156 protein-coding genes, 2 tRNA genes and 3 pseudogenes (1 of these 161 cut by a window edge) are annotated in these 172,785 nt (G+C 70.1%); 78 read left to right on the top strand and 83 right to left on the bottom strand.

Features of this window, described 5'->3' with window-relative positions; translation table 11 throughout:
* Window positions 1-133 precede the first annotated feature (133 nt).
* From ACWC5O_RS01855 to ACWC5O_RS01840, 4 genes are all read right to left on the bottom strand, one after another.
* Window positions 134-346 carry a hypothetical protein gene (locus tag ACWC5O_RS01855; RefSeq protein WP_450589551.1) on the bottom strand — a complete coding sequence of 71 codons (213 nt, stop codon included), beginning with the start codon at window positions 344-346 and terminating at the stop codon, window positions 134-136.
* A 94-nt stretch (window positions 347-440) separates the two neighbouring features.
* The gene (locus ACWC5O_RS01850) at window positions 441-1,325 is read right to left on the bottom strand and encodes an SDR family oxidoreductase (protein WP_450589552.1); all 885 of its coding nucleotides are present in this window, start codon (window positions 1,323-1,325) and stop codon (window positions 441-443) included.
* Window positions 1,322-2,239, bottom strand: a complete 918-nt coding sequence (locus tag ACWC5O_RS01845) for an alpha/beta fold hydrolase (protein WP_450589553.1) — start codon at window positions 2,237-2,239, stop codon at window positions 1,322-1,324. Before ACWC5O_RS01845 ends, ACWC5O_RS01850 begins: the two co-directional genes overlap by 4 nt.
* Window positions 2,236-3,765 carry a flavin-containing monooxygenase gene (locus ACWC5O_RS01840; protein WP_450589554.1) on the bottom strand — a complete coding sequence of 510 codons (1,530 nt, stop codon included), beginning with the start codon at window positions 3,763-3,765 and terminating at the stop codon, window positions 2,236-2,238. The genes ACWC5O_RS01845 and ACWC5O_RS01840 overlap by 4 nt, the downstream gene beginning before the upstream one ends.
* A 200-nt stretch (window positions 3,766-3,965) precedes the next feature.
* Here ACWC5O_RS01840 and ACWC5O_RS01835 point away from each other — a divergent pair, with 200 nt between their 5' ends.
* On the top strand, window positions 3,966-4,586 hold the full coding sequence (locus ACWC5O_RS01835; RefSeq protein WP_450589665.1) for a MerR family transcriptional regulator: 621 nt from the start codon (window positions 3,966-3,968) through the stop codon (window positions 4,584-4,586).
* A 9-nt stretch (window positions 4,587-4,595) separates the two neighbouring features.
* Here ACWC5O_RS01835 and ACWC5O_RS01830 read toward each other — a convergent pair whose 3' ends face one another.
* Window positions 4,596-5,399, bottom strand: coding sequence for an exodeoxyribonuclease III (locus ACWC5O_RS01830; protein ID WP_450589555.1), 804 nt, complete (start codon window positions 5,397-5,399; stop codon window positions 4,596-4,598).
* Window positions 5,400-5,470: 71 nt separating this feature from the next.
* Here ACWC5O_RS01830 and ACWC5O_RS01825 point away from each other — a divergent pair, with 71 nt between their 5' ends.
* On the top strand, window positions 5,471-5,950 hold the full coding sequence (locus ACWC5O_RS01825) for a GNAT family N-acetyltransferase (RefSeq protein ID WP_450589556.1): 480 nt from the start codon (window positions 5,471-5,473) through the stop codon (window positions 5,948-5,950).
* Between the two features lie 47 nt (window positions 5,951-5,997).
* Here the strand turns inward: ACWC5O_RS01825 and ACWC5O_RS01820 are convergent.
* From ACWC5O_RS01820 to galU, 7 genes are all read right to left on the bottom strand, one after another.
* Window positions 5,998-6,071 (bottom strand) — tRNA-Ala (locus tag ACWC5O_RS01820).
* Between the two features lie 93 nt (window positions 6,072-6,164).
* Window positions 6,165-7,400 (bottom strand): divisome protein SepX/GlpR, encoded by a 1,236-nt coding sequence (gene sepX / locus ACWC5O_RS01815; protein WP_450589557.1) that lies wholly within the window; start codon window positions 7,398-7,400, stop codon window positions 6,165-6,167.
* A 184-nt stretch (window positions 7,401-7,584) separates the two neighbouring features.
* Window positions 7,585-8,217 (bottom strand): GNAT family N-acetyltransferase, encoded by a 633-nt coding sequence (locus tag ACWC5O_RS01810; protein WP_450589558.1) that lies wholly within the window; start codon window positions 8,215-8,217, stop codon window positions 7,585-7,587.
* 20 nt (window positions 8,218-8,237) lie between these two features.
* On the bottom strand, window positions 8,238-8,738 hold the full coding sequence (locus tag ACWC5O_RS01805) for a MogA/MoaB family molybdenum cofactor biosynthesis protein (RefSeq protein WP_450589559.1): 501 nt from the start codon (window positions 8,736-8,738) through the stop codon (window positions 8,238-8,240).
* Window positions 8,735-9,247: a cyclic pyranopterin monophosphate synthase MoaC gene (gene moaC, locus ACWC5O_RS01800; protein ID WP_450589560.1), complete on the bottom strand. Its 513-nt coding sequence runs from the start codon at window positions 9,245-9,247 to the stop codon at window positions 8,735-8,737. Before moaC ends, ACWC5O_RS01805 begins: the two co-directional genes overlap by 4 nt.
* A gap of 79 nt (window positions 9,248-9,326) precedes the next feature.
* A complete protein-coding gene (gene glp, locus ACWC5O_RS01795) occupies window positions 9,327-10,649 on the bottom strand; it encodes a molybdotransferase-like divisome protein Glp (RefSeq protein WP_450589561.1) in 1,323 nt (440 codons plus the stop codon).
* Window positions 10,646-11,557, bottom strand: coding sequence for a UTP--glucose-1-phosphate uridylyltransferase GalU (gene galU, locus ACWC5O_RS01790; RefSeq protein WP_450589562.1), 912 nt, complete (start codon window positions 11,555-11,557; stop codon window positions 10,646-10,648). The genes glp and galU overlap by 4 nt, the downstream gene beginning before the upstream one ends.
* Window positions 11,558-11,691: 134 nt before the next feature.
* Between galU and ACWC5O_RS01785 the strand changes: the two genes are divergently transcribed.
* Complete coding sequence (locus ACWC5O_RS01785; RefSeq protein ID WP_450589563.1) at window positions 11,692-12,273, top strand: 5-formyltetrahydrofolate cyclo-ligase; 582 nt, start codon at window positions 11,692-11,694, stop codon at window positions 12,271-12,273.
* 116 nt (window positions 12,274-12,389) lie between these two features.
* On the opposite strand, the gene ACWC5O_RS01780 is transcribed toward ACWC5O_RS01785, so the two are convergent.
* Window positions 12,390-15,149, bottom strand: a complete 2,760-nt coding sequence (locus ACWC5O_RS01780; protein WP_450589564.1) for a penicillin acylase family protein — start codon at window positions 15,147-15,149, stop codon at window positions 12,390-12,392.
* Window positions 15,150-15,372: 223 nt separating this feature from the next.
* Here ACWC5O_RS01780 and ACWC5O_RS01775 point away from each other — a divergent pair, with 223 nt between their 5' ends.
* The 6 genes from ACWC5O_RS01775 (at window position 15,373) to mscL (ending at window position 21,162) form a co-directional block, all read left to right on the top strand.
* On the top strand, window positions 15,373-16,923 hold the full coding sequence (locus tag ACWC5O_RS01775) for a potassium/proton antiporter (RefSeq protein WP_450589565.1): 1,551 nt from the start codon (window positions 15,373-15,375) through the stop codon (window positions 16,921-16,923).
* A 280-nt stretch (window positions 16,924-17,203) separates the two neighbouring features.
* A complete protein-coding gene (locus tag ACWC5O_RS01770; protein ID WP_450589566.1) occupies window positions 17,204-18,502 on the top strand; it encodes an MFS transporter in 1,299 nt (432 codons plus the stop codon).
* A gap of 67 nt (window positions 18,503-18,569) precedes the next feature.
* Window positions 18,570-18,881, top strand: a complete 312-nt coding sequence (locus tag ACWC5O_RS01765) for an FmdB family zinc ribbon protein (protein WP_450589567.1) — start codon at window positions 18,570-18,572, stop codon at window positions 18,879-18,881.
* 100 nt (window positions 18,882-18,981) lie between these two features.
* Entirely contained in the window at window positions 18,982-19,815 is an 834-nt protein-coding gene (locus ACWC5O_RS01760; protein WP_450589568.1) for an S-methyl-5'-thioadenosine phosphorylase, read from the top strand.
* A gap of 324 nt (window positions 19,816-20,139) precedes the next feature.
* Window positions 20,140-20,565: a hypothetical protein gene (locus ACWC5O_RS01755; RefSeq protein ID WP_450589569.1), complete on the top strand. Its 426-nt coding sequence runs from the start codon at window positions 20,140-20,142 to the stop codon at window positions 20,563-20,565.
* A 138-nt stretch (window positions 20,566-20,703) separates the two neighbouring features.
* A complete protein-coding gene (gene mscL, locus ACWC5O_RS01750) occupies window positions 20,704-21,162 on the top strand; it encodes a large conductance mechanosensitive channel protein MscL (protein WP_450589570.1) in 459 nt (152 codons plus the stop codon).
* A 19-nt stretch (window positions 21,163-21,181) separates the two neighbouring features.
* Here mscL and ACWC5O_RS01745 read toward each other — a convergent pair whose 3' ends face one another.
* Window positions 21,182-21,358, bottom strand: coding sequence for a hypothetical protein (locus ACWC5O_RS01745; protein ID WP_450589571.1), 177 nt, complete (start codon window positions 21,356-21,358; stop codon window positions 21,182-21,184).
* A gap of 137 nt (window positions 21,359-21,495) precedes the next feature.
* Between ACWC5O_RS01745 and ACWC5O_RS01740 the strand changes: the two genes are divergently transcribed.
* The 4 genes from ACWC5O_RS01740 (at window position 21,496) to ACWC5O_RS01725 (ending at window position 26,082) form a co-directional block, all read left to right on the top strand.
* A complete protein-coding gene (locus tag ACWC5O_RS01740) occupies window positions 21,496-22,731 on the top strand; it encodes a low temperature requirement protein A (protein ID WP_450589572.1) in 1,236 nt (411 codons plus the stop codon).
* A gap of 40 nt (window positions 22,732-22,771) precedes the next feature.
* A complete protein-coding gene (locus ACWC5O_RS01735; RefSeq protein ID WP_450589573.1) occupies window positions 22,772-23,800 on the top strand; it encodes a P1 family peptidase in 1,029 nt (342 codons plus the stop codon).
* A gap of 160 nt (window positions 23,801-23,960) precedes the next feature.
* Entirely contained in the window at window positions 23,961-25,178 is a 1,218-nt protein-coding gene (locus ACWC5O_RS01730; protein WP_450589574.1) for a L,D-transpeptidase, read from the top strand.
* Window positions 25,179-25,335: 157 nt separating this feature from the next.
* The gene (locus ACWC5O_RS01725; protein WP_450589575.1) at window positions 25,336-26,082 is read left to right on the top strand and encodes a DUF6227 family protein; all 747 of its coding nucleotides are present in this window, start codon (window positions 25,336-25,338) and stop codon (window positions 26,080-26,082) included.
* A 13-nt stretch (window positions 26,083-26,095) separates the two neighbouring features.
* Here the strand turns inward: ACWC5O_RS01725 and ACWC5O_RS01720 are convergent, their stop codons facing one another.
* The 5 genes from ACWC5O_RS01720 to ACWC5O_RS01700 form a co-directional block, all read right to left on the bottom strand.
* Window positions 26,096-26,326 (bottom strand): hypothetical protein, encoded by a 231-nt coding sequence (locus tag ACWC5O_RS01720; RefSeq protein ID WP_450589576.1) that lies wholly within the window; start codon window positions 26,324-26,326, stop codon window positions 26,096-26,098.
* A 112-nt stretch (window positions 26,327-26,438) separates the two neighbouring features.
* On the bottom strand, window positions 26,439-28,562 hold the full coding sequence (locus tag ACWC5O_RS01715) for a PTS fructose transporter subunit IIABC (protein ID WP_450589577.1): 2,124 nt from the start codon (window positions 28,560-28,562) through the stop codon (window positions 26,439-26,441).
* 294 nt (window positions 28,563-28,856) lie between these two features.
* Window positions 28,857-29,804, bottom strand: a complete 948-nt coding sequence (gene pfkB / locus ACWC5O_RS01710) for a 1-phosphofructokinase (protein WP_450589578.1) — start codon at window positions 29,802-29,804, stop codon at window positions 28,857-28,859.
* Window positions 29,801-30,562: a DeoR/GlpR family DNA-binding transcription regulator gene (locus ACWC5O_RS01705; RefSeq protein ID WP_450589579.1), complete on the bottom strand. Its 762-nt coding sequence runs from the start codon at window positions 30,560-30,562 to the stop codon at window positions 29,801-29,803. Before ACWC5O_RS01705 ends, pfkB begins: the two co-directional genes overlap by 4 nt.
* Window positions 30,563-30,734: 172 nt before the next feature.
* On the bottom strand, window positions 30,735-32,246 hold the full coding sequence (locus ACWC5O_RS01700) for an MFS transporter (protein ID WP_450589580.1): 1,512 nt from the start codon (window positions 32,244-32,246) through the stop codon (window positions 30,735-30,737).
* 62 nt (window positions 32,247-32,308) lie between these two features.
* Here ACWC5O_RS01700 and ACWC5O_RS01695 point away from each other — a divergent pair, with 62 nt between their 5' ends.
* Window positions 32,309-33,289, top strand: coding sequence for a helix-turn-helix transcriptional regulator (locus ACWC5O_RS01695; protein WP_450589581.1), 981 nt, complete (start codon window positions 32,309-32,311; stop codon window positions 33,287-33,289).
* Between the two features lie 31 nt (window positions 33,290-33,320).
* Here the strand turns inward: ACWC5O_RS01695 and ACWC5O_RS01690 are convergent, their stop codons facing one another.
* Window positions 33,321-33,953, bottom strand: coding sequence for a TetR/AcrR family transcriptional regulator (locus ACWC5O_RS01690; RefSeq protein ID WP_450589666.1), 633 nt, complete (start codon window positions 33,951-33,953; stop codon window positions 33,321-33,323).
* A gap of 594 nt (window positions 33,954-34,547) precedes the next feature.
* A complete protein-coding gene (locus ACWC5O_RS01685; protein ID WP_450589582.1) occupies window positions 34,548-35,546 on the bottom strand; it encodes a sigma-70 family RNA polymerase sigma factor in 999 nt (332 codons plus the stop codon).
* Window positions 35,547-35,733: 187 nt separating this feature from the next.
* Between ACWC5O_RS01685 and ACWC5O_RS01680 the strand changes: the two genes are divergently transcribed.
* A complete protein-coding gene (locus ACWC5O_RS01680; RefSeq protein WP_450589583.1) occupies window positions 35,734-36,255 on the top strand; it encodes an N-acetyltransferase family protein in 522 nt (173 codons plus the stop codon).
* On the opposite strand, the gene ACWC5O_RS01675 is transcribed toward ACWC5O_RS01680, so the two are convergent.
* Window positions 36,252-37,058, bottom strand: coding sequence for a dioxygenase family protein (locus tag ACWC5O_RS01675; protein WP_450589584.1), 807 nt, complete (start codon window positions 37,056-37,058; stop codon window positions 36,252-36,254). The two genes, ACWC5O_RS01680 and ACWC5O_RS01675, sit on opposite strands and share 4 nt — an antisense overlap.
* A 146-nt stretch (window positions 37,059-37,204) precedes the next feature.
* Between ACWC5O_RS01675 and ACWC5O_RS01670 the strand changes: the two genes are divergently transcribed.
* A complete protein-coding gene (locus ACWC5O_RS01670) occupies window positions 37,205-37,714 on the top strand; it encodes a MarR family winged helix-turn-helix transcriptional regulator (protein WP_450589585.1) in 510 nt (169 codons plus the stop codon).
* A 16-nt stretch (window positions 37,715-37,730) separates the two neighbouring features.
* Here ACWC5O_RS01670 and ACWC5O_RS01665 read toward each other — a convergent pair whose 3' ends face one another.
* Both ACWC5O_RS01665 and ACWC5O_RS01660 read right to left on the bottom strand, forming a co-directional pair.
* Complete coding sequence (locus tag ACWC5O_RS01665; protein ID WP_450589586.1) at window positions 37,731-39,269, bottom strand: MFS transporter; 1,539 nt, start codon at window positions 39,267-39,269, stop codon at window positions 37,731-37,733.
* Between the two features lie 148 nt (window positions 39,270-39,417).
* Entirely contained in the window at window positions 39,418-40,059 is a 642-nt protein-coding gene (locus ACWC5O_RS01660; RefSeq protein ID WP_450589587.1) for a TetR/AcrR family transcriptional regulator, read from the bottom strand.
* Between the two features lie 294 nt (window positions 40,060-40,353).
* Between ACWC5O_RS01660 and ACWC5O_RS01655 the strand changes: the two genes are divergently transcribed.
* The 5 genes from ACWC5O_RS01655 to ACWC5O_RS01635 all read left to right on the top strand — a co-directional run bounded on the left by ACWC5O_RS01655 (window position 40,354) and on the right by ACWC5O_RS01635 (window position 48,449).
* Window positions 40,354-41,631 (top strand): M6 family metalloprotease domain-containing protein, encoded by a 1,278-nt coding sequence (locus ACWC5O_RS01655; protein WP_450589588.1) that lies wholly within the window; start codon window positions 40,354-40,356, stop codon window positions 41,629-41,631.
* Window positions 41,632-42,139: 508 nt separating this feature from the next.
* Window positions 42,140-43,753 (top strand): IclR family transcriptional regulator domain-containing protein, encoded by a 1,614-nt coding sequence (locus ACWC5O_RS01650; RefSeq protein WP_450589589.1) that lies wholly within the window; start codon window positions 42,140-42,142, stop codon window positions 43,751-43,753.
* A 146-nt stretch (window positions 43,754-43,899) separates the two neighbouring features.
* Window positions 43,900-45,540, top strand: a complete 1,641-nt coding sequence (locus ACWC5O_RS01645; protein WP_450589590.1) for a glutamate--tRNA ligase — start codon at window positions 43,900-43,902, stop codon at window positions 45,538-45,540.
* Window positions 45,541-46,373: 833 nt separating this feature from the next.
* The gene (locus ACWC5O_RS01640) at window positions 46,374-47,792 is read left to right on the top strand and encodes an MFS transporter (protein WP_450589592.1); all 1,419 of its coding nucleotides are present in this window, start codon (window positions 46,374-46,376) and stop codon (window positions 47,790-47,792) included.
* A gap of 33 nt (window positions 47,793-47,825) precedes the next feature.
* Window positions 47,826-48,449 carry a TetR/AcrR family transcriptional regulator gene (locus tag ACWC5O_RS01635; RefSeq protein ID WP_450589593.1) on the top strand — a complete coding sequence of 208 codons (624 nt, stop codon included), beginning with the start codon at window positions 47,826-47,828 and terminating at the stop codon, window positions 48,447-48,449.
* Window positions 48,450-48,600: 151 nt separating this feature from the next.
* Here the strand turns inward: ACWC5O_RS01635 and ACWC5O_RS01630 are convergent, their stop codons facing one another.
* Entirely contained in the window at window positions 48,601-48,984 is a 384-nt protein-coding gene (locus tag ACWC5O_RS01630; protein WP_450589594.1) for a hypothetical protein, read from the bottom strand.
* A gap of 489 nt (window positions 48,985-49,473) precedes the next feature.
* On the opposite strand from ACWC5O_RS01630, the gene ACWC5O_RS01625 reads away from it, so the two are divergent.
* Window positions 49,474-49,935: a hypothetical protein gene (locus ACWC5O_RS01625; protein WP_450589595.1), complete on the top strand. Its 462-nt coding sequence runs from the start codon at window positions 49,474-49,476 to the stop codon at window positions 49,933-49,935.
* 251 nt (window positions 49,936-50,186) lie between these two features.
* On the opposite strand, the gene ACWC5O_RS01620 is transcribed toward ACWC5O_RS01625, so the two are convergent.
* On the bottom strand, window positions 50,187-50,561 hold the full coding sequence (locus tag ACWC5O_RS01620) for an ATP-binding protein (protein WP_450780887.1): 375 nt from the start codon (window positions 50,559-50,561) through the stop codon (window positions 50,187-50,189).
* Window positions 50,562-51,182: 621 nt separating this feature from the next.
* On the opposite strand from ACWC5O_RS01620, the gene ACWC5O_RS01615 reads away from it, so the two are divergent.
* From ACWC5O_RS01615 to ACWC5O_RS01605, 3 genes are all read left to right on the top strand, one after another.
* Window positions 51,183-51,467 (top strand): hypothetical protein, encoded by a 285-nt coding sequence (locus tag ACWC5O_RS01615; RefSeq protein WP_450589597.1) that lies wholly within the window; start codon window positions 51,183-51,185, stop codon window positions 51,465-51,467.
* Between the two features lie 1,274 nt (window positions 51,468-52,741).
* Window positions 52,742-52,999 (top strand): sigma factor-like helix-turn-helix DNA-binding protein, encoded by a 258-nt coding sequence (locus ACWC5O_RS01610; protein WP_450589598.1) that lies wholly within the window; start codon window positions 52,742-52,744, stop codon window positions 52,997-52,999.
* 696 nt (window positions 53,000-53,695) lie between these two features.
* A complete protein-coding gene (locus tag ACWC5O_RS01605; protein WP_450780885.1) occupies window positions 53,696-54,142 on the top strand; it encodes a peptidoglycan-binding domain-containing protein in 447 nt (148 codons plus the stop codon).
* 98 nt (window positions 54,143-54,240) lie between these two features.
* Here the strand turns inward: ACWC5O_RS01605 and ACWC5O_RS01600 are convergent, their stop codons facing one another.
* On the bottom strand, window positions 54,241-55,149 hold the full coding sequence (locus ACWC5O_RS01600) for a helix-turn-helix domain-containing protein (protein ID WP_450589599.1): 909 nt from the start codon (window positions 55,147-55,149) through the stop codon (window positions 54,241-54,243).
* Between the two features lie 103 nt (window positions 55,150-55,252).
* On the opposite strand from ACWC5O_RS01600, the gene ACWC5O_RS01595 reads away from it, so the two are divergent.
* From ACWC5O_RS01595 to ACWC5O_RS01570, 6 genes are all read left to right on the top strand, one after another.
* Complete coding sequence (locus ACWC5O_RS01595; protein WP_450589600.1) at window positions 55,253-55,945, top strand: DsbA family protein; 693 nt, start codon at window positions 55,253-55,255, stop codon at window positions 55,943-55,945.
* Window positions 55,945-57,402 (top strand): fumarylacetoacetate hydrolase family protein, encoded by a 1,458-nt coding sequence (locus ACWC5O_RS01590; protein ID WP_450589601.1) that lies wholly within the window; start codon window positions 55,945-55,947, stop codon window positions 57,400-57,402. The genes ACWC5O_RS01595 and ACWC5O_RS01590 overlap by 1 nt, the downstream gene beginning before the upstream one ends.
* On the top strand, window positions 57,399-58,331 hold the full coding sequence (gene dapA / locus ACWC5O_RS01585) for a 4-hydroxy-tetrahydrodipicolinate synthase (protein ID WP_450589602.1): 933 nt from the start codon (window positions 57,399-57,401) through the stop codon (window positions 58,329-58,331). The genes ACWC5O_RS01590 and dapA overlap by 4 nt, the downstream gene beginning before the upstream one ends.
* Window positions 58,328-59,815, top strand: coding sequence for a 5-carboxymethyl-2-hydroxymuconate semialdehyde dehydrogenase (hpaE, locus tag ACWC5O_RS01580; RefSeq protein ID WP_450589603.1), 1,488 nt, complete (start codon window positions 58,328-58,330; stop codon window positions 59,813-59,815). The genes dapA and hpaE overlap by 4 nt, the downstream gene beginning before the upstream one ends.
* Window positions 59,812-60,825, top strand: a complete 1,014-nt coding sequence (hpaD, locus tag ACWC5O_RS01575) for a 3,4-dihydroxyphenylacetate 2,3-dioxygenase (protein WP_450589604.1) — start codon at window positions 59,812-59,814, stop codon at window positions 60,823-60,825. The genes hpaE and hpaD overlap by 4 nt, the downstream gene beginning before the upstream one ends.
* A gap of 150 nt (window positions 60,826-60,975) precedes the next feature.
* A complete protein-coding gene (locus ACWC5O_RS01570; RefSeq protein WP_450589605.1) occupies window positions 60,976-61,914 on the top strand; it encodes an AraC-like ligand-binding domain-containing protein in 939 nt (312 codons plus the stop codon).
* Window positions 61,915-62,290: 376 nt separating this feature from the next.
* Here the strand turns inward: ACWC5O_RS01570 and ACWC5O_RS01565 are convergent, their stop codons facing one another.
* The 3 genes from ACWC5O_RS01565 to ACWC5O_RS01555 form a co-directional block, all read right to left on the bottom strand.
* Window positions 62,291-62,704 carry a DUF6640 family protein gene (locus ACWC5O_RS01565; protein WP_450589606.1) on the bottom strand — a complete coding sequence of 138 codons (414 nt, stop codon included), beginning with the start codon at window positions 62,702-62,704 and terminating at the stop codon, window positions 62,291-62,293.
* A gap of 54 nt (window positions 62,705-62,758) precedes the next feature.
* A complete protein-coding gene (locus ACWC5O_RS01560; RefSeq protein ID WP_450589607.1) occupies window positions 62,759-63,397 on the bottom strand; it encodes an FMN-dependent NADH-azoreductase in 639 nt (212 codons plus the stop codon).
* A gap of 241 nt (window positions 63,398-63,638) precedes the next feature.
* Window positions 63,639-64,127 (bottom strand): luciferase domain-containing protein, encoded by a 489-nt coding sequence (locus tag ACWC5O_RS01555; protein ID WP_450589608.1) that lies wholly within the window; start codon window positions 64,125-64,127, stop codon window positions 63,639-63,641.
* Window positions 64,128-64,321: 194 nt separating this feature from the next.
* Here ACWC5O_RS01555 and ACWC5O_RS01550 point away from each other — a divergent pair, with 194 nt between their 5' ends.
* The 5 genes from ACWC5O_RS01550 (at window position 64,322) to ACWC5O_RS01530 (ending at window position 69,106) form a co-directional block, all read left to right on the top strand.
* Entirely contained in the window at window positions 64,322-64,705 is a 384-nt protein-coding gene (locus tag ACWC5O_RS01550) for a winged helix-turn-helix transcriptional regulator (protein WP_450589609.1), read from the top strand.
* Window positions 64,706-65,509: 804 nt separating this feature from the next.
* Complete coding sequence (locus ACWC5O_RS01545; RefSeq protein WP_450589668.1) at window positions 65,510-66,148, top strand: DsbA family protein; 639 nt, start codon at window positions 65,510-65,512, stop codon at window positions 66,146-66,148.
* Between the two features lie 54 nt (window positions 66,149-66,202).
* Complete coding sequence (locus ACWC5O_RS01540) at window positions 66,203-67,012, top strand: MBL fold metallo-hydrolase (protein ID WP_450589610.1); 810 nt, start codon at window positions 66,203-66,205, stop codon at window positions 67,010-67,012.
* Window positions 67,013-67,014: 2 nt separating this feature from the next.
* Window positions 67,015-67,803, top strand: coding sequence for an aquaporin (locus tag ACWC5O_RS01535; protein ID WP_450589611.1), 789 nt, complete (start codon window positions 67,015-67,017; stop codon window positions 67,801-67,803).
* 265 nt (window positions 67,804-68,068) lie between these two features.
* Window positions 68,069-69,106 (top strand): carbon-nitrogen hydrolase family protein, encoded by a 1,038-nt coding sequence (locus tag ACWC5O_RS01530; protein WP_450589612.1) that lies wholly within the window; start codon window positions 68,069-68,071, stop codon window positions 69,104-69,106.
* 79 nt (window positions 69,107-69,185) lie between these two features.
* Here the strand turns inward: ACWC5O_RS01530 and ACWC5O_RS01525 are convergent, their stop codons facing one another.
* The 3 genes from ACWC5O_RS01525 to ACWC5O_RS01515 form a co-directional block, all read right to left on the bottom strand.
* Window positions 69,186-71,525, bottom strand: coding sequence for an ATP-binding protein (locus tag ACWC5O_RS01525; RefSeq protein ID WP_450780882.1), 2,340 nt, complete (start codon window positions 71,523-71,525; stop codon window positions 69,186-69,188).
* 257 nt (window positions 71,526-71,782) lie between these two features.
* On the bottom strand, window positions 71,783-72,853 hold the full coding sequence (locus tag ACWC5O_RS01520) for a sensor histidine kinase (RefSeq protein WP_450589614.1): 1,071 nt from the start codon (window positions 72,851-72,853) through the stop codon (window positions 71,783-71,785).
* A gap of 329 nt (window positions 72,854-73,182) precedes the next feature.
* Window positions 73,183-73,836 carry a hypothetical protein gene (locus tag ACWC5O_RS01515; protein WP_450589615.1) on the bottom strand — a complete coding sequence of 218 codons (654 nt, stop codon included), beginning with the start codon at window positions 73,834-73,836 and terminating at the stop codon, window positions 73,183-73,185.
* A gap of 932 nt (window positions 73,837-74,768) precedes the next feature.
* Here ACWC5O_RS01515 and ACWC5O_RS01510 point away from each other — a divergent pair.
* The 4 genes and pseudogenes from ACWC5O_RS01510 to ACWC5O_RS01495 all read left to right on the top strand — a co-directional run.
* Window positions 74,769-75,107, top strand: coding sequence for a hypothetical protein (locus ACWC5O_RS01510; protein WP_450589669.1), 339 nt, complete (start codon window positions 74,769-74,771; stop codon window positions 75,105-75,107).
* Between the two features lie 590 nt (window positions 75,108-75,697).
* Window positions 75,698-77,356, top strand: coding sequence for a ricin-type beta-trefoil lectin domain protein (locus ACWC5O_RS01505; protein WP_450589616.1), 1,659 nt, complete (start codon window positions 75,698-75,700; stop codon window positions 77,354-77,356).
* A 559-nt stretch (window positions 77,357-77,915) separates the two neighbouring features.
* On the top strand, window positions 77,916-79,052 hold the full coding sequence (locus tag ACWC5O_RS01500) for an ISAs1 family transposase (RefSeq protein ID WP_450589617.1): 1,137 nt from the start codon (window positions 77,916-77,918) through the stop codon (window positions 79,050-79,052).
* A gap of 186 nt (window positions 79,053-79,238) precedes the next feature.
* A pseudogene (locus ACWC5O_RS01495) lies at window positions 79,239-79,720 on the top strand (transposase); the annotation flags it as partial.
* A 446-nt stretch (window positions 79,721-80,166) separates the two neighbouring features.
* Here the strand turns inward: ACWC5O_RS01495 and ACWC5O_RS01490 are convergent.
* Window positions 80,167-80,748, bottom strand: coding sequence for a hypothetical protein (locus ACWC5O_RS01490; RefSeq protein WP_450589671.1), 582 nt, complete (start codon window positions 80,746-80,748; stop codon window positions 80,167-80,169).
* A 147-nt stretch (window positions 80,749-80,895) separates the two neighbouring features.
* On the opposite strand from ACWC5O_RS01490, the pseudogene ACWC5O_RS01485 reads away from it, so the two are divergent.
* Window positions 80,896-81,072, top strand: a pseudogene (locus ACWC5O_RS01485) (response regulator); the annotation flags it as partial.
* Between the two features lie 12 nt (window positions 81,073-81,084).
* On the opposite strand, the gene ACWC5O_RS01480 reads toward ACWC5O_RS01485, so the two are convergent.
* The 5 genes from ACWC5O_RS01480 to ACWC5O_RS01460 form a co-directional block, all read right to left on the bottom strand.
* Window positions 81,085-81,240, bottom strand: a complete 156-nt coding sequence (locus ACWC5O_RS01480; protein ID WP_450589618.1) for a LuxR C-terminal-related transcriptional regulator — start codon at window positions 81,238-81,240, stop codon at window positions 81,085-81,087.
* Between the two features lie 154 nt (window positions 81,241-81,394).
* Window positions 81,395-82,627: an ABC transporter permease gene (locus tag ACWC5O_RS01475; RefSeq protein ID WP_450589619.1), complete on the bottom strand. Its 1,233-nt coding sequence runs from the start codon at window positions 82,625-82,627 to the stop codon at window positions 81,395-81,397.
* Window positions 82,624-83,376, bottom strand: a complete 753-nt coding sequence (locus tag ACWC5O_RS01470) for an ABC transporter ATP-binding protein (RefSeq protein WP_450589620.1) — start codon at window positions 83,374-83,376, stop codon at window positions 82,624-82,626. The genes ACWC5O_RS01475 and ACWC5O_RS01470 overlap by 4 nt, the downstream gene beginning before the upstream one ends.
* The gene (locus ACWC5O_RS01465; protein ID WP_450589621.1) at window positions 83,373-84,572 is read right to left on the bottom strand and encodes an efflux RND transporter periplasmic adaptor subunit; all 1,200 of its coding nucleotides are present in this window, start codon (window positions 84,570-84,572) and stop codon (window positions 83,373-83,375) included. The genes ACWC5O_RS01470 and ACWC5O_RS01465 overlap by 4 nt, the downstream gene beginning before the upstream one ends.
* Before the next feature lie 107 nt (window positions 84,573-84,679).
* Window positions 84,680-85,249, bottom strand: a complete 570-nt coding sequence (locus tag ACWC5O_RS01460; protein ID WP_450589622.1) for a hypothetical protein — start codon at window positions 85,247-85,249, stop codon at window positions 84,680-84,682.
* A 189-nt stretch (window positions 85,250-85,438) separates the two neighbouring features.
* Between ACWC5O_RS01460 and ACWC5O_RS01455 the strand changes: the two genes are divergently transcribed.
* On the top strand, window positions 85,439-86,092 hold the full coding sequence (locus tag ACWC5O_RS01455) for a response regulator transcription factor (protein WP_450589623.1): 654 nt from the start codon (window positions 85,439-85,441) through the stop codon (window positions 86,090-86,092).
* A gap of 85 nt (window positions 86,093-86,177) precedes the next feature.
* On the opposite strand, the gene ACWC5O_RS01450 is transcribed toward ACWC5O_RS01455, so the two are convergent.
* Window positions 86,178-88,520, bottom strand: coding sequence for an ATP-binding protein (locus ACWC5O_RS01450; protein ID WP_450589624.1), 2,343 nt, complete (start codon window positions 88,518-88,520; stop codon window positions 86,178-86,180).
* A gap of 339 nt (window positions 88,521-88,859) precedes the next feature.
* On the opposite strand from ACWC5O_RS01450, the gene ACWC5O_RS01445 reads away from it, so the two are divergent.
* Window positions 88,860-89,546: an alpha/beta fold hydrolase gene (locus ACWC5O_RS01445; RefSeq protein WP_450589625.1), complete on the top strand. Its 687-nt coding sequence runs from the start codon at window positions 88,860-88,862 to the stop codon at window positions 89,544-89,546.
* A 14-nt stretch (window positions 89,547-89,560) separates the two neighbouring features.
* A complete protein-coding gene (locus ACWC5O_RS01440; RefSeq protein ID WP_450589626.1) occupies window positions 89,561-89,989 on the top strand; it encodes a hypothetical protein in 429 nt (142 codons plus the stop codon).
* Between the two features lie 162 nt (window positions 89,990-90,151).
* Here ACWC5O_RS01440 and ACWC5O_RS01435 read toward each other — a convergent pair whose 3' ends face one another.
* Both ACWC5O_RS01435 and ACWC5O_RS01430 read right to left on the bottom strand, forming a co-directional pair.
* Entirely contained in the window at window positions 90,152-92,131 is a 1,980-nt protein-coding gene (locus ACWC5O_RS01435) for a LuxR C-terminal-related transcriptional regulator (RefSeq protein WP_450589627.1), read from the bottom strand.
* Window positions 92,132-92,426: 295 nt separating this feature from the next.
* On the bottom strand, window positions 92,427-92,939 hold the full coding sequence (locus ACWC5O_RS01430) for a TetR-like C-terminal domain-containing protein (RefSeq protein ID WP_450589628.1): 513 nt from the start codon (window positions 92,937-92,939) through the stop codon (window positions 92,427-92,429).
* Window positions 92,940-94,080: 1,141 nt separating this feature from the next.
* Between ACWC5O_RS01430 and ACWC5O_RS01425 the strand changes: the two genes are divergently transcribed.
* The gene (locus ACWC5O_RS01425) at window positions 94,081-94,761 is read left to right on the top strand and encodes a hypothetical protein (RefSeq protein WP_450589629.1); all 681 of its coding nucleotides are present in this window, start codon (window positions 94,081-94,083) and stop codon (window positions 94,759-94,761) included.
* A gap of 220 nt (window positions 94,762-94,981) precedes the next feature.
* Here the strand turns inward: ACWC5O_RS01425 and ACWC5O_RS01420 are convergent, their stop codons facing one another.
* Window positions 94,982-95,344, bottom strand: a complete 363-nt coding sequence (locus ACWC5O_RS01420; protein ID WP_450589630.1) for a helix-turn-helix domain-containing protein — start codon at window positions 95,342-95,344, stop codon at window positions 94,982-94,984.
* A gap of 203 nt (window positions 95,345-95,547) precedes the next feature.
* Between ACWC5O_RS01420 and ACWC5O_RS01415 the strand changes: the two genes are divergently transcribed.
* Both ACWC5O_RS01415 and ACWC5O_RS01410 read left to right on the top strand, forming a co-directional pair.
* Entirely contained in the window at window positions 95,548-96,255 is a 708-nt protein-coding gene (locus ACWC5O_RS01415) for a hypothetical protein (protein ID WP_450589631.1), read from the top strand.
* 210 nt (window positions 96,256-96,465) lie between these two features.
* Window positions 96,466-96,541: transfer RNA gene (locus ACWC5O_RS01410), tRNA-Arg, on the top strand.
* Between the two features lie 199 nt (window positions 96,542-96,740).
* On the opposite strand, the gene ACWC5O_RS01405 is transcribed toward ACWC5O_RS01410, so the two are convergent.
* Both ACWC5O_RS01405 and ACWC5O_RS01400 read right to left on the bottom strand, forming a co-directional pair.
* The gene (locus tag ACWC5O_RS01405) at window positions 96,741-97,370 is read right to left on the bottom strand and encodes a hypothetical protein (RefSeq protein ID WP_450589632.1); all 630 of its coding nucleotides are present in this window, start codon (window positions 97,368-97,370) and stop codon (window positions 96,741-96,743) included.
* A 56-nt stretch (window positions 97,371-97,426) separates the two neighbouring features.
* The gene (locus tag ACWC5O_RS01400; RefSeq protein ID WP_450589633.1) at window positions 97,427-98,941 is read right to left on the bottom strand and encodes a DUF1254 domain-containing protein; all 1,515 of its coding nucleotides are present in this window, start codon (window positions 98,939-98,941) and stop codon (window positions 97,427-97,429) included.
* A gap of 465 nt (window positions 98,942-99,406) precedes the next feature.
* Between ACWC5O_RS01400 and ACWC5O_RS01395 the strand changes: the two genes are divergently transcribed.
* Both ACWC5O_RS01395 and ACWC5O_RS01390 read left to right on the top strand, forming a co-directional pair.
* A complete protein-coding gene (locus ACWC5O_RS01395; RefSeq protein WP_450589634.1) occupies window positions 99,407-99,955 on the top strand; it encodes a hypothetical protein in 549 nt (182 codons plus the stop codon).
* A gap of 396 nt (window positions 99,956-100,351) precedes the next feature.
* Window positions 100,352-100,930: a fasciclin domain-containing protein gene (locus ACWC5O_RS01390; protein ID WP_450589635.1), complete on the top strand. Its 579-nt coding sequence runs from the start codon at window positions 100,352-100,354 to the stop codon at window positions 100,928-100,930.
* 1 nt (window position 100,931) lies between these two features.
* On the opposite strand, the gene ACWC5O_RS01385 is transcribed toward ACWC5O_RS01390, so the two are convergent.
* The 3 genes from ACWC5O_RS01385 to ACWC5O_RS01375 form a co-directional block, all read right to left on the bottom strand.
* Window positions 100,932-101,120, bottom strand: a complete 189-nt coding sequence (locus ACWC5O_RS01385; protein WP_450589636.1) for a hypothetical protein — start codon at window positions 101,118-101,120, stop codon at window positions 100,932-100,934.
* 362 nt (window positions 101,121-101,482) lie between these two features.
* A complete protein-coding gene (locus tag ACWC5O_RS01380; RefSeq protein ID WP_450589637.1) occupies window positions 101,483-102,211 on the bottom strand; it encodes a cation:proton antiporter domain-containing protein in 729 nt (242 codons plus the stop codon).
* Complete coding sequence (locus ACWC5O_RS01375; RefSeq protein WP_450589638.1) at window positions 102,190-102,540, bottom strand: hypothetical protein; 351 nt, start codon at window positions 102,538-102,540, stop codon at window positions 102,190-102,192. Before ACWC5O_RS01375 ends, ACWC5O_RS01380 begins: the two co-directional genes overlap by 22 nt.
* Window positions 102,541-103,961: 1,421 nt before the next feature.
* On the opposite strand from ACWC5O_RS01375, the gene ACWC5O_RS01370 reads away from it, so the two are divergent.
* From ACWC5O_RS01370 to ACWC5O_RS01355, 4 genes are all read left to right on the top strand, one after another.
* Window positions 103,962-104,327: a hypothetical protein gene (locus ACWC5O_RS01370; protein WP_450589639.1), complete on the top strand. Its 366-nt coding sequence runs from the start codon at window positions 103,962-103,964 to the stop codon at window positions 104,325-104,327.
* Window positions 104,317-108,606 carry a DUF6531 domain-containing protein gene (locus ACWC5O_RS01365; RefSeq protein ID WP_450589640.1) on the top strand — a complete coding sequence of 1,430 codons (4,290 nt, stop codon included), beginning with the start codon at window positions 104,317-104,319 and terminating at the stop codon, window positions 108,604-108,606. The genes ACWC5O_RS01370 and ACWC5O_RS01365 overlap by 11 nt, the downstream gene beginning before the upstream one ends.
* Complete coding sequence (locus tag ACWC5O_RS01360) at window positions 108,603-109,067, top strand: hypothetical protein (RefSeq protein ID WP_450589641.1); 465 nt, start codon at window positions 108,603-108,605, stop codon at window positions 109,065-109,067. The genes ACWC5O_RS01365 and ACWC5O_RS01360 overlap by 4 nt, the downstream gene beginning before the upstream one ends.
* Before the next feature lie 851 nt (window positions 109,068-109,918).
* On the top strand, window positions 109,919-111,931 hold the full coding sequence (locus ACWC5O_RS01355) for a tetratricopeptide repeat protein (protein ID WP_450589642.1): 2,013 nt from the start codon (window positions 109,919-109,921) through the stop codon (window positions 111,929-111,931).
* A gap of 433 nt (window positions 111,932-112,364) precedes the next feature.
* Here ACWC5O_RS01355 and ACWC5O_RS01350 read toward each other — a convergent pair.
* Window positions 112,365-112,846, bottom strand: a pseudogene (locus tag ACWC5O_RS01350) (tyrosine-type recombinase/integrase); the annotation flags it as partial.
* Between the two features lie 669 nt (window positions 112,847-113,515).
* Window positions 113,516-113,680, bottom strand: a complete 165-nt coding sequence (locus ACWC5O_RS01345; RefSeq protein WP_450589643.1) for a hypothetical protein — start codon at window positions 113,678-113,680, stop codon at window positions 113,516-113,518.
* Between the two features lie 356 nt (window positions 113,681-114,036).
* Here ACWC5O_RS01345 and ACWC5O_RS01340 point away from each other — a divergent pair, with 356 nt between their 5' ends.
* Window positions 114,037-114,393: a hypothetical protein gene (locus tag ACWC5O_RS01340; protein WP_450589644.1), complete on the top strand. Its 357-nt coding sequence runs from the start codon at window positions 114,037-114,039 to the stop codon at window positions 114,391-114,393.
* 269 nt (window positions 114,394-114,662) lie between these two features.
* Window positions 114,663-114,953, top strand: a complete 291-nt coding sequence (locus ACWC5O_RS01335; protein ID WP_450589645.1) for a hypothetical protein — start codon at window positions 114,663-114,665, stop codon at window positions 114,951-114,953.
* Between the two features lie 142 nt (window positions 114,954-115,095).
* Here ACWC5O_RS01335 and ACWC5O_RS01330 read toward each other — a convergent pair whose 3' ends face one another.
* From ACWC5O_RS01330 to ACWC5O_RS01300, 7 genes are all read right to left on the bottom strand, one after another.
* A complete protein-coding gene (locus ACWC5O_RS01330) occupies window positions 115,096-118,122 on the bottom strand; it encodes a SpoIIE family protein phosphatase (RefSeq protein ID WP_450589646.1) in 3,027 nt (1,008 codons plus the stop codon).
* Between the two features lie 617 nt (window positions 118,123-118,739).
* Complete coding sequence (locus ACWC5O_RS01325) at window positions 118,740-118,910, bottom strand: hypothetical protein (protein WP_450589647.1); 171 nt, start codon at window positions 118,908-118,910, stop codon at window positions 118,740-118,742.
* A 139-nt stretch (window positions 118,911-119,049) separates the two neighbouring features.
* Complete coding sequence (amaP, locus tag ACWC5O_RS01320; RefSeq protein WP_450589648.1) at window positions 119,050-119,643, bottom strand: alkaline shock response membrane anchor protein AmaP; 594 nt, start codon at window positions 119,641-119,643, stop codon at window positions 119,050-119,052.
* A 10-nt stretch (window positions 119,644-119,653) separates the two neighbouring features.
* On the bottom strand, window positions 119,654-120,343 hold the full coding sequence (locus ACWC5O_RS01315; RefSeq protein ID WP_450589649.1) for a DUF6286 domain-containing protein: 690 nt from the start codon (window positions 120,341-120,343) through the stop codon (window positions 119,654-119,656).
* Entirely contained in the window at window positions 120,340-120,786 is a 447-nt protein-coding gene (locus ACWC5O_RS01310) for an Asp23/Gls24 family envelope stress response protein (protein WP_450589650.1), read from the bottom strand. The genes ACWC5O_RS01315 and ACWC5O_RS01310 overlap by 4 nt, the downstream gene beginning before the upstream one ends.
* Window positions 120,783-121,010, bottom strand: coding sequence for a hypothetical protein (locus ACWC5O_RS01305; RefSeq protein ID WP_450589651.1), 228 nt, complete (start codon window positions 121,008-121,010; stop codon window positions 120,783-120,785). The genes ACWC5O_RS01310 and ACWC5O_RS01305 overlap by 4 nt, the downstream gene beginning before the upstream one ends.
* A gap of 38 nt (window positions 121,011-121,048) precedes the next feature.
* Entirely contained in the window at window positions 121,049-121,480 is a 432-nt protein-coding gene (locus ACWC5O_RS01300; RefSeq protein ID WP_450589652.1) for an Asp23/Gls24 family envelope stress response protein, read from the bottom strand.
* 131 nt (window positions 121,481-121,611) lie between these two features.
* Between ACWC5O_RS01300 and ACWC5O_RS01295 the strand changes: the two genes are divergently transcribed.
* The 4 genes from ACWC5O_RS01295 (at window position 121,612) to ACWC5O_RS01280 (ending at window position 126,049) form a co-directional block, all read left to right on the top strand.
* On the top strand, window positions 121,612-122,403 hold the full coding sequence (locus ACWC5O_RS01295; protein ID WP_450589653.1) for a hypothetical protein: 792 nt from the start codon (window positions 121,612-121,614) through the stop codon (window positions 122,401-122,403).
* A gap of 570 nt (window positions 122,404-122,973) precedes the next feature.
* A complete protein-coding gene (locus tag ACWC5O_RS01290; RefSeq protein WP_450589654.1) occupies window positions 122,974-123,951 on the top strand; it encodes an STAS domain-containing protein in 978 nt (325 codons plus the stop codon).
* Window positions 123,952-124,203: 252 nt separating this feature from the next.
* Entirely contained in the window at window positions 124,204-124,716 is a 513-nt protein-coding gene (locus ACWC5O_RS01285) for a DUF5994 family protein (RefSeq protein ID WP_450589655.1), read from the top strand.
* 139 nt (window positions 124,717-124,855) lie between these two features.
* Complete coding sequence (locus tag ACWC5O_RS01280) at window positions 124,856-126,049, top strand: PP2C family protein-serine/threonine phosphatase (protein WP_450589670.1); 1,194 nt, start codon at window positions 124,856-124,858, stop codon at window positions 126,047-126,049.
* A 2-nt stretch (window positions 126,050-126,051) separates the two neighbouring features.
* Here ACWC5O_RS01280 and ACWC5O_RS01275 read toward each other — a convergent pair whose 3' ends face one another.
* Window positions 126,052-126,534, bottom strand: coding sequence for a DUF5994 family protein (locus tag ACWC5O_RS01275; protein WP_450589656.1), 483 nt, complete (start codon window positions 126,532-126,534; stop codon window positions 126,052-126,054).
* A gap of 107 nt (window positions 126,535-126,641) precedes the next feature.
* Entirely contained in the window at window positions 126,642-126,944 is a 303-nt protein-coding gene (locus ACWC5O_RS01270) for an SHOCT domain-containing protein (protein WP_450589657.1), read from the bottom strand.
* A gap of 197 nt (window positions 126,945-127,141) precedes the next feature.
* Between ACWC5O_RS01270 and ACWC5O_RS01265 the strand changes: the two genes are divergently transcribed.
* Both ACWC5O_RS01265 and ACWC5O_RS01260 read left to right on the top strand, forming a co-directional pair.
* Entirely contained in the window at window positions 127,142-129,640 is a 2,499-nt protein-coding gene (locus ACWC5O_RS01265; protein ID WP_450589658.1) for a heavy metal translocating P-type ATPase, read from the top strand.
* Window positions 129,641-130,116: 476 nt separating this feature from the next.
* Window positions 130,117-130,791, top strand: coding sequence for a pentapeptide repeat-containing protein (locus tag ACWC5O_RS01260; protein WP_450589659.1), 675 nt, complete (start codon window positions 130,117-130,119; stop codon window positions 130,789-130,791).
* A 50-nt stretch (window positions 130,792-130,841) separates the two neighbouring features.
* On the opposite strand, the gene ACWC5O_RS01255 is transcribed toward ACWC5O_RS01260, so the two are convergent.
* Window positions 130,842-132,038 (bottom strand): M23 family metallopeptidase, encoded by a 1,197-nt coding sequence (locus ACWC5O_RS01255; protein WP_450589660.1) that lies wholly within the window; start codon window positions 132,036-132,038, stop codon window positions 130,842-130,844.
* Between the two features lie 223 nt (window positions 132,039-132,261).
* Between ACWC5O_RS01255 and ACWC5O_RS01250 the strand changes: the two genes are divergently transcribed.
* The 3 genes from ACWC5O_RS01250 (at window position 132,262) to ACWC5O_RS01240 (ending at window position 134,624) form a co-directional block, all read left to right on the top strand.
* The gene (locus ACWC5O_RS01250; protein ID WP_450589661.1) at window positions 132,262-133,116 is read left to right on the top strand and encodes a slipin family protein; all 855 of its coding nucleotides are present in this window, start codon (window positions 132,262-132,264) and stop codon (window positions 133,114-133,116) included.
* Between the two features lie 70 nt (window positions 133,117-133,186).
* Window positions 133,187-133,693 carry a glutathione peroxidase gene (locus tag ACWC5O_RS01245; RefSeq protein WP_450589662.1) on the top strand — a complete coding sequence of 169 codons (507 nt, stop codon included), beginning with the start codon at window positions 133,187-133,189 and terminating at the stop codon, window positions 133,691-133,693.
* A gap of 64 nt (window positions 133,694-133,757) precedes the next feature.
* On the top strand, window positions 133,758-134,624 hold the full coding sequence (locus ACWC5O_RS01240; protein WP_450589663.1) for a MerR family transcriptional regulator: 867 nt from the start codon (window positions 133,758-133,760) through the stop codon (window positions 134,622-134,624).
* Between the two features lie 108 nt (window positions 134,625-134,732).
* On the opposite strand, the gene ACWC5O_RS01235 is transcribed toward ACWC5O_RS01240, so the two are convergent.
* The 3 genes from ACWC5O_RS01235 to ACWC5O_RS01225 all read right to left on the bottom strand — a co-directional run bounded on the left by ACWC5O_RS01235 (window position 134,733) and on the right by ACWC5O_RS01225 (window position 136,969).
* Window positions 134,733-134,924, bottom strand: a complete 192-nt coding sequence (locus ACWC5O_RS01235) for a DUF397 domain-containing protein (protein WP_386573419.1) — start codon at window positions 134,922-134,924, stop codon at window positions 134,733-134,735.
* A gap of 190 nt (window positions 134,925-135,114) precedes the next feature.
* Window positions 135,115-135,972, bottom strand: a complete 858-nt coding sequence (locus tag ACWC5O_RS01230; RefSeq protein WP_450589664.1) for a helix-turn-helix domain-containing protein — start codon at window positions 135,970-135,972, stop codon at window positions 135,115-135,117.
* Window positions 135,973-136,213: 241 nt separating this feature from the next.
* Complete coding sequence (locus ACWC5O_RS01225) at window positions 136,214-136,969, bottom strand: GOLPH3/VPS74 family protein (RefSeq protein WP_390773757.1); 756 nt, start codon at window positions 136,967-136,969, stop codon at window positions 136,214-136,216.
* 195 nt (window positions 136,970-137,164) lie between these two features.
* On the opposite strand from ACWC5O_RS01225, the gene ACWC5O_RS01220 reads away from it, so the two are divergent.
* Both ACWC5O_RS01220 and ACWC5O_RS01215 read left to right on the top strand, forming a co-directional pair.
* Entirely contained in the window at window positions 137,165-139,552 is a 2,388-nt protein-coding gene (locus tag ACWC5O_RS01220; RefSeq protein ID WP_450780880.1) for a D-alanyl-D-alanine carboxypeptidase, read from the top strand.
* Window positions 139,553-139,738: 186 nt separating this feature from the next.
* On the top strand, window positions 139,739-141,658 hold the full coding sequence (locus ACWC5O_RS01215) for an MFS transporter (RefSeq protein WP_450589138.1): 1,920 nt from the start codon (window positions 139,739-139,741) through the stop codon (window positions 141,656-141,658).
* Window positions 141,659-141,691: 33 nt separating this feature from the next.
* On the opposite strand, the gene ACWC5O_RS01210 is transcribed toward ACWC5O_RS01215, so the two are convergent.
* On the bottom strand, window positions 141,692-142,540 hold the full coding sequence (locus ACWC5O_RS01210) for a hypothetical protein (protein ID WP_450589140.1): 849 nt from the start codon (window positions 142,538-142,540) through the stop codon (window positions 141,692-141,694).
* A gap of 92 nt (window positions 142,541-142,632) precedes the next feature.
* Between ACWC5O_RS01210 and ACWC5O_RS01205 the strand changes: the two genes are divergently transcribed.
* The 3 genes from ACWC5O_RS01205 (at window position 142,633) to ACWC5O_RS01195 (ending at window position 145,783) form a co-directional block, all read left to right on the top strand.
* The gene (locus ACWC5O_RS01205; protein WP_450589142.1) at window positions 142,633-143,421 is read left to right on the top strand and encodes an SDR family oxidoreductase; all 789 of its coding nucleotides are present in this window, start codon (window positions 142,633-142,635) and stop codon (window positions 143,419-143,421) included.
* 159 nt (window positions 143,422-143,580) lie between these two features.
* Window positions 143,581-145,152, top strand: coding sequence for a sodium:solute symporter family protein (locus ACWC5O_RS01200; RefSeq protein ID WP_450589144.1), 1,572 nt, complete (start codon window positions 143,581-143,583; stop codon window positions 145,150-145,152).
* A gap of 25 nt (window positions 145,153-145,177) precedes the next feature.
* Window positions 145,178-145,783 carry a hypothetical protein gene (locus ACWC5O_RS01195; protein ID WP_450589146.1) on the top strand — a complete coding sequence of 202 codons (606 nt, stop codon included), beginning with the start codon at window positions 145,178-145,180 and terminating at the stop codon, window positions 145,781-145,783.
* 2 nt (window positions 145,784-145,785) lie between these two features.
* On the opposite strand, the gene ACWC5O_RS01190 is transcribed toward ACWC5O_RS01195, so the two are convergent.
* Both ACWC5O_RS01190 and ACWC5O_RS01185 read right to left on the bottom strand, forming a co-directional pair.
* Window positions 145,786-146,901, bottom strand: a complete 1,116-nt coding sequence (locus tag ACWC5O_RS01190; RefSeq protein ID WP_450589148.1) for an ADP-ribosylglycohydrolase family protein — start codon at window positions 146,899-146,901, stop codon at window positions 145,786-145,788.
* A gap of 95 nt (window positions 146,902-146,996) precedes the next feature.
* Complete coding sequence (locus tag ACWC5O_RS01185; RefSeq protein WP_450589150.1) at window positions 146,997-147,737, bottom strand: TetR/AcrR family transcriptional regulator; 741 nt, start codon at window positions 147,735-147,737, stop codon at window positions 146,997-146,999.
* 106 nt (window positions 147,738-147,843) lie between these two features.
* On the opposite strand from ACWC5O_RS01185, the gene ACWC5O_RS01180 reads away from it, so the two are divergent.
* Entirely contained in the window at window positions 147,844-148,869 is a 1,026-nt protein-coding gene (locus tag ACWC5O_RS01180) for an alpha/beta fold hydrolase (RefSeq protein ID WP_450589152.1), read from the top strand.
* Between the two features lie 153 nt (window positions 148,870-149,022).
* On the opposite strand, the gene ACWC5O_RS01175 is transcribed toward ACWC5O_RS01180, so the two are convergent.
* From ACWC5O_RS01175 to ACWC5O_RS01165, 3 genes are all read right to left on the bottom strand, one after another.
* Complete coding sequence (locus ACWC5O_RS01175; RefSeq protein ID WP_450589154.1) at window positions 149,023-149,247, bottom strand: hypothetical protein; 225 nt, start codon at window positions 149,245-149,247, stop codon at window positions 149,023-149,025.
* Window positions 149,248-149,277: 30 nt separating this feature from the next.
* A complete protein-coding gene (locus ACWC5O_RS01170; RefSeq protein WP_450589156.1) occupies window positions 149,278-150,072 on the bottom strand; it encodes a helix-turn-helix domain-containing protein in 795 nt (264 codons plus the stop codon).
* A gap of 227 nt (window positions 150,073-150,299) precedes the next feature.
* On the bottom strand, window positions 150,300-150,716 hold the full coding sequence (locus ACWC5O_RS01165; protein WP_450589387.1) for an ATP-binding protein: 417 nt from the start codon (window positions 150,714-150,716) through the stop codon (window positions 150,300-150,302).
* Between the two features lie 103 nt (window positions 150,717-150,819).
* On the opposite strand from ACWC5O_RS01165, the gene ACWC5O_RS01160 reads away from it, so the two are divergent.
* Genes ACWC5O_RS01160 through ACWC5O_RS01150 form a run of 3 tightly spaced genes read left to right on the top strand, consistent with a single transcriptional unit; the run spans window position 150,820 to window position 152,374 of the window.
* Window positions 150,820-151,632, top strand: a complete 813-nt coding sequence (locus tag ACWC5O_RS01160; protein ID WP_450589157.1) for a helix-turn-helix domain-containing protein — start codon at window positions 150,820-150,822, stop codon at window positions 151,630-151,632.
* Window positions 151,629-151,808 (top strand): DUF397 domain-containing protein, encoded by a 180-nt coding sequence (locus tag ACWC5O_RS01155; protein ID WP_450589158.1) that lies wholly within the window; start codon window positions 151,629-151,631, stop codon window positions 151,806-151,808. Before ACWC5O_RS01160 ends, ACWC5O_RS01155 begins: the two co-directional genes overlap by 4 nt.
* Window positions 151,809-151,861: 53 nt before the next feature.
* On the top strand, window positions 151,862-152,374 hold the full coding sequence (locus tag ACWC5O_RS01150) for a DUF2165 domain-containing protein (protein ID WP_450589160.1): 513 nt from the start codon (window positions 151,862-151,864) through the stop codon (window positions 152,372-152,374).
* Here ACWC5O_RS01150 and ACWC5O_RS01145 read toward each other — a convergent pair.
* Genes ACWC5O_RS01145 through ACWC5O_RS01135 form a run of 3 tightly spaced genes read right to left on the bottom strand, consistent with a single transcriptional unit; the run spans window position 152,367 to window position 156,474 of the window.
* Window positions 152,367-152,933, bottom strand: coding sequence for a hypothetical protein (locus ACWC5O_RS01145; protein WP_450589161.1), 567 nt, complete (start codon window positions 152,931-152,933; stop codon window positions 152,367-152,369). The genes ACWC5O_RS01150 and ACWC5O_RS01145 overlap by 8 nt on opposite strands.
* A 60-nt stretch (window positions 152,934-152,993) precedes the next feature.
* Window positions 152,994-155,579, bottom strand: a complete 2,586-nt coding sequence (locus ACWC5O_RS01140; RefSeq protein WP_450589163.1) for a bifunctional FO biosynthesis protein CofGH — start codon at window positions 155,577-155,579, stop codon at window positions 152,994-152,996.
* Window positions 155,580-155,619: 40 nt separating this feature from the next.
* Window positions 155,620-156,474: an LLM class F420-dependent oxidoreductase gene (locus ACWC5O_RS01135; RefSeq protein ID WP_450589164.1), complete on the bottom strand. Its 855-nt coding sequence runs from the start codon at window positions 156,472-156,474 to the stop codon at window positions 155,620-155,622.
* A gap of 184 nt (window positions 156,475-156,658) precedes the next feature.
* Here ACWC5O_RS01135 and ACWC5O_RS01130 point away from each other — a divergent pair, with 184 nt between their 5' ends.
* Window positions 156,659-158,047, top strand: a complete 1,389-nt coding sequence (locus ACWC5O_RS01130) for a CehA/McbA family metallohydrolase (RefSeq protein ID WP_450589166.1) — start codon at window positions 156,659-156,661, stop codon at window positions 158,045-158,047.
* On the opposite strand, the gene ACWC5O_RS01125 is transcribed toward ACWC5O_RS01130, so the two are convergent.
* Complete coding sequence (locus ACWC5O_RS01125) at window positions 158,040-158,552, bottom strand: PadR family transcriptional regulator (protein WP_450589168.1); 513 nt, start codon at window positions 158,550-158,552, stop codon at window positions 158,040-158,042. The genes ACWC5O_RS01130 and ACWC5O_RS01125 overlap by 8 nt on opposite strands.
* Before the next feature lie 118 nt (window positions 158,553-158,670).
* Here ACWC5O_RS01125 and ACWC5O_RS01120 point away from each other — a divergent pair, with 118 nt between their 5' ends.
* Both ACWC5O_RS01120 and ACWC5O_RS01115 read left to right on the top strand, forming a co-directional pair.
* Entirely contained in the window at window positions 158,671-159,231 is a 561-nt protein-coding gene (locus tag ACWC5O_RS01120; RefSeq protein ID WP_450589170.1) for a hypothetical protein, read from the top strand.
* Entirely contained in the window at window positions 159,228-160,532 is a 1,305-nt protein-coding gene (locus ACWC5O_RS01115) for a carotenoid oxygenase family protein (RefSeq protein WP_450589172.1), read from the top strand. Before ACWC5O_RS01120 ends, ACWC5O_RS01115 begins: the two co-directional genes overlap by 4 nt.
* A 42-nt stretch (window positions 160,533-160,574) precedes the next feature.
* Here the strand turns inward: ACWC5O_RS01115 and ACWC5O_RS01110 are convergent, their stop codons facing one another.
* Genes ACWC5O_RS01110 through ACWC5O_RS01095 form a run of 4 tightly spaced genes read right to left on the bottom strand, consistent with a single transcriptional unit; the run spans window position 160,575 to window position 163,465 of the window.
* Window positions 160,575-160,973 (bottom strand): hypothetical protein, encoded by a 399-nt coding sequence (locus tag ACWC5O_RS01110; protein ID WP_450589173.1) that lies wholly within the window; start codon window positions 160,971-160,973, stop codon window positions 160,575-160,577.
* A gap of 28 nt (window positions 160,974-161,001) precedes the next feature.
* Window positions 161,002-161,490, bottom strand: coding sequence for a protease inhibitor I42 family protein (locus ACWC5O_RS01105; RefSeq protein WP_450589175.1), 489 nt, complete (start codon window positions 161,488-161,490; stop codon window positions 161,002-161,004).
* Window positions 161,491-161,502: 12 nt separating this feature from the next.
* A complete protein-coding gene (locus tag ACWC5O_RS01100; RefSeq protein WP_450589177.1) occupies window positions 161,503-163,080 on the bottom strand; it encodes a peptidoglycan-binding protein in 1,578 nt (525 codons plus the stop codon).
* A gap of 10 nt (window positions 163,081-163,090) precedes the next feature.
* A complete protein-coding gene (locus ACWC5O_RS01095; protein ID WP_450589179.1) occupies window positions 163,091-163,465 on the bottom strand; it encodes a hypothetical protein in 375 nt (124 codons plus the stop codon).
* Between the two features lie 176 nt (window positions 163,466-163,641).
* On the opposite strand from ACWC5O_RS01095, the gene ACWC5O_RS01090 reads away from it, so the two are divergent.
* A complete protein-coding gene (locus ACWC5O_RS01090) occupies window positions 163,642-164,040 on the top strand; it encodes a nitroreductase/quinone reductase family protein (protein WP_450589181.1) in 399 nt (132 codons plus the stop codon).
* A gap of 6 nt (window positions 164,041-164,046) precedes the next feature.
* Here the strand turns inward: ACWC5O_RS01090 and ACWC5O_RS01085 are convergent, their stop codons facing one another.
* From ACWC5O_RS01085 to ACWC5O_RS01060, 6 genes are all read right to left on the bottom strand, one after another.
* The gene (locus tag ACWC5O_RS01085; RefSeq protein ID WP_450589182.1) at window positions 164,047-165,498 is read right to left on the bottom strand and encodes an aldehyde dehydrogenase family protein; all 1,452 of its coding nucleotides are present in this window, start codon (window positions 165,496-165,498) and stop codon (window positions 164,047-164,049) included.
* Window positions 165,495-167,225 (bottom strand): N-acyl-D-amino-acid deacylase family protein, encoded by a 1,731-nt coding sequence (locus ACWC5O_RS01080; RefSeq protein ID WP_450589184.1) that lies wholly within the window; start codon window positions 167,223-167,225, stop codon window positions 165,495-165,497. Before ACWC5O_RS01080 ends, ACWC5O_RS01085 begins: the two co-directional genes overlap by 4 nt.
* Before the next feature lie 13 nt (window positions 167,226-167,238).
* Entirely contained in the window at window positions 167,239-168,357 is a 1,119-nt protein-coding gene (locus ACWC5O_RS01075) for an LLM class flavin-dependent oxidoreductase (protein WP_450589185.1), read from the bottom strand.
* Between the two features lie 122 nt (window positions 168,358-168,479).
* Window positions 168,480-169,250, bottom strand: coding sequence for an SDR family NAD(P)-dependent oxidoreductase (locus ACWC5O_RS01070; protein WP_450589187.1), 771 nt, complete (start codon window positions 169,248-169,250; stop codon window positions 168,480-168,482).
* Window positions 169,251-169,259: 9 nt separating this feature from the next.
* Window positions 169,260-170,183 (bottom strand): LLM class F420-dependent oxidoreductase, encoded by a 924-nt coding sequence (locus tag ACWC5O_RS01065; protein WP_450589188.1) that lies wholly within the window; start codon window positions 170,181-170,183, stop codon window positions 169,260-169,262.
* Window positions 170,180-171,430 (bottom strand): amidohydrolase family protein, encoded by a 1,251-nt coding sequence (locus ACWC5O_RS01060; RefSeq protein WP_450589190.1) that lies wholly within the window; start codon window positions 171,428-171,430, stop codon window positions 170,180-170,182. Before ACWC5O_RS01060 ends, ACWC5O_RS01065 begins: the two co-directional genes overlap by 4 nt.
* 377 nt (window positions 171,431-171,807) lie before the next feature.
* Between ACWC5O_RS01060 and ACWC5O_RS01055 the strand changes: the two genes are divergently transcribed.
* Window positions 171,808-172,785 carry the 5' end (the start) of an AfsR/SARP family transcriptional regulator gene (locus ACWC5O_RS01055; RefSeq protein WP_450589192.1) on the top strand. It continues 1,989 nt past the right edge of the window, so only the first 978 of its 2,967 coding nucleotides appear in the window; it begins with the start codon at window positions 171,808-171,810; the stop codon falls past the right edge of the window.

Here is a 172,785-nt window from a genome sequence, read left to right as displayed (position 1 = left end):
TCTGGCGGGCGCCACCTTTGGCCATCCGGCGGAACAAGCGCAGTGCAGTCGCACGCACGGGGACACCTGGTATACGCAGCCAGCGGCGTCTTGGCCGGGCACCCCGCCTCAGGGGTGAAGTCGAGCGCGGCGACTAGGCGTCGTAGTCCTGGTCGAGGCGGTCCTGCATCTCCCGCTCCGTGTCCTGGATGTCACGGTAGTTCTGGCGCTCGGGCTGCTGACCGCGCTGCTGCTGGCCACGCTGCGGCTGCTGAGCGCGCTCCTGCTGGCCACGCTGCGGCTGACCCTGCTGACCGGCCTTCTCCTTGGACTGACCGATCTTGCTGGACTTGTCCTTCATACCCATGTGGGTTCACTCCCGTGGTGGGTGTGGGTGGGGGGGCGGCCCCTGGGAGGGGCCTCGACCAGATTCACACGGGGGAACACGGAGCGCATGTCGATCAGTTACGGTGCGTAGCGCGTGCCGCCTCGTCGGCCGCGCCACCTGCGCCGACGAGCCCGGAACGCATCCCCTGCAGACGGGGCGCGAACCGCCGCATCTCGCGCTGGCCGACGGTGCCGATGAGCGCCGGCAGGTACCCGCGCACGCCCTGCATGCCGCGCAGCCACCACTGCCCGTACACGTGCGCCGAGCGCCGCTCGATACCGGCGACGATCCGGTCGACCGCCGGGCCCAGCGGGTACGTCTTGTTCGACGGCCACGGCAGCCGCTGCCTCAGCTCCCGCATGACGTCGTCCTGGTCGGCGCCGCGCACCATGTCGGTGTCGGTCCAGGACAGGTACCCGACGCCGACGCGCACGCCCTGGTGGCCGACCTCGGCGCGCAGACTGTGCGCGTACGCCTCCACGCCCGACTTGGAGGCGCAGTACGCCGTCATCATCGGCGCCGGGGTCATCGCGGCGAGCGAGGCGATCTGCAGCAGGTAGCCGCGGCTCTCGGTGAGCACCGGCAGGAAGGCCCGGGCCGTCACCGCCGAACCGATCAGGTTCACCTCGATCACGCGCCGCCAGGCCTGCGGGTCGGACTCCGCGAAGGGCCCGCCGGTCGCCACACCGGCGTTGGCGACGACGATGTCGACCTTGCCGAACCGGTCCTTGACCTCCTGCGCCACCCGGCTCATCGTCTCGTGGTCGGTGACGTCGGCGTACCAGTGCGCACTGTCGCTGTGCAGCCGCCCGGAGACCTCCTTGAGCGCCTCCTCCTCCAGTCCGACGAGCGCCACCTTGGCGCCGCGCGCGGACAGCTTGCGCGCGAGCAACTCGCCGACGCCGCGCGCCGCTCCGGTGACGACGGCGACCTGCCCTTCGAGGCTGACCCTGCTCATGCGCCCTCCTTGGTGTACGTGTAGGTGCTGACGAGTTCCCGGATCTTTCCGGTCACCAGCTCGGGAGCCTCCACCGGAGTCATGTGGCCGAGCCCCGGCAGCTCGGTGAGGCCGAGGCAGTTGGGCAGCGCGGCGGCCAGCGAGCGGGCGTGCACCGGAGGCGTGAGCCGGTCGGCGGCACCGACGATCACCGCCGTCGGCACGCGCAACTCCCGTACGCCGTGGTCGAGGTCGAGCCGCTTCAGCACCTCCGCCCAGACATGGCGCACGGAGCGCGGGCAAGCGTGCACGATCCGCGCGCACGCCTCCACCATGTGCGGTGCTGAACCGGCGCCCATCGTGGCGTACTTGAGGATCGCCTTGGCAACCGCCGTGACCGGACCGAGCGGGGCGCGCGAGCCCAGGATGCGCGCCGTGATCCAGGTGCGCACGCGCCCGGCGCGCCAGGGTACGACCCGCGCCTCCGCGACCAGCCGCGAACTTCCCGTACTGCACAGCAGAACCGCAGCGGTGTGCTCCCGGAATCGGGGGCGCGCGGACGCGGCCATCACGGTCATCCCGCCCATGGAGTGCCCCGCGATCACGGCCTTCTCACCGGGCGCGAGGGTCTCGGCGAGCACCGCTTCCAGATCGTCCGCCAGCGCGTCGGTGGTGCACGCGGAGCTCGCGGCACTGCGCCCGTGCCCCCGCTGGTCGTACGCGATCACCCGGTGGTCGGCCGCCAACTCCCGTATCTGCGCCGCCCAGAACGCGGTCGAGCAGGTCCAGCCGTGGGAGAGGACGACAGGCGGCGCGTCCTCGGGCCCGTGGACCTCGACGTGCAGGCGTGCGCCGTCGGCGGAGACCACGGTGAGGGTGCGGGCGGGGGCGGGCGGGGCGTAGGGGCCCGAGGCCACGGCGGTGGGACGGCTCATGCGGCGGCCTCGCTCTCCTGCTTGACAGCCGTGTCCGCTTCGGCAGGCTTGGCGTCGGCCTTCCGGATCACCTCGTACTCCGCCAGGTCCACCCGCCGGGTCGCGCGCCGGAACTCGGTCGTCGTACCGGGCCAGATGGTGGTGTTGCGGCCGCTCGCGTCGAGGTACCAGCTGGTGCAGCCGCCGGTGTTCCACACGGTCCGCTTCATGCGCTCCTGGACCTTGTGGTTCCAGTCGTCGACGGCCGCGGGCCGGGCGTCGAGGGCGGTGCGGCCGCCGAGGACGTCGAGCTGGCGCAGGTAGTCGGCCATGTAGTTCAGCTGCGACTCGATCATGAGGATCATGGAGGAGTTCCCGAGGCCGGTGTTGGGCCCGATGATCGTCATCCAGTTCGGGAACCCGGCGGCCGAGGCACCGCGCAGCGCCTGCATGCCGCTCTTCCAGGACTCCGCGAGCGTGCCGCCCGCCGCACCGACCACGCGCTCGGCGATGGGCATGTCCGTGACGTGGAAGCCCGTACCGAAGATGATCGCGTCGACCTCGGCCTCGGTGCCGTCGGCGGCGATCACGGTCGACCCGCGGATCTCGGTGAGCCCGCTCGCGACGACGTCCACATTCGGCCGGGTGAGCGCCGGGTAGTACTCACTGGACAGCAGGATCCGCTTGCAGCCGATGCGGTAGTCCGGGGTGAGCTTGGCGCGCAGGGCCGGGTCCTTGACGGCGCGGGCCATGTTGCGCTTGGCGAGCCGCTCGACCAGGCCGAGTTCGTCGGGATGCTTGGTGAACGCCTGCACCTGCAGTTCCCGGAGTCCCCACAGCAGTCCGCGCCGCAGCTGGGTGGTGAAGGGCAGCGCCCGGTGCAGCCGGCGCTCGGCGCCGCTGATGGCGCGGTCCACGCGGGGCATCACCCAGGGCGGGGTGCGCTGGAAGAGGGTGAGCCGGCCGACCTGGCGCTGGATGGCGGGGACGATCTGGATGGCGGAGGCGCCGGTGCCGACCATGGCGACGCGCTTGCCGCGCAGGTCGTAGTCGTGGTCCCAGCGGGCCGAGTGGAACACCTTGCCGGGGAAGGAGTCGAGCCCCGGGATCCGCGGGATCTTCGGGTCGGACAGCGGCCCGGTGGCGGAGACGACGACGTCGGCGGTCAGTGTCCCCCGGGTCGTCCCGATCTCCCAGCGCAGCTGCTCGGCGTCCCAGGTCATCAGCTTCACCTCGGAGTCGAAGCGGATGTGCGGGCGCAGCCCGAAGACGTCGGTGACGTGCTCCAGATAGGCGCGGATGTGCTGCTGCCCGGAGAAGGTGCGCGGCCAGTCCGGGTTGGGCGCGAAGGAGAAGGAGTACAGGTGGGAGGGGACGTCACAGGCGCACCCGGGATAACTGTTGTCCCGCCAGGTGCCGCCGACGCTGTCGGCCCGCTCCAGGACGACGAAGTCGGTGATCCCCTCGCGGCGCAGCCGCACCGCGGCTCCCAGTCCGCCGAACCCGGACCCGATCACCGCCACTCGTACATGCTCGTGCTCGGCCATCCCGAAGCCTCCACGCATCGCCTTGGACTCTGCCAGTGAACACTGGCACAATGGGACTGTAGAGCAGCTCCGTACCGAGCGGTAGGGGCAGGCGAGGGAAAGTTACCGGCGGTACAACATAGGCTTCGGACGTGGCAGACGACGGCGAACGCAAGGACGAGCAGGGCAGCGGCAAGGTCGGCGCACCGCGCGAGTACCGCATGGAGGAGCTGGCCCGCCTGGCCGGCATCACCGTGCGCACGCTGCGCTTCTACCGCGAGCGCAAGCTGATCCGGCCACCCCGCCGCGAGGGCCGAATCGCCTGGTACGACGACCGCCACCTGGCCCGCCTGCGCACGATCTCGGCGCTGCTGGAGCGCGGCCACACCCTCAACGGCATCGCGGAACTCGCGGAGGCCCTCGACCAGGGCCGCGATGTCGCCGACCTGCTCGGCGTCGGCACCCCCACCGAGGAGGAGCCGGTCCACCTCACTCCCGAGGAACTCGCCGCCCGCTTCGAGGGCGAGGTCACCCCAGAGAACCTCGCCGCCGCCATGGAGCTGGGCTATCTCGGCACCGACGGCGACGAGATCGTCCACATCAGCCGCCGCCTGCTGGACGTCTCCTCGGCCCTGGTCCGCGAGGGCATACCCCTCGCCGAGGTCCTGGCGGCCGGCAAACGCGTCCGCGAACACGCCGACGCCCTCGCCGAACTCTTCCGCGACCTGATCCTGCGCCACGCCCCCGAGGAGGACCTGCACCGCCTGCGCCCGCTCGCCCGGAGCGTCGTGGAGGCGGAACTGTCCCTGGCGCTGGACCGGCGGCTCAACAAGCGGGACTGAGCCGCGCTCCTACAGGTCGTACACGACGGTCACCGGCGCATGGTCGGACCACCGCTCGGCGTGCGTGGCCGCGCGCTCCACGAGTCCCTTGACGGCCTTGGCCGCGAGCCCCGGGGTGGCCACGTGGTAGTCGATGCGCCATCCCGAGTCGTTCTCAAAAGCCCGCCCCCGGTACGACCACCAGGTGTACGGCCCCTCGGCGTCCGGATGCAGGGCGCGTACGACGTCCACGTAGCCGCCGTCCTCCGCGGCGAGCACCCGGGTGAGCCACTCCCGCTCCTCGGGCAGGAAGCCCGAGTTCTTGGTGTTGCCGCGCCAGTTCTTGAGGTCGGCCTGCTGGTGGGCGATGTTCCAGTCGCCACAGACGACCACCTGGCGCCCGTCGGCGGCGGCCCGCTCGCGCAGCTCCTTGAGGTGGACGAGGAACTCGCCCATGAAGCGGACCTTCTCGTCCTGGCGCTCGGTGCCGACCTCGCCGGAGGGCAGATAGAGGGAGGCGACGGTCACACCGGGCAGGTCGGCCTCGACGTAGCGTCCGCTGCCGTCGAACTCGGCCGAGCCGAAGCCGACCCGGACGCGGTCGGGCTCGCGCCGCGTGTACAGGGAGACACCCGCGCGCCCCTTGGCGGCCGCCGGGGCGTGCACGACGTGCCAGCCGTCGGGCTGCCGGACCTCCTCCGGCAGCTGGTGGGGCTCGGCGCGCACCTCCTGCAGGCAGACGATGTCCGCGGAGGTCTGGGCGAGCCACTCCACGAAGCCCTTCTTGGCGGCGGCCCGCAGCCCGTTCACGTTCACCGAGGTCACAGTCAGCACCAGGGCACGATACCGGCACACTGGTCGTGGTTCGCGCCTCCCACCCTCTGCATAGAAGTACGATGCCCAGCATGAATATACGCCGTGTTCGTTTCGATCACCCCGACGCCGTCAAGCTCAACGACGAGGTTCAGGCCGAATACCACCTGCGCTACGGCGACGGCGGCGACGCCACGACCCTCGACGCCGGCGACTTCGCCCCGCCCCGGGGTGCCTACCTGATCGCCTACGACGAGCACGACCGCCCGGTGGCCACCGGCGGCTGGCGCAGCCAGGACCTCAACGAGGAGGGCAACGAGGACGGCGACGCCGAGCTCAAGCGCATGTTCGTCGTCGAGGCGATGCGCGGCCGGGGCCTCGCCCGCCGCATCCTCGCCGTCCTGGAGGAGGACGCCCGCACGGCCGGCCGCGTCCGCATGGTCCTGGAGACCGGCACCAAGCAGCCGGAGGCCATCGCCCTGTACACCTCGAGCGGTTACGAGCCCTGCGCCAAGTTCGGCTACTACCGCCACTACGAGGAGAGCCTCTGCTACGCCAAGCAGCTGAGATGAGCGACGAAGCCCCGGTCGGCTACTGCCGACCGGGGCTTCATGATGCGTGGACCTGAGGGGATTTGAACCCCTGGCCCCCTCGATGCGAACGAGGTGCGCTACCGGACTGCGCCACAGGCCCTTGCAACGAGTGAAACTCTAGCATCCCCATCGGGGTGCTTGGAAATCCGTTCCCTGACTGGTCAGAGGCGGGCTTCCAGCCCCGTGACGGCGGTCACTCGTTGGCCGCGCGCGGCCGGTCCCCGTCCTCGTACTGGTCGAAGAGGGGGGTGCGTCCGCGCTCGCGCGAGCGGCGGGCGGAGGCCGCGCGGCGGGCGTCGCTACGGCCGTCCGCCGGCTTGTCCTCCGAGTCGAGCGCCGCCTCGCCCTCGTCGGCCTCCGGCGCGCGGCTCGCCTCCTGCTCCGGCACCACCGAGCTGGAACGCGCCGAACTCCATGTGTCGGGCGCCCCCAGGTCCACGTCGGAGGCGGCCCGCGGCGCGACCGGCGCGGTCACGTACGTCGGCAGGGGCACCGGCACCGGGTCCCAGCTGTCCCCGTGCCCGGGTCGCCGCTGCCGCTCACGCTGCTGCTGGTCGACCCACTCGGCGTGGTCCGTCTGCTCCACGAGGGCGCGGCGGTCCGCGGCGAGCGCGGAGAGACCGGTGTCGGTCTCGGTCTCCGGCCCCCCGTCCGGTTCGTCGGCGGCTGGGCCCGCGTCGAGGGACGCGCGCCGGCGCGGCTGGCGTTCGCGCAGCCGCTGGGCCGCGACCTCGGCGCGCCGGCGGTCCATCTGGTAGGCGAACCGGCGGCGCTCCTGGGAGCGCAGGTAGGCGATGTACGCGCTGAGCATGACGGCGGGTACACCGGGCGCCCACAGGAAGGCGAGGCCGCCGACGGCGGCGACGACGGCGCCGAGCGTGAAGGCGAGGAAGAGCATCACGGTGGTGCGCCGACGGCGCGCCAGTACCTTCGAGCGCCGGGCACGCGCCGCGGACGCCTGCGCCGAGGGTGCGCGCCGTGCGGCCGGCACGCGCTTCTGCGCGGGCGCGGAGGCGGAGGCGGAGGCGGAGGCGCCGGGCGCGCGATGCCCGGACGCGGAAGGAGACTTGGGCGCCGGGATGACGGGCTGGTCGCGTGCCGGTTCCGCCCGCCCGGGCGCCTCCGCCCCGCTCTCCGGGCGCACCTGACGGCGGGTCGGAGGCATGGCGAAGGCCCGGACGTCCACCGAGTCGGTGACGGCGTCCGGATCACTGGCGTCCGGCTCCCCCTCCTGGGCGGAGCGCGCCCGCAGGTCCCTGGCGTACCGGCGCTCCATCCCCGCCCGTCCGGACAGCAGCCGGATGGCGGTGCTGAAGCGTTCCGTCGGACGGGCCTCGTTCAGCTCGTCCTGCCTACGGAGCCACATCGGCACCAAGTAGGCGGCCCAGGCCCCGACAATGACTGCGTAGATGAGGCCGCTGCTGCTCACGCCTCACACGGTAGAGGGGTTTGCGTGAGGCCATCCGCCAATTGGGCCGGTGTGTCGCACGATCTGGCTGATATTTCCAGCTTTTTTTGCGACCGATGCGATCAGTGGACCGTCCGAGCCGCCAATTCAACGCACCGAGACGGTCATCAGCCGATCAATTTCGAACACTTATTCAATTTCGAGCCTAGGCGGGATTCCCCGGAGTGTTCTCCTGCGTGTGCCGCGCCCGCTGAGACCGTGCCCGCTTCCAGCGCCCGAGCAACCCCTCCGGCACTTCTTCCGCCGTGAGCGCGAAGACGAGGTGGTCGCGCCAGGCTCCGTCGATGTGCAGATAGCGCGGCCGCAGCCCCTCCTCGCGGAATCCGAGTTTCTCCACGACCCGGCGGCTGGGCCGGTTCTCGGGGCGAATGCAGACCTCGATGCGGTGCAGCCCGACGGTGCGGAAACAGTGGTCCACCACGAGCGCGACGGCCGTCGGCATCACCCCGCGCCCGGCCACCGCCTCGTCCACCCAGTAGCCGACGTGGCCCGAGCACATCGACCCCCAGGTGATCCCGGCGACCGTCAACTGCCCGACGAGCTGCCCCTGGTACTCGATGACGAACGGCAGCATCCGGCCCGCGTGGGCCTCGGAGCGCAGGTGCCGGACCATCTGGCGGTAGGTCGGCCGGTGTGCTATCGGCCCGCTCGGCGTGGGCGGCGGGATGGTCGCCTCCCAGGGGCGCAGCCAGTCCCTGTTGCGCCGGTTCACCTCACGCCAGGCCCGCTGGTCGCGCAGCTTTATCGGCCGGAGGACGACATCTCCGTCCGCCAGCACGACGGGCCAGGAAAGGCTGTTCAGCTCGCACCCCCACTGCTGGGTCTCGGGTGGTCGCCGCCGCGGATCTGGTCGACGGCGTGCACCAGCAGCGGCTCCAGGACGGCGAGACCGTCCCGCACCCCGCCGGTGGAGCCCGGCAGATTGACGATCAGGGTCCGCCCCGCCACCCCGGCCAGACCCCGGGACAGCGCCGCGGTCGGCACCTTCTCCCGTCCGAACGCCCGGATGGCCTCCGCGATGCCCGGCACCTCGTAGTCGATCACCGCGCGGGTCGCCTCGGGCGTGCGGTCGGTGGGTGAGACACCGGTGCCACCGGTGGTGACGACGACGTCGTAGCCGGCGTCGGCGCCGGCGCGCAGCGCCGCCTCGACCGGGTCCCCGTCCGGGACGACCCGAGGGCCGTCGACCTCGAAGCCGAAGCCCCGCAGGCCGTCGGCGACCAGGGGGCCGCCCTTGTCCTCGTAGACCCCTGCGGCAGCCCGGTTGGAGGCGGTGACCACCAGAGCGCGGTACGTCATGCCCGGCTCCAGTCGCCCGACTTGCCGCCCGTCTTCTCCTCAACCCGCACGTCCGTGATGACCGCTCCCTTGTCGACCGCCTTGACCATGTCGATCACGGTGAGCGCGGCGACCGTCACCGCGGTGAGGGCCTCCATCTCGACGCCCGTACGGTCCGTCGTCTTCACGGTGGCCTGGATCTCCACGGCGTCGTCCGCGACCGACAGATCCAGTTTCACACCGGACACCGACAACGGGTGGCACAGCGGGATCAGGTCCGGGGTGCGCTTGGCGCCCATGATGCCCGCGATGCGCGCGGTCGCCAGGGCGTCCCCCTTGGGAACCCCCTCACCGCGCAGCAGCTCGACCACCCGGGGTGACACCAGGACCCGGCCGCTCGCGCGGGCGGTGCGCGCGGTCACGTCCTTGCCGGACACGTCGACCATGCGGGCCGCGCCCGCGTCGTCGATGTGTGTCAGTCGGTCCTGCACAGGGGGTCCGGGGGTCTCCCCCCGGGAAGGCACAGTCATGGTGTGTAGCGCTCCTGGTCCGGGCCCGTCGCAGTGCGGTGCACGGGCCTGTTGTGCGCGACACGGTACCGCCCGCTCGTCAGCCGAGCAGCACGACCTCCACGTCCGTACCGGGCTCGACGCACTCCACGTCCTCGGGGACGACGATCAGCGCGTCGGCCTGCGCCAGCGCCGCGATCAGGTGGGAGCCCGAGCCGCCCACGGGAGTCACCTCGCCGTCGGCGTACTTGCCGCGCAGGAACTGCCGGCGCTCCTTGGGGGAGCCGAGCGCCTTGTCCGCCTTCAGGGTGGCCCGGGTGCGGGGCCGGTGGACGTCCTCGAGACCCATCAGGGTGCGGATCGCGGGGCGGACGAACAGCTCGAAGGAGACGTACGACGACACGGGGTTGCCGGGCAGGGCCAGCAGGGGCGTGTGGTCGCGGCCGATGGAGCCGAAGCCCTGCGGCTTTCCGGGCTGCATGGCGATCTTGCGGAAGTCGATGCCGCCGCCCGCCTCGTCCTCGTCGCCGACGTGCGCCAGCGCCTCCTTGACCACGTCGTAGGCCCCGACGCTCACCCCGCCCGTGGTCACCAGCAGGTCGGCGCGGACGAGCTGGTCCTCGATGGTGGAGCGGAGGGTGTCGGCGTCGTCGGCGACGGCGCCCACCCGGTAGGCGATCGCGCCCGCGTCGCGGGCGGCCGCGGTGAGGGCGAAGCTGTTGGAGTCGTAGATCTGGCCGTTGCCCAGTCCCTCGCCGGGCTGGACGAGTTCGCTGCCCGTGGACACGACGACCACGCGCGGGCGCGGGCGCACCCGTACCGAGCCCCGGCCGATCGCGGCGAGCAGCGCGATCTGCGGCGGACCGAGGATCGTCCCGGCCTGCAGGGCCAGGTCTCCGGCCTTCACGTCGCTGCCCCTGGCGCGCACGTGCGCGCGTGCCTCGGCGGGGCGGTGCACGCGAACCTGCCCTTCGGCGCCCTCGGGGGCCAGGCTGCGGGCCCGCATCCCGCTCGCGGGCCCCTCGCCGAACCCGCCGTCGGTCCACTCGACGGGGACCACGGCCTCGGCGCCGGGTGGCAGCGGGGCGCCGGTCATGATGCGGGCGGCCTGGCCGGGTCCGACCCGGACCAGGTCAGCCGAGCCGGCCGCGATGTCCCCGACGACCTCGAGGACGGCCGGGAACTCCTCGGTGGCGCCGGCGACGTCCGCGACCCGCACCGCGTACCCGTCCATGGAGCTGTTGTCGAACGGTGGCAGGGAGACCGGCACCGTGATGTCGTCGACCAGAACGCAGCCCTGGGCGTCGAGCAGTTGCAGCTCGATGGGTTCGAGGGGACGGACGGTGGTGAGGATGTCCTCCAGGTGCTCGTCCACCGACCAGAGGTGGTCCGGGCCGGCGGGGCTGGTCGCGGCGTTGCTCAACGTTGCTGCATCTCCTCGGCTACGTAACTGCGAAGCCAGGTCCGGAAGTCCGGGCCCAGGTCTTCACGTTCGCACGCCAGTCTGACAATGGCACGCAGGTAGTCGCCACGGTCGCCGGTGTCATAGCGGCGGCCCTTGAAGACGACGCCGTGCACCGGGCCGCCGACCTTCTCGTCCTGGGCGAGCTGCTGGAGGGCGTCGGTCAGCTGGATCTCGCCGCCGCGGCCGGGCTCGGTCTTGCGCAGTATGTCGAAGATGTGCGGGTCGAGGACGTAGCGACCGATGATCGCGAAGTTCGACGGGGCGTCCGCCGGGTCCGGCTTCTCGACCAGGCCGGTCACCTTGACCACGTCGCCGTCGGCGGTGGCCTCGACGGCCGCGCAGCCGTAGAGGTGGATCTGCTCGGGCGCGACCTCCATGAGCGCGACCACGCTGCCGCCGTGCCGCTCCTGGATCTCGATCATGCGCTGGAGCAGCGGGTCGCGCGGGTCGATCAGGTCGTCACCGAGGAGGACCGCGAAGGGCTCGTGGCCGACGTGCGGGGCCGCGCACAGGACGGCGTGACCGAGGCCCCTGGGGTCGCCCTGGCGCACGTAGTGCATGGTGGCCAGGTCGCTGGACTCCTGGACCTTCGCGAGCCGCTCGGCGTCGCCCTTCTTCTCGAGGGCGGACTCGAGCTCGTAGTTGCGGTCGAAGTGGTCCTCCAGCGGACGCTTGTTGCGTCCGGTGATCATGAGGACGTCGTCGAGCCCCGCCGACACGGCCTCCTCGACCACGTACTGGATCGCCGGCTTGTCCACGACCGGCAGCATCTCCTTGGGAGTGGCTTTGGTGGCCGGCAGGAACCGGGTACCGAGGCCCGCTGCGGGAATGACAGCCTTGCTGATCCTGGGGTGCGACTGAGTCATGCCCGCAACCTTATCCGGTGCCTTTGTAAGGAATCTGTGGCTCCGGTTAATTGGCCCTCATATGAGCGCATTAACGAAGGGTGCAAGAGCGACCAGTGGTACACGACGGACGCACGAGCGAGCCTGACAAGCGAATGTTGCGACGGGAGTTCCTCGCGGTGAGGAACAGGTTGACGGAGGATGTCGTACGGGAGGCGGGCGACACGCTGGCCGAGCGCGCCCTCGAGCTGCCCGAACTGGCGCGTGCGCGCACGGTGGCGGCGTACGTCTCCGTCGGGAGCGAGCCCGGCACACTCGCCCTGCTGGACGCGCTGCGCGCGCGGGGCGTGCAGGTCCTGCTCCCCGCGCTGCTGCCCGACAACGACCTGGACTGGGGCGAGTACGCCGGCCCGGACTCCCTCGCGCGGATCCAACACGGCGGGAAGATGGCCCTGTTCGAGCCCTCCGGCGAGCGCCTCGGCCCGGACGCGGTGATCGCGGCGGACGTCGTTCTGCTGCCCGGGCTCGCGGTGGACGCGCGCGGGATGCGCCTGGGGCGCGGCGGAGGGTCGTACGACCGGGTGCTCGCGCGCCTGGAGCGTGCGGGCGCGCGCCCCGCGCTCGTGGTGCTCCTGTACGACACGGAAGTCGTCGCACGCGTCCCGGAGGAGGCGCACGATCAGCCCGTGCACGCGGTGGTGACGCCGTCGGGTGTGCGCCGCTTCCCGGGCGCCTGACAAGGCGAGGTCCTCGGCCCTCGTACGGGACGGGCCCCCTCCACGCGCGCGTGGAGGGGGCCCGTCCCGTCGGCTTGCCGATGGGGTCCCCCAGACCTTGAGGCACTGGGAGAGGATCACGGCTTGAGGACGAGTGTGTCGCTCGTGCTCGCGTCGACCGCCTTGCCGGAGAACGACCAGGGCAGCAGCTCGCCCTTGACCCACTTGCTCGTCTGGTCCGTGTAGTGGGCGCTGTAGGCGTGTCCGGAGGCTCCGGTCAGGTTGATCCACTTGGACTTGTCGAGGTCCTTGAGGTTGACGACCATGCGCATCGACGGCACCCAGACGACGCCGTAGCCGCCGGCGGCGTTCCAGCCGGTCGCGTTGACGGTGGCCTCGCCGCCGCTGAGCTTCCAGGGGCCGCGGTTGAGGACGTACTGGAGGAACTCGGGTCCCTCGGTACCGAGCGTCTGGTTCTTCAGGAACAGGCGGTGCAGCCGGCCCCAGCTCCAGGTGTCGATGTCCTTGCCGAGCTTGGCGGTCAGCTCCCAGCGGGCGTCGATCATGGCGCGGGCGAAGAGCTGGTCCCGGTTGTTGGCCTCCGGGCGGGTGCCCGACTTGGGCGTCTTCCACCAGTCGCTGTCCGGCTTGTCCATCAGCGTGCGCACGACCTCGAACCAGCGGTCGCCGCCGTCCGGCTGCGCCTGGTCGGCGTCGCGCCGGCCGCACTCGCGGACCTTCGTGTCGTCGTCCACCGGACCGGTGCTGTCGATCTTGTCGACCCACAGGCACTGGCCCTTGACGCGCACCTCCTTGGGGAGCTTGTTGCCGAAGGCGAGCTTGAGGACGTTGCGCCACACGGCGTTGAAGTAGGCGGCCGCCGCGGAGTCGGCGTCCTGGGTGTAGTCCCAGCCCTCCAGCAGCTTCTGCGCCTCCCGGACGTTCTTGTCGTCGAGGTTGATCTTCAGCAGCTTGGGCACGAGCAGCTTGGCGATCTCGCTGCTGTTGTCCAGCTGCATCTGGCGCATGTCGTCGGTGGAGATCTTGCCCGTGCCCTTGATCTTGGACTCGATCAGGTCGGTGATGCGCTGGCTGCGGGTGCCGTAGCCCCAGTCGGTGGTGAGCGTGTACGGGTACTTGTCCTTGTCGACCACGGCCTGGTTGGCGGTGACGATGTAGCCCCGCTCGGGGTCGTACTCGTAGGGCAGCTCGTCCTGCTTGACGAAGCCGGTCCAGCGGTACTTCGAGTCCCATCCCGGCGCCGGGATGGAGCCGTCGTCCACCGAGGAGCGGGTGGGGATCCTGCCGGGCAGGGTGTAGCCGATGTGGTTGTCCGTGCTGGCGTAGATCAGGTTCTGCGAGGGCACGTCGAACAGGGCGGCGGCGGAGCGGAAGTCGCTCCAGTCGGCTGCCCTGTCGATGGCGAACACGGCGTCCATGGAGGTGCCCGGGTCGAGCGCCGTCCACCTCAGGGCGATGCCGTAGCCGTCGCCGCGGTCGGGCGCGGCCGTGTTCACGGCGGCCTTCCTGCCGACCTGGACGAGTTCGTCGTCACGGTCGGACAGCAGCGGCATCCCGTCGGCCGTCTGGCGTACGACGATCGTCTTGGACTTGCCGCCGGCGACCTTGATGGTCTCCTCGCGGGACTTGAAGGGCCGGACCTTGCCGTCGTACAGGTAGCCGCTGCCGCTGAGCTTCTCCAGGTACAGGTCGGTGACGTCGACACCGGAGTTGGTCATGCCCCAGGCGATGTCCGCGTTGTGGCCGATTATCACGCCGGGCATGCCGGCGAACGTGTAGCCGGTGACGTCGTACTGGCACTTGCTGGAGACGGTGCGGCAGTGCAGACCCATCTGGTACCAGACGGACGGCAGCGACGCCGACAGGTGCGGGTCGTTGGCGAGCAGCGGCTTGCCGGTGATGGTGTACTTCCCGGCGACGACCCAGGAGTTGGAGCCGATGCCCTGGCCGTTCACTCCGACGGCGGTGGGCACGTTGTCCAGGACCTTGTAGAGGCCCGCCAGCTGGCTCGTGAGGGCCGAACCGGCCGCGGACGAGGTGGAGGAGCCGGTCGTGCCGGTCGTACCCTGAGAGCCGCTCGTGGCGCCGCCCTGCTGGAAGGCCTTGGCCGCGTCGCTGTACTGGCCCTCCTGGACGATCGGCTTGTTGCGGCTGTAGGGGTACTCGGGGTACAGGTCCTTGATCTGCTGCGGGCCGAGGCGGCTGGCCATCAGGGCGCGGTCGATCTCGTCCTGCATGTTGCCGCGCAGGTCCCAGGCCATCGCCTTCAGCCAGGAGACGGAGTCGACCGGGGTCCACTTCCCCGGCTTGTAGTCGTTGGTGAAGCCCAGAGCCGCGTACTCCAGGGAGATGTCCTCGCCGTCCTTGCCCTGGAGGTAGGCGTTGACACCCTTGGCGTACGCGTCGAGGTACTTCTTCGTGGAGGCCGACAGCTTGGTGTCGTACTCCTCCTTGGCGATCCGGTCCCAGCCGAGGGTGCGCAGGAACTCGTCGTTCTTGACCTGCCCCTTGCCGAACATCTCCGACAGGCGCCCGGAGGTCATGTGCCGGCGCACGTCCATCTCGTAGAACCGGTCCTGCGCCTGGACGAAGCCCTGCGCCATGAACAGGTCCTCGTCGGACGAGGCGTAGATCTGCGGGATGCCGTTCCCGTCCCGCTTGACGTCGACGGGCCCCGACAGACCCTGGAGTGTGATCGAACCCTTGGTCTGCGGGAAGGACGCACGGACGGTGCTGATCGACCAGTACGCCCCGTAGGCGACGCCGCCGATGATGGCCAGGACGAGCACCAGCACGATAAGTCGGGCTTTGCGCCCCTTCTTCCTGCCGGACTTGCCGGGCTTGTCGCCCGTTGTGGCGGTGGTGTTGGGGGGCATCGCTGTCCTTGCTGTCCTAACGCGAGCGGCAGGTCGGGCTGTGACTTTGAATGAGCGCTGGAGCAACCATAGGCGCAGGGCCCCGAGCCACTTGACGCGGAGTCGGGAACAGGCGCGCACGGACGTTCGATCTTGCCTCGGCGAGTGTCAAGAAAACGTCAAGAGTTAGGTAAGGTAACGAAGTACTTGGATGCGGTGCGCCGCAGCCTCGGGTCTTGTGTACGTGAGCTCGCGCGCCCCCCGCGCGGGCCAAGGAAGGGAACCGCCGCTGACTGTCCACCACCTCGACCAGCTCCTGCTCGTCTGCTCCCTGGTCCTCCTGGTCGCCGTCGCGGCCGTCCGGATCTCCTCACGCAGCGGGCTCCCCAGCCTGCTCGTCTACCTGGGGATCGGCGTCCTGATGGGCCAGGACGGCATCGGGAACATCCACTTCAACAGCGCCGAGATGACCCAGGTCATCGGGTACGCGGCCCTGGTCGTGATCCTCGCCGAGGGTGGTCTGGGCACGAAGTGGAAGGAGATCCGGCCGGTCCTGGGGTCCGCCTCCATGCTGGCGCTGGCGGGTGTCGCGATCAGCGTCGGCGCGACCGCTGCGGGAGCTCACTATCTGGTCGGGCTGGACTGGCGGCAGGCGCTCATCATCGGCGCGGTCGTCTCCTCGACGGACGCGGCGGCGGTCTTCTCGGTCCTGCGCAGGATCCCCCTGCCCGCGCGCGTGACGGGCACGCTGGAGGCGGAGTCCGGCTTCAACGACGCCCCGGTGGTCATCCTGGTCGTCGCCTTCTCCACGGCCGGCCCGGTCGAACACTGGTACGTCCTGGTGGGCGAGATAGCTCTGGAACTGGCCATCGGCGCGGCCGTGGGTCTCACGGTGGGCTGGCTCGGGGCCTGGACCCTCAAGCGCGTCGCCCTGCCCGCCTCGGGCCTCTACCCGATCGCCGTGCTGGCGATCGCCGTCACGGCCTACGCCGCCGGCGCGCTGAATCACGGCAGCGGCTTCCTCGCCGTCTACCTGGCGTCGATGATGCTCGGCAACGCCAAGCTCCCGCACTGGCCCGCCACGCGCGGCTTCGCCGAGGGGCTCGGCTGGATCGCCCAGATCGGCATGTTCGTCCTGCTCGGCCTGCTCGTCACCCCGCACGAGCTGGGCGACGACGTCTGGCCGGCCCTCATCATCGGGCTCGCGCTGACCATGGTGGCCCGCCCGCTGAGCGTCGTCCTCAGCCTGGCCCCGTTCCGGGTGCCGTGGCCGGAGCAGGCGCTGATGTCGTGGGCGGGGCTGCGCGGCGCCGTGCCCATCATCCTGGCGACCATCCCCATGGTGAACGGTGTCGCGGGCAGCCAGCGGATCTTCAACATCGTCTTCGTGCTGGTCGTCGTCTACACCCTCGTGCAGGGGCCGACCCTGCCCTGGCTGGCGGCCAGGCTGCGCCTCGGCGAGCCGGGCGAGGCGTCCGACCTCGGCATCGAGTCGGCACCCCTGGAGCGGCTGCGCGGACATCTGCTGTCCGTCTCGATCCCCGAGGGCTCCCTGATGCACGGCGTCGAGGTCAACGAGCTGCGACTGCCGCCCGGCGCGGCCGTCACCCTCGTCGTCCGGGAAGAAAAATCGTTTGTGCCGCTGCCCACGACAGTGCTGCGGCACGGGGACGAACTCCTCGTGGTCGCCACCGACCCGGTGCGCGACGCGGCGGAACGGCGCCTGCGCGCGGTCGCCCACGGCGGCAAGCTGGCCGGCTGGCTGGGCACGAACGGGGCGGGCGGCTCTCGTTAAGGGGGCGTTTCGTACGGTTCACACCTTCGGTAATCACAGGCGACCGCACCTGGTGGTGCTCATTTTCACAGGTGAGCGAGGCGGTGCCCCCTGTACGATGAAGGCGCACCCTGATCGAACCAACTCTGCCTGACGCAGAGCTGGCGCGACCGTATGGCGGCCGGGCCACCCCCACCCACAGTGGGCGCCGGTATCTACCGCAGTCCGCGCAAGAGGACAGCTCTCGGCGCCCGGGCCCGCAACGGGGCCCGCGCTACCAGGCGGCAGAAAGGCACGGGCCGTGGGATCCACGGTCACCACCACCGCACCGGAGACGACCTCGCCGGTCCCTTCCCGCCCCGGATACGGACAGCTGCTGCGCACCCGCGGCGCCTGGACCTTCCTGCTCCCCGGCTTCGCGGCCCGCCAGCCGTTCGCGATGCTCACCATCTCCATCGTGCTGCTCGTGCAGCACACCACCGGCTCGTACGGCGCCGCGGGCGCCGCCGCGGCCGCCACCGGTGTCTCCATGGCGCTGTTCGCGCCGTACAGCGGCCGCCTCGCCGACCGTCACGGGCAGCGCGCCGTCCTGATCCCGGGTGTCCTGGTGCACACGCTGTCGGGCCTGACCCTGACGGCGCTCGCGCTTGCGCACGCGCCCCTGTGGGCGCTGTTCGTGGCGGCCGTGCCGACCGGCGCCTCGGTCCCGCAGGTCGGCCCCATGGTGCGTGCGCGCTGGGGCGTGAAGCTCCCGGACTCGCCCCTGATGACCACCGCGGCGGCCTTCGAGTCCGTCACGGACGAGCTGACCTTCGTCTTCGGGCCGCTGCTGGCGACCGCGCTGTGCACCGCCGTGACCCCGTCCGCGGGCCTGGTGACCGAGGCCGCGCTGACGCTCGTCGGCGGTCTGCTGTTCGCCGCGCAGAAGAGCACGCAGCCGCCGGCGTCCGGCGAGAGCGGGCACGCGCGCGTGAAGCACGCCTCCGCCCTGCGCGTCCCGGGCGTACGGGTGCTGGTGGTGACCTTCCTGGGCATCGGGTCGGTCTTCGGCGGCATGCAGGTGTCGCTGGCGGCGTTCACCGAGTCGATCGGCGAGCCCGGCCTCAACGGTGTCCTCTACGGCACCTTCGCCGCGGGCAACATGCTCTCCGGCATCGTCTGCGGCGCGATCGCCTGGAAGGCCGCCCCGCAGCGGCGCCTGGTCCTTGGCTACGCCGCGCTCGCGCTGACCGCGTCCACACTGTGGACGGCGCACTCGGTGCTGCTGCTGGCCGGTCTCGGCCTGCTGGTCGGCATGTGCATCGCGCCGGCCCTGATCACCGGCTACACGCTGGTCGAGGACCTGGTCCCGGCCGAGGCCCGCACCGAGGCGTTCACCTGGCTGACCGGCGCCGTCGCGCTCGGTCAGGCGGCCGCCGTCACCGTCGCCGGACAGCTGGAGGACCGCCTGTGGGGCGGTGCCGGATTCCTGGTGCCGATGGCCGGCACCGTGCTCGCGCTGGCCACCCTGGTCGCCCTGCGTTCGCTGCTGGTCGCCCGAGCCCGGACCCGCACGGTCGCACGTGGCGTCGGTCACCGCGTGCCGGTGACGGTGGACTGATCCCCGGGAATACGTCACTATGGACCGTCGTTAGCACTCATCGAGTGAGAGTGCCAGGAGGAAGACAGTGCCGACCTACCAGTACCAGTGCACCGAATGCGGCGAGGGCCTCGAGGCGGTTCAGAAGTTCACCGATGACGCCCTGACCGAGTGCCCCAACTGCGGTGGCCGCCTGAAGAAGGTGTTCTCCGCGGTCGGCATCGTCTTCAAGGGCTCCGGCTTCTACCGCAACGACTCCCGCGGCTCCACGTCGAGCAGCAGCCCGGCGTCCAAGTCGTCCAGCTCCTCGTCGTCCGACTCGAAGTCGTCCTCGTCGGCGTCCTCGGCGTCCTCTTCGTCCGCGTCTTCGTCGGGCTCCAGCAGCAGCTCCGCGGCCTGAGTTCTCGCTCCCCGGGCCCTGCCGTCGCGTGACGGCAGGGCCTCAGGTGTACCCGGGCACCGGCTCCCCCGCCTTTTCGCAGCCAGCTAATGTGCTCGTCATGGCGAACGCAGAGATCGGTGTAATCGGCGGGTCGGGCTTCTACTCGTTCCTCGACGACGTGACCGAGGTCCAGGTGGACACCCCCTACGGGCAGCCCAGCGACTCCCTCTTCCTCGGCGAGATCGCCGGCCGGCGGGTCGCCTTCCTGCCCCGGCACGGCCGCGGCCACCACCTGCCCCCGCACCGGATCAACTACCGCGCCAACCTCTGGGCCCTGCGCTCGGTCGGCGTCCGGCAGGTACTCGGACCGTGTGCCGTGGGCGGGCTGCGCCCCGAGTACGGCCCGGGCACCCTGCTCGTACCCGACCAGCTGGTGGATCGTACGAAGGCCAGGGTGCAGACGTACTTCGACGGGCTGCCGCTGCCCGACGGCACGGTGCCCAACGTGGTGCACGTGTCCATGGCCGACCCCTACTGCCCCGCCGGACGGGCCGCCGCGCTGAAGGCGGCGCACGGACGGGACTGGGAACCGGTGGACGGCGGCACGCTGGTCGTGGTCGAGGGGCCGCGCTTCTCGACCCGTGCCGAATCGTTGTGGCATCAGGCGCAGGGCTGGTCGGTGGTGGGCATGACCGGCCACCCCGAGGCGGCGCTCGCCCGTGAGCTGGAGCTGTGCTACACGTCGCTGACCCTGGTCACCGACCTGGACGCCGGTGCCGAGACCGGCGGGGGGGTCTCGCACGAGGAGGTGCTGCAGGTGTTCGCGGCCAACGTGGACCGGCTGCGGGGCGTGCTGTTCGACACGGTGGCGGCGCTGCCGGAGACCGGGGCGCGGGACTGCCTGTGCAGGAACGCGCTCGGCGGGATGGATCCGGGCTTCGAGCTGCCGTAGCGGGAGGGGCGACGCGAGGGACGGGGCGACGCGAGGGACGGGGCGAGCGGAATTCCCCGTTCGGGTGGGCGAGTTGTCCACAACCGGTCAGTGGTCCACCGGCTCCGGCGGGCTTCGGCGCGAGGCGTCATCGTGGCATCGCAAGCCGAAATCCCCTCGTCGCAGGCGGTGATCCCCATGCCCTTGGCCCCCTCGTCCCCCAGTCCGTCCGCGCCTCCCCTCCGCCTCCCGCGCCCCCTCGGCACCGACGCCCCGGCGACCTGCGAGGTCCCGCACTTCGCCCCGGTGCGCGTGCGCGGCGGCCGGTATCAGCTGTAACGGCTCGTGCGGCAGCGCAGGCGGGCTCTCGCGGCCGGCCTCGCCGTGACCGCGGCCGCGCTCGTGGCGGCGGGGCCGCGGACCGCGACCGAACCCCACCGCGCCGAACGGGCCCGCGGGCACCCGGTCACGGAACCCGTACGACGGCACGGAGCGGTGGACGTGGTGACGGCGCCGGTGCGGATCTCGGACGCCGCCACCGTCAGGTTGCTCCGGCCCGGCGACCGCGTCGACGTCATCGCCGCCGAGGACCCGTCGGCCGGAGGCGGCGCCCGGGTGCTCGCGCGGGGCGTGCGGGTGACGAAGGTGCCGGAGCCTGTGGAGGGTGCGTCCGAGAGCGGGGCGCTGGTCGTGCTGTCGGTGCCGCGCACCACGGCGGCGCGGCTCGTCGGTGCGAGTGCCACGGCACGGCTGGCGGTGACGCTGTGCTGAGCCACTTCGGCCGGTGTCACTGCGGCCCGCCGTCAAGTCCTTCGATCGAGCTGAGGAATTGGAGACAATGGCCGTACCGTGCCGTAGGTTGCGGAGCGTTTCGTTCCACACCCTGTGCACGCGAGGAGAGTCCCCGAGGTGAACGCGAAGAAGGAACCGAGCATCTGGCAGGGCTTCAAGGCCTTCCTGATGCGCGGCAACGTCGTCGACCTGGCGGTCGCGGTGGTCATCGGCGCCGCCTTCACCAACATCGTCAACTCGGTGGTGAAGGGGCTCATCAACCCGCTGGTGGGCGCGATCGGCACACAGAACCTGGACCACTACAGCTCGTGCCTGAGCAGCAGCTGCAGGGGCGACCAGGGCATCCAGCTGATGTGGGGCTCGGTACTCGGCGCGACGCTGAGCTTCGTGATCACCGCGGCCGTCGTGTACTTCCTGATGGTTCTGCCGATGGCGAAGTACCTGGCCCGGGTGGAGGCCCGCCGGAAGGCGAAGGAGGGCACGCACGAGATCATCGAGGTGACCGAGCTGGAGGTCCTCAAGGAGATCCGCGACGCACTGGTCGCCCAGCGCAGGTCGGGGCACGACGAGCGCTGACGACGCTCCCGCGGGCGGCTCAGAGGTGGTGGGGCGGCTTCTCGTCGAGGAAGCGCTTCAGGTCGGCGGCGCTGTCGCCGTCCGGGCGCTCGCCCCACCCACGGTCGGTGTCGTCCGAGGACTGCCGGCTCAGCGGGTCGTCGAAGATCAGCGCGGGCTTCGGATCGCGCGGCTCGGGTTCGGGGGCGGTGCTCATGCCCACAAGGGTACGGCCCCGACCCGGGCGGTCCTGCGGAGCCTCTGACCTGAGAGTTTCTCCCGGACATCGGACACTGGAGCACTCGTGAACCCCTTCACAAGATTTGGCCGCGGTTTTCTGCTGTCCTGGGAGGCATGACGTCCAGTTCCGCTCCGGCGCCCGCCCCGGGTGCGCACGGGCCCCAGGGGCCCCTGCGGCGGCTCACCGCGCGTGGGCGCTACGAGGCACACCGGGTCTCCTCCCCGCTGGAGCTCTTCTTCGACCTGTGTTTCGTCGTGGCCATCGCGCAGGCGGGCGTGCAACTCGTGCACGCCGTGGCCGAGGGGCACGCGGGCACCGGGATCCTGAACTACGCGATGGTGTTCTTCGCCATCTGGTGGGCCTGGATGAACTTCACCTGGTTCGCCTCGGCGTACGACAACGACGACGCGCTCTACCGGGTGGTCACCCTGGTCCAGATCGCCGGTGTGCTGGTGCTGGCCGCGGGCGTCTCCCGGGCGTTCGAGCACCACGACTACCTGGTCGTCTGGCTCGGCTACGTGATCATGCGGCTGGCGATGGTCGCGCAATGGCTGAGAGCGGCGAGATCGGCCGAGGGGCCGGAGCGGACCACGGCGCTGCGATACGCGTGCGGTGTGCTGTTGTGCCAGGTCGGCTGGCTGGGGCTGATCCTGCTGCCCGAGCCGGCCCGGCTTTGGGTGTTCCTGGTGATGGTGATCGCGGAGCTGTGCGTGCCGGTCTACGCGGAGAAGGCCCGCATGACGTCCTGGCATCCGCACCACATCGCCGAGCGGTACGGCCTGTTCACGATCATCGTGCTCGGCGAGACGATCGCCGCGGCCACGGTCGCCGTGAAGTCGGCGGTGGACGAGCACGACGCGCTGGGTGAGCTGCTGCCGATCGCGGCGGGCGGCCTGCTGATCGTCTTCTCCGCGTGGTGGATCTACTTCGTGGTGCCCATCCACGATCACCTGCGCTCCAGCAGGCAGGCGTTCCTCTGGGGCTACGGCCACTACCTGATCTTCGCCTCGGCCGCGGCGATCGGCGCCGGCCTGGAGGTGGCGGTGGAGCAGGCCGTCGGCAAGGCGCACATCTCGACGCTGTCCGCCTCGGCGGCCGTGACCCTGCCGACGGCGCTGTACCTGCTGACCGTGTGGGCGCTGCACTCGCGGCACTTCAAGGTCGGCATCAGCCAGCAGCTGGTGCTTCCGGCCACGGCGCTGCTGGTGGTCTGCTGCACCTTCCTGGGCGAGTGGGCGGTGCTCGCCGCGGGGCTCGTGTCCGCGGCCGCGGTGGCGGTCGGGGTGACGCTCACGGCGCGCATGGCCGCCCGCGAGCGGCGCGCGAACGCGACGGCACCGGCCGCCTGAACCCCGCGGACGCGTCCTGGGGCTGGGCCAGACTGACCTCATGACAGTTGACGCATTGACGGATGTCGCCGGGCTGCGGGTGGGACACGCCACCCTCGGCGGGGACGGCCGGCTCACCGGCACCACGGTCGTCCTCGCGCCCGAGGGCGGCGCCGTCGCCGCCGTGGACGTGCGCGGAGGCGGCCCCGGCACCAAGGAGACCGACGCCCTCGACCCGCGCAACGTGGTGCAGAAGATCGACGCCGTCGTGCTGACCGGAGGCAGCGCCTACGGACTCGACGCCGCGTCCGGGGTGATGGCCTGGCTCGAGGAGCAGGGGCGTGGGGTGCGGGTCGGGCCGGACCCGGGGCACGTCGTGCCGGTGGTGCCTGCCGCGTGCGTCTTCGATCTGGGGCGTGGCGGGGACTTCCGCGCCCGGCCGGACGCGGCGACGGGGCGCGCGGCGGTGGAGGCGGCCGCGGCGAGTGCGCAGGGTGCGGCCGTGCACGAGGGGTGTGTGGGCGCCGGCACGGGCGCCGTGGCGGGGCAGCTGAAGGGCGGGGTGGGCACCGCGAGTGCGGTGCTGGACTCGGGGGTCACGGTGGCCGCGCTGGTGGTGGCGAACGCGGCGGGGTCGGTGCTGGACCCGGAAACGGGCGTCCTGTACGGGGAGTTGTTCCAGGGACGCGTGCGGTACCCGGAGGAGAACGTGCACGAGGCCGCGCGTCGGCGCCTGGCCGAGGTGGCCTCGAAGAACGCGCTCCCGCCGCTGAACACGACGCTCGCGGTGGTCGCGACCGACGCGGACCTCACCAAGGCGCAGGCGCAGAAGATGGCGGGCACGGCGCACGACGGCATCGCGCGCGCCGTGCGGCCGGTGCACCTGCTGCACGACGGCGACACGGTGTTCACGCTGGCGACGGGCGCCCGCACGCTCGACAGCGGCAGCCCGTTGGCACTCAACGACGTCTTCGCGGCCAGTGCCGACGTCGTGACGCGCGCGATCGTACGCGCCGTGCGCGCCGCCGAGTCGGTCGACGGGCCGGGCGGAGTGTGGCCGTCGTACGCGGAGTTGTACGGGAAGCGATGAGCCCCGGAGGCCGTCGGGCCGCGGGTTGAGCCATGGATTGTCGCGGTTCTGTCACGTGATGACGTCAGCGGGCTCCGGAGGGAACCTCCCCCCGGGCCCGGGCCCTCTCTCATCACGCACTGGAACGGATCACGCACATCACACGAACATGGAGCAGCCCGTGACAACGCCGGACATTGCAGCGCGGCGCGCACTGGGGGCCTGTGCCGCCCTGATGGTCGGCGCCCTCACCCTGACCGCCTGCGGCGGCAACGCCAACGCCGACGACGAAGGCAAGGGCGGCAAGGGCTCGCCCAAGACGTCGACGGCGAAGGTCGTGATCTCGGCCAAGGACGGTTCGACCGGCGCCTCCATCAACGCGACCGGCGTGAAGGTCAGCGGCGGCAGGCTGACGGACGTGAAGATGACCGTGGCCGGGTCGGGGCAGGCGGTGCAGGGGGCGATATCGGCGGACGGCAGCAGCTGGAAGCCGAAGGAGCAGCTGGAGCGCGGCACGAAGTACGAGATCGACGCGACCGCGAAGGACGCGAGCGGGCGTACGGCGGCGGCCAACTCGATCTTCACCACGGTCAGCTCGGCCAACAGCTTCATCGGCACCTACACGCCGGACAACGGCTCGACGGTCGGTGTGGGCATGCCGGTGTCGTTCACCTTCGACAAGGCCATCACCGACAAGAAGGCCGTGCAGTCGCACATCACGGTCAACTCCAGCAGTGGCCAGCAGGTGGTCGGGCACTGGTTCGGGAACCAGCGGCTCGACTTCCGGCCGCAGGACTACTGGAAGGCCGGCTCCAAGGTCACGATGAAGATCGACCTGGACGGGGTGCAGGGCGCGAGCGGCCTCTACGGCGTGCAGAAGAAGACGGTGTCCTTCACGATCGGGCGCTCGCAGGTCTCCACGGTCGACGTCAACACGCAGACCATGACGGTGGTGCGGGACGGCAAGACGATCAAGTCGGTGCCGATCTCCGCGGGCAGCCCGCAGCACACCACCTACAACGGGCAGATGGTGATCTCCGAGAAGTTCGTGCAGACCCGTATGAACGGCTCGACGGTCGGCTTCGGCGGGGAGTACGACATCCCGGACGTTCCGCACGCGATGCGCCTGACCTCGTCCGGCACGTTCATCCACGGCAACTACTGGTACAACAGGGGCAACCCGCCGTTCGGCCGGGAGGGCACCAGCCACGGCTGCGTCGGCCTGGCGGACGTGCAGGGCGCCCAGGGCGCCACGACGGCCAAGTGGTTCTACGACAACTCGCTCGTCGGGGACGTCGTGATCGTGAAGAACTCCCCGGACACGACGGTGTCCCCGGACAACGGTCTCAACGGCTGGAACATGTCGTGGAGCGCCTGGACCGCCGGAACTGCCGCCTGACCGGCCGGTTCTGACGCATCGTGAGGCCGCGCGGGAACTTCTCGCGCGGCCTTCGCGTTTTCCCGGCATACGTTTTCTCGGTTCCCGGACATGATGTCCGACCGAGGGGCTACGGTATGCACCCACAAGGTGACATGCAGCAACGCCGGGAGAAGCCTTGAGCGTTCCGTACGAGACGGCAGCGTACGAACCAGCCGAGTCGCCCGAGTCTCCGGAGGAGCATCTCGAGCGGCTCCTCGGCCGTGCCCTGAACTCCTTCGAGCTGCCCGACGAGGTGATACGGCGGCTCGACTGCGCTCTGGCGCACGACAGTTCTCTGCACTCCGCCCACCACAGCGCGGGGCTGCACAGCGAGACGTACCGGCACACCTGGCTGCTCGCCGACGGCTCGGCGGTGACCCTGTGGGAGCTGGTCCACAACACCGTGCCGGGTGGCGACGCCCAGCACGAGGTCTACGTCGACGAGGAGGAGCTGCACACGGCCACCGCCCGGCTCGCGCTGCCGCCGGACACCCCGGACTTCGAGCTGCCGGTGCTGATGCAGCTGTCGGCGATCCCCGAGCCCCGGCATGTGTACGCCCCGGACGACTCGGCGGACCACGCGCGCAGGCTGCTGCGCCGTGCGGAGAACCCCGACCGTCCGGACGCGGAGACGGCGGCACTGCTGGCGACGGCGGCCGCGCATCAGATCACCCAGGCGTTCGGGCGGCCCGGACGGACCGGCCGGGCGGGGCTGAGCTACACGCTGTACGAGCACGCCTTCCTGCTGCCGGACGGCCGGGAGGTCTCCCTGTGGGAGGTCGAGCACACGGCGACGCCCGACGGTCGGCACATGTGCGAGGTCTACACGTCGGAGGACGCGGCCCGGGACGCCATGGAACGGCGCGCGGCGCGACAGGCCTAGGCGCCCGCTTCCGTCAGCGGTTTCCGAGTCGTCGTACCAGGACCGCGAAGGCGTCCTGTTCCGCCGCGGACAGTTCGACGTACTCCTGCGGCGGGGGGCCGAAGCGCTGGTGCGGGAAGGACGACAGAGCGGCCTCGACGCGGGCGCGGCGCATCAGGCGCGTCACCGCGACGGCCCAGACGACGCCCGCCAAGGTGAGGACGGTCACGCCGATCAGTTGAAGAGTCGGGACGTACTCAGGCATGCGGTCCAGTAGACACCACGGTCCGGGACTTTGGTCCCGGACCGTGACGTATCTCGCAGGTGGCGTGAACAGCTCACATCTCACCAAAGGGACAAGAGGTGGCGGTACCCCGTCAGGCGGCGACGGGCTGCTTCGCCTCCTTCGGTGACGCCGGGTTCGCGGCGGGGTCCGTGGGCGTGGTCTCCGGGGCCTGCTTGCGCATGCCCTTGAGGAGGACGACCAGGGCCGCGCTGACGCACACGCCGACCGCGATGGCGATCAGGTAGAGGAACGGGTTGCCGATCAGCGGGACCACGAAGATGCCGCCGTGCGGGGCGCGCAGGGTGGCGCCGAAGCCCATCGACAGGGCGCCGGTGATCGCGCCGCCCACCATGGCGGACGGGATGACCCGCAGCGGGTCCGCCGCGGCGAACGGGATCGCGCCCTCGGAGATGAAGGAGGCGCCCAGCACCCAGGCCGCCTTGCCGTTCTCGCGCTCGGTCTGGGTGAAGAGCTTGCCGCGGACCGTCGTCGCCAGGGCCATCGCCAGCGGCGGGACCATGCCGGCCGCCATCACCGCGGCCATGATCTTCATCGCGGAGTCGCTCGGGCTGGCGACCGCGATGCCCGCCGTGGCGAAGGTGTAGGCCACCTTGTTGACCGGGCCGCCCAGGTCGAAGCACATCATCAGGCCGAGCAGGGCGCCGAGCAGGACGGCGTTGGTGCCGGTGAGGCCGCCCAGCCAGTCGGTCAGGCCCTTCTGGGCGGCGGCGATGGGCTTGCCGATCACGACGAACATCAGGAATCCGACGATCGCCGAGGAGATCAGCGGGATCACCACCACCGGCATGATGCCGCGCAACGCCGCCGGGATGTTGACCTTCTGGATCGCCATCACCACGCCACCGGCGATCAGACCGGCCGCCAGACCGCCGAGGAAGCCGGCGTTGATGGTGAGGGCGATGGAGCCGCCGACGAAGCCGGGGACGAGACCGGGGCGGTCCGCCATGCCGTAGGCGATGTAGCCGGCCAGGACCGGGACGAGGAAGCCGAAGGACACCACGCCGATCTGGAAGAGCAGCGCGCCCCAGCTGCCCGTCTGGGTCCACACGAAGTGGTCCATGACCGACGGCGCCTTGTTGACCTTCCAGCCGCCGATCGCGAAGCCGAGGGCGATGAGCAGACCGCCGGCCGCGACGAACGGGACCATGTAGCTGACGCCGGACATCAGCCACTTGCGGAGCTTGGTGCCGTAGCCCTCGGTGGAGTCGCCCGCGCGCTCGACGGGCGTCCCCGGAGCGGCGCCCGCGGTGACCTCGCCGCGCTCGGCCTTGCCGCGCACCTCGGCGATCAGCTCGGCGGGACGGTTGATGCCCGCCTTCACACCGACGTCGACCGTCGGCTTGCCCGCGAAGCGGTCCTTGTCGCGTACGGGAACGTCGTGCGCGAAGATCACGCCGTCCGCCGCCGCGATCACCGCCGGGTCGAGCCGGGTGAAGCCGGCCGAGCCCTGCGTCTCTACGACGACCTCGGCGCCCGCCTCGCGGCCCGCGTTCTCCAGGGACTCGGCCGCCATGTAGGTGTGGGCGATGCCGGTCGGGCAGGAGGTGACGGCGACGATGCGGAAGGGGCGTTCGCCCGTTCCCGTGGCGCCCGGCGCCGGGGCGGAGCCGCTCGCGTCGGCCGCACCCGGCGCCGGGGCCGTGCTGCCCGCTGCGGCGCCGGCGGAGGCCGCCACCGGCGTCGCAGCGGAGTCTTCGGAGGCGTCCTCGGACGCCTGTGCACCGGCGGACGCGCCGCCCGCGGTCGCCGGCGCCTCGTCCCCGCTGATCAGCGCCGCCGCCGTCCCCGCGTCGCCCGCCGACCGCAGCGCGTCCGTGAACTCGGTGTTCATCAGCTGCCGGGCCAGGGAGGAGAGGATCGTCAGGTGGGCGTCGTCGGCGCCGGCCGGGGCCGCGATCAGGAAGATCAGGTCGGCGGGACCGTCCGCGGCACCGAAGTCGATGCCGGCGGCGCTGCGGCCGAAGGCGAGCGTCGGCTCGGTGACGTGGCCGCTGCGGCAGTGCGGGATGCCGATGCCGCCGTCGAGGCCGGTCGGCATCTGGGCCTCACGGGCGGCCACGTCGGCGAGGAAGCCCTCCAGGTCGGTCACCCGGCCCTGGGCCACCATGCGCTCGGCGAGGGCGCGCGCCGCCGCTTCCTTGGTGTCGGCGGACAGGTCGAGGTCGACCAGGTCCGCGGTGATCATGTCGCTCATCGCGGGCTCCTATGCACGCGTATCGCCCGGGGAGTGGGGTGGGCGGGGGTGGGGACGGGGGTGCTGTGGGGGAGAGCGGGTTGGACGGAGGCGGGGACGGGGAGACCCCGCCTCCTGGGCCGTGTCGTCGGACTGGACGACAGGGCCCCGGGGCGGCAGGACGGATCGGGGCGCCCTGCCGGCCCGCTGAGGCGGCGAGTAACGGGGAGCCCCGCCGCTTCAGGGCCGGTGGTTGGAGCGGCGCCGACGGCAGGGCCGGCATGATCGGCATGGCCGTACGGGGTTTGCGGACGTTCATGACACCGGCTCCGTCAGTCCGCGGTCGACCGGGAGGTCGGCCGTGACCGTCACCGCGGCCGGATCCAGGTCGGCGGGGGTCGGCATCACGCTGCCGGGGAGCTGGACGGCGGCGGCGCCGTGGGCGACGGCGGAGGCGAGGGCCTCCGGGCCGCGGCCGCCGGCGATCAGGAAGCCGGCGAGGGAGGAGTCGCCGGCACCCACGTTGCTGCGTACGGCGTCGACGCGCGCGCTGCCGAACCAGGCGCCGGCGTCGTCCACGAGCAACTGCCCGTCGGCGCCCAGGCTCGCGAGCACGGCGCGTGCGCCCATCTCGCGCAGCTCCTCGGCCGCCTTCACCGCGTCGCCCACCGTCGCCAGGGGGCGCCCGACGGCTTCCGCCAGCTCCTCGGCGTTCGGCTTCACCACGTCGGGCCGGGCGCGCAGCGCCTCCAGGAGCGCACGCCCCGAGGTGTCGAGGGCGATGCGCGAGCCTCCGGCGTGCGCCCGCGTGACGACGTCGGCGTACCAGGAGGGCGCGAGCCCCCGGGGCAGGCTCCCGCAGCACGCGATCCAGTCCGCGTCGCGGGACTGCTCGCGGACGGCGTCCAGGAGCAGCTCCTGTTCGGCCGGGGACAGTTCCGGGCCCGGCGCGTTGATCTTCGTGAGCACCCCGTCCGCCTCCGCGAGCGCGATGTTCGAGCGGGTGGCTCCGGCGACCGGGACCGGAGCGACCTCGATGCCCTGCGCGTCGAGCAGATCGGCGACGAGCGCACCCGGCGCACCGCCCAGGGGCAGAACGGCGACCGTGCGCCGTCCGGCTGCCGCGACGGCGCGCGAGACGTTCACGCCCTTGCCGCCGGGGTCCAGGCGCTCGGTCTCGGCTCGGATGACCTCGCCGCGCTTCAGTTTCTGGACCTCGTAGGTGCGGTCGAGGGACGGGTTGGGGGTGACGGTGAGGATCATGCGCGCACTACTTCCGTGCCGCCGCGCTCGATGACGGCGGCGTCTTCGGGGCTCAGCCCGCTGTCGGTGATCAGCAGGTCCACGTCGCTCAGGTCGCCGAAGCGGGCGAAGTGCTCCTGGCCGTGCTTGGAGGAGTCGGCGAGGAGGACGACGCGGCGGGCGGCGGCGACGGCCGCGCGCTTGACCGCGGCCTCGGCGAGGTCGGGGGTGGTCAGACCGTGCTCGGCGGAGAAGCCGTTGGCGGCGACGAACAGGACGTCGGCGCGGATCTCGCCGTACGCGCGCAGCGCCCAGGCGTCCACGGCGGCGCGCGTACGGTGCCGTACGCGCCCTCCGACCAGGTGGAGCTGGATGCCCGGGTGGTCGGCGAGGCGGGCGGCGATCGGCAGGCTGTGCGTGACGACGGTGAGGGTCGCCTCCAGCGGGATGGCCGCGGCCATCCGCGCCACCGTCGTACCGGCGTCGAGGACCATCGTGCCCTCGACGGGCAGCTCGGCGAGGGCCGCCTTGGCGATGCGGTCCTTCTCGTCGGCGGCGGTGGACTCGCGTTCGGCGAGGTCCGGCTCGAAGTCGAGACGGCCGACCGGGATGGCGCCGCCGTGCACCCGGCGGACGAGGCCCGCGCGGTCGAGGGCCTTCAGATCCCGGCGGATCGTCTCCGCCGTGACCTGGAACTCCTCGGCCAGCGACAGCACGTCCACCCGGCCGCCGTCACGGGCGATCCGGAGGATCTCCTGCTGCCGCTCCGGTGCGTACATGTTTGTTCGCCTCCGACTCATGCCCGAACGTGTGGTTTCACCGCGAGAGTACGCCCAGGTTTCCGGAAAGTAAACAGGTTCGGGCCGCAATCGGGCATGAACGGACTTCCGCTTCTGTCCGGGCAGCAGAAAGGCCCGGTACCTGGCCGGTACCGGGCCCCCTCCTGCCTGGTCAGGACACCAGCTCGGGTTCCCTCTCCACCGCCGGAGCGTCGGACGCGCCCTCCACGTGCTGCGCCGGACGCTTCGGCAGGGCCGACATCAGCAGGAAGATCACACCCATCACACCGGCCACCCACCACAGCGCGTGCTGGAAGCCGTGGACGAACGCCGGGCCCACCTCGGCGCGCGTCAGCCGGTCGCCGATCACGCCGAAGAACACCACCGAGACCAGCCCGAGGCCGAGCGCGTTGCCCATCTGCTGCACGGTGTTGATCAGGCCGGACGCGGAACCGGCGTGCTCGCGCGGCACCTCCGACAGCACCACGTCCGTCAGCGGGGCCACGATCAGACCCATGCCGGTGCCCATCACGACCAGCGGGAGGGCCATCTGCCAGGAGGCGATGGCGAGGCCGTAGCGGTGCGACTCCCAGATGTAGATGAGGACACCCGCGGCCATCACCAGCGCGCCCGCCTGGAGCACCTTGCGGCCGAAGCGCGGCACCAGCTTCTGCACGGACATACCGGCCGCCGTCGAGACCGCGAGCGAGAACGGCACGCCCGTCAGGCCGGCCCGCAGCGGCCTCCAGCCCAGCCCGACCTGCATGTACAGCGTCCAGACCAGGAAGAAGATGCCGAGCGCGACACCGAAGACGGTCTGCACGGCGATGCCTGCGGCGAAGCTCTTCACCCGGAACAGGGACAGCTCGATCAGCGGGGAGCCGTCCCGGGCCGCCTTGCGCCGCTCGTACGCCACCAGCGCCGCGAAGACGCCGAACGCGCCGGCCATCGAGACGTACCCCCACAGCGGCCAGCCCAGCTCGCGGCCGCGGGTGAGCGGATAGAGCAGCATCAGCAGGCCCAGGGTCACCAGGGCGACGCCGACGAGGTCCAGCTTCAGCGCCTTCGGGGCGCGGGACTCGCTGATGTAGCGGCGGCCGAGGAGGAAGGCGACGACGCCCACGGGGAGGTTGATCAGGAAGATCGGGCGCCACTCGAGCCCGAACAGGTTCCACTCCGTCAGCAGGGCGCCGAGCAGCGGGCCGGAGACCGCGCCCAGACCGACGATCGCGCCGAAGAGACCGAAGACCTTGCCTCGCTCGTGGGCGGGGAAGGTGGCGTGCACGATCGACAGGACCTGCGGGACCATCATCGCCGCCATTCCACCCTGCAGGATGCGGGAGGCGACCAGCATCTCCGGGTTCGCGGCGAAGCCGCACAGGGCGGAGGCCAGGGTGAAGCCGCCGATGCCGATGAGGAAGAGCCGGCGGCGGCCGTGGATGTCGCCGAGGCGGCCGCCGGTGATCAGGCCGGCGGCGAAGGCCAGGGCGTAGCCCGCGGTTATCCACTGGATCTGGCTGAAGGAGGCGCCCTCGTCGTGCCGGATCGAGGGGATCGCGATGTTGACGATCGTGACGTCGACGAGGTCCATGAAAGCCGCGGTCATCACGATCGCGAGCGCCAGCCACCGGCGGCGGTCGCCCGGGTCCTGCTGTGCGCTGAGGGTCTGTTCCGTGGAGGTCATGCGTCCAAGCTAGGACCCTATTAGGTCAGATCATGTCCTAGTAGTGCGGCATCCTCGAACACATGACGACGGACACTCCGGCTCGGCTTCTTCAGCTGCTCTCCCTGCTCCAGACTCCCCGCGAGTGGCCCGGCGGCGAGCTGGCCGACCGGCTCGGGGTGTCCCGCCGTACCGTGCGACGGGACATCGACCGGCTGCGGGAGCTGGGCTATCCCGTGCAGGCCAGCAAAGGCGCTGATGGCGGCTACCGCCTTGTCGCGGGCAAGGCCATGCCGCCGCTGGTGCTCGACGACGAGGAGGCGGTGGCGATCGCGGTCGGGCTGCGGGCCGGGGCCGGGCACGCGGTGGAGGGGGTGGAGGAGGCGTCGGTGCGGGCGCTGGCGAAGCTGGAGCAGGTGCTGCCGTCCCGGTTGCGGCACCGGGTCTCGACGCTTCAGGCCGCGACGACGGCGCTGACCAGTGGGGACGGGGCGAGCATCGCGCCGGAGACACTGACCGTGATGGCGTCGACGGTGGCGGGGCGGGAGCGGCTGCGGTTCGCCTACCGGGACAAGGACGGCAGCGAGTCACGACGGCTGGCCGAGCCGCATCAACTGGTGTCCACGGGGCGGCGGTGGTACCTCGTCGCGTACGACCTCGGGCGCGAGGACTGGCGGACGTTCCGGGTGGACCGGGTACGGGAGCCGTTCGCCACCGGTGTGCGGTTCGCTCCGCGGGAGGTGCCGCTGGGGAGTGCGGCGGAGTACCTACGGCGGTCCATTCAGCGACGGCCCGAGACCGGGACGTACGCGTTCGAGGTGCGGTTCGCCGGGTCGGTGGAGGAGGTGTCGTCGCGGGTGCCCGGGTGGGTCGGGGTACCGGAGGCGGACGGGGAGGGCTGGTGCGTGGTGCGGGGCAGCAGCGGGGATCCGGTGGAGTGGCTGGCGGTGCGGTTGGCGATGACGGGGTGCGAGTTCGCGGTTCGGGAGCCGGCTGAACTGGCGGCTTGTGTACGGGAGTTGGGTGAGCGGCTGAGCCGGGCGGGGGGAGCCGGGAAAGCCTAGGCGGGTTCCAGGTGGCCGGTGCTGCGGCCGGCTACTCCTCGCCCCACTCGAACTCCCCCAGCGCCTCCAGGTTTTGGAGGGCCAGGGCTGCCGGGCCGGTGGGGCCTGCGGGTGGGGACGTGGTGGTGGACCAGGATTCGACGGCTACGCGGACCGCCGCACCGGCCACCGCTGCGGCGAAGTGGAGGTGCGGGGGGATCGGAGCCGGGCGGGCAACGTTGTCGCCGGACTCGGGGTCAGCGGAGAGTGCCTGCCCCCGGGACACCGACAAGCGCTCCGCCAGGATTTCCGCGAGCGTCTTCTCCGAGGACTGGCAGACCTCCGCCCAGACCTTGCGCAGGGCGGGACTCGCGTCGGCCAGGCGGATCAGGGTGCGGACCCATTCCCAGGACGACGCGGAGACGCCGGCGCCCGGGGTGAGGGTCTGGTGGACCGCGTGGCGCAGGGCCTCCGGGACGGTGAGGGCGGGCGGGGCCGAACGGACCGCTTCCGTCCAGCGCTGGGCACCTGCCGCGTAGAGGGGGGCCACCGCCTCTTCCTTCGAGGCGAAGTAGCGGTAGAACGTGCGCGGGGCGATGCCCGCCGCCTGGGCGATGTCCTCCGCGCGGGTGGCGCGCAGCCCCCGGCGGACGAAGAGGGCGGCTGCCGCGCGGGCGATCTCCATGCGGGTCTCCGCCTTGCGGCGTTCGGTGAGGGACGCCGAGGCGGGGGCGGAGGCGGAAAAGGGCTGGTGTGCGGTGTTGCCGGTGGCGCTGGGGGTGCTCACCTCGGCAGGCTATGCCGATGTGGCAGAATCTGCCATCCGGCGGGCCACCCCGGGGTTCAGGTACGGGGTGGCCCGCCGCTTCAGCATGTCCGCACCGCCGGCCTCCGGCGAGCCCACGCGCTCCCTCCCCCCTCTCCCCCTCTCCTCCCTCCGCTCCTCCCTCCACCCCACAGCAAGAAGCCGGGCCCCGGCGCCTGGGGGGGGTAGGCGCCGAAGCCCGGCTCTGGGAAGGTCCCGGCGCCGGGGGGGGATAGCGCGGGGACGTGGCTCACTTGTCGAGTAGGAACTACTACGTGCTCGTCATGGCAGGTGTGGGGTGTCTGCGAAAGGCGGGAGTGCGGGCCCTGGGGTCCAACTCCTGGGCCCTGAAGGGTTGTTCCCTCGGGCCCCGGGGTTGAAGCGATGGGACCACGCCATGTTTGCGCCGTCTTTCGCCACCGGGCGTACGCGGTCGTCTGCCCGGTTTCGGCCACGGGCTGTACGCCCCGTCCGTCACGCCGCCGCGTCGAAGCCGGTGCTGCGGGCCAGCTTCTTCAGTTCGAGCAGCGCGTGCTTCTCGATCTGGCGGATGCGCTCGCGGGTCAAGCCGTGCTCCTTGCCGACCTCCGTCAGCGTGCGCTCGCGGCCGTCCTCTATGCCGTACCGCATCTTGATGATGGAGGCCGTGCGCTGGTCCAGGCGGCCGATCAGGTGGTCCAGCTCCTCGCTGCGCAGCAGCGTCAGCACCGACTGCTCCGGCGACACCGCCGAGGTGTCCTCCAGGAGGTCGCCGAACTGGGTCTCGCCGTCGTCGTCCACCGACATGTTGAGGGAGACCGGGTCACGGGACCAGTCGAGCACGTCGGTCACGCGCTCCGGCGTCGAGCCCAGCTCCGCGGCGATCTCCGCGGGCTCCGGGTCGCGCCCGTGCTCGCGGTTGAACTCGCGCTGCACGCGGCGGATACGGCCCAGCTCCTCCACCAGGTGGACGGGGAGCCGGATCGTGCGGGACTGGTCGGCGATGGAGCGGGTGATGGCCTGACGGATCCACCAGGTGGCGTACGTCGAGAACTTGAAGCCCTTGCGGTAGTCGAACTTCTCGACCGCGCGCACCAGACCGGCGTTGCCCTCCTGGATCAGGTCGAGGAGGGGCAGGCCACTGCGCGGGTAGCGCCGGGCCACCGCCACGACCAGGCGGAGGTTGGAGCGGATGAAGACGTCCTTGGCCCGCTCGCCCGCGGCGACAAGGGCCTCCAGCTCCTCGCGGGAGGCGTCCGTCTGTGACTCCTCCTCGCCGTCGAGGACCTGCCGCGCGAACACACCCGCCTCGATGGTCTGGGACAGCTCGACCTCCTTGGCGGCATCGAGTAGCGGCGTACGCGCGATCTCGTCGAGATACATACCGACCAGATCGCGGTCGGCGATCTCGCCGCCATGGGCGCGAACACTGCTTGCCGAGTCGGCCGTCTCGCCGGTGGCGGACTGACGACGGGCGACGGCACGGGTTGCCATGCGTGCTCCCTTGCGATGGTGGGCGGGCGTGGTCCTTAAGGGATGCTCAGCACTCCTGGAACTCCTGGGACTCTCCACGAGTGCCCGGCATCTGGTGGAAACAACGACTGGAATCCGGACAGAATTCCCAACCCGCCCCTCAATTTTTCTGATCATGCAGTACCCTGTCCGACCACAGGGAGGCCAGATGTCGTCGGCACGTACAGAAGTGCAGGTCAGGCCGGGAGTCGAGAGCGACCTCGAAGCCCTCACGGACATCTACAACCACTACGTACGCGAGACGCCCATCACGTTCGACACCGCGATCTTCACGCGGGAAGAGCGCCGCCCTTGGCTGCTCTCCCACCCGGAAGACGGCCCGTACCGCCTGATGGTTGCCGCGGATGGACGAACTCAGCGGATTCTGGGGTACGCCACATCCAGCCCTTACCGACCGAAGCCCGCGTACACGACATCCGTGGAGACCTCGGTGTACGTCTCCCCGGACGCCGGCCGCCGCGGGATCGGCACTCTGCTCTACGACGCCCTCTTCAAGGCCCTGGCCGACGAGGACGTCCATCGCGCGTACGCCGGCATCGCCCAGCCCAACGAGGCCTCCGAGCGGCTCCACACGCGCTTCGACTTCCGGTACGTCGGCACCTACCGGGAGGTCGGGCGCAAGTTCGGCCGCTACTGGGACGTGGCCTGGTACGAGAAGGATCTCGGCTAGCCCTCGGTCAGCACTTGTCCGAACTGCACCGAGCGCTTCGCCATTCCCATCCAGAACCCGTCGATCACCGACTTCTGCGCGTCCAGCTCGCCGCCCGCCTCCGCCGCGCCCATGGTGACGAAGAGCGGGGCGAAGTGCTCGGTGCGCGGGTGGGCGTAACGGCCGGCCGGGGCCTTGTGGAGGAAGTCCAGCAGGGCGTCCCAGTCACGGGCCTCCAGAGCGTGCCGGCCCCAGTCATCGAACTCGGAGGACCAGCTGGGCACGCCGCCCGTGTGGCGCAGGGCGGCCAGGTTGTGGGTGAAGAAGCCGGAGCCGACGATCAGCACACCCTCGTCGCGCAGCGGGGCGAGCTTGCGGCCGATGTCCATCAGACGCCGGGGATCGAGGGTGGGCAGGGAGATCTGCAGGACCGGAATGTCGGCCGCCGGGAACATCTCCACGAGGGGGACGTAGGCGCCGTGGTCGAGGCCGCGGTCGGGGACGTCCTGGACGGGGGTGCCGGGGGCGCGCAACAGTTTACGGACGGACTCGGCGAGTTCGGGCGCCCCCGGGGCGGCGTACCGGACCTGGTAGTAGTGCTCGGGGAAGCCCCAGAAGTCGTAGACGAGCGGGATGGTCCGAGTCGCACCGAGGGCGAGGGGGGCCTCCTCCCAGTGCGCGGAGACCATCAGGATCGCCTTGGGGTGCGGCAGGTCCGCGGACCAGGCGGCGAGCTGGCCGGGCCAGATCGGGTCGTCGGCGAGCGGCGGGGCGCCATGGCTGAGGTACAGGGCGGGCATGCGCTCCTGGGTGGCGGCGGACATGACGGCGGCTCCCAATGCTTCGGTCGTGTACTGCGGTTGCTGCGGTCCGGTTGCTGCGGGCCAGATGTTTTAACTCTCAAGCTCTGGCCAACAGAGTACGCCCGACTTGTTCAAGTTTCAAGGAGATGCCCCGTACAGTGGAATACATGAACACGGCAACGGACTCCGCCGGCCGGCACCGCTGGCTCACCGACGAGGAGCAGCGCGTCTGGCGTGCCTATCTGCACGCCACCACCCTGCTGGAGGACCACCTCGACCGGCAGCTGCAGCGCGACGCGGGCATGCCGCACATCTACTACGGCCTGCTCGTCGGCCTCGCCGAGGCGCCGCGCCGCCGGCTGCGGATGACCGAGCTGGCCATGAAGGCGAAGATCACCCGCTCCCGGCTGTCGCACGCCGTCGCGCGCCTGGAGAAGAACGGGTGGGTCCGCCGCGAGGACTGCCCCTCCGACAAGCGCGGCCAGTTCGCGGTGCTCACCGACGAGGGCGCCGAGGTGCTGCGCCGGACCGCGCCGGGCCATGTGGCCGCCGTACGACAGGCGCTGTTCGAGCGGCTGAGCCCGGAACAGCAGAAGACCCTCGGCGAGATCATGGAGATCGTCGCCGAGGGCCTTCAGCCCAACGAAGCGGGTGCGGACCTGCCCTGGCTCCGCTAAGTCACGGTCCCGGGGGTCAGTGGGCGACCACCGGCACCGGCACCTCGTCCTCGGCGCCCTCGCCGGAGGCCACCGTGGTGGCGCCCGGGCGGCCGGCGTTGACGAAGGTGAAGGCGATCAGCGAGGCGAGGCCGAGGATGCCGACGGCGAACCAGATCGCCGCGCTGTAGCCGTGCACCATGCCCTGCAGCCGGACCAGCTGCTGCTGCGGCTTGGAGGCCGCACCGGCGATGTGGTCCCTGACGTACGACGTCGTCGCGGAGGCGGCGATCGTGTTCAGCAGGGCGGTGCCGATGGCGCCGCCCACTTGCTGCGAGGTGTTGACCATCGCGGAGGCGACACCGGCGTCCCGGGGCTCGACGCCCGAGGTGGCCAGGGACATCGCCGGCATGAACGCCGTACCCATGCCGAGGCCGAGCAGCAGCATCGCGGGCAGCAGCAGGGTGGCGTACGAGGAGCCGACCTCCAGCTGGGTCAGCAGCAGCATGCCGAGACCGGCGACCAGGAAGCCGGGGCCCATCAGGACGCGGGCCGGGACCCGGGTCATCAGCCGGGCGCCGATCTGGGTGGAGCCGGTGATCATGCCCGCGATCATCGGGAGGAACGCGAAGCCGGTCTTGACCGGCGAGTAGCCCTTCACGACCTGCAGGTAGTAGGTCAGGAAGAGGAACAGGCCGAACATGCCGATGATCGCGAGGCCCAGGGAGAGGTAGATCCCGCCGCGGTTGCGGTCGGTGACCACGCGCAGCGGCAGCAGCGGGGCCTTGACCCTGGACTCGACCAGCGCGAAGGCGGTCAGCAGCACCGCGGACGCGACGAACATCGAGACGGTCACGGCGTCGCTCCAGCCGTCGGACTCGGCACGGGTGAAGCCGTAGACGAGGGCGACCAGGCCGAGGGTGGACAGGGCCACGCCCGGGATGTCGAGCGGGGAGCGGTTGCGGCCGCCCTCCGGCTCACGGATGACGAGGTTGGCGCCGAGCGCGGCGACGACCGCGAACGGGACGTTCACGAAGAAGGTCCAGCGCCAGTCCAGGTACTCGGTGAGGAAGCCGCCGAGGATCAGACCGACCGCGCCGCCGCCACCGGCGATCGCGCCGTAGATGCCGAACGCCTTGGCACGCTCTTTGGCGTCCGTGAACATCACGGCGAGCAGGGACAGCGCGGCCGGGGCGAGCAGGGCGCCGAAGACACCCTGGAGGGCGCGGGCGCCGAACATCATCGCGCCGGTGGTGGCGACACCGCCGAGCACGGAGGCGGCGGCGAAGCCGGTCAGGCCCAGGACGAAGGCGCGCTTACGGCCCCACAGGTCGGCGATGCGGCCGCCGAAGAGCAGCAGACCGCCGAAGGCGAGGGCGTAGGCGGTGACGACCCACTGCCGGTTGCCGTCGGATATGCCGAGGTCCTGCTGGGCGGAGGGCAGGGCGATGTTCACGATGGTGGCGTCGAGGACGACCATCAGCTGGGCGAGCGCGATGAAGACGAGCGCCTTCCAGCGGTTGGCGTCGCCGCTCGGTGCGGCGGCGCCGGGAGCCTTGAGGGCTGTTTCGGACATGGGGGTACCCACTTCGGGACTTCGTGACGGGAAAATGATCAGAAAGCGGAGAACTGTCGGACGTACGCGCTGGAGGGGCCGGCTCGTCGTCGCTGACGACCGGGGTGCTGGTGTGTGGGAGACCGCAGTCGCGGCCGGAACTAATCGCTCAGCACCGGCGCAGCTCCTTGATGGTCACGGCCGTTCCCGGCAGGGCGGAGCGGGCGGGGGCCCGCAGCCCGTCCAGGAACAGCTGCAGATGGCGGTGGATGAAGCGGTCGCTGCTCAGGCAGTCGGTGCCGGCCGGCGGCCGGCTGAGCTGGGCCACGACGACCAGCAGGTCGCCGACGCCCACGTCGGCGCGGAGCCGGCCCGCCTCCCTGGCCCGGTCCATGACCTCCTCGACCAGTTTCTCGACCCGTTCCCGGGACGCCACCAGGTCGGGGTGGTCCTTGTCGAAGGTGCTGGAGACCATCGGGCACAGCGCGCTGATCCGCTCGTCGGCGGCGGTGTGCACGAAGTGCTCCAGGGCGGCGAAGGCGTCCCCGGTCTCCACGAGGGCCTGCTCGGCCGCTTCGGCCGTACGGTCCATGACGGAGCAGACGACCTCGCGGACGAGGGCGTCACGGTCCGGGAAGTTGCGGTACAGGGTGGCATTGCCGACGCCGGCCCGGCGGGCGATCTCGTCGAGCGGCACGTCCGGGCCGTGCTCGACGAACATCTCCCGGGCGGCGGTGACGATCCGCTCCCGGTTGCGCAGGGCGTCGGCGCGGGGCCGGGACACCTTGCGGGTCGGGGTTGCGGTCTGCACGGCGTCCTCCCTGAGTCGTTGACGGTGGTCGAGTCTGCGTCGGCGATCCGGGGAAGGAGTCCCCGTTTCGCTCGGACACAGGTCTAAACGGGGAGAGGTTCCCCGGTTATTTCCCGCCGCCGCAATGAATTCCTGTGACCTGAACCACACCTGCCGGGCGCGGTTCCCACCCGCACGCGCGGGGATTTCCCACGATCGGTCTCCTTCAGCGCGCGCCCCCCACCCTGCCGACCCAGGGTGAGCGCAAGGGTGCAGCCGGCGACCGGCGGCTGCCGTGGAGCGGAAGGTCCATGCATGCAGCCGCACTCGCCCCGCCGCCGCATACGCCCGCGCCGCGTGGCCGCCCTCGGCGCGGTGACCGTCCTGACCCTCGCGGTCAGCACCTCGGCCGGGACCGGACATCTCACGACGCCCACCGCCGCCGGCCCCATAGGCCTCGCCCGCTCCTCCGCCCTCTCGCCGTGCCTGATCCACAGCGGCCTGGACGTACAGATGACGGAGGGCCTGCCCACCCCGGCCGGTTACTCCCGCTCCACCGGCACGGTCCACGCCCTGACCCTGATGGTCGACTTCTCCGACGCGCCCGGGCAGGGCAGCGCGCTCGACCGCTTCCACGAGTTCTTCCCGCAGACCCAGGAGTGGTTCCGCACGGCGTCGTACGGCCGGCTCGACTACCAGGCCGAGAGCCCGATCACCACGTGGCTGCGGATGCCGAAGTCCTTCAAGGCGTACGGCATAGAGCGCGGCGCGCCCTTCGACCCCGGCTACCGGCAGCTGGTGCAGGACATCGTGGCCGCCGCCGATCCCGAGGTGGACTTCCGCTCGTACGACCTGCTGAACGTGCTGGTCACCCCGAACGCCGGCCCCTCCGCCCTGGACACGGTGCTGTCCGTGACCTTCGCCGGCAACGCCGACGCCCCGGTCGCCGACGGCGTTCCCATCGCCAACGCGTCCTTCGTCTACTCCCGCCAGGACGACGGCTCCGGCTCCTACACCCGCACCGGCTACCGCGTCCTGCCGCACGAGAACGGCCACACCTTCGGCCTGCCCGACCTCTACACCCAGGAGGGCGGGGGCACGGTCGGCCACTGGGACATCATGAGCGAGGACTGGGGGGCCAACAACGACACGCTCGGCTGGCACAAGTGGAAGCTGGGCTGGCTGGACGGCAACCAGGTCGGCTGCGCGGCCACCCCGGGCACGGTCGAGTACACGCTGACGCCGCTGTACAAGGAGGGCGGCGGGAAGCTGATCCTCGTGCCGGTCGACGCGCGGACCACGTACGCACTGGAACTGCGCGCCCCGGGCGGCAACGACGAGGCGGTGTGCAAGCCGGGCATCCTCGTCTACAAGGTCGACGCCACCGTGGACACCGGACGCGGCCCGGTCACCGTCTACGACGCCCACCGCAACAGCGGCGGTTGCACCCGCAGCCCCAACGTCCACGCGGAACTCTCCGACGCCCCCTTCACCACCGGCGAGTCCTTCAAGGACCCACGCCACGGGATCACGATCGAGGTACTCGGGGCGGATGCATCCGAGAACTACAAGGTGCGGATCACGCGGAGCTAGCGGGGGTGGGGCCGGGGCGGGATGACCTCAGGGCGCACGGACTTGCGTGAAGGCCTCCGCGCGGGCGGGTTTGCGCTGTGGCCGCCGCCGGGACGGGCTTGGGGGGCGCCCCGGGTGCGGGGGGTGCGCGGGGGCGATCGGGCGGGCGGGGCTGCACGGGGGTGGGCGGGTTTGCGGGGTCGCCGCCACGCGGACGGACTTGCGTGGTGGCCTACGCGCGGGCGGGCTCGCGCGGACGGGCTCGCGCCGTGGCTGGCGGGCCGGGGGGGCTCGCACAGTCGCCCCCACGCAGACGGACTTGCACAGTGACCCCCAACGCGGACAGCCTCACGCGGTCACCCCCAGGCCGGCGAGCTCGCACAGTCACCCCCAACGCGGACAGCCTCACGCGGTCACCCCCGGGCCGGCGAGCTCGCGTAGCGCTCCACCCACGCGGACGTGCTCGCGCGGACGCCCCCGCGCGGGCGGGTTTACCGTAGGCGTGCCTGGATGCCGTATCGGAGAGTTGATGCCCGCGAACACCGCACTGGATGCCGAGGTCCGCGCAGGGGTGCCGACCGAGGCGGTCGCGCCGTTGATCCGTGGGATCGCCGTGCTGCGGCGGCTGACCGAGGCGGGCGGCACGCTGAGTCCGAGCGCGCTGGAGCGGGCCACCGGGCTCGCCCGGTCCACGGTCGACCGGATCACCGCCACCCTGGCCCGCATGGGGTACGTCCGCCTCGACGGCCGGGACGTCGTCCTCGCCCCCCGCGTGATGGAGCTGGGCAACGCCTACCTGGCCGCCCTGCGCCTGCCCGCACTCCTCGACGCGCGCGCGGACGCCCTCGCCGACGAGCTGGACGAGTCGGTGTCGCTCGCGGTCGCCGACCTGGACGGCATCCGCTTCATCCACCAGGCCACCCGCCGCCGTGCGATGTCCGTGAGCTTCCGCATCGGCGACCTGCTGCCGGCCGAACGCACCGCGCCCGGACCGCTGTTCGCGGCCGAATGGACGGACGCGGACTGGCAGCGGTGGCGGACCCGGTGGACCGAGGACCCCGAGGACGCCTCCTTCCCCGCCGTACCGCCCCGCTCGGCATCCGCCGCGGACGACTTCGAACGGCGGGCGGAACGGGCTCGCCGGGACGGCTGGGCGCTGGACGACCAGCTGATCGAACCGGGCCTGGTCGCGGTGTCCGTGCCGGTACGGGAGCCGGACACCGGCCGGGTGGCGTGCGTGGCGAGCGTGGTCAGCCACACCAGCCGCCACTCGGCGGCCGACCTGCGCACCTCCCTGCTCCCCCGGCTGCGTACGGCGGTGGCGGCGATGGAGGCAGACCTGCGCGAGGCACCGCGGCCACGGCCCGGCCCGCCGCCCTCGGGCCTGGCGACCTGGACGACGGCCTCCAAGCACGAGCTGGGCCGGGAGTTCGTCGAGTCCCTGGCCCGGGGCCTGACCGTGCTGACCGCGTTCGGCGGGGACCGCTCCGCACTGCCGCTGACCGAGGTGGCCCGGGCGACCGGCCTGGCCCGCGCCACGGCCCGGCGGGCCCTGATCACGTACGAGCACCTGGGCCTGGTGTCCGCGGGCCCCGACCACACCTACACCCTCACGCCCCGCGTCCTGGACCTGGGCTTCCCGCCGCTGTCCCGCACCACGCTCCCCCGCCTCGCCGAGCCCCACCTGCGGGCCCTCACCGGCCGGTTGCACGAGCCGACGGCACTGGCGGTGCTCGTGCCGGGCACGGAGGCGGAGATCCAGTACACGGCCGGGGCGGGCGCGAGCCGGGTGCTGACCGTGGACGTCACGGTGGGCGCGCGGCTGCCGGCCGCCTCGACGTCCCTGGGCCGCGTGCTCCTCGCGGACGGCGCCGGGCGCCTGTCCCCCGCCCTCGCCGAGGTCCGCGCACAGGGCTACGCCCTGGTCGACGAGGAGCTGGAGTCGGGCCTGCGGTCGATAGCCGTACCGGTACGGGACCGGACGGGCCGGGCGGTCGCCGCGGTGAACGTGGCCACCCACCCGGCCCGCCGCACTCTGGAGGAGTGCGTCCACGACCTCCTCCCCGCCCTCCGCGCGACCGCCGACCACATCCAGACGGACCTGCACACCGCGTCCCGCTTCACCCGGGTCCCGGCGGCCTGAGCGACAGCCGGCCGCCCCTCGCCCGACATCCGCCCCGCGGAGGCCGAGCAGCCCGTTGATAGCCTGAACGAACGTCCCGCTACGTTCTTCTACGTCCCTTCTACGTCCCTTCTACGTCCCTTCTAGGCCGGAAGCCGAGACCCTCCATGCTCGACGCCAGCACCATCGACGCACTGTTCCCCGCGGACCTTCCGGAGCCCGCGCACTGGGAGCAGCGCTACCCGGCCCGCGACCTGCCCGCCGGCGCGCAGGTCACCCGGCTGGCGCCGTCGCCGACCGGCTTCGTCCACATCGGCGGGATCTACGCGGGCCTGATCAACCAGGCCGTCGCGCACCGCACCGGCGGCACGTACCTGGTACGCATCGAGGACACCGACCAGTCGCGCCAAGTCGAGGGCGCCATCGAGCAGTTCAACCGGGCGTTCGACTACTTCACCCTGCCCGCCGACAACGCCACGGCCGTCGGCGACTACGGCCCCTACCTCCAGTCGGCACGCCAGGAGATCTACCTCAGCTACGTGCGTGCGCTGCTGCGAACGGGACAGGCCTACCTCTGCTTCGCGACCCAGCAGGAGCTGACCGACATCCGGCAGCGCCAGGAGGACACCAAGGTCCCGACCGGCTACTACGGCGACTGGGCGATCTGGCGCGACGCCGACCCCGGCGAGGTCGCGGCCAAGCTCGCGGAGGGTGCGCCCTACGTGGTGCGGTTCCGCTCGCCCGCCCTGCGAGGTGCGCGCCGGTCCTTCACGGACGCCATCCGCGGGCGCCTGGAGCACGAGGACAACCGCAACGACGTGGTGATCCTCAAGTCCTCCGACAGCGCGCTGCGGTTGCCGACGTACCACTTCGCGCACGTCGTGGACGACCACCTGATGCGGGTCAACCTCGTCGTCAGGGGCGAGGAGTGGATCTCCTCCGTTCCCGTGCACCTCCAGCTCTTCGAGGCGCTCGGCTTCGAGCCGCCCGTGTACGCGCACATCGCGCCGCTGATGAAGCAGATCAAGGGCGGCAAGCGGAAGCTCTCCAAGCGCAAGGACCCCGAGTCCACGGTCGACTTCTATCTCGGCGAGGGCTACCCGGCCGAGCCGGTGCTCTACTACCTCCGCGGGCTCGCGAACGGCCGGCTGGCCGAACTGCCGCTCGCCCAGGCGCTGCAGGAGCCCATCAGGCTCGAGGACTGCGGGGTGGCGGGTCCGCTGGTCGACCTGGTGAAGCTGGAGGGCATCAGCGCGGACCACATCGCCACGCTGAGCAGCGGGCAGATCCTCACCGCCGTGCGCGAGTGGGCCCTGTCCCACGACCCCGACCTCGTGCCGGTGCTGGACGCCGAGCGGGCGCTCGCACTGGCGGCCGTGGACGTGGAACGCGTGGGCGTGGACAACCCCCGCAAGGATCTCCGCAAGTGGTCGGACTTCCGCGACGCCTACGGCTTCTTCTTCCCGCAGCTGTTCACCCTCGTCGCCGCCGGGGACGAGCGTCTCGGCGGCCTCGACGAGGACCTGGTCCGCGCCTTCGCGCAGGACTTCGCGGCGCAGTACGCGGAACTGGACGATCCCCAGGCCTGGTTCGACCAGATCCGGACCCTCGCCACCAAGCACGGCTTCGCCCCCACGCCCAAGGAGTTCAAGAAGAACCCGGACGCCTACCCCGGCTCGATCCGCGAGGCCTCCCAGCTGATCCGGGTGGCCCTGACCGGCTCGACCCGCAGCCCGGACCTCTTCGCCGTGGCCCGTACGCTGGGCCGCGACGAGGTACTCCGCCGCGTCTCCGCGCTGACCGCGTAGCCCTGAGGGGTTGCTGTCCTCTGCCGCCTCAGTCACTGGCGGCGGCTTCCAGGCGGGTGGTCATGTCTCAGCGCCTGGCCGCCCCCAGTCGATGACGTGGATGCCGGCGCTTCCGGCGGGCTCGTTCAGCGCCGCTCGGTTCGCTCCGCTCATCGTTGTGGAGGCCTGGCTCACCGAAGTCACCTGATTCCCTGGCCCATTGCTGCACAAGGGGTGAACTCGTCCGGGCTCGTGCACAGGGCGATGAGCGCCCAGGCGGTCGTGTACGTGCGAGATGGTCCGTGCTGTGTCATGAGGCGGCGTGTCTGGCATTGGCGGATGGGGGCGAGGAGTCAGCGCCTGCGCTGCAGGTTCATGTGGATGTGCCCCGGTGTGCGGTGCCCGGGCGTCGAGCCACTGAGCGGATGCGGCCTGGAGTTCGGCGCTGCCGAGGACCTGCAGCGTCTGGGTCAGGGCGCGGAGGAAGATCTCCCGCTGCAGCGGTGTGCGGATGTCGCGGAGGAGGACCGCCTCGGCAATGACGATGACGTGGTCGTCGGGCACGTCCGGCGAGTCCAGCCATGCCGCAGGGACTTCTGGGACGCGGCTGCAGTCGAGCCGGAAAGCCTTGCACTCGACGGCCTGTGGATGAGCCTGGCCCTGACTGCCGAGCAGATGACGACACCGTCCTGGAGACGATGAACTGCCAGGACGCCGCCATCAGGGCCCGAGACACGCACTGGCGCATCGAAGCGCACGCGAGCAACTCCGAGCAACTCAAACACTGCTGTTCAGGTTATCCCTCTGTGCGGTACCGTAACTCATACACCTTGTATGAATTCGGAGGCCCACTGATGGCTCACGCCACCCACGCCACCGCCAAGCCCCATCCCGAACCGGCGGTTCACCCACGGCGCTGGATGCTGCTCACCCTGCTCTGCCTGTCGCAGTTCATGCTGATCGTGGACGTGACGGTGATCAGCGTCGCGCTCCCCAGCATCGGCACCGATCTCCACCTCACCCGCGAAACCCTCACCTGGGCGGTCACCGCCTACACACTCTGCTTCGGCGGTCTGATGCTGCTGGGCGGCCGCCTGGCCGACGCCTTCGGCGCCCGGCGCCTGCTGCTGACCGGCCTGGTGCTGTTCACCGTCGCCTCACTCGTGACCGGCCTGTCGGAGAACGCCACCGTCCTGATCGGCGGACGGCTCTCGCAGGGCATCGGCGCGGCCCTGCTCTCCCCGGCCGCGCTCGCCACGATCACCCGCACTTTCCACGGCCCCGAGCGGAACAAGGCGTTGGGCATCTGGGCCATGCTCGGCGGCATCGGCTTCGCGGTCGGTGCGATCCTCGGCGGCGTACTCACCGCCGGCCCGGGCTGGAGCTGGGTCTTCTTCATCAACGTCCCGGTCGGCCTGAGCATCTTCCTCCTGCTGCCCCGGCTTCTCCCCGCGTCCGCGCCGCACGGCAACAGCCGGGTCGACCTGCCGGGCGCCGTCCTGGTCACCGCGGCGACCGGATCACTCATCTACGGCCTGATCAAGGCGGGCGACGCGGGCTGGGGTTCGGCCGACACGCTGGTGCCGCTGTTCGGCTCCGCCGTCCTCTACACCGTCTTCGCCCTCGTCGAGCGGAGGATCTCCGCCCCGCTGATGGACCTCCGCATCCTCGCCAAGCGCCCGGTCGCCGCCGGCTCGTTCCTGATGCTGGTCGCCACCGGTCTGCTGCTCGGCTTCGTCTTCCTCGGGTCCCTCTACCTCCAGGACGTGCGCGGGCTCTCCGCCCTGTCCACCGGGGCTCTGCTGCTGCCCGTCGCCGTCGCCACGGCGATCGGCGGCCACCTCGCGGCGCACCTCATCGCCCACGCGGGCGCGCGCCCCGTCGCCGTCGGCGGACTGCTCGTCTCGGGCAGCGGAGGCCTGGTTCTCGCTCTGGTCGACGGCACCCCCGGTACGGTCGCCGGCCTGGCCGTCGGCGCGATCGGCATCATCCCCGTCTTCGTCTCCGCGACCACCACCGCGCTCGGATTCATCTCCCATCACGAGGCCGGCATCGCCTCCGGAGTGGTCAACACGTTCCACGAAGTCGGCGGAGCCGTAGGCGCCGCGACCGTCTCGACCATCGCCGCCACCGGAATCGCCGAGCATTCCGCAACCGGCTTCCACGCCGCCTACACCGCGCTGGCCGTCGTGGCAGCGGTGGCGGCGGTCATCGCGCTGGCGGTGATTCCCCGGGGCAAGGCCGAGCTCCCCGAGGGTGTCCACGTTCACTGAGAGGAACCACTCACGGTCCTTAGACTCCACCCCATGGACTCCGGACACCACAACGGCACCGCGAAAGCCCGACGGGGCAGCTCCGCCCACCCCCGTCGGGCCGACGCGGAGCGCAACATCGCCGCGATCCTCGCCGCCGCCACCACATGCTTCGGCAAGAACTCCAACGCGAGCATGACCGAGATCGCCGCGGCGGCCGGAGTCGGCCGGGTCACCCTGTACGGCCACTTCTCCTCGCGCGAGGCGCTCCTCAGCGAACTGATGGAGCGCGCCCTGGCCGAGGTCGCCGCGGTTCTCGACGCCACCGACCTCGACCAGGGCCCGGCCGACGAGACACTCCGGGCCCTCATCCGTTCCTCCTGGCAACTGCTCGACCGCAACCTGCGCATGCTGCACGCCGCCCGCCGTGCCCTGCCCGCGGAAGCGGTCCACGATCACCACGTCGGCATCCTGTCGGCGATGGAACGGCTCATCACCCGAGGGCGGCAGGAAGGAGCATTCCGGGACGACCTCCCCTCCCACTGGCTGGTCGGCACCATCTACGCCCTGGTCCAGGCCGCCGGAGACCAGGTCGAAGCCGGCCAGTTCACCTCCGAGGAGGCCCTCGGTGCTCTCGAGGCGACCCTCGCCTCGGCCCTCCGCCGCCCAGACTGCTGAGAGCACGCCGGACTCTGCCGCGCAACGGCGGCGGCGTGCCCCGTCGCCCACGGGCCACATCGCCGATGATCCAGGAAGCGATGGTGTCGGGAAGCAAGTTCGTGGTCTTCTCCACCCGCCGGCGTGGCTACTTTCGCCGTGTCTGCCTCAACTACGCCCACGTCCCCCGCGACCATCCCGGCGGCGAAGCCGCCGTAGCCCTCGGCCTTGCCTGCGCCATCCTGGACGCGGCGACGGCTACGGCCGTTGCCGCCACGAACTGTGGTCCAACGGCGGCCGAGTCCACGAACGTGCCTACCTCGACGATGGCACCAGCACCCTCGTCCCCCCGCCCGTCCGGAAACACGAACGCCGCTCCGGCATCCACGCACGCCGCTGGTACCACTTGATCACCATCGTCTGCCCCAGAGATCCCGAGCACCGCGAACCAGTCGGTGTCACCACGGCGGCCGGCGAACGAGACGAGGGGCAGAGCGACACCGAGACCGGCTTCCACCACGCGGAGCACCTCCCGTTCCCTGTGGAACCACCGCATGCCAGAACTGAGACCTCAGCCTCGCCCAACGGCGTCCCGCTGATCCGCTGCTCTGTCAGGGACCGCCCTCGTGGCGGTCCCCATCCTTGCCGCAGCGGGGCCGGAGGCTCACACAGAGCATTCAGCCACGTTTCACGCAAGGCACTGCCTTCGTGGGATGTGTCTGAAACAGAGAATCCCCAGGCCAGGGCGGGTTCACCTCAGAGCCTAAAAACGAGGATCCCGATTCTCCAAACGCCGAGATCAGGCAGTGCGTCGTCCCGCCTCGGTCGCCCCTGAGTCAGCTCGTCGGCTCGGGTCGGGAGCGATCCCGCGCCCGCGACCCGAGTCCGCCGCCCTAGGTGCCGGCCGCCGACCAAGTTCAGCATGGCGACGCAGGTCGCACCTCACCACGTCACCCCGGCTCCCTCCTGTGGCCGCACGCCCGCGGCAGTGGAACACTCCTGAGACATGCTTGCTATTTAAGTAGCAAGAGGGGAAGGTGGAGGTGTGCCCATCCGCCACATCCCCGGCGGGCAGCAGGATCGGCGGGCACTCCTGCTGCTCGTGAGTGACGATCGGGAGCTACTGCTGTGCGGCGCCTGCTGCGGCGACTGGACTATCCCGTCCATCCACCTTGGCACTGACGACGAGCCCGCCCACCAGGCCCGTGGCCATCTCGCGCGGGCCTTCGGCATCAGCAACGCACGACTCGCCGCCGTCCGTGGAGCCCACACCTCAGGCAGGGACCAGGCCTGGGAATGCGAGCGGGTGACGCAGGCCCACGTCCTGATCGCCCATATCAGCAACGCGGAAGCGCGCTCGGCATGCGACAGCGGAAGCAGGCACACCCTGTGGACCTTGGACGACTTGCGCCGTCATCGCAGACGGGTGACCCCTCAGGGGGTCGTCACCCTTCTTGCCGGATACCTCGAAGGCTGGCTACCCGACGGCTCTCACACGCTCTACTGACCCACACCCGGACCCAGGGGAGTCCGTCCAGCCGCATGGTGACGGTACGGAGTGGTCAGGTCATCGAGGCAATGCCCCGACTGTGACTGTCGGATCCGGGACGGCATTCTGAGGAACACGCGCATGGCGAAGCGTCTGCAGCCCGCAGACAGGCGCGCTGCAAGGTCGGCAAAACCCCTGCGTGGCGACACGCGCCTGAGAGCGCCTGCGATGAGTGAAGCTGATTCGTTTTCCGCGGACAGTGACTGGCCTCAAGCGGGCTGTTCCGTCACAGGCAAGCGGGCCCAGTGAGTGATGCGGCCGCAGCGGTCGTGCGTCCCGTGCGCTGTGGCCAGAGCATCGACGATGCACAGACCCCGCCCGCGTTCCTCCTGCGAACAGGACGCCGCCCAGGCTCCCTCTCGCGTCGCCGGTCCCCCGTCGGTGATCCCCACCCATACCCGGAGGTCCGCCCGCTCGCGGCGCAGGTGCAGAGCCAGCGGCGGTTGGGCGTGCTCGATGGCGTTGGTCACCAGTTCGGACACCACCAGCAGCACCGATTCAGCCGCGCCCTCACCGACCTGCCAGATGCTCAGCATCGAACCCACTATCCGGCGAGCATGAGCGACCGCCTCCGCACGGTGCACGAGAGGGCACGACGCGTGACTCGGAACGCTCAGCGCGTCCGCGAAGCCGTGGGCGATGTCGCCATACCCGTCGGCGGCAGGGCCGACCATCGGTGCGCAGATCGGGCGAGAGAACCACTGTGATCGCGAGCTTTCCATCATGGTCATCCGACATTGAGGGCGATGAGTGACCGAACAGGACCAACCCTGCACGGTCACCCCGCAACCAAAGAGGTGGAAAACACGTAAACCGCCACGCCTCCTCGGCCTACGTACTCGTCGCCGCCCCCCTCGTCACACCGAGAACGGCTTCCTGCAGGAACAGCGGCTCGCCGAATCGTGTCCCGCTGAGGTGTACAGCCACTGGCCGAGCTGATTCGGTTCCGGCGGGGCATGGGCAAGCAGCGGTCGAGCAGCGTCCCTGGAGCATGCGCGCCTGACCAGAAGATGAGTGTCTGGGCAGGTACATATACGCTCGCCCCGCATGGCCGCTGGACGGATGCTGCTCCTGGGGGTGACCGTGCGGCTCTCAGCGAGCAGCGTTACGTCGGACGGTGCCGCGCACGGCGAGTGGTCGCCGTCGAGTTGATCGTCGGGCACAACGGCTGAGGGGTTCCCACGAGTACACGAGGGGAGTCTTCCATGGCGGCTGACCAGTATTCGTGGACTTATGAAACGCTTGTGTTCAGTTCCCGCATGGGTTACTTCGACCGGCGGCACTTCCAGCACTGGCACTGTGTACTGGAGTGGATCGATTCCGAGATAGGTGACAGCGGCAACGGTGTGTTCGACCGGGCTGTAGTGATCCGGCTGTGCACGGATCATCGCGGATTGGTCCACAGCGAGGGCCGTGTCAGGCTTCGGGCGGAGGACTTTTCCGGGTCAATTTGCCTCACGCAGGCGCGTCCGGAGATGCCAGCGGAGTGAACGGACTGTTGTCCAACTCGTTTGAGGGGCTCCGTGGTTCAGCCTGTGTGCGCCTGGATCAGGGTGGCGGGCCGCACCGGGGCTGGGCACCGAGGTGCGCTGGCTCTGCGGTCGTCGGTGACCGCACCTGACTCTTCACAAAAACGTGCTGCTCTGCGGCGTGCGGCTGACAGGCTGTACTTGGGGCAACGGCCCGGCTGCGAACCAGCCCGCCTCGAGGCTCCCTGGAGCTGGCGCGTCTGCGCTGGTCACGGCGGGAGTGTGACCGCAGGTCCCACGCCGCGGCCATGAGCTGGGACGAGCCCGCACCGGCACCAGCCCGGTGGCGACGGCGGGCGAGCGCCGCGCTGAACCTCCTGCGCGACCTCGTCAGGAGCGGTTCGGGTATCCACGCCTCGGCCTGCTCTCGGAGTCGTGCGGTGAAGGCGGCGATGCGGTGGGTTCGACGGCGGTCGGAAGGCGGCAAGCGGTCGCGGCGGAGGCAGCGGATCGAGCGTCTCGGTCTGAGCATCCTCAATGTCCACCTCGCCGCCGGGATGCACCAGTTCATCGCCGGACGGGACTGGCGCACCGTCTACCGGCTGTCTTCCTACGCGCCCTACCTCAATCCCGTGGAGCATCTGGTCCCTGCTGCGGCGCGGCTGGCTGTCCGACACGGCGTTCGCCGCACCCGAGCATCTGATCCAGACCATCCGACCTGGTCTGAGAGCGATCCAGTACTGCCCCGACCTGATCAACGGATGCATCCGGAACCGGGCTGTCCATCACACCCACGACAACCCGTCTTCAACTTCAGTAACACACCCTCAAACATTGCTTAAGGGAGCCATAAGCCTGCTCGACCGCCGCAACTTACCAAGGGTTACGTCGAACGGCATGAGTAGCATGCTGATCACTGGAGCCCCGCGAACAAGCCAAGTTGGCCGAATACCGGCCCGGGCGGCGGCTCGTAGAAGACTGGCCCTCTTCACGCGCCCTCCCGGTAAAACCTCGAGGAAAGGTGACATATGGCTCATGCCGGACCTCCCGGAGTGGCGCCGCCTCGCAACGCCTGCCTCGGGCGCATCCAAAGGATGTCCATCATTCACCGACATTGACCGCGATGACATTCTTCTTCCCAGGAGTTCCTGCCGTGCGCGCAACAATCCCTCCAGCCGCGTACCACTGTGCAAGATTCATCGTCCCGGACAGACAGAACGCCTTGACCGCATCCGGGGCTCTTCCCGCCTGGCGCGCGCTAGGCAGCCATAGAACGAACTGGGTGAAATAACGGCATGCGCAGGGAAACGACGAGATTTCTTGTCGGCGCAGACCAGTCGGACTTCAAGCCGTCCGCCGTGGTCGTCGCGGACGCCCTGGCCAGCCTGCCCTCCGCGCACCGCGAGGCCATCGTCGAGTCCTACCTGGCTGGACGCACGACCCGGCAGGCCGCGGCAGTGCTCGCTCTTCCCCACGACACGGTGAAGTCGCGGGTGTACTACGGGCTGCGGGAACTCAGAGGAATACTGCAGGAGCAGGGATGGCTCCGGTGATGCGCCAGGTCGTCGAGCGCAGGTTAAGGCGTCCGTAGACATCGCCATGGATGTCGGACCGTGCACGGACGCAAAGCTGGGATTGCGACGCCTGGTCACAGCCGTACGAACAGGTGATACCGGCCGCATCGCTCGTGCCCGGACTAGGGCCCTGAATAGGCGTCAACAAACCGACGCCGCCCCGCGCCTGGCAGCCACAGAAGCCACGTTCGCCCATTGCGCCCGAGTCGGCTGCTGCCTTGGCGCCAGCGTCGAAAGCCGGCCAGCCGCAGGAGTGCCTTGCAGCTTCACGTGCACGACTACGCCACTCCGGCGCAGACCGATGTCGACCGGGCCAGCCTGCGTGGTCACCGCAAACGCAGTGAGTGTGTCGTGGAGAATTCAGTAAGGAGAAGTGCAGTGCACCGATCACCATCTGCGTACGATCTCGGCCCGGAGCCGGTCACAGGCTTCGTGCGGTCAGTGCTCCGGTCCGAGGTGGAAGACATACCGCAGGCCAGACTCTTCGATGAGTACTGGGCTATAGCCAAGGCCACGACTGGTCCGACGATTCCGGAAAGGCCTGTGGGGCGTCCCGGGCCAAGGCATCGGCGCAAGCAGCACCGCCGTACCCTCCTGGCCGGGTGGACCCGGTCGGACCTGCTGCTCTCGGGCGTGGTCAGTGCCGGACTGCTGCTGACAACGGTGTTGACGACGATGCTGTGCCCTGGCGATACGGACCCCCGTGAGTCCTCGGGCGGTATGCCGGTGGTGGACCAGACCGGCATGGCGGTCCCGCCAGCCTCACCAGCCGCTCCAGATGAACCGGTGATGCCGACGACCGGACACGTGTCGGATTCCGCCAGCGTGGGCAGGCAGACCCGTCCATCCGCCTCCGTGCCACCCCTCAAGTCCGCCTCGGCACATCACAGTGGGTCCTCGGCCCGGTGCCTCCGCACCCTCAGCCCAGGCGACGCCGGCCCTGACGTCAAGCGCCTCCAACAGCTGCTCTTCGGACAGGGTTTCACGTACGTCTCGCCTACCGGGGCCTTTGACCACGCAACCCTCCGCGGCGTCACCCAGTACCAGCACAACCGCAGCCTCACCGGCGACCCCATGGGAGTGTTCGGCCCTGTGACCTGCGCCTCCCTTGCGGGCGGCTAACGTTCAAGGAACACGCAGAGCCGTGTACCGCTGCACGAGGGCAGGACTGGTCGTCGGTGCCCGCACCAGTCTCTTCACCGACGGCCCTCGCAACCGGCCTATAGGGCCTGTCCACGCACAGTTGCACGGAAGGCGATCGGCGACTGTCCGGTGCGCTGATGAAAGTACTTGCTGAAATTGGTGGCGCTGGAGAAGCCGAGCTGGGCGGCGATGCGTGAGGCCGATTGGTCGCCGTGTGCGAGCAGGCGTTTGGCCTCGAGGATCACCCGGCGGTCGATGAATTCCTTCGCGCCGATGCCCGCGGCGGCCAGCGTGGCACGGGAGAGGGTTCGCGTCGAGTAGCCGAGAGTCTGGGCGTAGTCGTCCAGGCGGCGGGTGCGGGTGAAGTCGCGTTCGACCGCGTCCCGGAAGCGGAGATAGGTCTCACCGGGTCCGGGAGCCGGGCTGCCGACCGGGGCCGTGAGGTGGGCCAGGCGCAGAACGAGCACCGCCAGGAGATGACGCAGCACCGCCACATGGGCTTCCAAAGGAAGTCGGCGCACAGCCTGGAACTCGAGCGCCAGATGGGAGGTGGCCACGTCCAGGGCATGGCGGTCCTCCGCGACCGGGACTTGCAGGACCGGGGCGTGTCGGTCGTCCACCGCCGCGGTGGCCACGGTGCCGGGATCCAGGAAATCGCGTTCGAAAAGGATCAGTGTGCCCTCGGCGTCGTCCAGGTTGCCCCATTGCTGTACCTGGCCGGGGCGGACCCACAGCCAGGAGCCGGGTTTGAGGGCGTAGCCGGTGAAGTCGACCGTGTGCCAAAGGGAGCCGCTCGTGAGGGTGAGCAGATGGTGAAAGGCCGGCCGCTGGGGTGCTGTGAGCCCGGCCTTGCCCATCCGGACGGGGGCTCGCTTCCGCAGTTCGGCCAGGGACATGATCTCGATTCCGGTCGGCGTGCCGACGGGAGCCGCAAAGCCGATGTCGGCGATCTCGCCCACGGGACTGTGTCGTTTTTTCACCATCATCAGTCGCCAACGTATCCGGATGGGTTCCTGGTCACACCCTAGTTTGAGGGGTACCGCCGCGGCCGGGCGATGGTCTGGCAGCGGAAAGAGGAAAGGAATCCGGATGTCCGCGATGAATCGCGCCCGGCTGACGTACGCCTTCGATGCCTACTGCGGCTGGTGCTACGGCTTCGGCCCGGCCCTGCGTGAATTCGCCGGGGCCAACGCCGGACGAATCGAGTTGCGGGTACTGTCCGGCGGGCTGTTCACCGGAGCCAGGGCTCTGCCCGCCGCGGCCTACCCCCACATCCCCGGGGCCAACGCCCGCATCACCGAGCTGACCGGGGTGGCCTTCGGTGACGCGTACGAGGCGGTCCTCGCCGAAGGCACGGTCGTCATGGACTCCGCCGACGCTGCCTGCGGACTGGTGGCCCTGCGTAACCAGCCGGGCGTGGACGTTCTGGATGCCGCTGCCGCGCTCCAGCGGGCCTGGTATGCCGACGGCCGCAGCCTGTCCGACGTGCGGACCTACCGGAGCATCGCCGTCGGGCTGGGCCTGGACCCGAGGACGGTGGCCGCGGCCTACACCTCCCCGGCCACGCGCGCCCAGGCCCGGGCCGACTTCCGCGAGGTGCGTCGTCTGGGCGTCGAGGGCTATCCGACGCTGCTGTTGCACACCGGGACGGGCGTGCACCGGCTGGGAGGCCCGGCCTCCTCCGCGGGGGACCTGAGCCGGGCTCTCGACCAGTACCTGGCATCCGCGGCGGATCCTCGGCGCACGCAAGGCCGGGTCCACATTGTTCAGGAGCGTGACTGATGTCCCACCCGCTTGGCAGAACCCCCGGCAAGGTGATCGCGGTTCACCTCAACTACCGCAGCCGTGCCCGCGAACGAGGCCACACGCCCTCACAGCCTTCGTACTTCCTCAAGCCGCCGTCATCTCTGTCCGGCAGCACGGATGCGATCGTCCGGCCGCGTGGTTGTGAACTCATGGGCTTCGAAGGCGAGATCGCGCTCATCATCGGCAGCCGCGCGCACCGGGTCCCGCCGAAGTGGGGCTGGGACCACGTCGCCCATGTCACCGCCGCCAACGACGCAGGGGTCTATGACCTGCGGTATGCCGACCGCGGCTCAAATCTCCGTTCCAAGGGCGCCGACGGCTTCACCCCGCTCGGGCCGCGCCTGCTGGACGCCCGGGACATCGACCCGGCCGCCCTGCGGCTGCGGACCTGGGTCAACGGCGAACTTGCCCAGGAGGACACCACCGACACCCTCCTGTTTCCCTTCGCGGACCTGATCGCCGACCTGTCCAGGCTGATCACTCTGGAGCCGGGTGACGTGATCCTCACCGGGACCCCGTCCGGAGCCGGGGTGGTCTCCCCTGGCGACGTGGTCGAGGTCGAGGTCAGCGCTGGGAAGCTGAGCACCGGACGGCTGCGCAACCCCATCGCCGACGCCGACCACGATCTGGAGCCGTGGGGCGCGCAGCCCAAGGCTGGCCCCGCCGAGCGCGAGGCGGCGTGCGGGAGCTCCTTCGTACCCGAACCTCTGCTGGCCAGGCATGCCGAGGACGGACTGCGGTCGGTGGCGGTCGCGACGCTGAGCGCGCAGTTGCGGCGGCGCGGCCTGCCGCACATGTCCATCGACGGCGTGCACCCTGCCATCCCCGGCACCCGGATGGTGGGCGTCGCCCACACCCTTCGCTACCTGCCGCTGCGTGAGGACCTGTTCGCCCGCTACGGGAACGGGATGAACGCCCAGAAACGCGCGATCGAGGAACTGCGTCCCGGCCATGTCCTGGTCATGGACGCACGCCGCGACGCCAGCGCCGGCACCCTCGGCGACATCCTCGCGCTGCGCGCCCTGCAGCGGGGGGCCGCGGGCGTCGTGACGGACGGCGCCGTGCGCGACAGCGTGGCCGTCGCCGGTCTCGACCTGCCGGTCTTCCACAGCGGAGCCCACCCCTCCGTACTCGGCCGCCGCCACGTGCCCTGGGACACCGGCGTCCCGATCTCCTGCGGCGGAGCCCTCGTCCAGCCCGGCGACCTGATCGTCGGCGACGACGACGGCGTGGTCGTCGTCCCCCCCGACCTGACCCAGGAGCTGATCGACGACTGCCGGGAGCAAGAACGCCAGGAGCGGTTCATCACCGAGCGCGTGCTGGCCGGGGAGAGCATTCACGGGCTGTACCCCCTCGGCCCGCCGTGGCGCGCACAGTACGACCTCTGGTGCAAGAACGACATAGCCCGACAGGCCGAAGGAGAGCCGTTGTGAAGTTCCGCAGTGACCCGTCCCTCATACGGGGCTCGATAGCCCCCCTCGTCACACCCTTCACCCATGAGGGTGCCGTCGACCACGACAGCCTGGCGGGCCTGGTCCGCTGGCAGTTGGAGTCGGGCTCGCACGGCATCTCGCTGGGCGGCTCGACCGGTGAGCCCAGCGCCCAGTCCGTAGCCGAGCGGATCGCCGCCATGCGCACCGTCGCGGGCGAGATCGCCGACCGGGTGCCGTTCCTGCCCGGCACCGGCTCGCACAAGCTCGCCGAGACCCTGGAGCTGACCGCCGCAGCCCGTGACCTGGGCGCCGACGCGGCACTCGTCATCACCCCCTACTACGCCCGGCCCACGCAAGAAGCGCTCTATGAGTGGTACGCGACCGTCGCCCGGGAATTCCCGGACCTGCCGATCGTCGCCTACAACGTCCCGTCGCGAACGGCGGTCGACATCGCGCCGGAGACGGTGCGGCGGTTGTTCACCGGCTTCGACAACTTCGTCGGGGTGAAGGAGACGACGAAGGACTTCGAGCACTTCTCGCGGGTGCTGCACGTCTGCGGCCGTTCGCTGCTGGTGTGGTCGGGCATCGAGCTGCTGTGTCTGCCGCTGCTGGCGCTGGGCGGCGCGGGGTTCGTCTCGGCCGTCGCCAACCTCGCACCGACGGCGGTGGCGCGGATGTACGAGCTGTGGGAGGCCGGGGACTTCGACGCCGCCCGTGCTCTGCACTACCGCCTGCACCCGCTGGTCGACCTGCTCTTCGTGGAGACGAACCCGGCCCCGGCCAAGTGGGTGCTGGCGCAGCAGGGCCGCATCTCCTCCGCCCACGTCCGCCCGCCCCTGACCTCTCCCACCGACGCCGGCCTGGCCCGCATCCGCGCGCTGCTCGCCGAGGGCGGCGACCTCACCCAGCAGATAGGAGCCGACAGATGACCGTCACCCCAGAGGGACTGCCCCGCGTCATCCAGCACTGGATCGGCGGAGAACTCACGGACGCTGCCGACGGCCGCACCTTCGATGTCGCCGAACCGGTCTCCAACAGCGTCTACGCGCAGGCAGCACGTGGCTCTGCGGCCGACATCGAGCGGGCCGTGACGGCCGCCCGCACGGCCTGCCCCGCCTGGGCCGCACTGTCCAACCGCGAGCGCGCCACCACGCTGAACCGGATCGCCGACGCCGTCGAGGCCCGCCACGACCGGCTGGCCGCCCTGGAAACCTACGACTCCGGCCTGCCCATCACCCAGGCACGCGGCCAGGCCCGCCGGGCGGCGGAGAACTTCCGCTACTTCGCCGACGTCATCGTGGCCCTTGGCGAGGAGGCCTTCCGGCAGGGCACCGACCAGTTCAGCTATGTCGTGCGCACGCCCGTCGGAGTGGCCGGGCTGATCACTCCGTGGAACACCCCGTTCATGCTGGAGAGCTGGAAGCTCGCCCCGGCCCTCGCCTCCGGCTGCACACTGATCCTCAAGCCCGCCGAGTGGACCCCGCTGTCCGCGTCGCTCTGGCCGGAGATCTTCGCCGAGGCCGGTGTCCCGGCCGGGGTGGTCAACATCGTGCACGGCATCGGGGAGGAGGCCGGGCAGGCCCTGGTCGACCACCCGGACGTGCCGCTGATCTCCTTCACCGGTTCCACCGACACCGGGCGGCACATCATCCGTTCCTCCGCCCAGCACCTGAAGACCACCTCGATGGAGCTGGGCGGCAAGTCCCCGGCCGTCGTCTTCGCCGACGCCGACCTCGACGCCGCCCTGGACTCGGTCGTCTTCGGTGTGTTCTCCCTCAACGGCGAGCGATGCACGGCAGGCTCGCGGGTGCTGGTCGAGCGGCCCGTGTACGAGGAGTTCACCCGGCGTCTGGCCGAGCGCGCCGCACACGTACGCGTCGGCCTACCCTCGGACCCGGCCACGGAGGTGGGCGCGCTCGTCCACCCCGAGCACTACGCACGCGTCCTCGACTACGTCGAGATCGGCAAGAAGGAGGCCCGGCTGGTCGCCGGCGGCACCCGCCCCGGGCACCTGCCGGAGGGCAACTACCTCCAGCCCACCGTCTTCGCCGACGTCGAACGCGACGCCCGCATCTTCCAGGAGGAGATCTTCGGCCCCGTCGTCGCCGTCGCGCCCTTCGACGACGAGGCAGAGGCGATCGAGCTGGCCAACGCCACCCAGTACGGCCTCGCCGCCTACATCTGGACCTCCGACCTCAAGCGTGGCCACCGCATCGCGCACGCCGTCGAATCCGGGATGATCTGGCTCAACTCCCACAACATCCGCGACCTGCGCACCCCTTTCGGCGGCGTCAAGGCATCCGGCGTCGGCCGCGAAGGCGGCGCCCACAGCATCGACTTCTACACCGAATCGAAGATCGTCCACGTCGCCCTCGGCCACGTGCACACCCCCCGCTTCGGAGCCGCGCGATGAATCCCGCACACACCGCCGGGGCACCCGACGTCGTCCGCTCCGCCTACGCCCAGCTCGCCGTCACCGACCTCGCCAAGGCCCGCTGGTTCTGGGTCGACATGCTCGGCTTCCATGTCCAGTACGAGGACGAACAGTTCCTGTACCTGCGCGGCACCGACGAGCTGACCCACCACTCACTCGTCCTGCGCGCAGGGGAAACCGCCGCCCTGGACCACATCGCCTACCGGCTGCGCACCCCCGAGGACCTGGACAAGGCGGAGACGTTCTTCACCCGACTCGGCCGTCCGGTCCGCCGCATCCCCAAGGGCCAGGGCACCCGCGGAGTCGGCGACGCCGTGCGGGTCATCGACCCCCTCGGCTTCCCCGTCGAGTTCTTCCACGAGACCGAGCACGCCGAACGCCTCATCCAACGCTACGACCTGCGCCGAGGCGCCGAGATCGCCCGCCTGGACCACTTCAACCTCTGCACCCCGGACATCCCGGCCGCCTACGCCCACTACACGTCGCTCGGCTTCGGCTGCTCGGAAACCATCGAGGGCGACAAACACGAGCTGTACGCGGCCTGGATGTACCGCAAGCAGACCGTCCACGACGTCGCCTTCACCGGCGGCGCCGGCCCGCGCCTGCACCACCTCGGTGTCGCCACCCACGAATCACACCAAGTCCTGCGCACCGCCGACCTCTTCGGCTCACTGCGCAAGGAACACCACATCGAACGCGGCCCGGGACGCCACGGCGTCTCCAACGCCTTCTACCTCTACCTCCGGGACCCCGACGGCCACCGGGTCGAGATCTACACCTCCGACTACTACACCGGCGACCCCGACCACGAGACCTACCGCTGGAAGGTGCACGACGACCGCCGCCGCGACTTCTGGGGCAACGCCGTCATCGAGTCCTGGTACAAGGAGGCCACCCCGGTCCTCGACCTCGACGGCCGCCCGCAACCTGTCTCCGACGCGCTGCTGGACGAATCGGCCGTACAGGTCGGCGCGGACGGCCTGGGCTGACCAGCAGAACAGGCAACGCATCCGCCCGGACCGGATGCGCCCTCGACGGCCTTCCGAGCCGCACGGGCCTTCCGAAAGGGCGCATCCGCATCCGCAAGCCACCACGTCGACGAGCACGAAACAAGCCCTGCACAGACCGGACCGACTGCCATGGACGTCCTGATCGAGCACTCCGCCGACACATGGGCGCAGGTCATCACCGACAGCTTCGTCCCCCTCACCCTGGGGTCGGCGCCCCCCGAGTTCCGCGGTTCAGTGCGCCAGAACGCCCTGCGCCCGGGGCTCACTCTCACCGAGGTCCGCACGCGCGGACAGTCCGTCGTGACGCGCACACCACGGCTGGCCCGCAGCGAGCCCCGCGACGACTACCTCTTCCTTCTCCATCTCGCGGGCACCGGCACACTCTGGCAGGACGGACACGAGGCGGCTCTGCCCATCGCCGGCGGCGCTCTCTGCGACGCCGCCCGCCCGTACCGGCTGGTCTTCCCTACCGGCGCCAGGCAGCTCGTGCTGCAGATCCCCAGGGAACAACTAGCCAACCAGGTTGGCCACTTGAGGAGGCAATGCGGCCGGCCTGTGCCCGCCGAGCACCCCGCGGCCCGCGTCCTTGCCGCATACCTGAGCGAGCTGGCGAACGTCTCCGCAGGTCTCGAACCCGGACAGCGCTCCGAACTCGGTCGGACCGCCGTGGACCTGCTGGCCACCGCTCTGCGCGCCACGGCCGGAGACGAGCCCACGGCACCGGACGGCCGCCAGGCGACACTCGCCACCATGCGCACTTTCGTCCACGATCACCTGACCGACCCTCACCTGACACCCGGCACATTGGCCCGGCAGCACGGCGTCTCGGTTCGCTACGCCACACAGCTGTTCGCCGACAGTGGCACCTCACCGGCGGCCTACATCCGCTCCGCACGGCTGCGCGCCGCCCACCGGGCCCTGACCGACCCCCGGTACACCCCCCTCACCATCGCCTCCATCGCGGCCCGATCGGGCTTCACCGACCGGACGACCTTCACCCGGGCGTTCGTGCGGGAATACGGCATCACGCCCGCACAGCTGCGCGCCGGTGCGATGCGGCCCGCCTGACCTCACGGGACGCGTTCCGGAGAAGTCGGAGCATGGCCCTGTACCCCGGAACAGCCGAGCCGGAAACGAGCCGCCGGGCTGTCGGTTTCTTACCCTGCCGCGTCCGTTCCCCACCCCGTTCACCTGCAGGAACACACCTACGGTGAAGGGCGACAGCGCATCCGCCGAAACGCAAAGCCCTGCCGGGGTCGCCGGTTACGTAGACGCCGGATGCGGGGTCCAGCTACCGGGTTCCTTCGGCGTCGCTGCGTGGCGGGGCGCTGGGGTCGTGGCTGACGGCGGCCGGGCCGGGAACGGGGAGGCAGCCGCCCCGCTCCTGGCCGTCAGGGCGTGGGCGGGGCGGCGGCTCGGGTGAGTACCTGGCGGGGCCACGGCGTCAGGCGATGTAGTGCTCCAGCCGTCGGTGCTCGAGGAAGTACGCGAGCGCGTTGAGAGCCAGCATGGTTGTGGCGAGGGCCGGCTGGATGGGCGGGACCCAGTCGCCGTCCACGAGGGCGGTGCCGGGATAGAGGATTGCCGACAGCTGGGTGATCCAGTACAGCGACTCGGCCACGACGATGACCTGGACCAGGGAGCGCGTCCAGGCGCCCCGGTGCACCCACAGCAGGTACAGGCCGATCAGGCCGAGTGCGGCACCCATGCTCATGGTCTGGGCGTTGTGGAACTTGGCGTGCGGCGGCCAGTTGGGGTTGTAGATGTGGGTCTTGTTCCAGTCCGCGATGTAGGCACCGGTCAGGGTGACCAGTGAGGTGAGGGTCAACAGGACCTTTCCAGTGGTGACCTTGGGCATGGGATTCCTCCGTGGGGGGCGAGTGGTGAGTGTGGGGGCGGGTGCCGGGGCGGGTCAGGCGGCGATCTGCTCGCCGAACTTCTCGGCCTGCCGGCGGGCCTCCCGGTGCGCGTGGGCCAGGGATGCCTCGTGGAGCGGAATCAGGTGGGTCAATGCCGGGACGACGGGCGCCATGGTCAACTCGGGCGTCAGCGAGGTCACGTCGAGGCCGAGAAGATCGTGCAGGATTGTCTCCAGCGCGGGTACGACGAAGTCCTTGCCGTGGTTGGGGGTGCCGGGGCCGTAACCGCCGCCGCGTGCCGAGACCACCAGGGCCGGACGGCCGGACGCCGCGGGCCCGTCGGCGAAGCCGAAGGTGCGGCCCTTGACGATGACCTGGTCAAGCCATGCCTTGAACACCGAAGGCATCGTGAGGTTGTACATCGGCACGGTGAACAGGTAGGCACTCGCGCCGAGGAACTCCTCGATGAGTTCGTCCTGAACGGCCGCGGCCTCGGCTTGTTCCCGCGTGCGCCGGGCGGGGTCGGTGCCCCAAGCGGCTATGCCCGCTGTGTCCAGGTGGGGTACGGGCGAGACGGCCAGGTCACGGTGGACGACCGGCTCCTCCCAGGTGTTCCGGAAAGACCGGGCGACCTGGGACGACACCGAATCGGCGCCGAGCGAGGAAGAGTCGATGTGAAGCAGGTAGGACATGGAGAAGCCTTTGCTGGCCAGGGTGGAGAACGGGAAACGGGCAAGGCGGAGGCCGCAGGCTGGGGATCGATCCCCGGCGCGGCAGGGCCCTGGCCCTGCGGCTCGTACGGTGTGGGTGAGGTGATGGCGTCGGTGCCGTACGGGACCCGGCGAGTGATCTGACGGACCTCATAGGAACATCGCGGCAGCCGTGCCGCTGCCTGCTGCGCGCCGGTGCCCCAGCACAGGAGGCGGATCCGGGTCAGACTGCGGCGGGCCCGGCGGTCGGTGCGTGACCGGTGGCGTAACGGTAGGAAGCGGCGATGACCTGCTTGGCCACCTCCAGTTCGGCCTCGTCGCGCGGAGCGTAGAACATGACGACATTGGCGCCACGGTCGTAGAGCGGGTGCTTCTCGCCCCAACCGGAGGCCAGGAACGCGGCGTGGTCGACCGGGTTCAGGGCCAGGTGCAGACTGCCGTCGGCGTGCAGGTGCACGAACTCCGCGTTCCCGCGCGGCAGGAACAGCCGGGCGCCGCGGGCGGGGGCGACATCACTGAGGAACACCGCCCAGGTGCTGGGGACGGAGATCTCGCTGCGGCCTGAGACGGTGCCGGGAAGCTCTGTGGCCATCCACCGCCGCAGCGTCTCCTTGATCTGCGGCGGGCTGGACTGGGTGAGCTGTAGGTGTGGGACCTCGGGCCCGGTCTCGGGCCGGTCGCCCGCACGCTTGGGCAGCGCGGGAAACGTCATGGTGGTGCCTCTTTCGGTGGTGCGGACGGCCCGTCGGCACGACGGGCAGCCGGCTGATCGCCGCGCGGTCCGGCCCACTGCCGGCCCGCTTGCTGACACCACCACGCTAGTATCATTCGCATAGTGGTTTCCTTGAGGAAAGTACCCAGCGTCGCTGGACGCCGGGCGCGCGAGCGAATGGAAGGAAGGGCGCTGTGACCGATCAGGCGCAGCAGGCATGCCCGATCAACCCGGTGGTGGAGCTGGTGTTCAGCCGCTGGACCACCCCGATCCTGTGGGCCCTCGAACACCACGGACGCTCGCGCTTCAACGAACTCCAGCGCCTCCTGCCGACAATCACACCGAAGGTACTCACCCAGCGCCTGCGCCAGCTCGAACGAGACGGCCTGATCACCCGCACCTACCACGCCGAGATCCCGCCCAGGGTCGAGTACGCCATCAGCGAGCTGGGCCGCACCCTCGTCCCCGTCTTCGACGCCATCGCCAACTGGTCCGACGCCCACCTGCCCCAGGTCGCCACCGCCCGCCTGGCCTATGACACGGCTCGCGCAGAGGATGAAGCCTGGGCGGAGGGCTGAGCGCGGACGGCCCGCCCTGTACGCGGCACTGAGTCGCGGCCGTGTCGATGCCGCTCGGGTGCCGCGCACACTGGCCGCACTGCCGTAGCTCAGGGCCACGGATGACCGGCCACGCCCTGCCTGCCGATGTGAGCAACCGGCTGCCCGGCCGGACCCCGCCGACGAGTGCGGAGCAGTTGCTCAGCCACACCTACGGCCGAGGCCGGGACCAGCACCCGACGACCCCCGGTTGGCCCTGCGCGGTCCGCCTCAGCCCCGAGGACTGCGTCGCCGAGGTCACTGCCCCCAGGTCCGCCGCACCACCGAGGACCTCATCGGCGGCGGGCAGCGGAGGGGGCGATGCCGGGGTGACGCGCAAACCCGTCCCCAAGGCGCGGCACGGAGGTCCGTTTCGCCAGGCCGGAGACCTGGGCTCAGCCGGACGCGGAGTCCGTGCAGGTCGCCGGCCGCCACAAGGCTGACCACGACGGCGGCCTCCCCTCCTCGACGACACGCTGCCGACGTCAACCTGCACCGGCGCCCCCGAGTGCGCTGACCGCTGAACACGGCTGATCATCTCCGCCCCCCACCCAGTTGCAGCAGTTCCGCCCCAGCTTGCCGGGCCCGAGCCCCAGAAAACCTTCGGATCAAAGAACCGACGGCCCGCCACGCATTTCGGCGCCTCACCGGGCTGTCGGTTTTTGACCATCACCGGTCGCACACACACCCAGGCACATCCCAGTAATGACCTTAGCTTTGAGTCTGTTGCTCGGCGAACCAAGCGCACCGAGTGACGGAATCTGGAAAGGAAACCTGGTGAGCTCCATGGAGCGTGCCCAACTGACCTACGCCTTCGACGCCTACTGCGGCTGGTGCTACGGCTTCGGCCCGGCTCTGCACGAATTCGCCGAAGCCAACACCGACCGGATCGACCTGCGGGTGCTGTCGGGCGGGCTGTTCACCGGCCCGCGCGCCCTGCCGGTGGCGGCCTACCCGCATATCCCCGATGCCAACACCCGCATCACCGAGCTGACCGGTGTCACCTTCGGCCGACGCTACAAGCAGGTTCTCGCCGACGGCACGCAGGTGATGGACTCGGCCGACGCGGCCACGGGCCTGGCCGCGCTGTGCGGTCAGCCGGGTGCCAATCCCCTGCACGCGGCCGCGGCCATGCAGCGCGCCTGGTACATCGACGGCCGCAGCCTCTCCGACGTACAGGTGTACCGGGACATCGCGGCCGAGTTGGAGCTGGACGCCAAGGCGGTGGCCGCCGCCTACGGCTCTCCCGCCGCCCGAGCGCAGGGCGAGGCCGACTTCCGCGAGGTGCGCCGGCTGGGCGTCGACAGCTATCCGACGCTGCTGCTGCACACCGGCACGGGCGTGCACCGGCTGGGAGGCCCCGTCTCCTCGGCCGACGCCCTCACCCGCGCCCTGGCCCGGCACCTGCCTGCCGCGGCTGCCTGAACCCGCACCTCAACCCCCTTGCGAACTTTCGCCCTTGAAAGAGGCACAGCTTCCATGTCCACACTGACCTACACCGTGCACACCGCAGGCGACACCGGCCTGCACAAGTCATCCGTACTGATCACCGGTGAACGCGAGGCCCTGCTGGTCGACGGCCAGTTCACGCGTGCCGAGCAGCACCGGGTCCTGGCGGACATCATCGACAGCGGCAAGGAACTGACCACCGTCGTGGTGACCACCTCCGACCCGGACTACTACTTCGGCCTCGAAGTGATCCGCCAGGCGTTCCCCCAGGCCAGAATCGTCGCCACGGCCACCACCGTCGACCGGATCAAGGCAAGCTGGGAATCCAAGCTCCGCACCTGGGCACACCTCGGCAAGAACCTCCCGAGCGAGGTCATCATCCCCGAGGTGCTGCAGGAGGACCGCCTCAGCGTCGAGGGACACCACTTCGAGATCCGCGGCGGGCACCCCGGCCTGCTGTGGCGCACCGAGTACCTGTGGCAGCCCGAGGACCGGACGGTCGTCGGCGGTGTCCTGCTCTTCGCCGGACTGCACGTGTGGACCGCGGACACTGCCACGGCAGGCGAGCGCTCGGCCTGGTCCGAGGTCCTGGCCGAGATGGAGAAGCTGAACCCGCGTTACGTCGTCGCCGGCCACCGCTCCGCGGACTCAGCCACCGACGCCTCCGTGATCGCCTTCACCCGCGCCTACCTGGCCGAGTTCGAGGAAGAGCTGGGCAAGAGCGGCGACGATGCCGAGGCGTTGAAGGCCGCCATGCTCGACCGCCACCCGGACCTGGGCCTCCAGGTGGCGTTGGAGCTGGGCTCCCAGGTCGCCACCGGCCGGATGACCTGGGGCTGACCATGCGCACAGGCACCCGTGCCTTCCCCGGGAACGGCACGGCTTCCGGCGGCGGCACCGTCATCGGAAGGCCCGCGGCCCGGCGAGAGACCATCGCCTGGGCCGCGGCCGCCGCGGAGTTCGCCCTCACCGGTGCGGTGCTGTTCGTCGTGGTCTCGGCCGTCCGATGGGTGACGGCCTCCCCCGTCAACCGGATGCTGCCCGACGTACACCTCCAGGTCGCGGTGGTGGCCGTGATCGCCGGAGGTGCGCTCGCGCTGGCGCTCTCCTCCCGGTGGGGCCGTTTCTCCGGCGGGCACCTCAACCCGGCCGTCACCCTCGCCCTGTGGCTGACAGGTGTCTTCCCCGGCCGCAACGTCATGCCGTACGCCGCGGCCCAGCTCGGTGGATCGCTGGCCGGCACCGGCCTGGCGCGGCTCGTGTGGGGCCCGGTCGTCGGCGGCCGGATGGCATACGCCGCCGTGCGGCCCGGCTCCGGCTGGTCTGCCACCGCGCTCTTCGCCGCAGAGGCCACCGCCACAGCCGGGATCATCGCGGTAGCCCTCTTCCTCCTGTCCCGTCCCCCGTTGACGAAGTGGATCCCGCTCGCCGTCCCCGCCGCCGCGGCCGTCGTCATCGTCGTCCTCGGCACCGTGACCGGCGGGTCCGCCAACCCCGCCCGCCAGTTCGGCCCGGCGCTGTGGGCGGGGCGGCCCGCGTACCTGTGGGCCTATCTGCTGGCGCCCCTCGCCGGGGCTGCCCTCGCCGCCCTGGCCGCCCGCCGCCGTCCCCTTCGCCGTCGGCGGCCTTGAACCGCAACGTCGCCCCTCCTGCCCGGCCTGACCGCCGAACATCCGGCGCACACCGTCCCGAGCCGATTCCGGTTCGTGGGCTGGTCTCTTGTACGACGGCACCGGCGTGCCCAGCGGGAGACACACCCTGCTCCACGGCATGCGGACTCCTCCCGCACCGTGCCGGGAACGCCGCACATCCCTGCGCGTAACGCCGCACCCGCGGCATCAGCAGCTCCTACCGTCAGGTCACCCCTCAACACCCCTCGCCAGCCAGGAGGCCGCCATGCCAACCACCTACCGTGTCGCCGCCGTCCAGGCCGAGCCGGTCTGGCTCGACGCCGACGCCACCGTCGAGAAGACCATCGGGCTGATCGAGGAAGCCGCAGCCCAGGACGTCGCACTCATAGCCTTCCCCGAGACCTGGATACCGGGCTACCCCACCTTCCTGTGGCTCGGCGCGGTGGCCGGCCAGATGCCGTACGTCGCCCGGTACCACGCCAACTCCATGACGGTGGACGGAAAGCACCTCACCGCCATCCGGCAGGCCGCCCGCCGTACCGGCGTCACCGTAGCGCTCGGCTACAGCGAGAAGGACCACGGCAGCCTCTACATCGCCCAGACCCTCATCGGCCCCGACGGCGCTGTAGTCCTGCACCGCCGCAAGCTCAAGCCGACGCACGTCGAGCGCACCCTCTTCGGCGAAGGCGACGGCAGCCACCTCAAGGTGGTCGACACCCCGCTCGGACGCCTCGGCGCCCTGAACTGCTGGGAACACCTGCAGCCGCTGAGCAAATACGCGATGTACGCGCAACACGAGCAGGTCCACATCGCCGGCTGGCCCGCCTTCGGTATCTACAAGGGCATCGCCTACGCACTCAGCGCCGAGGCGAACATGGCCGCCACCCAGACCTACGCGCTGGAAGGCGGCTGCTTCGTCCTCGCGGCCACCCAGGTGATCAGCGAGACCGGCATCGACGTCTTCGCGTCCACCGACGAGCAGCGCGCCCTGATCACCGCCGGCGCCGGCAGCTCCCGCATCTTCGGGCCCGACGGCGCCCCCCTCGGCAAGCCGCTCGACGAGCACGCCGAAGGGCTCGTCATCGCGGACGTCGATCTCTCCCTGATCGACCTGGCGAAGAACGCCGCAGACCCGGCCGGCCACTACGCCAAGGCCGACGCCACCCGTCTGCTGTTCGACAACCGTCCCAAGCCGGCCGTCGTCCTGCCCGGCGAGGCCACTGGACCGCTCTTCCCCGACCTGGACGTTTCCTCCGCCCACCAAGGCCATGAGGACGTCCGCGGACTGCTCTCCGGGTCCTGAGCAGGATCGCTGTCCGGGGTCGGGGCAGCCCTTCTCTGGCCGCCGGTGTGCCGGCGGCCAGAGAAGGGGACCACAACGGTCAGGCGTCCGGAATGTGCCGGGCCGCCGCCTGGGCTGCGGCCCGGGCGGCGATCTGGGCGCGGGAGGTGAGGCCGAGTTTGCTGAGGATGCGGACCACGTGGCCTTCGGCGGTGCGGCGGGAGATCACCAGCTTCGCGGCGATCGCCTTGTTGCTCAGGCCCTGGGCGACCAGTTCGGCAACCTCGCGTTCCCTGGCCGTCAGCGGTGCCCAGGCGGCGTCCTCCGCCGAGGGCACCGCGGCCGGAGCTTCAGCGTCGCCCTTCTCCTCCAGGGCGAAGGCGATGCCTTGCTCCAGGGTGAGCTGCGTACCGGCGGTGAAGGCAGCCCTGAAGCCGTTCTCTCCGAGCTTTTGGCGCAGCACCTTCGTACAGCTGTCGTGGCCGGGCTTGAGGAGGCCCCACCGGTATGGACCGCAATGGGACACCCGTGATGCGGCGTGGGCTGCGCCGAGCAGAGCGGCTGCCGGGCCGTACCGCTCCTCGTCCGTGGCACACCATCCCAGGAGTTCGAAGGTCTCGGCGATGTTCCACTGGCCTCCGAGGGCCAGCGTCGCCCGGAGCGACTGGCGGACCAGCGTGGTGGCGCGCCGCGCACGGCCCCGGTGATAGTGGGCGAGTCCCGCTGCCCACAGTGCCTTGCTGCGTGAGCACTGCGCGCCATGTTCCTCGCACAGGGACAGGCAGCGCTGGGCATGGACGACTGTCTCCGCGCTGTCGAGCGTGAAGCAGAGCACCGTCAGCAGGAACAAGGTTGTCGCGATGCTCCCGGAGTCGTCGGCGGTCTCGTGCAACGACAAGGCATCCTCGAAGAGTTCAACCGCTGAGACGAACCTGCCGTGGAACATCGCGACCATCCCGGCCAACGTCATCCCGGCGCGTGCCACGTCTGGCTCCGGCCCCAGGCATCGGATGGCTTCGCGGGCCCGCTCGAGCTGCTTGCTCGCGGTGCCGGGGTCGCCTTGCAGCAGAGCCAGCATGCCGTCGGCCACCAGCGCCCTGGCTGTCTCCGCGCTCGGCTCCGGTTCCAGCGCGAGGTGCTGGGCGATCCAGTTCCGCCCCGTGCCCAGCGAGCGGAGGTCCAGCCAGGGGCCGAGAGGGAAGCCCCATGCCGAGGTGGCCAGCCGCAGCCCCGCTCGGTCCCAATCGTGCTCGGTCAGGGAAAATTCCAGCGCGGCCCGTATATTGGCCTGCTCCGCCTGGAACCACGTCAGCCATGACGCCTGCCGAGAGCCGAACCAGTCCGTCTCGGCTCGTTCGGCGATCTCCCGGCACCAGTGGAGGTGGCGCTCGGCCAGCAGGCGTTCCTCTCCGAGCGCGGCGAGGTGATCGCGCCCGTACTGGCGGACTGTCTCCGTCATCCGGTAGCGCATCTGTCGGCCGCGTTCCTCACAGGCCAGGACAGACTTTTCCACCAGGCCCGTCAGTACCTCCAGGACTTCACTCCGCTCGATGCCCTCCCCACCGCACACCGCTTCGGCCGCCTCCAGGGCAAAGCCGTCGCAGAAGACCGACAGCCGCGCCCACAGCAGACGCTCCCTCGGGGTGCACAGATCGAAGCTCCAGCCGATCAGGGCGCGCAGCGTCCGCTGCCGCTCCGCGGCATCGCGCGATCCGGCGGTGAGCAGGTCGAAGCGTTCGTCCAGACGTGCCAGGATCCCGTCCACCGACAGGGACCGCAGCCGTGCCGCCGCCAGCTCGATGGCCAGCGGCACCCCGTCCAGCCGGTGGCAGATCTGCGCGACCGCCAGCGTCTTGTCCGGGGTGAGTACGAAGTCCGGGCACACGGCGACCGCTCGTTCCGTGAACAGCGTCACCGCCTCCGAATAGGTCATCTCCTGGGCTGCGGATGCCTCGCCCGGGTCCGGCACCGCCATCGGAGGGACGATCATCACCTGCTCACCACCGACCCGCAGCGCCTGGCGGCTGGTGGCCAGCACCTGCAGCTCGGGGGTTGCGGCCAGCAGGGTGCCCACGAGGCGGGCAGTCGCTTCGAGGAGGTGCTCGCAGTTGTCCAGGACTAGCATGAGCCGCTGGTCCGCCAGATGGGCCACAAGCGCGGCCACCGGGTCATCCGCCGACGTCTGGTCCAGCCCCAGCGCGTCGGCGACGGCCCGGGCCGGCGGGTCGCCCTCCTCCAGGTCCGCGAACTGCACCAGCCGTACACCGCCGGGAAAGGCACGCTGCACTTCCGCGGCAACCCGCAGCGCCAGCCGGGTCTTGCCGATGCCGCCCGGGCCGGTCAGCGTCACCAGCCGACTGCGCACCAGCAGCCGCTTGACGTCGGCCACGTTCCGGCGGCGGCCGACGAAGCTGGTCACCTGGGCCGGCAGAGCGCCCACCCGCCGGACAGCGCCCTTTGTGGTAGACGCATCGGACAGAGGGGCAGAACGCAGCCGCCGGTCGGGGGTGTCGGCAGGGGTCATGACGGGATCTCCTCCCCGAGTGTGGAACCGCGCGCACGCCGCTTCCGCACATCGCACCGACCTCGCTCAGGGAAGGCGGCGCACACCACAGGCGCGGGTTCTTGGTGGCGCAGGCGCGTTGTCGTACCGGCCCGCCGGGAGCCGGTGAGCGGTGGATTCCTCCGTAGCCGCGGTTACGGTGCTGGGGTGGTCGTGGGACGTACGGTGCCGGCGGGTCCGGGACCGTCTGCCGTTGACGGAACGGCTCTCGAGGCCGCGGCGGGCGGTGGTTTCGGTGCCGGGGTGGCTTGCAGCGAGTTGCGCCGTGCGAGCGGGATGGCTCCCGTGGTGCGCCGAGGCATGTCGGGGAGCCATGGCAGGGTCACGCGCACCTCCAGGCCGCCGCCGTCGTCGTTCGTGCGGGCGGTGACTGTTCCGGCGTGGGCCTCGGTGATGGAGCGGACGATGGACAGCCCGAGTCCCGCCCCTTCGACGGTCCCCGTGCGGGCGGTGACGCCCCGCCGAAAGGGTTCGAACAGCTCGGGAAGGGCTTCGGCAGGCACTCGCGGTCCGGTGTTGCGGACGATCAGCCCCTGCCCGGGGGAGGTGTGGATGCGCAGGCTGCCGCCCGAATGGTTGTACCGGATCGCGTTCTGCACCAGGTTGGTCACGAGCTGGAGGAGCAGGACCCGGTCGCCCAGCACCGTCACTGGCTGCAGGTCCGGATCCACGGTGATGTCTGCGTCCTGTGCGGCAGCCTTGTACTGGGCCAGCGCCTCGGCGGCGGTCGCCTCCAGCGCGACGGGTTCGCGGCGGGTCAGGCCGCGCTCGCTCCTGGCCAGCAGCAGCAAACCGTCGATGAGGAGCTCGGACCGGCGGTTGGCGTCGAGAAGCTGCCGGCTGGCCTTGGCGATCCTGTCCGGGGAACCGCCGCCGAGAAGACCGATCTGGATGGCGGCGCGCTGGATCGCGAGAGGGGTGCGCAGCTCGTGGGAGGCGTTGGCGATGAACCGCTGCTGGCTGTCGAACGCGGCCTCCAGCCGGTCCAGAAGAGCGTCGAAGGTGTCGGCGAGTTCCCTGAACTCGTCGCGGGGACCGGCAAGGCCGATACGTTCGTGCAGGTTCTCCGAGGACAGCCTGCGGGCGGTGGCGGTGATCCCGTGCACCGGCCGCAGGGCGCGTCCGGCCATGTACCAGCCGATGACGACGGACACGAGGACCAGCAGGGCGAGCGAGACACCGGAGATCGTCAGAAGTTGCCGCAACAAGGCATCCCTGACCTGTGCGGCGGCCTCACGCACGTCGGGGGGCACCTGCCCGGCCCCATGCGGAGCCCGAACCGAGGCGGAAGCCGATCCCGAGAGTCCCCCGTGCTGGACCTGCGAGGGAGATGTGGCGACGAAGCCGCTCATGGTGACCGAAACAGAACGGTCTGCCCACTGCTCGTACCACAGGCAGATCACGGTGATCAGGAGCGAGCCGCACAACAGGAACAACACGCTGTACTGGGCAGTCAGCCGGAGACGTACGGTCAGCGGCCGGCTGGGTATCCGAAGGCGGACACGCGCCTGGGGCGGCGACGCGGGGGCAGGGCTCATGGCAGTCGCCCGCAGATCCGGCGGTCCGTGCCGAACCGAGTTTCAGCCACCGCCGGTTGGCCGAGCCTGGCGCGAGGCCGGGAGGCCGTGGCCCGGACGGGGGTGATGACTCGGCTGATGGTCTGGTCCCAGGCGTGCTCACGGAGTTCCCCTGACCCGCCGACCCGCGGCAGATTCCCCGCTGCGATGCCTCGCTCGAAAAGCACCTCCGGATCGCGGCAGCTGCAGCAGAGCCGACGGGGATGCGCCACATCCAGGACGATGCCGTCGCGCTCTCCTACCGAGAGCGACACCGACCATGTGCGCCGAGCCAATACCTGGATGCCGACGACCGACTCGTCGTACGCCGAGGGCCTGGGCACGTGGCGGGCGGTACGCAGCCTCCCCAGTGCCCGGTGGACCCATGAGCGGATGGCAATGAGCGCGAGGATGCGGCTACGGGCGCCGCCGTGAAGGTTCCAGCGGATCCGGTCGCCACGCCTCCTGGAAACAGCCCGGTCCGACACGAACGCCTCGTCGATTTCGACTGCTGGGCACCCCTGGGAGCCAAAACCGTCACAGGCGACGTCCATAACTCTCAATTGCCCGCGCATAGCCGTGGCCACCAGGTCGGCCAGCACCCGCGCGCCATCAGCCGCCAGTAGACACATGGTTCGTTCCTTCCTCAGCCTGCTTGAGCCGCCGGGGCATGCGATGGACGCCCGGGTCAGGCCGTGCCCCTGTGATATCGAGTGAGGCGTTTCAGTGGGGTTACAGAACCCGACCAGGGGCCGCGTACTCCGGGAACCTGCCGGCCGATTCCGGTTGCGCCTGTGCATTGGGCAGAAACGCGCAGGCCGACACCTGGTGTGCCCGCCCAGCCAGGTCGGCCGCCGACGGTGCTCGCCCGCCCGTTCCTTTGCATCGTGGTCGTCAGGAGTTCCGGCGTAGTTCCTCCCTGGGTTTGTGTCCCTGTCCGCCACCGGGGCCTCACCAGTGTGCTGCTCGGCTCGGCCGTCAACGGGCTGAACTCCAGGACAGCTGATGTACCCCAGATTGAGCGACCGCGGTACATGGGCGCATTGCGAAGATTTCAAGGGGCTCGCCCGCCATGGGCCGCACGGCGGGCGAGTGGAGGAGGGGGGTCCTCGCAATCGGAAACACTGCCAAGCCGGCCAGCCCCGGGGATCACGGAGAGACCGTGATTTTTGTGTACTGGGCCCGGGTACGAGCACGATCTTCACGGCCGCCGGCAGACACACGATCCGGGACTGCACGGACCAACAGCGGGCGCTGCTCGGCCGAGCCCGGGTGCGGGATGAACACCGAGTGCGGTGCTGAGCCCGCGGTCTCTTCCAGAGCCTCGACGGGCCGGGGGCCTGGCGGCGTCGGCCTCCAGCAGGTCCGGGATCCGGTAGATGCTGAGACTGTGGCCTCGCCTTTTGGGCTGCGGCGGGATTCCAGGCAGAACAGGTGGGCGGCACTGACGAGGGTGACGTGATGGTGAAAGCCGCGGTAGGTGCGGCCTTCGTAGTCACCAGGTGGCTTCACCGTCCTCAACGATGTCGCCTGCCACGACTGGCGGTTCCGCACCCGCGAGTGGCTGCAGGGCAGGAACTGGGACTCCACCACTCCGGTCGGACCGTTCCTGGTCACCGCCGACGCGGTCGGCGGCCCCTGCACCTCACCGTTCTCGGCCTTCGCCGTCGCCCGGATCGCCGGCCTTCGCGATCAGCTCACCCACCAGGCCACGCGTCCACAACTGGCCATGAAGACCCAGGTCACACGGCAGGTGATCCAAAATCGCCTGCCGCACCGCTGCCTGCTCGACGTCGGACAACACCTGATGCTCACCCACGCACCGCCCACGCGTACGCGCGGTCAGCGCCTCGCGCCCGCCCACCTGCCACTTCGCCCACCAGCCGTCCACCGCCTTGAGTGAGACTTTGAACACCATCGCGACGTCCTCGTGGTCCGGGCCCTCCACCAGCGCAGCCACCACCCGTGGCCGCAACGCTTGTTGCGCCGAAGGTGACAACTTCCGTGCACCACACCAGTTCACGCACGCAGCATGCAACAGCCCAGAAGGCTTACCGTTTTGGATCAGTATGCCCGTGGCCGGGTGCAGGCCGGCCGGTTGAGGGGTGCTGGAAAAGGCGTACGCAGACAGGTATTTCACCGCTCTCTCGTGCGTGGCTCGTAGCTGAAGCTACTGGAACGCGTCCAACGGCTTCGGGGGGACGAGTTGACGCAGCCGCCGTGCCACGGCTCACGCACCACCCATGCGCTGCCGAGCACCGCTCACCTGTACCGGCTACGGCATCCCTGCCCGGCCCACCGCCACCGAAGGAAGCAGGGTAAACCGGCGCCGAACCGAGACCTGCCGCCGGCCCGATCCACCGAGTCCGCAGCCGTCTCGGTCCTTCCTCCGAGCGTTCAGCCGGGCACCACAAGTGCGCGGCTGATGTATGCCAGGGCATGACACCGACTCGAACACGAAAAAGACCGCACCTTGAGAAGAAAGCGTGACCGATGAATAATCAATCCCCTCGGCATCGTCATCGAAAAGTACGCGTCACCACCTTGCTTCTGGCCTGCTTGGCCCTGGTCATAGGAATGGTCGTATCGGCAGTCTCCGCACCGATGGCTCAGGCGTTGGATGACCAGGCTTTGAGAGACATTGAGCTGAACGCCGTCTACCACACCACGCAGGACAACGACTGGAGAAATTTCAGCTGGAACGCGGACAATTACACACCTGGCGTGCCGGTCAGGATCCGGACTGATTCGAACACCTCCAACCAGCGTTGGGCATTCGTACCCAATTCGGACGGGACGTTCGAGATCAAGCCTAAATACGCCGGTGACAACTTCTGTGTCACGGCTTCCGATAACTACACTCCGGGCGGCTATGTCATGACGTCGGGGCTCTTCGTTTCGTGGTGCGAGGGTTCGGACGCGCAGAAGTGGTACGCACAGCCCACCTCCCCGAACGGCAGCCACATCGTGATCCGGCACTACGTCGACGACAAGTGTGTGGACCTCGATCAAGGCGATGCCAGCAACGGCACCTCTCTCAAGCTCTACCCGTGCCACCCGGTGGATGACTCCAATTCCTGGGCTCAGGCCTGGAACCTGTACCGAGACAATTCCTGCTCCTGCTCCTCGGTGGCTGACTATGTCGACACATTGGCTACCCAATACGCTCTGCACCAGGTTTCCCAGTATGCCGACAACTCGACTCCGGACGACAAGCGAGTCATCAAGGACAGTAGCTACAGCGTCACCAACGAGACGCCGGCGTTCCTCGGCAAGTACCAGAAGCTGACGGAATACATATACAACGACCAGGACACCGTCCAGACGAGGACACGTACCGAAACGCAACAAACAGGCTGGACCAACAAGGTCGGTGTTGAAGCCGGATTCCAGTACGAGGTCGGATACAACGCCGAGATCGTCGCCAAGATCACGCTCTCGCTGAAGGTCCATTACGATCACGAATGGTACGGCTCGCAGACCTACACGGACTCGTATACCCTCAACGTCCCCCCACACAGCACAGGGTGGGTCGTCCGAGCGCAGTTGTACAAGACGGTGACGGGTAACTGGAAGCTCACCACTGACCGTGGCTGGACGTTCAGCGGTCAGGGTACCGCAACGGTGAGCGCAAAAGACAATCAGACCGAAACCGGCGGAATGAACAGCGACGTCGTGTACTGCAGCACCAAGTCCGTGAGGAAGGTGTGCATGGACACGCGCCCGACTCCGGCAAATTCCATGAAGTCAGTGGCGAACGACACTTACGCCAGGGCGGCCCTCGCCGGGGTCGGAAACGACTACGGCAGGGTATGGACGGGGAGCGGCACCGTCGGCGCCTGGGAGACCTTCAGGTTCATATGGCAGAGCGATGGAACCGTCGCCATCAAGTCCACCGCGAACAACAAGTACGTGTCGGCTGAACTGGGCTGGACCGGATCCCAATACGGACACCTTCGGGCGCGCGCCGACTCCGTCGGCCCCTGGGAGAAGTTCAAGCTGAAGCAGCTGGACGACGGCAACGCGGCCCTCTATTCCGCCGCCAACGGAAAGTACGTCTGGGTCGACTACGCCGACCGATGGACCCTGAAGGCCACTCGCGGCACCATCGGAACGGATAAGCACGCGGAATTCGTGATCGATACTGCCTGATCACACAGTGAATTCCTCCAGGTGTGGGGCCGGGAACCCGCCGCGGCCCCACACCTGTCGCAGCAGCGCACAAGAACGCCTGACCTCGATTCGTCAGCGGGTTTCGGTCGCTGATCGGCGCAGCTGTTCGCCCGTAATGTCCTCCGCTGGAGGACGGGCCGTCGCGTGACGCTGCAGGGTGCGCCGGGTTCCACGGGCCCGGAAACCGCGTGTTCTCCTCCTTCCTGGTCCTCGTCGGGGCGTGAGCCGGCCGTCAGGTGGCGGCCGGCAGCTGTGTGAGCCTGTTCCAGCTGGTGGTGAACGCCGCCGCCCGGGTCTGTACGGTCTTCGGCTCTGGCTCACATCCGGTGGTGACGCATTGTGCCAATGGCTACTGACGGCAAGGCGCGCAGGTCGCAGGGGCATACGGGGGTCGTCCAGGGCGGTTTCAAAGTCTTGTCGATCAAGGATCCGTGCTGGTCACGGCATCATGACGATGGGTGGCAAGCCGCCACGCATGCAACGAAGCTCCGGTTGATGCCGGTGACCTACCAAGTCGCCTGTATCGCCCGGAGCTTCGATGTGCCGTCAGTCTGCCACCGTGTGTCTGGTCAAGTCGCCCTCGCGTCAGCACCGCGTGATCGGCGACCTACCGTCCCGGCTGGCGACCTTGCCCGATCCACGTGACCGGCGCGGAAGGCGTCACCCGTTCGTGAGTGTGTTCCTGACGGCCTGCTCTGCGGTCATGTGCGGAGCCCGGTCCTTCGCGGCGATCGGACAGTGGGCGCGAAACGCTCCGCAGGACACCCTGGCCCGGCTCGGCGCCCGGACCGTGTCCGCCTTCACGGTGTGCGTCGCGCCGAGCACGGCGACGATCCGCCGGATCATCAATCGAGTCTGCCCGGGTGGCCTGGCCGACCTGCTGGGATGCGACCCGTCCGGCGCCGACACCCTCGCCGTGGACGGCAAGAGCGCCCGTGGCTCCCGCCACGGTGACACCCCGGCCGCGCATCTGCTCGCCGCCATGACCGGTGGCGGGCTGACCGTCACGCAGCTGCGAGCCCCGGACAGGACGAATGAAATCACCTGCTTCGCCGACCTGTTGGCCCCGTTCGACCTGACCGGGGTGACCGTGACGGCCGATGCCCTGCACGCCCAGCGCGGCCACGCCCGCCTCCTCATCGAGGGCAAGAAGGCGCACTACGCGCTGTGCGTGAAGAAGAACCAGGCCGGTCTCTACGAGCGGCTGCACATGCTGCCCTGGGAGGAAGTGACCGAGAAGTTCTACGACCGCACCGAGGGGCACGGTCGCAAGGAGACCCGCGAGGTGCAGGTCCTGACCGTCGATGACCTCGACTTCCCGCACGCCGCCCGGGGCGTACGCCACCGCACCTGCCTGAAGACCGGCAGGCGCAGCCGCGAGACGGTCTACGTCATCACCGATCTGACCAGCCGGGAAGCCTCCCCGCAGTGGCTCGCGAAGATCATCCGTTCACAGTGGGTCATCGAAAACCGGCTCCACTTCGTGAGGGACACCGCCTTCCGCGAGGACGCCTCCAAGGTCCACACCGGGCACGGCCCGGAGAACATGGCCACCTTGCGCAGCTTCGCGATCGACTGTCTCCGTGCCGTCGGCCACCACAACATCGCCGCCGGACTCCGCGAGATGTCCTACGAGCCATTCACCCGTCCCCTGGGCCTCCTCGGACTCCGCTGACCAGCATAGATACGCGAACAGTCGGACTTTGAAACCGCCCTGGGGGGGTCGTCAGGCTGGATTCTCGTCCCCGGATGCAGCGACAGTACTCGCCCACGAGCTGCGCATTTCAGGGTCTGGACGAACATGACACACGGTTACCACCGGATGTGAGCCAGAGCCCGGTCTTCGGTGTAACTCCCGATCATGGAAGTAGCCCCTGATGAGCGACGTGTCTCTTCCGAGGCGGTTGAAGAGGTCCGACCTGCCGAGTTGTCGGCGGACGTGCTGGACGGGCAATTGATCGGGCAGTTGGTCGACCGGGCCCGCGCGAGCGGACTGCAGCTGACCAAGCGCGTGCTGGAGTCCGCGCTCGAAGGCGAGATCACGGACCACCTCGGCTACGAGAAGCACGACCCGGCCGGTGCCGGCAGCGGCAACAGCCGCAATGGGACCCGGTCCAAGACCGTGCTGACCGACATCGGGCCGGTGGAGAGCACGGTGCCACGTGACCGCGGCGGCAGCTTCGAGTCGCAGATCGTCAAGAAGCGGCAGCGTCGGCTGACCGGCGTCGACGAGATGGTCCTGTCGCTGTCCGCGCGTGCCTGACGCACGGTGACATCTCTGCCCACCTGGCCGAGGTCTACGGCGCGAGCGTGTCCAAGCAGACCATCTCGAACATCACCGACAGTCATAGTGAGAACAGCCACCTCCGCTGTCTCGGAAAGAACCTGCAGATCAGCAGGTCGGGTGACCGACGACGTGAAACGCCAAGCTCAGGGCTTGCCGGCCTTGGGGCTTCACCCAAGGCCCTCCTCGGAATCTCCGCTTCGAACCCATCCCAATGGCCTGACCTGCGCAGTCCCTTGCATCTGTGGAGCGTACCGGCGGGCTTGATCGTGGTCGGCTGCCGAATCGCGGGCAGTGCCATCTCGGCCCCCGCGGCACACACCACGGCGGTGCCGGCGAGCAGCCAGAGCCGGAGTGGGCGGGGGCGCCTCTGGCCCGGCGCGGCGTCCGGGGCGGGGGTTCGTGCTCCTGCCGTGCGCCGGTCCTCCTCCAGTGCCGCGTCCTGCCGGCCGCGTCGCTCTCGGGGCCGCGGCCTGGCGGGCCTCCACTCCCAGTTCTCCGCCGCTCATGATCCGCGCACCGTCCCGGACACGCCGATGGGGACGCCGTCCATGTACTTCTGGCATGCCTTCATCGCCGCGTTGATCTTGCTCATGTCCGAGCCCGAGCTCGCTATCTGGCCGTCGTCGCTCACGTTCAGGCCCTGCTTGCGCAGGCAGCGGGCGGCCTGGAGCGTCTTCTGCTTCGTCTCCTTCGCCTTCCGGGCATTCGGGTCGCCGCCGGACATGTACTTGTTGCATGCCTCAAGCGCCGCCTTCACCTTCGGGTCGGCTCCGTTTGCCGTCACGGCGACACTGCCGTCCGGTCCCGGGTCGGGCTGGTTCACGCCGTGCTGGCGCATGCAGCGGGAGAACTGGAGCCCGGCCTGCTTCGGGTCCTTCGACACCACGGACGGGTCGGCCGACTTCGACGCGTTCTTCTTGCCGTCGCCCAGGCTGTCCACCTTCGGGCCGCCGTCCGGACCGCTGCCGCAGCCCGCCAGGACGAGCACGGCGGCTCCCACCAGCCCGGCGCCCAGGGTCCGCAGTACCCCGGACGGTGATCGCGGCGGTCGGCCCGTGAGAGACACCAGTGCACTGATCTTCATGGTTTCGTACCCTTCTGCAAAGGCGACCGGAATCGGCTACCGGCTTCAGGAGTACGCGCCAGTGCGTAACACCGGCGTTTCGGCTTTCCGTAACGCCGCTGAAACGCCGGACGCGGTACCAGGGCAGGCGCGGCGTGCCGACGAGCCATGCGTGTACTGGTGGCCGAGGACGAGCGGGTCCTGGCCGACCTGGTGGCCACGGGCCTGCGCGAGCACGCCATGGCCGTGGACGTCGCCTACGACGGCCCAGGCGCCCAGCAGCGGCTCGCCGTCAACGACTACGACGTGCTGGTGCTGGACCGGGATCTGCCCGGACTGCACGGCGCCTGGAAATCGTCAGTCGGCGGCGATCTGCTTGTTGGTCATGCCCTGGGCGACCAGATCGGCGACCTGGCGTTCGCGGCGGGTCAGCGGCACCGACGCCTCGTCTGCGAGCGGCGGCGGGGTGGGCGCCGACGACTCCTCCAGGGCATAGGCGACCGACTGCTCCAAAGTGAGCCGCCCGCCCGCTTCGACGGCCGCGGTGTACGCGGGATTTGGCCTCGGTCCGTAGTCACGCCCGGAGCCTCTTGCAGGCGCGAGAGAACTGCGATGTGCCGGATTCCGCCGAGGCGGAATCCGGCAACACTCGGGTCGGCTAACGCCGTCAGTAGGTGGCCAGTGCCTCCGCCGGGGACGTACGGGCGGCGCGGCCGGCCGGGTAGAGGCCGGCGAGTGCTCCGATGAGCACGGCCGCGGCGACTCCGGCGGCGATCGCCTGGGTGGGCAGGGTGAGCGGCCAGTGCTGTCTGAGGGCCCAGCCGGTGCTGACGGTCAGGCCCAGCAGGACGCCGGTGAGGCCGCCGAGGGCGGACAGGGAGACGGATTCGGTGAGGAACTGCAGGCGGATCTGGCCGCGGCCGGCGCCCAGTGCGCGTCGCAGTCCGATCTCTGCGCGTCGTTCCAGTACGGAGATCACCATGGTGTTGGCGACTCCGATGCCTCCGACGAGCAGGGCCACCGCGCCGAGCCCGAGGAAGAGCATCTGGAAGGTGTTCTTGACGGCCAGGGCTGCGGTGAGTGCGTCGGAGGGTCGGCTGATGTTCACCTCGTTGGGGCTTTGCGGGTTGATCGTCTGGGCGAGGACGTCGTGCACGTCGCCCACCGCCTCGTCGGCGGAGCGCTCGTAGATCCTGGTCGGATGCCGGTCGAAGCCGAGCCGGGTCGCGGCGACGTCCCAGCCGACCAGTGCGGAGCTGTCGATCTCGGGGGCCAGCAGGACGGGTTTGAGGATGCCGGTGACGGTGAACCACTGGCCGTCGAGGTAGATCTGCGTGCCGGGGGTGTGGACACCGAGCCGGTCGGCCGCGGCTGAGCCGAGGACGACCGCAGGGTATTTCTGTGTGGCGGCGTTGAGCCACTTGCCCTTGGCGAGGGTGGAGCCGAGCGTGGCGGGCAGGTCCAGCCGTGTGGCCTGGACGCTGATGCCGCCGCTCTCGGCCGGATCGACCTTGTCGGTGCGGTACACCTTGGCGCCGGAAACCTCGCCGGTGGCGGAGACCGAGCGTACCGGTCCGATCCTGCGCACCATGTCCACGGATTCGCGGGGCAGTTCGGCCTTGTGGCCGAAGAGGTCGTTTCCGGGGGTGGCGGTGAGCAGGTTGGTGCCGACCTTGGCGATCTGGGCGGTGATCTGTGCCTGGCTGCCTGCGGTGATGCCGAGGATGGCGACCATCGCGGCGATGCCGATGGCGATGCCCAGGGCCGACAGGCAGGCGCGCAGCGGGCGGCCTCGGATGCCGACGAGTCCGACTCGGATCACGTCGTCGGGCTGCAGGCGGGCCGGCTGCGGCAGCGGGCTGGGGGTGGGGGCCCGGCTGGGCCGTATGGTCGTGCTCATGACCCCTCCATGGTGTCGTCGTACCGCGTGGAGGCCGCAAGCTGCGCGGTCGGGGGATGGGAAGGTCCGCTGTCGTAGCGGATGCGGCCGTCGAGGATCTCCACCCTGCGGGGCAGGGCGCGGGCGATGCCGTGGTCGTGGGTGATGACGGCGATCGTGGTGCCCTCGGCGTTGAGCTCGTTCAGCAGGTTCATCACCTGGTCGCCGGATCGGGAGTCCAGCGCCCCGGTGGGCTCGTCGGCCAGCACGATGGCCGGCCGGCCGACGACGGCGCGGGCGATGGCCACCCGCTGGTTCTCACCGCCGGACAGCTCGCCGGGCCGGTGGGTGAGCCGGTGGCCGAGTCCGACCCGCTCGAGTGCCTCAGCGGCGCGTGCGAGGCGCTGCCGGCGGGGCACGCCGTGGTAGAGCAGGCCGGTGGCCACGTTCTCCAGCGCGGTCAGGTGTGCGGTGAGGAAGAAGCGCTGGAAGACGAAGCCGATCCAGCGGGAGCGGACGGCCGCCAGTCGGCGGTCGGGCAGGCGGGCCGCGTCGTGACCCATGATCCGTATGTGTCCGGTGGAGGGCCGGTCGAGGGTGCCCATGAGCTGGAGCATGGTGGACTTGCCCGACCCGGACGGGCCGACCACGGCGAGGAGTTCCCCGGGCTGTACGCACAGGGTGACCTCGCGCAGTGCGTGGACGCCCCCGGGGTAGGACTTGCCGACGCCGTCCAGTTCGATGACGGGGATGTGGGTACCGGGGTTCATTCGGAGGGGACCTCCACCTTTGTGCCTTCGTGCAGGCCCTGGCCGGAGACTTCGACCTTGCCGTCGGTGAAGAGGCCGAGGCTGACCGGGACCAGGCGGGTGGTGCCGTCGGCGGCCACGGCACGGACGGCATAGCTTCCGTCGAGGGTGTACAGCAGGGCTGTGACCGGTACGGCCAGGACGTTCTTGTGCCGGTCGCTGGTGAACAGCACCGAGACCGGTGCCCCGTCGAGCGTGCCTGCGTCCCGGGGGCGGTCGAGGACGACTTTGACCGTGATGGTGGCCGTGTCGGAGCCGCCCCCGGGCTGGCCGCCGTCCTGCCCGGGTCCGCCCGGGGACTTGGCGACGGTACCGATACTCCGCACGTGCCCGGGGACCGTCTTCCCGCCGGGCAGCCGGACCTGTACCGGCGCGCCCTTTCTTGCCAGGCCCGTTCTGGTCGCGGGCAGATCGACGGTGACCACCCGCTCGGTGCCGGACGCCTCAAGGATCTTGCCCTCTGCTCTCTCGCCGAGCGTTGCGGTGACAGAGGTGACCCGGATCGCGGTCGGCTCCAGCACGACGTCGCCGGGGGCGACCGTGCCGGTCTGCGGGAGCCCCTGCGCCTTCTGCCATTTCCTGACGGCCTGTGCGGTGGCAGCGCTGAAGTGCTTGTCGACGGTCAGACCGCCGCCGTAGCCCAGGGCCGTGAGGTTCCGCTCGAGTTCCTGTACGTCCGCGCCGTCGGTCATGCCGTTCTTCAGCACACGCCAGAACGGGGCTGTCCCGTACCACAGCGGCACGGGCCGGTCGTCCACCCGGTAGACCTGCTGGCCGCGCTTGATCGTCTGCCCTTCCGCCGGCAGCCAGGTCAGCGTTGCGCTCGTTGCGCCGGGCCCGTCGGCCGGGCCGCGGTCCGGAGAGCCGGAGGGGGCGTCGGTCGGGCTGCCGTTCGCCGGGCTGGAGGGTGCGTTGATGGTGTACGAGCCGGCGTAACCGAGCTTGCCGTCAACGTTTTCTTGATCCAGCAGGTCGGTCCTTACGACCGGGGCGGTCGCCCTGTGGACCGGACCGGCGGATTTGGCCGTGGTCGGCTGCCGAATCGCGGGCAGTGCCACCGCGGCCCCCGCGGCACACACCACGGCGGTGCCGGTGAGCAGCCATCTCCGGGCCCGACGACGCGGGCGAGCCTGCTTCCCGGCGCCAGAAGAGGGCACCTCGGCAAGGGACCGTTCAGTACCCCGGCCCGCGTCACGACCGTGGTTGTCGTCCTCGGACACTGCGGCCGGGCCATGCTCCTGTTCCCGTCGGCGGTTCATACCCATTACCCCCGGGCCTGCGCGGAGCCGCTGTTCTTGCCTCCGAGGCCGCATGCCTTCGATGCCTTGTTGGCCTTGTCCGGGTCCGGCTGCCGGCCCTTGGGGTACGAGCCGTCGTCATTCATGGCTACGCCGTGACGGCGCATGCAGCGGGCCAGGTCGCGCTGCTTCTCCTTGGTCTCGGGGCTGTCCGGATCGCCTCCGGGCAGGTACTTCTGGCAGGCTTTCATCGCCTCCTGGACCTTCTGCGGGCTGTCATTCGGCCCTCCGATGGCTGTGACATTGCTGTTCGGATCCGGGTCGGGCTGGTGCACACCGTGCTGGCGCATGCAGCGGGAGAACTGGAGCCCGGCCTGCTTCGGGTCCTTCGACACCACGGACGGGTCTGCCGACTTCGACGCGTTCTTCTTGCCGTCGCCCAGGCTGTCCACCTTCGGGCCGCCGTCCGGACCGCTGCCACAGCCCGCCAGGACGAGCACGGCGGCTCCCACCAGCCCGGCGCCCAGGGTCCGCAGTGCCCCGGACGGTGATCGCGGCGGTCGGCCCGTGAGAGACACCAGTGCACTGATCTTCATGGTTTCGTACCCTTCTGCAAAGGCGACCGGAATCGGCTACCGGCTTCAGGAGTACGCGCCAGTGCGTAACACCGGCGTTTCGGCTTTCCGTAACGCCGCTGAAACGCCGGACGCGGTATCACGGCAGGCGCGGCGTGCCGTGCTCCCGTCACTCTGGCGGCGCGGGCGACCAGTGGAAAGGGACGAGTCATGCGTGTACTGGTGGCCGAGGACGAGCGGGTCCTGGCCGACCTGGTGGCCACGGGCCTGCGCGAGCACGCCATGGCCGTGGACGTCGCCTACGACGGCCCAGGCGCCCAGGAACGGCTCGCCGTCAACGACTACGACGTGCTGGTGCTGGACCGGGATCTGCCCGGACTGCACGGCGATCAGATCTGCCGGGAACTGGTCGAGGCCGGGGCCCGCACCCGCATTCTCATGCTGACCGCCGCGGGCTCCCTCACCGACCGCGTGCAGGGGCTGCGCCTGGGCGCCGACGACTACCTGCCCAAGCCGTTCGAGTACGACGAGTTGGTCGCCCGCGTCCAGGCGCTGGGCCGGCGCACCCAGCCGGCGCTGCCGCCGGTCCTGGAGCGGGGCGGCATCGTCCTGGACACCGCACGCCGCCAGGTCCACCGCAATGGGCGCTATCTGGCGCTCTCCCCCAAGGAGTACGCCGTCCTCGAGGTACTGCTGCGTGCTCGCGGCGCCGTCGTCAGTGCCGAGGAAATCCTGGAGCGCGCCTGGGACGAGAACGCCGACCCGTTCACCATCGCCGTCCGGGTCACGATCTCCCGGCTGCGCGCCAAGCTCGGCGAGCCACAGGTGATCGAGACCCTGCCCGGCATGGGCTACCGAATCTGAGAGCGGTTGTCGCGAGGGGGCCTCACTGACGGCGGTCTTGCCAGGCGGAGCGGTGAAATCCGTTCCGGCGGGATTCGACACCCTGTCAGGATCGTGAGGTGGCCGAGGCGCGCACTGGGTGGTGGGGTTCGTGGTTTCTGGTCGCCCAAGTGGCGATCTGAGCACGTGAGGTGAAGCCCAGTTTGGTCAGGATGTGCTCGACGTGGCCTTCGGCCGTGCGTGTGGAAATCGTCAGTTCGGCGGCGATCTGCTTGTTGCTCATGCCCTGGGCGACCAGATCGGCGACCTGGCGTTCGCGGCGGGTCAGCGGCGCCGTCGCCTCGTCTGCGGGCGGCGGCGGGGTGGGTGCCGACGATTCCTCCAGGGCGTAGGCGACGGACTGTTCCAGAGTGAGCTGCCCGCCCGCTTCGACGGCTGCGGTGTACGCGGTCTCGCCCAGCTCCCTGCGCAGTGATGATTCGCATTTCTGGTGGCCGGCCCGCAGGTGGCCGAACCCGGTGAGCGCGGACCCGGCGACCTGCCAGGTCGCGTCGGCCGCTCCCATCAACGTGGCCGCGCGTTCGCCGAGACCCGCCGCGGCCGCGCACCATCCCAGTACCTCCAGGCACTGGGCCACACCGCCCTGGTCATGGGAGAGCGGCTTGTCTCGCAGCGCATGGCGGATCAGTGTGTTGGCCCGCTGGTACTTACCGCGCCGGTAGTGGTCCAGGCCGAGGGCCCACAGCGCGTGGGTGCGCGACCACTGGGCATCGTGGGCCTCGCACAGGGCCAGGCAGCGTTCGGCGTGGGCGGTGCCGGCGGGGTCGTCGAGATTGAAGCAGGCGGTGGTGAGCATGAAGGAGGCGACCGCAGCGCTACCGGAATCATCTGCCGCCTGATGCCGGGCGAGTGCGTCCTCCAGCAGCGGGACGGCCTGCGCGAAGTCGCCCCGGAACAGCGCCACGAGCCCGGCGAGGTTCACCGCAAGGCGCGTGATGTCCCGGTCCTCCCCCAGGGCGCTCGCCATATCGCGGCATTGCTTCGCCCGCGCCTCGGCCGCGCTGATGTCGCCCTGCAGCACGGCCAGCAGGCCGTCGGTGAACAGTGCTGTGGCCCGCTGCGGGCTCAGTTCCTCGCTGATGTCGAGAGCCCGGCCCAGCGCCTGGCGGCCCTCGCTGAGGGACCCGAAACCGAGCCGGTGCATCCACCACATGGAGGCGGCCAGGCCGAGCGCCTCTTGTGCCTGGCCGGGATCGTTCATGCTGAAGTCCAGGGCCGCCTGCAGGTTGGGGTGCTCCGCGCGCAGCCGGGTGAACCAGGCCAGCTGGTCGGGGCCGAACCATGCGGTCCGGGCTTGTTCGGCCACCGTTCGGTAGTAGTCGCGGTGCCGCTCGCGCAGCGTGTGTTCCTCACCCGATGCGGCGAGGTGCTCCCGCCCGTACTGGCGCAGCGTGTCCGGCAGCCAGTACCGCATCCGCGTTCCCAGCTCTTCGCGGGCAAGTACCGACTTGTCCACGAGGCCGGCAATCGCGTCGAGTACGTCGTTTCGCTCGAGCCCGTCTCCGGAACATACCTGTTCGACCGCCTCCAGATCGAAGCCGTCGGAAAACACCGACAGCCGCGACCACATCAGGCGTTCCTGGCTCGTGCACAGGTCGTGACTCCAGCCGATGGCCGCCCGCAGGGTTTGCTGACGTGGCAGCGCGACCCGGGACCCCGCGGTGAGAAGCGTGAACCGGTCATCGAGGCGCAGCAGGATCTCCTGCGGCGACAGGGCCCGCAGTCGGGCCGCCGCCAGCTCGATCGCCAGCGGGACACCGTCCAGCCTGCGGCAGATTTCGTGGATCGTTGAGATGTTCCCCGCGGAGAGGTCGAAATCGGGTCGCACCGCGGCGGCCCGGTCGGCGAACAGTGTCACCGCCTCGCACAACTCCGGGGGTTGGCCGTCCTCGTAGAGCACCATGGGTGGCACTGGAAACACGTGTTCCCCGCACACGCCCAGTGTCTGACGGCTCGTCGCCAGTACCTGCAGGTCCGGAGCCGCGCTCAGCAAGGTGGCGGTCAGTTGTGCACTGGCATCCAGCACGTGCTCGCAGTTGTCCAGCACCAGCAGCATCCGCTCACCGGCCACATGGTCCACCAGGGTGGTCAACGGATCACCGAGCGCTTCGGTGCCGAGCCGCAGGCGTGACGCCACAGTCTGCGCCAAGCGGGCCCCGTCCCCCAGCGCGGCCAGTTCCACCAGCCACACCCCGCTGGGGAAGGACCGCCGCACCTCAGCAGCGAGCCGCAACGCCAGCCGGGTTTTCCCGATGCCACCCGGCCCGGTCAACGTCACCAGCCGCCCGCGGGAGAGCAGCGCCCTGGCCTGGGACAGTTCCCGTCGTCGTCCGACGAAACGTGTCAGCTCGGCCGGCAGTGTGCTGGCCTCTCGGACCGTGCCACCCATGTCTTCACCCTAGAGTGCCGCAGAAGGCCAGGCAATCGGCTGATCACCGGCCGCCGCTCTACTTCACGGCCACAAGTGGACAGGTCTTGATCACGTGCCCGGGCCGGAAAGCCGCGTCCTGGCTCCAGCACTCGAGTGAGGGCGAATTCCCACGGAAACTCCGTGATCCGCGGCGGCGTCCGACTCGGCAGCCTTGTTCCTCGTGAGGAGAGGCCCCCTCCTCCTTCACTCGCCGCCGTGTTCCCCACCCCCCGCACGGCGGCGAGTGTGCCCCGGCGCCCGCGAGCGGGCCGCCGAGGTGGCAAAGGCGGGGCTGCCCGGAGACGAACAGAGGAGTCGATGGCTGTGGCAGAAGTGGTGCTGGTACACGGTTTGTGGTCCGACGGGTCCAGCTGGAGCGAGGTCATCCCGTTCCTGCATGACGCCGGACATCACGTTACGGCGGTGCAGTTGCCGCTGACCTCCCTGGAGGACGACGTGGCCGCCACACGGCGGGTACTGGGCAGGTCGTCGGGCCCCGTCGTCCTGGTCGGCTGGTCCTATGGAGGAACGGTGATCACCAACTCGGTGGCGGAGGCGCCGAACGTCTCGGCACTGGTGTACGTGGCAGCCTTCGCCCCGGTCAAGGGCGAGAGCGCCTTCCAGCTCCTGCAGCAGTTCCAGGCCACAGTCGGCGAAGCGGTCCGCCCGCAGGACGACGGGCTCTGCGAGGTGGCCCCGGACCGGTTCCATGAGGTGTTCGCCGCTGACGTTCCCGCGGTGCGCGCGAACGTGCTGGCGGCGGTCCAGAAGCCGGCCGCCCTGGCGTGTCTGGAAGCCCCCTCGGGAGAGCCGGCATGGCGCGCGATCCGCTCCTGGTACCAGGTGGCGGGGGAGGACAAGGCCCTGCCGCCGGCTGCTCAGCGTTTCATGGCGGAGCGCATGGGGGCGGAGGTGGCCTTGGTGCCGTCCAGTCACTGCTCACCTCTGTCGCACGCCAAGGAGGTGGCAGACCTCATCACCCGCGCCGCTGTCAGTACGACCTGAGGGAGGCAGTCCAGATGGTTGATGACACAACCAACCGGTGCAGTGCGGTGGGCTCCGCCGCGAACGACGCTCTGTTGCGCTTCTCCCTGAAGCTGGACGGCACGGTGTCCGGACTCGTCGCAGCCCTCAGCCTGCTGGGGGCCAGGACGCTGGACTCGGCGCTCGGCCTGCCGGCGTGGCTGCACTGGGCACAGGGTGCGTTCCTGGCGGTCTACGCCGTCGGCCTGTGGTACGCGGCCACCCGCCCGGCCGTCATCCGGCCGATCGCCGTCGCAGCCGTCGTGCTCAACGCGGTGTGGGCGGTGGGCTGCGCGGCGGTACTCGCTGCCGGAGCGTCGTGGTTTCCGCTCACTCTCCTCGGTGACGGCTACGTCGGCTTCATCGGCATCGCCGTGGTGGTGTTCGGCTCGATGCAGTACGCGGGACTGCGACGGGCCGGGTAGCCGACAACGCGCTGCATCGCGGAGGTTCACCTCCTCAGCGTCGGCCGGGCGGCGGCCGGGTCCCTGTCCCAGGGCACCGGCCGCCGCCCGGCCGCAGCCGTCCGGAAAGTCCGCACCCGCGAGCCGAGAGCATTTCCCCATCTGGCCGGAAGGCCTCTCGGGTCACAACGGTTCGTTGTCGAGCAAAGGTGCCAACTCGCGTCTGCCGGTGATGCCGAGTTTCCGGAATCCACTGGTCAAATGGTTCTCCACGGTCCGCCGCGTGATGAAGAGGGTCTCGGCGATCTCCCGGTTGGTCAGTCCACGCGCCGCGAGTACCGCAACCCGGCGTTCGCTGTCGGTCAACGCCGGCGCCCCGACCGCGTGCGCTCGGCGGGGCCTCGCGCCAAACACACGCAGGCGCTCGCGGGCCAGGTCGGCAAGGCCGACGGCCCCGCACTGCCGGGCGAGCTCCAGCCCGCGACGGGCCATCTCCCTGGCCAGCCGGGCATGCCCGGCCTCGAAACGCAACGTGCCGTACTCGACGAGCGACCGGGCCTGTTCGAGCATGGCTCCGGCTTCCTCCAGCAAGCCGACGGAGGCCTCCAACTGTGTCAGGCCCTGTCGTCCGCGCACGGTCACGGCGACGGTGCGCAGGCTGATGCCGAGCGTACGCGGGGTGCCCCAGGCCTGGGCCTGCTCCAGTTCCTGGTGCGCCAGACGCGCGGCCTGGCCGGAACGGCCCAGGGCCAGATGAGCGAGGGCGGCGAGGGATCTCCACGCAAGGATGGCGGGGTTGTCCCGTTGCCAGGCGATCTGGCGCCGTCCGCACTCCAGCAGGTCCTCCAGGGCGCCGGCGAAATCGCCGTCGGCCAGGCGCATGCGCGCACGCGCCTCCAATAGGTGCGTCCACTGCCAGACGTTGCCGTACCGCTCGGGGTCGGCAAGGATGAGCAGCGGCTCGGCTTCCTCGCGCCGTCCAGTCTCCAGCAGCACCCGCAGGACGCCGGCGACCGCGAGGGGAAGCATGGGGTTTCCGCGGGAGGCCGAGACCAGGTCCAGCCAGCGGCGTCCCGCGTCGAGGGCAGAGGGAAGGCAGCCGGTCCGGTAGGCCGCTTCGCACCGGCCCATCGAGACCAGCGTCCGCGTGGCATCGGCGTCGTGCCACTGTGTCTGCTCCGACAGGCGATCGAGGATCCCTGACATCTCCTCCAGCCGGTCGCACCAGGCCAGGGCCAGGGCGGCCGGTGCGATCGCGCGCGTGACGACGTCGTCCTGCGGCAGCGATCCTTCCAGCGCGTCACGGGCGTACGAGGCCACAGTGGCGGCTTCGGAGAGGTGACCTGCCGCCAGAGCCGACCGGAGCGCCGCAACTGCCCGTTCGCGGGTGCGGTCACCGTCGGCCGACAGCCCGGCCAGCCTCTCTCCCATCCATGGCCGCTTGTCCAGGTCCTGCATCTCGATCAGCACGCGCTGCAGTCTCAGGCCGAACACGGCATCGTCGCGTGGCCGATCCGCCATGGTCAGCGATCGGGCCTCGCGTTCGAGGAGCTCGGCTGCCTGGCAGCCGCGCTGGCCCCGCTCCAGGACGTCGGCCAGTACGGGCACCACCTCCAGCCGCGCCGCCGGGGTGGTGAGCGCGTTCAGCGACGCGGACAAGTGGCGGACCGCAGCTGCCGGGTGAGCCGGTGCCTCGACGCGGCCGAGTTCGGCCAGCAGGACATCCTGCCCGGACGAAGGTGGCTCGCGCAGCGCGCGCCGCAGGTAGGCCACAGCCCTCTCGGAGTCGCCGCGCGCCGAAGCCAGACGTGCGGCGGCGCGCAACGCGCCGACCACCCAGTCCCTGCCGGCGGGCTCGGCGCCGAGCAAATGCCCGGCGACCTGCTCCAGCGGACGGTCCTGGTCGTGCAGCAGCCGGGCGGCACGGTAGTGCGAGCATGATCCATTGTGCAGATCGGGCGTGTTGATGACTACCCCCTTGGATGGACGGACGGCCGCGTCGCGCGCGAGGCGCTCGACGGCCCGAGCGGTGATGTCCGCTCGGAGGTGGTCCTCGACTCCTGTGCGGCGAGTTGCCAACAAAACGAGCTCAAGGCAAGCCTGCGGCGGCCCGCCCTGTGGCAGCGCGGCCCGGGATGCGGCCTTCGCCAAGCCGAGGGACAACAGGCCGATGATGTGTTCCGGGCCCGAATCCTGTGAGGGGAGAACTACGCGGAGGGATACTCGCTCGCACGGTACTCCTAAGGCACCCGATGCCCCTGCTCCGCCCCAGCCTGCTGATCGAGCCACTGCGGCCTCACCCGCCTACTGGGCCCGCCTGCCCACGGCCGCCAGCCCGTAGTCGCGCCTGCTACCCGCACCCCCGCAGATCGGTACCTGGTGGCCGAAACGCACAGTGAGTGACTGGTGTTCCGACCGCCTGTGAGCCGACCGGAGAACGGCGTCGACCCGCGCCGGCTCAGCGGGGTGGAGTGCGATGCACGACAAGGAAGTCGTCGACGACCCGGCGTACGTAGATGGTGTCGAACGAGCGGCTGCCCAGTAGCCTGCGGAAGAACAGCGGTCCCAGCAGCTTCTCGACCGCGAGCGTCACGTCCAGCTCGCCGCGTGCCTTCGCCTGCCGGATGATCTCAGCGCAGCCCCGCGTGCCCTCCCGGTAGAGCGCGTCTTCCAGATCCGAGAAGGCGGGTGCGACGGCTCGCTCTATGACCATGCGCAGGGCCCGGTCGACTGCTGGATCGTGCAGGTGGTCGCGGGTGACGTTCAGCTCGGCGAGGAGGTCGTCGCGCAGGTTGCCGCTCGGCTCGGTGTGCGCGATCGCGATCTTCTCGCCGATCGCGTCCCGGATCAGTGCGGTGGCGTCGTGTTGGATTGCGCAGAAGTGCAGGACATGCGGTGTCAGCTTCTCGCCCCATGCCGGCAGATGTGCTCTTGGCCGCGACCTTGGGCCCGCCGCGCGGGGCGTGTCCACCGACCCGGCGCGAGGAGCCGTCGTCCTTCTTGCGCTCGGCGGGGAACAGCGGGGCGCCGGGGCGGGTCTGGTCGTCGGCGAACTGGCCGCACACGTCCGCGATGAACCGCCATGTGCGGTCGCGCCGATGATCAGCGGGACCATCCGCTCGCGGACCCGAGCCGCGCTTGCCCAATCTCGTTGATCGGGCACTCGACCACCCGGCCGGTCATCCGATGGAGTTCGACCTTGCGCCGCAGCTCCAGGAAGAGGAAGTACGTGGTCAGCGCTTGCGACCGGGTTCACCGGGTGCCGCCGCGTGAGTTCCACAGCACCTTCCCGAAGTACGCGTCGGCGTCGTCGGCTCCATGTCCCACAGCGGTCGACCGAACCAGGACCTGATCTAGTCAAGGTGCTCGACGCCGCCGCGGATCGTGCCGTCCGCCAGCCCCGCCGAGGCCCGCGCGAGGACGGAACCCGGACAGCACGTCGGTCTCAAACCGCGCCAGCTCCTCCGTCGACGCGGCACCCTGTACTCACGCAGGTCCCGTACGACCGCCAGTGCCGCCAGCCCTGAAGGCGTTCCTGAGGGCACTGCCTGGTGCCGGGGCACGGCTGAGCCGCGGGCCGTGCCCTTCCCGAGCCGACAGCGCCGTTTCGAGGCACGGACACCTGGTTTGTCACCTGCGGTCCCTCTTGCCGCTCTAATGGATGACAGGCATTTTCAGGGGGCTGGCGGGACGGAGCAGGATGCCTGGATGAGCCGTCTCAACTCGCGCTGCGGGCTGTCCAGTTCGAGGCGCAGCAGGTGGTGTTCGCGTGTCCGGCTCGGAGAGTTCCGGTTGCGGCTGACCCGCGGCAGCAGCCGCCAGCCGGGCGGTCAAGTTCCGGGCCCTACCTCCTGCCCTGCCTAGGAAGAACGAGGGTGGCGCAGCCTCCTGAGTGCCGCTCGATGACTGGGCTGCGGTCGGGTTTCACAGGTCCCCTGCACGCGCGTGGGAGCAACTCCCTAAGGTCGTCACACGAGGTCAGAGCGCCATGTCCCGGCAGAATTCAAGGGCTGGGAAGGCGGCGTTCCCTACCCACCTAACACCCCTCGCACTCCTGGCGGATCGGGGCCGGGCGTGCGCGCCTGTGGCGGCAAGGCCCTATGGTGATCGCCATGCAGCCCGCCGACGGTGCCACTGCTTCCGCCAATCCCAGCAGGGTCGCAGCGGACATGGGTGCTCTGATCCACCAGTGTGATGCGGAGCTGGCCGAACATGACGCCCAACTCGACCGGCTGACGTCGGGAATCTCCGCGCTGGAAGCCGAGAAGGCAGTGGTGCGTTCCAAACGCCAGCAGGTGGTGACCACACGCGAGCAGGCGCTGCGCGTCCAGGAGACGCTCCTCGCGGCGGCACAGGCCGGCATCGCCCTTCGCAGCGGACAACGCGAGGGAGGCACCAAGTTCAAGGTCGTGCCCGATCCTGACGAACGGGAAGGCGCCGACAGCGGCCCAAACGAGTCCTCGGACCCCACGGAGAGGGCGGCCGCTGACCCGACCGCAGAGGCGGGCCACACGGCCACGGCCGATGCGTCGGCGGCATGCGACGCTTCGAAGCTCGGCCCCCGCGCCCTGCAGGCCCTGCAGATCATCATCAGCTCCCCCGGTCAGCAGTGGACCCCGAAGCTGCTCGCGGTACAGCTGGAGGGCCAGGAGGCCGAAGTAGACGAGAAGGCGCACAACCGCGCTCGGGCCCTTCTGGACCATCTGACCAAGAAGCAGTTCGTGGCGAAGAAGCACCGGAACGACAGCCGACGCTGCTACTTCGTCGCGGCCCCAGCTACGGAGGCCGCCTAGAAGAGCCCCAAGGCGACCGTCTCCCGCACGCCAGCAAGGTTCCGAGGCCGACGCAGCACGCGCGGGAGGCGGTCTGACGACTCTGGGCCGTACCCCCACGCTACCGGGTCATTCCCGGACGAGGGTCTGTTCGGCCTGCTTTTCCCCCGATCGGGAGGTCGACCCCCTATGCAGCAGACACATCATCAGACTTTCCTAGGCCGTCCTGCCTGGTCGGCAACTATCCCTCGCTGCTGCGCCGATGTGAGGGAATGGGCTGGTGGCGGGCACCGTCATCGTCCATTGGCCATTCGGTGTGACGCGGCCAGAGGATCTCATCGAGCGTCGCCTCGAGGCTCGCGAGCGTAAACATGTCGGGCCACACGGTTCCGGCGAGGATGTTGGAGATGACCTGCCGGTTGACGCCGGAGGCATCGGCCAGCGCATTGGCCGAGAAGCTGCGTCGCTCCATCGCCTCCGACAGGGCCCGGGCGACGGCCTGCCCCACCTGCGCCTGCCGGACGCTGTCCATCGCCGCGTACGGCCAGTCGCCGGACACGGCATACTCGCGCGGCTTCTTCCCACGTCTCGTTCCTCCGGGCATGCGACCAGTGTGACGGACGGGATGCCGACTTCCGCACCTCGTCCAACCATGGGTTGCTACCAGAGTAGCAACCTGACCTGACGCCTGGTCACGCCTCTGCCCCGGTCTGCCTGAAAGGTGTGGTGTCAACAGTGTCAACTCGACAACCGACGGGAACGCCGCCGGTCACCGGCCGCGCCAGGCTGGGGCCCGAGGAACGGCTGATGCCGTCGCCCAAACTGCGGGCGGATCAGCACCTGCTGGTCATCGTGGCCGCCTGCTCGGCAGTCGACCCGATGGGGGCGTCGGAGCTGGCGACGGCGACTGGGATGGCCGCCAAGAACTGCGGGCTGGTCCCGGTGTTCGCGATGAACACCGGTCTGCTCACCAAGGGGCACAGGCGGGCGACCTATCTGCCCAGCGACAAGGGCCGGTACGTCGCCCGGGCCTTCACACGTGGCGAGGTCGAGGGACTTGAGGCCCTGCGGACCAAGTGGAAGGGGCAGTGGTTCGCGCGGACTGTCAGGGAGCGCTGCCGCTACGGCCCCGTCTCCCGGGAGGGTCTGGTGGCCAAGCTCATGGTAAGCAGCACCCGCTTCTACCACCGCATCGCGATCAACTGCCCCGCCAAGACGCACACTCTCCGCATCAGGTGCGACGAGACCGACGAAGACCGACAGATCGACCCGAAGACGAAGAAGCAGCACTTCAACCGCACCGAACACCTACGCCAGGTGCCTCCCGACACGCCGGCCGGCCGCCGCCTGAAAGGCTTCCGCCAGGACAGCGAGTCCATCCACTCCCGCTTCGACCAGAGCTACCCCCACAAGCGGGTCCCGGCATACGGCGCCCGAGGAGCCCTGCTGATCTATCTCGGCTACGCCTGGCTGAACAACTCCATCACCCGAGCACTGAACACGATCTTCTCCTGACAACGACCGCAGGTCGCCCCCTCCCGGTCGCCCCAGCACCCCGCACAGGACCTCCCCAGCAAGCAACATCCCCCGCACGCCGCGCACGCCACCCGCTACACTGGCGGCGGCGAGCAGACCCTCACCGGTCGATCACCAACCTGTCCAAAACACGTCAAGAGCCGGGTCGCGTGGCGACCTCGTTTTAGACACGTTTGTCGACAGATCCCTGCCTTCGTAGCTCAGGGGATAGAGCACCGCTCTCCTAAAGCGGGTGTCGCAGGTTCGAATCCTGCCGGGGGCACCAGAAAATTGCAGGTCAGCACCCTAAAGGCCTTCCAGAGAACCACCCTGGAAGGCCTTTGGAGTGCGGAATGGGAACGTCCTGGGAACGCTCGCATGCGAACCGGGGTCGAGCCCATCCCCGTGGAGGAGTACCGGCAGACAGGCCGTGCCTGGGCCTGCGAATGAGAGGGTCGGCACACCGCAGGCGGCTTGAGACCATCTCAGTGCGTGTAGGTGTTCTCCAGCTCGTCCTGGAGAATGTGAGCCTCTCCGGTCGCGGTCCGTAGCACGAGGTCGTGCTCGGGCGTCTCCGTGCGGTACGCCCATCCAGCCGGCAGCTGCAGCCGATCCCCCAGCCCGGCGAGCATGTCCATGGTGAGCGGTTGTACGCGGTGATGCGTCACGTAGACACGGCCCTCGGAGTCGAGCAGTTCGTGGACGGGCTTGCCCGCGGAGAACAGCCACTCGGTGTCCCGGTTGATCACAGTGTCCTGGTAGAAGCGCCCGGGGCCGCTGCCGCTGAGCTCGAACCCCGCGGGAATACTGAGGACAGCCAGCCAGCGGGCCTGCAGCCCTTGGAAGGAACGGACTTCGCCGGCCTTGTACGCGGTGATGCGGTCCATCAGCCAGAACCGAGGACCGTTCAGCCAGACGGCAGACGCTCCGGTGTCCCGGGTCAGGGTCTGCGGATCGAGGGGAGACCACTTCTCCTGCGGGCAGTCGTTGAGACCGGTGGTGTTGTACACGTCGGCTCGGAGCCCGCCCTCGTCGCCTGGGCTGATCAGGAAGATCTCCCCGTAGCGGACGTTGCGAAGCTCGTTGAACCGGATGGTCTCCTGGGTGGTGGCCATGGCAGCCTCCCTGTGCGCATGCCGGGCACGGTGGTGGCTCTGCCGACCGGGGAACGTCAGTCGACGCGGGTCAGCGGGGGACACTCCCAGGTGGCGTCGATCACCTCGGGGCGGGGCCGGTACATGCGAAGGGCCGCGAACCAGGTGCCGTCCTTTGCGGTGGGCAGCCAGTTGGCTTCCCTGTCCTGGCCGGGCGGCTCACTCTGCAGGTGGATGGTCAGTCCGCCGTCCGCGTCCCACTGCAGGCCGGTGCTGCGGTCGCCCACCGAGTAGCGGTCGGCCGGGTTGGGGATGAGGTTCATGTCCTCGCCGTAAGCGGTCAGTGACCAGAAGGCGTCGACCGGTGGCAACGCGTCGATGGCGAAGCGCAGTCGGTACCGGCCGTCGGAGGCCAGTTTGTTGCCGTCGGCGTCCTCGAAGTTGAGCAAGTAGACCGCTTCGGCCGGATCGTTGGCGGCGACGCCGAGCAGCGACTGGTCGGCGGCGCGTTTGAGGAAGTCGTCGCCGAAGCGTCCCATCTGCGGGGGCGGGTAGCGCCAGCCGTTGACGAGGTGGGCCCAGTCGCCGCTGAGGGTCTGCTGCTTGAGCATGGGCGTGCCGATGGCAGCGGCCCGGATCAGGCTTTGCCTGACCGCGTCGGGCTGTGCTTCGACGTCGAGGCCGGGGCCTACGCCGATCTGGGCGAACTGCTGGAGGAGGACGTCGTGATGGGACGGCGGGGGATTCTCTGCCAGCATCGCATTCAGCGTCTTCCACGGTCCCAGAGGGTCCTCCGCCGCCGGGATCGGGGTCAGCACGTCACGGCTCTCGGGGACCTTCGCGTCCGGCTTGCCGTACAGGCTGAGCGGGACGAGCCGGTACTGCTCCTGAAGTGCCCGGACGCGTGGCACGTCGTCCGGGCCGCTGACGAGGGTGCGGCCGAGGACGAGGACCCAGGGGCTGGGCGCCTCCTTCACATGCCGCACCCCGGCGGGAAGCTTTCCCTTCCAGCCCGGGCCGAGGAGGGCGAAGCTGCCCGCGCCGGAGCCGGTGGTGCGCTGACCGACGTAGTCGAAGTTGTCGGAGGTGATCCCGACCAGCTCGAAGGTGAAGTAGCGATCACCCATGTCCGGATGGGAGAGGATGACCGGCTCGCTGCCGAGATTCACCCAGGCAGCTGAATACAGCGTGTCATTATTGGGACACCCACCGTCGCGGTAGGTCGCGTCCAGCAGCCGCTCGGCGTGCCAGAAATGGTTGACGGGCGCGTAGGGGACCGTCGACGGGTTGCGCGGCTGCGTCACCCAGTCGTGCCTCAGCTGGGCGTTGTAGATGTACGGGAACCCGTAGACGAACGCCTGCTCACCGAGGGTGTAGGCGTACTCGCCACGCCAGTCGTCCATGCGCCCGGTCAGGATCGGCTTCACCGCCTGTCCCAGTGCGGGCATCATGCCGGGCAGGTGGCGTGCGCGATCGATCGTGGCCTTCGGATGGAGGGCCGCACGTCCGGCGGCCCGTGCCACCGTGACGGCTGTGCCGGCCACGTCCTCGGGGATGCGCCGCCAGGCCGGGCGCTGTGATGGTTCGGCCATGTCAACACCACTTCGCTCAACAGCATCACGGCATGGACTCCGTCACGCCGGCCGCGTGGGTCCGTCTTCCAGCGACCATCCTCCCCCGCTTCACCGGTCGACGCAGCCGGAGAGCTTCCAACCGTCTCGCCCAGCGCGACCACGGCCCAGGCGGCTGTCTCCCGCTGTACGGGCGTCATTGCACTCGTACGGCCGAACGGCCAAGCCCGCCCGAGGGCAGGAGTCCGGACAGGCGCGTAAGTTCACGACCACACGGTTGGGGTCCTTCGGGGTTGCCGGAGCCAGTCGGCGTCAACGGACTGCAGACCGCCCAGGACCGTCATGCCACAGAAAGCGAGTCGCCGTATGTCGTCAACACCGGCCGGCCAGGCTCCAGTGACCAGGACGTTCGAGAATTCCCGCGGCGTGCCCCACGCCGAGATCGTCGTCTTCACCAAAGATGCTGACGGCCCCGGAGCGACCGGCATGGTTTACAACACCCTTGGTCTGCCGGTCGACTTCACCGACGAGCAGTTCCGCGCCCTGGACCCCGCCGCCCTGGCTGCGGAGTTCCACGGAGACGCCGTGTGGATGAACGGGCCGCGCCGGGCGCTCATGGACACCGCCACGGCAGAGCTCCGCGACGGAGGACGAGTCACCTCCGTGGAGGGCATCGCCATGCACACGGTGGCCGATATCCATGTCCCCGACCTGCAGACGTTCCTCAGCACCCAACGGCCGCCCTACACACAGCTCACCGTGGGGCGTACCACCCAGTGGGTCTTCCTGAAGGGAAGCGAGATCCACGAACTCGTCTCCCCCGAGGGACACCAGTACGTCATGCAGAGCCTCTCCCGGCATGTCGACCCGGACCTGGACGTGGAGCAACTGCCCACGCTCGGGGAACGCCTGCGGCTTCCCGGCGGCTGGCAGTACCGCGTCCGCACGCTCGACGAAGACCTGCGGGTGGGCGCACACGGCGACGCACACATCGTCTTCGACGAGTACGAGAACAACTACCAGCGCCACGCCTGAACCTCGTCCCGGCGGCCAGGCGGGAGCCGGACGACGACAGGCTCGACCGCACCTGCCGACGGCGCGCCGGCGAGGAGATTGCCAGGCCCAGCGCCCGACCCTTCCCAACAGCTGAGCTGGGTTCTTTACACGGGTGGTCTCCAGGTGCTGCAGCCAGGGCCTGGAGACGTCAGTGGCGCGAACCCGCATGCCGAGGGCGGCAAGCGGGGCGTTCGCCGCGTCCGGCTTCAAGATGCGGTCCCATGCACGTGCTGGATACGCTCGCTGAGCGGCAGGGTGATGAGGGCCCCAACGCCGGCCGGGCGCTGCAGCCGCCCCACCCCGCCCGGCGGAAACGAAGACAGCCGCAGTCCAGACCTCGGCAGGATTCACCCCTCCACAGGAGGAAGGTTTGCTATGAGGTTCACCCGCACGCATACAGCAAAAGCCACCGCGGCAGTTGTGGTCGCCGTCCCGCTCGCCCTCGGAGGTCTGACGTCGCAGAGCCACGCGCAGGATGCCTCTCCCAGCCCGTCCGGCACGTTCGGTTCAGGCTGTTCGGCGCTCTCCCAGAAGGCCGATACGGCCAAGGACAAGGTCGTAGAGGCTGCGTCTGCCTACCCGCAGCTCAGCCAGCTGGTAGCAGCCGTGGTCAGGGCACAGCTGGGCCGCACCCTCGACCAGAAGCCCGACGTCACCCTCTTCGCCCCCAATCAGCAGGCGTTCCAGAACGTGACAGCGTCGCAGCTCTCCTCGCTGCTCAGCGACCAGGGGCAGCTTAAGAAGGTGCTGACCTACCACGTAGTGGACAAGCAGATCACCCCGGACCAACTCTCCAACGGCTCCTTCACGACGGTGGAAGGCAGCAAACTGACCACGTCGGGCTCGGGTACCGACTTCAAGGTCAACGACAAGGCGAACATCGTCTGCGGCAACATCAAGGCCGCGAACGCCACCATCTACGTCGTCGACGCAGTCCTCCAACCCCCGTCCTGACTCACAGCTCCCGTTCCGGGCGCGGGGTGACCCGTGTGGACGCAGGAACGGGAGCTCCTTCGCGCAGTTTCCGGCCCCTGGCGGCGTGCTTCTCGTGCCAGCGGCCGTACCGGTCGGCGAGGGCGACGGCGGAGAAACCGTGCAGCAGAACGCTCAGGCCGACCGTGACCGCCACCACTCTCGCCAGCAACTCGACTCCGTTGGACGTGCTCCTCCTCCAGGAGCAGCAGCCCGAGGACGACGGAGGCCAGACCGCGGGGTCCGAACCACCCGATATAGGCAACCGTGGGCAGTCTGAGCCCGCTGCCGGTGAGCGCGACAGCTACCGGCAGCATCCTCACGACAGTCAGGCTGAGGACCGCGTACACGACGACGCGCCAGCTCAGGTTCTCCAGCGTGCGAGGCCAGGCCTTCCCCGAGGTACTCGGCGAAGGCCGCGGTACGGTCAGGGACGTCCCGCGAGGGGGCGGGGGCCTTCCGCGGTTCGCCGCCCGGGAATGATGAGGCTCGTTGAAATTCCCCACCCCGTGCTCAGGGGTTCCCCAGACCTGCTCACCTTGTCTCCCCACCCACAGCGCGCTGAGCTGCGGACGGATGCCACTCGGGAGGGGCCGCCCGATAGCCAGCCAGGTCCAGGGTCGGGGCGAGTTGTCCAGGGTGAGCGAAGCTCAGCGCGCAGCGCCGCCGCAGGCGCCCTTGACCACTCGGCACGGCCCGCACACTCCACGAGCGGGCGGCCCCGACCCTCGTTGCCGACAGCAACCGTCTGGGGAACGAAGAGCAGCCCTGGGGAGTTTCACGAAGCCTCATCAGGAACCGGCGCAGTGCGAAACCGAAGGCGAAGCCGCCGACCCAGGCGGCGATGAAGCCGCTGCCGTCCACCACGACGCCCAGCGCGTACGCGGCCGTTGCGACGGCCGGGACGAAGAGCTGCGCCCACGTACGCGAGACCCATCCCCGGGCCTGCGCCGACCGCAGCAGCCGGCCGCCGGCCACGCCGACCAGGAAGCCCAGGACCGAGCTGAGCACCAACGCGCGCCAGAAGACACCCGACTCTCCCTCCCGCGCGGCGGACGTGCCTGGCAGGGCGGCCAGAAAGAGCACGAAGAACGGCAGCACCATGCCGTCGTTCAGGCCGCTCTCCACGTTGAGGCCGTGCCGGACGAGTGCGGGGACCCGGGGACTGGACATGGCGGTCTTGCCAAGGGCCGCGTCCGTCGGAGCGAGAACGGCTCCGACCAACGCGAGTTCCCAGAGAGTCAGTCCGGCAGCAGGGGCCATGCCAGCAGCCAGCCTGCGCCGATGCTCATCGGCAGACCGACGCACAGGAGCCGACCCGGCAGAAAGCCCTCGCTTCGCAGGTCCCGCCTGCGGACAGTCATGGCTTCGGTGAACAGCACCAGGGTGAGGGCCGCTTCGAGCAGTGCGGTGACCGCCTCGGCGCCGTGCTTCAGGTCGACGATGCCGAGCGCCGCTGGCCCGAGGAGGACTCCGCAGCCGACGAACACCATCGCTGACGACACCGGCGACGATGCCAGCCGGCGTGAGCCCAGCGCGTACGCGGCCGTGACGCCCGCCACCGCCACGCCGGCCCATGCTTCACCGCTCATCGCCGGAGCCTTCCGTCGGCATCACTTCGCTCAGCAGCGCAGAAGGCAGGTCCTTCGGTACCCGGGCCTGACGGTCCAGCCGGCTCTGTCCTCCCCCGGCCGACCGGCTGACGCAGCCGGAGAGCCATCCGCGCTCCGCCTCGGACGGACCTGAGGAGCATCTTCCGATGCCCCGAACCCGCTACATCGATGGTTTCCCTCGTACGTCTACCTCGCCGACGACCACCCAGTGCAGCTGGCCGAGTCCTGGGAGCTTCTCGCCCTCACCGGCCAGTCCCTGATTGCCATGCCAGAGGCCGGACCATACGCCGGTGTCGGCGTACGGCCAGGTGCCGCCGGTTCCTGACCCCAGTACATGTACCTGGCCCGCAGCGAGGAACGGGAAGTCGCCGCCCTGTTCGGCGAACAGTGGACCGCCTACGCCAGGCGAACGCCGGCGTTCTGGCCGAAGCTTCGTCACCAGCCACCGCCACCCGGCAGCCGCGAGGGCACACGCGCGGGTCGCGTCGGACTGCCGCCTAGAGGTGAACGGGTGGCTCCGCAGCCGCCGGCCGCCGGCCGCCGGGGAAGGCGCTCGCTACGGACCGGCCCCGCAGATCAGCACGAGCAGATAGCCTGTGCCCACCGGTTATCTACCGCCCGCACAGACGGCCCGAGGGCCCCCGACCCCAAGTGGCAGGGGTGGGGTCCTTGTCGCCCCCAAGGGGTCTGCGGTGCTCACCACTTCGGCAACCCCGGCTGGCCTCAGCCGACTCCCCCACCACCGTTCCCAGGGGCCTCCGAGGACCCCTCATGGGAACGTCATGGGAACGGAAGGCCGAGTAAGGACAGGGAACGATCAGGCACGTACGGAAAGCTGCACTGCGCTGACCAGCCTGAACGGTGAGGCCAGGGAAAGGCCATCACAGACAGGGCAAGCTATAGACCCTCTCCTAAAGCGGGTGTCGCAGGTTCGAATCCTGCCGGGGGCACAGAGAAACACCTGGTCAGAGGCCACATGGACCCTCCGTGGACGCCACGGGGGGTCCTTTGTGTACTCGATGGGAGCATCCTGGGAACGGGATGATGGGGGATTTAGGCAACTTTGGGCCGATCATGCGGTGCGGGAATTTTATTGAGTTTTACTCCATCGCATGAGGCGCTACTGCGCCCGGCGGGCTGCTTTCTGGGGGATGCGGGGCGTGCCGTACACGGCCGGCGGGTGATTCGCGCGTCGCCGTCGCGTCACGCGGGTGAGCGATGCAGCCGGGCATGACGATCATGAGGCGGATGCTGTCGCCCAGTCGACCGAAGGCGACGAGCTCGACCGTCGAGCAGCACCCCCATCGCATTACCTGTACATGCCTTCAATATGACCTTTCCTTGACTGGTCTCCCCTAGGGTCAGAAGCTGCAGCTGCGAACCGGGGGGAGACGACAGCGATGGGCGATGGCAAGGTCCCCGGCAAGGTGCTGGACATCAAGACCGCCGACATCAAGGCGGCGGCACCTGCCTTCCACCAAGGGGCCATCGATCTGAGCAAGGCACTGACCACCCTCATCCAGACCCTGGACGGCCTGGGTGAGCCCTGGGGCCACGACGAACAGGGCGACAAGTTCGGCAACGCCTACAAGCCGCAGCAGAAGAAGATCGAGAGCGCGGCGGGCATCCTGGTGCTCGGTCTGACGAGCATTCACGAGGCCATGGTGGACATGGCGGACGGAACCGTGGACAACGACCAGCTCATCGCCGGCATGTTCACTGAAGTGAAAACCGACAAGCAGAGCGACGGTGCCGGTGAGCGTTGAGGACAAAGCCCGGCACATCCTTCTCAAGCTGGGCATGTGGTGGCCCGAGGCCGACTCCGGCCAGCTTCGGGAGGCCGCGAAGGCCTGGCGCACGTTCGCCGGGGCCGTCGACGACGTCCGCTCGCCCGTGCACCGCAACGCGTCGTCGATCATCCACCACAACACCGGTGAGGCGATCGAGGCGTTCGACAAGTTCTGGGGCCGCTACGCCAAGGACCAGGACGGCGGCTGGCTCAGTGACCTCGCCAAGTCCTCGCGGGAGATGGCCAAGGCACTCGACAAGTTCGCCGACGCCATCGACGACGCCATCAACAAGCTCTGGACGCAGATCGGCATCGACGCGGCCGTCATCGCGGGCGGCGTGACGCTCGCCTTCTTCACCGCAGGCCTCGCCTCCGGGGCGGCCGTCGCGGCAGCCGACGCGGTCATCGAGTTCGGTGCCACGATGGGCGTCGCGGTCACCACGACGGTGGCGGAGATCGCCGCGGGCACCCTCGTCGCCGCCGCGTTCGGTGGGGTCGAGTCGGTCGCCGTCGACCTCGCCGTGGCCCAGCCGCTGAAGATGGCGACCGGTCTGCAGCACGGCTTCAGCCTGGACGAGGTCAACCAGGCCGCCAAGGACGGCATGATCTTCGGCGGCGCGCTGGGCGCGGGCGGCGGTCTGCTGAAGGCGAGCATGGAGGGCGGGCTCAGCGACACCACCCCGCTACTGCTGCGCCCGCCGTCACTCCGCCCCGACCTGGTCGAGCTGGGCCCGGCCGCCCGCAACGCCGAGCGCACCCCGTGCGTGGGCGAGCCGATCGACGTGGCGACCGGCGCGATGCTGATGACACAGACGGATCTGACCCTGCCGGCCGCTCTCCCCTTCGAGTTCACGCGCACGCACCTGTCGTCCTACCGGGGTGGCGTCTGTTTCGGCCCGACCTGGATATCCACACTCGACGAGTGCCTCCAGATCGACGGCGAGGGCGTCGTCTTCGCCGCGGCGGACGGCATGCGCCTGGTGTACCCGGTGCCGGAACCGGGTGTTGCGACCATGCCGGTGAAGGGCGCCCGGTGGCCCCTGGAGTGGGACGGCAAGCCGGACAGCGCGATGACGGTCACGGACCCGGCGACGGGCGTGGTCCGCACCTTCGCCGCGCCCGTTCCTTCGCCCTCCTTCGGCGTGTTCCACCTGGCCCTCGACTCCTGGACGGACCGCAACGGCAACCGCATCGACGTCGAACGCGACGACGAGGGCATCCCGTTCGGCATCCGCCACTCGGGCGGCTACTACGTCGCCGTCGACACCCAGGGCCCGCGCATCACGGCCCTGCGCCTGCTGGACGAGCCACCCTCCCGCTACCGCCCCGGCACCGCGGCCGACGAGGGCACGGTCGTCATGCGCTACGACTACGACCCGTCCGGCAACCTCACCGAGGTCATCAACTCCAGCGGCGAGCCCCTGCGCTGCACGTACGACACCGAGGGCCGCGTCACCCGCTGGACCGACCGCAACGGCACCTGGTTCGGCTACGTCTACGACGAACGCGGCCGGGTGGTGCGCACCGAAGGCGTCGACGGCATCCTCTCCGGCACCCTGACCTACGACGACACGGCCCGCACGACGACGTACACGGACTCGCAGGGCCATGCCTCGGTCCACCGGTACAACGCCGAGGGGCTGGTGGTGGAGGAGACGGATCCGCTGGGGCATGTCACGCGCACGGAGTGGGACGCGTACGGCAACGAGCCACTGACGGTCACCGACGCCCTGGGCCACACCACCCGATACGCCTACGACGGCACCGGCAACGTCATCGAACTCACCCTGCCCGACGGCTCGGTGGCCCAGGCCGCATACAACGCGCTCGGCCTGCCGACGGAGGTCGTCGAGCCGGGCGGGGCGGTCTGGCGGCACACGTACGACGAGCGGGGCAACCTGCTGACGACGGTCGATCCGCTCGGCGCCGAGACACGGTACGCGTACAACGATGCGGGCCGTCCGACGGCGATCACGAACGCCCTCGGCCATACCCGCACGGTGGCCTACGACGCGGCGGGCCTGCCCCTCGCCCTGACGGATGAACTGGGCCACACGACCACAATCCGCCGCGACCCCTTCGGCCGAGTCATCGAGGTGAAGGACCCTCTCGGCCACGCCACCCGCCTGGGCTGGACGACGGAGGGCAAGCCATCCTGGCGCGAGCAGCCCGACGGCACGCGCGAGTCGTGGACCTGGGACGCCCAGGGCAACCTGCTCACCCACACAGACCCCGCCGGGAACACCACCCACCACACGGTGAGCCATTTCGGTGTGCCGGCCACCCGCACAGACCCGGACGGAGCGCAGTACGAATTCGTCTATGACACCGAGCTGCGGCTGACGGCCGTCACCAACCCGCAGGGCCTGGTCTGGTCGTACACCTACGACGAAGCGGGCCGGCTGACCGCGGAGACGGACTTCAACGGCCGCACCCTCACGTACACGCACAGTGCCGACGGGCGGCTGGCTGCCCGCACCAACGGCGCCGGAGAGACCCTGAGCTTCGCGAGGGACCCGCTCGGACGGGTCGTGGAGCAGCACTCGGACGCCGGTGATGTCACGACGTTCGCCTACGGCCCCGACGGCGGGCTGTGCCGTGCGGCCAACGCGGACGCCGAGGTCGTGCTGGAGCGAGACATGCTCGGCCGAACGCTCTCAGAGGCCGTGAACGGCCGGACGACCATCCATGTCCACGATGCCGTCGGTCGCCGTACCCGACGGGTGACACCTTCCGGGCTGGTCTCCGAGTGGGCGTACGACCCGGCAGGACAACCGCTCACTCTGCGGTCGTCCGCGGGTTCGCTGGATTTCGCCCACGACGCCGCGGGCCGCGAGACACAACGCAACCTCGGTAGGGAGGCGACGCTGGCCCAGACGTGGAACGCGACGGGTCTCCTGACCGCGCAGACCCTGACCGCTGCCGCCCCGGATCGCCTCCTCCAGCACCGGACGTACGCCCACCGAGCAGACGGCTACCTCACCGAGATCCGGGAGCTGACGTCTGGCACGCGCCGCTTCGATCTGGATGGCTTGGGCCGCGTCACCGGAACGCGTGCCCACGGCTGGAGCGAAACCTACGCGTACGACCCGGCGGGCAACCTGGTGCACGCCACATCGCCCGCCCATGAGGCTCTCGGCGAGCGCCAGTTCGACGGCACGCTCGTCCGCTCGGCCGGCCGCACCTCCTATGAGCATGACGCCGAAGGCCGCCTCGTCCGCAGGACCCGCAAGCTGCTGAACGGCCAGACCCGTATTTGGACCTACACATGGAACGCTGAGGACCGCCTCACGGAAGTGACCGCTCCGGACGGCAGCCGATGGCGGTACTCGTACGACCCACTTGGCCGACGCGTCTCCAAGCACCGCGTGGCCGGCGACGGCTCCATGGCCGACCGTACGGACTTCGTCTGGGACGACCTTTGTCTGGCCGAGCAGACCGAGCCGGACGGCTGGGTCACCACCTGGGACTACGCGCCGAACAGTCCCCGCCCGGTCACCCAGACGAGCCACAAGCCGACCGCGACAGCGGCCAACGCGTCGTTCCTGGCGCAGTTGGCGGAGGAGTCGGATCCCGAGCACGGCGCCCGGTTCCACGCCATCGTCACCGACTCCGTCGGCACGCCCACGGAACTGGTCTCCGCGACCGGAGAGCTGGTCTGGCAGCGCCGTACCAGCCTGTGGGGCACCAGTTTCCCGGCCCCGGAGGAGGACGCGTCGCCGGTCGACTGCCCGCTGCGTTTCCCGGGCCAGTACGCCGATCCCGAGACCGGCCTGCACTACAACCTTCACCGCTACTACGACCCCGACACGGCGCGATACATCAGCGCGGACCCGCTGGGGCTGCTCCCGGCACCCGATCACCACGCCTACGTGCCGAACCCGCTGGGCTGGAGCGACCACCTCGGCCTCGCCGGGAAGGGGCCGAGGGGCCCGAGAGGGAACCCTCTTGACTTCGGTCAGGGGTACACCGGCCGGGTGGACATCTGGGGAGAAGGCTCGAAGGGATCGGACTTCGAGATCCACGTCTACGACAAGGCCAACCGTGAGGTGGGGACGTTCCGCAGCGACGGCTGGTTCAACAAGCACAGCCTCAAGGCCGAGGAGGTCGACGTTCCGCCGGGCGTGGAGAATGCCATCAAGGGCCGGGCCATCGACACGATGCGCAGGCTCGGGCGCATCGGCCCCAAGGGAACCGAGGACATCTCCGGCGACAAATGGCGTCGCCCTCCACTCTCGCAGGAAGGCTGTCCATGAAATTCATCAAGGCGGACTGGGATTCCGAGCTGCACGGGTTCCGTCTGGATGCAGGCGCCTACCTGGCCGAGCTGCCGCGCCTGCGCGCCGACTTGCCCCCGGGAGCCTGGTCCTTCGCCTCCGACCCCGGGCACTACGACATCGGGGGCGCCACCCGCTGTGTGAAAGACCTGGAGCTGGCGGGGGTCCGTCTCGCCACCGACAAGAGCGGAGGGCTGGTCCTGGAGTTCGCGCCCAACAAGTGGAAACACGAATCCGGCCTGCGCATCAGCTATTCAGGCGTGACGCACTTCTCCATCGACTATGAGCACTCCATCGACTGGATGCTGGTCGACACCGTGCTCCTCGACGAGATCCTCCCGGACGAGGACGGCGGTTGCATGCACGAGATCGCTCTCACCGACGCGTCGATCACCGTCCGCTGTGCGGACCTGCAAGCCGTATGGGGAGACGCGAGCTAGCTCGGAAGCCTTCGACCGACACGGGCAACCAGGGGGTCCTGGAAGGGGCACTCGAGCCGCTCCGCGCCGACATGTGCGTGGTCTATGGCCTCGCCGACGAGGACACCGTCGAGATTGCCGAGGCACTGGCGCGAATCCGCATCACCCTGGACGGTACTCACCGGGAAGCACCGGGGGCCTGACGGCCATACGGAGCGCACCTCGCCCGCCGACTGGTGTCGTACGGCTCGACGCGTAGGGCCGACCTCACACGTCCACTGACGGGGCGATGCTTTGTCGCCCCCAAGAGGTGCGCGATGCTCACCGCTTCGTCGACCGCAGCTGACCTCAGCGGACTTCCCAGCCCCTCGTTTCCAAGGGTTCGTGGAGGCCCTATGGGAACGTCATGGGAACGGAAGGCCGGGTAAGGCGGGGAACGATCAGGCAAGGGCGGAAGACTGCACCCCGCTGACCAGTAGGAACGGTGAAGCCGGGGAGAGACCATCACAGACAGGGGACGTCATAGGCTCTCTCCTAAAGCGGGTGTCGCAGGTTCGAATCCTGCCGGGGGCACAAGGGCAAAGGCCGCCCACCTACGGATTTCCGCAGGTGGGCGGCCTTTGACATCCACGGCTGGTATCAACGCGGGCGGTCACTGACGAGCGGGGCGCCTCCGCAGCATTGTCCGGCCGGTACGGCAACCACTCGGAGAGTTTGGCTGACATCCACGCTGACTGCCCCTGTGCGGCACGTTGTGTCACGTCGGGAAAGCCGACCGCCGAGAAGGACCGGAGTCGCGCGGCGGGACGGTGACCTCCCGGGGCAATAGCCCTGCCGGGGAAGTGTCGGCAGCCTTCTGGCAGGATCTTCGGATGCATGAGCAAGCGTCATCCAGGTCACAGAACGCCAACGCCGGGACGGGCGAAGCCGAGTTGGCTGCCGCCGAGGCCGGTCGGCCCGGTGCGGCACGTGCGTATGCCGAACTCCTCACCGCGAAGGGCCAGGTGGACGAAGCGCTGCCCTGGTGGGAGAAGGCGGCGGCTGAGGAAGCAGATGCCGTGGCGGCTCGTACGCTCGCCATCGTTCACAAGGACCGGTGGGATTTCGCGGGGGCCGAGCGGTGGTATCGCATGGCCGCCGACCGGGACGGGGGGTGTGCGTTCGGGCTGGCCACGTTGTTGAAGGAGGCGGGGGATCAGGCCGGGGCTCAGGAGTGGTACGCGCGGGGCGCCGAGCTGGGCAGCCTGGAGTGTGTGACCAACGGGGCCGTGATGCTTGCCGGGCAGGGTGCGTGGGAGGAGGCGCTGGCCCGGCTCGGTGAGGCGTGCGAGAGAGGAGATCGGAAGGCCTTCCAGGCTCGCCACATCATCGAGCGCATCCTGGACGACCTGGAACGGTGGGGGGACGCGCTCGCGGCGGCCGAGCGGGACGGGGACCCCGAGGCCGCCTATGACGCGTTGAGCGACCTGCGCGACCCCGAGTACCGGGGCATGTTCGACGCCTATCCCAGCACGGTGCGGGCGGCGGAGGCGCTGTACGCCCGGGCCGCCACGCTCGGCAGTGCCCGGGCGCTCGTGGAGCAGGCCATTCTCGTGGAGCGGGACGCGAGCCGATGGCCGGAGGCGCGTGCCCTGGCCGAGCGCGGTCACGAACTCGGATACGCCGGCGCCGCCTTCGTGCTGGGGATCTGGTGGGAGGAACGCGGCGAACTGCGAGAGGCAGAGAAATGGTTCCGCGCAGCCGATGAGAACGGCGGCCACGACCTCGCCTGTCTCCGGCTCGGCGTGCTGTGCAAGCGTCAGCGCCGGCTCGACGAGGCGGAGGAGTGGCTGCGCCGGACCGGCGTGGACGAGGAGAACTACGACTCGTTCGACAGCGTCCAGGAGCTGATAGTCGGCACCCTCAAGGAGATCGCCGAGCTGCGGGCGGAGCCCGAGAGCCTGGCGGTCGCCGAGCGCCGTACCCGTCTGCCGGGCCTGCGGGCCGCCGCCGAGGCGGACGACGCCGGCCCCGAGGAGATGTTCGCCTACGCCGACGCACTCGACTGGCTGCGCCGGCTGCCCGAGGCCGCCGAGTGGTACCGCCGGGCCGGCACCACGCGAGCCGGCCTCGACCTCGCCCGCATGCTGCACCGGCTCGGCGGCGCCAAGGGCACGTACATGCTCCCGCTCTACGAGCCCGCGGCGGAGGCGGGGGACGCCGAGGCGGCGTTCGACATCGCCGAGATCCACTCCGAGGCGGGGGACAAACGCTCGGCGGGAGTCTGGTACCACCGGGCGGCGCTGCTCGGACATGGCCGGGCCGCCTGGCACGTGGGCTGGATCTGCGAGGAACGCCGCGGCGACCCGCAGTTCGCGGAGCGCTGGTACGTACGGGCGGCGAAGACGGGCCTGGCCCGGCCGGCCTACCTGGCGGGCATGAGCATGGTCCGGTACGGGCGCCACGCCGAGGCGGAACGATGGCTGGTGATGGCCTGGGAGGAGGGCATCGTCGAGGCGTCGTACTACTTGGGGCGTGCGCTGCGCGGCCTCGGGCGCGAGGAGGAGGCCGTCGAGTGGCTGCGGCGCGCCGTCGAGCGGTACGCGGAGTTCGAGCGGGAACGGTACGGATTCAACAAGCTCGACCCCCGGCCCGAACTGGCCGACCTGCTGGTGGAATCGGAGCAGGACGAGGAGGCCGAGGACGTCGTGGCGAGGATCCTGGAGGAGTATCCGGGCCACCTGCGCGGCAATCGCTACGCCGGCATCCTCGCCCGCCGCAGGGGCGACCTCGAGACGGCCGCGAAACACTTCGAGAAGATCGCCGACAGGGACGGGGACGGAAGCGTCGGGTTGACACTGAGGGAGATCAGAGACCTCCTGGCCCAGGTTTCGCACCCGCACTGAATGCAGGGACGGCCGCCAGCTCCCCGGAGCGCAGGGTCAATGATCAGCCGGTAACTCGTTGCCGGCGAGGTCGCGGAGGATGTCGACGAAGGCCGGGACAGACGGCGGCTGCCCGGCAGTGCGCCGCAAGACGCCGTAGTCCAGGGTCGGCCCGTCCCGGAAAAGCAGGACGGGTACGACTACCGCGCGGTCAGCATCGTGCCTCGGCCTGCCTGACATCCACAGCTGACATCAACGACGACGTACGTCCACGGTCCCCAGCGGTCCACTTCGCTACCGCACCCTTTACCGCAGCACGCTGTAGCGCCCAGTTGATCAAACTCCTAAAGCGGGTGTCGCAGGTTCGAATCCTGCCGGGGGCACATGGGAAAAGGCCCCGGACCGATCATGGTCTGGGGCCTTTGACATCCACTTCTGACATCAGCGGGTGCGGTCACCCGCGATCGGGCCGCCGCCTCTTTCGCAGCAGGCGGTCCATGTGGCTCATGGCCTCGCGCTGGGTGTCCTGGACGACGTGGGTGTAGACGTCCATGGTGATGCTGATCTGCGAGTGACCCAGGATCTCCATCACGACGCGGGGCGCGACTCCGGCCGCCGTGAGGAGCGTGGCCGTGCCGTGCCGGGCGTCATGCAGCCGGATGACGCGGAGGCCGGCGGACTGGGCGACGCGGGTGAAGGAGCGGTACAGGTTCCGCGGCTCGACCGGGCGGCGCCGGTACGGGTGGTGAAGACGTACGCGGACTCCTGCCACTTCTCCCCCGCCTTGGCGCGGGCAGCCGCCTGGCGCATCCGGTGCCAGCGCAGGGGCGCGATGCAGAGGGCGGGCAGCGGGACGGCGCGACGACGGCGGCTCTTCGGGTCGTCGTCGTGGAGAACGCCACGGCGGCGCTGGGTCTGCTGCCGGACGTACAGGACGACAGCACCACCATCGGACACCTCGGCTCTCCAAACGCTTCACAGCCCCCAGGGCTTGAGCCTCCGCCCCCGGTCACCGGCCTACGGCGCCATGAGACCTGGGTGGGGGCTCTTGGCCTTCGGCCATCCGGTCGCGCTGGCCTGACGGCACCGGACGTCGCCGCGTAGATCACTCCCCACAGGCCCGCACTGCGGGCCGGCGCGGAGCTCGGGGCTCGGGGCTTCGCTCCTGCCTTCGGCCGGGGGTGATCACGCTTCATGCTCTGGCCCGCCTCGGGCCGATGCACCGGACCAAGCCTGATCCCCGCCCTGGTCTCCAGACCGCCAGGCCCGACCTGGAGAGACGGCACAGCCATGCGGGGCTTCACGCATGATCCGCCACGTACCCAAAGGACCGCTTTGGTCCAAAAGCAGGTGCGCGACGGCTGGGAGCTCCGTTGGACCTGCGGGCCGTGGTGGGTGGGATCGTGGCTGGCTGGGGTGATCGCCTGCCCGACTTTAGCCAGCCACTTTGGGGGGAGCCTCGAAGATCATGGCCCCAACGTCGTGCTTTAACGGGCAGGTCCACAGACTGCCCGACGCGCCGGAAGCTTACGGGGCCATGATCACTCCCCCCAAAGCAGCTCCCGGCCAAAGTCGTGCAGTCGATCACGTGGGCAGGCTCACGCGTCAGACCTTGAGGAAGGAAGCCAGGACCGACAGGCCGAAGACGAACGCAACCGCCAGCAGCGCAACGGCCATTTCTCGCACCCGCCGCCGCTCTGCTGCCCGTCGCTCAATGTCGTACTGACGCAGGCCCTGAGCGACCGCTCTCGCGATGTCCTCTTCGTTCACAGTGCCCCCATACAATTGATCCCCGCAGCCTGCCATATGCGTTCGAGCCCAGACAGGGGCCAAGACGGGCGGAGCCGGTTGCCGTACAGCAGCGAAGTACAGCAACCATCGAGAGGCCGCGGGGTGTGCCACTTCCGTGCCAGACCGTGCGGGGAACTACGGGGAACAGCGGGGGAACAGGCCGGCGGAGATCCAAGCTCCGAGACGGCGTCGCCACAGGTCAGCCCGGCGACCTCTCTTAAACGCCCCTAGCTTCCCAAGCTGATGTCGCCCTCGGCTAGGAGACCGGCCGTGCTGCCTACCTTGCCGGTCCACCAGCATGCCGGCCGGTCGGTGGCGTATGAGAGCCTCCGGGCATGAGCTACGACTTGGCAGTGTGGGAGGGCGGGCGCCCGAGTGACGACAGGTCGGCCGGGCGGACTTTCACAGACCTCTACGACCGCTACGTCGACACGGATGCGGAACACCCGCCGACCGAGCGCATTGCGGCCTACGTCGCCGCGCTCCTGGAGCGGTGGTGCGACTTGACCGAGGATGTCGACGAGACCTCGCCCTGGTCGACCTCGCCGTTGATCGGAGAGGCCAGCGGCCCGCTCGTCTACTTCCCGATGCAGTGGAGCATGGCTGAGGAGGCCTCCGCCTATGCGGCGGCCCTCGCGGACTCCATGGGGCTGGTCTGCTTCGACCCTCAACAGAACCGGCTCAGGCCGTGAAGCAGGGAGCGCGACACCGTCTCAGTTCCCGTCTCATTCAGCCCCGTTCAGGGACGTTCAGGCGAGACCCGCAGCCCTCCCCGCATCACCGACCAACCGCCCACGAACGCACGTGAACGCCCCTGCACCCAGCCCAGCACCCCACCAACACAGTTGGAAAGCGTGTGGACAAGGCAGCCCGTGAGCGGCGCCCAACCTGCTTGACATGGTTGTGCCGTTGTGAGGTGATCCACGCGTCGTCATCCTGTGGGGGAGTTTCCTTGTCATACATGGCCGTGACGCTTGCTGGTGCCGATACGCCAGGTGGGCATCTCCAACTGGCGGCCTTCACGGCCATGGCCGCAGTCCTCTTCATATGGCTGGGGCGACGGCAGCGCCGCACCGGGCGCAGCCTGATCGCCCCGAACGAGACGATGAGGACCGCAGATCGGCTAATCCCGCCGCCACCCCCGAGCCGCGGGCACCGCACAGCCGGGTTCATGTGGATCGGCGTTGGCGGCATCTTCGTCCTGCCAGCCGTGTTCAACCTCTTGGCGGCGATCCACGAACTCACCGACTGAGCAAGCGGGGGACCTGCCCAGCCAGTGGGGGCTCGGCCGCACCACAAGCGCACCAGATCGCGACGACATCCACGAGGCCTTCCTCAGCCTCGCCACCTGCCTCATCACACACCAACACGTCCAACGGCTTTGTTAGGACCTCTTAGACGGAACGCCCCGAGCCGCCCGGCCCGTCCGGAGGCAGTGGCTGTTCGGTCCAGATGATCTTGCCGTCGGCCGTGTAGCGCGTGCCCCAGCGTTCTGCGAGCTGGGCCACGAGGAAGAGGCCGCGGCCGCCCTCGTCCGTCGTGCGGGCACGCCGCAGGCGCGGAGATGTGCTGCTGCCGTCCGTCACCTCGCAGATCAGCGTGTGATCGCGGATCAGCTGCAGCCGGATGGGGGCACCGCCGTACCGGATGGCGTTGGTTACCAGCTCGCTGACGATCAGCTCGGTGGTGGGCACCTGCTCGACGAGGTTCCACTTCTTGAGCTGTTCGGTGACTGCCGCGCGGACCCGTGGGACTTCGGCCGGGTCGGCCGACACCTCCCAGTGCACCGTGCGCTCGGCGTCGAGGGCGCGGGTCCGGGCGACGAGCAGGGCGATGTCGTCGCCGGGGTGGGCGGGGAGCAGGGCGTCCAGGACGGCCCCGCAGGTCTCCTCCGGCGAGTCGGCGGGCGGCCGGGTGGCGGCGAGTGCGCGGCGCAGCAGGCCGAGTCGGGTGTCGAGGTCCTGGCCGCGCTGCTCGATGAGCCCATCGGTGTAGAGGACGATCCTGCTGCCCTCGGGCACCTCGGTCTCATAGGGCTCGAAGGGCAGTCCGCCGAGGCCCAGCGGCGGGCCTGCGGGCACGTCGACGAAGTCGACGGTGCCGTCGGGCAGCACGAGTGCGGGCGGGGGGTGGCCGGCCCGGGCGAACGTGCAGCGCCGGGACACCGGGTCGTACACCGCGTACAGGCAGGTGGCACCGATGATCCCCCCGTTTCCGCCACTGTCCGCGTCCAGGCGGCCGACCAGGTCGTCGAGGTGGGTGAGGAGTTCCTCGGGCGACAGGTCGAGGGCGGAGAAGTTGTGCACGGCGGTGCGCAGCCGGCCCATGGTGGTGGCGGCGTGCACGCCGTGGCCGACGACGTCACCCACGACGAGCGCCACTCGGCTGCCGGACAGCGGGATGATGTCGAACCAGTCGCCGCCCACACCGGCCTGTGCGGGCAGGTAGCGGTGCGCGACCTCGACGGCGTCCTGGACGGGCAGGCCCCGCGGGAGGAGGCTGCGCTGCACCGCCAGGGCCATGGTGTGCTCGCGGGTGAAGCGGCGGGCGTTGTCGATGCAGACCGCGGCCCGGCCGGCCAGCTCGCCGGCGAGCCACAGGTCGTCGTCCTCGAAGGCGCCGAAGCGCTCGGCACGGTAGAAGCTGACCACACCGAGGATGACCCCGCGGGCCTGCAGCGGCACGGTGATCAGGGAGTGGATTCCGGACTCGAGGACCTTCCGGCTGCGTCCCGCGTCGTTGGCGATCCAGTCGACGGCCCGGCTCAGGTCCGGCTCCAGCACGGGGCCGGCTGTCTCCAGGCAGCGCGCCTGCGGTGAGGCGGGGAGCCAGCTGACCTCTTCGCCGACGGCGTAGAGATGCGAGCCCGCGCGTATCTCCCCGAGCGCCACCCGCCGCAGCCCCTCACCGATGTCGACGGGTTCCTCGCCGCGCAGCACCGAGTCGGGCAGGTCGACTGCGACGAAGTCGGCGAACCGCGGCACCACCGTCTCCGCCAGCTCCTCCGCCGTACGGGTCACGTCGAGGGTCCGGCCGATGCCCGCGCTGGCGTCGTACAGCAGTTCCAGCCGCTTCCGGGCCAGCAGGGCGAGCCGGCCGACTCCCGGCTCGCCCAGGAGCAAAAGGCCGGCATGGGTGTGGGGGACCTGACCGGGCACCTGCACGGATTGCCCGGGTTCCGGCGCCGGCGGATGGGCCGCGCCCTGGATCTCCGCCTCGGCCTCGTGCTGTCCGATCTGGTGCTTGCCGAGCCGGTGCTTCTCGATCAGCTCCGTCGGACCAGTCGCGAACGCTGCCGCGGCGGCGGGACCCCGGGATGCCGCGGCCACCGCCGTCGGTGTCGATGTCGACGGCGACGGCGACGGCGACGGCGGCGGCGTCACCTCGGTCGCCGGGGTGCTCGCGCGGGAGGTCTCGGGTCCTGAGGGCGCCGGTATACGGAACTGAGGGCCGGCGCCGGCGGCGATGGCGGCTTCCACGACGATCCCGGCCTCGCCGGAGGCCGCGCACACCTCGCGGCAGAGCAGCACCGCAGTCCGGCCGCCGGACAGCATCACCTCGGTGGCCACCTGGTGCGGGGCGGCGATCAGCTCCTGGGCCTTCTCCCGGAGGACGGCCTGGTCGATGGGGTCGATGGGGAGGACGGGATGGACGGGGGCGATCAGGTCCGCGCCCGGTGCCCGGCCGGGCAGGGGCTCCTCGTGCGGTCCGACGGGTTCTCCTACAGGTTCTCCGGCGGCCCGCCGGGTGCGGAGGAACTCGGCGAGCAGTTCCCGCTCGCGCTTCGAGGACTGTTCGAGCAGCCGCTGTTCGATCTCGTCGGCGGCCTGCTGCACGAGGGGCAGCATCACCGGATCCGAATGCCGTCGGAAGCAGGTGAGGTCCAGGACCCCCTCGACACGGCCACTGAGCGGATCACGGATGGGCGCGCCGGCGCAGGCGAGCTGCTGCATGCAGTCCGCGAAGTGCTCACGGCCCAGGACGTAGACCGGGCGGCGCTCGGCCAGCGCGGTGCCGACGGCGTTGGTGCCGGCGCTGGACTCGGGGAAGCCGAAGCCCTGGACGATGTTCGCCGCGTCCAGGTGCCTGTTCAACTCCGCGTCGCCGGCCCGGCGCGACAGCACGCGTGCCTGTGCGTCGGTGAGGATCACGCTCACCGGCGGTCCGTCCAGCGCGGCCTCCAGCCGGTCGAGGACCGGGGTCGCGGCGGTCAGCAGCCGTCCGTCCAGGTCCAGGTCCTGCTCGCAGGTGAGGATGAGCTGGTCCGGGACGAGCCCCAGCGACCTGCACCGCTGCCAGGAGGTCAGGATCGGGGTCCTGACGATTCCGGCCACGTCTTCGACCGCCTCACCCGCAAGGACCCGCTCGTAGACATCGACGAGGCCGCCGCTCTCGTCCCACCCGACCGTCAACTGGATCACTCCCTCCCCGTACAGACGTACGAGATGGGGCCAGTATGCAGGACTATCGGACATTCATTGCTTTTATTTGACAATTACGACATTCAACTTATTCACCTACTTCGGCACTGCGCGCGCAGTCGCACCCGAGCCTTTGCCATTTCAACTCGGCCACACCTTCTCCCACCTGCGCGAAAGCCTGTCGCATCGCTGAGCCGCCATCGGGGCCCACCTGCGGGCCGGCGGCAGGTCCCGGACCTTCTCGCAGCCGGTCTGCACCGCCGCCGCCCCGAAGGCTGCTGAAACCCGGTTGCAGGGGGCGGCTCGCACCGGCCGGATCAGCGGCCAGGAGGCAAGGCCGCGATCCATTCAGCCGATGTCCGCGAGTGGGGCAACCGCAGTGTCGTCGACCCGAAGGCCGCAAGACCGGCGTGTTCGAAGCGAGGTAGGTGGACACCGGCGCCGACGACCAGCCATGGCCACGGTCCGCACCGGGCTCCCCACCTGCCACCAGCCGGCCTTCGTATTCCTCGACGAGGCCCCCCGGGGCGGACCTCGTCGAGGTCTCCCACGCCAAGGCGGCGAGTGGCAACCGCGCGCTCCAGCGGCACTTGGGTCCGCCGCCGCGGCCGGGCTGTTCAGGCGGCCGGGCGACGCGAGGAGCGCCATATGGAGCGGCCCACCAGGTAGAGCAGATCGACGATGAGGAGCAGTACGCCGGCGGACAGCAGATAGAGCATGCCGTCGACGGTCGCGCCGATGGCGGCCAGAGCGATTCCGGCGATGAGCAGGATCAGGAAGAGGACCATGACGGGATGCCTCCCGGGAGGATGGAGATGCCGGCGATGACGCCGACGCCGACGCCGACGCCCCGAGGAGGATGACTCCGAGGGGGTCATGAGGACTTCCGATGCGAGCCAGGAATCCGGGATGTCCTGGAGCCGGTACTCAGGCGGCGCGTTGGGCGCGGTGGCGCGCTTCCCGGAGTCGGACCTTCGACGGGAGGCGGTCCAGGCCGGTCGAGTCCCGTGCGTGTACGAGCGTTTCCCGGCTCAGTCGCTCCAGAGTCCGCACTGGATCCGCGTGAGGCTCCAGCAACAGCCGCACGCGTGCCGTGGGAGCAGTACGCCGGCCCGTCAGCCGTACATGAGCCCGCGAGACCCCGTCCAGGGCCTGCGCCTCTTCCTCGATGACGTCCTCCAGCGTGCGGCCGTTGAGTCGGGCTGCCGCGCCGTGTTCGCTGTCGACGAGGACCTGGTCCAGGCGGCGTCTGCGCTGTGCGAAGAGCCACCACAGCAACAGGGCCAGCAGCACGGCGAGCACCGCGATGACGGTCGGCCACCACCAGCCTTCCTCCCGCCACCGGGTGCGTCCCTCGGTGCCCAGCACCACGTCGTCCGGCCCGCGGAAGGGCCACCAGCCCGGCATGCCGAAACCCCAGCGACGCTGCAGATCCAGCCCGCCCAGCAGCACGCCGCCGCCCAGGGCGAGCAGGCCAAGGCCGAGAAGCCCCAGCAGCACCCGGTTCACGGTCGTGAGCATCGGGATCACCTCAGCCCTTCTTCGGACGCCGGGCGCGCACGGTCAGCGTGGGTTGCCGGGCGAGACCCAGGGACGTCACGGCTTCGCCCAGCGTGGCGTCCAGGTCCGCGCGGACCTCCTCAAGATCGCGGAAATGTGCCCGTGCCAGGGCTTTGACCTTCCGGCGGCCGACAGCGACCTGTGCCGACTGGACACCGGGGACCTGCATGGCCCGGTCGCGCAGAACCAGGGCGGCCGCGCGGCGGTCGAGCCCGGCGCGGACCTCCTGTGTCCCGGGGACACCGGTGGGCTGCCGCATGGGCAACAGCCTGCGCAGCCCCGGCGTCACCGCCAGCAGGAAGAGCCACAGGCCGAGGGCCATCGCGACCGCGGCCCCGACGATCATCCAGATGTCGTCCAGTGGCCGTGTGGCCAGTTCCTCGGCGAGCCGCCGCCGCCAGTGCATCGCAGACCGGCCTGCCCGCACCGAGACCACGTCGTACAGGAGCAATCCGATGGCCGCGGCGGACAGCAGGGCCGCCAAGGCCGCGGGAATCCGCCGCGCCGACCAGAAACGGCGCGCCGACCGGCTTGGTTTCCCGATCGCCGCCGTCGCGCCCGCCCCCTCCCCCGGGGCGCCATCGGCAGACGGCGCCGTCCGTCCGGAATCGGAGGGAAGGTCGCTGTCACCGGTCGGCTGCCACCGGGTGTTCGCGCTCATCTCACCCTCTCCTGGCCCTTGTGCCGCGCATGCGCCGAGTGCAGTCTCTCGACCGACACCGCGAGGTCGGACACGTCCATGCCGGCCCATGTCCTGAGCCGTTCGGTAACCTCCCGGCGCACCGCGGCGCACTGCGCTCCGATGTCGGACGGATAGCCGAGTTCGACGGTGATGCGCAGCCGTGCCGTGCCGAGCGCCACCTGCCGTCCGGCGGCGGACTCGCCGTCTCGTCCTGCGGTATTCCGCTCCGGTGCCCTCCGCACAGACGCGGTTACGCGTGGCGTCCGGTGGCCGGATGGTACGCGGCCGGCCGACTCGGTGAACCGGCTCAGCGCCTCGCGGGCCACCCGGGAGGCGATCTTCGCAACGACCCGGTCGGCGACGGTGATCGCACCGCGCTCCCCGGGGGGAATGCCCGGCAGCCGATCTGCTTCACCGGTCACTGCCGCCAGTCTCCCCGAGCCCGCCGCCGGTCGTCGCGGATCCGCTCCTGCTGGTCTCGGCGGCGGACGACGTCGCCCAGTTCGAGATCACCTTCCATGAACCGCCCGGCCACGAGACCGACAACGCCCAGCCCCAGCACCAGCAGGAAAGCCCAGAAGCCACCGAAATACGCGGCGAAACCCAGCGCCATTCCGGCCATCAAGCCCACCACGGCCCTGCTCATCACGCGCTCCTTCGCTCACGCGGGCTGTTCCGCCCCGGCTACTGGACCCGCTGCCGCTCTTCCTCTTCGTCCTCCTCGTCGGGCAGCTTCACATCGCTGACCATGATGTTGACTTCCACGACTTCCCGACCCGCCATCCGCTCCACTGCGGAGATCACGCTCTCACGCACCGCACCGGCCACGTCCGTGATCGAGACGCCGTAGTCGACGACGATCTCCAGATCGATGGCCGCCTGCAGCTCTCCCACCTCGACGCTGACCCCGCGTGTCACGGACTTGCCACTACCGGCGCCAGGCATCCGCTCCCGCATGGATCCCATGGAGCGCGCGAATCCGCTCCCCAGGGCATAGACGCCGAATACGTCCCGTGCCGCCATTCCGGCGATCTTCTCCACCACCACATCGGCGACGGTCGTCCGGCCGCGAGAACCGGGCGCGCCACCGTGCCTTGCGCCAGTGTTCTCAGCCATCAGGGCATTCCTTCCTTGAGAAGCCCGCCTTACACCTATACTTTAATGATATTCACTTTAGTGCGTTTTGCCCGTTATCTGGACTTTGAGACTGGGTGGTCCCACGAGTCGCCCGGCAGAGGACCGCGGCCATGGAGAGAGAGGGTGAGGCGCCGGTGACAACCGAGGCGTGGACGCAGGCGGTACGGCACCAGCTCTACCTGGGCCGGCTGCTCCCGCTCGGCGGACCCGACGACGGGACATGGATCACGGAACAAGCGGCCGCCCGGGCCCTCGGGCGCGCTGCCGCTGAGATTCCTGGTGTTCGGCTGGAGTCTTTGCGCATCGGGTCGGCACCGTTCGAGCCCGTGTCCGAGCCGGCCGTCCGTCCGCCGGCCAGTGCGCTGCCGCCTGGCCCGCTCAGGATCGAAGCCGCCTTCACAGCACCTCTCGGGCAGCCACTGCCCGAGACCGCCGAACAGTTGAGGAGCACACTGCTCAACGCGGCCGCCGAGCGGCTCGGCCTGGCCGCCGTGACAGCCGACCTGCGCGTCACGGATCTCCATGAGGGCCCGGAGACAGGCGTGAAGGCGCGGACCGCGGCGAGGGCCATGAGGTCGGCACCGGAGGCTGCAGCCACGCGAAGCTCGCCCCCGGTAACCGGAACAGGACCCATGCAGGGGCCCCTCGGAGAACTCGCGGACGTCGTGACGGGTGTTCCGGGCGTCGCCCGCCTCACCACTGTGCTGGGAAGCCGCCCGGTCAGGGTGGAGGCCCAGGACGATCCACCCGGCCGCCACATCGAGGTCCAACTCGCGGTCGCCCCCGGACACCATCCGCTGGAAGTCGCCCGCGCCGTCCGGGCCGCCGTAGCCGACGCGGCCACCACTGACACCCCGGGCCCGGTCACCGCCGCCGTCCTCATCACAGAAACCGCGGTCTAGCCAGCCAATCGTCACCTGCCTCGCGCCCCCTCGGCCGACGCTCCGCAGCCGGACCGCCACCACACGCTCGTCCACCGAGAACGAGCACCTCTCGCCCAGCGCGCCCGCCCGCGGGCAGGCCGGACAACGTCACTCCCCGAAGCCGTGGCGCAGACGATCCGGCATACGTGGGCAGCCACGCCCACGCAGGCCCTGGCCGGTCGTCTCCTCGTTCCCAGCCAACGCTGGGAACGACATCCGCGAACCCGTGCGGCTCGTACTCGCTGCAGAGCCCGGGCCGTGGGGACGGCCCGTGAGGTGACGCGGCCCCTACCGTGCCGCGCGCCCCCTCGACGCAGCCGCTTCCGGTTGCGGCCGACGTACGGTTGAAGTACCGAGGGCACCACGCACTCCGGCCGCCCCGCCGGGTGGTCCTCGGCGAGAGACGAACCCCGGGCCGCCCCAGTGGTCGGCCCGGAGACGGGTCGGCATCATGTCCCCCGCGGTCGAAGCAGCTCCGCGCAAGCTCATCATGGCTGAGGCCGCGCTGAGCACCCGCGCGGGTCCGCGCCCCCGCCGAGGGGAGGCGTGATGGCTTTCTCCCGGCTGGACATCCGTCGGCGGAACCGAGGGGAGCGGACGCTCGTCACGCTTGCCGGTGACATCGGACCGGCCACGACGCCGCTGCTGCGGGCCGCATTGGAGCGGTGTCTGCTGGACGGCGTCACTGTGATCGACATCGACCTGACCACGGTCGGCTCCTGCGACGCCAGGGGCTTGGACGTCCTCCTGTCGGCGTCACGGCGCGCTGGCCGGGTACACGCCTGCCTGCGGCTGCATCACCCGTGCGCGCAGATCACCCGGCTCCTCGATGCCACCGGATCCACTTCGCTGCTCCTCACGGCCCCCGTGAGTCCCGCGCCGCCCGCCGCGCCCGGCGACCTCATGAGCACCGCGACGCGGACGCCCGAGGACCACGCTCGTCGGCCGGATCAGCCGGTCCTCAAGGACGGGATCCGCCTTCGCCGACTGACCCGCTGGCAGGCCGAAGGTATGCGCGACGACATCGCGGACCTGGCTGCGGAGTCTGTCGCGGGCACCGCCGGCGAGGCGTACCACGACCGTGGAGATTTCCTGCACCGCTTGGCGGTCACTGCCCACCGCCCCGGCTTCGCCCTGCTGGTCGCCGAGACGACGGTGCTGGTCGGTTGCTCCTTCGGTTATCCGGTGGGCCCTGCTGGCTCCGACCGCCGATGGTCCGACGGAACGCTCCAGGAAATCATCCAGCGGCTCACCTCCCGCGCGCGGTTCGTCGTCCTCACCCAGGTCGTGGCCCATCCGCACGCTCAGCACCGCGATATCGCCGGCCGCCTGCAACAGCGTCTGCTCACAGACCTGCATGCTTCCCTCGGGGTCGCCCTGCTGCATCCTGCCGACCGAGCGGGACAAGCCGCCTTCTCGTCCTGGGGCTGGCAGAACATGGGTGAGGTTGTCGGGCTGCCCGGCCCCGTCGCCCCCTGCGTGTTGACCCTGTCTGTCGAAGGGCAGCTGCCCTTGGCACACCGATGATTTGGCACAGGGGCGACGAGCCGGCGGTCGTACCGGCCGGGGCCGTCACGCCACCCGTCGTCCGCCGTACGGACGTGTCTCCACGTGATGGCTGTCTGCCTCTCCACGCGATGGCTGCGCACCGCGCCGCCCGCCACGGCCGGGAGTAGCCTGACAGGTACCGAGAGCTCATGGGCGCACGGCCACGGCGGCGCCGTTCCCGGCGAGTGACAGACACGGGCAGCCGGAAGCCGCCCGGAACGGGATCGCACGATGAACGCCACCACAAAGCCCGCCGAAGGTACGGCACCAGGTGAAGGCCACTCGTACCGGATGCCCTTGCCCCGGTTGCGCCTCACGCCGGGCGTCAGCCATGGCCCGCTGGACGGCGCGTGGTGGCCGCGCTGCGACGCACTGGAACTGGAGCTGCCCGCGCTGGTCGGCTCCTTGGATCCGAGCGTCGGCACCGTCACCCGCGTCACCGTGGGGACCGCCGCCTGGCCCGATGCCCCGCAGGAGGTGATGGCGCCCGGCCATGTGATCGAGGTGGTCCTGACCGATCTCGCCGCCGAGGCGCATGCCATCACCGTGGACTGCGGCACCGTGGGACGCTGGGAACTGCTGGTGATCCCCCCGGACGAGCCGGCCGGAGCCGCCACCCGGCTGCTGGCCGCTGCCGCCGACCCCGGGAACCCACTGTCGGCTCCGCGCCTGCTGGCACTCGCCGAGAGCGGCCTCGACGGACAAGACACATGGGAGTCGGAGGGAGGGTCCGGACTCAGGTGAGAGGCCCGATCCGGACGGGCCCGGGTGACGGGGCCAGTCCCGGGCACTGTACGACCCCTCGATGGAGCGATGACACTGGCCGACCCTGCGCCGTCCCGGCCCGCCGCTCCGATCGGCTCGGATCATGGCGGGTGAGGGAATGACGGCCGGACAGCGAGCGGACCGCTCCGAGAGCTTCGGGGAAGCTCTGCTGGGAGAGGTCCTCGATCGCGCGCATGAACTGCCGCCCCATCTCATCGGGCCATTGGTCGCTGACGTGGTGGAGCGGCTCGGGGGCCGCCGGCCGCAGGTGCTGCTGCAGGACTACGGCCAACTGCTGCTCGTACCCCTGCCCGGCGACGGCCTCACGGACGGGGAACCGCAGGTGATCGACGACTCCGAGGCGGGCCGCTGCTTTCTCGACGCTCACCCCATCGAGCTGCCCGAGGACGACGGCGTGCGAATCCTCCTGCCGCTGCTGGACGGCGGCGACCAGGTCGGGGTCATGGCAGTGACGTTGGACAGCGTCGATGACGGCGACCGCCGCATACTGCGCAGGATCGCCGGCCTGGTGGCCGACCTACTGGTGACCAAGCACGGCTACTCCGACCTCTTCTTCGGTGTCCGACGCGGTGAACCGATGAGCGTCGCCGCCGAGATCCAGTGGGCCCTGCTGCCACCGCTGGCGATGATCATGCCTCGGGTCGCCGTGGCCGGGATCCTGGAACCCGCCTACGACGTGGCGGGTGACAGCTTCGACTACGCCCTCAACGGGGACGTCCTCCACGTGGCCATGATCGACGCGATGGGGCACGGACTGGACGCGGCCACGATGGCGACCGTGGCCATCGGCGCCTACCGCCACGCCCGCCGCGCCGGCACCGGACTGCCGGAGATCTACGCCTTCATGGACCGCGCAGTGGCGAACCAGTTCGGCCCCGAGCACTTCGTCACCGCGCAGATGCTGCAGCTGGACACCACGACGGGGCATCTTCAGTGGGTCAACGCCGGGCACCCGTCACCGATGCTCGTCCGTGATCACCGCGTCACACTCCGGCTGACCGGTCCGACGACCCTCCCTGTCGGCCTCGGGGGCCCGGAGCCGCAGACGAGCGAGATGAAGCTGGAGCCGGGGGACCGCCTCCTCTGCTTCACCGACGGACTGATCGAGGAGCACTATGCCGGGGAGGAGGAGTTCGGGGAGGACCAGCTGATCGACTGGGTGAACCAGTTGGAGAGAACCGGCCGCGGAATCCGGGCGGTGGCACGCTCCCTGTCCCACACGCTCAAGCGGGCGCGGGGCGGACACACCACGGATGACGCGACGCTGCTCCTGGTGGAGTGGCGCGGCTGACCTCACTCCGGCGGCACCTGCGCGCTTCCGGTGTCGATGAGTATCTGATTCGCCTGGGTCACGTTGCCGGCCCGGACGGCCTGGGCCATCGCGGCGCGGGCGGCCTCGGGTGCCGTGTCCGGCGGGACCACCAGCAGCGAGAAGATGTCCTTGTCGCCGCGGGTGATCAGCACGGTGTCATCGCCCAGCGGAAAGGAGTCGATGCGCACCACCCGGTCGTCGACGACGATCCGCGTCGGAAGCCCTTCCCAGGCCGTCGTGTCCAGCCCGACGCGCGTGACGGGGCCGAGATGACCGGTGAGGGCGCTCAGCAGCGCGGGCAGCTCGGCGCCGATGTCGCGCGACCGCGGCCACCACGCACCGTCGAGGACACCTTCGCGCGACTGAGTGGTCTCCAGCCGGAGCAACGCACACCCCGGCCGCACGGCCTCGTGAACGCCACCGGGCAGATGCCGGGAAACAGGTTGCGCGTCGGAGCCGGTCATGAGGACCACCGCTCTTCGGAATCGGTGCGATCACGGGACTCGCGTCGCTTTTCCACGCTACTCCTCGTGCCACGAGCGAACGCCGCGCTTCGCCGGGAGGCTGCGGTTCAGGGTTTCGCCGGGCCCGGTGGTGCACCCCGGAGGGTGGTCAGGCGGCGTTGGTATTCCTCTTCGTCGATCTCGCCGCGTGCGTACCGTTCGGCGAGGATCTGCTCGGCTCCGGGGCTGCCGGGCGGGGGCGCAGTACCCCAACCCCAGCCAGGGTTCCCACCGCCGTGTGGGCCGGGCCGCGTGATGGCGCGGAAGAGCAGGACCAGAGCGACGATGATCACTGCCCAGAACACGAGGTTGCCCACGGTCATCCAGAACCAGGCCCACCCGCTCATGCCGTGTCCGTACCAGTACCCCATCACGGTTCACCTCCCCAGGTCAGCAGGGTCCGGGACGGACGCCCGCGATGGACTCGATCCCATGCTCCCTCCGTGCCGCAGCCATGGAGCAGGCCCCGGACGGCCCATCCCCAGGGCCGATGGACCCCTCTTCGCAGCTCGCCGCAGACTGGAAGCTGGAAGCATGACGGGGGGTTCCGGCAGGACGGAGGCCCGTCATGGGTGTCGCGGACATCGTCGTGGCGCTGGTGGCCACGGGGCTGGTCTCAGCCCTGGGGTGGTTTTTCTTCGGGCCGCGCAAGGCCCGCACCGCGCGGTTCGAGGGCGGTGTGCAGCGGGCCGATGTCACCGTCCGGGGTGGTTACAGCCCCGACGTGATCGTGCTGCGGCAGGGGGTGCCGGCGGAGCTTGTCTTCGACCGGCAGGAGACAGGCGAGTGCACCTCGCGCGTGGTCTTCCCCGACCTGCATGTCAGCGCCGCACTGCCCGCCTACACCCGCACCACGGTCCGGGTGAGCCCCGACCGGGCCGGGGCCTTCGGCTTCGCCTGCGGGATGAACATGATCCGCGGAACCCTCGTCGTCGAACCCGCCGAGGAGCCGACAACGCTCCCGGCCGCGCCCGTTGAACGTGGGGAGGTGACGGCCGAGGAGTCGGCGGCCGAGGCGGAGACGGCCGAGGCGGAGGCGGCCGAGACAGCGGAACGGCAGGCTGAGATCACGGACCTGACGCGCCGGGTCAGCGTCGGCGCGGTCCTCACCTTGCCGGTGCTCTTCGCGGTGATGGCGCATGAGCTGTTCAAGGCGGACTGGGTACCGGCCTTGCTGCTCGATCACTGGTTCCAACTCGTCCTGATCACCCCGGTGATGTTCTACACCGGCTGGCCAATCCATTCCACGGGCTGGCTCACCCTGCGCCATCGGGGCGCCGACATGAACTCCCTGATCACCTTGGGCACTTCCGCCGCCTACGGTTACAGCCTGCTGGTCACCCTCGCCCCCTCGCTCTTCCCCGCGGACGTGCGCGGCGTGTACTTCGAGGCCGTCGGCGTGATCATCACCCTGATCCTCCTCGGCCGTCTGCTGGAGGCCCGCGCCAAGGCCGGCACCGGTGAGGCCATCCGCGCCCTGCTGGGTCTGCAGGCACGTACCGCCCGGGTGATCCGCGACGGCGAACAGCGGGAGATCCCGGTCGAGGAAGTCGTCGTCGGGGACGAGCTGGTGATCCGGCCCGGAGAGAAGGTCCCGGTCGACGCCGACGTGCTCTCCGGCTCCTCCCCGGTGGACGAGTCGATGGTCACCGGCGAGCCCATGCCCGTCACCAAGCGGGCCGGGGACACCGTCATCGGCGCCACCGTCAACGGCACCGGCTCTCTGCGCGTCCGCGCCGCCAAGGTCGGCGCCGACACGATGCTGGCCCAGATCATCCGCATGGTGCGGCAGGCCCAGGCGTCCAAGGCCCCCATCCAGCGGCTCGCCGACGCCGTCTCCGCCTACTTCGTCCCCGCGGTCATCGCCATCGCCATCGCCACCTTCGCCGTCTGGTTCATCATCGGCCCCGCGCCGGCGCTGACCCTCGCGCTGGTCTCCGCCGTCTCCGTGCTGATCATCGCCTGCCCCTGCGCGCTCGGGCTGGCCACCCCGCTGTCGGTCATGGTCGGCACCGGCAAAGGCGCCCAGGCAGGCATCCTCATCCGCTCGGCCGAGGCCCTGGAGACCGCCCACAAGCTCGACACGGTCGTGCTGGACAAGACCGGCACCGTCACCGCCGGAAAGCCCCGCCTCACCGACGTCCACACGGCCGAGGGGTTCGACACCGACGGCCTGTCGGCGCTCGTGGCGGCGGCCGAGGGGCCGAGCGAGCACCCGCTCGCCGCCGCCATCGTCACCGGCGCCCGCGAGCGCGGCCTCAACCTGCCCGAAGCGTCCGACTTCAACTCGGTCACCGGCAAAGGGGTCGTAGCCACCGTCGAGAACCTTACGGTCCTCGTCGGCACCACCCAGCTGCTCGGCGATGCCGGGATCGACGCCCACGCTCTCGAACCGGTCGCGTCCCGTCTCTCGGCCGAAGGCAAGACCCCGGTCTTCGCTGCCGTCGGCGGCCGCCTGGCCGGCGTGCTCGCCGTGGCCGACACCGTCAAGGACGACTCCGCCTCCGCCATCACCGCACTCAAGCAGCTGGGCCTGGACGTCGTCATCATCACCGGCGACAACACCCGCACCGCACAGGCCATCGCCGCCCAGGTCGGCGTGGAACGCGTCCTGGCCGAGGTCCTGCCCGAGCACAAGGCCGACGAGATCCGCCGTCTGCAAGGTGAGGGCCGCACCGTCGGCATGGTCGGCGACGGCATCAACGACGCCCCCGCCCTCGCCGCCGCCGACGTCGGGCTCGCCATCGGCACCGGCACCGACGTCGCCATCGAGGCCGCCGACATCACCCTCATCTCCGGCTCCCTGACCGGCGTCGTCACCGCCATCCGGCTCTCCCGCGCGACGATGCGCAACATCCGGCAGAACCTCTTCTTCGCCCTCGTCTACAACGCGGTCGGCGTGCCCGTCGCCGCCGGAGCCCTCTACCCCCTGTGGGGCATCCGCCTCAGTCCCATCATCGCCGCGGCCGCCATGGCCCTCTCTTCCCTCTCCGTCGTCACCAACTCCTCCCGGCTGAGGCGCTGGCACACCGGCCAACTGCCGCCCCCACCAGGAAGAGACGGCTAGCGTCGGCAGACGCCTCTCCCACCCCCTACGCCGACAGGGCAGCGCGCTTGCGGCACCAGCGGGTTCGAATCCTGCCGGGGCGCAGAGAAACACCAGGTCAGATACCCTTCCGTCCGGACTGTCCGGACCAGGACTTCAGGGCGGCCTTTGCCCGCCCGATGACATGCGATCAAATGGCGGTCGTGAGCAGAGGCATACCTCGTGCGGGAGCACGCAGCCGACAGCTTCGGCGGATCGCGGACCGCCGGTTACAGGCAGGAAACCGGGACGGGCGTCGTCCGCTTCGGCCCCCCATCGGGGCACGTCCCCCCGGACACCGCCGCAGGGCGCCGGAACGGGCCGGTGGCCGTGGGACGGCCCCCGGTCCCGCCGGGCAGACGGGGGGCTCGGCCCACTGGGCGAATCTCCTGGCGACGACGCTCCCGGGACTTGCGGCGGTCGCCGCCCTGGTCTTCACCTGGATATCGGTCGCCCAGGTGTCCGACGAGCTGACGATCTCCGAGCAGGGACAGATCGCCGACAGGTACGACGCCGCCGTGGAGAAACTGGTCGACGATTCCGTCGATGTCCGCAGGGGAGCCATCTACTCCATGCAGAGCATCATGACCGACTCCCCCCGGACACAGCCCGCGGTGATCGACATGTTGTCCAAGTACATCCGTGACCGCGCCACCAGGAAGTCGGCAACACTGGACAAGGCCCCCGACATCCAGGCGGCGCTCTACGCGCTCGGCAACCGCGACCCCTCCCACGACGGAAACGCCGTCATCGACCTCAGGGGTGTCCGCCTCAGGAAGGTCGAGCTCAAGGGCGCGAACCTGACCAACGCGAACCTCGGCGGGGCGGTTCTCTCCGGCGGCGACTTCGAGAAGGCCGATCTCTCGGGCGTGAACCTGGAGTTGGCGGTGCTCAGCGGCGCACATCTGACCGGGGTCGATCTGACCGACGCGGACGCCGAGCAGGCCGACCTCCGGGAAGCGGACCTGACGAGCGCGAACCTGAACAGGGCGAACATGGCGGGGACAAGGCTGGAACGCGCAGACCTGACCGAGACCACCTGGAACGGCGCGAACCTGACCGGGGCACACCGGCCGGAAGGCGATCTGCCCGAGGTCACATCGAGTACGGCCCCGCGAACCGCTCTCGACTGACCGGTCCCCCCTGCCGGCCGGGGCTCGTCCAGACGGCCCCGGCCGGGTCTTCAGATCGTGCGGCCCCGGTACAGCCGCCCGCCGACATCCGTGAACCGCAGGTCCAGGCCGACGCCGTCGCGTTCGGCGTGGAAGTGGAGGTGGGGCTCGGTGGAGTTGCCGCTGTTGCCGACCTCGCCGAGCAGGTCGCCCGGTTCGACCACGTCGCCCGGGCGCACCGTCACCGAACCCGGGCGCAGGTGCGCCAGTTTGACGATCTCGTGGCCCGTGTCGAGGAAGACGTGGTTGCCGTAAGGGGGCTGGTAGCGGATCTCGCCCGGGCGCTGGTCGGGGATCGTCGTGACCGCCGAGATCACCCGGCCGTGGCAGGGGGAGCGGACGGGGCGGCCGTACGCGGCGTAGTCGGCCAGGTCGCGGCCGGGGCGGGTGCGGGTGCCGTGCGGGCCCAGGGAGACCAGGTCCAGGGCGGCGCGCTGTTCCGGGACTCGGGCGTGGTGGTTGAGGGGGCGGCCGCCGCCCTGGATGACGTACCAGGTGCCCTCCAGGGGGAAGAGGAGGGGCTGGGAGACGGGGGTGCGCCAGTGGTGGAGGCGGGCTCTGGTCACCAGGAACACGGCACCCGCGAGGAGGGCCAGGGCCGTGGCGAGGGCCAGGGTGAAGTGACCGGCCGGGAGGGTGGGGAGGCGGTGGGCCGAGGCCAGGGCGGTGAGGGCGGCCGCCTCGACCGTACGGCGGTGCAGGCGCGGCTGCTGGGCGGGGGCGCCGCAGCCCTCGACGAAGACGAAGAAGGCCGCGAGGGTGGCCAGGCCGGCGCACCAGGAGGTGCGGTCCGCGGCCGTCCAGAGCGTGAAGACGTTCCAGAGGGTGATCAGGAGGACCAGTACCAGCCAGGGCGCGGGCAGGGGGAGGGGGCTGCGGCGGGACGGGGGATCGTAGAGGACTCCCTCCAGGAGCAGTCCGGTGATCTCCTCGCCGTCGGGGTTCTGATGGGCCCAGGCCCGGACGCTGCCCTGCGGGCCGGTGACGATCAGGCCGTCGGGGCTGTCCGTGACGGTGACGGGGGTTCCGGTGCGGGCGAGCGTGGCCTCGACGATCTCCTCCATGCGGGATGCGCCGACCGCTTCCGCGACGCCTGGCGCGAGCCGGACCCTCCCGGCCGGGTCCGCCGTGAGGAAACGGACCAGGATGTCGGCCTCCGGCGGTGGAGCAGGGGACGAGGGCGCGGCCTCGGGTGTCGGATCGTGCATGTGGGCCCCCGGTGGCAGATCTGGCAGCAGTGGGCCGCGCGGTGCGTCGCGCGGCCGACTGGAAGACGATCAACGGCGGCGCGGGGTTCGCCGCCCGGCGCGATGAACCCGCAGCGGTTTCTTTACGGATCCCTGACACCCAGCACGCATCCAGCCGCGCCCGCCGTGATGTCATCCCCGTTGTCCGGAACCGGACTGAAGTCGCGTCGGAGAATGGAGTGCCATGGAAGGCACCGTCGTCGCAGTGGTCGTCGTGGCCGCGTTCGTACTGCTCGTGCTGAAGAGCGGCATGCGGGTGGTCAACCAGGTGGAGCGCGGGGTGGTGTTCCGCTGGGGCAAGGCGCTGCCGGACCACCGGCAGCCGGGGATCACCTTCCTCATCCCGTTCGCCGACCGGATGCGCAAGGTGAACGTGCAGGTCGTGACCATGCCGGTGCCCACCCAGGAGGGCATCACCAAGGACAACGTGTCGGTGAAGGTCGACGCCGTCGTCTACTTCCGGGTGACCGACCCGGTGCGGGCGGCCATCGAGGTGCAGGACTACCACTTCGCCGTCGGGCAGGTCGCCCAGTCCTCCCTGCGCTCCATCATCGGCAAGAGCGACCTGGACGATCTGCTGAGCGACCGGGAGCGGCTGCACGAGGGGCTGGCCCTGATGATCGACAGCCCGGCCGCCGGGTGGGGCATCCACATCGACCGCGTCGAGATCAAGGACGTACAGCTGCCCGAGTCGCTGAAGCGGTCCATGTCGCGGCAGGCCGAGGCGGAGCGGGAGCGGCGGGCCCGGGTCATCACCGCGGACGGCGAGTTCCAGGCGGCTCAGCAGCTCGCCAACGCGTCGAGGATCATGTCGGACACGCCCGAGGCCATGCAGCTGCGTCTGCTCCAGACGGTCGTCGAGGTCGCCGCCGAGAAGAACTCCACGCTCGTGATGCCGTTCCCCGTCGAGCTGCTGCGGTACTTCGACCGGGCCGCACAGCACATCGGTGCCGGCCTCGACGCGAAGAGCGTTCCGGCACAGCAGGCGCGGGAGGACGTTCCGGCTCAGCAGCCGCAGGAGAGCACCGACCAGCCGTAGCACCGGCGTCCTCGCCTCCCCCTCGACACCTGGCCAGGGGGAGGCGACCCCTCGGAGTTAGCATCCGCTCATGACGACCAACGACCACAACGGCTCCGTACTGAACACCGAGATCGGGGCCCTCAAGGGCGGTTCCGCGAACCTGCCGCAGTACGCCGGCAAGAGCGTTCTCATCGTGAACGTGGCCTCCAAGTGCGGCCTGACCCCGCAGTACACGGGTCTCGAGCGACTGCAGGAGCGGTACGCCGAGCAGGGTTTCACCGTGCTCGGGGTGCCCTGCAACCAGTTCCTCGGGCAGGAGCCCGGCACCGCCGACGAGATCGCCGAGTTCTGCTCCGCGACGTACGGCGTGACCTTCCCGCTGACCGAGAAGGTCGAGGTGAACGGGGAGGGCCGGCACGCGCTGTACGAGCGTCTGGTGGGCTTCGCCGACGCCGAGGGGCACAGCGGGGACATCCGCTGGAACTTCGAGAAGTTCCTCATCGGCCGCGACGGACAGGTCGTCGCGCGCTTCTCGCCGCAGACCGAGCCGGAGGCCGCGGAGGTCGTGGCGGCCATCGAGGGCCAGCTGGGCTAGCTGGTTGACCTTGCCCCAGGGGCAGGGCTGAGCGTCCTTGTCACCGGGCGGGAAGGACCGCCCGGTGACGGAGGATGACATCGTGAACGAGGAGCTGCTGACCATCGGCGCGTTCGCCGCGCGGGCCCGGCTTTCGGCCAAGGCGCTGCGGCTGTACGACCGCCTCGGGCTGCTCGCCCCGGCACATGTCGACGAGGCCAGCGGTTACCGCTACTACCGCGCCGACCAGGTGGAACGCGCGCGTCTGGTGGCCCTGCTGCGGCAGCTGGACATGCCGCTCGCCCGGATCGCCGAGGTCGTCGGGGCGCAGGGCGCCGTGGCCGCGGACCTGCTCACCGCCTACTGGGCGGACGTGGAGACCCGGGTGGCCGGGCAGCGCACCCTCGCCGAGTACCTCCGTGGACGACTGTCGGGGAGGAGCTCCGAGATGTACGACAAGTTCGTGGTCGAGACGGTGGACGTGCCCGCGCGGGTGGTGATCACCGAGACGCGGCACACACTCGCGGACGAGCTGCCGGCCTGGATCGGCGCATCGCTGGACCGGCTGGTGAAGGCCGCGCGGGAGTGCGGGGGCGTGGCGGGTGAGCCGTTCGTCGTCTACCACTCCGAGGTGTCGATGGAGAGTGACGGGCCCGCCGAGTCGTGTGTGCCGGTGGCGGACGAGGCGGCGGCCCGGGCGTGGGCGGAGGCGCACGGCCGGGCCGGGGCGACCCGGGTGCGGGTGGAGCCGGCGGCCCGGCTGGCCTACACCCGGATCGCCAAGGCCCAGGTGGCCCATCCGCAGATCCTCGCCGCCTTCGGGGCGGTGGAGCAGTGGATGGCCGGGGAGGGCCTGGAGATGGCCGGCCCCTGCCGCGAGGTGTACTTCGCGGACTGGGACGCGGCCGGGCCCGGGGATCCGGTGTGCGATGTGGCGTTTCCGGTGAAGTAGCGCCGGGCCGGGTGTGGCCGAGCCCCCTCGGCAAGGACGGCGACTCGTCGAGAGGGCTCTGCAGTTGAACGTCGGACGTGTCTGCGAGGGAACGTCAGAGAGGGCTCCCTACGCCTTGACCGAGGCCACGAAGGCGTTCCACGCGCCGGCGGGGAACGCCAGGGTCGGGCCCTCGGTGACCTTGGAGTCGCGTACGGCGAGCTCCGCGGTGGTGGGCGACTTGACCTCGACGCAGGCGCCGTTGCCCGCGGAATAGGAGGACTTCATCCACGTCTCCGAAGCGCCCTGAATCAGTGCCATGTCCACTCCTGTTGCGAGTTGCTGGTGGTGCGGTTCACGCCAACCTTGTCGTCTGGTTGGCGTGATCGACGCTACCGGGCAACCGCCTCCGCTGGAGCGGTCGTTCACTCAAGCGGATGGCATATTCCAAGTGGGCCTTCCACTGAATCGTAACGACGGTGTACGATCCGGCACTTCCTGTGGAGCAGGCTCAATCCGCGTAGGTTTTCGCCACGTCGGAGATGTATTGCCGGGATTGCTCCACGTTGAGGGACTGTGCCCGCAGATGCTCGTACATCACGGCGTACTTCTGCACGTCCTGCGCCTTCTCCAGGTACAGGTCGCTGGTCACGCCCTCCAGGTAGACCACGCTGGAGTCGGCCGCGTCCGCGAACTCCAGGATCGCGTACTGGCCGTTGAGCCCCGGGTGCGCGCCCACCTCGAAGGGCAGCACCTGCACGGTGACGTGCGGCAGCTGGGACATCTCGATCAGGTGCTCCAGCTGCTCGCGCATCACCAGCTTGCTGCCGACGACGCGCCGCAGCGCCGCCTCGTCCAGCACCACCCACAGCCGCAGCGGGTTACCCTCGGCGGTGATACGTTCCTGTCGGCGCATGCGCACCTGCACGCGCTTCTCGATCTCCGCCGTCGACGTCTCCGGCAACGCGCCCTGCACCAGGGCCTCCGCGTAGGCGCGGGTCTGCAACAGACCGGTCACCAGCTGGGGTTCGTACACCCGCAGCGACTCGGCGTCGGTCTCCAGGCCGATGTACACGCTGTACGGGATGTCCCCGAACGTGTGCCACCAGCCCTGCTGCCGCGAGTCCCGGGCCATCTCCATCAGCGAGTCGACGATCCGCTGGTCCTCGACCTCGTACACCCCGCACAGGTCACGCACATCGCGCTGACTGATGCTTCTGCGGCCGTTCTCCAGCCGGCTGATCTTCGACTGCGACACGAGCAGCCGCTCCGCCACCTCTTCGGCCGTCATGCCCTTGAGCTCACGGAGCCGGCGCAGCTCCTGGCCCAGCCGGCGTCGTCTGACGGTGGGATTGACACTGGACGCCACGGGACGTGCACCTCCGGCTGCCTGCCTGTACCTGACACTTTGTGTATCTGCTGTTGAGCAGACTGCCACCAAGGTGCTTTCTACCGCTGGCAAACGGTGGATATGCGGCGCGGACGCGTCAGTTCGGGCACGGATTTACGAGTGCGGACGCGGTCGAGCGGGGCGGTGGGATCACGAGGATCCCACCGCCCCGCTCGAACCAGCGGCTCCCGTACCGGGTCTTGGGGACTGACGGTGCGGCTCAGTGGGCCACGGCGCGTGCCATGGATCCGTGGCGCGGCTGCATCGGAACCCCGCGTGCGGGTTCCGCCGCGGCCCTGGCTCCGGGCCCCGCCTGCCGGCCGGCCGTGGCCGGACCGCGCCGCGGCTGGGCCGCAGCGCCGTTCTGTACGTCCATCACGGCATGCGCGACCAGCCCGCCCATGGGGTCGTGCCGGATCAGGTCCCGCAACCGGGAACGTGAGGAGCGGCCCTCATTCCCCGGGTACAGGTGCTTGCCGAGTCCGACGGCGTGGGCCAGGGCGGCGAGCGCCGCGGTCCGCGGGTCCGGCGGTACGCCGGTGCGGATCGCGGAATCCAGCCGGGCACGGATCTCCCGGCTGATTTCGGTGTCCGTCGCCTGGTAGCGAGTCGTCGGCAGCACTCCGCACATCTGCCCCGGTACGGCGGCAACCATGCCGCACCGTTCGAGATGCGAGAGGTAGATCTGACGCAGCCCCAGCCGGGGCCCGCCGATCCAGTGGACGGCACGCACGGGAGCGCCACGCCTTCGCAGCAACTCCAACGCGCAGTCCAAAGTCGGATCTCCAGTCGGCCGTGGTACCACCACGGCGATACGATCCCCGTCTGGGGCTATCCGTCCGGCCAGCGCCAGCTCCACTAGCTGTGCTCCGGCCAGACCGAGGTCGAGCGACTGCGGCTGTGCAGTGGTACCCGTGGCCGGGTCCAGTGCCAGCAGCAGAAGCTCCTCCGGAAGTGTTCTGCGGCTCCTGCCCATCCATGCCTCCCCGCGTGGATGAAAGACAGGGTGACCCCTCTCACATTGGTCTGTCGAGGGTGCGTGACCGGTTCGTGAGGGAACCGGTAGGTATGTCGTTCTCGTCTACCACAGGGGCCAAGCCCTCACACAGGACACTGGTACATGGTTCGGACAGGGCGCGCGCGTGGGCGTGCGGCGCACGAGGAGGCATCGGTGGCGGGCGAGTCCCCCGACAGGTCGAAGCAGCACGAGTCGTCGGCGGAAGCGACGTCGGGGAGCGGGGGTACGGTTCCCGAGGCTCGCGATCCGCGTCTCGCGGTCTCCCGCGAAAAGGATTCCTCGGGCGCCGCGGTGGACACGGCGACGAAGATCCTTTCGATCCGCGACGTGAAGCCCGCTTCCCGTTCCGACGACGAGGACACCGACCTGCGCGAGGCCGTCTCGGCCTGGGTCCGCTCGGCCGAGGACACGAAGAACCCCGAAGAGCCCGAGCAGGAGCCCGAGTCCGGCGACGCGAAGGCGGAAACCGAGCCCGAGGCGGAGCCCAAGTCGGAGCCGGACGCGAAGGCTGACACGGAGTCGGAGCCGGAGTCGGAGCCGGCCGAGGCCGACGACTCACCGGCAAAGGCTGACGCGCCTTCGAAGCCGGCCGAGAAGACGGAGGCCGAGCCCCAGGACGAGGCCGAGAAGGCGAAGCCCGAGCCCCAGGACGAGCCGAAGCCCGCCGCGGAGGCCGAGGACGAGCCGAAGCCTGCTGCCGAGCCTGAGAACGAGGCGAAGGCCGACGCGGAGCCTCAGGACGAGGCGAAGGCCGACGCCGAACCTGAGGACGAGGCGAAGGCTGACGCCGAGGAGGAGCCGCAGGCCGCCGACGGCGAGGACGCCCCACAGGGGCCACCCGCAGCCGACGACGAGACCGGCACGGGTGGTGCGGGTGGGAACACGGACGCCGAAGGCGAAGCCGAGGCGACGTCCGCGGACGACGACCCGCAGGCCGCCGACGGCGAGGACGCCCCGCAGGGGCCACCCGCAGCCGACGACGAAAGCCGCACGGGTGGTGCGGGCGGGAACAAGACCGCCGAAGGCGAAGCCGAGGCGAAGTCCGCCGACGGCGCCGAGGCGAGGGCGAAGGCGAAGGGTGTTGATCAGCCGACCACCCTCATCAAGGCCGTCAAGCCCAAGAAGCCCCAGATCGACCAGCCCACCACCACCCTCAAGCTCGGCGGCAGCAAGTTCGTCCCGCTGAAGAACGACACCTCCGCCCCCACCACCGCCCTCCCCCAGGTCGGCCCCGAGCGCACCACCCAGCAGCCCCTCCCGCCCAAGCCCCCACTGGACCTGCTGGCCGAGCTGACGAACACGCCTCCGCCCCCGGAGACCCCGGTCCGCACGCTCGTCCGCCGGGTCAAGATCTGGACCCCCCTGGCCCTCCTCCTGGCGATCATCTTTGCGGTCATACAGGCCTTCCGCCCGCTCCCCCCGCCCACCCTCGCCCTCACCGCGAAGGACACCTACACCTTCGACGGCGGCAAGGCCGGCATCCCGTGGCCGTCCACCGGCCAGGCCGCCCTCGACGTCCAGGGCATCGGCACGTTCGGCTCCTCCGGAACCCAGAAGCCCGTACCGATCGCGAGCGTCGCGAAGGTCATGACGGCGTACCTGATCCTGCGCGAGCACCCGCTCAAGAGCGGCGAGGACGGCCCGAAGATCAAGATCGACAAGCCCGCCGAGGAGCAGTCGGACGCCGGCCAGGAGTCCACCGTCCCGGTCACCGCCGGTGACAGCATCTCCGAGCGCGAGGCCCTGGAGGCGATCCTCCTGCCCTCCGCCAACAACGTGGCCCGGCTGCTCGCCCGCTGGGACTCCGGTTCGGAGAAGGCGTTCGTGACGAAGATGAACGCCGCCGCCAAGAAGCTCGGCATGACCAACACCACGTACACCGACCCCTCGGGTCTGACGGACTCGACGGTCAGCACGGCCGTGGACCAGGTCAAGCTGGCCAAGAAGGCGATGGAGCAGCCCGCGTTCCGCGAGGTCGCCGCGATGATGTCCTACGTCGACTACAAGGGCGTCAAGCACAACAACTACAACCGGCTGGTCGGCTACAACAACGTCGTCGGCATCAAGACCGGCACCACCACCTCCGCCCTCGGCAACCTCGTCTTCGCGGCGAAGCAGCAGGTCGGCGGCGAAACGCGCACCATCATCGGCGCCGCCATGCGCCAGCCCGCCGGCGGCTCCGACAACACGATCATCAGCGGCGTCCTGGACGCGGGCGACAAGCTGATCCGGGCCGCGCAGGGCGCGCTGAAGTCGGCGACGATCCTGAAGAAGGGCGATGTCGTCGGGTACGTCGACGACGGCCTCGGCGGCCGTACGCCGGTCGTGGCGACGAAGGACGTCACGGCGGCCGGCTGGGCCGGTCTGAAGGTGAAGCTGTCCTTCACCTCGGATGCCGTTCCGCACACCGCGAAGGCCGGCACCAAGGTCGGCTCACTCACCGTGGGTGATGGTTCGGCCGGTGCGGTGACCGTGCCGGTGGCGCTGCAGAAGGACCTGACCGAACCCGGCTTCACGGACAAGCTGACCCGCCTCGGCTGAGCCGTAGCACCGCTTCACCACTCCCCCACCCCGCCGACGGAGCCCCGCGGCGGGGTGCGTGCTAGCGTCACGAAACGGGGCAGGTCGCCGGTCCATGGGACGGGGCCGCGAACTGGACGGGAAGCGGCCGGTAACGCCGAGGGACACGGCCGAGAACAGAAGACGGGACACGGGGAGTGCCTTCAGGTGGCCACAACCGAGCCGACACGTGCGGACGACGCCGACCCGGACCCGGGATCCGGCCCGCGAATACGCCTGTCCGCGACCGGCACACAGGATCGGGCTGACACGGACGGTCATCACGAGGACCGCACGGACAGCCGCACGGACGACCAGCCGCACGGCCGCACGGACGACCAGCCGTACGGCCGTACGACCACACCTCGGGGCCGGCTCGCCCGTCTCCTCGCCGCCGCCGAGCCCCTGCGGCAGCGGCTCCTGCTGCACCCCGTGCTGTCGGTCACCGCGCTCGCCGGCCTCCTGCACATCGTCTGGTTCTTCACGTTCGCGAACAGCGGTGGCGACCTCGCGGCCCAGGACGCCTGGGCGGAGTTCGTCGGCCGGCACCCGGACTCGGCGTACAACCTCGCCTGGTACGGGGGCATGCACCCGGTGTCGTACAGCGTGGTGTCGCCGTATCTGATGTCGGTCCTCGGCGTCCGTACGACGATGATGATCGCCGGCACGGCCTCGGCGGGCCTGCTGACGCTGGTGCTGATACGCAGCCGGGCGGTGAAGAACCCGCTGTGGGTCGCGTTCGCCGGGCTCTTCGCGCTGATCTGCAACGCGATCTCCGGGCGGGTGACCTTCGGGCTCGGCACGATGTTCGCGCTCGGCGCGGTCGCGGCCGTCTTCTGCTGGCCGTACCGGTGGCGGTTCAAACGCTGGGCGAAGGCCCTGGTCGCCGCCCCGCTGGCGGCGCTCGCCACGATGGCCTCACCGGTCGCGGGGCTGTTCGTGGGCCTGGTCGCGGTCGCGCTCTTCCTGCAGAAGCGGCGGCCCGGCGCATGGGCGCTGGGGCTCGCGCCCACGGCGGTGGTCGCCGTCTCGGCGTGGCTGTTCCCGTTCTCCGGCACCCAGCCGATGATCTTCGGCTCGGTGATCATGCCCCTGTCGTACGGCCTGCTGTGCCTGTTCCTCGTCCCCAAGGAGTGGATCACGGTACGGCTGACGGCCGCCGTCTACAGCCTCGGGGTCGTCCTTGTCTGGCTGATCAAATCGCAGATCGGCTCGAACATCTCGCGGCTGCCGATGCTGTTCGCGGGTGCTGCGCTGATCGCCGCCCTGCCGTACACGGTTCCGCGCTCGCGCAAGTGGTACGTGACCGTGGTGGCGTTCCTGGGCTTCGCCGGCTGGATCGGCTTCAAGACGGTCGACGACATCATCCACACGACGCCGGCCGCGTCCTGGGCCCGTGAGCTGGCGCCGCTGGTCAACCAGCTCCAGAACAACGGCGCGGAGAAGGGCAGGGTCGAGGTGGTCCCGGCCCGCTCGCACCGCGAGGCCTCCGCGCTCGCGCCCTACGTCAACCTGGCCCGCGGCTGGAACCGGCAGGCCGACATGGAGCGCAACCCGCTCTTCTACGACGACACGCTCAACTCGGCGAACTACCACGAGTGGCTGCAGCGGTGGGCCGTGCACTTCGTCGTGCTGCCCAAGGACGACCCGGACGGGGACGGCGGCGAGCGCGAGCGGCAGTTGCTGCAGCGGGGGATGCCGTACCTGAAGCAGATCTGGGGCGATGCCAACTGGCAGCTGTTCCGGGTGACGGATCCGACGCCGCTCGCCGAGCCGAACGCGGTGGTGGACCGGGCCGAGCAGGGCGAGATGACGCTGGAGGTGCGCAAGCCGGGGCGGATCCTGATCAAAATCCCGTACTCGCCTTGGCTGAGCGTCGTCGATGGGCAGGGCAAGAGCCTGAAGGCGCCGCAGAAGGTCTCCGGCACGATGACGTACGACAACGTCAACGGGTGCCTGATGGAGTCGCCGGAGGACTCCAAGGGGGACAAGTGGACGATGTTGCTCGCGCCCAAGGCGGGGACGTACCACTTGGCTGCGCCGTATCAGCTGCCGCGGGGTACTCCCTGCCCCGACGAGCTGAAGTGAGCTTCTGGGGGCTTCGCCCCCAGACCCCCCGTTTCAGCCGCGAAGCTCTGTCACGTACGTGTCCGTGCCCGGGATCGTCGGGATGAACGGCGCCACCAGCTCGACCCGGCCCAGCCCTGACTCCGCCACCTGCTCGTCCAGCCCCGTGAAGTGCTCCTCCCAGCACTCCCGCGGGTCCTTCTCCAGGAACCAGAGAAGGGTCAGGCGGGTGTCGACGCCCTCCACCTGCTTCACGTAGGTCATGCGGTCGCCGGGCAGGGGCGTGGGCCGGAAGACGGTGACCATGGCCGCGGGGGAGCCCGCCAGACGCTCCGGGAGACGGCGGGCGGTCAGCCACTCCAGGAGTCGCGCCCGCTGCTCCGCCGACTCCGCGTCGATCACCTCGACGACCAGCCCCGCGTACGGATGGTCGAGGGCGTGGAAGTCCCTGGGGCCCGCGGGCCCGTCCCGGTAGACCGTCGTCTCGTGGTCCTGGAAGGACGTGAAGACGTGGGTGCGGTCGTGGTGGACGCGGGCGTCACGGTTGAGGCGCTTGTTGATGGCGACGGTCCACTTCATGTGGTCGTCGTAGCGGCCGTCGGTGATCCAGTACGTGGAGATGTAGCAGCCGGCGGTGACGGGCTGGGCGACGGCCGACTTCTCCGGGTAGCGCAGGAGCTGCAGGTCGCGGGTGGCGACCCAGCGCCGGCCGGCGTACATCCAGGGCATGGCCATGGCGCCGGCGTAGTAGTGGTCGTCCTCGTACCAGCGGTTGTAGGCGTACTCGTGGCCCGGGTGCGGCTCGACCATGGTGATCAGGGCGTGGCCGGGGTGGACGCCGTAGGGGCCCACGGCGGCCAGTTCGGCGTACGTCTCGCTACGGGTGTCGGTCTCCTCGGACATGAACGCTCCTCCCCTTCCGTCCTCCTCCACTCGCCCATACTCTGACGGCCCGTCAGATGATGCGCCAGAGCCAGGACAGCTGGAGGTCCGCCATGTCACTGCTCGCAGGCAAGACCGTCGTCGTCTCGGGGGTCGGGGCCGGGCTCGGCCATCAGGTCGCCGCGGCCGTCGTACGGGACGGCGGGAACGCGGCGCTGGGGGCGCGCACCGAGGCGAACCTCGCCAAGAGCGCGGCCGAGATCGACCCGGAGGGCGGGCACACGGCGTACCGGGCGACCGACATCACCGACGAGGTCCAGTGCGAGGCGCTGGCCGCGCTGGCGCGGGAACGCTTCGGGGCCGTCCACGCGGTGGTGCACGTGGCAGCCTGGGACTCCCACTTCGGCGGGGTCGAGGACGCGGACTTCGCGACCTGGCAGTCGGTCATCGACGTGAACCTGCTGGGGACGCTGCGGATGACACGGGCGTGCCTGCCGGCCCTGAAGGCGGCGGGCGGCGGATCCGTCGTCTTCATCGGGACGCAGTCGGCGGTCGCGGCACCCTCGCAGGTGAAGCAGGCCGCGTACGCCGCCTCGAAGGGGGCGCTGACCAGCGCGATGTACTCGCTGGCGCGGGAGCTGGGGCCGCACCGGATCCGGGTCAACACAGTACTGCCCGGCTGGATGTGGGGGCCGCCGGTGCAGGCGTACGTCCAGTTCACCGCACAGACGGAGGGGGTGCCGGAGGCGGAGGTGCTCGGGCGGCTGACGGAGCGGATGGCGCTGCCGGAGCTGGCGACGGACGGGGACGTGGCCGACGCGGCGGTGTTCCTGGCCTCGGACCGGGCAAGGTCCATCACGGGGCAGTCGTTGCTGGTCAACGCGGGGGAGCTGATGCGCTGAGGCGGCACCGGGTCCTTTTCGTTGTTCATATAGGTGAACCGAGGTCATCACAACGAACATTTTTACTCGCTCTTGACCTTACGCTTCCTTGCCGTGCGTACGTCACCGAAACCAGAGTTCACATGCCTGACCCTGGCTGCGAACCCTGGAAGGGGACACATGAACGGTCTCGACTGGGCCGTGCTGATCGGCTACTTCGGAGTGATGGTCGCGATCGGCGTCTGGTCGCACAAGCGCGTGGACAACGTCAGCGACTTCTTCACGGCCGGCGGCAAGATGCCCTGGTGGCTGTCCGGCATCTCGCACCACATGTCGGGCTACAGCGCGGTGATGTTCACGGGGTACGCGGGGATCGCCTACACCTACGGCGTCACCTCCTTCATCACCTGGTCCTTCCCGATCGCGCTCGGCATCGCCATCGGCTCCAAGCTGTTCGCGCCGCGCATCAACCGGCTGCGGTCCCGGCTGAATGTGGCCTCCCCGCTGGAGTACCTGAAGAACCGCTACAACCTGCCCACGCAGCAGGCGCTCGCCTGGTCGGGCATGCTGCTGAAGATCGTGGACGTGGGCGCCAAGTGGGCGGCGATCGCGACCCTGTTGTCGGTGTTCACGGGGGTGTCGCTGAACCAGGGCATCCTCATCACCGGCGCGATCACCGCCGTCTACTGCACGATCGGCGGCCTGTGGGCGGACGCGCTGACCGAACTCGGCCAGTTCGTCATCCAGTTGCTGGCCGGTATATCGATGTTCGTCGCGGTCGTGCTGAAGTTGAACGACAAGAACATCGGCGTCTTCGGCGCCTGGGACGAGCCCGCGCTGCACGGCCACGGCAAGCCGCTGGTCGGGCCGTACGGCACGGTCTTCCTGCTCGCGTTCCTGTTCATCAAGCTCTTCGAGTACAACGGCGGCATGCTCAACCAGGCCCAGCGATACATGGCGACGGGCAGCGCGCACGAGGCCGAGCGCTCGGCACGCCTGTCCTCGATCCTGTGGCTGGTCTGGCCGGTCGTCCTCTTCTTCCCCATGTGGATGTCCCCGCTCCTCGTCCACGCGCAGAAGCCGGACGGCTCGGACTCCTATGCCCTGATGACCGAACAGCTGCTGCCGCACGGCCTGTTGGGCCTGGTGATCGTCGGCTTCTTCTCGCACACGATGGCCATGTGCTCCTCCGACGCGAACGCGATCGCGGCGGTGTTCACGCGGGACGTGGCGCCGGTGGTGTCGGCGAAGGCGCGCTCGTGGAGCGAGCGTTCGGGGCTGGTCGCGGCCCGGGTGACGACCGTCGTCTTCCTCGGCCTGTCCATGGCGGTGGCGACACAGGTCAACTCGCCCGCCTTCAAGGACATCATCACGGTCGTCATCAAGTGGGTGGCCGGTCTCATGGGCCCGATCGCGATCCCGATGATGCTGGGTCTGCTCCGCCCGTTCCGCCGCTCCGGCCCGACGGCTGCGCTCACCAGCTGGGCGGCGGGTCTGCTGGCCTTCTGGCTGGTCAACTACCCCGTCAACTGGAACGTCGACGGCGGAGTCCCGCTCCAGTACCAGGTCTCGATCCCGCTGGCGGTCTCCCTGGTCCTGTACATCCTGATCGGCTACCTGAAGCCGGAGGACACCCCCGAGCGCCTCGCGGTCATCGAGAAGGTCAACACGGACGGGGACGGCGTGACGGCGGTTCCGGTACCGGCGGGAGCGGGCGACGACGTCGTGGGGGCGCCCAACCAGCCCTTGTAGGCTGCCAGTTGATCCACAACTTGGCATGAACGGGGAAGACATGAGCGGCATGGACGCGGTGCGGACGGCCTCCCGGGTGGTGGGCCGCCGTACCGCTCTGCGGTATCTCACCATCGGCGTCGGAGCCTCGTTGCTCGCCGCGTGCAAGGGCAACAACAAGGCGGAGGACGACAACGAGGGCGGCGGCAACTCGTCGGGGGTGTCCGGGGTGACGGGCAGGGCGTTCGCGTCCTTCGTACGCGGCTCCTGGAAGGTCACCTCGCAATTGCCGGGCGCGAGCGGCGAGACGCACACGTACTCCGCGATCGTCGAGGACGGCGTCTTCACCCTGGACTTCGGTGGCGGGAAGACGGCGAAGGGCACATGGTCGCTCCAGGGCGGCCGGCTGGCACTGCGGGTGCCCGAGCGGCTGGGCGACGACAGCGGCGAACTCCACGACGCCGCCGCCGAGAACGTTCCGGCGACGGTCGGCGACTCCGTGTCCGTGGGCCTGCCCTGGCAGCCGCCGGGCGAGTCGGGCACCGGTTCCGGCCAGCGCCTCGAAGTGGATTACAACAAGAAGGCCGGCGTACGCATCCGTCACTTCGATTCGAGTGGCAGCATGACCGTCCACCAATGCGTCCGGGCCTGAGGTCAGGCGCGCGGATACCGCGCCAGCCACCCCGGTGACGACCCGGCAGGGCCGTGCAGCGCGGGTCCCTGGGTCATCTCCATCGCGAAATCGTCGGCGAGTTCCAGGATCGTCGGTCGGCCCTCCAGCTCGGTCAGCCAGGCCGGTGGGAGGGCCGTTTCACCGTGGAGGGCGCCGAGGAGGCCGCCGGTCAGGACGCCCGCCGCAGCCGACGGGCCGCTCTGGTTGACCGCGAGGCACAGCCCGTGCCGTACGTCCTCCCCCACCAGCGCGCAGTACACGGCCGCGGCCAGCAGACCGTCCGCCGTACCGTCGCCGGCCAGTTCCTCCACCCGGGACGGACCGGGCAGGCCCTGCCGTACCGCGCCGAGTGCGTGCTGGAGCGCGTCGGATACGGGCTGGTGGCCGGGTCGGACCGCGAGCAGGGCGAGGGCCCGCTGGACGGCGCCGTCCAGGCTCTCCCCGCGGGCGAGTCCGTGCATGATGACGGCGTACGCGCCCGCCGAGAGGTAGGCGATGGGGTGGCCGTGGGTCTGGGCGGCGCACTCCACGGCCAGCTGGATGACCAGTTGGGGTTCCCAGCCGACCAGGAGGCCGAAGGGCGCGGAGCGGGCCACGGCCTCCGGGCCCAGTTCGCCGGGGTTCTTCGGGGTCTCCAGCGTGCCCATGGTCTCGTCGCCGAGTCCCCCGAGCAGGGCCCGGGTCGGGTCCCGCCGGGCGTACAGCCACTCCTCCCGCGCGAGCCAGCCGTCGTCCTTGCGGCGCTCGTCGGGCCCCCAGTCCCGCTGGGTCGCCGCCCACCGCAGATACGCCCGGTGCAGATCGGTCGGCGGATGCCAGGCGCCGGTGTCGCGGCGCACCTGGGCGCGGATCAGCCCGTCCACCGTGAAGAGGGTGAGCTGGGTGTGGTGGGTGACCGTACCGCGCCGCCCGTGCCCGAAGGCCAGGTCGAGCAGCCCTTCCCCGCCGTACACGGAACGGATCTCGTCCAGGGCGAGCGCGTCGGCAGGCCCGCCGAGCGCGTCGCCGACGGCCACGCCGAGCAGCGTGCCGCGCACCCTGCTTCGGAAGTCCTGCTGTTCGGCACGCCCCCAGACGGCACCGGACGTCGTACTCACTCAGACCTCCTCACGGCACCGTCCGTACGTACGACGCTCAGCACTGTAATCGACCAGGGACGGTCGATTCACGGGGGCAAATCATCCCCGCCCGGTCATTCCCGCCCAGCCATGAGCGCTTCGACCCCGTCCAGAATCCGGTCGAGGCCGAAGTCGAGCGGGTCGATACCGGCCGGGCCGAAGGCGCCCTCGGCGATCGCCTTGGTGAGGGCCGGGAAGCGGTCGGCGTGCCGCGCGAGGAGCTCACCGGTGAGCCGGTTCCACTCCCGGTCCTGCTCCTCGTCGTGGTCGAGCACCTGCTGGGCGAGGTTGCGGACGAGTCCGACGAGGAGCAGGAAGACCTGGTGCCGCTGGGCGGCGCCGAGACCGGTCGGCTCCAGGGCGGCGAGCGCCGCATCCAGCCAGCGCAGTTGCCGCGGCCCCATGACCTGACGGCGCATGGCGGTGGCGCCGAGCAGCCAGGGATGGGCGGAGTAGACCCGCGCACACTGCCGGGTCCATTCCCGGACTCCCGCCCGCCAGTCCCCACCCGGCACCCCTGACAGATCCGGTCCCTCGGCCAGCACGTCCTCGACCATCAGCTCGAGGAGTTCGTTCTTCCCGGGGACGTACCGGTACAGCGCCATCGCGGAGACCCCGAACTCACCCGCGACCTTGTTCATGGAGACGGCGTCCAGCCCTTCCCCGTCGGCCAGTTCGACGGCGGCCGCGGCGATCCGCTGCGGGGACAGCTTCGGCTTGGGCCCGCGGGTGGGCTGTTCCTGCTCGCCCCACAGCAGCGCGAGGCTCGCCCGCAGGTCCCGCGGCTTGTCCTGCTCCTTGTTCCGAGCGGCCATGCGGTTCCTCCCCTTCGGTCCGGGCAGAGCCCGTTGACTCCACCCACCAACTGTATATACCGTAAGCACAACTGCTGACGGCATAAACAGTTTAGGGGGAACGCTCATGCTGCTCACGTACCGGGCTCTCAAGCGCGCGTCGCTCGCGAAGAAGCTGCGCATCACCACGCCGAACGGCATCGACGAGTCGTCGTACGTCCGCATCGGCGGCATCGAACAGTGGATCTCCATCCGCGGCGAGGACCTGTCGAACCCGGTGATCCTGGAGATCCACGGCGGCCCCGGCGCCTCCAACCAGGTCTTCACCCCGCGCACCCGCGCCTGGGAGCGGCACTTCACGATCGTGCGCTGGGACATGCGGGGCGCGGGCAGGACCTTCGCGGCGGGCGGCCCTGCGGGCCAGGGCGAGATGACCCTGGACCGCGTCCACGCGGACGCCCTGGAGGTCACCGAGCACGTCCGCGCCCACCTCGGCGTCGCCAAGGTGCTGCTGGTCGCCAACAGCTTCGGCACGGTCACCGGGCTGCGCCTGGCCCGCAACCACCCCGAGCTGTACTCGGCGTACGTCGGCACCGACCAGAACATCATCGGCGGCGGCCGTGACACCTCGTCGTACGAGGCGCTGCTGGCCCGGCTGGAGAGGGCGGGCAAGAAGAAGGAGCTGGCGAAGGTGGCGGCGATGGGCCCGGACCGCACGGCCTGGTCGGCGCAGGAGTGGTCGGAGCACGCGAAGATCGTCGTCACGACCGACCCGCTGACCTACGACACCATGAAGACGGTGGTGATCCGCTCCCTCTGGTTCTCGCCCTCCCACAACCTGCGCGGCCTGCGCTCGTACCTCAAGGGCATGAACTTCTCGGAGCAGTTGGGCCCACAGGCGATGACGATCGACGAGCGGGCCGAGGGCACGTCGTTCCGCCTCCCCGTCTTCATCTTCCAGGGCGACAAGGACGTCCTGACCCCACCGGAGCCGGCACGCCGCTTCTACGAGCAGGTCACGGCCCCGGTGAAGGACTTCGCCCTCATCAGGGACGCCAGCCACTTCGCGTCGTTCCGGCACCCCGACCAGTTCCTGGACCTGATGCTGAGCAGGGTGCGGCCGGTGGTGACCGGGGAGGCGATGGAGCGCTGAAGAGCGTCAGGGCGGCAGCCGGCCCCGGTGCCGTTGCGGTCCGTCAGCGCCGGGAGCCGACTCGGAGCGATACGCGCGACCGCCGCCCGCAGCACATCGGGCGCCGGCTCGGGCATGGGAGCCGTCAGGCTTTGGGGAGGAAGCCGTGGTCTTTCAGCTCCTGCAGGCGGCGATCTCGAACTCGCTGTCCCGGAGCTGCGAGGCCAGCGCCTGGACACTGGTCGGGGCCCCTTCGGGCAGCATCCGGAGGTGGACCCCGACACCGATCGCCATGAGGGACAACTCCGGGTGCTGGGCAAGGTCGCCGTGCCCCGCGAAGATGCGTGCCTTGGGCGTGGGCCGGTACCTGTAGTCCGTCGGCCGGTACTGGTAGGTCATCGGATTCCTCTCCTGAGGGAGCGCTGCAGGTCAGGCCGCTTGCTCGGACGGCACCCGGCAGTCGCGGCAGCACCCTGGCCGCGGGGACCGAAAGGCCCGGTCGCAGCCGTCGCAGGTCTGGAGCGGGTCCGGGCGAGGTGGCGTGCCACTCGGCGGCGGAGCAGCGGGCAGGTGCGGAGGCAGTTGGCTGGTGAGGCGGTGGGCCAGGAAGGCCGCCGGGTGCTTGATCGGGTCCTGGGGGAGGCCTGTCGCGAGGGCGCGTACGACGGCTGTGGGCGGCACGCCTCTGTCCAGCCACTCGGTGACGGCAGGGGCCAGGCGGTGTACGTCCCGTTCGGTGAGGAGCAGGCGGGAATCGTGCGCGCGGAGGCCGGCGAGCAGTTCGGCGGCCTTGCGGGGCGGCACCGGAGCCTTCGGCGGGGCAGGGACGGGGGCCGACTCTTCAGGGGCCCGGGCGGCTTCGACCACCGCGAGACGCGGCCTGTTGTACCAGATCGAGCGGGTCACGACCTGGCCCGATGGAAGACGCTCCTTGGGGCGTGAGTAGAACCCGTACTTCTCCAGCTCGCGCAGGGCGGAGGCGATCCTGATCTCTCCCTCGGGCAACTGCTCCGCCAGCGCCTTGATGCCGACGGGGGCGCCCTCGGGCAGCGACTGGATGTAGCCCCCGATGCCTTTCGCCGTGCTGGACAACTCCGGGTGCTGGAGCAGTTCGTTGCTGATCACGGTGAAGTTCCCGTCGAGAGGTTCCTTCACGTGGGTGACACCGGAGTGGGAACGGCGGGTCTTCGCGCGCGAGGGAGCGCTAGGCTGCTTGTCAGTCATCAGGAAGGTCTCTTCTTCCTCGGTGATCAGGCCCTCGCACTGGGATGCCAGTCCCGGCGAGGGCCGATGCATGTCTGCGGTCTGTTGCCGCTGACGCTGCACCACAACTGCCCTGCCGCGCCAGTTGCGTTGGGCATATTCACTCCGGCGGGTGATCGACGGGGGCGGTGGGGGTGGGTTCGGTTCTTTCCCCGGTTCTTTGGTCTTTTGCGTCGGGAGCCGCCGGGTCACGCCCGGCCGCGTCCCGGTGTCAGCTCGGCCCAGACCGTCTTGGCGTTGGCGGGTGCTTCGTCCACGCCCCACTGGTGGGCGTGGGCCGCCACGATCAGTAGTCCCCGGCCGGACTCCGCGGCTCCGTCCGCCGGGTCGGGGGTTCGCGGGATCCGGTCACCCCGGGCGTCGGTGACCTCGATACGGAGCGTGCCGTCGTCGTACAGCTTCAGGCCGAGCCGGAAGTCCCTTCCCCTCACCCTTCCGTGCAGTACGGCGTTGGCGGCCAGCTCCGCCACCACCTGCGCCGCCTCCTCGAACGGCACGCCCCACTCGTCCAGTTGACGCTCGGTGAGGAGACGGGCGAGACGAGCGCCCCTGCGGGTGGCGGAGAGCTGGATCCTGAGGTGGGTTTTCTGATTCACGTCACCCAGCGTGGCCGCCCCTCCCTACTCTGAACAGCGACGACCACGGTACGGAGCGTGACTGTCCGGGTGATCGGTGCGGTCGTACGGCTCGTATGTCAAAGGGGTGCAAGTGGAGGACGAAGAGGCCGAGGCCGTACTCAAGGCGGTCGGGCGGCAGATCAAGATGTGGCGGGAGTCCGTCGGGATGCGGCAGGCCGAACTGGGGGTTGCGATCGGCTACAGCGAGGAGATGGTCTCCTCGGTGGAACGCGGGCGCAGGCTCCCCAAGCCGGACTTTCTCGACAAGGCTGATGAAGTACTGCGTGCGGATGGGAAGTTGTCCGCGATGAAGGAGGACGTGGAGAAGGCGCGGTATCCGAAGAACGTTCGGGACCTGGCCAAGCTGGAGGCAGAGGCAGTTGAGTTGGGAGCCTACGCGGCCCTCCACATCCATGGCCTCTTGCAGACCGAGGAGTACGCACAGGCGTTGTACGCCATGCGACGGCCCGCGTACACCGAGGAGGAGATCGACCGCCTCGTCTCCGCGCGCATGGCGAGGAAGTCGGTCTTCGAGCGCGTCCCCCTGGCGCAGATCACGTTCGTGCAGGAAGAGGCGACTCTCAGGCGGCCGATCGGCGGCAGAATGGTGTTGCGGCAGCAGCTGGAACGCCTGCTGGAAATGAGCAAGTTGCGGCATGTGGTGATCCAGGTGATGCCCACGGACTGTGAGGATCACGCAGGCATGATGGGCTCGATCCAGCTGCTGAAACTCCGGAGCGGCAAGACCCTGGGCCACACTGAAGGCCAGCTGTACAGCCGAGTGATCAGTGATCCCCGGGAGGCCCAGATCATGGAGATGCGCTATGGAATGGTCCGGGCGCAGGCGCTCGCGCCCCGAGAGTCACTGGCCTTCATCGAGAAAGTACTGGAGAGGGAGACATGACTGCCCTGAACTGGTTCAAGAGCAGCTACAGCGGCAACGACGGTCCTGAATGCGTCGAAGTAGCCATAACCCCCGCCACCATCCACATCCGCGACTCCAAGAACAGGGAAGGCGCCCGACTCGCCTTCAGGGACGCCACCTGGACGGAGTTCCTGGACTTCGCCGTTCACGCTTGATTCTGGCTCAATGCGCATGTGAGGAGGGGGCGTTCGTCAGGGAGAATCCAGCCATGACCACCACCCCCACACGCCACACCGGCCTCAGGCTTGCCGCCGGTGTGCTCACCGGCATACTCGCCCTCTACATCGCCCTGGTCGCCCTCGGGAACATCACCGACTTCGGCACGAACCAGCAGTTCGTGCGGCACGTCCTGGCGATGGACACGACCTTCAAGGACGACGACCTGATGTGGCGGGCGATCACCAGCACCGCGCTTCAGGACACCGCGTACGTCGCGATCATCGTGTGGGAGACCGTCGCCGCGCTCGTCCTGATCTGGGGCACCTGGCTCTGGACGCGGCGGGATCACGACCGGGCCCGGCGCTGGTCCACCTACGGGCTGCTGATGCTCGTCCTGCTCTTCGGTGCCGGGTTCATCGCGATCGGCGGTGAGTGGTTCTCGATGTGGCAGTCGAAGACCTGGAACGGGCTGGACGCCGCCACCCGGGTGTTCCTGCTCAGCGGGGTCGCGCTGATCGTCAACCAGCTGCCGGGGCAGCGCCCGCAGGACGCGGCTAGTTGACGACCGTGACCTTGGTCCCCTGATCGCCGAAGGCCCACAGCGCGGCTCCGTCCTCCTTGTGGAGGCGGATGCCGCCCAGCTTCTGGCCGTTCGCCGGCGGTGGCGGCGAGGCGCCGTCGAGGGCGTTGGAGAAGGCTATGTTCACGCCGGACACCTTGGTGAAGTACATGACGTGCTCGATCTGGACCCCGTCCGAGCCCTTGAGGGACTGGATGCGCAGGGTGACCGAGAAGCGGCCGGGCTGCGGGCTCACCGTGCCCGGCCACACCGTGAACGTGCGGGTCGGCTTGCCGGTCGCGTCGACCAGCCAGACCCGCTTCCCGCCGAGCGAGTAGACGATCCGGCGGCCCGTGCCGGACGCGTCCGGCAGCGCGGGCGGTCCCGACGGCTTCGGTTTCGCGGGCGCGTGGGCACCCGCCGATGCCGACTGGCTGGGCTTGGCCGTCGCGGCCGTGGGATGCGGCCCGTGGTCCGCCTGCACGGCCAGGAAGACGACGGCAGCGGTCGCCCCCGCCGTCAGACCGGAGACCCAGGCCCACGAGGGCAGTCGGGCAGCCACGGGTACGCATCTCCTCCGCTACAGGTCCCCCTTCTCAGCACAGGGGTCGGATCATCGTACTCAGTCCAGGACGGGGAGCAGATCCGGCAGGTGCCCGTCGGAGGCCTCCGCCGCCCGCTGCCGCTCCTGAGGCACCTCGCCGTACAGGGTCGTACGCGGCTTCGCCGGGCGGCCGGCCGCCTCGGCCACGGCAACCAGCTCCCTGATCGACTTGTACGAGCCGTACGACGAGCCCGCCATGCGGGAGATCGTCTCCTCCATCAGCGTGCCGCCCAGGTCGTTCGCCCCGGAGCGGAGCATCTCCGCCGCACCCTCCGCGCCCAGTTTGACCCAACTTGTCTGGATGTTGGGGATGTGGGGGTGGAGAAGGAGCCTTGCCATCGCCGTCACCGCACGGTTGTCCCGCGTGGACGGGCCCGGGCGCGCGATGCCCGCCAGGTACACCGGCGCGTTCGTGTGGATGAAGGGGAGCGTCACGAACTCCGTGAAGCCGCCCGTCCGCTGCTGGATCCCGGCCAGCGTGCGCAGGTGGCCCAGCCAGTGGCGGGGCTGGTCCACGTGGCCGTACATCATCGTCGAGGAGGAGCGGATGCCCAGCTCGTGGGCCGTCGTGATCACCTCGGTCCACGTGGCCGTGGGCAGCTTGCCCTTGGTCAGCACCCAGCGGACCTCGTCGTCCAGGATCTCCGCCGCAGTGCCGGGGATGGAGTCGAGTCCGGCCTCCTTCGCGGCGGACAGCCATTCACGGATGGACATGCCGGTGCGGGTCGCGCCGTTCACCACCTCCATGGGGGAGAAGGCGTGCACGTGCATGCCGGGGACCCGGTCCTTGACCGCCTTCGCGATGTCGAAGTACGCCGTGCCGGGCAGGTCGGGGTGGATGCCGCCCTGCATGCACACCTCGACCGCGCCCACGTCCCACGCCTGCTGGGCCCGGTCCGCCACCTGCTCCAGCGACAGCGTGTAGGCGTCCGCGTCCGTCCTGCGCTGTGCGAAGGCACAGAAGCGGCAGCCCGTGTAACAGACGTTGGTGAAGTTGATGTTGCGGGTGACGATGTACGTCACGTCGTCGCCCACCGCCGATCTGCGCACGTCGTCCGCCACCCGGCACAGCGCGTCCAGCGCCGGGCCGTCCGCGTGGAACAGGGCCAGGGCCTCGGCGTCGGTCAGGCGAGTCGGGTCGTCGGCGGCCGTGCGCAGCGCCTGGCGTACGTCCGTGTCGATGCGCTCCGGTGCCATGCCGGGGGCCGCCGCCTCGCGCAGCGCCTCCCAGTCGCCGTACACCTCGTCGAAGTCGTCGCGCCGGTCGGCCGTACGGCCCTCGGTGTCGATCGTGCGGTGCAGGTCCGTGCGGCCGGTGGGTACGAAGGCCTCCTCCGGCTCCTGCCACGGGCGCCCCTCGACCACCGCGTCCGGCAGGGCGAGGCCGGTCTCCGGGTCGGCGAGCGCGTCCACGTGCGGGCGCAGGCGCGGGTCCAGCCAGGGCTCGCCCCGGCGGACGAACTCGGGGTACACGCACAGGCGTTCACGCAGCTCGAAGCCGACGGCGCGGGAACGCTCGGTGAGTTCCTCGATCATCGGCCAGGGGCGTTCCGGGTTGACGTGGTCGATGGTGAGCGGGGACACCCCGCCCCAGTCGTCGATGCCGGCGCCGATCAGCCGCTCGTACTCGGCGTCGACGAGGTTCGGCGGGGCCTGGAGGCAGGCGCTCGGGCCCATGATGTGCCGGGCCACCGCCACCGTGGCGACCAGGTCGTCCAGTTCGGCGTCCGGCATGCCGCGCATCGCCGTGTCCGGCTTGGCGCGGAAGTTCTGGATGATCAGCTCCTGGATGCCGTGGTAGGCCCGCGACACCTTCCGCAGCGCGAACAGGGACTCAGCGCGCTCCTCGTACGTCTCACCGATGCCGATCAGCAGGCCGGAGGTGAAGGGCACCGAGGAGCGTCCCGCGTCCTCCAGCACCCGCAGCCGTACGGCCGGTTCCTTGTCCGGGGAGCCGAAGTGCGGGCCGCCGGGCTCGGACCACAGCCGGGTGGCCGTCGTCTCCAGCATCATGCCCATGGAAGGGGCCACGGGCTTCAGCCGCTGGAAGTCCGTCCACGTCAGCACGCCCGGGTTGAGATGGGGCAGCAGGCCCGTCTCCTCCAGGATGCGGACCGAGATGGCGCGGACGTAGGCGATGGTGTCGTCGTAGCCGTGCGCGTCCAGCCACTCGCGCGCTTCCGGCCAGCGGTCCTCCGGCTTGTCGCCGAGGGTGATCAGGGCTTCCTTGCAGCCGAGGGCGGCGCCCTTGCGGGCGACGTCGAGCACCTCGTCGGGGGACATGAACATCCCGTGGCCCGCCCGGCGCAGCTTGCCGGGGACGGTGACGAACGTGCAGTAGTGACACTTGTCCCGGCACAGCCGGGTCAGGGGGATGAAGACGCTCTTCGAGTAGGTGATGACACCGGGCCGGCCCGCCGCCTGAAGGCCCGCGTCACGCACCCGGGCGGCGGACGCGGCGAGGTCGGTGAGGGCCTCGCCGCGGGCCTGGAGGAGCACCGCCGCCTCGGAGACGTCGAGGGCGACGCCGTCCCGGGCACGTTTGAGGGCGCGACGCATGGAGTTCGCGGTCGGGCCGGTCCCGGAGGTCGCGGAAGTCGTCATCCCTTGAGCATACGTTCGGGCTGATCACGCCAGTGGGGTCTCAACGCGCCTGAGGGAAGCTCGCGTACGCGTCCAGCACCCGCAGCACCTCCGCCTCCTGCGCCGAGGGCAGTTGGACGACCGTCTCCTCGATGCCCAGCTCCGCGTAGTGGGCGAGCTTGCCAGGGGTGGGGTGGACGGCGTACGGCACCACCTGGAGGGCGGCCGGGTCGCGGCCGGCGTCCGCCCAGACGGACCGCAGCACGGGCAGCGACTCGCCGAGCCCCCGGCCGCCGATCGGCAGCCAGCCGTCGGCGTACTCGGCGATGTGCGCGAACAGCTTGGGCCCCGCCGCCCCACCGACGAGCGTGCGGGGGCCGACGACCGGCCCGCGCGGCTTCTGCGCCGGCTTGGGAAACGCGAAGCTGGGCCGCACGCTGCCGAACCCACCTTCGTACCCCACCGGTTCCTCGGACCACAGCGCCCGCATCAGGCCCATCCGGTCCCGGACCAGCTCCCGGCGGCCGCGCCACTCGACACCGTGGTCGGCGGCCTCCTCGACGTTCCAGCCGAAGCCGAGGCCGAGGGTGAAGCGGCCGCCGGAGAGGTGGTCGAGCGTGGCGATCTGCTTGGCCAGGCCGATGGGGTCGTGCTGGGCGACCAGCGTGATCCCGGTGCCCAGCGCCAGCCGCTCGGTCACGGCCGCGGCCTGGCCGAGGGCGACGAAGGGGTCGAGCGTGCGGCCGTACTCGCGGGGGAGGTCGCCGCCGGCGGGGTAGGGGGTGGTCCGCTCGATGGGGATGTGGGTGTGCTCGGGGAGATACAGGCCGCTGAATCCCCGGGATTCCAGTTCGCGGGCCAGGCGCGTGGGGGTGATGGTCTCGTCCGTGAGGAAGATCGTGACGGCGATGCGCATGGGGCATCTGTACCGGGTACTGTCCCATATGTCCATACCAACTGGTCGGGACTTGGGGCGCCTGCCGTAGGGACCGGTTGGTCTTCGTCGGCGGGTGCGGGTTCGTTGTGGCTTGTCGCGCCCACGCGGCGGAGCCGCAAATTGATACTGTCCCGCGCCCCTTGCGTCGGCTTACGTTGATGGTGTGACGACGTTGCGCGGAACCTTGCCACCGGGCTCACCTGACTACGTCTATCTGCCCTTCGAAGTCCCCTCCGGCACGGGTGAGTTGAAGGTCTCCTACACCTATGACAAGCCCGCCGTCCCACCCGGCACCCCCGGCAACGCCCTCGACATCGGGCTCTTCGACGTGCGCGGTGTCCAGCTGGGCGGGCGGGGGTTTCGGGGGTGGTCGGGTGGGGCCCGTACGGAGTTCTTCGTGCGGGCGGACGAGGCGACGCCCGGCTATCTTCCCGGGCCGCTGCATCCCGGGACCTGGTACATCGCGCTCGGGCCGTACACGGTGGCGCCGCAGGGGCTGTCGTACGAGGTGACGGTCACCGTCTCGGAAGGTGAGCCCGGCGAGACGCCCCGGCCGGTCCACCCGCCGTCCCGCGCCCGGGGCCGGGGGCGGGCCTGGTACCGCGGCGACTGTCATCTTCACTCCTGGCACTCCGACGGGCGCCGCACCCCGGCCGAGATCGGGGCGCTGGCCCGGGCGGCCGGGCTGGACTTCGTCAACAGCTCCGAGCACAACACGACGTCCTCCCATGCCCATTGGGCAGACGTGGCGGGCGACGACCTGCTGGTCCTGCTGGGTGAGGAGGTCACCACACGGAACGGGCACGTGCTGGCCCTCGGGACCGAGCCGGGCACCTTCGTGGACTGGCGGTACCGGGCCCGGGACGGGCGCTTCGGGCACTTCGCGCGGCGCATCCGGGAGGCCGGCGGGCTGGTCGTACCGGCCCATCCGCACGCCACGTGCGTCGGGTGCGGCTGGCGGTTCGGGTTCGGGGAGGCGGACGCGGTCGAGGTGTGGAACGGGCCGTACACGCCCGATGACGAGGTGGCGCTGGCCGCCTGGGACGCCCGGCTCGTCGCGTCCGCGCGCGAGGGGCGGCGGTGGCTGCCGGCCATGGGCAACAGCGACGCCCACCGTGACCCGGACGCGGTCGGCACGCCCCAGACGGTCGTCCTCGCCGAGGACCTCACGCGCGCGGCGATCCAGCAGGGTCTGCGCGCCGGCCGCTCGTACGTGGCCGAGTCGCAGCACGTGGCGCTCGCCTTCACCGCTGCGGGTGACGGCCGGGAGGCCGGCATCGGCGAGCGGCTGGAGGTGCCGGACGGCACCCCGGTGACCGTCCGTCTGGAGGTCTCCGGCGCCCCGCGCTGCTCCGTCCGCTTCGTCACCGACCAGGGCACGCTGTTCACCAGTGAGCCGCTGCCGGTGTCCGGGGAGGGCGTGGTCGAGTGGCGCACGACACCGGCGAACGCGGCCTATGTCCGGGCGGAGTTGCGCCACGAGACGGCCCTGGGCCCGCTGCCGGGCGCGATGGCCGCGTTCACCAACCCGGTCTTCCTCGGGGCTACTTGATCTGGGCGGCGGCCCACTCGGCCCACTCCCGGCGCATCGCGTTGAAGCGCAGGCCGTACTCCAGGGCGATGCGGCCGTAGACGGAGAGGTTGTCGTCGTCCCAGTCGATGGCCTCGTCGAGCTGTTTCAGCTGCTCGTGCTCGCGCGCGGACATCTCGACCAGCTCGGTCAGATACGCGCGGGCCTGCTCGGGGCGCAGCACACCCAGGAAGAAGACGCGCAGGAGCAGGTCGCTGCGGGTGTTGCGCTGGGGCTTGGTCTCGGTCAGCCAGTGGCGCAGCTCGGCCAGGCCCTCTTCGGCCAGGGTGTACTCCTTGCGGCCGCGCGGCCCCTCGGCGGCCACCGTGATCAGCCCGGAGCCCGCCAGCTTGGTCAGCTCGGTGTAGATCTGGCTCTGGGTGGCCGGCCAGACGTTGGCCAGCGAGGTCTCGAACCGCTTCAGCAGGTCGTACCCGCTCGCGGGGCGCTCCGAGAGCAGGCCGAGCAGTGCGTGTTTGAGGCTCATGACCCCCAGCTTACCTTCCACTCTTGACATGTCATGAGCCGACCTTCTACTTTTGACATGTCAGACCAGGAACCAAGACCACACCAGAGCAAGACCGCATCGAAAAACGGGGAAACCAATGTCGTACCTGCGCACGTTCTTGCCGTGGATCGTCTTCGCCGTCTTCCCTTCCGGGGACTGGCAGTGGGGCGCGCTGGCCGCCCTGCTGGCCGCCGTCGCGATCATCGCCAAGGAGAAGCAGTCCGGCACCGGATTTGACGCACTCATCATCGAATCCGGCTCGGCGATCTTCTTCGCCGTCCTCGCGGCCATCGCCTTCGCCGACCCGCACTCGGGCGTGCACGACTACTCCGCGTCGCTCTCCTCCGGCACCCTCGCCCTCATCGCCGGCGTCTCGCTGGCCATAGGCCGGCCGTTCACCCTGGGCATCGCCAAGCGCAGCACCCCGCCCGAGGTCTGGGGCCTGAAGCCGTTCATCCGGACCAACGTCGTCATCACCGCCGTGTGGACCGCGGCCTTCGTGGCGACCGCCGTCGCCCTCGCCCTGGCGGCCCACGCCGGTCATGCCCACTCGACCGCCGCCACGGTGATCCAGATCGCCGGCTTCGCCGTCCCGATGGTCTTCACCGTGCGCTACGTCGCCCACGTCCAGGCCAAGGCCGGGCAGGTGGCCCGGTGAACCCGAAGCACCTCAGCGGCAACTACGCCCCGGTCACCGAGGAACTCACCACGCACGACCTGCCGGTGACCGGCACGATCCCGCCAGAGCTGGCCGGCTGGTACCTGCGCAACGGCCCGAACCCGGCCGACGCCGCCTCCGGGCACTGGTTCTTCGGCGACGGCATGGTGCACGGCGTCCGCCTCGACGGGGGGCGGGCCGTCTCCTACCGCAACCGGTGGGTGCGCACCACCCGGTTCACCGACGGGGCGCGGATGTACGACGACCAGGGCCGGCGGGACCTCACCTCCGGCCCCGCCAACACCCACGTGGTCCGGCACGCCGGCCGCACCCTCGCGCTGGTCGAGACGGCCCTGCCCTACGAGCTGACCTGCGACCTCGACACCTTGGGCCCCTACGACTTCGACGGCCGGCTGGGGACCGCGATGACGGCCCACCCGAAGTCCTGCCCGGTCACCGGCGAACTGCACTTCTTCGGCTACGGCATGGTGGAGTCCACCCACCTCACCTACCACCGGGCCGACGCCACGGGCGAGTTGGTGGTCAGCAGGCCCATCGAGGTGCCGGGCCCGACGATGCTGCACGACTTCGCGCTCACCGCCGAGCACGTCGTCTTCATGGACCTGCCAGTCGTCTTCGACCTCGAACTCGCCCTGACCGGCGGGACGATGCCCTACCGCTGGGACGACGGATACGGCGCCCGGCTCGGCGTCCTGCGCCGCGACGACCCGTACGGCGAGGTCCGCTGGTTCGCCGTGGACCCCTGCTACGTCTTCCACTCGCTCAACGCCCATGACGCGCCGGACGGCACGATCGTCCTGCACGTCATGCGCTACCCGGAGATGTACCGTCGCTCCGCCGACGGCAGCACCGCGCCGCAGCAGGCCGTGCTGTGCAAGTGGACCATCGACCCGGTCCGCGGGACGGTGCGCGAGGAGCAGGTCGACGACCGCCCGGGCGAGTTCCCCCGCGTCGACGACCGCCTGACCGGCCTCGACTCCGCCCACGGACACGTGACCTGCGGCACCTCACTGGTCCGCTACGACCTGACGACCGGCTCGGCCACCGCGCACGACTTCGGCCCCGGCCGCACCCCGGGCGAGGCCGCGTTCGCCCCGGCCGACGACGCGCCCGGCGGCCCGGGCTGGCTCATGACGTACGTCCACGACGCCACCACCGACCGCAGCGACCTGGTCGTCCTGGACACCGCCGACCTCGCCGCGCCCCCGGTTGCCACGATCCACCTGCCGGCGCGGGTGCCGTTCGGCTTCCACGGCAACTGGCTGGCCGACCGGGCCTAGGTCCTGTCGCCAAACTCCCGTCGTCCGGTTTGGCGACAGGGCCTAGGGGGTGTGCTCGCCCCGGCCGCGGGCGTCGCGGCGCAGGCCCAGAATCTCGGCGACCGTGTCCAGCCAGCGGGCGGTGTGGGTCTCGCCCTCCGGGGTGCCGGCGAGCTGCGCGGCGGTCTCCAGCCAGTCGCGCAGCAGCTCGGACGCCTCCCGGGAGGGCAGCGGCTCGGGCAGCTCGGCGGCGTAGCGCAGCCCGCCTGCGCGGACGATCTTCGCGACGTACGAGACCGAGCGCGGTACCACGCCGAGCCGGTCGAGTGTGACGGCGGCCGCGACGGCGCCGTCACCGAACAGGGCGGTGCGGAAGGCGTCCTGGGTGAGGCCGTAGCGGAGCAGGACGGGCACGTCGGTGGTGGCGAGGACCTCGTCGTCGGTGCGGGATGCGGAGGGCATGGGCAACGTTTCCGGTTCTCGGTGGGGGTCAGCGGACCGTGATCGTGTAGACGAAGAACGCCGGTCTGTCGTCCGGTGTGCTCGTCGCGGTCGGGTACGGGCTCGTCGATGCCTTGCCGGAGGCGGTCGCGCTCGGGATCGGAGCCGCCGACTGGGTGCCGCTGTGACAGCTGCCCATGGGGCAGTGCAGGAGTTTCACGGTGGCCTTGCCGGGCTTGCGTGCCGTGAAGTCGAAGAACTGGGTGCCGTCGCCGCCACCGATGTTGTCGCTGCCCTCTTCATCTTCCCGCTTGCCCCGGTACTTCACCACGTTCGCGTCAGGCCGGGGCTCGGCCAGGTACCAGTTCTGCCCGAGCGCGGGATTCGCCGGCACCTTCAGGGTGAACTCGTCCCCCGCGTCCACCGTGATGGCACGCTTCTCGGTGCCGTACTCATCGGCTCCCCCCGAAGAACCGCAGCCGGTCAGCAGGAGGACTCCGGCCGCGGCGGCGGCCAGCGGGGTCAGTATGGTGCGCATGTTCACGGTTGCTCAGTTCTGCTGGATGTAGACGGTGTCGACATTGCCCTTGTGCGCGGCCGAGTAGCGGTCGTCCGCAGCCGCGCTGAGGTCACCGCTGATGAAGTCCTCTTCACTGACCCAGGTGGTGACGCCCCACGGGTTGTAGATCTGGAGCCTGCCCCCCTCCTGGCCGATGATCATCATGCTGTGGCCGTGCCGGTCGCCGTTCTCGTCGTACCGCTCGATGTTGATGGGCACGGGCTTGCCCTCGGCGACGGACTTCTCGATGTCGGGCAGAACGTTGCGCCGGTCGTCCTCACCGCCCATGCCCTGGGCCTCGTAGTGGTCGCCGGTGTGCGGGCTCAGCTCCTTGTTGGAGATCTCCTCCTGCCCGTCCTTGTCCATGCCGTCCGGATGCTCGTCCCACCACCAGCCTGCGTTGTCGCCGTCGCCCTCCTCGTGCATGCGGAGCTGTTCGTCGGTCAGGCGCTTGCGGAAGTGCTCCGGGTCGTCGTCCGTGCCGTCGGGGCCGCCGGTCAGCGACAGGGCGTACACGGGGTCCACGATGGCACGCGCGGTGACGGTGGAGGAGGGCACGCAGGTCTCGCCGTCCTGGTCCCACAGCTTGCCCTTGAAGTCCTGGTTCTCCTGGCTCGTAGCCGACGAATCGACGTTCGTCGACACCGGCGCCAGGTGCTCCCGCAGCCACACCTCGTCCTTGCCGTGGATCTTGCCCCCGAACGTGGCGACCTCGTCGACGGAGTTGCCCGCGGCGAGGGCCTTCATCAGGTACGCCTTCTCCTGCGGCGTCGAGGCGTCGGCCAGGAGCTTCTCCATCCGTGCGCGATCGGCCGGTGAGAGCTTCTCCATGGCGCGCCCGGACCGTTCCAGGTCGTTCGCCGTGAGGATCTCGTTCAGCTCGGGATCGCCACCCACGTTGCTGGTGTCGGCCAGCATCAGACGGTCGACCGCGGACAGCTCGTCGGTCTTCATCTTGCCGGCGCGGGCCTCGGCGGCCCACTTGTTCAGGTCGCGGGCGGCATGGCGCGCGGCGTCGTCGGCGGTGACGGCGGCCTGGTGGAGCAGGTGGACGCCGGAGGAGGCCACGGAGCGGGCCTTCAGCCGCGTCGACTCCTCGTCGTCGTCCTCGTGCAAGTCGTCGAAGAAGCCGTCCTTGCCGCCCAGCATGCCGCGCGCCTCGCGCAGCTTGGCGCGGCCGTCGCCGTCGTCCTTCTGCGCGACCTTGAGCCAGTCGGCCAGGTTCAGCAGGGCGTTGCCGCCGCCCCGGAGCGCCTCGGACATCTGCACGGCGGACCGCGAGGCGGCGGAGATCGCGTCGGAGGCGAGGACGCTGGTGTCGCCGACCCACACGTCCGGCAGGCCCTTGCGGGCCACCTTGTCGACCCGCTCGGAAACGCTGAGGGCGTTGTCGGCCTGGCCCCGGTACTGCTTGCCCAGTGTCTCCAGCGTGGCCGGGTCGCCCACCGGGGCGGACACGGCGAGCGCGGAGTCGATCGCGTCGATCAGGTCGTTCTTGCTGTCGGCCGAGGCGATGTCGTCGCTCAGCCCGGCCAGCCGCTTACGGCGGTCGGTGGTGGATTCCGTCATCGGGCGGTCCTCAGTAACTCGACAGAGCCGAGGGACGCTCGGCGTACGCGGGCATGGTGCTGACGGTGCCGTCGCCGACCCGGACCCGGGCGGCCTGCGTCGATACGAGGCCGTCGCTGCCGCCGTAGGCGCCCTTGGACGCACGGACCTTGTCCGCGAGTTCGTGCAGCGCGTCCGTGAGCGTCTTGGCCTCCGCCTCCCAGGCCGTGGCGTACGCGTCGAACGCCGGCCCGGAGTCGGAACCCCCGAGCGCGTCCTGCGTGTAGCAGGCCGTGGGGTCGATCGCCTTGGCGATCTTCCCGGTGTCGGTGCCCGCGCCGTCCAGTTCGTTGGCCTGGCCGGTCATGCCGGACTTGACCTGGTAGCCGTCCGAAGACGCGCCCATCACTGCCCCCCGTTGCAATCGATCACGACCGCGAGGGAGGCTAACACGCGCCAGTCGTACGCCTGTCCACGCAACCACACTCCCTCCACAGCTGCCGCAGCACCCGCGCGAGGCATGCGTCCGGATACCGTTCCGGCAGGAGAGCAGGAGAGCAGGAGAGCAGGAGAGCCCGAGAGATGTCACGCAAGGCCGCCGACCTCAAGCACCGGATCGTCACCCGCGTCCAGCGCCACGTGGCCAACCCGCTCAACCGGCGCCTGCCGTTCCAGACCGTCCTGGAGACCACCGGCCGCACCTCCGGCCTGCCCCGGCCCACGCCGGTGGGCGGACGCCGGATCGGCGACTCCTTCTGGATCGTCTCGGAGTTCGGGTTCAGGTCCCAGTACGTGCGCAACATCCAGGCCGACCCGAGGGTCCGCGTCCGCATCCGCGGCCGCTGGCACCACGGCACCGCCCACCTCCTGCCGGAGGACGACGCCGTGGCCCGTCTGCGCGCCCTGCCCCGCTTCAACAGCGCGGCCGTACGGGCGCTCGGCACCGACCTGCTGACGGTGCGCGTGGACCTCACGGACTGAGCCCGCTCACCCCGGCCACACGATCGCCTGCACCTCGCTGTACGCATGCAGGGCGTAGGAGCCCACGTCCCGGCCGACCCCGCTCTGCTTGAAGCCGCCGAAGGGGGCCTCCATGTTGCGGCCGACCGTGTTGATGCCGACGCCGCCTGCCCGCAGCTGTCGGGCCACACGGAAGGCGCGGGCCACGTCGCCCGACCAGACGTAGTCGATCAGGCCGTAGTCGGAGTCGTTGGCGAGGGCCACGCCCTCGTCCTCGTCGTCGAAGGGGACCACCGCCACCACCGGTCCGAAGATCTCCTCCCGGGCGACCCGCATGTCGTTCGTGCAGCCGGCCAGGAGGGTGGGGGTGACGTAGAACCCGCGGTCAAGTGAGGGGCGTTCACCGCCCACGACCACCGTTGCGCCTTCCTTGCGCCCCAGATCGACGTACGACTCCACGCGCGCCCGGTGCTCGGCGGAGATGAGCGGACCCACGACCGTGTCCTGGTCGGCCGGATCCCCCACCTTCAACCGGCTTGCGTAGACAGCCAGTTGCTCGACGAGGCGGTCGTACACGCCCCGCTGGGCCAGCACCCGGGTCGGCGCCGTGCAGATCTGCCCGCTGTAGAAGGAGAACGTCGTCCCGATCCCGGCCACCGCCGACGTGAGGTCGGCGTCGTCGAAGACGAGGGCCGCCCCCTTCCCGCCCAGCTCCATCAACTGGCGCTTCATGTCCCGCCCGCACGCCTCGGCGATGCGCTGCCCGACGGCCGTGGAGCCGGTGAAGCTCACCATGTCGACGTCGGACGACGCGACGGCGGCCGCACCGACGTCCGTGGCCCGCCCGGAGACCACGTTCACCACACCCGCCGGTGCGCCCGCCTCCTGCAGCGCCTCGGCCATCCGGTACACGGACAGCGGGTCCTGCGGAGCCGGCTTCACGACCACCGTGTTGCCCATGGCCAGGGCCGGGGCGACCTTGCCGGCCGGGTTGGCCCACGGGTTGTTGTACGAGGTGACGCAGGTGACCACGCCGACGGGCTGCCGTACCGCCAGCGCCCCCATCACCCCCGCCCGCCCCATCGGCCCGGCCTCGTTGATCTGCGGAGCGATCGCCCACTCGGCCGGCTCCACGGTGGCGTACCGGCGGAAGCGGGCGGCGGCCACCCCGACCTGCATCGCCCGGGCCGTCCCGGTCGTCGCCCCGGTCTCGGCCCGCGCCAGCTCGGCGTACGGGCCGAGCCGCCCGCGGATGATCTCCGCGGCCCGCCCGAGCACCGCGGCCCGCTCCCCCGGGCTGGTCCGCGACCAGGCCGCGAACGCCTCCCGGGCCGCGGCACAGGCCTCCCGCACCTGCTCCACCGAGGCCTCCGGCGCCTGCCCGACGGTCTCCTCGGTGGCCGGGTCGGTCACCGGGTAGTACCCGGCAGCCGGCTCCACCCACCGCCCGCCGACGAACAGCCGCTGCCCCTCGCTCACCTGGTGCTCACCGTCCCGGTGTCCCGCCCGGACCGCAGCACCCGGCCCGGTACGGCCCCGCTCACCACGTCGTCCCGGATCGCCTCGACCCCGTTGACCCACACGGCCCGTATCCCGAGCGCCCTGGAGTCCAGCCGTGGGCTGTCGCCCGGCAGGTCGTGCACCAGGGTGGCCTGCCCGGCGTCGATCCGCTCCGGGTCGAACAGCACCAGGTCCGCATGCCAGCCCTCCCGGATCCGGCCGCGCTCACGCAGCCCGAAGAGCCGCGCCGGGTCGTCGGTCAGCATCTTCACCGCCTGCTCCAGACCGACCAGCTTCCGGCCGCGCAGACAGTCCCCGAGGAACCGGGTGGTGTACGGCGCCCCGCACATCCGGTCCAGGTGCGCCCCCGCGTCCGAGCCGCCGAGCAGCACGTCCTCGTGCTGCCAGGTCTCGGCGCGCAGGGCCCAGGAGGCGGGGTCGTTGTCGGTGGGCATCGGCCACAGGACCGTACGGAGCTCGTCGTTGGCGCAGATCTCCACCAGGCAGGTGAAGGCGTCCTGCCCGCGCTCGGCGGCGATGTCCCGCACCACCCGCCCGGTCAGCCCGCGGTTGGCCTCGCTGTACGTGTCCCCGATGACGTACCGCCCGAAGTTCGCGAGCCGCCGGAAGACGCCCGCCTCCTTCGACTCGGCCCGCCGCAGCATCTCCTTTCGGACCTCAGGGTCGCGCAGCCTGGCGATCCTCTCCGGCACCGGCAGACCGAGGATCGGCCCCCACCCCGGGATGAGGTTCAGGGCGCAGAAGGTGCCCAGGGACATGTTCATCGGGGTCAGGATCGGCATGGTGAGCGCCACGACCCGTCCACCGGCCTTCCGTGCCCGCTCACTGGCACTGAGCTGCCGGGGCACCCGCTCCGGAACGGCCGCGTCGATGGTCAGGACGTTCCAGTTCAGGGGCCGTCCCGCCGCCGCGCTCATCTCGACGAACAGATCGATCTCTTCATCGCTGAACTGGTCCAGGCAGCCGGCGACGATCGCCTCGATCTGCGTGCCCTCGTGCTCCCCGACGGCCCGGGCCAGCGCCAGCAGCTCCTGGGGCCGCGCGTGCCGGGAGGCCACGGGCTGCCCGTCACCGTCGGAGTGCGTACTGGACTGGGTGGTGGACAGCCCCCAGGCCCCCGCGTCCATGGCCTCGTGGAACAGCCGCAGCATCTGCTCCAGCTGCTCCTCGCTCGGCTGCCCGCCGACGGCCTCCGGCCCCATCACGTACCGCCGCAGCGCACAGTGCCCCACCATGAACCCGGCGTTGACCGCGATCCGCCCCTCCAGGGCATCCAGATACTCCCCGAAGCCGCTCCAACTCCACGGCGCCCCCTCCTCCAGCGCCACCAGGGACATCCCCTCCACCTTGGACATCATCCGCCGGGTGTAGTCGGCGTCCTCGGGGCGATCGGGATGCAGAGGCGCGAGCGTGAACCCGCAGTTCCCGGCGGCCACGGTCGTCACCCCGTGGTTCAGGGAGGGCGTGGCGTACGGGTCCCAGAAGAGCTGGGCGTCGTAGTGGGTGTGGGGGTCCACGAAGCCGGGGGCGAGGACGAGGCCGGCGGCGTCCTCGGTGGTGCGGGATTCTTCGGTGATCCGGCCGACGGCGGCGATCCGGCCGCCTCGTATGCCGACGTCGGCGGTGCGGGCGGGGGCACCCGTGCCGTCGACCACGGTTACTGCCCTGATCAGGTGGTCCAACATGCCCGGAGCCCCCTCATACGGCCTGACGGAACCGAGTCGTCCGGTGCACCGGATCCGTGTCGATCTTCGGAATGACGTGCTCCCCGATCAGACGGATGGTCTGGAGGGTCTCCTCCTTCGGCACCCCCACCGGCAACCCGAAGCTCAACTGATCCGCCCCCGCCTGCTCCCACCGCTTGCACTGCCGCAGCACCTCGTCCGGATCCCCGCAGATCAGCAGCTCCTCCTCGATGAGCAGCTCCACGAACTCCGGCGTGTACCGGGGCAGCGTCTCCGGCCACACCGGGAAGCCCTCGGGCCGCGGGAACGTGTCGTGGTACCGGAACACCAGCGACGGCAGATAGTGCAGCCCCCCGTTCACCGCGATCTCGATCGCCTCCGCGTGCGTGGGCGCACAGATCGCCGTGGTCGTCACCATCACGTTGTCGTTGACGAAGTCCCCGACCGGCTCCGCGTTCACCACCGCCGTCTTGTACTGCTCCAGCACCCACTCCATGTCGGACACCTTCTGGATGCTGAAGCCCAGCACGCCGAGCCCCTTCTTCGCGGCCATGGCGTACGAGGGCGGCGACCCGGCCGCGTACCACATCGCCGGATGCGACTTCCCGTACGGCTTCGGGAGCACCTTCCGCGGGGGCAGCTGCCAGTGCTTGCCCTGGAAGCCCACGTACTCGTCCTGGAGCCACATCTTCGGGAACTCGGCGATGGTCTCCTCCCAGATCTCCTTCGTGTAGTTCATGTCGGTGATGCCGGGCAGGAAGCCGAGGATCTCGTGGCTGCCGGCGCCCCGACCGCTGCCGAACTCGAAGCGTCCCTCGCTGAGGTGGTCCAGCATGGCGACCTTCTCCGCCACCTTCACCGGATGGTTGACCTGGGCGAGCGGGTTGAAGATCCCGGAGCCCAGGTGGATGCGCTCGGTCGCGTGGGCGAGGTAGCCGAGGAAGACGTCGTTGGCGGAGAGGTGCGAGTACTCCTCCAGGAAGTGGTGCTCGGAGGCCCAGGCGTACTTGAAGCCGGACTTGTCCGCCTGGATGACGTACTCGGTCTCCTCCATCAGTGCCTTGTGCTCGGCCAGCGGGTCGGTCTCGGCTCGCTTGCCCACGTATCCCTGTACAAAGAGCCCGAATTCCACGGCGGTTCACCGTCCCCAGTATTTCTGACACTCCGTCAGATGCTGTTTGTTGGCCGACTGTCGCACCGGCCGCCTCGACCGTCAATAGCTGACGATGAGTCAGATCTGCGCTGTACCGTACGTCAGATGACGCTGACCCCCGCCAGCCATCCCCCGTCGATCACGAACGGCTGCCCGGTGATGTACGACGAGTCGTCCGAGGTGAGGAAGAGGGCCAGCCGCGCCACCTCCTCCGGCTGCCCGACCCGGCCGAGCGGCACGAGCTTGCGGTACAGCTCGTCCAGGGCCCGGCTCATCTCCTCCGGGTCCGCGTCCGGGTCCAGCCGGGCCGGGTTCGACATCGCGGTGTCGATGGCGCCCGGACAGATCGCGTTGACCCGGATCCGCCGGCCGGCCAGCTCCAGCGCGGCCACCCGGGTCAGCCCGAGCACCGCGTGCTTGGTGGCCGCGTACGTCCCCACGGCCGCCATCCCGGTGAGCGCGGTGTAGGACGCGGTGTTGACGATGGTCCCGCCGTCCGCCATCTCCGGCACGACGGCCTTCATACCCAGGAAGCAGCCGACCTGGTTGACCTGCACGACCTGCATGAACTCGTCCAGCGGGGTGTCCACCAGCGCGTTGAAGCGCAGGATGCCCGCGTTGTTGACCAGCCCGTCGATGCGCCCGTACGCCTGCTTGGCGACCCCGACGGCCTCCCGCCAGCCCTCCTCCGTGCCCACGTCGAGATGGACGTAGAGGGCCCCTATCTCCTTGGCCAGGGCCTCCCCCTGGTCGTCCAGCACATCGGTGACGACCACCCGCGCGCCCTCCGCCCGGAAGAGCCGCGCCTCCTGTTCGCCCTGTCCGCGCGCCGCCCCGGTGACGATGACGACGCGCCCGTCCAGCTTGCCCATACCCGCTCCTCAGTCCAGCCGGGGCGCGACCTCCGCCCCGAACACGCCGATCTGGTCGATGAGTTCGCTGCGGCTCCGGCTGCGGAACCGCACCTGGATCTGGTGCACGCCGAGCGCGCGGTACGCCCGCAGCGACTCGGCGATCTCCTCCGGTGCCCCGGCGAGGGTGCGCCGCCCGACGTGCCAGTCGGCCCGGCCGATGTACAGCGGCTCGGTGATGGCGCCGATGGTGCAGGGCGCCTCGATACCGTGCTCCTCGCGCAGCCGCCGCAGCCGCTCGATCTGCGCGGGCAGCCGGTCACGCGGATCCCCCTGCGGCAGCCAGCCGTCACCCTTCAGCGCGGCCCGGCGGACGGCGGCGGGCGAGGAGCCGCCGACCCAGATCGGGACGCGCTCCTGCGCGGGCCGGGGCCGCTGGCCCAGGTCGGCGAAGTCGTACAGCTTGCCGTGGTGCTCGGGGAACTCCTCGGGCCCGAGGGCGGCCCGCAACGCGTCGACCGCTTCGTCCAGCGCGGCTCCGCGCCGCTCGAAGTCCACCTGGAGGACCTCGAACTCCTCGCGCACATGCCCGGCGCCCACTCCGAGGATCAGCCGCCCGCCGGAGAGATGATCGAGGGTCGCGTACTGCTTGGCACTGAGCAGGGGGTGCCGAAGGCCCACGACGGCCACATGGCTGAGCAGCCGGACGCGCTCGGTCACGGCGGCGAGATGGGCGAGGGTGGCGACCGGGTCGTACCAGACCGTGCTCATCGCCGGGGCCAGCCGGCGCGGGATGGCCACGTGGTCGCAGCAGGCGAGGTAGTCGAACCCGGCCCGGTCCACGGCCCGCGCGATCTCGACCAGGTCGGCGGGCCCGCCGGCGGCCTCCCAGCCCTCCGCGTAGAGGGTGCTCTGGGACTGGACGGGCAGCTGGATGCCGTAGGTGAGACTCACGCGGTCCCCTTCCACAGCCCGTCCGCCGTCAGCCCCAGCAGCTCGATGGCGTTCCCCCGGACGATCCGCTCGACCACGTCCGCCGGCAGGTGCCCCATCTGGGCCTCGCCGACCTCGCGGGACTTGGGCCAGGTGGAGTCGGAGTGCGGGTAGTCGGTCTCGTACAGGACGTTGCCGACGCCTATGGAGTCGAGGTTGCGGAGCCCGAAGGCGTCGTCGAAGAAGCAGCCGTAGACATGGCCGGCGAAGGACTCGGACGGTGGCCGGTGGACCTTGTCGGCGACGCCGCCCCAGCCGCGGTTCTCCTCCCACACCACGTCGGCGCGCTCCAGGATGTAGGGGATCCAGCCGATCTGGCCCTCCGCGTACATCACCCTCAGGTTCGGGAAGCGCTCGAACTTGCCGCTCATCAGCCAGTCCACCATCGAGAAGCAGCAGTTGGCGAAGGTGATGGTGGAGCCGACGGCGGGCGGGGCGTCCTCGGAGGTGGAGGGCATCCGGCTGCTGGAGCCGATGTGCATCGCGACGACGGTGCCGGTCTCGTCGCAGGCCGCGAGGAACGGGTCCCAGTCGTCGCCGTGGATCGACGGCAGGCCCAGGTACGGGGGTATCTCGGAGAAGGCGACGGCGCGGACGCCCCGGGCGGCGTTGCGCCGGACCTCCTGTGCGGCGAGGTGCGCGTCCCAGAGCGGGATGAGGGTGAGCGGTATGAGCCGCCCCCGCGCCGCCGACCCGCACCACTCCTCCACCATCCAGTCGTTGTAGGCGCGGACGCAGAGCAGGGCGAGCTCCCGGTCCCGGGCCTCGGTGAAGGTCTGGCCGCAGAAGCGCGGGAAGGTGGGGAAGCACAGGGCGGACTGGACGTGGTTGACGTCCATGTCGGCGAGGCGCTGCGTGACGTCGTACGACCCGGGTCGCATCTGCTCGTAGGTGATGACTTCGAGCTTGATCTCGTCCCGGTCGTACCCGACGGCGGTGTCCAGCCGGGTCAGGGGCCGGTGCAGATCCTCGTAGACCCACCAGTCGCCGATGGGGCCGTCGTCACCCGGCTCACCCATGACGGGCTTGAACCGCCCGCCCAGGAAGGTCATTTCCTTCAGGGGCGCGCGGACCGTCCGTGGCCCGGTGTCCAGGTACTTCTTCGGGAGCCGGTCCTGCCAGACGTGCGCAGGCTCCACGGTGTGGTCGTCGACGGAGATGATCCGCGGAAACTCACTCGGGATGTTCTGAGCGTCCTGGGTGTCCATGGCGCTCACGGTAGCGCCGATCTGACGGGCCGTCAGCTAGTGAGTCCGGCCTACTGTGTGCGAAGACCGTGTGAGGGCCTTGTGTACTGAGCTGCACCGGCCTGTGATCGGCGTCTCCCCCGGCTGACGGAACCGCCCCGAACAAGGCAAACTGACGGGGTTGTTCGTGATGCCTAGGGCCTGTCCGGCGGATCAGGCCGGCTCCAGGCAACGGTGTCTTGTCAGTACAGGTGAGCGGGGCATGGTGCGTCCAGCTGCAAGGCGGAGGAGGGCGCCGACGCGGAGCGTCGGCAACCGACGACAACGCCGCAGATGGACGCACCATGCCCCGCGATTCCGGCCTGATCCGCCGGACAGGTCCTAGGGGGGGCGAACGCATGGACGGTGGGCCGCGAGTGCCTGAGCAGCGGCGTCCCGGCTCCGCGGCCATCGCGGAGCCGGCGGCGTTGCGCTTCAGCGTGCTCGGTCCGGTGCGGGCCTGGCGCGGCGAGGAGACGCTGAACACCGGCTCCCCTCAGCAGCGCGCCCTGCTGGCCGCCCTGCTGCTGCGCGAGGGCCGTACGGCGACGGCGGCGGAGCTGATCGACGCGCTCTGGGGCGGCGAGCCACCGTCCCAGGCGCTGGCGGCGCTGCGGACGTACGCGTCCCGGCTGCGCAAGGTCCTGGACCCCGGGGTCCTGGCGAGCGAGTCCGGCGGCTACGCGGTACGGGGCCTCGGCGAGGGCGCCCTGGACCTGGCGGTGGCGCAGGACCTCGCGACGGAGGCGGAGAAGGCGCGCAGTGCCGGGGATCTGGGCCACGCGCGGGAGATGCTGAACCGGGCCCTGGCCCTGTGGGACGGCGAGCCGCTGGCCGGCGTACCGGGCCCGTACGCCGACGCGCAGCGGGTCCGCCTGGAGGAATGGCGCCTCCAGCTCCTGGAGTCCCGCCTGGACATGGACCTGGAGCAGGGCTGCCACGCGGAGGCCGTCTCGGAACTGACGGCCCTGACGGCGGCACACCCGCTCCGGGAGCGCCTGCGCGAACTGCTGATGCTGGCCCTCTACCGCAGCGGCCGCCAGGCGGAGGCCCTCGCGGTGTACGCGGACACGCGGCGCCTCCTCGCAGAGGAGCTGGGCGTGGACCCGCGGCCGGGCCTGCGGGAACTGCAACAGCGCATCCTCCAGGCGGACCCCGCCCTGGCGGAACCCTCCACCCCCGCCGCCGAACCCGCCGTGGTCCCGGTCCGCCCGGCCCAGCTCCCCGCCTCCGTCCCGGACTTCACGGGCCGCTCGGCCTTCGTGTCCGAGCTGAGCGAGGTGCTGGCCTCGGCGTCCGAGACGGAGGGCAGCGTGATGGCCGTCTCGGCGCTCGCC

The organism is Streptomyces sp. NPDC001450 (assembly GCF_053597295.1).
Note: the sequence above shows the minus strand (reverse complement) of the source record. Positions and strands in the feature narration are given on the sequence as shown.

Bases quoted from the DNA above. Each gene is read 5' to 3' on its own strand.
- ACWC5O_RS01855 (WP_450589551.1), bottom strand. From the start codon at position 346: ATGGGTATGAAGGACAAGTCCAGCAAGATCGGTCAGTCCAAGGAGAAG.
- ACWC5O_RS01850 (WP_450589552.1), bottom strand. From the start codon at position 1,325: ATGAGCAGGGTCAGCCTCGAAGGGCAGGTCGCCGTCGTCACCGGAGCG.
- ACWC5O_RS01845 (WP_450589553.1), bottom strand. From the start codon at position 2,239: ATGAGCCGTCCCACCGCCGTGGCCTCGGGCCCCTACGCCCCGCCCGCC.
- ACWC5O_RS01840 (WP_450589554.1), bottom strand. From the start codon at position 3,765: ATGGCCGAGCACGAGCATGTACGAGTGGCGGTGATCGGGTCCGGGTTC.
- ACWC5O_RS01835 (WP_450589665.1), top strand. From the start codon at position 3,966: ATGGAGGAGCTGGCCCGCCTGGCCGGCATCACCGTGCGCACGCTGCGC.
- ACWC5O_RS01825 (WP_450589556.1), top strand. From the start codon at position 5,471: ATGAATATACGCCGTGTTCGTTTCGATCACCCCGACGCCGTCAAGCTC.
- ACWC5O_RS01805 (WP_450589559.1), bottom strand. From the start codon at position 8,738: ATGACGTACCGCGCTCTGGTGGTCACCGCCTCCAACCGGGCTGCCGCA.
- moaC (WP_450589560.1), bottom strand. From the start codon at position 9,247: ATGACTGTGCCTTCCCGGGGGGAGACCCCCGGACCCCCTGTGCAGGAC.
- galU (WP_450589562.1), bottom strand. From the start codon at position 11,557: ATGACTCAGTCGCACCCCAGGATCAGCAAGGCTGTCATTCCCGCAGCG.
- ACWC5O_RS01785 (WP_450589563.1), top strand. From the start codon at position 11,692: ATGTTGCGACGGGAGTTCCTCGCGGTGAGGAACAGGTTGACGGAGGAT.
- ACWC5O_RS01780 (WP_450589564.1), bottom strand. From the start codon at position 15,149: ATGCCCCCCAACACCACCGCCACAACGGGCGACAAGCCCGGCAAGTCC.
- ACWC5O_RS01760 (WP_450589568.1), top strand. From the start codon at position 18,982: ATGGCGAACGCAGAGATCGGTGTAATCGGCGGGTCGGGCTTCTACTCG.
- ACWC5O_RS01745 (WP_450589571.1), bottom strand. From the start codon at position 21,358: ATGAGCACCGCCCCCGAACCCGAGCCGCGCGATCCGAAGCCCGCGCTG.
- ACWC5O_RS01740 (WP_450589572.1), top strand. From the start codon at position 21,496: ATGACGTCCAGTTCCGCTCCGGCGCCCGCCCCGGGTGCGCACGGGCCC.
- ACWC5O_RS01735 (WP_450589573.1), top strand. From the start codon at position 22,772: ATGACAGTTGACGCATTGACGGATGTCGCCGGGCTGCGGGTGGGACAC.
- ACWC5O_RS01720 (WP_450589576.1), bottom strand. From the start codon at position 26,326: ATGCCTGAGTACGTCCCGACTCTTCAACTGATCGGCGTGACCGTCCTC.
- ACWC5O_RS01715 (WP_450589577.1), bottom strand. From the start codon at position 28,562: ATGAGCGACATGATCACCGCGGACCTGGTCGACCTCGACCTGTCCGCC.
- pfkB (WP_450589578.1), bottom strand. From the start codon at position 29,804: ATGATCCTCACCGTCACCCCCAACCCGTCCCTCGACCGCACCTACGAG.
- ACWC5O_RS01705 (WP_450589579.1), bottom strand. From the start codon at position 30,562: ATGTACGCACCGGAGCGGCAGCAGGAGATCCTCCGGATCGCCCGTGAC.
- ACWC5O_RS01700 (WP_450589580.1), bottom strand. From the start codon at position 32,246: ATGACCTCCACGGAACAGACCCTCAGCGCACAGCAGGACCCGGGCGAC.
- ACWC5O_RS01695 (WP_450589581.1), top strand. From the start codon at position 32,309: ATGACGACGGACACTCCGGCTCGGCTTCTTCAGCTGCTCTCCCTGCTC.
- ACWC5O_RS01690 (WP_450589666.1), bottom strand. From the start codon at position 33,953: ATGGAGATCGCCCGCGCGGCAGCCGCCCTCTTCGTCCGCCGGGGGCTG.
- ACWC5O_RS01685 (WP_450589582.1), bottom strand. From the start codon at position 35,546: ATGGCAACCCGTGCCGTCGCCCGTCGTCAGTCCGCCACCGGCGAGACG.
- ACWC5O_RS01680 (WP_450589583.1), top strand. From the start codon at position 35,734: ATGTCGTCGGCACGTACAGAAGTGCAGGTCAGGCCGGGAGTCGAGAGC.
- ACWC5O_RS01675 (WP_450589584.1), bottom strand. From the start codon at position 37,058: ATGTCCGCCGCCACCCAGGAGCGCATGCCCGCCCTGTACCTCAGCCAT.
- ACWC5O_RS01670 (WP_450589585.1), top strand. From the start codon at position 37,205: ATGAACACGGCAACGGACTCCGCCGGCCGGCACCGCTGGCTCACCGAC.
- ACWC5O_RS01665 (WP_450589586.1), bottom strand. From the start codon at position 39,269: ATGTCCGAAACAGCCCTCAAGGCTCCCGGCGCCGCCGCACCGAGCGGC.
- ACWC5O_RS01655 (WP_450589588.1), top strand. From the start codon at position 40,354: ATGCAGCCGCACTCGCCCCGCCGCCGCATACGCCCGCGCCGCGTGGCC.
- ACWC5O_RS01650 (WP_450589589.1), top strand. From the start codon at position 42,140: ATGCCCGCGAACACCGCACTGGATGCCGAGGTCCGCGCAGGGGTGCCG.
- ACWC5O_RS01645 (WP_450589590.1), top strand. From the start codon at position 43,900: ATGCTCGACGCCAGCACCATCGACGCACTGTTCCCCGCGGACCTTCCG.
- ACWC5O_RS01640 (WP_450589592.1), top strand. From the start codon at position 46,374: ATGGCTCACGCCACCCACGCCACCGCCAAGCCCCATCCCGAACCGGCG.
- ACWC5O_RS01635 (WP_450589593.1), top strand. From the start codon at position 47,826: ATGGACTCCGGACACCACAACGGCACCGCGAAAGCCCGACGGGGCAGC.
- ACWC5O_RS01630 (WP_450589594.1), bottom strand. From the start codon at position 48,984: ATGCGGTGGTTCCACAGGGAACGGGAGGTGCTCCGCGTGGTGGAAGCC.
- ACWC5O_RS01615 (WP_450589597.1), top strand. From the start codon at position 51,183: ATGGCGGCTGACCAGTATTCGTGGACTTATGAAACGCTTGTGTTCAGT.
- ACWC5O_RS01610 (WP_450589598.1), top strand. From the start codon at position 52,742: ATGCGCAGGGAAACGACGAGATTTCTTGTCGGCGCAGACCAGTCGGAC.
- ACWC5O_RS01605 (WP_450780885.1), top strand. From the start codon at position 53,696: ATGCTGTGCCCTGGCGATACGGACCCCCGTGAGTCCTCGGGCGGTATG.
- ACWC5O_RS01600 (WP_450589599.1), bottom strand. From the start codon at position 55,149: ATGATGGTGAAAAAACGACACAGTCCCGTGGGCGAGATCGCCGACATC.
- ACWC5O_RS01595 (WP_450589600.1), top strand. From the start codon at position 55,253: ATGTCCGCGATGAATCGCGCCCGGCTGACGTACGCCTTCGATGCCTAC.
- ACWC5O_RS01590 (WP_450589601.1), top strand. From the start codon at position 55,945: ATGTCCCACCCGCTTGGCAGAACCCCCGGCAAGGTGATCGCGGTTCAC.
- hpaE (WP_450589603.1), top strand. From the start codon at position 58,328: ATGACCGTCACCCCAGAGGGACTGCCCCGCGTCATCCAGCACTGGATC.
- hpaD (WP_450589604.1), top strand. From the start codon at position 59,812: ATGAATCCCGCACACACCGCCGGGGCACCCGACGTCGTCCGCTCCGCC.
- ACWC5O_RS01570 (WP_450589605.1), top strand. From the start codon at position 60,976: ATGGACGTCCTGATCGAGCACTCCGCCGACACATGGGCGCAGGTCATC.
- ACWC5O_RS01565 (WP_450589606.1), bottom strand. From the start codon at position 62,704: ATGCCCAAGGTCACCACTGGAAAGGTCCTGTTGACCCTCACCTCACTG.
- ACWC5O_RS01560 (WP_450589607.1), bottom strand. From the start codon at position 63,397: ATGTCCTACCTGCTTCACATCGACTCTTCCTCGCTCGGCGCCGATTCG.
- ACWC5O_RS01555 (WP_450589608.1), bottom strand. From the start codon at position 64,127: ATGACGTTTCCCGCGCTGCCCAAGCGTGCGGGCGACCGGCCCGAGACC.
- ACWC5O_RS01545 (WP_450589668.1), top strand. From the start codon at position 65,510: ATGGAGCGTGCCCAACTGACCTACGCCTTCGACGCCTACTGCGGCTGG.
- ACWC5O_RS01540 (WP_450589610.1), top strand. From the start codon at position 66,203: ATGTCCACACTGACCTACACCGTGCACACCGCAGGCGACACCGGCCTG.
- ACWC5O_RS01535 (WP_450589611.1), top strand. From the start codon at position 67,015: ATGCGCACAGGCACCCGTGCCTTCCCCGGGAACGGCACGGCTTCCGGC.
- ACWC5O_RS01530 (WP_450589612.1), top strand. From the start codon at position 68,069: ATGCCAACCACCTACCGTGTCGCCGCCGTCCAGGCCGAGCCGGTCTGG.
- ACWC5O_RS01515 (WP_450589615.1), bottom strand. From the start codon at position 73,836: ATGTGTCTACTGGCGGCTGATGGCGCGCGGGTGCTGGCCGACCTGGTG.
- ACWC5O_RS01505 (WP_450589616.1), top strand. From the start codon at position 75,698: ATGAATAATCAATCCCCTCGGCATCGTCATCGAAAAGTACGCGTCACC.
- ACWC5O_RS01500 (WP_450589617.1), top strand. From the start codon at position 77,916: ATGTGCCGTCAGTCTGCCACCGTGTGTCTGGTCAAGTCGCCCTCGCGT.
- ACWC5O_RS01490 (WP_450589671.1), bottom strand. From the start codon at position 80,748: ATGAAGATCAGTGCACTGGTGTCTCTCACGGGCCGACCGCCGCGATCA.
- ACWC5O_RS01475 (WP_450589619.1), bottom strand. From the start codon at position 82,627: ATGAGCACGACCATACGGCCCAGCCGGGCCCCCACCCCCAGCCCGCTG.
- ACWC5O_RS01470 (WP_450589620.1), bottom strand. From the start codon at position 83,376: ATGAACCCCGGTACCCACATCCCCGTCATCGAACTGGACGGCGTCGGC.
- ACWC5O_RS01460 (WP_450589622.1), bottom strand. From the start codon at position 85,249: ATGAAGATCAGTGCACTGGTGTCTCTCACGGGCCGACCGCCGCGATCA.
- ACWC5O_RS01455 (WP_450589623.1), top strand. From the start codon at position 85,439: ATGCGTGTACTGGTGGCCGAGGACGAGCGGGTCCTGGCCGACCTGGTG.
- ACWC5O_RS01450 (WP_450589624.1), bottom strand. From the start codon at position 88,520: ATGGGTGGCACGGTCCGAGAGGCCAGCACACTGCCGGCCGAGCTGACA.
- ACWC5O_RS01445 (WP_450589625.1), top strand. From the start codon at position 88,860: ATGGCTGTGGCAGAAGTGGTGCTGGTACACGGTTTGTGGTCCGACGGG.
- ACWC5O_RS01440 (WP_450589626.1), top strand. From the start codon at position 89,561: ATGGTTGATGACACAACCAACCGGTGCAGTGCGGTGGGCTCCGCCGCG.
- ACWC5O_RS01425 (WP_450589629.1), top strand. From the start codon at position 94,081: ATGCAGCCCGCCGACGGTGCCACTGCTTCCGCCAATCCCAGCAGGGTC.
- ACWC5O_RS01420 (WP_450589630.1), bottom strand. From the start codon at position 95,344: ATGCCCGGAGGAACGAGACGTGGGAAGAAGCCGCGCGAGTATGCCGTG.
- ACWC5O_RS01415 (WP_450589631.1), top strand. From the start codon at position 95,548: ATGCCGTCGCCCAAACTGCGGGCGGATCAGCACCTGCTGGTCATCGTG.
- ACWC5O_RS01405 (WP_450589632.1), bottom strand. From the start codon at position 97,370: ATGGCCACCACCCAGGAGACCATCCGGTTCAACGAGCTTCGCAACGTC.
- ACWC5O_RS01400 (WP_450589633.1), bottom strand. From the start codon at position 98,941: ATGGCCGAACCATCACAGCGCCCGGCCTGGCGGCGCATCCCCGAGGAC.
- ACWC5O_RS01395 (WP_450589634.1), top strand. From the start codon at position 99,407: ATGGTTTACAACACCCTTGGTCTGCCGGTCGACTTCACCGACGAGCAG.
- ACWC5O_RS01390 (WP_450589635.1), top strand. From the start codon at position 100,352: ATGAGGTTCACCCGCACGCATACAGCAAAAGCCACCGCGGCAGTTGTG.
- ACWC5O_RS01380 (WP_450589637.1), bottom strand. From the start codon at position 102,211: ATGGCCCCTGCTGCCGGACTGACTCTCTGGGAACTCGCGTTGGTCGGA.
- ACWC5O_RS01375 (WP_450589638.1), bottom strand. From the start codon at position 102,540: ATGAGCGGTGAAGCATGGGCCGGCGTGGCGGTGGCGGGCGTCACGGCC.
- ACWC5O_RS01370 (WP_450589639.1), top strand. From the start codon at position 103,962: ATGGGCGATGGCAAGGTCCCCGGCAAGGTGCTGGACATCAAGACCGCC.
- ACWC5O_RS01360 (WP_450589641.1), top strand. From the start codon at position 108,603: ATGAAATTCATCAAGGCGGACTGGGATTCCGAGCTGCACGGGTTCCGT.
- ACWC5O_RS01355 (WP_450589642.1), top strand. From the start codon at position 109,919: ATGCATGAGCAAGCGTCATCCAGGTCACAGAACGCCAACGCCGGGACG.
- ACWC5O_RS01340 (WP_450589644.1), top strand. From the start codon at position 114,037: ATGAGCTACGACTTGGCAGTGTGGGAGGGCGGGCGCCCGAGTGACGAC.
- ACWC5O_RS01335 (WP_450589645.1), top strand. From the start codon at position 114,663: ATGGCCGTGACGCTTGCTGGTGCCGATACGCCAGGTGGGCATCTCCAA.
- ACWC5O_RS01325 (WP_450589647.1), bottom strand. From the start codon at position 118,910: ATGGTCCTCTTCCTGATCCTGCTCATCGCCGGAATCGCTCTGGCCGCC.
- amaP (WP_450589648.1), bottom strand. From the start codon at position 119,643: ATGCTCACGACCGTGAACCGGGTGCTGCTGGGGCTTCTCGGCCTTGGC.
- ACWC5O_RS01315 (WP_450589649.1), bottom strand. From the start codon at position 120,343: ATGAGCGCGAACACCCGGTGGCAGCCGACCGGTGACAGCGACCTTCCC.
- ACWC5O_RS01305 (WP_450589651.1), bottom strand. From the start codon at position 121,010: ATGAGCAGGGCCGTGGTGGGCTTGATGGCCGGAATGGCGCTGGGTTTC.
- ACWC5O_RS01300 (WP_450589652.1), bottom strand. From the start codon at position 121,480: ATGGCTGAGAACACTGGCGCAAGGCACGGTGGCGCGCCCGGTTCTCGC.
- ACWC5O_RS01295 (WP_450589653.1), top strand. From the start codon at position 121,612: ATGGAGAGAGAGGGTGAGGCGCCGGTGACAACCGAGGCGTGGACGCAG.
- ACWC5O_RS01290 (WP_450589654.1), top strand. From the start codon at position 122,974: ATGGCTTTCTCCCGGCTGGACATCCGTCGGCGGAACCGAGGGGAGCGG.
- ACWC5O_RS01285 (WP_450589655.1), top strand. From the start codon at position 124,204: ATGAACGCCACCACAAAGCCCGCCGAAGGTACGGCACCAGGTGAAGGC.
- ACWC5O_RS01280 (WP_450589670.1), top strand. From the start codon at position 124,856: ATGACGGCCGGACAGCGAGCGGACCGCTCCGAGAGCTTCGGGGAAGCT.
- ACWC5O_RS01275 (WP_450589656.1), bottom strand. From the start codon at position 126,534: ATGACCGGCTCCGACGCGCAACCTGTTTCCCGGCATCTGCCCGGTGGC.
- ACWC5O_RS01270 (WP_450589657.1), bottom strand. From the start codon at position 126,944: ATGGGGTACTGGTACGGACACGGCATGAGCGGGTGGGCCTGGTTCTGG.
- ACWC5O_RS01265 (WP_450589658.1), top strand. From the start codon at position 127,142: ATGGGTGTCGCGGACATCGTCGTGGCGCTGGTGGCCACGGGGCTGGTC.
- ACWC5O_RS01255 (WP_450589660.1), bottom strand. From the start codon at position 132,038: ATGCACGATCCGACACCCGAGGCCGCGCCCTCGTCCCCTGCTCCACCG.
- ACWC5O_RS01250 (WP_450589661.1), top strand. From the start codon at position 132,262: ATGGAAGGCACCGTCGTCGCAGTGGTCGTCGTGGCCGCGTTCGTACTG.
- ACWC5O_RS01245 (WP_450589662.1), top strand. From the start codon at position 133,187: ATGACGACCAACGACCACAACGGCTCCGTACTGAACACCGAGATCGGG.
- ACWC5O_RS01235 (WP_386573419.1), bottom strand. From the start codon at position 134,924: ATGGCACTGATTCAGGGCGCTTCGGAGACGTGGATGAAGTCCTCCTAT.
- ACWC5O_RS01225 (WP_390773757.1), bottom strand. From the start codon at position 136,969: ATGGGCAGGAGCCGCAGAACACTTCCGGAGGAGCTTCTGCTGCTGGCA.
- ACWC5O_RS01210 (WP_450589140.1), bottom strand. From the start codon at position 142,540: ATGTCCGAGGAGACCGACACCCGTAGCGAGACGTACGCCGAACTGGCC.
- ACWC5O_RS01205 (WP_450589142.1), top strand. From the start codon at position 142,633: ATGTCACTGCTCGCAGGCAAGACCGTCGTCGTCTCGGGGGTCGGGGCC.
- ACWC5O_RS01200 (WP_450589144.1), top strand. From the start codon at position 143,581: ATGAACGGTCTCGACTGGGCCGTGCTGATCGGCTACTTCGGAGTGATG.
- ACWC5O_RS01195 (WP_450589146.1), top strand. From the start codon at position 145,178: ATGAACGGGGAAGACATGAGCGGCATGGACGCGGTGCGGACGGCCTCC.
- ACWC5O_RS01185 (WP_450589150.1), bottom strand. From the start codon at position 147,737: ATGGCCGCTCGGAACAAGGAGCAGGACAAGCCGCGGGACCTGCGGGCG.
- ACWC5O_RS01180 (WP_450589152.1), top strand. From the start codon at position 147,844: ATGCTGCTCACGTACCGGGCTCTCAAGCGCGCGTCGCTCGCGAAGAAG.
- ACWC5O_RS01175 (WP_450589154.1), bottom strand. From the start codon at position 149,247: ATGACCTACCAGTACCGGCCGACGGACTACAGGTACCGGCCCACGCCC.
- ACWC5O_RS01170 (WP_450589156.1), bottom strand. From the start codon at position 150,072: ATGACTGACAAGCAGCCTAGCGCTCCCTCGCGCGCGAAGACCCGCCGT.
- ACWC5O_RS01155 (WP_450589158.1), top strand. From the start codon at position 151,629: ATGACTGCCCTGAACTGGTTCAAGAGCAGCTACAGCGGCAACGACGGT.
- ACWC5O_RS01150 (WP_450589160.1), top strand. From the start codon at position 151,862: ATGACCACCACCCCCACACGCCACACCGGCCTCAGGCTTGCCGCCGGT.
- ACWC5O_RS01140 (WP_450589163.1), bottom strand. From the start codon at position 155,579: ATGACGACTTCCGCGACCTCCGGGACCGGCCCGACCGCGAACTCCATG.
- ACWC5O_RS01135 (WP_450589164.1), bottom strand. From the start codon at position 156,474: ATGCGCATCGCCGTCACGATCTTCCTCACGGACGAGACCATCACCCCC.
- ACWC5O_RS01125 (WP_450589168.1), bottom strand. From the start codon at position 158,552: ATGAGCCTCAAACACGCACTGCTCGGCCTGCTCTCGGAGCGCCCCGCG.
- ACWC5O_RS01120 (WP_450589170.1), top strand. From the start codon at position 158,671: ATGTCGTACCTGCGCACGTTCTTGCCGTGGATCGTCTTCGCCGTCTTC.
- ACWC5O_RS01110 (WP_450589173.1), bottom strand. From the start codon at position 160,973: ATGCCCTCCGCATCCCGCACCGACGACGAGGTCCTCGCCACCACCGAC.
- ACWC5O_RS01105 (WP_450589175.1), bottom strand. From the start codon at position 161,490: ATGCGCACCATACTGACCCCGCTGGCCGCCGCCGCGGCCGGAGTCCTC.
- ACWC5O_RS01100 (WP_450589177.1), bottom strand. From the start codon at position 163,080: ATGACGGAATCCACCACCGACCGCCGTAAGCGGCTGGCCGGGCTGAGC.
- ACWC5O_RS01095 (WP_450589179.1), bottom strand. From the start codon at position 163,465: ATGGGCGCGTCTTCGGACGGCTACCAGGTCAAGTCCGGCATGACCGGC.
- ACWC5O_RS01090 (WP_450589181.1), top strand. From the start codon at position 163,642: ATGTCACGCAAGGCCGCCGACCTCAAGCACCGGATCGTCACCCGCGTC.
- ACWC5O_RS01080 (WP_450589184.1), bottom strand. From the start codon at position 167,225: ATGTTGGACCACCTGATCAGGGCAGTAACCGTGGTCGACGGCACGGGT.
- ACWC5O_RS01070 (WP_450589187.1), bottom strand. From the start codon at position 169,250: ATGGGCAAGCTGGACGGGCGCGTCGTCATCGTCACCGGGGCGGCGCGC.
- ACWC5O_RS01060 (WP_450589190.1), bottom strand. From the start codon at position 171,430: ATGGACACCCAGGACGCTCAGAACATCCCGAGTGAGTTTCCGCGGATC.